This window comes from Pseudomonas acericola (SeqCode), assembly GCF_053456465.1.
In genome coordinates this window covers 57,672-281,774 of sequence record NZ_JBRFJB010000003.1, presented here as the reverse complement: position 1 = coordinate 281,774, position 224,103 = coordinate 57,672, and the positions used below count along the sequence as shown (strand labels likewise).

The following is a 224,103-nucleotide window of genomic DNA, read 5'->3' as shown; positions in this document are numbered from 1 at the left end:
CGCGCTGCCCGTCACCGAGCAAACCGGCCTGCCCTACGCCTCCACCGTCAGCGTGCCCTACAGCGGCAACGACTTCAGCCAGGCCGGCAAGACCGTCGGCGTGATGCACGCCTGCGGTCACGACGCGCACATCGCGATTGTGCTGGGGGTGGCTGAAGTGCTGGCCAAGCACAAGGACAGCCTGCCCGGCACCGTCAAGTTCATCTTCCAGCCCGCCGAAGAAGGCGTGCCGGTCGGCGAGAAAGGCGGCGCGCGCCTGATGATCGAACAAGGCGTGCTGGCCGAGCCGGCGCCGCAGGCGATTTTCGGCCTGCATGTGGGGCGCGGCGTGTCCGGCTCGCTGTCCATCAGCCGCGAGCGCACCACGGCAGCGGCGGACACCTTTGTCGCCACCGTGACCGGCGCACAAACCCACGGCGCCTTCCCTTGGGCCGGGATCGACCCGATCCCCCTGGCCGCGCAGATCGTGCTGGGCTGGCAAACCATCCCGAGCCGGCAAATGGATCTGGTGGCGTTGCCGGCACCGGTGATTTCCGTCGGGCGCATCGACGCCGGTGTGCGCAGCAACATCATCCCCGCGCAAGTGCGCCTGGAAGGCACCGTGCGCACCTTGAGCCAGACCCAGCGCGACGACGTGATCGAACGCCTGCGCCGCACCGCCAGCAAGATCGCCGAGAGTGCCGGCGCCAGCGCCAACATCGACGTCACCCCGACCTACCCGGCGGGCTACAACAACAGTGCCTTGGTGGATGCGCTGCTGCCGCAACTCAAGGCCTCATCCAAGCTGCCGGTGGACATCGAATCCGGCGTCTACGCGGCGGACGACTTCGCCGAATACTCGCGCAAGATCCCCGGCGTGTTCTTCGGCCTGGGGGTGACGCCCGACGGCATCGACCCGGCGCACACCTGGCCCAACCATTCGCCCAAGTTCCTGGTGGACGACAACGCGCTGCCGGTGGGCGTGCGGGCGCTGTCCCGCGTGACCCTGGCCTATCTCGCCAACAACGGCTTTGGAGCACACCCATGAAGCGGCCCTACAAGTACTTGATCGCAGCACTGGCGCTGATTCCCGCGCTGAGCGTGTTTGCTGCCGACACCCCGAGCAGCGTGCGCATCGGCATCGTCTCGTTCACCCAGGGCGGCAAGCCGGTGTTCGGCGGCATTCCCGGGCGCGTTATCGAAGAAGGCTGGCTGCAACAGGAGCTGCAAAAACGCGGGGTCACTCTGGAGTGGCAGGCCCTGCCCCACGCCAACGCCGGCCCGCAGATCAACGAAGGTTTTTCCAACAACGGCCTGGACTTCGCCGTGCGCGGTGACTTGCCGTCGGTGATCGCCCTGGCCGGCGGCGTGCCCGGCAAGCTGGTGGTGCCCGGCGGCAGCGGCAATAACATCTATCTGGTGGTGCCCAAGGATTCGCCCGCGCAGTCCATCGGCGACCTCAAGGGCAAGCGCCTGGCCCTGCACCGTGGGCGGCCGTGGGAGTTCCCGTTCAGCCAGTTCCTCGCCAGCCAGGGCCTGGCGCTGAAAGACTTCAAGATCGCCAATATCAACCCGCAGGTCGGCGCCGCAGCGGTGTCCGCTGGCAAGGTCGATGCCGCCGTGCTGCTCAGCGAGGCCTATCTGCTGGAAGACAAACAGGTCGGCCGGGTGCTCTGGTCCAGCAAGCAAGGCGACGCCGACTGGCGACTGGCCTCGGACCTGTGGGGCACCGAGCGCTTTGTCGACAGCCAGCCGCAACTGACCCAACTGGTCGCCACCGCCTGGGTCAAGGCCAGCCAATGGTTGGCCGATGAGCACAACAGCGACGAGTACTACCGCTTCTCGTCCCTGGCCGGCACCCCGCAAAGCGTGCTGCGCCGCGACGATCAAGGCGATCCGGTGCCGTGGGTGCAACGCTGGGCACCGAAGACCGATGCACAGTTGCTCAAGCACTTCGCCGCGCTGTCCCAGTACGCCCTCGACAACCAGTTGATCAGCAGCCAGCCCGACTTCAGCCAGGCCCTGGCCACCCGTTTCACCGACCAGGCGATCCGCGACCTCGGCCTGATCGACCTGTGGCCCAACCTCAAGGCCCAGGTCGAAAGCGCCCGCTAATTTTTTCCAGGAGACTGCTTGATGAGCATCGACTTTTTCACCCGCCTGCCGCTGCATGGCGAAACCCAATTCCTCCCCGGCGACCCGCGCAACCGCGGCGACTGGCAAGCCCCGGAAAACAACAGCGGCGCCGTCTCGGACTTCGCCGTCGGCGACCCCTTCACCTACATCGACTACCTCGGGCAGATCGCCCGTGCCGCCGAGATCAACCGCTTCAGCGGCGTGCTGATGGTCAACGCACCCAGCGGCGAAGAACCCTGGACCGTCTGCTCATTGCTGGCCCGGGAAACCCGCACGCTGAAATTCGTCAGTGCATTCCAGCCCTTCCACTTCTCGCCCTTCGTCGCCGCGCAGATGGCCGCCACCTACCAGCGCGCCAGCGGCAACCGCCTGGTGTGGAACATCATCAACGGCGGCTCCGAAGTGATGCAGCGCCAGGTCGGCGACGTCACCGGCCACGATGAGCGTTACGCGCGGGCCAGCGAGTTCATGGACGTGGTCAAGGGCTACTGGAACAACGAACAGTTCCACTACGCCGGGCGCTACTACAGCGCCGAAGGCGGCGGCCTGCGTGGCCCGCAGAGAAAAGCCGAGCTGCCGCTGATCTGCACCGCCGGCTCTTCCGAAGCCGCCCGTGAATTCGCGGCCAAACACGCCGATTACTACTTGATGCGCGCCGAGCGCCCGGAAGAAATCCGCGCACTGATCGACGACGTGCGCCGTCGCGCCGTGGCCCATGGCAATGGCAACCTGCGCTTTGGCTTGTCCGTCGATGTGGTCACCCGCCCGACCGAGGACGAAGCCCGTGCCGAGGCCCGGCGCTTTTTCGACGAAGGCGTGGCCAAGGGCGTGGTCCAGCAACTGGCGGCCCACGACGGCCTGCGCTCGGCGCGCAAGCTGGGTTTTGAACAGGAGTACGCGCAAAAACAGGCGCCCGGGTTCGATGACTTTTTCATCCACCCCAATGTGTGGTCCGGCTTCGGATATATCGGCGTGCCGCCCGGCGTGGCGCTGGTGGGCAGTTACGCCCAGGTGATTGAGCGGATTCACGAATACAACGCGGTGGGCATCGAGCTGTTTTTCCTCGCCGGCTACCCGCACCTGGAAGAAAACTACCGCCTGGGCGAACACATCCTTCCGCACTTCCGCCACCTGCGCCAACCCGCAGCGCGGCAGCCGGCACAACCCGACGAGCAGGTGGCGTAATGGACCCGACGTTTTTCAGCCGCCGGCGTTTTCTCGGCAACAGCCTGACCGCCGGCTGCGGCCTCGTGCTCGGCAGCAGCTTGCTCAGCGCCTGTGGCGACGGCGCAGCACCGCAGGCTTTGGTCAACACCGTGCCGAGCGGCCCGCAGTACGGCGGACGCCTGCGCCTGGGGGTGATCGACGGCAGCCGCAGCGGCAACCTCGACGCCCACAAGCCGGTAGGCAGCGGCATCATTCGCGGCTTTGCGCTGTACAGCAAACTATGGGAATGGGACGAAAACATGCTGCCGCGCCTGGCCCTGGCCGAGGAGGCCGAAGTCAGCGCAGATGCACGCACCTGGACCCTGCGCCTACACAAGGACCTGGAATTCCACCACGGCAAGACCATCGACGCCGACGACCTGGTGTTCTCCATCCGCCGCCTCACCGACCCACAACTGGCCTCGCCCTACGCGGCGCTGCTGCACTGGATCGACCGTGACAACCTGGAAAAACTCGACAACCGTACCCTGCGCGTGCGCTTCAAGGACGGCGCCGGCTTTGTGCCGCTGCCGGAAACCTGGGTCAACTTCGGCGGCATCGTGCCGGTGGACTATCACCCGGTGACCAACCCGGTGGGCGCCGGCCCCTACAAATTCAAAAGCTTCAGCCCCGGCCAACGCTCGCTGTTCACCCGCTTCGAGAACTACTACAAGGACGGCAAGCCTTACGCTGATGAGTTGGAAATCATCGACTTCAAGGACCAGACTTCGCGCCTGGGCGCCTTGCAGTCCGGGCAGATCGACCTTGCCAACGGCTTGGCCAACGAACACCTGCGCCTGGTCCAGGCCAATCCAAAATTGCAGGTGCTGACCTCAGTCACCGGCAACTGGCTGACCTTCGACATGAACCTCAGCCAGGCACCGTTCAACGACCCGCGCGTGCGCGAAGCCTTTCGCCTGATGGCGGACCGCGAAGATCTGGTGGCTCGCGCCCTCAACGGCCAGGGCCGCGTGGCCAACGACCTCTATGCGCCCAACGACCCGACCTTCGACCACAGCATCCCGCAGCGCAGCTACAACCTGGAACGTGCCAAAGCCTTGCTGCGCGAAGCCGGCCAGGAGCATTTGAGCGTGGAACTGGTGGCCGACCAGGACAGCGGCGGCGTCGGCTCGGCGCTGGTGTTTGCCGAACAGGCCAAACGCGCTGGCGTGGACATTCGCGTGCGTCAGGTCGACAGCGCCACCTTCAACGGCCCGCAACTCACCGAATGGCCGCTGAGTACCGGTGGCAGCATCGGTGCGCCGTTCCTCACCTGCGGGCTGCACTCCGACGCGCCGGTGTCGGTGGCCAACAAGACCCACTTCAGCGACCCGCGCTTCGACCAGCTGTTCCTCGAGGCCCTGGCCCAACCCGACCTGGAAAAACGCCGCGTGCTGGTGCACGAAGCCCAGCAGATCCAGCATGACAAAGGCGGCATGTTGATCTGGGGTTACGCCAACCTGCTCGACGGCATCGCGAACCGGGTCGGCGGCGCCCAGGCGGAGAAAACCCTGTTCCCCACCTGGCGCTTCGACAGCCTGTGGCTCAAGGAGCCGGCGTGAGTAGGCTGGCACGGCGCCTGTTGTCCGCGCTTGGCAGCGTGCTGCTGATCAGCTTGCTGGTGTTCCTCGCCATCCGCCTGCTGCCGTCCGACCCGGCGCGGGTGATCCTCGGGCCGGGCGCGCCCGAGGCGTCGTTGCAGGTGCTGCGCGAACAACTGGGCCTGCACTTGCCGCTGTGGCAGCAATACCTGCACTGGCTGGGCGCGGCGCTGCACGGTGACCTGGGCCAGTCCCTGGACTCCCAGGTGCCCGTGACCCAACTGCTGGGCCAGCGCTTCGCCAACTCCCTGGCGCTGCTCATCCCCGTCGCCCTGTGCAACCTGCTGCTGGCCGTGGGGCTGGGCACGCTGCTGGCGCTGTACCGCGACCGCTGGATCGACCGCCTGACCCTGCCCCTGCTGGTGATGTTCAAATCATTGCCGGGGTTTGTGCTGGCGATCGGCTTGATCATGCTGTTCGCCACCAGCCTGTTCACCTGGCTGCCAGCCGTGTCGCTGCTCGACCCGGATCACTCGGCGTTCACCCAGGGCCGCTACCTGGTGCTGCCCGTGGCCGCGCTGGTGCTGGCGAGCGCGCCGTACCTGATCCGCCTGGTGCGTGGGGCGATGATCGAAGCGCTGCACAGCGACTACCTCGAAGCCGCCCGCCTGCGTGGCCTGCAACCCTGGCGGCTGGTGCTCGGGCATGCCTTGCCCAACGCCGTGCTGCCGCTGATCCAGGGGCTGGCGCTGACCCTCAGCGTGTTTTTCAGCAGCACCTTGCTGGTGGAGATGGCGTTTACGTACCCGGGGGTGGGCAGCCTGCTCAACGACGCGATTCGCCTGCGCGACGTGCCGGTGATTCAAGGGGGGGTGAGTGCGATTGCGGCGTTTGTGGTGGGGGTGAATTTGCTGGCGGATGTGCTGGCGAGGCTGTGCGTGCCCAAACTGCGTACCCATCACCTCTCGATGAGTTAAGGGCAAACACTGTACCTGTGGCGAGGGAGCTTGCTCCCGCTGGAGTGCGAAGCGCTCCCAAGATTTTGGGGCCGCTGCGCAGCCCAGCGGGAGCAAGCTCCCTCGCCACAGGTACAGCAGCAATGCTCATTGAGACTTGAGCGTCATGACCCTATCCGCAATCGCCCGCACCACATTCAGATCATGGGTGACGAACACCAGCGCCATCCCCTGCGCCTGCAAACCCCGCAGCAATTCGAGGATCGACGCCTGCACCGAGACGTCCAGCGCCGAGGTGATCTCATCGCAGATCAACAACCTCGGCTCGCACACGAGCGCCCGGGCAATCGCCACGCGCTGGCGCTCGCCACCGGACAAACTGCCGGGATAGGCATCCGCAATCGCCACCGGCAAGGCCACGCGGGTCAACGCTTGTTCGATACGCTCGCGCAATTGCGTGCCGCGCAAGCCGAAGAAGTGCCGCAGTGGCGTAGCCAAGCTTTGCGCCACGGTGTGACGCGGGTTCAACGCACGCAGGGGGTTCTGGAAGATGTACTGGATGCGCCGCCGTTGCTCGGACGAGCGTGCGCCGACCGCCAGGCTCAGCGGCGCGCCAGCAAATCGCAGGCGCCCTGCCGCTTCCTGTGCCAGGCCGACCAGCGCGCGGGACACGCTGCTTTTACCGGAACCCGAGGCGCCCACCAAGGCCAGGCATTCGCCCCGGCGCAGGTGCAGGTTTACCCCTGCAACTACGAGCCGCCCGGCATAACTCACCGCCAGTTCATCGACCTCCAACACCAGCGGCTGCTGCGACAGGTCTTCCAGCGGTCGCGCCGCCAGCCGCGCTGCCGCCAACAAGCGTTGGCTGTAAGGGTGTTGCGGCTGGCGAAACAACTGCGCGGTCTCGGCACATTCCACCACCCTGCCGGCGTACAGCACCATCACCCGGTCGGCCAGGGACTCGACCACGCCGAGATCATGGGACACGTACACCGCCGCCACGCCCTGGGTCTTGCACAACTGGCGCAAGGCAGCCAGGAAGTGCGCCTGGGTGGTCACATCCAGCGCCGTGGTCGGTTCGTCGAGCACCACCACTTGCGGGCGCAGGATAAACGCCAGGGCGAGCAGCACCCGCTGCTGCTGGCCGCCGGATAATTGATGGGCAAAGCGCTTGAGAAACCCCTCTTCATCCGGTAAACCCACTTGCTGCAAAGTGTCGCGCAGGCGCTGTTGGCGTTCCGCTCGCGACATCTGCGGGACGTGGGCGGCCAGGGTTTCCTGCAACTGGCGGAGGATGCGCAACGCCGGGTTCAGCGCCATCGCCGGGTCCTGGGGGATATAGGCGATCACGCCACCCCGGGCCTGGCGCAGCGCTTCGCCCTGCAAGCCGAGCAGATCGATGCCGGCGACCAGCACCTGCCCGCCACTGATGTGCGCGCCCTTGCGTACATGGCCGAGCAACGCGGTGGCCAGTGTGGTCTTGCCCGAGCCGGACTCCCCCACCAGGCCGAGGATTTCTCCCGCTTCCAGTTCAAAATGGATGTCGGCCACCACCTCCTTGCCGCTGTCCAGTTGCACCCGCAGGTCCTGCACACGCAACGGCGTCATGGCGTGTGCTCCAGCACCCCGGCACGCACCCGGCCGATGCCTTCGGCGAGCATGTTGCTGGCATAGGCGAACACGCCGATCAGCAGCGCCGGCACCAGCACGGCCCAGGGTTGCAGGACCAGCCCGCCCTGGTTCTCGCTAATCATCAGGCCCCAATCCGCCGCCGGCGGCGCCACGCCGTAGCCGAGAAAACTCAGCCCCGACAAGATGCCGATGGCCCAGGTCAGCATGCTGCCAAAATGCACGAGCATGGGGGTGAGGATATTTGGCAGCACTTCGCGCAGCAGCAGGTGGCGGCGCGGCAAGCCCATGGCCCGCAGCACTTCGATGAACTCCTGCTCGACCACGGCCTGGGTGCTGGCGCGGGTCTGGCGGATCATGCCGGGCAGGAACGCGAAGGCCACCGTCAGCACGATCAACCACGGCTCGCGCCCCAGCAGCGAGACCACCAGCAGCACCAGGATCAACTCGGGAAACGCCAGGGACAGGTCGGCGCTCCAGCGGATCAAACGGTCCAGCGGCCCACGGGAAAACCCCGCCAGCAGCCCCAGGCCCGCGCCCACCAGCAACGCCAGCGAGGCGGCCGCCAACGCCATCCACACCACGCTCCAACCACCCACCAGCACCCGTGACAGCACGTCATGCCCGAGGTAGTCGTAACCCAGCGGCGCGCCAGCGCTGGGCGCGCCGTACACCGGGCCGAGCAGTTCACTCGCGCCATGGGGCGCCAGCAGCGGCCCCGCCAGTGCCAGGCCGATCACCAGCAGGCTCAGGCCGGCGCCCTGGCGCACTTGTCGGTTGGCGGCCAAGGCACGCCAAGGTAAACACAGCATCGGGCTCACCTCGCCGACAACAACGGAATGTCGAAACCGTGATCCAGATCCAGCAACGGGAACAGCAGATCCGCCACGCGCTGCGCTTCATCGATCAGCGGATAACCCGAGAGAATAAACGCCGACACGCCCTGCGCCTGGTACTCGCGCAAACGCTCGGCCACCTGGGCGGCACTGCCCACCAGATAGGTGCCGGCCGCCGGACGCAGGATGTCGAAACCAAACAGGCTCGGCCCGACCCACACGTTGGGGTAGATCTCCAGTTCCCGTGCCGTGGGCAGACGGCCTTCGCGCAGGGTTTGCAGGTTGCGTTGCACCTGGGGATCGTCGCTGACGTACGTCTCCAGGGTTTCACCAGCGGGCAACTGCCCGGCCACGCTGTCGAGGGCGGTTTGCAGGGAGGTGCGTTGCAACAACAACTCGGCGTGGGCCCACGCCTCCTCTGCGGTCTCGCGCACGATGATCTGCAAGCGCGTGCCGAACCGCAGGCTACGCCCGCGCTTGGCTGCCTCAAAGCCGACGCGGCGGAACTTGTCCCCCAGGCGCGGCGGCGTGTCGGCAAAGCTCAGGTACACGTCGAGCAGGTCGGCCGAATGGGCGACGCCGGCGTCGGATGTGCCGGCGCCCCAGAACTCGATGGGCGTGGATTGCGTCGGCGCCAGCCAGCCGCCCAACGGGTGGTTGGCATCTGCCGGATCGCGGGGGGCCAGGTTGATGTATTTACCGGCAAAACCCTGGGTTTCACCGGCGTACACACTGCGAAAGGCCCGCCAGTATTCACGACTGAAGTCGTAGCGCTCATCGTGGGGAAAATGCACACCCAAGGCCGCCAGGCCGCTGTCATCGCCATTGACCAGGTTGAGCAGCAAACGCCCACCGGAATACTGGTCGAAGCTCAGCGCCCACTTGGCCAACACCGCCGGCGACAGTTCGCCGGGGTACTGCGCAATCAAAAACCGCAGGCGCTTGGTCGCATCGATCAAGGCGGCAGCCGTGGCCAGGTTGGAATTGGGGCTGGTGCCCAGCAGCGAGCCGTAATAGCCAAGACGGTCGGCAACCACGGCAATCTGCTTGAGTTGTTCGAAACCGGTCACCCAGCGCCCGGCCGCTTCCCACGGATACGGACCATCGGGGGTGGTGAGGTACCACAAGAGTTTGATCGTCATGCTGTATCGCTCCAGTAAAAGGTCAGGGATGCACGCAGGGGCATGGCCTTAGAAACGGGTCAGCGCGCTGACACCAAAGGTGCGCCGGTCACCCCGCGCGTCCCAGGCCACATCGAAGGGCAAGGGCACGCTGTCGGTCTTGTATTGTTTGTCGGTGAGGTTGTTGATGTAGGCGGTCAGGTCCAGGTCCAGGCGCCCGCCAAAGTGGTAGGTGGCGCTGGCGCTGCCCAGGGTGTAGCCGCCTTGAGACACGCTGTGGTCTTGCTGGGCGGTGGGCAGGAAGTAGATGCGGCTCTGGTAGCGCCAGTCGCTGCCGAAGTTGAGCGCGTCGCCGTTGTCCAGCGGGATGCGGTAACTGGCGCCCACCGCCAGGGTGCGTGACGGCGAACGGGCGATGCGGTTGCCGGAGTAATCGACGCCGCCGGATTCGAAGTCCTGCAACTCGGTGTGCAACAGACCCGCCGAGGCGTTCAGGTGCAGGTTGGTGAGCGGCAGCGCTTCAAGTTCGAACTCCGCGCCGCGAATCACGCCCTTGCCGCTGTTGGTCAGCAGCGACACCACCTGGCCGTCGCGCACCGACACGGCGTTGACCTGGATGTCCGAGTAGTCGTAGTAGAAGACGTTGGCGTTGGCGGTCAGGCGTTCATCGAACCATTCACTCTTGATCCCCAGTTCGTAGGCGTCGACGTTTTCCGGCGCCACCACCGACGCTTCGGCTTGCACCAGCGCGCCGCCGCTGAAACCACCGGAACGGAAGCCCTTGGCATAACGCAAGTACACGCGGGCGTTGTCGTTGAGCTGGTACTCGGGGGTGATGTCGTAGGTGAGTTTGTTCCAGGTGCGTTTTTCGTCCTGCACCACGGTGGTCACCAGCGGCCCGGTGTAGTGCTTCCACCACTGGTCCGCGCTGGCGAACGACACCTCGTCGCTGCCCGGCGCGGCCACGCGTTGCAGGTCGATGTCCTTGGTTTCGCGGGTCCAGCGCAGGCCGGTGGTGATGCTCAAGGGCTCGCTGACCTGCCAGGTGGTGCTGCCGAAGACTGCGAAACTGTCGGTGGTCTGGTCAATGGACGTCTTGCCGTAATCGGCGACGCCGAACGCCTGGTTGTAGTCGGCCGGCAGCAAGGCACTGCTGGAAGCACTGTCCAGGTGTTCGTGGAACAGGTGGGTGCCGACGATCCAACTGACCGGTTGGTTCTTCGCCGAGGACAGGCGCAGTTCCTGGGACGCCTGCTTCCAGTGGTCATCGGAATAGGAGCGGCCGAACTCGTAGATGCTCATGTTCGGGCCCTGGGCTTTTTCCTGGATGTCGTCGAACGCGGTGATCGAATCCAGTTGCAGCTCGCCCAGGTCCCACTTCAACGCCAGTTGCACGCCGTTGTGCTGGATGCGGTCGTCGGCCTTGCCGGTAAACGCGGCGTGGCCGGTGTTCGGCTTGGGCGCCGGGCCGAACAACGTGCTACCGCCCGCCCCTGCGCCCCAGGCGCGGGTGGCGATGCCTTGGCCTTTGTAGTCGCGGGCATGCAGTTGCAGGGTGGCTTGCAGGTCATCGTTGATTTGCGCCAGCAGTTGCAGGCGCAGGGCTTGCTCGTGGATATCGCCGACGGTGTGGCCGTCCACCTGGTTTTTCAGTTGGCCGTCGCTGCTCTGGTCGATAAACGCCACGCGCCCGGCCAGCTTGTCCTTGAGCAAGGTGCCGCCGTAGGCGCCTTCATACAGCTTGGCGTTGTAGTTGCCGGCGTCGGCCTTGAAGTAGCCCGCAGGGTCGTCGAAGGTCGGTTTGCGCGAGACAAAGTTGATTGCGCCGCCGGTGGTGTTCTTGCCCCACAGGGTGCCTTGGGGGCCACGCAGCACTTCCACGCGCTCCATGTCATACAGCGGGAAACCGGTGGCCACGTGGGGGTCGATGTACACGTCGTCGGTGTAGATGCCCACCGGGTACACCGTGGTCGAAGCCATGTCGCCGGAGCCCATGCCCCGGATGTACCAGCGCGGCCGCTGGTGGCCGGCAAACTCCGGCGCGATCGCATTGGGCACGTTGCGCAAGGCCTTGCCGGCGCTGAAGCCGCCACCATTGCTTTCGATGTCCTTGGCGCTGACCACGGAGATTGCCGAGGGCACGTCCTGCAGCGATTCTTCGCGCTTTTGCGCGGTGACGGTCACCGTGGGCAATGCCTCGTTGGCCACCGGTTCGTCAGCGGCAGCGAGCTGGCCGTGCAACGCCAGGGCCCCGGCAATCGCCCAGGCCAGGCGGTTGAAGCGAAAGTGTGCGGGCATGGGCTTACTGTCCTTGGCTACGGGTGAGCAGTGCGCGGGCGTCTTGCAACGGTTGCGGGGCGACCCACTGGGCGAGGTCGAAATCGTGCTCCAGGAAGCCGTGGCGGTAGAGGAAGTTCTTTTGCAGCGCCAGGTATTCCAGGCGCTCGGCCGAGAGGTCCGGGTGCAGCGAGGTATGGAAATCACCGCGATAAGCCGCCTCGACACCGGCACTGGCGGCGCGGGTTTCTTCGGCGAGGATGCCGCGCAGGGCGTCGAGGTTCTGCGCGGCCCAATCGGCGGCACGCAGGGTTTGCGCGAGGAAGCGCACCACCACGTCGTAGTGCTCGTCCAACAGGTTCTGGTGAATGGTGATCGGGCGCGGCGTGCCGTTGTTGATGCGTTGGCGAGGCGTGGCCACCTGGTCGAGGTCGATGCCCACCACCAAGCCCAGGCGCTGCGCGGCGTCGGCGGCCGAGGCACCTTTTACGTACACCGCATCCACCTCGCCGCGCACCAGGTGGTCGAGGCCCGACCACAGGCGCTGCAAACCCTCCTCGGGCGGCAGGCTGTCGTCACGCGGGTGCAGGGCCACTTCCACCAGGTCCACATCGCTGAAATCCAGGCCGGCCAACGACAGCGCGCCCTTGTAGCCGGACAGGCTCATGGCGCGGGCGATGCTGCCGGGACGGTCGCCGGCTTCCCAGGCCGGCAGGGCCAGGCGCTTGCCGCGCAGGTCGGCGGGCGAGCGGATGCCCGAGTCGGGACGCACGAGGATGGTTTGCCATTCCTCGATCCAGGTCAGCCCGATCAAGCGCGTCGGTGTGCCGGCCCCGCGTGCGGCCAGGGCCGGTACGTTGCCGCCCTCACGAAACAGCCCCGGCAGTTCGTGATCGTAGTGATGACGCCCCAGTTGCAGGGCGTCCTGCAAGGTGGCGACGCGGATACCGTCGCGGGCGAATTCTTCGCCCAGCCAGCCGAGCTTGAAGGCAATACCCGAGGCGGTAGGCACTGGGCAACGGGTGAACCACAACGTGTCCAGGGTGGAAGGAGGCAAGGCAGCGGCAATGGGCATGGGAACTCCGGTCAGCACAAATGAAAGACCCGTTAGCGGGTAGATGGGCAGCTCATCGCAACGACCATGCCAACCAACTATCCACCTGATTTATAACGGTTTTATTTGATATCGGAGTTTCAGGAAGCGCCGACTGCTGCCAGCGCAGCAGGCCACCAGCAGCCATTGCTGCCAATGCCACAACCGGCGCGATTGCGTTGCGCCAAAGCCCCTGCGCACGGGCCAATGCGCGCTGGCGCAGAACTTGCTCAGGGCTGGCGTGAGTGTTTTTTTCATCTGCCCAACGAGACGTTTACCCATGAGCGACATCGCCCTGCCCCTACGCACCGAACGCCAGGCCCTGGACGCCGCCCGCGCGGCCGCCCTGCGCATCGCCGAGCTGGCCCGCGACCCTGCAAACAACGAGCAACTCCCCAGCCGCCAGGCCCAATGGCTCTCCGATTACGGGCTGACCGCCATCGGCGTACCCGCCGCCTTGGGTGGCCTCGGCGCCTCGGTACACACCCAGGTCGAGGTGGTGCGCATCATTTCCACGGCCGACGGCGGTGTCGGCCAGTTGTTGCAGATTCACTACGTGATGCTGCGCGGCATCCTCGAGGACTACAGCGCCACGGCCCGCCAGCGGATCGTCAGCGATGTGTTGGCCGGCAAGCGCCTGGCCAATGCCTTGGCCGAAGTCGGCGGAAAAAACAAATTTGCCCTGAAGACCCGCGTGGAGCGGCGCGCCGACGGGCAACTGGTGCTCAATGGCAGCAAGTTCTATTCGACCGGTGCGTACCTGGCCGACTGGATCTGGCTGGCCGCCGCTTCTGAGCAAGGCGGCGCCGGCATCTGGCTGCACCGCGATACCCCCGGCCTGACCCTGGTGGACGATTGGCGTGCCTTTGGCCAGCAGCATTCGGTGAGCGGCACCGTGCGCTTCGACAACGTGATCCTCGACCCTGATTTCGTTCTGCTGCGCGAAGGCCCGATGAAGCGCACCGGCCTGACCTTCCCGCAGATCCTCCACGCCGCCATCGACACCGGCATCGCCGCCGGCGCGTTGCAGGCCGGCGTCGAGTACCTGCGCCAGCACGCACGGCCGTGGGTGGAGAGTGGCGTCGACCACGCCTATGAAGAGCCGCACGTGATCCGCCAGATCGGCGAATTCGCCGTGGCCCTGCGCGCCGCCGAATCCCTGCTGCGCGACGCCGCCCGGCTGTTCGACCAGCATCTGCTGGATGAGCACGATACGGTTCTGCAAAGCGAGCTGATCCTCGCGGTGGCGACGGTGCGCGCCCACTCCGACAGTGCCGCGCTGAAAATCTCCAGCGAGATCTTCGCCCTGCTGGGCGCCAGTTCCGCCCTGAGCAAATGGAACCTCGACCGCTTCTGGCGCAATGCGCGGGTGCACACCACCCATGATCCGATCCGCTGGCGCTTGCACCATGTCGGCAATTACTACCTCAACGACGTGGACCCCGGCGAATACACGGCGATCCTCGCCAAAGGTGAACAGGGCCGCAAGACGGGTTGAGGGTTGCTGCACGGAAGCGCCAATGTGTGATCCAATCGCCGACGATTCGCCCCAACCATCGGCACTACAAGGATATTGCGCACATGGCTGCTTCCAATAAATGGCTGATGTCGTCAGTCGCTTATTACCTCGACTTTTTCAGCGTCCCGCTGTTTATCGCCCTGGCCCTGTACCTCGCGCCATTTGACGCCGGCCTGGCGCTGCTGGGCCTGCTGGCCTGGACGCTGGTGGAGTACTCGACCCATCGCTTCCTGTTCCACTCGCTGTATCGCCGCGAGCATTGGACCCACCATGTCGACGTGCTCGCCTATATCGGCGTGTCGAGCTGGAAGACCAGTTCCACCTTTGCCGCCCTGCTGCTGTTTGCCTGGTACACCGGGCTGACCTCGGTGTTTATCGGCGCGCTCACCGGCTACTTTTTCTACATCTCCCTGCATTACGTGATGCACCGTCCCGAGCACTGGGCTTACCGCTACATCCCCGGTTTGGTGGCCAACCACGACCTGCATCACCGCAAGGGCATCGAGAAAAACTTCGGGGTGTCATCACCGCTCTGGGACCATGTCTTTCGTAGCTACATCCGCGCCGAATCGCTGAACGCCGAGGAAAAGCCGGCCTGACCCGTGGGCCGCGAATACGCCGGGTCGTCAATTACCCGCACATGCTGCTCCAGCAGCAAGGGCAGTTGCGCTTGCAGGAACTCCACCCAGGTGCGCACCTTGGCATCCAGGAAGCGGCGGGACGGATACAGCGCAAAGATACTGCGCTCACGCAAGCGGTGATCCGGCAGCAGGCGCACCAGCGAGCCGTCCTGCAACGCCTGATGCACGCTGAAAAACGGCAGCAGGCTGATGCCCATGCCTTCCTCGGTGGCCTTGACCATGGCGTCGGCCACGTTGGTCCTGAAGGTGTCGCCCGGGGCAATGGCCAGGTCGCCCGTCGGGCCTTTGAACAGCCAAGCGTCTTCCTGGAAGTCTTGCAGGTGCAGGCGCCGATGTTGCATCAGGTGCTCCGGCTGTTCGGGCACGCCGTGCTGATGCAGGTACCGGGGCGCAGCGCAGGGCACGCTGAACAACTGGCCGAGCGTTTGGCTGACCAATGCCGAGTCGGGCAGTGAGCGGGCAATCGAGATCACCACGTCGTGGCCTTCCTCCAGCGGGTCCGGGTTGTGCTGGGACAGGCTCAGCTCGATGCACACGTCGGGGTAACGCTCGCTGTAACGCGCGATCAAGGGTGTGATCAGTACGCCCAACCCGCTCATGCAATGCACGCGCAAACGCCCGCGCGGGTTGAGGTGGGCGCCGTGGGCCTCGGCCGTAGCCTCGCGGACGTCCTCCAGAATGTCGCGACAACGCAGCAGAAAGCGCTCGCCGGATTCGGTGAGGCACAGGCGTCGCGTGGTGCGTTGCAGCAGGCGCGTTTGTAGATGCTTCTCCAGGTCGGACACCAGCCGCGACACCTGCGCGCCGGACAGTTCCAGGCACTCGGCGGCGGCGGCAAAGCTGCCACTGTCGACCACCCGCGCAAACACCTGCATGCCATGGAGCAGGTCCATCAGCGCGGCCCTGCGATTGCTACGAAAAACGTATGAGTCATTTACCCGCTCCTGTCTTTAACCCTGCGCTGTGCTGGCTAAACTGAAGCCTACTGACAGAGGGCCATCCCATGAATATCAAGTTTTGCAGCCTCATCCTGCTCTTCGCCGCCAGCGGCGCGTTCGCCGCCGACAGCGTGCCGGATGTGCAGCGTGTAGTGTCCGTTACCGCCGTGCCCGGTGGTTGCCAGGTGGAGCCGGCCACCCTGGTGTATCTCGATAGCCAGGGCGTGCAGCACACCGTCAACTACCTGGTCATGGGCACATGCCAGGGCGGCGTTTAAAGCAGGGTCCAGGTGTAGCTGAGGATCAGCCGGTTCTCGTCGATATCACTGCGGTAGTTGGAACGCGCCATGACATTGCGCACGCGAATGCCCAGGCCGCGTAACACGCCGCTTTGCACGGCGTAGCCGATGTCGAGGTCGCGTTCGCGGTCCTTGCCTTCGAATCCCGCGCCGGTGGTCACGTTGTCACCGCTGATATAACGCAGCGTGGTGATCAACCCTGGCACGCCGAGCGCGGCGAAGTCGTAGTCATACCGCGCCTGCCAGGAACGTTCGTCGGTGTAGGCGAATTCGTAGGTGGGCACCTCGTTGCCCAGCGGCGTGACGTTGGCAAACACCCTTGGGAACGCGCTGTCGCCGTACATGGCCTGGTAGCCGACATACACCGTGTGGCCGCCGTGCCGGGCCGACAGCAGCGAGAAAAATGCCTGGTTGTCGATCTTGCCCAGGCGTTTTTCGCCGTCCTCTCGCGCCGTGTAGTAACCGAGGTTGGCGCCCAACACCCAATCCCCCAGCGGCTGGCTGTGCTTGAGGCCGAGGAAGTTCTGCGCGTAGATGTCTTGCAACTCGCCACGCCACAGGCTAACGCTGGTGCGGTTGGCGTTGAAGGCGTAGTCACCGCCCACATAGTCGAACGCATCGCTGTCGGCGCTGCGTTGCGGTACGTGGCCGAGCATGGCGAGCATCTTCTCGTCACCGGCTTCATTGCGCAGGCTGGTGGTGGTCAGGTGGCCGGCCTGTAGCGTGAGGCCTTTGATCTCATTGGAGCTGATGTTCACCCCCTGATAACTCGGTGGCAGCAGGCGGATATCACTGAAGGCCAGTACCGGCAGGTTGGGCTGCAATTCGCCGACCTTCAATTCGGTCTCTGACAGCCGCGCCTTGAAGGTCAGGCCCAGGCGGCTGTAGTCGTCTGCCGCGCGGCCATTGTCCTTGACCGGCAACAAGCCGGTATTGACCCGGTCCGGGCTACTGTCGAGTTTCAGGCCCAGGGTGCCCAGTGCATCCAGGCCAAAGCCCACGGGCCCCGGGGTGTAGCCGGATTTGTAGGTGAGAATAAAACCCTGGCCCCACTCCTCGGCCTTGGATTGTTTATTCGCGCCGACGATGTCGGAGAAGTCGCGGCTGAAGTAATAATTGCGCGCTTGCAAGGTAGCGCTGGAGCCTTCGAAAAAGCCGCCCTCGGCCGCCGTCGCGGCGAGGGGCATGCCAAGTAGAGACAGCCAGAGTCGCTGGGTGGTCTGCTGATTCATGTCGTTGCTCTTTTAATTGTTGTTATCGACGAGGGGGAGATCAACGCGCGCCGGCCGCCTCCAGGCGCTCGCGCGGCCGACGCACATTCAGCGCGTAGGTCAGCATCGCCAGCGCCGCAATCGCGCCGGGGATGGCAAAGACCAGGAAGTTCAGTTGCAACGGCAGCTCCGCCGACATCAACGCGCCCCCCAGCAACGGCCCGACGATCGCGCCATTGCGGCCAATGCCGGACGCCCAGCCCAGGCCGGTGGCGCGGATGGACAAGCCGTAGAGTTGCGCGGCAGCGGCATACAGCAGGATTTGCGTGCCGATGGTGGTGGCGCCCGCGAGGAAGATCAGCAGGTACAGGACCGGCATCGGGCTGTTGATGCCCAGCAGGCTGATGGACACCACGCCAGTCAGGAAGAAGCAGATCATGACTTTGATCAGGTTCAAGCGATCACCCAACCAGCCACCCACCAGCGCCCCGGCCATGCCGCCGAGGTTCAGGGCCACGAGGAAAGACAGGCTCGAACCGAGGCTGTAACCAGCGCCCGCCATCAGTTTTGGCAGCCACGAACTCAGCGCGTAGACCATCAGCAGGCAGCAGAAAAACGCGACCCAGACCATTGCCGTGCGCACGCCCAGACCGTGGCGGAACAGCTCCACCACCGAGGCGCCCTTGGCTTTCACATCGTTGAGCACCAGCTCATCGCCCGCCTCAATCTGTGTGCCCGGCGACAGGCGCATCAGCAAGCCCCGCGCCTGTTCGTGGCGGCCCTGGCGCACCAGGAAACCGATGGATTCCGGCAGCCAATACACGATGATCGGCAACAGCAACAACGGCACAGCCGCCGCAAAGAACATCGACGACCAGCCATAGTTGGGCAGCATGAAAATCCCCACGCTGGCCGCGAGCATGCCGCCCAGGGAATAGCCGCTGAACATCACCGCCATCAGGGTGCTGCGCAGTTTCTTCGGCGCGTATTCGTTCATCAGCGCCGCCGCATTGGGCATCAGCCCGCCACAGCCGAGCCCCGCGATAAACCGGCAGATACCGAATTCCGTCGGGCTGCTGGCAAAGCCGTTGACCACCGTGGCCACGCTGAACAACGCGAAGCACACGGCGATGCCTTTCTTGCGCCCGAAGCGGTCCGCCAGGCTGCCAAACACCAGCGCGCCGAACATCATGCCGAACAGCGCATAACTGCCCAGCGCCCCGGCTTGCAAGGGCGAAAGCCCCCACTCTTTCATGATCGACGGCAGGACCACCCCGTAGATGAACAGGTCGTAGCCGTCGAAGATCAACAGCAAGGCACACAGGCCCACCACCATCCAGTGGAACCGGCTGAAGCGGGCGTTATCGATAATTGAATGAACGTCATGGGTACGCATGGCAGTGCTCTCTTTATTGTTGTTGTGAGTGCAAAGGAGGCTCAACCCAGGTCGCCGCCTCCCACGGGCAGGGTTACGCCGGTGATATAGGAGGCTTCGTCAGACGCGAGGAACAGGATCGCGCCGGCTTGCTCGTCGATGCTGCCGTAGCGTTGCATCGGGCTGCTGGCGAGGGTCTGGTCGACGATCTGTTGGTACCAGACGCGTTCCTGTTCGGTTTGCGCCTGGCTGTTGCGCGGGATGCGGCGCGGTGGAGCTTCGGTGCCGCCGGGGGCGGTGGCGTTGACGCGGATGCCGCTGCCGGCGGTTTCGAAGGCCAGGCACGCGGTGAGGGCATTCACGCCACCCTTGGCCGCGCCATATGGCACGCGGTTGACACCGCGCGTGGCAATCGACGAGACGTTGACGATGGCGCCGCTGCCCTGCTCCAACATGTACGGCAGCACGCAATGGCAGCACCACAACGTGGGGAACAGCGAGCGGCGCACTTCAGCTTCGATTTCCGCTGCGGCGTAATGCTCGAAGGGTTTCGCCCAGATCGTGCCGCCGACGTTGTTGATCAGGACATCGATGCGCCCGAAACGCGCCTGGGCCGCCGCCATCACCTGCGCGCAGTCGGCGTGTTGCTCCAGGTCAGCGGTGAGGATCAGCGCGCGCTCGTGCTGTAACTCATGCACCAGGTCCGAGCGATCAACCGCCACCAGCCAGGCACCCTCCTCCAGCAAACGCTCGGCAACGCGCCGACCAATGCCTTGGGCCGCGCCCGTCACGAGCGCCACCTTATTGTTGAACCTTGAAGTCATGGGGCCTCCTCAGGCTGCATCGCCGGTGACGATGGCGTTGGGGGTGAATTTCTCGTAGTGGAAGCTGGCCGGGCTGACGCCCTGGTGCTTGAAGTGCTCGCGCACGGCATCGACCATCGGCGGCGGCCCGCACAGGTACACGTCAACGTCACCGTCGTGGAGGGCTGCGGCGGGCATGTGCTGGGTGACATAACCCTGCCGTGGGTGGGTGGTCTGCGGGTCGGCGACGCAGGTGACCACGGTGAGGTTCGGCAAGCGCTGGGCAAACCCATGCAGGGCCTCGACCATCACCAGGTCCTGGTCGCGGGTCACCCCGTAGATCAGCGTGATTGCGCGCGACTCCTGGCGTTCGGCGAGCACTTCGAGCATCGACAGGAACGGCGCCAGCCCGGTGCCACCGGCCAGCAGCAACAACGGCCGCGCCACCTCGCGCAGGTAGAAGCTGCCCAGTGGGCCGGTCATCGAGACCGCGTCGCCGGGCTGGGCGTGGGCCAGCCAGTTGCTCATCAAGCCGCCCGGCACCTGCTTGATCAGGAAGCTCGCACGGCGCTCGCCGGGGCAGCTGCTGAAGGAATAGGCGCGGGTCTGGCCGCTGCCGGGCACGCCGATATTCACGTATTGGCCCGGCAGGAACACCGGCGCCTGGTCCAGTTCGAAACTCACCTCCACCGCCGCATCGGCGTGGCGGGTGATGCTGGCGAGCGTCGCTGCGAATTGCGTGGTGCCGGTCTTGCATGCGCTGGACGGCACCGGCACGGCGATCACGCAATCGGACTGCGGCACCATCTGGCAGGTCAGTACCTGGCGTTCCTCGGCTTCGTCGGCGCTGAGGGCGTCGTCGATATAGTCATCGCCCAGGTCATAGGCGCCGGTTTCGCAGCGGCACTTACAGGTGCCGCACACGCCGTCCGAGCAGTCCATGGGCAGGTTGATACGTTGGCGAAAGGCCGCGTCGAGGACCTTCTCACCCACCTTGCAGTCGATGAAACGGGTCACCCCGTCCTCGAAGTTCAGGGCAATGGCGTACGTCATTGGGGCGTCCTCAGATGTGATAGATGTCGATGACCTGATGGATGTAGTCGTTTTTCAGCACCACCTTCTTGCGCGTAATCAGCGGCTGCTCGCCGCGCATATCGAGGTGATAGAACGAGGTGCCGAAGTACGTGTCCGTGGTCTTGTAGCGGTGGCTGAGGGTTTGCCAGTTGAAGCGCAAGTGCACCTGCGCGCCGTCGTCGGCCAGCACTTCGAGGTTGGTGATCAGGTGCGCGGTGCGCGGTTCCGGCGTGCTGGCGCTGGAGCGTTCGGTCTTGATGCGGAACACTCGGTCTTCCAGGCCGTCACGGCTGGGGTAGTAGATCAGCGAGATTTCGCGCTGCGGGTCTTCGGTGAGGGTGTCGTGGTCGTCCCACGCTGGCATCCAGTATTCGACCTTGGGCGAGTAGCACGCCAGCCATTCGTCCCATTGGCGATCATCCAGCAGGCGCGCTTCGCGGTAGAGAAAGTCGAGCAAACGGTCACGGGAGGCGCTCATGACAGCACCGCCTTGTCGCTGGCGATCAGGTGTTGTTGCTCGTGCTGGATGGCGCGTTGCAGGCTTTGCGCCCAATGGGCGTGCTGGCGCACAAACAAGCCTTCGTCTTCGGTCTTGACCCCGCTGAGCTGCGGCTGCATGCCCATGGCCCGGGCGTTTTCATCGGCGCCTTCGACCCATTGTTTGGCGCCACGGCTGAGGTCGTTCCACAGGGTGGTCGCGCCCTGGTAGCCGGTCTGGCAGGCGCGGAATTCTTCCAGGTCATCCGGGGTGCCCATGCCGCTGACGTTGAAGAAGTCTTCGTACTGGCGGATGCGTGTGGCGCGTTCCTCGGCGCTTTCGCCGATGGGCGCCATGCAATAGATGGTGACTTCGGTCTTGTCCACCGCGAGCGGGCGTACCACGCGGATCTGCGTGGAGAACTGGTCCATCAGGTACACGTTGGGGTACAGGCACAGGTTGCGCGTCTGCTCGACGATAAAGTCGGCACGCTCCTGGCCCAGGCGTTCGGCGAGCGCCGCGCGGTGGGCGTGGACCGGGCGCACTTCGGGGTTGAGCAGGCGCGTCCACAGCAGGATATGCCCGTGCTCGAAGGCGTAGACCCCGCCGAGGCTTTTCGACCAGCCATTGGCGTCGACGGTGCGGGTGCCTTCGGCTTCGTAGTTGCGCCGGCCCATGGTCGCCGAGTAGTTCCAGTGCACCGAGCTGACGTGGTAGCCGTCGGCGCCGTTTTCGATCTGCAGCTTCCAGTTGCCGTCGTAGACATACGAGGAACTGCCGCGCAGCACTTCCAGGCCGAGGGGCGCCTGATCGACCATCTGGTCAATGATCACACGGGTCTCGCCCAGGTAATCGCTGAGTTCCGGCACCGTTTCGCTGAGGCTGCCAAACAGGAAGCCGCGATAGTTTTCGAAGCGCCCCAGGCGCGTAAGGTCGTGGGAGCCGTCGCAGTCGAAGCTGTCGGGGTAGGCGCCGGTCTTGGCGTCCTTCACTTTGAGCAGCTTGCCGGCGTTGCTGAAGGTCCAGCCGTGGAACGGGCAGGTAAACGAACCTTTGTTGCCTTGCTTGCGTCGGCAGAGCATGGCGCCACGGTGCGCGCAGGCGTTGACCATGCCGTGCAGGGTGCCGTGCTTGTCGCGGGTGATGACCACCGGTTGGCGGCCGATCCAGGTGGTGAAGTAGTCGTTGATCTCGGGCACCTGGCTTTCGTGCGCCAGGTAGATCCAACCGCCTTCGAAGATGTGTTTCATCTCCAGGGCGAACAGGTCGGGGTCGGTGAAGATGTCGCGGCGGCAGCGGAATACCCCGGTGGCGGGGTCTTCCTGGACGGATTCGCCGAGTTGCCGGGCGAGGCGGTCGAGTGTGCTGATCATGGGGTAGGCCCTCGGTTGTTCTTGTATCAGGCGCCTTCACTGTAGGGGCACGCTCCAACCGTCAATATCCGCTGACTGCAATTCGCTATCCGCCGGGCGCGCGGCGTTTCCAGGTCTGCGACGGCAACTCGCCAAAGCGCTTGCGATAGGCCTCGGAAAACCGCCCCAGGTGCATAAAGCCGTGATCCAACGCCACCTCGGTCACGCTGCGCGCAGTGGCCAGTTGCAGGCGTGCGTGGACGCGCTCCAGCTTGCGTTGGCGCACGTAGTCGCGCGGCGACAGGCCGACCTGGCGTTCAAACAAGGTATAGAGCGAACGCTCGCTGACCTTGGCCGTGGCCATCAGTTGTTCGACGCTGATGTCGTCGGTCAGGTGCTCCTCGATAAACTGGCGCACCGCTTCGAACCCGCCGCCTTGCGCCACGGGCGGGACCACACGCAAGACGTTGCTGGCCAACAGCGCCAGCAGTTTGTTGGCGACGATGCGCTCATACAGGCCCTGCACCTCGGGCTCGGCGGCGTTTTCCGCCTCGTGGCAGATCAAGCCCAGCAGTTGCAGGAAGCCGCTCATCTCACTCAGGGCATGCCGCGCCGTGGCAAAGCGGATGCCCTGTTGCGGCAGGGTCCAGCGCTGTTCCAGGCAGGCGTTTTCCAGCAGGCGCACCGGCAACTTGATGATGAATTTCTCGCAGTCGGCGGAATAGGTCAGGTCCACCGGGTCATCCGGGTTGATCAGCAGGATCTCGCCGGGCTGGAACACCTGCTCGACGCCACGGGCATTGGAGCGGCAGTGGCCGCTCAGGAGGATTTGCAGGTGGTAGATGGTCTGCAGCGCCTCGGACGTGACTTGCACTGGCGCGCCGTAGCTGATGCGGCACAGGTCGAGGCTGGAAAAGGTGCGGTGGCTGATGCTCGCCTGCGGGCGCCCGCGCGGTGGCAGGCGAATGCAGTGGCTGCCCACATGCTGGTTGACGTAGTCGGAGACCGCGTAGGCATCGGCACGTTGGAAGATCTGGCTGCGCTCACTCAATAGCACGGTCATGGTTGCGCCTCTTTTATAGTTATTGGGTGCAGGCTGACGCCTGGGGGTGTGGCCGTCCAATATGGATAAGGTCTCAATGAATACCCAGCGGGTATTGACGTGTCTAGTGCGTCACGCAGTGAGCAATTGGACTTATTACGAAACAATCTAGCGGTCCATACACCCGCCAGCGCCGACTTATCTACGCTCAGCAACGTGCCAGGAGGCGTATTGAAGAGTCCATGACGGACCCACTGTCTCCTGGCGCCTGATGCCTAGGAGATCACGATGAGAAAGGAAACCCATCGCCCCCGGCCTGGGTTCGGCTGCGCGTTGTTCGGCGCATTGCTGAGCCCACTGGTCGTCGCGGCCCCCACGCTGTCTACGCAAATCCCCTTCGATGTCACGGCCACCCCGCCGTTTTCCCTGACCAGCCTGCAACAGAACTTCGACGATATGTCGTGGCAGACGTTTATTGCCCTGAACTGGCCGGCCCTGGCCGACGGCAACCCCAACACCGGCGTCCAAATCGGCCAGCAGGACGCGGCCACGGTGTGGGAAAGCTACCGGGAGAGTTACCAGATTTTCCTGCCCCAGGGCCAGAAGCCGCAGCCGTTTCGCGCGCCGGCTGCCGTGCCGCCGGCCTGTGAGGGCAAGGGTACCGGACGCTTGCTGCAACAGATGGGCAAGGTCCCGGACGTGCTGGACGAGTTTATCCAACCCTTTGAAAGCGGCCCGCTGGTGGACCAGAGCGGCGTGTACACGCGCAATGAAATCGTGGTGAACCAGTCGATGTTCGACGGCATCGTCAACAACGGCCTGTATAGCGTCCAAGGCCAGCAGGCGTTTTTTGCCGCCAGCCCGACCAATGCGGTGGCGTTCAGTTGCGGCAACCCGAACACCAGCGAGGTCGGCTCGATCATGGTCAAGGCGTCGTGGAAGGTGCTGGACGGCAACGATAAGCCCGGTAGTTTCCACACCGTCGATGCCCTGGTGTATACGCCGGGCAACAGCGACCCGAGCAAGGGGCCGGTGGTGGCGGAATCCTGCACGGCCGAGCCGGTGGGTTTGGTCGGCCTGCACATCGTGCACAAGACCACCAGCGCGCCGCAGTGGGTGTGGTCGACCTTCGAGCACGTCGACAATGTGCCGGAAAAGACCACGCCACCGGCCGAGCGCAAAGGCCCGTACCTGTTCTACAACGCCAGCAGCCACGCCGAGGTCAACCAGCCGCCGCCACGCCCGTGGAACCCGGCGGTGAAGGCGACGCCGTCGCAGATCGTGCGCGAGATCCCGCTGACCGATGCGACGAAAGCCCTGAACAGCACCTACCAGACCTTGCTGCGCACGGTGAACCCCAACAGCGTGTGGGCCAACTACCAGTTGATCAGCACCCAGTGGCCGACCCTCAGCGGCCAGCCGCCTTGCCAGATCTCGGCCACCGTTCCGCTGGGCAAGCCGGCGCCGTCGTTCCTCGCCAATGCGACGTTGGAGACGTACATCCAGGGCACCGTGCCCCAGGCGTCGTCCAGTTGCATCGCCTGCCACGGCAATGCCGCGACCCACGTCACACAGTCGCCACGCACCAGCTTCGCCGACTTCACTTACCTGCTCGAACGCGCCCAATCCACCGGGGCAACAGGGAGCCAGCCATGAGTACCGACCTCGACAACTTCACCGGCCTGAGCGTGGTGCTCACCGGGATCAACCAGGAACTGCTGGCGCCCTCCGTGGACCCCATCGGCCTGCCCACCACCTTCCTCAATTTCATCGGCCCGCGCCTGGGGCAGAACGTGCTCAGCGCCCTGCTCGGCCAATACGCGTCGTTGCTGGCCGAGCAACAAACGCCGCAGCAGATCGGCACCGCGATCCTCATGCAAAACGGCCAGCCCGCCACCACGCAAACCGCCCAGGCGGCGCGCGCGATCATGAAGCTGTGGCTGCTCGGTGTGTGGTACCAGCCGTATACCCAAGGCGCATTCCCTGTGAATGAGCAAACCGTGGTCAGCGCCGAGGCCTACACCCAAAGCTGGGCGTGGAGCATCGCCCAAGCGCACCCGATAGGCTACAGCGAGTTCTTCTTTGGCTACTGGAACAGTGCGCCGCCGAGCCTTGAGGACTTCACCGGCGTTGCCGCCAGCACCCAGCCAGGAGCCTCATCATGAGTACCGAACAAGCGGATGTAGTGATCGTCGGTGCAGGCCTTGCGGGCAGCCTGATTGCCTATCAACTGGGATTGGCCGGAGTGAAGGTGCTGGTGCTGGAATCCGGCCCGGAAATCCCGGCGAACCGCAACCAGTACCTGGAGCGGTTCTATACCGCCACCCTGAAAACCCCGGAGTCGCCCTACCCGCCCGTCAGCACCCTGAGCCCGGCGCGCAACCCGGCCGAGCAGAACGCACCGCGTGCGACCATCGCCGACCTGATCCTGGGTTGGAACAACCCCGACGTCAGCTACCTGGTGCAGAAAGGCCCGCTGCCGTTTACCAGCACCTACGAGCGCGTGGGCGGCGGTACCACCTGGCATTGGGTGGCGACGTGCCTGCGCATGCTGCCCAATGACTTTCGCCTGAAGTCGCTGTACGGCGTCGGCGTGGACTGGCCGATCAGCTACAACGACCTGCAAAGCGCCTATTGCCGCGCCGAGGCGGAAATCGGCGTGGCGGCCAACGTTGCCGACCAGGGCTACCTGGGCATCACCTTCCCCGCCAACTACGAGTTCCCAATGACCAGCATCCCGCTGTCGCTGGTGGACGGCAGCTTTGTCAGCGCGGTGCAGGGCCAGTCGTTCCAGGGCTTGCCGCTGGTGGTCAGCCCGACCCCGGCCGGTCGCAACTCGCAGCCCTATGCCGGGCGCCGGGTATGTGCGGGCAACACCAACTGCACGCCGATCTGCCCGATCCAGGCCAAGTACGACGCCACGGTGACGATGAACAACGCGCTCAACACCGGCAATGTGCGCATCTTGTACAAAACCGTGGCAAGCAAGGTCACCGTCGCGGCGGACAAGACCATCAGTGGCATCGAGTTCATCCAGTATCAACTGGGTGACGGGCCGGCGACCGGCACCGGCGTGGCCATCGGGCAGCGTTATGTGATCGCTGCGCATGCCATCGAGACGCCCAAGCTGCTGCTCAACTCCACCAGCAGCGCCTGGCCCAACGGCGTGGCCAACAGCAGCGGCCAGGTCGGGCGCAGCCTGGCGGACCACCCGATCTACCTGGCCTGGGGCTTGATGCCCGAAGGCAAGACGGTGTTCCCGTATCGGGGGCCGGTGTCCACATCAGGCATCGAAAGCCTGCGCGACGGGGCGTTTCGCAGCCAGCGTGCGGCGTGGCGGATCGAGATCGGCAATGAAGGCTTCAACTGGCCGATTGGCGATCCCTACACCACCGTCCGCGACCTGATCGATGGCACCAACGTCAGCCATACCAACCCGCTGCCTAATACGGGCGGCGCTTCGCAAGTGCTGTTCGGCACGGCACTGGTGCAACAGTTGAACAACCTGCTGACCCGGCAATTTCGCGTGGGCTTCCTGGTGGAGCAAGTCGAGGAGGATCCCGACAACGCCAACTGCTACATCGTGCCGTCCAGCCAGTACAAGGACCGCCTGGGCATTCCGCGCCCGGAAATCCATTACGACCTGTCGGACTACACCAAGGAGGGCTTCAAGCAGGCGCGTATCCTCGCCAGCCACGTCATCACCGAACTGCTCGGTGCCACGGAGCTGACCGCCGACATCCCGCCGGGGGTGTTCGTCTACCAGGGCGAATCCTATTCGTTCCAGGGCGCCGGGCACTTGATGGGCACCTACCGCATGGGCGCCGATCCGAAGACCTCGGTGGTGGACAAGTACCAACGCAGTTGGGACCACGCCAACCTGTTCCTGGTGGGTGACGGCGTGTTCCCCAGCACTGGCACGTCCAACCCGAGCCTGACCATCGCCGCGCTGTCGATCCAGGCTGGCGACACCCTGTGCAACGACCTCAAGGCCGTGACCGTGCAGGTGCAGGCCAACCAGCCGTGGCAAGGCACTGGCGTGCAGATCAGTGGGCCGAGCCCACGCCTGGTGCGCTACGTGAGCGGCAAATGGCTGGCGAGCCCGGTGGGCGGGATGGTGGATGGCAATGGCAGCCCGGGGTTGATTGCCAAGGCGGGTTATACGTTGCCGGGGGCCAATGAAGGCGCGTTGATCGGGCGTGTGGGCAGTGGAGGGACGCCGTTTCTGGTGGGGGATTTGGCAGAGGCTCCGCCGGGTGAGACGGGGGAATTGCAGCTGTGTATCAATGATGATCTGGAGGGTAGGTATGGGATTGGGCTGGGGGATAACCAGGGGGCGCTGACGGTGCAGGTGGGGTTCGGCACTTTGTAATACGCAGAGATCCAAATGTGGGAGCGGGCTTGCCCGCGATGAGGGTGTGTCAGTCACATATGAATCGACTGACACACCCTCATCGCAGGCAAGCCAGCTCCCACAGTTTTTGACCGAGCCTGATAGGTACTTCTGCACACCCTGCAACAGTCCTTTGTTATCAACGACATTGATAGCCCCCTAACGAAACCCCCATCCTAGAGGGCTTTCCCGCCGCTTATATCATTCCGAATGATAGTTACCTTTGCTTCATTCGATTCGTGACATAGCACCCCGCCGCGCATGATCCGCCCATCTCAAATACATTGGCGGATGCACCTCATGGAACAGTCACTCAAACATTTGCGCTTCCCCCTGGCGATCCTGGCCGTGGTGGTGATGAGCGCGTGCGGCAAGCCCCCGGAACAAGCGGCCGCCATGCCAGCTGCCAAAGTCAGCGTGGCCAAGGTGCTGGAACAACCGGTCAACGAGTGGGATGAATTCACCGGCCGCCTGGAAGCGCCGGAGACGGTGCAGATCCGTCCGCGGGTGTCGGGCCAGATCGATCAGGTGGCCTTCATCGAAGGTGCGCTGGTGAAGAAAGGCGACCTGCTGTTCCAGATCGACCCGCGTCCGTTCCAGGCTGAAGTGCGCCGCCTCGAAGCCCAGCTGCAACAAACCCGTGCCGCCGCCAGCCGCAGCGACAACGAAGCGCAACGCGGTGAACGCCTGCGCCAGAGCAATGCGATCTCCGCCGAACTGGCCGACTCGCGCACCACCGCCGCCCAGGAAGCCCGCGCCGCTGTCGCCGGGATCCAGGCGCAGTTGGACCTGGCCAAGCTGAACCTGAGTTTCACCCGCGTGACTTCGCCGATCAGCGGCCGCGTCAGCCGTGCCGAAATCACCGCCGGCAACCTGGTGACCGCCGACGTCACCGCGCTGACCAGCGTGGTCTCCACCGACAAGGTCTACGCCTACTTCGACGCCGATGAGCGCGTGTTCCTCAAGTACACCGAACTGGCCCGCCAAGGCCGTCGCGGTGCGACCACTCCTGTGTACCTGGGCCTGTCCAACGAAACCGGCAACCCGCACCAGGGCCAGATGAACTTCGTCGACAACCAGGTCAACCCAGCCACCGGCACCATCCGTGGGCGTGCGGTGTTCGACAACACGGACGGTCGCTACACCCCGGGCCTGTACGCGCGCTTGAAGCTGGTCGGCAGCGGCACCTACTCCGCCGTGTTGATCAATGACGAAGCCGTCGGCACTGACCTGGGCAAGAAATTCGTGCTGGTGATGGAAGGCGATAAGCCGGCGTATCGCTCGGTGGAACTGGGGCCGAAAATCGAAGGCTTGCGCATCGTGCGCAGTGGCCTGGGCAAGGACGACACCATCGTCGTCAAAGGCTTGCAGCGCATCCGCCCAGGCTCGCCGGTCGCCCCGGAAACCATCCCGATGGCCAGCAAGGAAACCCTCGCCGCCTTGGCCCAACAACGACAAGCGCTTGAAGCCAGCAACCTGGAGCAAGTGGCGCCGGAAAAAACCGCGCCCAAGCTCGCAGCCGTTGCGACTCCACGCGGTTAAGGGATACGACTCAAGATGAATTTTTCCAAGTTCTTCATTTCGCGGCCGATCTTCGCAGCAGTGCTTTCACTGCTGATTTTGATCGCCGGTGCAATCTCGCTGTTCCAGCTGCCGATCAGCGAATACCCGGAAGTGGTACCGCCGACCGTGGTGGTGCGTGCCAACTTCCCCGGCGCCAACCCCAAGGTCATCGGTGAAACCGTGGCTGCGCCGCTGGAGCAAGCCATCACCGGTGTCGAGAACATGCTGTACATGTCCTCGCAATCCACCGCCGACGGCAAGCTGACCCTGACCATCACCTTCGCCCTGGGCACCGACCTGGACAACGCGCAGGTGCAGGTGCAAAACCGGGTGACGCGGACTCAGCCGAAACTGCCTGAGGAAGTGACGCGCATCGGTATCACCGTGGACAAGGCCTCCCCCGACCTGACCATGGTGGTGCACTTGACCTCCCCGGATCAGCGCTACGACATGCTCTACCTGTCCAACTATGCCTTGCTCAACGTCAAGGATGAGTTGGCGCGCCTGGGCGGCGTGGGTGACGTGCAGCTGTTCGGCATGGGCGACTATTCCCTGCGTGTGTGGCTGGACCCGAACAAGACCGCTTCGCGCAACTTGACCGCGACTGATGTAGTCACCGCGATCCGCGAGCAGAACCGCCAAGTGGCAGCCGGTGCCTTGGGTGCGCAACCTGCGCCGAATGCCACCAGCTTCCAGTTGTCGGTGAACACTCAAGGCCGTCTGGTGACGGAAGAAGAGTTCGAGAACATCATCATTCGCTCCGGCGATAACGGTGAGATCACCCGTTTGAAAGACATCGCACGGGTCGAGCTGGGTTCCAGCCAATACGCCCTGCGTTCGTTGCTGAACAACCAGCCGGCGGTGGCGATCCCGATCTTCCAGCGTCCGGGTTCCAACGCGATCGAGATCTCCAACGAAGTGCGCGGCAAGATGGAAGAGCTGAAGAAGAGCTTCCCGCAGGGCATGGACTACAGCATCGTCTATGACCCGACCATCTTCGTGCGTGGCTCCATCGAAGCGGTGGTGCACACGCTGTTCGAAGCGCTGATCCTGGTGGTTCTGGTGGTGATTCTGTTCCTGCAAACCTGGCGCGCCTCGATCATTCCGTTGGTGGCGGTGCCGGTATCGTTGATCGGTACGTTTGCGGTGATGCACCTGTTTGGCTTCTCGCTCAACGCCCTGTCGCTGTTCGGCCTGGTACTGGCGATCGGTATCGTGGTGGACGACGCCATCGTGGTGGTGGAGAACGTCGAACGGAACATCGAGCTGGGCCTGGAACCATTCCCGGCCACTGAAAAAGCCATGAGCGAAGTGACCGGCCCGATCATTGCCACGGCGCTGGTGCTGTGTGCGGTGTTCATTCCGGCTGCGTTTATCAGCGGCTTGACCGGGCAGTTCTACAAGCAGTTCGCCTTGACCATTGCGATCTCGACCGTGATCTCGGCGTTCAACTCGCTGACCTTGTCGCCGGCCCTCGCCGCCGTGTTGCTCAAGAGCCACAACGCCCCGAAAGACCGTTTCTCCAAGGTGCTCGACAAACTGCTGGGCGGCTGGTTGTTCAAACCGTTCAACCGCTTCTTCGAGAAAGCCAGCCACGGTTACGTCGGCACCGTACGCCGAGTGATTCGCGGCAGCGGCATCGCCCTGTTCCTGTACGCCGGCCTGATGGTGCTGACCTGGTTCGGTTTTGCCCACACCCCGACCGGTTTCGTACCGGCCCAGGACAAGCAATACCTGGTGGCCTTCGCCCAACTGCCGGACGCCGCGAGCCTGGACCGTACCGAAGATGTGATCAAGCGCATGTCCGACATCGCCCTCAAGCAGCCGGGCGTGGAAGCAGCGGTAGCTTTCCCGGGTCTGTCGATCAACGGTTTCACCAACAGCCCGAACAGCGGCATCGTGTTCGTCACCTTGAAGCCGTTCGATGAGCGTAAAGACCCAAGCATGTCGGCCGGTGCAATTGCCGGTGCGTTGAACGGCAAGTACAGCGACATCCAGGAAGCCTACATGGCGATCTTCCCACCGCCGCCGGTACAGGGCCTGGGTACGATTGGCGGCTTCCGCCTGCAGATCGAAGACCGTGGCAACCTGGGTTACGACGAGCTGTACAAAGAAGTGCAGAACGTCATCACCAAGAGCCACAACGTGCCGGAACTGTTCGGCCTGTTCACCAGCTACACGGTCAACGTGCCCCAGGTCGATGCTGCCATCGACCGCGAAAAGGCCAAGACCCACGGCGTGGCGATCAGCGACATCTTCGACACCCTGCAGATCTACCTGGGTTCGTTGTATGCCAACGACTTCAACCGCTTTGGCCGTACCTACCAGGTCAACGTGCAGGCTGAGCAGCAGTTCCGCCTCGACGAAGACCAGATCGGCCAGCTGAAAGTACGCAACAACAAAGGCGAGATGATCCCGCTGGCGACCTTTATCAAGGTCAGCGACACCTCGGGCCCGGACCGCGTGATGCACTACAACGGCTTTATCACCGCCGAGATCAACGGCAACGCTGCACCGGGCTACAGCTCGGGCCAGGCGGAAGCGGCGATCGAGAAACTGCTGAAAGAAGAACTGCCCAACGGCATGACCTACGAGTGGACTGACCTGACGTATCAGCAAATCCTCTCGGGCAACACTGCACTGTTCGTGTTCCCGCTGTGTGTGCTGCTGGCGTTTCTGGTACTGGCGGCCCAATACGAAAGCTGGAGCCTGCCGCTGGCGGTGATCCTGATCGTACCGATGACCCTGCTGTCGGCCATCACCGGGGTGATTATCTCCGGCGGCGACAACAACATATTCACCCAGATCGGCCTGATCGTACTGGTGGGCCTGGCGTGCAAGAACGCGATTCTGATCGTCGAGTTTGCCAAGGATAAACAGGCGGAGGGTCTTGACCCGCTGGCTGCGGTGCTGGAGGCGTGCCGTCTGCGTCTGCGGCCGATCCTGATGACCTCGTTCGCGTTCATCATGGGTGTGGTGCCACTGGTGTTGTCCAGCGGTGCCGGTGCCGAGATGCGTCATGCCATGGGTGTGGCGGTGTTCTCCGGAATGATCGGCGTGACCTTCTTCGGTCTGTTGCTGACGCCAGTGTTCTACGTACTGATCCGTCGCTATGTGGAGCGCCAGGAAGCGCGCAAAGCGGCCAAGGCCTTGAAGCTGGAGACACAGCAATGAGCGTGAAAGTATTCCTGCCGAGCTTGCTGGTACTGGCGCTGAGCGCCTGTGCCGTGGGCCCGGACTACAAAACCGAGAACCTGGAGGCGGCCAATATCACGGCCGCCGCCGACACCAAGAGCTACGACCACGCCAAGTACGAAGGCATCTGGTGGCAGCAGTTCGAGGACCCGACCCTCAACCAACTGGTGACCCAGTCGTTGAGCGGTAACCGCGACCTGCGCGTGGCGTTTGCCCGCCTGCGCGCCGCCCGTGCGATCCGTGATGATGCGGCCAACGACATCATGCCGGTGGTCACCTCCCGTGCCAGCAGCGATGTGGGTAAGGGGCAGATTCCGGGCCAGACCACCAAGCGCGTCACCAGCGAGCGCTATGACCTGGGCCTGGACATGGCCTGGGAAGTGGATTTGTTCGGGCGCATCCGCCGCAACCTGGAGGCCAGCGACGCTGACCAACAAGTGGCAGAGGCCGACCTGTACCAACTGCAAGTGACCATGATTGCCGAACTGGTGGATGCCTACGGTCAACTGCGCGGCGCGCAACTGCGTGAACGCATCGCCTTGGACAACCTGAAGAACCAGCAGGAATCGCGCACCATCACCGTCAGCCTGCGCGATGCCGGGGTTGGCGACCAGTTGGACGTAGAACGTGCCGACGCCCGCCTGGCGGCGGTCGAAGCCAGCGTGCCGCAACTGCAAGCCGAGCAAGTGCGCGAGCGCAACCGCATCGCCACCCTCCTCGGCCAGCGCCCGGACAAGCTGAGCGTGGACCTGAACCCGAAAGACCTGCCGGCGATTGCCAAGGCGCTGCCGATTGGCGACCCAGGGCAACTGCTGCAACGGCGCCCGGACATCCTCAGCGCCGAACGCAAACTGGCCGCCGCCACCGCGCGCATCGGCGTGGCCAAGGCCGACCTGTTCCCACGGGTCAGCCTCAGCGGCTTCCTCGGCTTCACCGCCGGGCGCGGTTCGCAGATCGGCTCGGCCGCGGCGAATGCCTGGTCCCTGGGCCCGAGCATCACCTGGGCCGCCTTTGACCTGGGCAGCGTGCGCGCCCGTTTGCGCGGTGCAAATGCCGAAGCCGACGGCGCGTTGGCGACCTATGAGCAACAAGTGTTGCTGGCGCTGGAAGAGTCCGAGAATGCGTTCAGTGACTACGGCAAGCGGCAACAGCGGCTGGTGTCGTTGATTCGTCAGAGTGAATCCAGCCGTGCGGCGGCGGACCTGGCGGCGATTCGTTACCGCGAAGGTACGGTGGATTTCCTGGTGCTGTTGGACGCGCAGCGTGAGCGGTTGGCGGCGGAAGACTCCCAGGCCCAGGCCGAGGTGGATTTGTATCGCGGGATTGTGGCGATCTACAAAGCACTGGGGGGTGGCTGGCAGCCGGATACGGTGGTGGCCAGCGCGAAGTGATTTGATTTAAAGCGCTCCTTTGGTTGGTCGCATCCAGCCAATTTTTAGTCCCATGGTCCATTTGGTCGTGGGGCTTTTTTTTGAGGATTTTTTGTGGGAAAGGTCTTAAAAAATTGAGGGCAATAACTGTAGGATCATTAGAGAATTATTATAGGCTTTTTCGTAATCCTGCCTGCCGTGGTATTCGCTGACAGGACTTACTTCAATTAAACCTGAAAACGCATAGCTAACTGTCGTTTACCTTGATTCAAGAAAACAGTGAGCCGGACGAAAAGCCGATGTAACTTTCAACTATTGAAGGGCACCATCATGGCGATTTTGTTGACTGCTGAGCAAATGCGGCACACCAAGGCTTCCAATCCTTTCCAGATCAAGAACCCTGGACAGGTGACGAATCAATTCACAATAACCGAGGCATCCAAAGCCGCAGAGACGCTAAAACTTAGCGATAGTAAAGAAATTGTGGAGCTGAAAGCGTTTTTGAAAAAATATGACATGACGTCAATCAGCACTGACGAATTGAAAGTCGTTGGCCGAATGCTTTACAAAAACGAAATAATTAGCCAGCGTTCTTTTGGCATGTTTATTTCTGGAGATGGTGCATCCGACGCTAACGGAAATCAAACGGACACTCACGTGAAATTCAACGCTATCGCCCTTTTCAACGAAAAACTTGAAGATACTATTGCACATTTCAAAAGCGATCCGGCAATCCCGAAGCGTGAAGGAGCCACGGACCACTTGCAGGGCATGATAGATGCGAATCATGCAATCAATGCCCTCGCCTACTTCATAAATTCAAACGCCAGTAGTCTGTCAATCGACGAACGCGCTTGAGGAGCACGCAAGTACCAGTGCGCCGAGTAATCCTTGGCGCACTGGCCTTTACAGAAGGTTAACGCCCGTAACGAGTCGTACCTGAATACGCTTTTGGAAGTTCCTCGTTATTTTTCACGCGTACTCGATAAGTCCCAAGCGGACCATTGTATGAGGCATTGCTACCTATACCGAAGGTTTCTCGCTTCCACGAGGCGCCTATTTCTCGCTCAATATAAACTTCAGGTGCTCTGCCTGCTCCCAAGGCGGAAATTCTCGCCTCAACATTTGCGTTAGAACATCCATTGGCCGAGGTTATTGTAAACGGCCCATAGGCCGTCTGCTCCGCTCCCCCTGGCACTATATTCGTATAACTATCCGTTATGTATAGGCACGCAGCGAACAGCTGCGACGACATCACCATCAACACAACAAACGGCAACGCAATAAGACTTTTCATGATCACACCTCAAAATCAAAAATTAATTTTCAAATATGCACAGAAAGCCAATCAATTGGTTTATATATCCATAGAACCCCCTCACAGTTAAACAGTATGTCCAGCTTCCTACGCGGCAACCTAAAGTCACAGCAACTGGCAGAAGGAAACACACGGCTTACTGTGCACGAATTCATGCTGCGAATATGCCAGCCGCGTCCTAAAATCATTTAGGAGCGCTCTGTCATATTAATTCGATGGAACGAGTCAGCTATATCCTAATCCCGCTCAGGAGCAACTAACTCCGGGCACTTTCATTCAAAATCAAACTCCGATAATGCCCCGGATTAGACCCCACCCATTTACGAAACGCCTTATAAAACGAACTAGCGTCCGCAAACCCCAACCGTGCGGCAATCTCGGCAAAGCTGATCTGCGGTTCAGCCAGCCAGACAATGGCCAGCTCTTTACGCACGCTGTCCTTGAGGCCCTGATACGTCTGCCCCTCTTCCGCCAGGCGTCGGCGCAGGGTTGAGGCGGAGATGCACAAACTGGCGGCAAGGCCGTCGGTTTCCGGCCACGTGTCGGGGGGCATGTGGCGCAGGTCGTGTTTGATGCGGGTGGCGAGGCTGTCGGGGTCGCGGTATTTGACGAGGATGTTGGCGGGGGCATGGGCGAGGAAGCGTTTGAGTTCTTCGGCGCTGCGCTTGATCGGCAGGTCGAGGCAGTCGGCGGAAAAGATCATGCGGGTGCGTGGCCGATCAAACCGTAAGTTGTCGGAAAACATCACCTGGTAGTCGTCGCAAAAGTCCGGCTGCGCACAGCGCAGTTCGATCGCCAGGATCGGAATGCGCCGCCCCGCCAGCCAGCAGGCCACGCCATGCACGATCATCCAATAGGTGAAATAGGTGAACGCGCGTTTGGGCGCAGGCTCCGTCACCACGATCTCCGCCAGGCTCTGTTGACGCACCAGTTGCGCGGGCATTTGCTCCAGCATCAGCGACAAAAACCCCAGCGCGGTTTCCAAGGCGGTAGCGAGCGTCGGTTGCGCCATCGAAGCGTGACAAAGGAACGCCAGGCTGCCGGATTTGAGCCGGCGCGGGTCCATACCGAAAAACTCATCGTCGTGACGCCGCGCCAGCAGGCGCCACAACCGCGCGTAGGCCGTGGCCGGTACGCGGGCGTCGGGCTGTTCCAGCAATGCGGGGTCAATCCCGACTTTGCTCAGCGCTTCAACCGTGGCCGCCCCCGGCGCACAGCTCTGCAACAGGGCTTCGCGCACGAGGTGGATGGAGATGGAGTCTTTTTCCGACATGGGCAGTTGGGCGTTCCGGCGGCACACAAGATGGCGTGCATCATAAGGGCGGTTGCCCTTCGCCACCACCGTTCAGCCACTGTTCAGCAAACGTCAAGAATTGTTGTTTAGCAATGAGTATCATTATGTTACAACTTAGCCTCCTATCTAGTTCTGATGCGGTGCCGAATGCTTGTCCCTTTTCTCATCATGTTGCGCGAAGGCATTGAAGCCGCATTGATCGTTGGCATCATCGCCAGCTACCTGCAACAGACCGGCCGTGGCCAGTGGATGCCGGCCGTGTGGGTCGGTGTATTCCTTGCCGCCGCCCTGGCGTTGCTGGTCGGTGGTGGCCTGGAGCTGGTCAGCGCCGAATTCCCGCAAAAGCAGCAGGAATTGTTCGAAGGCGTTGTCGGACTGGTCGCCGTAGCCATCCTCAGCTCCATGGTGTTCTGGATGCGCAAGGTGGCGCGTTCCATCAAGCATTCCCTGCATGAATCCCTCGATCATGCGCTGGCCGGTTCCAAGCATCAGGTGACGGCGCTGATCCTCATGGTGTTTTTTGCCGTGGCCCGCGAAGGGCTGGAAACCGTGTTCTTCCTGCTCGCCGTGTTCCAGCAAAGCGAAGGCCCGGGCGCGCCGATTGGCGCCCTGCTCGGCTTGATCCTGGCGATCATCGTCGGCTTCCTGATCTACAGCGGCAGCATGCGCCTGAACCTCGGCGCGTTTTTCCGCTGGACCGGCCTGTTCATCCTGGTGGTGGCTGCCGGCATCCTCGCCAATTCGGTGCAGGCCCTGCATGAAGCCGGCGTGTGGAACCACCTGCAAACCGTGCTGTTCGATTTCAGCGCCGTGTTGCCGATGGACAGCCCGCTGGGCTCGGTACTTGCCGGTATGTTCGGCTATCAGGAAGCGCCGACCGTGAGCACCCTGGGCGCCTATCTGATCTACCTGGTGGTGGCGCTGGTGATGTTCTTCCTGCCGGCGACACCGGCCAAGCCGGTCGCCAATCCCTCTTCCGTTTCCAGCCAGTAAGGACCGCCCCTTGTCCAACCCAACTCCTCAACCGGCGCTGCCGCCCCGCGCCCTGCGCTGGGCCGTGGCGGGCTCGGTGGTCGTGATGATCGCCGCCGGTGGCCTGTTCTACTATGCGTCGCAACTGGCCGCGAGCAAGCGCCAGGCCAACCACAATGAAATCGCCGTGACCATTCATGGCCACGCCTGCGAGCCGAATGCGCTGACCGTACCCGCCGGACGTGCGAGCTTTCGTATCATCAACCGCTCCGACCGTGCGGTGGAGTGGGAAATCCTCGACGGCGTGCTGGTGGTCGAAGAACGGGAGAACATCGCCCCCGGCCTGAGCCAGGTGATCAACGCCAACCTGCTGCCGGGCGACTATGCGATTACCTGCGGCTTGCTCAGCAACCCACGCGGCACCTTGCACGTGACGCCGACGGCGGAGTCCGACGCCCAGGCCAAGGCCAAGCCGTCGATGGTGGCGTTTATCGGCCCGCTGTCGGAGTTCCGCGTGTACCTGAGCGCCCAGGGCAGCGCGCTGGTCAAGGCAGTGACCGCCTTGCAGCAGGCCATTGACGCCGGTGACCTGGCCCAGGCGCAAGCGCTGTACATTCCGGCCCGTGAGGCGTACCAGCGCCTCGCCCCGGCATCCCAGCGCCTGGCGGAGCTGGATAACGCGATCAACGCCCGCGCCGACTACTTTGAAAAACGCGAGCAGGACCCGGCCTTCAACGGCTTCCACCGCATCGAATACAGCCTGTTCCAGCAGCGCAGCCTCGATGGCCTGGCGCCGATTGCACAGCGCTTGCTGACCGACGTCAGCACGCTCAAGCAACAGTTGCTGGCCCAATCGCTGCCACCGGAACAGTTGGTCAGCATCGTGGTGCGCAACCTCAACAGCCTGGCGGATGTGCGCGCCCTCAGCGGTGAAGAAGAACGCTACAGCCACATCGACCTAAATGGTTTCGCCGCCAACCTGGAGGCTGCGCACAAGGTGGTCGACTTGATGCGCCCGCTGCTGGGCAAATCCGCCGCCGAACTGTTGCCAGAGATCGACAGCGCCCTCGCTGCCTTCGATGGTGAACTCGCTGGATTCAAAACAAGTAACGGTTACACCACCTACGACAGCGTGACCGCCGATCAGCGCAAGCAGATCGCCGACAAGGCCAAGGCTCTGGCCGCCGCACTCGATGGAATCGATCCCGCCCTTGGCCTTTCCGGCCTGCAGTGAAGACGACCGCACACATGAGTGATTCCGCACACACCAACCTCCAGCGCCGCCGTGTCCTGCTGGGCATGGCCGCCACTGGCGTCGCGCTGGCCGGCAGCAGCCTGAGCTGCCCGGCCATGGCCGCCGCCGAACAAGTCACCACCGCACCGCGCAGCGACAAGACCCAGGACCATCACGACTTCTTCGGCCAGCACCAAAGCGGCATCGTCACCCCGCGCCCGGCCTGCGGCATGCTGGTGGCGTTCGACGTGCTGGCCAGCGACCGCGAAGACCTGGAGCGGCTGTTTCGCACCTTGAACGAACGCATCAGCTTCCTGATGACCGGCGGTGCCGTGGCGCAAGTCGACCCAAAGCTGCCGCCCACCGATTCGGGGATTCTCGGCCCGGTGGTCACGCCGGATAACCTGACCATCACCGTGTCCGTCGGCGAGTCGCTGTTCGATGAGCGCTTCGGTCTGGAACACGCTAAGCCCAAGCGCCTGAGCCGCATGGTCGGCTTTCCCAATGACGCGCTGGAACCGGCGCAGTGCCATGGCGACTTGAGCCTGCAATTTTGTTCCAACACCCCCGACACCAATATCCACGCCCTGCGCGACATCGTGAAAAACCTGCCCGACTTGCTGCTGGTGCGCTGGAAACAGGAAGGCAGCGTGCCGCCCCAGGCGCCGAGCAAACCCGGTGAGCCGGCGCAGAGCGCGCGCAACTTCCTCGGTTTTCGTGACGGCTCGGCCAACCCCGATTCCAACGACGGCAAGGCCATGGACCAGATCGTCTGGGTCCAGCCGAGCAGCGACGAACCGGCCTGGGCCGCCCACGGCAGCTACCAGGCGGTGCGCATCATCCGCAACTTCGTCGAACGCTGGGACCGCACCCCGCTGCAAGAACAGGAAAGCATCATCGGCCGCGTCAAGACCACGGGCGCGCCCATGGGTGGCCAGCAAGAAAGCCAGGTCCCCGACTACAGCAAGGACCCTGAAGGCAAGCTGACCAAGCTCGACGCCCACATCCGCCTGGCCAACCCGCGCACGCCGCACACCCAGGGCAACTTGATCTTGCGTCGGCCGTTCAACTACTCCAACGGCGTCAATAAAAACGGTCAGCTGGACATGGGGCTGTTGTTCATTTGCTACCAGGCTGACCTGGAGAAAGGCTTTATCAGCGTGCAAACCCGGCTCAACGGCGAGCCCCTGGAGGAATACCTCAAGCCGGTCGGCGGCGGGTATTTCTTCACCTTGCCGGGGGTCACGGGACCCACGGATTTCATTGGGCGCACGCTGCTTGCAGCCACGCACCCGCACACCACTGCCAACACCTGAAACCCACCCCACAGCGGAAACCGTCCCATGAAGAAGTCGACTCTCGCGTTGTCGTTGCTACTGACCCTTTCGCCACTGGCCGCGTTCGCCGCCACGGCGCCGCTGGACCTGGTAGGCCCGGTGTCGGACTACAAGATCTACGTCACCGAAGAAATCGGTGAACTGGTTACCCAGACCCAGGCGTTTACCGATGCGATCAACAAGGGCGACCTGGCCACCGCCAAGAAGCTCTACCCAACGACCCGCGTACATTACGAGTCCATCGAGCCGATCGCCGAGCTGTTCAGCGACCTTGATGCGTCCATCGATTCGCGCGTGGACGACCATGAAAAAGGCGTGACCGCCGAAGACTTCACCGGCTTCCACCGCATCGAATATGCACTGTTCTCGCAGAACACCACCAAAGGCCTGGAGGCACTCACCGCCAAGCTCAACACCGACGTCAACGACCTGAAAACCCGTGTGGATGGCCTGACCTTCCCGCCAGAGAAAGTCGTCGGCGGTGCGGCCGCGTTGTTGGAAGAAGTCGCCGCGACCAAGATCTCCGGCGAAGAAGACCGCTACAGCCACACTGATTTGTATGACTTCCAGGGCAACATCGACGGCGCGAAGAAAATCGTCGACCTGTTCCGTGGCCAGATCGAGAAACAAGACAAGGCCTTCCTGGCCAAGGTCGATAAGAACTTCGCCACCGTGGACAAGGTCCTGGCCAAGTACAAGACCAAGGATGGCGGCTTCGAGACCTACGACAAGGTCAAGGAAAATGACCGCAAGGCCCTCGTGGGTCCGGTCAATACCCTGGCTGAAGATCTGTCCACGTTGCGTGGCAAGCTGGGCTTGAACTGATTGCACTTCCTGGTGCCGCGCGCGCGCACGGCACCAGGCCGATCGCTATAGGATTCGATATAACAACCGTTCGATCCGCACGCGGCTAACCCGACGCAGAAACTTGCCGACCGCCTCGGGGTAATCCACCAGGGTCTGCAATTGCTGGTAACGCTCGATGCGCGTGGCGTGCTGGAATATCTGCGTCAGCTCGGTGCGCCGCGGCTCCAGCCATTGGCCTTGGGGATCATCGATCAGCAAGGCGTTTTCCAGGTCCAGGCGGAACGCCCGTGGGTTGAGGTTGTTGCCCGTCAGCAACGTATAGCGCTGGTCCACCCACATGCCCTTGAGGTGATAGGTGTTGTCGCCATCGCGCCACAGGTGCAGGTTCAACTGGCCGCTGTCGAGCATCGGCTGGTGGCGCTTGGCAAAGCGGCGCAGGCTGATTTCATACAGGTACGGCAGTGCCGCGATCACCTTGAACGGCTCGCTGGGCGGGATGTAGAAGTCGTTGGCGGTCTTGTCGCCGACGATGATGTCGATTTTCACCCCACGGGCCAGGGCGCGGTTGATCTCGCGGGTCACTGGCAGTGGCAGGTTGAAATAGGGTGTGCAGATCGTCAGCTGATGCTGGGCACTGGCGATCAGCTCCAGGATCACCCGGCTCAAAGGGTTATTCTTGCCCACCCCCAGCAGCGGGCTGACGGATAGGTGACCATTGGGCAACTGCCCCGCCGTGGTGTCATACGCCGCGTGTTTCAGGCGGCTGCGCAGGTCGCCGATGTCGTTGCGCAGGCTGCGGGTGGTGGGCGGGTTCGGCAGGTCCAGGCGATGCACCGCCTTGGATGCCACCAGGCCATGCTCCACCAGATGCTGCATCGAATCGGCCAGCGGCTGGTTGTGGATCAGGTGGTAACGGTCGAAGCGGTATTTGTCGAACTTGTGCAGGTACACATTGTTCAGGCTCGCGCCGCTGTACAGCACCGTGTCGTCGATCACAAAGCCCTTGAGATGCAGCACGCCGAACAGCTCGCGGGTCTGCACCGGCACGCCGTACACCGGCACTTCACTGGCGTGGCGCTGGGTCATGGCTTGGTACCAGGCGCTATTGCCCGGTTGTTTGCCCGCACCGATCAGCCCGCGTTGGGCGCGCAGCCAGTCAACCACCACCACGATGTCCAACTCCGGGCGCGCAGCCTTGGCGGCGTGCAGGGCGTCGTAGATTTCCTGCCCGGCTTCGTCGTGCTGCAAGTACAGCGCAACGATATAGATGCGCCGAGTCGCCTGGGGGATCAGGGCCAGCAGGCGGCGGCGATACGCGTCGGCGCCAGACAGCACGTCAATCGCATCGGGAGTGAGGGGGAAACCGCGCAGTTTGGGCAACAGGGAGCGTTTGAAGAACGACGGCATAGGGCTCGCAATGGGTCGAATCCGAAGAGGCACCGAGCTTACACCATGGGGGTGCTCAGGTCTTGCTGCGGCGCATGGAAAAAATTTAATTGACCAAGAAGAACGATCGTTCTACTGTTCACCACATGAACGACATGACCCGCGACATTATCCTCGACGTTACCGAAAAGTTGATCTATCGCCATGGCATCGCTGCCACCGGCATGGACTTCCTGGTGAAAACTGCCGGCGTCTCGAGAAAAAGTATCTACCGTTACTTCGCCAACAAAGACGAGTTGGTGATTGCCGCCTTGCAGCGCCGCGACGAGCGCTGGCTGCAATGGCTGCGCACGGAAGTGGAGCGCCAGGAAGGCAGCGGCGAACGCCTGCTGGCGCTGTTCGACGCCCTCAAGGCCTGGTTCGGCTCGGCCGACTTCCGTGGCTGTGCCTTTATCAACACCAGCGGTGAGACCGGCGACCCACAAGACCCGGTGCGCCTGTTGGCCAAGGCCCATAAACAGAAACTGTTCGAGTACGCACTTGAACTGTGTCACGCACATGGCACCCCCGACCCGCAACAGCAGGCCGCGCAACTGCTGATCCTGATCGATGGCGCCATTACCGTTGCCCTGGTGATGGGTGATTCAACCGCAGCCGATAATGCGCAATGCATGGCGCGAACGTTATTGGCGCTGTGAACCCACAGGCCAGGCAACTTTTCGATAATCCCTTATTGTTTTAAGGAGCATGCCAATGTCATCCAACATCGATGTACGCCCGCCCTTGCCGCCCTTTACCCGCGCATCGGCCATCGAGAAAGTGCGCCTGGCCGAAGACGGCTGGAACTCCCGCGACCCACAACGGGTGTCCCTGGCCTATACGCTGGACACCCGCTGGCGCAACCGCGCCGAATTTGCCCACGGCCGCGAACAAGCCAAGGATTTCCTCACACGCAAATGGGCCAAGGAGCTGGACTATCGGCTGATCAAGGAACTGTGGGCCTTCACCGACAACCGTATCGCCGTGCGTTATGCCTACGAATGGCATGACGACTCGGGCAACTGGTTCCGCTCCTACGGCAACGAGAACTGGGAGTTCGACGAAAACGGCCTGATGGCCAATCGGTTTGCCTGCATCAACGACCTGCCGATCCAGGCGAGCGAGCGCAAGTTCCACTGGCCGCTGGGCCGGCGCCCGGATGATCATCCGGGGCTATCGGAGCTGGGACTCTAGCCTGAAGCCGCAAGCTTGAAGCCTCAAGCTTGCGGCTGCCCGCTCAATCCTGATTCAGCCCCACGCGGTACAACACGCCATTATCCTCATCCGTCAGCACGTACAAGTAGCCATCCGGCCCCTGTCGCACATCGCGAATGCGCGCTTTCAAAGCGCCCAACAGCCGTTCCTCGTGGATCACCTTGTCGCCATCGAACTGCAAGCGGATCAACTCCTGGCTGGCGAGTGCACCGATAAACACATTGTGCTGCCAGGGCTTGAAGCGGTCAGCATCATAAAACGCCATGCCACTGATGCCGGGGGACTGCTCCCAGACATGGTGGGGCTGCACCGTGCCCTCTGCCGTCTTGCCTTTGGCCTCCGGGATGGGGGTGAGCGAATAGTTGATGCCGTGGGTCGCCAACGGCCAGCCGTAGTTCTTGCCGCGCTCAATGATGTTGATTTCATCGCCGCCACGAGGCCCGTGTTCGTTTTCCCAGATCGTGCCGCTCCACGGATTTAGCGCCAGGCCTTGTGGGTTGCGCTGGCCGTAGGACCAGATCTCCGGCCGCACACCCGTTTGGCCCACAAACGGGTTGTCATCCGGCACACGCCCGTCCGGGTAGATGCGCACGACCTTGCCCTGCAATTTGTCCAGGTCCTGGGCGGTCGGGCGATCATTGTTTTCGCCCAGCGTCACGAACAGGTAGCCGTCACGGTCGAACGCCAGGCGCGAGCCAAAGTGGTTGCCAGTGGACAGCTTGGGCTCCTGGCGCAGGATCACCTTGAAATCCTGCAAACCGCTGAGGTCATCGGCCAAACGCCCACGCCCAACCGCCGTACCGGCGGTTCCGCCCTTGCCGCCGCCTTCGGCGTACGACAGGTACACCATGCGGTCCTGCTTGAAGTCCGGCGACAGCACCACATCGAGTAAACCACCCTGCCCTTTGGCCCACACCTGCGGCACACCGCTGAGTGGCGCCGACAACTTGCCGTCCGGGCTGACGAACCGCAGATGGCCTGGGCGTTCCGTCACCAGGAAACCTTGCCGGTCAGGCAGAAACGCCACGGCCCATGGATGATCCAGACCCTGGGCGACCGGCGTGACCGTGAGGCTGCCTTGCTCGCTGGGGAATTGTTGGGGGCCAGCGGCGTACACCGCCGACAGTGGAAGCATGGTGGTCGCGCACAGGGCGGCCAGAAGGGTTTTACGTAGGTGCATTAGGCGAGTCCTTACCGGCGATTGCCGTTGGCATCGTAAGTGGGGGCTTTGGTTTCGGTGGCCAGGCGGCTGGGGGCGCTGTTTCGCTCGGGATAACGGTTGCCGATGCCGCCGTTTTCCAGGGTAGGTACGCGCGGCGCCGGGCCGACCTGGGGCCCGCGCACGGCCGGCGCATTGGGCTGGGTGCCCTGCATGCTGTTGGGGTTGGCCCGGTGGATCGGGCTGTTGTTGGCGTCGTTGCTGCCCGGCAGGTTTTGCGCCTGGGCAGCGGGGAGAATGAAGACGCCCAGTGCCAGCAGGGCCAGGTGACGTACACAACTGTTCATGACAAAGCCTCTCAAGGGCGAGTAGTACGTGCTTTCGATAACACGCTACGCCCAGGGTTCGGCTTTGGTAACTAAATAGTTTCTCATCAGGTGTAACACGATCTGTCTGCGAGACCTTCAGATCAACAGGAAAATGGCTGCCAACGCGGCAAAAATCGCCCACTTCTCCAGGTAGTAACGCGTGCGGTTGCGTTTCTTCAGCGCCTTGCCGCGCAGGCGAATCTTGTACAGCCGGGTAAAGGCACGGTTCAGCCCGCCGGTCTTGTCACCTGCGTCATTCGGCGAGCCCGCCGCCGCCATCACGTTGCGGCTGAACCAGCGGTTGAAGGCCGTCGCCCAGCGGTATTTCATCGGCCGTTCGATATCGCAGAACAAAATGATGCGGTTCTGCTGCGTGGCGTTTTCGGCGTAATGGATGTAGGTCTCGTCAAACATCACCGCCTCGCCATCCCGCCAGGCGTAGCGCTCGCCATCCACGTTGATGTAGCAGGCCGCATCGTTGGGCGTATCCAACCCGAGGTGGTAACGGTAGGAGCCGGCGTAGGGGTCGCGATGGCGCACGAGCTTGGAGCCTGGCGGCAGCTCGGCGAACATTGCCGCCTTGATCGAGCCAATGCCCTGCACCAATTCAGTGGTACGTGGGCACAGTTTCATCGCCGAGGGATGGCTGTCGCCGTACCACTTGAGGTAGAAGCGCTTCCAGCCTGACTTGAAGAACGAGTTGAAACCCACGTCGTTGTACTGGTCCGAACGCTTGATCGCGCCGGCACGCATCAGGTTCTGCCCTTCCTGACGAATTTCTTCCCAGTGTTCCTGCAGTGGGCTGAGGTCTGGAAAGTCGCTGGGGGCCAGATAGGGTCGGCTGGGCAGCTTGGAGAACAGGTAGAGAAAGCAGTTGATCGGTGCCAGGAAGGTGGAGTGGTCGCTCAATTGGCGGCCCAGTGTGTGGCGCACCCGACCACGCAGGTGTACATACGCAATGGAAGCAACGTAGAGAACAACAATAAAAAGTTTCACGGAATTTCGTCACACGTCAGGAGAAAACAGGCTGCTCCTGCGTGCCCACGACGGCCGAGGTTTGGTTAGCAGCAGCTGTAATCACAATTCACAGACAGGCAGCGCAGGCGGCTCAGTGACAAGCCGCTGCGTGACCATTTGGCAGTTATTTAGCCACAAGTTGTAACCAAAGGTTAGCGAAGAATTGTGAAAAGCTGTCCACTCAGCCTACTTATTGAGGCTCATATCGTCCTCGCGGATGGCCCCGACGCAGGCTCGCAAAATATCGCACCATCGCCACCAACACCCCCAGCATCAGGTCAGCTGACAGGCTCAACGCCACCACGAACGCCTTGCGGGGTTTGATCGGGGCCAATGGCTCTTGGGCCGGGCGGTCGATCATCGCCAACTGCAACCCGCCCATATCAAGATTGAGCGCACGCAGCCGGGTGGTTTCCGTGCGGAGCCATTCAACATCCTGAAGGAACATGTCCTCGTTGCCGCGCGCTTTCAGTGCGTCAACCTCGCGATTGACCTCCAACAAACGTAGCTTTCTGTGGATGTCGGCGACGCGTTCGTTGGTGAAGTCGTCACTGCTGCGTTGCTGCAACACCGCACGCTCAGCTTCCAACACTTGTGTTCCCATGAAAAACAACGGGATGGTTTGCTGGGAAATCTCCCTCACCTGGTGCGCCCCACGCAATGCCGACGCGCCCATTGCCGAGGGCGTGGTCGGCCTTGTGATACCGACAGATCGGGCAATGGCAATGGCTTCAGCCAGCCTCGCCAAGCGATGGGAGCGCTCCTTTCGCATCTCCTCGTGCAGGGCGCCGAGTTCATCCTGCAGTTGCCCGCGCTTGATGGCATCACTCTCCAGCAGCCTGGCGATTTTCGTGGACTTTTCGTTCTCATAGTTTTCACGGGCGGCATCGATCTTACGGCCCAGCTCCGTGAGACGATTGTTGACGATCACCTTGATATCAGCCGCTACGCGCTCACGCTGGCGGGCAATCGCGTAATCGACGAAACCATTGAGGATCGCCACTCCGCCGCCGCCTTGGGGGTACTGCATTTCAAGGCGTATATAGGTGCCGGGTGCAGTGCTGTTTTTCGGATCGGGCAGCACCTGGCTGATGAGGCTGCGGTCAAACGCGTCAAAGCTTCGCTCCTGGCTATGCCCAGGCCGCTGATACGTTTCGAATAGCGTGGCATTGGCCTTGAAAAACCCAAGCCGGGTGTCATAGGAATCCAACTGCAACGCCACTTTACTCAATGCATCGGCTGGCGACAGCGGGTAGACCTCGGAACGGTTGAGCGCGTCCAGCTCATTGAGCTCGACCGCCCTCAGCACACTGCTGGCCTGATACACCTGAGGCGCAAACAACACGTAGCCGACACCCAGGATTGCAGCGATGGCTGCGCACGTGACGACCAGCACGCGTTGTTTCCAGAGCCCATGCGCCAGTTCAAAAAGATCGATCTCATCCGAGGCCGGATGCGCAATAGTCGGGGGGATTTTTTTCACTGTAAGTTCGCCCTGAAGAGTGGTTATTCAGCGCCCAACAACACAGACCTGAATAACGACGGAATAAACAGGGGGCAACGTCAAGGGCGAAAGAGGCGCCCTTTGTTACACGCGAAAGCATAGAAGGTTCCGTACGTGACGCTGCCCGAGAACCAGAAAATAGCGCTAATCCATTGCCTACAAAGGGGAATTTTGCCCAACTGCAAAGAATAGAGACGAGTCCTACAGTCTTCGGAAAATTAATTGACTGAACACAGCCCCTTACCGCTAACTAACGGCGACTAACCCTTCAGCAAAAAGGAATTTGTATGTCACTTACCACAGATCCAGACCTACAAGCCCTGCAAGGCATCTGGGAGCAAACCGCACTGGAAGACAGTGGTGTGCTCAATCCCGTCGATGCCCACAGTGCGCCCGGCGCCATCACGACGATTGCGGGCGACCGATTCAAAGTGACGACCGTCAGTGGCAAGGTGTTGCTCGCCGGACGGTTTTTCCTCGACAGCACAACCACCCCCAAGCGCATTACCTGGATCGACAGCATGGGCGATGACGCAGGCAAGCACCTGCCCGCCAGCTACCGCCTCGAAGGGGATGAGTTTGTGTTTATTGCAGCGGATGAGCACATGCCCCGCCCGAGTGAATTCCGCACCGGCCCGGGCCAGACCATGCGCAGTTTCGTACGCCGGGCCTGACCCGTTCCACGTGCGAATTCAAGACAACCTTTTCACACGCGCTTCACTTTGCGGCCTATAGGGTGAAGCCTACCTACTCCTGTAAATCCCTTGGCCCGCCGTTCTTCGCGGGCCTTTTTTTGCCCGCAGGAAGCGGCTCAGCGCTTGGTGGCGGTCAAGGTGAAACACAATGGCAATTGCGCAGGCTGGTGCTCATATTGGTCATAGAGTTCCTCGCGGTTGGAGTGCGGGTACTCCTGCAAGTGGCCAATCTGCAGCCCCGCTGCTATCGCCCCAGTCACCAGGCTGCCCATCGTGTGCACGTACCAGTAGGACGTCGGCCCCTCAACTTCGCCCTGCCCTTCATAGACGATGGATTCCTGCAACACAAAGGGATCGCGCTGAAAGTACGAACTGGCAGGCAGCAACGGGTTGTTCGCGCGCGGGTCAAACACCTCCAGGAACGGGTGGGTTTCATACATCACCAGGGTGCCGCCGGGCTTCAAGGTACTCGCGACATGGCGCATGAACAGCGCCACATCCGGCATCCAGCCGAGTACACCAATGGTCACCAAGGCAATATCGAAACGCCCGAGCAACAGCTCAGGCAAATGATGGATATCGGCTTCAATAAACTCGGGACTGTGCGGTGAGACCTCCGCCAGTTCCTGTGCCTGCTGCAAAAATGCCCGGGATTGATCGACCCCCACCACCGACCGCGCCCCCAGGCTGAACAACGACAGGCACTCACGTCCGTTGTTGCAACACAGTTGCACCACGTCTTTGCCGGCGACGCCAACATCTTGCAGCACGCCGGTGATGGTGGGGTCCAGCCGCGAGAAGCCTGGATCGGCGACTGAGCGCAGCAGGGTTTTCCAGTTGTCCGTGTCTTTGTGCAGCTGGGCGGATTGATCCCAGGCGTGCTTGTTGCTGGTGATAGCCTCTTGGGCTGAGGGCATGTCCATTGCGTCTCCAGAACATCGTTACAATCGGGCTCAGAAAATAAGCTAAGCGCCCGCCAAATAAAAGCCTGTCAACCCTGCGAAACTTATCGCAAAACCCGCAGGTCACTAACGCAATGGGTGTTCAGCCGTTGAACGCCGCTCCCGAAGCCTGCGCCGTGACTCCACACTCAGACCTGCGTAACACCCTGTCCCTCGACAGCCTGAACTTCTTCCTCGCCGACGTGCGCGACGGCCTCGGCCCCTACCTGGCGATTTACCTGCTGGCCGTGCACCAATGGGACCCTGCCAGTATCGGCGTGGTCATGACTCTGGCCGGTATCGCCGCGCTGATCAGCCAGGGGCCGGCGGGCGCGCTGATCGATCGCACCCGCCGCAAACGCGCGGTGGTCGCGATTGCCGCCGTGCTGGTCACCGCCAGCTGCCTGCTGCTGCCTTTCGTCAGCTCATTCAGCCTGGTGGCCCTGACCCAGGCGGCCAGCGCGGTCGCTGCATCCGTGTTCGCCCCGGCGATTTCAGCGATTTCCCTCGGTATTACCGGGCCCCGCGCCTTTACCCGGCGTACCGGGCGCAACGAGACCTTCAACCACGCCGGCAACGCCACCGCTGCGTTGCTGGCCGGCGGCCTGGCGTATCTGTACGGGCCGGTGGTGGTGTTCTACCTGATGGCGGCCATGGCGCTGGCCAGTGTGATGGCGATCAGTTGCGTGTCGGCAAAGGCCATCGACCATGACGTCGCCCGCGGCTTCGACCCCGACCACGTCACCGACCACGCGCAACCCTCCGGCATGGGCGTATTGCTGGCGAACTGCCCACTGCTGGTATTCGCCATCTGCTGCGCGTTGTTTCACCTGGCCAATGCCGCGATGCTACCGCTGGTCAGCCAGAAACTGGCGCAGATCAACCTGCACCTGGCCACGCCGCTGACCTCGGCGTGCATCGTCGCCGCGCAACTGGTGATGGTGCCAGTGGCCTGGCTGGTGGGCATAAAGGCCGATAGCTGGGGACGCAAGCCACTGTTGCTCGCCGGCTTCATGATCCTGCCGTTGCGCGGCGTGCTGTATACCCTGTCCAACGACCCCTACTGGCTGGTTGCGGTGCAAATGCTCGACGGCATCGGTGCGGGCATCTTTGGCGCGCTGTTCCCGGTGATCGTCAAAGACCTGACCCAAGGCACCGGCCGCTTTAATGTCACCCTGGGCGCCCTCTCCACCGCCTTCGGCCTGGGCGCGGCACTGAGCAGCAGCCTGGCGGGTTTTGTGGTGCAGCAAGCCGGTTATAACGCGGCGTTCCTGACGTTGGCGGGTGTGGCAGGCGTGGCGTTGGCGCTGTTGACGTTGGCGATGCCGGAGACGTTGGCGAAACCAACGCTCGCACGGCAAACGGCGGTCGCCTGACGCTCGTGCAGGGGACTCACACTGGCGCCATTAACGCTTACATGTCCGGGTGCAGGTACGTGATCTCAATCCGAACATTTAACCGATCGTTCGTCATTTCATTGATCAACTCGCAGCGTGCATTGTTCAAGTGCCATCGCAGATGAGATCTGGACTGTCCGACCTTGATTTTATTGATATTACGCAGCCCACACTGAAAGGCCCTATCGAAGTAAGGGTGCGACACCTTGTGTTCGCCCAATACCCTTTTGAGCGCATCCAGGTATTTGCGCGCACGAACGTGCAACCCTTCATTGGTGGTTAGAAACCCCGGATCATATTTCAAAACATCGGAATCCTTGGAATAGGAGATCAGGTCCCACATGCTCTTATCAAATTCGCGCAAGCCGTCTCTGAGAACTTTGCGTGCTTCCTTGGATAACTTGTCCATGCCGACATCCTTGTGTTGCTCGTGTATCGATGAGTTACGGCAACCTGCACGTATTGCCAATCCTTTCGACAAAGGGCTGATAATTACTACATTCCTGTCGACCATCCTGATTGGCGGAGTCGATCGCTAGCTTGTTCTGACTTGAGACCCAGGATGAACATCGGTCTTGTGCCTGTATTTTCCTTCACGCCATTTTAATTGGAGCGTCTGCCTAACATCGTTCTGGCTTGCTAGCGTCTTGATTCAGGGATCAAGCGGCGTCTCAGAAACAAATTCGTAGCGTCTTTCGCCGCTGTCTTCAAGTACCGCTTTAAGAGCCTTGGCCCGTCGTTCCAGGCAAGCATTGAAGCCGGGACTCTGAGGGGCACCAAAATCCAGGCAAGGGTCACGATTATCCAGCGGCTTTCGTGGGCTGGAACATCCAATCAGAAGTAGCGCCACCGCTACCGCAGCTATCAAAATCCGCATGCTGTTCCTTCTTTGGTTTGCCTGGGATGTCACCATCCACAAGGCTCCTTTGGGGTGTCACTGTGCCTTTGTCGAGTGCTTGACCAGCAAGACGCCAATCAAAATAAACACCGCTGATTTTGCAGCAGAAAAAAGAGCATCTCTCCCGACAAACAACTCGACAGCCGAAAAGAGCAGTGCAAATGTTCCAACTATTGCCAAGCCATAGCCAACCGGCCGCAAAGATCTATGAAACATTTTTCGTCTCCCTGAAAAACTGAAATTGTAAATTTCCGCACCCTGTAGCGCTATCAATTATCCGAGATCACAGAGGGCGGCGCCTATCGTTTCCACTCTTCGCAGGGATGAAGCTGCCTACAAATAAAACGCTCGCAGGCCCGATGAGCCAACTGACGGATGTTCCTGGACTGATAAGTGGCACAGTGAAAGTAATTGCATACAAGGCGACTCCTGCCCATAGCCGCCTTCGCGGCGTGAGCCATTCTTGAATCCTTTCCAACCTTTTGCCCATTGCCACTCTCCGTGTTCGATAAGCGGCAAAGCATATCACTCAGTGTTACGAATCACGCCAGCCGGCAAGGATCGCAGATTGGCAAAGATTCGAGCACGCAATAGGTCGAGGTGTTGGCAGACTGCCGAGCTCTCTGTATCTGGCAAGCGCCTTGGCCTGCTATCTTGGCGCCCTTTGATTGCAATGGAAGCATTGAAGAATGGAACCATGGAAGACTCTGGCAATCGCCCTCTTTGTGTCAATCAGCACACATGCCGTGTCGGGTGATGACGTCAACCCTATCGCTGCCGGGATATTTATCACAATCTCCTCGCCAACCATTTTAATTGGAGCAACCACATCTCTCACGACCGATCCGCCAAAGATTTTCACGTCAGCCAAGACCGACGCTTTGGCATTCATCGGTTCGGGTGGCGAGATCCGCGGCGCTCAGTTTGAGCAAGCGGTGCGCTATTACCGCACGACATACAGCCCTCCCCTGATGACAGATCAACGACTGGCCGAGGCAATCGTCACCTCGAACTGAGCACGAGCTTTGCGCACTAAGGCGCCTTGGGTTATCTAAGCGCCCAGTGAAACCCTTCGTGCCCGCTAAGGGCTTTTCTTTGTCTGCGATCTAGCGGGGCCTTGCCCGCTTGATGGTGGCTACACCCAAACCACTGAACATCCATCGTCGCCTGCCATACAACTGTCGCCTCACATATGCGACAATGCGCGCCAAATTCCAACACACATCCCCAATTTTTGCGCAGCGACCGGGTTTCGCGCCTTGATGTCGCTGTTGATGCATGCCTGAAGGCTCCTGCCGACACGCTCGCAACCCATTGATAGGTAAAGTAATTGATCTCCACAGCTAACATCACCATGCGGTCTGGAATGCATGCTGGTGATTAGCGGAGATCAGTGTTTATTGGGCGAAGTCGTCGTGAGTCATCACGCGTAAAGCACCGAAATGCACCCGTTGGTCCCAGAAGTGGTCCCAACGGGGAAATTTCGGGCCATGCCGGAAATGCATAACCCCTTCCCTCGGCGTCCTGCCGAACGAATACACGCCACCAACAGCCCGCGACTCGCGAGACAAATCGTATGGCCGCGTTCGGCCAGCACCAAACGCTGAGCCATGAGTTCAAAAGCCGCCATTCACACTGATGCGACTGGTTTTTTCAACGCTCGTTTGCTCCAGTCACCACCGTGACTATCCTTCAAGACTGCAAGGCCGAACGGGTTCCCCACGTCTTTGCCATTCCCATTCCCTACCTGTATGGGGACCTAAAAAATTGGAGAAAAACAAATTTAGTTTTATTACGAAACTAATTTAGTTGCGTAACAAAACTAAAAACCATAAAGTCGAGACTACATTTCTTGCATTTGAAGTCCTATGCCGCGCCTGAAAGTCAACGACTCCCTATGTTCTGCCGCCCGCGCTCTTGAAGTGCTGGGCGATCGCTGGACGCTCCTCTTGATTCGCGAAGTCGTATTCGGCACGCGCCGTTTCGACGAGTTTGCATTGCACCTCGGCATCGCACGCAACATCCTGACCGCGCGCCTGAATGCAATGATTGCCGCCGATATTCTGGTGCAGGCGCCGGTCCGCGACGATGCGCTTCGCAAGGCCTACCATCTAACCGAAAAGGGACGAGATCTCCTGCCCGTCCTAATAGCATTGCTACAGTGGGGCGACCGCTGGCTACAAACGCCCGACTCGATTCCGGTCCAGATCATCGAGCGCGAGTCGGGCGAAGTGCTCGAGCCCATGCGACCTCGCAATCGGTCTGGCAAAGCGCTAACCATGCGCGACCTTGACTGGGTTCCGGGCCCCGGCAGTACCGATCCACGGATTGCCCCATTAGTCGCCGCCTACGAAAAACAGCGACGCATCGAACCGCGGCCAATAGCTGCGCCAAAAAAACCGAAGAAAGAGAAATCAGCATGAGCCTTTACTTTCGGCTGTTCTGGACCTGGCTACGAGCCCGTTTTAAATCGCCGATCCAGATGGGTGAAACCATCGAGCTGGTCATGCGCGTCTGGCCAAATGACCTCGACATCAACGGCCACATGAACAACGGTCGCTACATGACGATTACTGACTTGGCCCTGATCGAATACTTCACCCGCGCCGGATTCATCGAAATCGCGTTACGCAAGAGATGGCGCCCCATGCTGGGCGGTAGCATCATTTCGTACCGCCGCGCTCTGAAGCCGTTCGCGGTTTACACCTTGCGCTTTTCGATGAAATGCTGGGACGCCCGTTGGAACTACATGGCGTTCGAGTTTCTGCAGGATGGCAGGATTATGGCTCACGGCCACAGCAAAGGCGCAATTGTCGGCAGAGATGGTTTCGTGAGCAGCGCGGACGTGCGTAATGCGATGGGGCTCAATCCGGCATCGCCTGAATTTCCCGCGTCGATTTCCGCGTGGGTCGAAACCGAACGACTGATGAACATTTAGTAGGGATCGCCATGCTTGCGCAAATACTCATAACAATCAGTGCAGGAATCATCATGTTGTTAGGCCTGGTACATCTGGCCTACACCTACTTTGGTGACAAGCTACATCCTCGTGACACCGACTTACTGGCACGACTTAAAACGACCTCCCCCGTCATCAGCCGCCAAACAAGCGTTTGGAAAGCATGGATCGGCTTCAACGCGAGCCACAGTCTGGGTGCAATTTTGTTCGGATCGATTTTTGGGTATCTGGCACTTCAGCAGCCAATGCTGCTCTTTCATTCTTACTTCCTAGGATTCACAGGTTTGATCGTGCTTGCTGCCTACCTTGTGATGGCGAAACTGTACTGGTTCATCCGTCCCTTACAAGGCATCTCGCTGGCACTCCTTTTTTATGTCGTCGGATTTATCCTCGAAAATATTCACTTTTCCACTTGAGGCGACGGTGCACCATGCACCGTGCATGCAAACATCCTTCTTGGCTCTGCCCTTCAATTCGATGACATTTCCTTTCTGGCTGGTTCTGTTGCGCCTGCTGGGCTCTACTACTACATGAGGCATGCCTGCTTTGGGTCGCATAGCTTTGGAGCAGGCGACCACACATCTGCTGCTACGCTGTTTACTCCACCAGAGGAACGCCGATGCCCAACTCAGACCTGCTCCCTCCCCTGCTCTCCAAGCTGTACGAAAACCAGCTGGCCCTTGAAGCCTCGATTATGGAGCTATCGAACTGGGTCGAGCAGCGCGGCTCCGACGAGGTAGCAGAAAATATCCGGGGAGCGCTGCACACCATCGACGACAACGAAGAGTTCATCAAATTGACGCTCGCAGTTCTCATGGCACCGGAGTAATCCGATCTACTACAGCTCGTCGCCTCAAATCGAGCCACGCTTAAACCTCGATTACTGTATGTGCATACAGCATTCGGATTTGCCCACCATGAACCTCGATGAAGACACCTGTGAGTGGCTTGGCCTCCCCTCGCCCCTGGAAATGTACCAACAGCATTGCCTGCTGCTGGAGAACGAAATCCAGGAATTGAACCTGCTGCTGAGCAAAGCTCGCACCGACATCTTTGGCTTGGTCTCGATGCTGTCCGAGGCCCAGGCCAAGAAGGACGAGTTCGCCGGCTATCTGCGCGTGCGCGGTACTGAAGCGGCAGCGATGAGGAAGGAGATCGCCGACCTGACCACGTCGGCCGGTTCTAGTAAACGCGAAGCCGAGGGACTGAGACGGATCGTGAATGAAATGAGACCTCGCCCAACCACGATTGTCTAAGCTCACACGGACACGGAGGGCCTGGCCATGTGCGGAAGACTTTCACAGTATCGAGGAATCCACGACTTCGTCGCCGCGCTGAGCATGCCCAATGCCCTGGCGAACTCCGTGGGTGATCAGCCGATTGAGCGCTACAACGTCGCCCCGTCCACCCAGGTGGCATTGCTGCACATCCAGGGCGACCTGTTGCACGCTGACTCCGTGCGCTGGGGATGGAGACCTCATTGGGCCAAGGACCGTACCGCGCCGATCAATGCCCGTGCAGAGAAGGTGGCCCACGGCCCGTTCTTCCGGGCGATCTGGCCGCACCGGGCAATCACGCCCATCGATAACTGGTTTGAATGGGTGGATGAAGGTGGGCCGAAGAAGCAGCCCTACTTGATCCGCCGCCGCGATGGCGCCCCCCTGCTATGCGCAGCCATTGGGCAACTTCCAGACGCCGATGAAGGCCCAGGCGAGCATGACGGCTTTGTGATCATCACCGCCGACAGCGCCGGCGGCATGGTGGACATTCACGACCGGCGCCCCGTGGTGCTAACGCCGGACCTTGCACGGGAATGGCTGGACCCGGCCACGCCCAAGGAGCGTGCTGAGCAGATGGTGCTGCACCAGGGTGAACCGTCATTGGTTTTTGAGTGGTTTCAGGTCAATAAGGCCGTGGGAAACGTACGGAACAAAGGGCCTGAGCTAATCCAGCCATCGCATCAGTTTTGACCTGGTGATGCTACACCCTGAAACGCATTCGGGTGATTAGCGATGACCAGTGCTTGTTGGGCGAAGTCGTCCCTCGGAAAGCACCCACAGTTGAATCTCCCCTTGCGCACGTGTCCGTGCCATCAGGATGAATTGCATCTCACGAATGCTGCAGACGGCTAAATCAGATCGTCTTAGAGATCAAGGTAATCTCTTCGAAACATCATACGTCACGTTTTCGAGTGCTAAATACATCGCGTTGTTGGGTGCTTGGTTCAGAACTTTGTCTATCTCAGCACCTGAACGAACCTTTGCCCTCGGTCATCGCGTTGAGAACATCCGTCCCAAGCAAATCGTTTCGCTGCAAACGCCACTCGCTTCATCGTCGAGGCGTAGCTGCGCTATGTGGTAAAAAACGCTGGAGTTTCAGCCCTGTAATCCACAATGCCGTGGATCACGCCATAGGGTGGGCTGGCCCCTCCTACCATAAACCATTCAGCCCTCCAGTTAAAAACCTAAGCACCCACCAACAGATACGCACGAACTCAGGATTGTCTGATATTCGCTGCGCCAAACGACTGTCAATATTGAAGAAATCCATCGAAACGAGTCGTTATGATCCCCTCAAAAATTTTCGCATTCATAATACCTACAATCGCAATTACAACATTATTGTGTTCACCCGGCGCAATGGCGGCTTGCTACTTTGACAATAGCACTACTGAGCAGACTTTGAATTTCGGCGCAGGCTTGAGCAATACAACTATGACAGTTCCACAAGATGCGCCTATTGGCACCGTCATCTTCACGCAGAAATTGTACGCACGCGATCCGTATTTTAGTTGCAACTCCACAAGCATATTTGGTTTTGCCATGAACTCCGCGCTCGGCACACCTTCTTCGAATGAAATTTTCCCTTTGGGCGATACAGGGCTTTCATTTCGTATAGCAACGGATAGAGCACAGGTGCCATACCTACTTAAACCGAATACATTAAGTCAGGGAAGTTACCATTTAGATATAACCGCATACACATTTGAAGTCATAAAAACCAAAGAACTATCATCAAAAAATCAAGTGCCAGCAGGTTTTCTAGGCAATTACGGAACCACTGACTTAGCTCTCGTAAAATTCAATCTAACCGACCCTATCAATCTAAATACCGCATCCTGCCAAACACCCTCGGTATCGGTTAACATGGGTGACGACTACCAAGTTATGGATTTCGATAACGCCGTAGATCCACCTAGAGCGGTCAAGTTCAATATTGGTCTAAACCAGTGCCAAAGTGGCATCAACAAAGTAACCTACTCTCTCAAAGCCAACACAAAAGTTATAGATGCTAAAAAAGGCGCGGTTGCGCTAGATTCCAGCTCAACTGCTAAAGGAATAGGGCTTAAGATAATGGACGAGGTTGGGCAGCCTATTGCTCTAGACACGACCTACACGTTCAACGGCTTCAGCACTTCAGGCACTAGCTTTAACATACCGCTATTCGCTGCTTACTATCGCTTGCCAGACAGCTACGTAGGACCCGGGCTCGCAAACTCTTCAGTTACGTTCATTGTTAATTACCTGTAATCAACCCAAATTAGTCGCGAAAATTGCTTGAGTTCAATCATATGTTAAAAGGGGGAGCTCACCCTATGGCAAGGCTAGCTTCACTGACCGCTACGGTGCTCTCACTAATGAGGAACTGCGATGACAAACTCAGACCTGCTCCCTTCCTTGCTCTCCAAGCTTCACGAAAACCAGCTGGCCCTTGAGGCGTCCATCATGGAGATCTCGAACTGGGTCGAGCAGCGTGGCTCCACTGAAGTCGCCGAGAACATCCGGGCCGGTCTGCACACCATCGACCAGAACGAAGAGTTCATAAAGCTAGCCTTGGCAGTACTAATGGCCCCGGAGTGAATCATCTCATACCGGAATCAGTGAAGTCGGAGCTTGGGCTTATGGCGTAGCTTTGTAGGCTCGTTGCAACTGCTCGTGAAATCAGCTGCACGATTCATCATTCGCTGTCCAGTTACAACGTAAAGAACATCGACGCCGACTTTAGCTATCGATGCTAGATAGTCAGCGCGGGGAACTCTAACCCCCGCCTCATATCGACCTTGCGCATTCACCTCCACTCCCCCCGCGGCGCCAAGGCTCGCTTGGGTTAGGCCTAGTCGCTGCCTTTCAGACTTCAACCTTGCTCCAATATCCATCGCGCCCCTCCCGACTATCTTGCCAGCCAGACATACTTATCGACTATTTTATTACGCATGCTGAGTATTTATTCAAGGGGCGTGAGAGCAAGGCTAGAAAAGCTGTTTCATAAATTCCTGAGTCGTTAAATCCAGCCCATGATCTTCACCGAATGCAACTTTAACCCCATCATTTGCCCTTAGCAGCATCTCACTGTGCATACCGAGAGCGGCCGCTTGATGGAAATACTCACGCCGCTCTTGCAGGTACTTATCCTTGTAGGCTTGCAGGCGTTCAGATGCCAGGTTCTTGAGCTTCGGATCCGTCTCTTGGGCTAGAGCGCGCTGATCCTCTAGCAGTCGCCGCTCAGTCATACCTACCCGCAAATTTGCCATACGAAAGCGCGTGTAGGTGCGTATGACGTTCAAGGCACGAGATGTGAACTCTACTGCCGCATCTCGTTTCATCTCGGCGCCCGACCAATCGGCAGATTGCATCTCAAGAAGGTCCGCCGCCAGCTCCTTCTCAGCATCCTCACCGCGCGCCAAGTAGCTGGACAGGTCGAGTCTCGGCTCCCGTTTAAAAGCAAGCAGATGCCTGGACACCAGTGATGATGTTTTTGCCACGTTATCCCGGTTATACCAATCGCTCCATCTATAACCAGCTACTCCAACTCCCAGAATGAACAGTAAAAACATGATGATAGTTTTTTTCATGGATCCCTCCAAAATCATCTGTAAAGGCTATCACGGAGGGCACCAGAAGAAGGAATTGAGCCTTCTGGCGTCGTGAAAATCTCGCTGAACAATTCCTCTCCAAGCGTCCTGCCAACGAACACTTCCCCCTCATTGCCGCATTGAGTCAAAGCTCCTCTCACACGCAAGTCCAGCTATTCGGGCTCGATCAAACGCAACCGCCAGCTCTCCCGCTCTTTTGTCAGCCCGCTGGAGCAGGTCGGAAAGCACCATTGCGGCGCGGGTAGCTGACGCGCCTCGCTGGGCAGCTCCGGGATCGCCGCAGGCGGTGGCGGCAAATTGGTTGGCTTCGACATGCAGCCGGTCACCAGCAGCATCAGCGGTACCAGCATCCACAGTTGCAGCCTTGTTCTGTTCTCGCGCATCGCTTGCTTCCTTATTCACTTTCGCCTGGCGGCGCTGTTCTTCACTGCGGGCCGTGTTGCCCGCTTCGGTAATCGCGAGCGCCTGGGTCTTGCCGATTTCTGCCAGCTGTTTGCCGTAGCGCCAGTCCTGCACTTGCCAGGTGCTGCCGCCAGTGATGGCCATGGCTAGCAAAATCGCAGTCAGGATTTGTCCGGGCGTCACGACATCACCCCGCCCGCCAGGCGGTACTGCTTCAGCAGGTCCTCCAGTCGGTGTTCTCGCTGGCCATACCCAGCGCCCGGCAGGCTGGCCCAGATGTTCCGGCACTTCGCGATAGCCGTCTCGATCCGACCGGCAAGCACATCAGGCAAAGCCCGGCACTCGCGGATATGTTGCAAGGCCAGCAGGTCCTGGCTGATCGGACTGAAGTCAGGCAGCTTGAGCAGTGCCTTGTAGTGCGGCCAGTCCTTCAGCATCTGCTGGTACCGGCCGGAAGCATTGGACGTCAGCCCCTTGCTGTTGATGACCTTCGACGCTCGTCCCTTGGCGAACGGGTGGTCCGTGAAATCCTTGAAAACCTCGGGCTTGCGGTCGATGCCAGTCACGATAACGTCGTAGCCATCCATGGCCGTGGCCGGCGAGGTGCTGGTGCCCTCAGACCAGCCGAGCATATCGAGGAAGGCCAGCGCATTGCGGCCACCGGCGAGCGTTTCGGAAAGTCGTGCCATTGCTTTTCTCCAGACAAAAAAATACCGACTCCTGGTCGGCATTCGAAAGATCTCCAGCGGCTCACGCTGGGTATAAAAGTCAGTTCATAAACCTAAATAGATGGCACTGTGCTTGCTCCTCCCCCCAGGCGTCTGTAAAGTCGCCTGCGAGTTTTATACTTGGTTGCTTGGCATTGGCATGAAGCCTAACGGAACCGGCGTCAATACACCCTAACGGACATACACGGGGAACCCGATGCAACTCCAAAATTTTTTACCGCTATTTATCGTTACTTTTTTTGTGTCCCTGTCCTTCCTATTCTTTCGAACTAGACCTGAAGATCAGACGCAGAACCAAGATAGGGATCTTTATTTAGACGGCGTCAGGGGCCTAGCAGCAATCGCGGTGGTTGCCACCCATTTCTGGAGGCTAGCCGCTCAAGGTATAAATTATAAATTCGACTTTGCCTTGCGGGAAAACTACGGATCGCTCGCAGTTCAGGTATTTTTCTGCATCACCGGACTTCTATTTTTCGGCCAGATGTATGCGAAGTCAGGAGTTTTCGATTGGTCGAAATTCTACACTTCACGATTTCGCAGAATCATGCCCGCATACGCGGCATATTTTTTACTAAACGTCATCGCTATCTGTGCAGTTGGTGACTGGTCTGCGTTTAAGTCAACGCAGATTTATTATCTCTTGGATATGGCATTTCTCGGACTTAAGGGCAACGGCAATGATTTTTATGCCCTGGGAATAGAAATAGATCGTTTCTTCTCCGTGATATGGACTTTGGCATATGAGGTAAAGTTCTACCTCGCTTTCCCATTCATCGTCTGGGCGTCGTTTACAAAGTACGGAGAAAAGCTTGCGTTTCCGTTCGGGGGGATACTGGTCGCTTACGAACTTGTCGCCACCGGCACAACTTTCGCGGGATACTTCCTGATAGGCGCGCTTGCTGCTAAATACCTTCGCCACATCAGACTTTCACCAAAATACAAAGCTGTATTTTCGGCGATATCCGTTATCGCCCTTTATTTTTCCCTAAGCCACGAGTACAGCCCTTATGGTTGGGAACGGTATCTACTTACAGCAGCACTGTTTTGCTCCATTGTTGTGGCAAGGCCAAAACTCATGACTCTTCGTCCACTCACCGCCTTGGGCGACATGAGTTACAGCGTGTACTTGGTGCATGCGCCTCTTTTGATGCTATCCGGCTTTGCACTCAAACACCTGATAGCAAAAAACCCTGGGTCAGATACACAATTTCTGCTTATAACTTTTTGCGCAACAGCCCTGGTATTTTTTATCTCGCATCTGAGCTACAAATACGTCGAATCCCCATTTCTTCGTAAAACACCTGCCGTCACAAAAAAAACCACAGAACCGGCCCTCAGCCAATAATGCCGGCAACTGGCCGCCTGACCGGGTCGAACTCAGAAATGGTTCAGCATGGCTGAACTGGGCGCTTGGCCACATCGGGAAAGTCAGGGTTGGTGTCGGTCCACTTGCGCAGCTCGCGCCAGTACATCTGCCACTGCTGCGCGGTGCCAAGGATGCCCTGCTCGCCGTACTCGATGGCGGTCACGGTGTCCTTTGCCCTGGGCATCTGCTCTTCACGCCACTGGTTTTCAGTGTCTGCCAGCTCCTGGGCGGTGGCCACGTATGGAGGCGGAATGTATTCGTCTCGCTTGACCAGCGTGCCGCCGATCTCTTTGACGTACTCAAAGATGTCGATGTCTGCGGCTACGGCCGTGACGCTACCGTCTTCGCCAACAATGATGTAATTGTCCATCATGCCCACTCCCCGATTAATGTGAACTGCGCGACACCCGTATTAGGATCGACAGACGAGGCGCCGCCGGGTGAAGCAATCTGAATAAGTTTGATGGTGTTGCCAGCAACGCCCGCTTGCCCCGGGTCAATTTGGAGAGCGTCAAAATAACTCGACCCTGACCGACCTGCGGAAGTACAGAACGCTCGCCAGCCGGCCTTCACAGCCCTGGGCAAGTTGACCGTATAAAACCCGGCAGCGGTGCGGGTAATCGACGTGATGTTGTTGGCGTTAGATAGCACGGGCGGCGCTGCCGTCGTGAAGCTGACGCCTGCGATGATTTGATTCGCTGCGACGATGTCCGACTTGAGTTGATACCTGGACAGCTCAGTCACAAACGCCGAGCTGTCAGTCGGATAGCCCGTGATGGTGCTGTATGAAACCGTGGTCGCCACGGACTTGTACGTCCCATCCCCCGCCAAAAACTTCGCCTGATCGCCTGCCGCAGGAACCGGGACTAAGCCAGATCGGCCTGCGGCACCGGACGTAGCGCCGAACATCACAGGCAGTTGCGAAACATCCAGCACCGTCTTGCCGGTCGGATAAAGCACCAGGTAATCATCAGCACGGATGTTTTTGCCACTGGAGCGCCTGACCGCGACGGCGCTGGAGGTCCGATCAAACAGCATCATGGCCCAGTGGTATTCGTCGGTGTCGTCGGCGTACGCGATCTTGTACCCAGAAGATCCCCCATCAAATCTGGCTGTGGTGCTACCAAACTTGAACGGGGAGTTGGCTGTATTTACGCCCGTGGTAAAGCTTTTGTTGATACCGGCACCTATGGAGTTCAAGTCTGCTGGTGGGGCTTTGAACCCAGGCACTCCCCAACCGCTATCGGTGTTTTGGGTCTGTAGCTTTCCGATGGCCGCCAGAATAGTGTCAGCAGCAACAACAACCGCTGAATTGGTGACCACCATACCGGCAAGGGTGCTTCCAATGGAGCGCGCATTCGTCCACCACCGGTTCGTGGTCCCTTCTGTGATTTTGTCGGTCGTTGGCAGTTGCGCTGTGGGCACGACACCTGCGGCGTCCAATGAAGCGAGGCCGCCAGGCTGCGACTTCTGCCCAACAAGCTGCCACGCCGCGCTGGAGGCTTGACGAAGCGCGTCCGCACTGTCCTTCACGTAGCCTTGCACCGGCATGATGGCGTAGGCGCCGGCAGCAACCGTTGCCCCCAGGTACCCAGGCGCAATGGAAAGGGTCGTGTTGCTGACGATGTTGTCTACTTCGTACCACGCACCATCGGGACCACGGAAACCATCGCCGACCCGCGCATTCGCGAGGAACGCGGTGCCCGTGCCGACAACGGCGGTCGAGTTCTTCGTAACGGAAACAGTGCCCGTCTTGTACCAGCCCATAGTTTTCTCCAGGCAATAAAAAACCGCACAAGGCGGCTATCGGTTTCTACTCGCGATAAAAACTATGAAGCAGGCTTCGCAAAAACCACTGGGGTGTAAAGTGTCTTTTGTATGTCGATTCCGACCACTTGCATCACTAGCCTGTCATTTTCATACTGCCAAAGTGCGTACATGTTTCCTTGCCTTGAAGTGCTCCCAGCAACATCCATAGCAATATTATTAAGCAACATAAAATCTCCGGTACTTAGAGGAGTATAAGCAGTCCAACTTAGCCTATACACACCCTGACCTGTTTGTTCGCTGCCAATATGCGACCACCCGGAAATCGCTCTTGTGAACTGGGCACAAGCTGTTCCGTTATCGAACAAAAGCCTGGTACTGCCATCCCAAAGCCTTAGGCCGAACTGAGCTTTCTCTTGCGATTGAAACGCGGCACAGAACCAGGTGCCTGATGTGTACGTGCCGACCGTTCCGCGAAATGAAAACCCGGTCCACGCTCCGGGCGCCCCCAATATTTTGCAAAAACAAAACATATTTGACTGTGCGGGCCTTACAAAAACCAAGGGCGGCTCTGCCGACGTGATCGTATTAGGAAAACCAACCCCAACCCCCGACCCATCACCACTCCATCCGCCCTTAAATAAAACAACCAGCCTAGCAAACTCAGAATCCAGGGTAACTACATTGCTGTTATTTCTGAAGGTTAGTCCATAGGCCATTATCTGAACCTCATAACGAGAAGCCTCTGCGCAGTGGGTCCACCCACAGGCCCGGTAGATGTCGTTGGGCAGCCGAAATGAACAATAACCCCACCGGAAGAAACTATAGGGGTGTATTGGATTGCTGAGGTATCTTGCCCATCTGTTCTGTAGTCTTGGATTGGCACACATACAGCAGAGTGCGTACTCGGATCTACTTCAGGGATAGATATAAATGTTGACCGAGCCCCTTGATACCCTTGAAAAACACCGGAATAAACAATCATCACGGTAAAGGAATTTTCATCTAACTCAAGGAGGCCAGTAGGCCCCCAGGTTCGTAAACCACCGATCATGCTGTGAGATCTCCGAGCTGAACGCGCTTGACTCCATTTTCGTCGTAAACCTTGATCGCCCGATTGGTCATCGTCAGGCGCCCACCACCTGGTGATGGACCGTTGAACTCCAAATTGCCCGCCTTATCCAGTCGCCACCCCTGCACGCCGGCGAAGTAGTTATCGGACTGCAACGCCTCGCCGATTTTCAGCATGGTGATGCTGCCGTCCTGGATGAACGCCGAACGCATGAACACCTGGCCGTTCTGCACAGTGAACGGGGTGAACACCTGCCCGCCGGCCAACGTGGTGACAATGGAAAAACGATCCGCGCTCACCAGGAACTGGCTTTGAAGCGCGCCATCTACGTTCTCAATGCCAAGCCCAATGCCCGCCATCACGTACTGCCCGTTCTGATTGAGCTGCATCTTCACGGACCACATCGTCGAGAGCTTGCCCTCGGCGTCGGCCTGGGCCTTGCTCACAGTCTGGATATCCGCCGAGTTCCCCTCGAGCTTCACGCCGACTTGCTGAATGGCCTGAGCGGTCACCTGCCGATCCGTGACCACCACGCGTTCCAGATTGGTCACGGTACCGGCAACTTCGCCCACAGAAGCAGCGAGCTCAGTCTGGCGTTGCACGTTGGCCGCGTATTGCGAGGTGCGCACCGTCACTTCCTGCGCGAAGCTCGCCGTGGCGCTGTAACCCCCGAGCGCGTCCGCCAGGTCGCCTTCCCCAGTGTCATCCCGGAAAGCCGCCTGCAAGGTCTGCAGGCTGGACGCCTGGGCTGTGACCACCCCGTTCAGCTCGGTAATGCTGGTGGTGTTGGTCGCAACTTGGCGCGCCAGGCCATTGGCCGTGACCACAGCCTGGCCCACGTCCTGCCAGTAGATGGCATTCGGCGGAGGCTTGTTCGCAGGTACCGGGGCGATGGCCTGGTAGATCCGCTTGCCGACCACCACCAGGTCATATACCAAGTAGGTCAACGTGGGGTCGTAGACCGCGAGGCCGTCGAGCGCATCGATCTGCGCCTGCAAGCCAGGGATTTTGTCGATCTCGGTAATGATGTCCTTGCCGAGTTCAGTCCTGCCCACCTGGCCTGCGATCAACTCCAGCACCGGCGCCGCGTCTGCGCTGGCCATTCCCATCACACCATTGGCGATGGGATAGAACGGGCCGATGTTTCCGGTGCGGTCCACCAGACGCGCCCAGAAGAAGAACTGCGCACCAGCCTTGAGAGCCTGCATGCGGTAATTCGCCTGAGGGTAGGCCAAGTCGGAAAGCTTTGTGGCCGCCGACAGGTTGTTGGCAGGGCCATACCACAGCTCGGTGCGCTGGGTGTCCTCGGCGCCGGGCGGGAAGGCCCAGCGAATGCCGATGCCGAACAGCTCGCTGGTGGCGGCCAGGGACGCCACCGCCGGCGGAAGGCCCTCTTTGCCCTTCAGGTTGGTCAGGTTGGAGCTCTTCCAGATCGACGAGATCTCAAAGGCGCTCACCGAGCGGACCCGGGCCATATAGGCGCCCGAGTAAATACCGGTGACATCCACACTCGTCGAACCAGTGCGCTGCAGCTTGATCCAGTTGCCGCTGTCCTTGCGCCACTCCACGTCGTAGGCGACTGCACCAGACACAGCAGGCCAGGAGATGTTCATGGTGCTGATCGCCAGCCCCTGGTTCACGGAGTAGTTCGACGTGATGGTTACGCTCGCCGGCGCCGGAACCACGGTGATGGGTACAACACTGATCGGGCGGTCCTCCAGGCGCGCGCCGGTGTCGATGTGATCAAACTTGCTCGGGTCGTACTGCACGGCCGAGATCTCGAACACGCCAGGCTCTGGCCGGGCCACGCTCACCACGCGGTAAAGCGGGATGGCCAGGTCGTCCGCATCCAGTGCCCACACCAGCTCGCGCTCAGGCGGCACGGAGTAGGCAAGGGTCACGGTGAGCTGCCGGCCGCTGACCAGTTGCACGGTGCGGCCCTCGCACTTGCCATTGGGCAGGTTGAGGATCAGCCGGTCGCCCGGCTTGGCCTGGGTGTCGCGGTCCAGGGTGATGACCTTGCCGTTGACCGCCGAGATGCGGCCGCCCACCGGCCGACCGGCCAACAGTTCGTCGGCAATCGGGATCACGTAGCCCGGCAGCGGGATGCGCCCGTCGAGGCCTACCCTGAAAGTGACGGCGCGGTCCTTCGAGTTCGTGAGCAACGCCCACTTACCGCGGCGCTGCGCCTCCGACTCACGGGTGCAGCCGATGGCGCTGATCTCCAGCGGGTTGTCGCCGTAGCGTCGCTGCAGCTTGGGATCCGTGACCGCCGTGACATCGGTGTCGTAGTTGTTGGCTGGGTTGTCGTAGCTGATCAGCGCCCGGGTGTAGCGCGTGCGCTCCGAGGCGCTGGAGTAGGTGAACTTGCCGTCGATCACGTTCGCCCTGGTATAGGCGAAGTCGAAGTCGGTGGCGCGCGGCATGTCCGCCAGCGTGAAGACCTGGCCCTGCGCCCAGTAGGTCATGCCACGGTAGATCGTCGAGATGTCTTGCAGCAGTGACCAGGCGTCGGCTTTGCTCTGGAGGTTCAGGTTGCAGATGAAACGCGGCTCCTGGCCACCCTTCCCGTCTGGCACCATTTGATCGGCGTACTGCGAGATGCGATAGAGCTCCCACTTGTCCACCATCCACGGCTTGATACGGCGGCCGAGGCCGAAGCGGTCAGTCGTGGTGATGCCGTACGTGGCCCAGACCGGGTTGTTGGTGTATGCCTCCTTGAGCGTCCCATCCCAGATGCCGCTGTATGTGCGCGACACCGGGTCGTAATTGCTGGGCACCTGCCACTTGCGAGCCTTGCAGCCAACGGTCACCGCCGGGATGCTGCGGAACTGCTCGGCGGAGAACTCGATATAGAGCAACGCCGTGTTCGGGTAGCGGATCTTCGCGTCGATCACCTCGGTGAAGCCCGCGATCTGCATGGTGTCAGCGATTTTGTTGTTGTTCTGGTTGGTCGTCAGACGGGTGATGCGCATCAGCCAGCCGGTGGTTGCCCGAGGCAAGTCGATACGGTGGGTGCGCTCGTAGGTGCTGGTAGTCTTGCCGTCTACGGCCTCGCTCAGCACCTGCTGATACGCGCCACCGTCGGTGGCCACCTCGACCTTGTACTCAATACGGTAGCCGTTGATGTTGTTGCTCGAATCCACGGACTGAAGCGCGGGCCAGGCAAAGCGCACGCGGACGGCGGAAAGCTGCGTGTTGCTGATCGAGCGCACCCACGGATTACCACTGCGCAGCTCAGTGCTGATGGTGGTCTCGTTTTCAATCGACGGAATGCCCTGGATATAGGTCTGGTCAACCGCGCCGGTGCGCCACTCCCACTTCACGTTCGGGAAGTTCATGTTGCCCTGAGGGTCTTGCAGTGGGGTGTTATCGAGGTAGATGTCGCGCGCGGTCGGCGTGCCTTCGAACTCACCCTCGCCCACGGCGATCAGCATTTTGGCGATGGCGACAGAGCGCAGGCTGTCCGGGGCTTCCGTTGGCGTTTTGGGTTTATCTTCGCCGCCCTTGGCGCCGTGGATGTCTAACTTGCGTGCTGCGCCCATGCTTTCCTCCAGGCAATAAAAAACCGCCTCTTGGGCGGCGTATGGCTCTCAAATGCTGGTTGCTACAGAATCTTGTCCCATGGGATGTTTCCAGCCAGGTATCCGACTGCGACGATCACCCCGAGGGCGTACAGCAGAACGAAGCGCCAGGTTGGCATTTTCGTCGCCATTTCTCGTACCTCTCTTATGATTTTGCTAATATCCAACTATGTTCTCCTCTTGGTTCTGACAAGGGGTTGAAATAAAAACCCCCGGCACGTTGCGAGCGTCCGGGGGTTTTGCTTTTCTGGCCCGGCGATCTGTTGATCATGTGCGGCCCAGGGTGTCGGTTTCCCGACTATTTGATGTGTCCCGGTTGTAGTGAGGGATTTTGCATTCCAGCCATAACCGAAAACTTTCAATCGTGTTTAAAGACTCACATCTGGTCTTCGGCGTAGATCGCGGCACTGATGATTGCACCGCCCCAGCGGCGTTCGCCAATGCAAAGCGGGACCGGATTGCCGGATGCCGTGGTGTTCTTGGCGCTGCCGAAGGCGTAGCCGGGGGTGTTCTCGGGCGCGGCGCTGGTCTTGAGTCCGCCGGCCTGGGGGCTGAGCATTTGGATAACTCCACCAGCGACAAGGCCGATGCCAGCCGGAGCTAAATATGGCGCAGTAACCGGAAATACGTATGAAATCGCGAGTAGCACTACACCAACAATCGTCTGGAGAATCCCCGCCCGCTTGCTCCCAGTGATCACTGGAGCAATGCGGATGTCGCCATCTCCGCCAAAAGAGAGCTCGCCCTCTCCAATATTTTTCTTCCCCCTGAACACCGCGAACTCAATACCTCGAGACTTCGCATTCGACAAGAACCGCTCGAAGCCAGGAACCTGCACGCAGAGGGCCTTGATCGCCTCTGCCGTCGTTCTGACCGATAGCCTGAAAGATCGGCCGAACTGGCGTAGCTGGCCGAAAAGCAGGATGGTAGTGAGTGGCTGGTATTCGATTGCTAGTGCTGCCATGGTTTTCTCCGGGCATGAAAAAGCCGCCCTGAGGCGGCTTGATGTAGTTGTTAGTTACAGGCAGTCACGAACCGCCTTTTCAATGGCTGATCGACCGTAACCTGGCGCCCAGGACAGTCGCTGATAAAGCGCGATGCTGCTGCCATTTGCGGTTTGATTCACCTCAAGAAGCTCCTCGGCCGTCGAGTCGGTAGCAACGATGAGTCTGTAACCAGTTGAGGTTTCGGTCATCGTGGAGCCTGAGCGAGCATCCTGCCATTTAGGCATGACGCAGAGGGCATATTGCTTAGGCGCCTTACTCGACGATGCGCTGATGGTTGCTTTTCCGCTTTTTAGATCGCCAGGTGTTGTGCATCCCGCCAGCATCGCCACCGCTACAGCAGCTATCAAAATCCGCATGTCGTTTCCTCTCTATTTTGGCGGGACTTTAGCATCCGGAAAAGGGCGCACAAAGCCAAACGCCGACCGGGGTTCCAAGGCCATGTGTGCTGAGGCTTCATTGGCTGAACGCGTACCCAGGTTCTTGCATAGCAAATCATCTGACCCATTAGACGGATCGTCTCGTATGGAGCCTGAGAAGTGACTACGTTGTGGGCTGTGGCCACCAATCATTTGGCAATTGCCTTATGACTGACAGCTTGGAGATTACGACCCAGACGCAACCGCTCGATAGCACACGAACCCGGTGGTCGTTATATTCAAAAATGTCGTTGTGGTGCGCAACTCTCGGTTCGCCGAGCTTCAGCCTCAAAAGATTGGAGTATTCCGATGCGAGCCGAGCGATCTTTCTATGATCCTCTTTGTACAGGGCCTCGGTGAGGTCTTTTGGTTCGCTCCCGATAAACAGCCGTATCTCCTCAATGAAATCATCGACGATGATGGCCTGGCCAGTCATATGATTCTTGCCGGAAAAGCTGAAGTAACCCTGCCGAGGAGCGATCTTATGAAGGCCAACATTGACCGCCGCTTTCTTGAATTCTACAGCCGTCCAGAGATCTGGAGACTGGATGATCTGGCTGTAAAGCTGCCAAATATCCTCCGGGGTTGGGACGTCCCGTCCATAAATCCGCATGTCGTTCCCTCTATGGTTTGGCGGGACTGTAGCACTGAGGGGGAGATGCAAAAAGCCCAGCGCGGGCCTTCGATGACGATAGCTACGGATTCCCTCGCGATTAGGTAGACGTGCCCCGCAGCGCCTTAAACACCAAACTTGGCGCTTTACCTGGGACATCATCCAACTGTCCATAGGGTTGCATGCCGATCTTCTGTAGCACCCGGATAGAAGCCATATGATCTGGTCTGACTAGCCCGTAAACTTCGGACAAGTAAAGCTGTTCAAATGCATATGTAAGCGCATCTCGTCCTAACTGGGTTGCATAACCATGACCCCACGCTTCGACCGCGAAGCGATAACCCAGATTGACGCGCTGTTCAGTCAAGTAATCGTGGAGGGAAATGCCACCGAACCCTATGACGTGCTCCGGCGCATCGCTCCTTGCAATAGCCCATACGCCGTATAGATGCTTGTCCCAATGCTCGATCCAGCGACCCAGTAGATCCTGTGCGCCGACAAGATCAGTCATTGGGCCTGCCGGGTTGAAAAGGTTGGTTTTGGGGTCGCTATAAATAGTGAATAGCCGCTGTACATCGAATGGTTGCGGCACTCTATAAATCAGGCGGTCCATCATGCTGAAACCCTCCAATGCCGACCAAATCTACGCAGTTCAAATCGCTTACTGTGGCGCTGGACTGTAGCACTGAGGGGGAGGATGCAGTTCGGCTTTGGCCTATAGCTGCCTCTTGAAGGTGCCTAAGGATGAAGCGACGGCTTAATAACTGGAAGCTTGACCATAAAGGTGGTGCCTCCAGTAGAGTCAGAACTGACATCGATTGAGCCGTTGTGTGCTGCCACAATCTCTGACGCAATGAATAGGCCCAAGCCCAGCCCATCTGTCGGTCCGTGATCGATTGCAGATCGCTGAGAGAAACGACCCATAGGATTAAATATAAAAGGGATAACGTCTTCTGGTATCGGATCACCACTGTTATGAACAGTAAAGATAGCCCAATCCTCTGAGGTCTCTAACTTCACATGAATAGGGAGTTGACTATCACCATGCTGTAGCGCGTTGCTGATTATGTTCGAGAACACTTGTTCCATTCTGTGCCCATCGAATTGCCCTTGAACTGGAGTCTTAGCGTCCAACAAAACCATGGCCTCGGGATGAAACGCTCTGATTTCTTCGACAACAAGTGTGCAAACTTGCGACAGATCTGTATCCGTCGTTTTGACAGGGATACCTGGGCCCATTTGGCAGCGCGTTAAATCAAGTAGGTCTCCAACAATTTGGCTCGCTCGACGCACGCTCGTATATATCTGATTGGCGACTCTGGTTTCCCGAGTTCCGGTCCCTTCTGAGCGCCTCAATAAGTCGGAACCCAGCATGATCGCTCCAAGCGGGGTGCGCAGGTCGTGCCCAAGAATGCCCAAAAAAACGTTGCGCGAAGCCTCTACCGCTCGTGAGTAACTGGCGATGGATTCGGCGAGTGCCTGATCGATGGCCTCGTGAAACCGGGTCATATCGTCAACGTTAATCGGCGCGCCATCCTTTACTTGCCTCATCCACTGACTGACCACACTCGTTCTCAATGCCCGATATTCCGAGACCATTTGATCGATCGTAAAACCTGCCATTAGCCGAGTTATCGCATGAGTTTCAGCTGCGGTTTCCTCTTCATCTAAAGGGGCCTGACCTTGAGACTTGGCAGCTCGCTCTCGCTGCGTCTGCTTTGTTCGCAAGTCACTGACAATTGCTCGCAACATCTGTTCGGCATGGTCTCGCAGAGCTTCACTATCGAGGTCCGCACCCGGGGTATCGATGGTCCTGGCGAAATCTTCCCACGCCTGCAGAATCGGCTCGAGGTTCTCGAGAATGAAATCGGACAGGCGCATGTCAGTGATCCTATGGGAGGCGATGCAGAGGCCGGCAGGAAGGCGAGGTTGCGCAGATACGTTGTGAACGTATGTCAGCAGTGTAAGCAGTTGTTCATGGCTTTAAAAGCTCGGCCCGTACTAGGCCTCCTTTGTCGATACGTATGATAAAGGCGTCGCCAGCTTTGACACTGATACTGATTTCTTGCGCCCATTGCACAAAACACTGATCCGAGGTTCGGACCGAGAGAGTGTGTGATCCGAATGTAAGCCCAAAATGGGCTACTTCTGCGCCGAAAAAGCGGGCTGCCGGCTTTTCGTCTATTGATACACGCACTGTGCAATTACTTCCTAACGAAGCCCCGGCCAAGATGACGAGATGGGCATCAGAGGTTTTTGTGAAACCAAAAAGCCGCTCTTGGGGAACATTAGTGATGTCCTCAGGAGCGGGTGTCGTTGTGCAGCTTGCTGTTAGAGCGAGTATCAAAAGGAAAGTGACGCACTTCATCCTATTCCTCTACGCGTTTTTTCTATACAGCTGATGCTACAGCCCGAAAGTCAGCGACCTCATTCGTTGCTCCACGGTGCTGTCAAAATGTTCTGATAACAGTTCACAGCGCTCCCTTGGCAGGCCTTCACAGCATTTTATTCCGAGTATGAATCCTTGGGCTTTAGCGCCACTTTTCACCGCAAGAATCATCGAGCCCGCGCGTTCTATCTCACGGATAATCATCTCTGCCTGCCCCTTCATTGGCTCGGGCAAATCGTCGATAGCTTCTCTCATGGCCTTCTCCACCAGCGGTTACGATCGAATGACAATCGACACCTATTCGCTCTGAAAGCATGGACCAAAGGTTGCTCCAAGAGTTTCGCTGGTTTCATATCATGAAATTCTAACCAGTCATCCGGCCATCACAAAGGACTCCAACCAGCCACAGAAAGTCACTGGGTAGCTCTGTTGCCAGCCGCTAAATGCCCCTCTGACAGGAGATGGGCTCCCCATTCACTCCAAGGGCGAATTGGGCTGAAGACAACGGCTGGGAGAACGGTCACAGGAGAAAGAGGCTTCAATGCTCAAAAACTATTTTACAAGGGCGTGCATCCACTTTGATCGTTGGCTCGTAGATTCAATACCCTCAGTCGGAGGGTATAAGAGCCAAGGAGATACATCATGCACGCTTTTTACAAAAAACTTGCTGCAGCAGCCTGCTTCGCGATTCTCTCCGTCAATGCAACGCTCAGCTTTGCCGCAGACACCGTCATGGTCGGGGGTGCTGCGATGTACCCGAGCAAGACCATTGTCGAAAATGCGGTTAATTCGAAGGACCACACGACACTCGTAGCAGCAGTCAAGGCTGCCGGGTTGGTTGATACGCTGAACAGCAAAGGCCCCTTCACAGTGTTCGCACCTACCAACGAAGCGTTTGCGAAGTTGCCAGCTGGAACCGTTGATACTCTTGTGAAACCTGAGCACAAAGCAGACCTGACGAAAATCCTGACCTACCACGTCGTGCCTGGCACTCACACATCGGCGCAGCTAATGGCAGAGGCCAAAAAGAATGGCGGCACTGTGGTCCTGAAAACGGTTCAAGGTGAATCTCTAAACATCAAGCTGCATGACGGTAAGCTTTGGGTAGTAGACGCCAAAGGTGGTAAGGCTGGGATCAGCATCGCAGACGTTATGCAGTCCAACGGCGTAATCCACGTTGTCGACTCGGTCTTAATGCCTTAAACGCGCTTGAACCCGGCAGGCGTGTAGTTTGCCGGGTGTTGACCTCCGTATAGAAACGTCAGTTACTGCCACTTCAAGGAAAGGCAAGCGCGTCGCTGGCCTACCAAGCGGACGAATAACCAGCTGTATGAATCCCCAGTAACGCCTTGTCATCCCGCGATAGTAGCCTCCGCCCACTCAAACGCTTGCCAGGAGGCCCTATGTCGTCACTACTGTTCTACACGGATGAAAACGAAGCGATTGTGGCCACGGATACGCTTTTACATTATTCCGTCGATACGCCCCCAGGCTACGTGAGTAAAGCTATCGCCATCCCGCACATGCGCATGGTCATCGCAGCGACAGGCTCCGCCCTGCTTTTCAGCCGCTGGGTCGGCCTTGTGAATAACCAAGGTTTTGCCCTCGATGTAGACGCGGTCGATGCTCATGCGCCCCAAGAGCTTCAGGCCCTCTGGAGCGAATTGAATCGACATGCCCCCACCCTCAAGGACCAATCTGCAACGATCTATCACTTCGGGATTTCCGACGACTCTGGAAAAATCCATGGATTTGCTTACCGTTCCGTGTCGGACTTTAAATCCGAGGCTTTAGATTATGGCCTTGGCGTAAAGCCAGAGCTTATGGATAAAGCGAGGATAGACTGGAGTTCGTTCCCAACGTGCGCACCCGAGATAATGCGTGCGCAGTCGCGGCAGGAAGAAGGAAAGACCAAAGATCGCGTCTACATTGGTGGCTCAGTCAACGTCACTCACCTGACACAGGGTGGCTTCTCCATTTACTCCATGGGCAAACTGGCTTGAGCATCTTTGTGCCTAAGGATCAGGCGAGTTCGGTCATGCCACGGGCCGCCAAAGACGATGATCTCGGAAGGCCTGCCGTAAAGGTGATGCAGTAGAAAAGGCCCCGGGCCGAACGTGCCAGATTCTTCGCCAGGTAGCGTTGGATCGGTTCCCAGGTAGATCCCCGCGTGATTAGGGTGAACCGTTCGGCCGACATGCATTACGATCAGGTCACCGCGCTGCGGCTGGTCCACCCGCACAAAACCGGCGGCCTCGTAATGCTGCTCGTACAGGCTGGCGTTCTCGGCACTCTCCCACCAGCCATCGGTACGCTGGAAGGCTTCGAACTCCAGCCCCCACTCCCGCTGATACCAGTCAGCGCAAACCTGCCAGCAGTCCCAGGCACCGTGTACGAACGGGCGCTTGAGCAGCGGTGTGCTGCCGGTTGGTGTGATCGTTCGTAGGTCGCCCTCGGGCCAGCTCAGGATATGCCAGGGCAAGGCCGTGGCCTCGCACATGGCCAGGTCATGCGGAGACGGTCGGCTGGTAGCGTCCGGATGCGAGTGAACAATCCCGATCACCTCGCCCAGGTCTTCCGCCGCGGAATAGTCCTCAGGATCAAGCCGAAACTCTTCGTTCGGCTCCGTGGCGATGTTCCGGCACGGGAAGTACTTCTGCGCCCGCCCGATTGCCAGCAGCAGCCCGCAACACTCTTTCGGGTACTGCGCGGCCGCGTGCGCCTGGATGGCGGTGATGATGTGTTTTCGCATTGTTTGCGCCCACTAAAAAGGGCGCCGTAGCGCCCTTGGTTAAACTATTTTTCTTGAATGGTCTACGGGAGTGGATAGAGCCCGTTCGGGCTCCCAGCCTCCCCGTAATCTGCCGCGAATTGCATAACGTCCGATGCCAGTCTTCTCCACCCATTCAGCCAAGCTGAGGGTTTGGCCGAATGCGGTGATCATATGGCTATTGCGACGATTTCTGTTCTGCTGCTCTGCAGTTGCCCAGCGGCAATTTTCCAAATAATACCCATCATCGTTGTCACGACGGTCAAGGGTCATGCCGTCCGGCCTATCACCCATGTCAAAAACGAACAGATTGAAGTCAGACCACCTATCGCAGACGGAGATGCCCCTCGCGCCATACTTCGGATAATCGACATACCCTGGGTCTGAGCAACGGTAATGCATGCAAATCCAAGTATGGTAAAGAGGGTGGTCGCTGTAACCATGAGTTCTGCCAGTGTTAGAAGCGACCTCCTTCTGTAAGCAGCCACAAGACTTTGATGCCCCAGAGGTCAGGCTGTAGAGAAGAACCGAAGCCTCTTTTCCGCAGTCGCAGTGGCACAAAAAATATCGCCGTCCACCTCTGCTTTCGCTCTCTTGGATTACGGTCCATCGAACAAATTGACTACCCGAAAAATCTTTCAAGTTCTTCATGATTAACCCCTGCACCTGGAAGAAAAGCAGCAGCCCGAATCAATGACCTCCGTGCCGTAGAACTAAGGCCCTATTGTATCAACTGCGAGCGATCAAGCTCACAGCTGGGAACCCCCCAAATGGGAGTTCTTCGTGCTCCCCGAATCTCACCTTACAACCAGTCGAAAGGCATCCATCGCAGTCGTCCTTTGCTGGATCGTCCGTGAGGTTTCCATCAATGTCACGGTACGGGCCGATGTATCCACAATCAGGGCCTCTATATCCCCCTGTCATGCTCCAATGGCACAGCGTCGTCATCTGCCGCCCCGGCAGCCCGTGGTTGTCGATCTCGCCCGGAGAAGACAGCTCCCACACCACCGCCTCGCCGTCCTCACTGGTTTTCTGGTCAATGAACCAGATCTCCAGCGCTTCCTGGGTCGGATCAGCCGTTGGGTTCCCTTCCGGGAAGTTCGCCGCATCCAGGTACTGGACAAGGGTCTCGCGAACCGTCAGTTTGAACTTGAGCATGTCCTCGAAGGCCAGGCATAACGCCGTGACGCGCCCGTTGATGTTGCCGGCGGCGAACGTCGGTCGTGAGGCGGTGCCGTCGCTGCTGGAGGAAATACCCTCGATCTGCACCGGCCAGGCCGCGTATTCCTCGCCCTGCCACCAGATGGACTTAGCCGGCAGATCCTCTTCCGAGTGCTCGTAGGCCAATAGCTCTTCCGGCGTGTGCGGAATGGCGTGCCCATGGAAGCGCAGGTAATCGGCGCCGTACTCGGTCCCGTCAATTTCAAACAGGCGAATCTCGCCGCCGGGCTCCAGTTTCTGGATGTCCGTGATCAGTGCCATGGGCGGTTATCTCAAGGGTGAAAGGTTTGCTGAAAGGTGGCGTTGATGGCGTAGACCTGGCCGCCGCGGTGCACGGGCTTGTAGCCGTTGCACTTGTAGAGGCCAAGCTCCCCGAGGGGCGGCGTCCAGAGGAACGCTTTTGCCCCCTTATGCCGATCAAGAAACGCCTTGATCGACATCACCCGGGGCTTGGCACCGGTGAAGATGAGCGGCCAGGACTGGGACTGGTTGTTGAGGCCGTCCTCCACCGACTGCTCGTACCCGTCGCCGAACTGTTTGGTGCGGACGCGCTGGGCAACATCCCCTTCCGCGCCCTTCTCCGTCTCCCAGATGAATCGTTCGATTGCCATCAGCGCCCCTTGATTGCTTTGTTGATGACGCCGCCCTGGCGCATGTCCTTCGTCCGCAGCTCTTGGTACTTCTGCTCGACGAACGTTGCCAGCTCTTTGCCGAACAGGTCGTAGCCAGGGTCGTCAGAGGAGGACGACGCGTTGCCGTCGCCATCGATGTGCACCTCGACATTGATCTGCGTGCCGCCAGCGCCTCCACCGCCCATGGCCATAACGCCAAGCTTGCCGCTGGAGGTGCGCGTGAGCGGCATGATTGCCTCCGGCCCCGCCTCGCCGGCGATCCCCATGCTGCCATTGGCCATACCAAACGCCGTGGGCTTGCTGACAACGGAGTTGGTGAAGGCGCCGCCGTCGGCGAACATCTGCACACCGCCCGACCATGCCCCGCCCAGCGCCTGCGGAAAGTAGGTGTTGGAGTAGCCAGCCTGGGAAGCGCCGAGGTTTGACGAGGTGGCGCCAGCAGACCCGGCGGCCATGCCATTGCCGCCCCCGGCAGCGCTGCCTCCCAAGTAGCTCGCAGCCGCACCGACCAGGCTGCCCAGCAATGCCGAACTGGCCTGTCGCGTGGCAATGCGCGCCATGTCTGCCAGGATCGACTTGGTGAAGTCAGCAAACGACAGCTTCCCGGTCATGGCGAAGTTGACGACCGCGTCTTCCATGGAGCTGAATGCATTGCCGAACAAGGACTTGGTCTGGCCGGCGACGTCCTGCGCCGAATCCAGATAGTTTTGCCAGGCTGCCGTCGCGCCGTTGGTCCAATCGCCCTGGGCACTTTCCACATCCGCGTAGTTCTGCCGGATCTGGTCGGTGGCCTTCTTGTTCGCGTCGGCGAGTGCCTGCGATTTGCGGGTGAACTCTTCGTCCGACATCTTGCGCGACGGGTCGGAGCGCTGGTTTTCCAGTTCCAGCGACTGCTGAGCAAACCGGTCTTGCTGGCTGTTCAACTGCCCGTTGAGCGCGTTCTGGCGATCGCCCTGGCCAACGCCCAGCACGGCGCGTTGCCCAGCCAGTTCCAGAGCCCGCTGTTGCTGCCCCAGCGCCTGCACGTACGAACTGATCGCCCGCTCCTGCTTGGCGAGTCGCCCGGTCTCGTTGGTCGCCAACAAATCAAGCTGGCTATCCGCATCCTTCTGCGCCTTGACCATCCCTGCGCGCGCGTCGGCGATCTTCTGGTCCAGCTGGATGCTTTGCGCGGCCGACGTAGTCTTCTTGCCCTTGGCGGCCTCCAGCGCGGCAATCTCGGACTCGTACGCGGCCGTTACCTGGTCACGTTCGTTGCCGATCAGCGCCTGGCGCCGCAGCAGATAGTCTTCCTCGGACAGCAGGCCTGCCTTCTGCGCCGCTTCCAGTTCCTTCTGGTAGTTTTTGTAGGTGTCGGTGATGGCCGCCAGTTCATTCTTGGCGTCGTTGAAGCCGGTCAAGTCGACCTGCGTGCCGGCGGCTTTTGGGTCCTTGAACTTGTCGTTGATGTTGGAGATGTTCTTGTCGATTGCCGACTGGTCGAGCCGCGAATCCTTCGGGTCAACCTTCCGGATATCGTCGAGTTGCCGCTTATAGTCCTTCAGGGCCTCCGCCCGTTTTTGCTCGTTGGTCAGCGAAGACTTGGTGAGTGCGTCGACCTTCGCCATCGCGCTAACGGCGGCCTGCTGAGACTTGGCTCTATCTCCTTCCTGTTTTGCTATATCGGCTTCAGCGTCACGCTGATCTTCAAGCATGTTCAGATGATTGGTATAGAGCTCAATCATCTCCTTCTGGTTTTGAAAGATCCCGACATTACCCGCCTGTGCTTCTGCGAGGTATTGTCGCGCCAAGTCAATATCAGCGCCGATATCGGGACGGCCAACATTTTTGAGATAGTCCGCGGCTTTGGATACGGCGTTGTAACCTTTCTCCCAGTAACTGAGATTCTCCAGAATCTTCGGCGTGCGCTCATTGATCGCGTCGGCGTAGGACTCGGTCGCCAGCTTCACGGCGCCGGCGTGATCGCCCTGCTCTTCCAGTGCGGCGATCTGCGAGTAAACCGAGGCCGTCAGGTAGTGATACTGCTCATTCAGTGCAGCAGAAGCCTTCACTGGGTCATCGGCCAGCTTCACGAACTCGGAGACCGTATCGCTGACTGCCTTGCCGGTGGCTTCCTGCATCGACACAGCGGCCTGGGTGATGCCGGTGAAACTCTCGCCGGCGATCTTGCCGTTGTCGGCCAGCATCGCCAGCACTGCGGCCGCTTGGCCGGAGGTGCCCACAGTAGCGCTGACCTGCCGAGCCATATCGCCCAGTTGCCCAGCACTCACGCCGGCGTAGTTTCCCGTGAGGATCAGCGATTTGTTGTAGCGGTCCTGTTCCTCGCTGCCCTTGTAGTAGGCAACTGCCAATCCGCCCACGGCAGCGGTGGCCAGAGCCAGCGGCGCCAGAATGGCGAACAGTCCGGCAGCACCTGCGCCCGCACCAGCGCCCAACTGAGCCACGGCACGCACGCCACTGCCCCAATCACCCGACGACAGCGCGTTACCGAGCTGTACAACGTTTTCTTGCGCCTGGCGCGTGCCGAGCCGCAGCTTGTCGAAACCGGTGGCCGTCTTTTCGAGCTTGGCGTAATCCTTGTCGATCTTGCCCAGCGCCTTGTTGTAGTCCTCCTGGCTCAGGCGCCCCTCGTCCAAGTGCTTGCCAAGCTGCTCGACCTGGGTGTCCAGCTTCGCCAGCGCAGCGCGGGCCGGGTCGATGGCACCCAGCAGGCTGTTCAGGGCTTTTTGCTCGTCCAGGGCAGACTTGGCCAGGGCCACCTGCTGTTTGTCGAGCTGCGCGGAGATCTTCGCCGCCTCGGCCTCGCCATAGGCGCCGGTCTTGGTCAGCTTGGCGAGCGCGTCACGCTGCTTTGCCAGGTCCTGGGTGGTTTTAGCGTTGGTTGACAGCGCCTTTTCCAGGGCCTGCATTTCGTTCATCAGCGAAGCAGCAGACTGCTCGGCCCGGCCGCCAGCCTTCGCCATTTCATCCAGGCTGGTTTTCGCCTGGATTGCATCGGCCGAGTCGATCTTGACGCCGAGTTCTGCAATGTTCATCGACTCACCTTGAATAAGTGCCCGTGGTTACGGGCTGTTTTCCCTTTCCTCCGCCATGACGCGCAGGGCTTCGCCTTCCAGCACCTGAAGGTCAGGGAAGATTTCGGCGAGTTTCTTTTTCTTGATGCCAAGGAAGCCGGCCACGTCGCGGATGCTGCTGTAGTCGAGACCGATTGCGCCGCCGGTGCCTGCTCGCCACTGGGTGGACATGCGGTTGAACAGGATGAAGGCCGGCCAGTTGCAGGGCCAGACCTCCGTCACCTCTTCCAGATCGCCCGGGGAAAGGCCGAACAGGCCCATCAGTTCCGGTGGCGCATCGGGCGCATACATCGCGCGCGCAGCCTCGGTTAGTTTCCCAGGCGGGCCTGTCCATAGGCTGCTTCGTACGTGCCGACAACCGCCTCGGTTGTGCCCTGGCAAGATTTAACGAGCTCCCGAATGTTCTCCTCGTCGAACTTGTCATCGAAGGCCCAGCCAGCCACCAGATCCTTGATGCGTTGCACCTGGTGCTCAGTTTCAGCGGTGACGACATCGGACAAGGTGATGTCTTCACCGAAGCTCGCCCGGAGTTCTTTGTCCTTTGCGCGCCACTCATCGAACAGCGCGGCGAGCTCAATGCGATCCCGGTACTTGAAGGTGAATTCGACCTTATCGGGCTCGCCACCTACGATCGGAATCAGCACGAACGCCTTGAACGTCGGCTTTTGCGCAATGCGGATCTTTGCCATGGGTTACACCACCGCCGTCAGGTAGCGGGTCGGTTCGCCTTGCAGCGCCAGGTTCACCGTACGGGTGAGCAGATTGCTGCGAGACACGGCCGGTTGGTTGGAAAACGAGGTAAAGGCGCCGTAGAACAGCGTGTCGTTGCCCGGGAGGTTGAGGCGCGCGGCCTGGATGGTCTGGCTGGCATCGGCTGCGCGCAGGACAGCGTTAAACGCCTGGGCCGGATCGTCAGCAATGGTCAGCGCCAGACTCGCGGCAGCCTTGTCGGTTGGCATCTGGCGGCCTTGCTTGTCTTCCAGGAACGCCACGTCCAGGTAGTTCTGGGTGCCTCCAGCGAAGTTCACATCGGTGATTTGCGGAATCTGCACCCAGGTCAGCACCTTTTTCAGCGAGCCAATGCCAGAGCCCGCCGGGTAGACCTGAACATCGGTGGTGTCGACACCTTCCAGGGTAATCGCGGTAGCGGTGGCAGCCTTCACGCGCACGACGCGGTTGCCCAGGCGAGTCCAGCCAGAGGTGACAATGACAATGTCACCTGCGGCCAGCGTGCCGCCAACGACAGTGGCCACGGCTTCGGCGGCGTTGCTCAGCGCCGAAAACGAGATATCCGGGCCATAGGTAGCGCCGTGCTGGAAGGTGCCGCCGTCCGGAATTTTGTAGCCCATGGGTATTTCCTCTTTGCAGATATGAAAAAACCCGCTCGATGGCGGGTTCTTGGGGTTGCCCAGTGGGCGGGATCAGTTGGTGTCGCAGCGGTACGAAAACGAGACCGGGACGGTGTAGGTGGAATCACCGGTGATGCCTGGGCCCGGGTCCACCGGTGACATGGTCACCACGGTGATCTCGCCCTTCGTGTCACGGGTATACAGCGGGAACAGGCCGGTCAGCTCAGCAGCAATCGGGGTTGTCTTGGCCTTACCGGTACCCGCCGGCGCGATAATGCTGACCTGGAACACGCCGGTGTACAGCCGGTGGTCGCCGCCAAGCGTATTACTCGCGGTGTCGCCCGGGATCGTGAACGCCCGGACGTACGTCTCGCCCGCCGCTGGTGCGTAGGCCATGTTCTCGAAGACGATCTTCAGCTTCTCCGTTCTGGCTGCGTTCCAGGCGATGAGCTTGGCCTCGTAGATCGAGGCGATGGTGGAGTGAGACATCAGGCCACCTCGTAGGTAAGTGCGGGCGAAACGCCGCGCAAACTCTGCTGCCGACCGCAGACACTGCACTCGTGCAGGTATTGCGCGGGAAAGGACAGCAACACCGGCGCGCTATCGGTCTGCACCAGTCTCCCGCCGCAATCGCAAAGCGTGTAACGCATCACCGGGCGAACCGGCACGTCTTCGAACTTCATACCTGGTTGTTCCTGATGGCCTCCAGCACGATCTGCTGAAAGCGAGCCACGGTTACCCGGACCATGCCGCCGGGGGCCTGGGTTGAATGGCCGAACTCCAGCGGGATCGCGTAAGGCAAGTTGTTGATGATGTAGGCCATCTGGCCGGCGGTGAAGTCGCTCATTGCGGCGACCAGCGCGGCAGTGGTTTCGGCGCCGCTCGGGTCCACCTCGTCGAAGGTGACGCTTTCGACCACGCCCAGCGAGATGTGCCAGTTGGCCCGAAAGCGGCCGCCGACGTAGCCTTCTGGCGCCTTGATGTCCATGCCGTCGTTGAGCTTGCGGCCTTTCTTCAGCCTGCCGCCCTTGGTGAGGTTGGCCGGATCGCTACGCAGCGCGCTGTTGTGATCGTCGACAGCCTTGTTGTACTGGGTCGCGACGGCGTTCTCGGCCCAGATCTCCGGGTTGCCCACCGGGGACATGCGGATCAGGCTGCTGCCGACCTCGATGATGATCTCGCGCACGCTGGCGTCGATGGCTTCGCTGGTCTGGGCGGCGAACTCGGCTAGGCTCAGGGCGAAGCTGCCAGATTGGCCGCTGCCTGGCCGGCTCAAGAGCGCACCTGCATCTCGTACAGGATCGGCGTGCCGGCGGGGTTGATCTCTTTCAGTGGTGGGACGATTGACCAGGTGCTGCCCTGGGCGACCACCTTGTCGAGCAGGCCCGGCACCCAGGCCAAGCCCTGCGCGGCGATCTTGAGCTTCTTGTCGCCCTGCCTGATGAGGCTGTTGTTTTGAAATTCGAGGCCAGTGAAGTCGAGGAGGATGCCTTGGGCGGTTTGCTCGATGGTTGCGCCTGGTGCTTCGCCGCCGGTCTCGGGGTCGTATTCACCCGGCTCCGTCTTGCTGATGGTCACGGGTTGGCCGAACTCTGTGATCATCTCCAGAGCCATCACGGCCATTTCGTCGTAGAAGGCCATGTTATCTCCGGACAGTAAGGCTATTTTGAGTTTGCTTCTTTTCGCAGGTATAACGCGCCAAGGCCTGGGAGGCCCACTCCGAAAACTGCAAGAGCCCAGCCCGCGTTGTGCTTTCCAAACAGCTTCAACGCTAAACCAAGCACCAGAAACGCAAGGAACGGGAAACCAATAGCCGATACCGCCACGGCGTAGTCTCCAAACACTCTGGCCAAGACCTTCTCCGCCCCAAAGACACATAGGTACCAGAGATACATCCAGCCAAGCATGGTCAAGCCAATGAGCACCAGCATTACCAAATCACCAAGCAATCCAAACCCGCGCATACTGAATCTCCATCTTTTCTGCCAACTTAGGCCCGTACAGAAAATAACCCGCGCTTTTGCAGGTAGTCCGCAAATTGAGTAGCGCTCGGGCGATCCGGCGCCGCCGGCAACAGCCGGTTACTGGTCGAAGGGATAGCCGCATACTGCCGCGTCACCGCCCCCTCAACACGATCCAGCAGCACAGCGCCTTTGCGCTTCTCCACCGGATCGATGTCGTCCTGATGAATCTCAGCGGCCAGGGCCATCTGCCCATACTGAATCCGCGCCGGCAGGTAGTTGTTCGCCTTGATCTCACGATCCAGCAGCACTTCCCGGCGCGGCCAGGACAGGCCCTGTTCGCTGTTGGTCTTGCGCCCCTTCCAGACCATGCCATCCATCGCCAAGGCCGCCCGGCGCAACAGCGCTTCCTGCTCTGGAACACCTGCGGGAATGACCGTGCCGAACTTCACGGCATACAGGGCCAGGTCCTCGGCGCTCGCGTAGCTTTCGGCGTCAGGCTTGCCGGTGCCGTCCTCAATGATGAGTGTCATGCGTCAACTCGCTGGAATGGTTTGTAAATTGGCCGCCGGCTAACCGGCAGCCAGCAGTATCACTCCTTGGACAGATCAGCTACGAGCTTTTCCAGGGATTCTTTCGAGGCGTTGGAGCGGTAAGGCACCTTGGCTTCGTCCAGCTTCGCTTTCAACGCCGCGATTTCGCCAGCCTCGTCAGCCGTCTGCGCGCCCGCGGCCTTCTTCAGCGCCTCAATCTCACCACGCAACTCACCGACGGTAGAGGCCAGGTCGTCACGTGCCTTGGTCAACTCACCAAGAGCGGTATGGGCGGATTCAAACGCATCAAACAAGCAGATCGCCAACTCACCCGAGTCTGGACGCACAACCTCGCCAGATTTCAGGCCGTCAACCAAGAAGACAATTGCATTGTTTTCAGCGCGCAGCCCGGCAATGAGGCGTTCCAGTTCAGCCTGATTGTCGGTGCCGACAACCTGCACTCGAGCGCCTTCCTTTACCGAAACATCGACGCCAACCGACTCATAGGCGTCAACCACCTTAGGCCAATCGCCAATCACCAGCACGCTGGTTACACCCGCCTCTGGCTTATCGAAGTGTTCCGGGTTGCGATAACGCTCATCCGGGTCGAAGCCATCAAGCTGATTGCTGTAAGTCAGTTTCATGCATATCTCCGTGGCGGCCATTTCTGGCCGCTTTCAGGGGTTGTTATCAGCCGCCGGCTGGAGGCGTGGCAGTCAGTTTGATCATCACGCCAGCGGTGACCTTGTTGCTTCCAGCGTGCTTGACCCAGTTAGCCGCGGAGCCAACAGCAGCCAGGGTTGGGTTGGAGCCGCCGGTGGTGGCTTTCCAGCTGTAACCCAGCACGTCGATGTTCACGGTGCCTTCTGCGCGGTAACCGATGCTCAAGTTCTCTTCGTCGTTGACTTCGTACGAGCGGAAGCCTGGAGCCTGAGACTCGGTGATGGTTACAGCGTTTGGCAGCAGGCCGAAGATCACGTCCGCCGGCGCGGTGTCGGTTACCAGTACGGGCTTTCCGAGAGTGCCGGGCAGGCCGCCGTAGATCACGACACCCGCTTCTTCGTAGATCTTGTTGGTGATCGCCTCGTCAACGATGTCGAAGTACGCAGACGAGTGCATGACCCACAGCGCGATGCGGCCGAACTTGTCGCCGAACTTGCGCATACCGCGCGTCAACGTCTTCTTGCCGTCGGTTTCGATGTTGGCAGAGACCACCATTTCGGCGTTGGAGCCGATAGCGGCGCGCAGGCCGGCAGTGGCGTACTGGATGAAGCCTTCCAGGGTCGCGTCGGCCACGTCGGCACCGACGATCTGGGAGAACTCCTCAACCGGACGACCGCGGCGCTTGAACGCCTCTTCGGTGGTCTGGTACGGGCCGTACTTCCAAGGAGCCTTGACGCCGACAGCTTCGCCAGCGGTGATTTTCTTGGCAGTTACCTTGCCTTCGGAGTTCACGTCGCGGTGTTCCAGCGAGCCGTTCAGCTTGTAGAGGGCGCGCTTACGGAAGTCGCCTTCGATCAGCTCGTTGTCGAGCACCATCGCGCCGTTGGACGACGCGTTGAACACATCGAGGTTGTCCTGGACACGCTCCAGGTATGCAGTTTGCGCCTCATCGTTGTAGATGATCAGGTCGCTGTTGACGGTTGTAGCCATGGGTTTGTCCCCTTATTTGGGCAATGCGAGATATGCGGTTTGGCCGTGCTTGCGCTGGAAGTCGCGCTTCTGCTCGGAGGTCATTTCGGAGCGCTTGAATGCAGCCTTGCCGCCACCCCCGCCCGGGGCAAATGTTCCCGAAGCCCTTGGCCACAGGTGAGGTGCGCTTTCACGCAGAGATTCCGCCCATTCGAGCGGAGTCAGAGGGGTCTTGCCGTCTTTACCGAGGATGACCTGGCCGGATTCATCAACGGCGACGGCATCGCCATCTTCGTTAAGGGTGAACACGCCTTTGGCGCGCAGAATGATGTCGTCGGTTGCTTCGGGGAGAGCACCAGCTTTCAATGCGGCACCGCGTACCGAGTCGCCCAGGACTTTGCCCTGGAACTTGGCAGCAAAGGACTCGGCTTTCTCGGCGCGCTCGCTGATGGCCTTCAACTGCTTGTCGTAGTCGCCACGCAGGCGCTCGGTACGTCGGTTAAAGACCTCATCCACCTTGCCCTCGGTCAGCAGCTTGGTTTCTTCATCCTGGCCCGCTCGGCTGAGCAAGCCTTTGACGGCGTCGATGTCGATGCCTTCAAACTGGGTTTCGAACTGGGTCAGCTTGGTGGAGGTGTCCTTCAGCTTTCCCAGCAGCTCTGTATTCTTGGTTTTCAAACCGGAAACGGATGCTTCAACGGCAGTCGCGATAGCGGCCTTGATTGCCGGGTTTTCCAGGTCGATTTCGTTTTCTTCTGCCACGTTGATGCACCCCTTGGGTTTGGTCGGCCCGCTTTGCAGGCATAAAAAAACCCGCCGTAGCGGGTTAAATAGCTCGATTAACTTTTAATACAGGAGCCATTCGAGAGCCGTTAGATTCGGATCGTCAACGCGATGAATAGCTGTCTGTTCAATCAAATACAAAATTTTCCTCTGCGCCTTACTGATATTTTCGTCTGTCGAATCCAGATTAATAACGATGCTCGCCTGCCGAAGAACCTTTAAATTCAAATAGAAAATACTCAAAAAACAATGCAGTACTGCACCAAGATCATGCTCAGAGCTAAGAAGCCCATCGGCAGTCGCTTGTTGGCTGAAGTCCTCTATCCAGCCCTGAGCCATACCAGCAAGAAAACCATCAGGACACTGATCCATCGCGCAAACAAAGTACTCGCAGATTTTTGCTATTTCTTGCGGAGCAAACTTACTCAACATTCCCTGACCCTTAGGCTACCCAGACAGCGAATTAACTTTGCAGTGACGCGCGCTCAAATGCTAGCGGTTCTAAGGCCTTCATCTGTATTAAAGAAAGTGGCTCGTAGTTTCGATCAAGCTGCAGCTCCGAGAAACGCTCTACGCTCAGCCCGCCCTCCCGGAACAGCTTGGCCCGGACTGGGCCGATAGCAACGTCCTGAAACGCCGCCGGCTGCTGCTGAAGCCAGTGGTAATAGTCGAGGCTTGCACTGACCTGCCCCGCTCCACTCGCCCCCACCGACGCCCGGGTAGCGCCCTTGGCAAACATCTCGCTGAGCTTGGTCAACAGAATGAACGTGGTGCGGCAATTCGGGTGAAACGGTGGCCGTGGCCCGGAATCCACTGGAAACCTGCGCTTGTCCATCGACCGGCATTGCTGGCTGGTCTTGCTGTCCAGGGTGGCGACCATCTCGACTTCGGACACAATGTCGATATTGGCCTTGGCCACCTCCATCCGCGCCTGGGACGACACATGCTGAATGGCGGTATGTACGACCGTGCTGGCATTGCGGTTGGTGGTCGCCAGGATGCCGTCCTTGTAGCCGGCGGCCTTGGTCCCGCGAATATTGCGGATGACCTGGAAGTTCGTCTGCCCCTCGAAGAACCCCTGCCTGATGGTGCCCGTGACGCGCTCACGCTCCGCACCGGTCCATCCCTTGATGAAGGCCTTGAGCAGCTTACCGCCGCCGGTACCGCGCACGCTGAGCGGATTGGTCAACACAGCGGTGCGGATTGCAGCAGCCGTCGGCGCGACCACATCCAGCGACACACCTACCGGCTCCGACCGGGCAAGGCTGGTCGCCTCAAACTGCGCCTCATAGTTGGCGATATCCACCAGGTCGAGGTTCAGCTGCGCGCTGTACCGGTCAAAGATGCCCAGCAGCAGGCTATCCACTTCCTTCAGCAGCGCTTCCAGGCGCTTCGTGTTGTACTCGGTCAGGTCCGACTGGGTGAGCCGGTCGCGGATCGAGCGGTCAATCTCCTTGAGGAAGGGAGCGAACTTGCCCACCTCCCCGGCCTTGAGCTTTTCGAGGAAGACCGCGTGCCGGATGGTCGCGTCAAGTATTGCTTGGTTCGCCGCCATCTACTTTGCCCTCATCTTCCAGGCCCAGGCCGTCGCCCTGCTCGTCCAGTTCGCCGTCGATCTGCTGGTCAGTGCGCTCTGGCGCGATCAACCCCAGTTTGCGCAGGTAAGCCCGCAAGTCAGCCTTGGCGAAGCCGCCGTTCTGCCACAAACCAACCAAGGCGGTGATCATTTGCGGATCAGCCGTCAGTTCGACGAACTCTTGATTGACCTGGTAGGCGACCTTCTTGTCGGCAATGCCCATGTAGGTGCAGCACCACATGATGGCCCGCGTATAGGCTTCGCTGACATTCGCGACACAGCCGGCAAGGACAGATGTCGATGCCGACTGATCGCCGCGCGACTCGGTGGCGGTCTTGGTGGCAAGCGATGCCACCACCATCCGGGCGCCCAGCTCGATCATCATTTGGTTCTTGTCGGCCATGGCCTCCTTGACCAGTGTGTTCGGTGCGGGCTGGGCGTAGCCGAATGCGCCGCCGGCGGGCAGCAGCATGGGTGCGCGCGATCCCACATAAACGCCCTTTTTCTCCAACAGTTCGACCCACTGCTCGGTCAGGCCGGAAATCCAAGGTTGAGCTTGCCCGCACCAGAAGACACTGTCCTCATAGTCGGCGCTGTTCCGGTAATGGCCCAGGTTGATCATGGCAATGTCGTAGAGCGGCGACTCGTCGATGCTTGGATCGTTGTTCTGTGCACCGACGAAGGTGAATGGGATCTCCTTCAGCCGGCCACCGGCACCTGTAGGTCGAAACTCTTCGACAACCGTCAGCGGACCGCCAGTTTCAGGGCCAGCCCGGCGCCAGACACGGCAAACAAAGCCGTCATCCTCCAAGGCAAGCTCCCGGTACTGCTCAACCGTCTTGAAGCCGAAGCCATCAGGTATTTCCGGCGACTCCTTCAACACCACCAGCGTCAGCACGCTATGGCCGTTCACCATGCCGGTGCGCCAGTTGATGATGTCCTCGGCGCAGTAGGTAAGGATCACCGCGTGCCCGCCGATGCCGTCGTCTTGGTGGTAGTCGACGTACAGGCCATGCCGACCAGCCTCAAGCACCTTTTCCAGCGTGCCTTGGGAGTGCTGGTAAATGCTCACCCCGGAACCGTTGGCGTTGTCCTGCAGGTATTCCAGTTTCTTGGGCACCGTCAGCGTCGGGTCTTTGTGAAAGGCCAGGCCAAGCAAGCCGTTTCGGGTGTGTCCGGTGGCGTTCTTGAACACTGCCCGCTCGCGATACGCCCGATTGCGGTCTTGGTTCTCCGGCGATTTGTCGTGAGAGTTGATATACGGCAGCCGTGGTACCACTCGGTGCTGGCCGGCGCACACGTCGCGAACGGTCGCCCAGCGATCCAGCACTCCCAAATACTCCGCCCGCTTGAAGGAGACGTCGTTGCTCATCGGGCGTATCCCATTTTGATAGAAGTGGCCGGCTTCCTCGAGCTCTTCGCCACAGCGAAGTAACGGAAACCGTCGGAGCCATGAGAGGTCCAGTCATGAAGCGGCTTGTCTTTCCAGCAGCCGCGCTTGTCGTCCCATTCCTTGCGGTAATTCTCAAGGCAGGACACACCCTGTTCGCACTTCGAATCGTCGAAGACGCACTTGGGCAGAATCTCCCGCACCTGCTCAATGCCGTCATTGACGCCGAGCTTAGGAACGACCTGGAACGTCATGCAGTACTTCTGGCCGTCGATGTCGTATCCCTCACGGGCCAGCTCCCGGCGAGTTTTGGCGTCACTGCCGAACTCTCGGTTGTCGATGTCGTGCGGGCCCCAGTGCTCGGAGTAGGTGTAACCCTTGTCCTTGAGCACCTTCATGTAATGGCGCAGGCCTTCGCCGCTGTTCTCGTAGTAGTCGATGACGTGAAACTCTTCAACGACCTGGCGCACGAACCAAATAGCCGTGGAGTCGCCGACACCGATATCCCAGAAGGTCATCACCGGGAGGTGGCTGTTGTTCGGGATCACTCCGATGCGCTGTTGCGCGTAGAGCTTGGTCAGTTGCTGGGCGTAGTAGGCGCCCTCGACCGACTGCTGGAAGGCCTCGACAGGGATCGACGGGTATTCCCGTTTCATGTCGTCGCCGAGCGTCTTCTCCTTGGCCGCGTACCAAGCGCGCTGACCGTCATTGGTGACGATGCTGTGCTTGGCGAGCAGTTCGTTGAAGTAGTCGGTGAGGCGCTGCGGGATGACCACATCAGTCGGGTCAAGCCAATAGGCTTTGTTCTTCCACCAGGAGAAGAAGAAAAACTTCCAGTCCAGCAGCCCCAGGGGCACACCAGCCAGTTGCTGGCGCTCCGCGCTCTGCGAGTAATCGAAGAAGTAGCCCGCCCTGCCCTCCGCCGTCGACTCAATCGTGACGAAGCAATCGGTGGCGACAGCCTCGAAGGCGCCGGTGACGATCTCTCGGGCCTTGTGGGGAAACTTGGCACAGATCTTCCCGAACTCGGATACGTGCAGATACCGTAAAGTCCCGCCCCGGAAGGACGTTGACACGTAGAGCGATCCGCCCTTGCTGAAGACAAGCTCACCAGCAGCATCGTTAGAAGCAGGATTGGCGGCGCGTATCTCAGCAGGCAGGTTGTCGTAGGCATATTTGACCTTCTCCCGGAACAGGCGCTTGGCATCGTTCAGGGTGTGGGCGATCAGGGCGCACTTGGCCGATTCGAAGAGGGCCGCGTCCAGTTGGATGATGCAGCACTCAGTCGTGAAACCGAGCTGCCGAGCCTTCAGGATGATGTTGCGCGTGTGCATCCCGTCGAAGTATTCGATCTGCTCGTCCGTCATCCGGAAGCGAACCTTCTTCCCCGCTTTGTCGGTAATGAAGTAGAGGTTGTTCAACCGCCAGCGCTTATCCCGGAGCAGCTTCAAGTGCTCGGGCTTCATGTCAGGCTTCCTTCGATAGATCGTCCATCAGTTTCGAGAGCGCGTCGGCATCGCTGTTGCCGGCTTTGGTATCAAGGTCGTAGGCCTGACGCTCCAGGGCAACCAGCGTCTTCAGGGTTTCGGCCAGTTCCTTCATGGTCTTGGTTCGGCCCGGCAGGCTGATCACCTTGCCATAAAGGTCATTGCGCTTGTCGAAACCGTTGTCGTCCGGGTCGCGCATCAACTCGCCCAGCTCCTCGAACAACTCGCGGTTGTCGGTCAGGCCTTCCAGCTCGTCCAGCAGCTTGTTGGTGAGTCGCCTCCCACGGGAGATGTCACCGCGGTGAGCCATGCGGATGTTCGCAATGACTTCAGCGTTTACCTCGATGATCTCTCTTTCGGTATCCGCCTGTTTGGTGGATACCTCAGTGGATACCGTGCGTTTGGATACCAGCGAATCGGCCTTCGCCTGGATCTTCGCCTTGAGGTCTCGCTCCCACCCATCCCGCTTGGCGCGCTTGTTGATTGCGCCGTGGGTAATGCCCTGAGTTGAGGCGATTTCGCGGATGGAAAGCAGCCCGGCCCGGTAGGCGCGTTCGATTGCCTCCCAGTCGGGTTGCTTGGTTATCATACTAAACTCCACTCAATAAAAAGCCCCGCACGTGGCGAGGCTGGAGTTAGGCAGTGATGCTGCCAAATTCTAACTGTTTCAAATTTAAACTTTGATAAGGCTTTCTGGATAGAACGTAGCCGTTTGGAGAGCGTCCTTGGCATCAAACCACTTGCAGTAGATCTCTACACGGAACGGAATGCCAGAAGTGAAGACATCTTCAGGGTTTGGCGTGTCGTCAATGTAAGTGATCGTCATTTTTGGACCGCCGCTTTTGAGCTGTACCACTTCACCATTACTGAATTCCGACATCGCCCTACTCCTTGGATAGTTGAACGGCCATCATGGCCAGCATGCAGCTCAAACTCAACAGGATAGCGATTGGGCGTTGTGCAGACTGGTAACCAAAAGTGTCCGTATCGTGCCGCCAGTGCCGGTATCACGCTTCGCCGCCATCTCAACCGCCCTACAAGCACTGGCGCCCATCTCCATGGCATTGATGGCGTGGTCCGCGCCAGAGCCAATTGCATAAGTTGCCTCAATTGGGATTGGGCTCTTCCAGAATCCATCTTCAATATTGGCACCTACACACCAAACACCTTCGCCATCCGAGACGATTGCCGATGCATCCAGATCTTTGGTTACAGGGCATCCAAAGTAGGCATCCTGTAGCGCAGTGTAGTCAGAGGTCTTGCCGCACATCACGAACCTGACCCCTTTCACCTGATGACACTTTTCGTAGTCGTCGTAAGTGATGGTGCTCCCACAGGTGATCTGGGAGTCATAGGCAATCACGCCGTCTTTGTAGGCAATGGTTGTCATTTTGCCCCCCAATCTCCAAAGCGCCGCATACCTTGATTGGCTCGCCCGATGGCGGTATTGATACGTCTCGACACTTAACAAGGACTAAACGCATGGATCACAACAAGGCTGGAATCGTCATCCACACAAATAATGCCGAGCCAGAGCAGCTGACTAACGTCCAGTTTCATTTCGCCCCGGGTGAGCGCTCACTCTATGCAGGCGCAGACAACACTGGCGCAATTGTCCAGCGGGCAGGCTGGCTAGGGATTCGAATCGATCCTTTCTCAGGCTGGCTAGGAACCTTCTTAATCGAGCTGAGGCCCACTAATGATCTACGCAGTGAGCATATGTTTGAGGTGACACGCAGCTTCCACGAACCACTTCAGGACGGCGAGTGGTTGTGGTTTCCTGTGAAGCCTGTAGTAGTGACGGCCTATAGCGATCACGACTAGATCGCGCCACGATTTGGCGCATTCAAAAACGTGGCGCGGATTACTGTGTCGCCCGGTTGAGGGCTTCATCCGCCTTGTCAGCAGCTTGGGCGGCAGTGGTTGCAGCCTTGTTGGCCTTGTCAGCGGCAGTGCCCGTCTTGCGGGTCAACTCCTCCAAACGCTTGTCACGCTCAGTCATCGCCGTGTCGTATGCCCTGCGGATGTCCGACACCTGGTTGCTTTGCTTCTCGGCGAGCGACCAGTAAGCAGCCTGATAACCCAGAACTGCCCCACCTCCCACGAGCACGACAGCAATGGCCCAGACCTCAGTCCGGCGCCACCAGCGGCGTGCGATAAATTCCAATGCGCACCTGTCCATCAGGCGATACCTCCCAGCTTGGTGCGCAGGCGAGTGATCTCGTCGCTCTGCTGCGTCACGCGGTCAGTGAGTTGGGCGACCTGGCTGGTCAACGCTTCGATCTTGCCTTCCATGCGGCCAACGGCGGCGGCCAGGTCATTCCGTTCCTTGGCGAACTGATCAGCGCGAGCTTCTGCCTCTTTGCGCGCGGCGCGCTCTTGGTTCAGCAGCTCGTTCAGCCGCTTCAGGGTGCCGATATCGGCGCTGTCCATGGCCCGGTCGGTCGCATCCTTCGAAAGGAACCGGCGCAGCCAAAGCAGGCCGCCCAGCACAACGGTGGCACTACCGCCCAGCCAGGTAGCTGTGCCTGGGCCGAGATCAGTAGGATCCATCGTCACTCCATGAAGAAAATGGCAGTCGCCAGTAATAGGTCAGCCCCAGAAGCACTCCCAGCTCGGAGCAATGGGTGTGGTGGAGCCGAAAACGAAAAGGCCTCGATTAATGTCGAAGCCTGGGATTGGTAGCTGGCTTTCAGGCTTTCTTGGGCGCCTGGGTGATCTTCACCAGGCCGTCCGGCAGGACTTCCATGTGGGATGCCTTTACGATGATGTCAGGCATGAAATCACCGCTGGCCCCAATGCCAAGGCCGATACCGGCGGCAACGTACTTGCCATCTGCGCTTAGCTTCATCTTCACGCCCCAGGCGGCGGGCCATGGCGAAGCAACGCAGGCTTTATCGACAACGTCCTGCCGCATGCAGACTTTACCGTCAGCAACAATGAAAGGATCCGGGTCTCCAAGCTTGCCAAGCCGAGCGCGAAGCTTGCCATCTTGATAGATATTCAAATTGGCGCCACCAAGGCGATTGACCATCCCGAAAATTGAGCTCTGTTTACAGCGAGCCTCCACTTCCTCGGGTGTCTCTTGCCGATCATAGGTCAGCGAGATGCGCACATCCGAGCCGTCTCGATCAAACGAGATGTCCTCGGTCGTGAGTTCCGCATTAGCGCGGTACTCTGCCGGAATCCTCTCCATCTCTGCGCCGATGAAAGCCAGTCGTTCCAGCGCGTTCGTTGGCAGATCGTGGTCAGACCAAGACCCCGCCGTGACGGCGACCAACTGGGCATCAGCGCTCGAATTGCCGCTTGAACTGTGGATCTCGAACTCGCCTGAGGCCTCGTTGAACTTCCAGCCGGAAACGCCCGGCACGTAGTTGCTGGATTGGATCGTGCGGGACATTTTCGGAGCCTCAGAACGAGAAAAGCCCCAGCGAATGCTGGGGCCTTGAATAAGTGTGCGGTCTTTCCCGCTATTAGCCGAAGACTATCCCGGCATCGATGCACAGGGTTTACGAGGGCTGTAGGTGTAAAGTGGCGGCACAGGGCGCTATTCAATGCAAACGTCGCTATTTGCTCTGCATCACAGGACTCTCGCACGATGGATCTCGCCAACCTCCAAACCAAAGATTTGCTCAGGCTTCAGTCTGAAGTAATAGCGGAGCTCAGAATTCGTGGAATCCTGAGAACAATGAACAATCCCGTCGGCGACTACGCTGAATGGCTGGTTGCTTCAGCCCTGGGATTGAAGCTCGCACAGAACTCATCTGCCGGCCATGACGCAGAATCTGAAGATGGCAAAAAAATTCAGATCAAGGCCCGCCGAATCAGCCCTACCAACAAATCCAGACAGCTAGGCGTAATACGCAATTTAGATAAAGGCGATTTCGACGAACTGATCGCAGTTATTTTCAGCGAGTCATATGAGGTAGTAGAGGCAGTATCAATCCCGCACGCAGTAATATCCGAGTACAGCACGCATAGATCCCATGTAAATGGACACGTTTTGAGCCTGCGTGGAAAACTTCTCTCAGACGGTCGCGTTCGGGATATTCGCGCCGACCTTAATCGAGGAGCCTCCCAGCAGCCTCAGAAAGCTGGCGAGATATCAAAGTAGTAGTCCTTCCCTTCTTCGAAATGCTCGGCGCGGTCGGCGGCCACGTTCACGGTGTATTCACCGTACGGCGTGTATTTGCCATAGACCGCATCCTCTTCCGCCGGATTGGCAGACCACACCGCACCAAAATTCAGGCGCGTCAGTGACTCAGTAGAGCCTTGAACGGGACCTTTTGAACGGAGAGTCATTTTGCAGCGAGTGATATGCGACATCGGTAGATCCTCTGTATCGAATGGGCAGGAGGGTCTTTCCGGTCTTTCGCCTGCATTTGGGCAATAAAAAACCCGGCGCAGAGGCCGGGTTTGGTCGAGGCTGGAAGCCTCAGATGGAGCGGGGAACTGCGCCAGCAGCGGTGCAGCTACACCAGACGGCGGATACCACGATTGCAATAGGCTTGAAAAACAGCGCAGTGAAACTAGGGATCTCGGTCATCTTACTACCCTCATCCGCGAGCAAAATAACTGTCGCGGTCAGCATTTCTGGTGTTGTGTAAAGCACGGTCATGAAGACCGCCATAACGAACAGCAATGCCATCTGGGTAGCTGTGAGAGCTGCCGGAATCGAACCGTCCGCCCCCCGAAGCCATTAGTCATTCCCCGATGTGCGCAGAAATGACAGGATGGATGAATAATGCGACATGACGACATGACATTGCAAGCCCTTTTGAGGGACTATTTCACGCCGCCTCGCACTCCAGCACTCCAACCGCTTCAAGCATGTGCTGCGCATCGACCAACGCCTCGTCCACCATCGACTCCAGCGCTCCCTTGATGCTCTTATTCCAGCGCTGATAGGTGCGCTCCGTCAGGCCCTGGGAGTCCCAGTTAGTCATGTCGTAGTTCGACTCGGCAAGGACGATCATCTCTCCCGGCTTCGTCTCGGCCACTGATCTGGCGCGCTTGTTGGCGCGGGCAACATCTGCGTCGGCAGCTTTGTTGCGCCAATCCCACTGACCCTCATCCTTGTTTTCCCGGTGCTTCGGCGCCTTCACCTCAACCACGGCGCGCTGAATGCCCTTCGACTGCTGCGGCACAGCCCAGACCAACACCGCCTGCTGAGTGAACCGCATTGGCGCCGGCGAAGGCACTACCGCGACAAGACGACCGATGGAATCTATCTTGCGCCCGCGGTGGGTGCTGTACTTAGCCACCAATGCATTCCAGTGGCGCGGACTGAGCTGGGCATGCAGAAGCTTGTGCACGATGCAGTCAGCAAGCAGGGCCGCATCCTTACCAGTGATCTCGCCCTTGAGCTTGCTGGTCTGCACTCGCGGCTCGACGTTGCACCCGCCGGCACTGTTGATGGTCTCCGCTGCCAGGGCGCGGACGACTGCAGAAATGACGTTTTGGTAATTCATGCTGCAGCCCTCTTCAGTTCTCTGGTCATTGCGCGGTATTTGGCCTTGATGGCCTTGATCTCTTCGATGGTGTACTTGCAGGCCGGGTGCAGCCCTTCCAGCCATGCCACCTTCTCGGCGCCGATGCGCAGCACCAGACGAATGCGGTACTCCACGGCGTTGCCGGAAAGGTTGCGATTGCACTTCACACACTGGCGGTGGATGTTCAGCGGCTCGAAGCGCAGTTCCGGGCAGGCGCCGACGGATCGGTAGTGCCCAGCATCCCAGCGGCTACCCGTCATCAGGTCGTTGTCGTTCGGCATTGAGTCGCAGCTGATGCACGGCAGGCACGCGTCACGCAGGCGCACGTACTCGTTCACGGCGGTCTGGGCTTCGCGCAGGTGGTCCGCTCTGCTCTTCAGCTTCTCCTTGCGGACCTTGATCTCGGCGCGCTCGATGTCGGCCAGAGCCTTGCGGGCCTTCGGCGCGTGGCGCGGCCCGTCGACGAGTGCGCACTTCGGACTACATACGGCCTGTCCCAGGCGCGCAGGAATGAATGAGGCCCTGCACGTAGCAACGCGGCACTTCTTCGGCTTGGCCGGCTTCCTTTCGATGCTCATGCGGCCTCCTGGCTGAGCAGGTCAGAGAAGTACACGTCATGCCCGGTGAAGTAGTTGACGATGCGGTCGGTGTACTGAATGCCCTGGGAGCGATTGAAGAGGCTTGTTACCGGCATCCCGTCAGGGCCGAACAGATTGCAGCCTCCCATCAGCGAAAGCTTCCGCTCGTACGTCAGGTGGCGCATAACCTGGTACCAGTCAGCCTGGAAACCGGCGTCCTCGTTCAACAGAATCTGCACGCCGAAGTGCAATTTTCAGTACCGGCGCGCATCTTCTGGTTCTCCGATCTGGGTCATCTCGGAGATGCGCTTGTACATCGCAAACCACAGGCGGTTCTGGTCCAGCGTGCGGTCCTTGCCCGGGCGGAGGCTCACCACCACAAAGTGCTTGTCCTCGAACATCTTGGACATGCGGGTGATGGCCTCGGTGAGCATGGAACGGCAGTTGACGCTGATCTTGTCCGTCATGGATTCACCTTCCTGCAGTACCGATGATAGGTCCAAACTGCGAGATAGATCGGCCAAACCATTGAAGCGATCCAAAGAACGGCAACCGTGAAAGGCTTCAGGTCCTTAGGCGGCGTCAATCCGATGTTTAACCCGCATATTCCGCAGGCCAGCATGAAATAGAGCTCAGTCATGACCGCTCTCCGTTGCCCATGGCGGCGCTGACCGACCAGTCTTTGTGCTTAGCCCGAAGGCGGCTCAGTTCGCCCGCCAACTTTGCGCGGCTTGACGCAAGCAACTCGTTCTCGGCCTTGAGCTGGTCGCGCTCGGCTCGAAACGAATCACTGAGCGCCTTGTTCTGGACATTCAGCCTTTCCCAGCAGTCAGCGGCTTTTGCAGGAAGAACGACATCAGCTTTAAGCTTTTCGATATTCGCTTCCTGCCTTCGAATTCGCTGTGCCGCAGCCAGAAGAACGATGACAAATTGGTCTTCTTCTCCATCGTCAGCGTTTTCCTGAATCGCTTGAGCGTTATCGACCAGCTCCTTGATCAGGTCCTCGGCCAGCCAGTCATGCGGCCCTTTCAGCGCGTTGATCTCAGCGATCAGCTCCAGGACTGTTTCGGGGTCAACCTCTTCGTGGAACTTCTGGAGCGCACGCATTTCCTCGTCTTCGTCGGCGAATTTTGTCACGTCCTGGGCGGCGTATTCGGCAGCCTTCTGGAGGTCCATGTAGTCAGTCATGGCTTACTCCTGAAATACATGACGACGCAGACAGGAATCAGTGCAAACGCGATGAACGCGGCGGCAAACAAATAACCGTATTGGCCCATGGTCAGAAACCCTCCTTGCCGCGCTGCGATTCCCACTCGAACGCCACGCCAATGCAGCCGTTCTCTCGGATGCGGTCGACACAGCGCACGCCTAGGGCGTCGTTCAGCTCGGCAGGCGAGAGGTTGCTGACGATGATCATCGGGCGCCCCTGCTCATACCGGCCGTTGATGATGCTGAACAGGGTGGCCAGCTCGAACTCGCTCTGCTTGGTGGCACCCACTTCGTCCAGCACCAGCAGGTCAGCACCAATCAGCTCGCGCATGATGTGGGCCTCGGTTTCGCCAGACTTGTCGCTGAAGGTCGCCTTGATATCGCCGATAACGGAGCCGACAGTGCGGTAGATCGCCTTGACCATGTGCTCGTTGATCAGTGCGCTCGCTGCGGATGTGGCCAGGTGCGTCTTGCCGGTACCGACTTTGCCAAGGAGCAACATGCATCGCCCTTCCCGCTTGTGTTTCGAGAAGTTGTCGACGTACTCGATGCATGCATCCAGAGCGACTTGCTGGGCAGGCGACGACACCATAAATCCGGCGAAGGACTTGTCAGCGAAGCGCTTGGGGATCTTGGCGGCGTCGTGCTGAAGCGTCCGGAACTGAAAGCGCTTGCGCTCAAGCTCTTCCATGTCGCGCTTGTCGCTGGCACAGATCGGGCAACCAGAAACACCACCAGCCCTGAGCATTACCGCCGAATACTCACCGTGAGTTTCGCAGTGCGCCGGCTGGCGGCCAATGACGCCAAACGTGCGGTCCAGGTGCGGGCCAAGGTCAGAGACGGAACGTGCCATTGGCGTTCTCCTTGGTGCCTGCTTTGTAATCGCGGCTTTCGGTCAGGGTGTGGCGGGAGATCGCTTGCGGCCTAGGGAATTGGCGAACATTGCTTGCCCGGGTCAAGTCGCCCTTGACCCACTTCACCAGCAGGGATACCCACTTGGATTGGGTTTGCAGGGTGCCTTCGGTTTCATGGTGGGCAGTGAATGGGGCTACGGCTTGCTTGGTGAACAGGTCAGTCGAGATGCCGAAGTGAGTGCAATAGGTCTTCAGCAAGTGAGCGTCAGGCATCCAGTCCAGGGTCATCTCGACTGGGGCTTTTGGGTCAGCATATTGCTCAGCCTCATCCGGTGGCAGGTCTTCAAGATCCTCGACGCCTTCGAAGGTGCCGCCCTCTTCACCGCCGGAACCCGGAATTTCTTCGCCCGCGTTGAGAGAGTGGTGTTGATCTTGATTCGGAGAATCAGGAATCAGGATTCCACAATCAGGAATCAGGGCGTTATCGAACGGTGGGTTAACAGGCTCTAACGGTTCTTTAACGTTAAGCTCTGGTGCGGTAACGAGAACCTTCCGTTGAGAGCCTGCGACGACAACGTTCTTTTTCCGTTCGTTAACAGTGAGATAACCGTTAATGTCTGGGAGCGTGCTGTCTTTCTCAGACCCGTGCGGGCTCTGATGCTTCTGGAAATTGACGATCTCAATTACGGAATACCCAGCCACCTGGTAGCGGGAAATAAAGCCGCTGTCAGCAAGGCGCATCAGCCCCGCCTCGACGTCATAGTCGTCACACGGGAACAGCTCGATCTTGATTCGCTTCACGCGATCCTCAAGGCGCCCTTCCCGATCTGCCAGGCACCACAGGCCGATGAAGGCCAGACGGTCGAATGCTGGAAGCTCTACGAGCAGTTCATTGCTGAACAGACCCGGCTTGATGTTTCGTGCTCTGGCCATTACGCGGCCCTCAATGCTTTGTCATGGGTGAACAAGCCGTCCCAGGTCTTCTTCATGGGCAGCTCGCCGGCCAGGTACAGGTCGTACAAACGGACAGCACCCTTCTTCAGCAGAGCAGGTGTGTAGGAGATGAAGGGGTCTTTGCCGTGCGGGGTGACTTCGATCTGGTGCTCCGTCATGTACTTGTCGCGGGCGTAGGAACCAACGCGGTGACGAACTCCCGACTTGCTTTCGTTATAGAGCCAGCTGCGTGACTCCAGGTAATTCCCCACCTGCATGACGTTGACCCCGTTGAGGCCCTTGCAGAACTGGGTGTGGGTCATGCCTTCCTTGAACAGGTTCTCCAAGGAGTGGATCTTGGTGGCCTGCTGCTCGACCTGGGCGGTGAGCAGCAATCGGGCCTTTTCAGACTCCACGGCAATATTCAGGATTTCGAGGGTGGAGAGTTGCTGAGGCTTGGCTGCTTGCGCTTCAAGTTCCTGCCAGCGGTCCACAAGCGCGGCCGTGAACTCAGGACTGAGCTGGGCGACGACTACGAAACTGTCACGCTTGCCAATCAGGTAGTGCGTCCCCGGCCGACCGACGGTTCCAGAGTTTTCCTCAACTTGAGGAAAAGTAATTACCTTGTCAGCCGCCAACGAATCTATGGTCCGCTTAACGTTGTCATGGCGTTTTCCGGTCAACTCGGCGATTTCCCGAGATGACATTGTGTGCGCCACGTTTTGAGATTGCGGAAAACGTGGCGCGAGATTGGTAGCACTATTGAAATGTGGCGGGGTTTGCATATAATCGGCCTCACAAAGTGTTATCGAATTAGCCGACCTCGACCGTCGGCTTTTTTGTGCCTGGGTTTCTGGTCCGCTTAATTGATAATGCGAACCTGGTGGGCACCGATTTCCGCGCATGCGCGGGAAATTAAGCGATAGATTTCAAATTTGGACGGTGCGCCGCGAGCAGTTGCTCAGCCTTGCGCCCCAACTCCCCCGCCTTCGCTTCAACCTGGCGGCACTGCTTGGCGAACGCAGGCAAGTGCGGCTGGTCCTGCTCGCACATCACCTGGTCGTCAAACACCTCACTGCCAGTGTCGATCACGTCGCCCAGGGCACGGATCAACGCACCGAAGCTTTTGTTCGCGCATTGGTCGCTGGTCATCTGGCGGGCGCCGGTCAGGCCGTGGCGGCTTGCCAGTTCGTTGATGCAGTGGTCGCGAAATTCAGGCTCAAGGGCTTGAACCCATGATTCTTCAAGCCAGGACGGCATTTCCTGATCACCCGAAAGCCAGCGCTGAACGCGCTTGAGCCAGCGGCTGGTCGCCTTCATGAATTCGCCAACATCGTTTTGACGGGCCAATTCTTCGAAGTCAGGAACCTTTGCCAGCTCGATCCTCGAAGTAGGAACGGTCAGGTAGATCTCGCGACTTAGCGCCTGGGCGAAATCGTCCTGGCTCAAGCTGGTGCGAGCGATCTGGTTTTGAGCATGAGCGACCAGCACCTGATCACGGGTTTGTACGGTGTGTCTGGAACTGGACGTTTGCATGGGGCCTGCTCTCTTCTAATCTGGCTTCAATGGAACGGCGGACATGAATATCAAGCGGCCTGGATCTTCTTTGCCGCCTTAAACTTGCCGTTGGAGAGGACCTGAATCTGGTACTGCCGGGATTCAGGGATCGTTTCCCCCCACATGGTCACGGCGCTCGGACGAATGCCCAGAGCCAGTGCCAGCTTTGTCTTACTACCGAAAAATTCGGCGACTTCATCAGTCTTCATTGCTCATCCTCGTTCGATTCTGACGCAATTTCAGCATGCTTAAGTTATTGCGTCAACGAGGTTTTCTGCCTACTGCATACTTAAATTCAGTTAACTTAATATTGAGTCCATGGAAAGACACGAACGTATTGCCCGCGCTATCAAGCTCAGCGGTAAAAAAAAGGGAGAAATTGCGACGCTTTGCGGCGTAGCAAACTCTGCTGTGACTCAATGGATTTCTGGCGAGAGCAAAAGCCTCCGTCCGGAGAATCTTTACGCGCTCGCTAAGGCGACCGGATTCCGAGCGGAGTGGCTCGGCATTGGCGAAGGCCCGGAACAAGACGCATCGGAGTCCAACGTTTCAATGACTGCGCAGCCTTCGCATAGCTTTCGCTACCCGGTGATCAGTTGGGTGTCTGCTGGCTCCTGGTCGGAAGCAGTTGAGCCCTACCCTGCCGGGATCTCGGATCGCTACGAGTTTTCCGAGTACAACTCGAAAGGACCTGCGTTCTGGCTTGAGGTGAAGGGCGACTCGATGACCTCTCCGGTCGGCACGAGCATCGCCCAGGGATCACTGATCCTGGTAGACACCGAAGTCGAAGCAACGCCGGGTAGGCTTGTCGTGGCCAAGCTTCCTGACAGCAACGAGGCAACCTTTAAGAAGCTGGTCAGTGATGGCGGGAGGCTTTACCTGAAACCCCTGAACCCTGGCTACCCAACTGAAGTTTTTGACGAGAACTGCCGGATCGTCGGTGTTGTTGTTCAGGCTACGCAGAAGTTTCTCTGATGCCCTCCGCTCTTGGAAAGCCATCGACCTCATGGCGAGAGGAAAGCTTCTGGAGCAAGGTCTGGCTCTGGGCCTGGCTGGCGCTCATGGTGGTTTTCACAGCTGAAGCTGGCATTTGGCCGGACGGCAGCTCATCCAACCGCAAGCGAGTCTTCAGCCCTGGCTTCGTTGTGCTCTGCGCCATCGTCGCTGTAGTTGAGCTGATAGCGCTGAACCACTTCTATGGTGCGCGCGGATGAGGTGAAGGCAGGAAAGATTACGAAGTCGAAATAACAAACTTTTATGTAGGCCAAAATAACAACCGCAATTGTGTTTTGCTGGTATCGCGAGATTTAGGGAGTTCAATTGGTGAAACAGGAAAAACAAAAGCGCTACATATTTGATTTCTATTCGATAACATCAGTCCAGCAAGACCTCTTCGCCATGACCACAGAAGCCGCATTCGAGAAGATAATAAACGGGGATCACCCTAAAAGCTATGCGAGCTATGGGTGTATACGAGAAATTTTCGGCCTGAACTACCGTAGCAGTACCAATTCATACGCGGGCCAAATCCGTAAAATACGGAAAGCAGATCTTCCAGAGATTGGAGCATTGGGGAAGGATGGAAAAAAGATTGAGTTGGAAATGGACGAAGGCGTTATTGAAAAGAATTTTTTCGTTTACTACAAAGAAAATTCCTTACTAGTTATACACAGGAATGATGACGGTAACACTGGCTTGCATCTTGCCCAACTGCTGACGGCTAGTGCTGGCGTGAATTTTTTTTCCAGCCCAATCATAAGGCCGGACCAAGCAGAGATGCTCCTTAATAAAAAACTGAGCATAAAAAAGTTCTCCGTAAAAATCCCCAAACCAACTAACCCTGATTTGTATCCACAAGATAACTTGAGCGCCAGAACTTTAGAACTATTAAACCAATCAGGTGCTGATTTTCTCGACGTAACCTTCACAATTGATAACAAACTCGATACAAGCTCAGGAAAGCTGAGTAGTGCCATACAGAGTTCAATTGGCCACCTTTTAACAATGGGTGCTACTAAAGCAAAAATTGAAACTGATGAAAATGGCAAAATACTACCTATAGACTTAATCGCCAATAGGATATACTCATCTCAGACCATTAGATCCAACTCATCTTTTCCGCCTCCTGAAAGCATGTATAAACTTGCTGACAAGGCAAAGGAAGAACAGAGAGAATCAGTAGATGAATATTTCGGCAAAACTGATAGAATTATTTAAACTATCCACTGCGATATTCATGACGTGGATGTTTCACAAGTATAACTTCCGCTTCCAGCCTGGCGAAATCTCTACGCTTGCCGGCGTCCTTGCTGGCGCTTCTGGAACGATACTCGGGTTCCTGATCACTGCAATCGCATTGATGGCATCAGTGATGGATCGGGATCTTTTGAAAAACCTCAGGGCGACCGGGGGATATCGGATACTCATCTCCGGAAGCTTTGTATGTGCATTCCTTTTTTTGCTGCTCCTTGCGTCATCAATATGTCTATTACTTCCATGGGCAGGAGAAAAGCAGCTTCTCCTGCTCCTGAACATATTCATAGGGTCTCTGGCGGCAATACAGCTTGCCGGCACTGGGCTGGGTTTCTACCGAATTATTATGTCGATTAGCAGAGGCTGAGCGCGAATGCGCTGACTCTTCAGCTTGTCATACCCAGCCCAGCGCCGGGCTTCTCGTTCCTAGTGATCCCCTACCCTGCTATGGTGGCGCCCTCTGATCGCAATGGAAGCATCGAAGAATGGACTCATGGAAGGCTCTGGCCATCGCCCTACTGGCATCGGTCAGCACACAGGCCGTATCAGGTGATGGTGCCAACCCTATCGCTGCCGCGATATTCATCACAATTTCCTCGCCGACCATTTTAATTGGCGCGACCACATCTCTCACGACCGATCCGCCAAAGATTTTCAAGTCAGCCAAAAATGACGCCTTGGCGTTCATTGGTTCGGACGGAGAGATACGGGGTGCTGAGTTTGAACAGGCGTCCAGATACTATCGTTCGGCCTACAAATCACCTCATATGTCTGACATGCGACTGGCCCAGGCGATAGCGACCTCGTTTTGATGCCCGCTTAAGACGGACTTTCGCCTTCTCCCAGCAGGAACGCACTCTGCTATGGTAGCGGCCCTCTCTGATCGGAATGGAAGCATCGCAGCATGGACTCATGGAAGATTGTAGCCGCAGCCCTCATGGTATCGATCAACGCTCATGCCTCTGAGGGGTCCGACGACTCCTATAACAACTCGATGCTGTCTGTACTGATGGCTCCAAGCTACACCGTTGCAGGAACTACCGGGCTCACCATGCTCGCTACTAATAACTTCAAGCCTGCAAAGGCTGACGCGCTCGCCTTTATTGGCTCAAACGGTGAAATACGCGGTGCCCAATTTGAACAGGCGGTGCGCTTCTACCGTACGACCTATGCACCACCGTTGATGAATGATCAGCAGCTCGCCCAGGCAATCGTAAGTACGTTTTGAGATCGACACCGAATGCCTACCCCTAGCGCTAGACAGGATCAGAAGAACAGCCACTACACAAACCAAATGGAGCGTGGTATCAATTAGCTATCGCGAAGTTTCACGGGGAGGCTGCGATGAAGGTCTTTGGATTAGCACTGCTCGCACCAACCTGCCTGATCAGCTTCTTCATCAGCAGCGGCGACAATGGAGTCGCTCTTGCAGCTGATCTTATGTTCTACATCAGCGCCGTAGCCCTTTACCTATTCCCCTCAATTTATACCGCCCTAGTCGAACCAGTTCCGCCCCGTCGAATTTTTCTAATCAACCTACTGACCGGATGGACACTGATCGGCTGGTGTGTGGCTTACTACTTAGCTTTGTGCGATCCACAGAACCAGCAAGTCGAGGATAGTCGACACGAAAAGGTGTAAGCGCAGAAGGATCATCAGATCACTTCCGAATATTAATAACGGCCAGCCCATGAGCAAACCTCTTCTACCTGGCCTTTCACGACCTTTTCACAGTCGGGCGCCTATGGTTATCCCAGCTCCTAATGAAACCCTTTAAGCCCGCCAATCCCCATCGCGGGCTTTTCTTTTCCTGCGATTTGGAGGGCTGACACTCGCCCTCCCCGGCTTACCCTACGACCGCTATACACGCCCACCGTCAAAATGACACGATAACGCCTCGCCTCCGTGAGTAGGAATACAGGATGTTCAGTCACGTAACCGTTGGGACAAACGATCTTGATAAGGCCGCTACCTTCTATGACGCGGTTCTGATCCCTCTGGGGCTCTGCCGTCGACCTGTAACGCCCGATGGCGGACCACCTTCGGCATGCTGGGTGAACCCCGACAGCCCTCTGCCCCGCTTCTATGTTTACCGCCCTTACGATCTCAAAGAGGCCCTCGCTGGAAATGGCAGCATGGTGGCTTTCTCCGCACCACATCCAGATTCTGTCGATGCCGCCTATGCCGCAGGCCTTATTGCCGGCGGTTTTGATGCTGGCGAACCGGGGCCACGCTCGCATTATGGGGGCGGCTATTATGGCGCGTACCTACGGGACCCGGATGGCAATAAAGTGCACATAGTCCATCGTGGCGATTTGCGCTTGCCTGCTTAAGCTCGACTTTCAGTGCTCGCTTAAAGCCCGCCAAGCGCGGGCTTTTTTGTGCCCGCGAGAAGATAACCTTCTCAGCTTCTATGCATTTGCGCATGAAAAAGCAAAACGGAGCTTGCCAATATATGACAGCACCAATACTGTACATGCATCCAGTATAGGTAAGGAGTACCACATGCACAGCCTAGCGTTTACCACGTCTAAACCGCCCTCTTCCTACGAAGCTGCAGGCCGACGCCTGCAAGCCCTGATTGCCTCACCAGGTGTTCAGAAGGTCCAGGCGGTCACGGTGTGTAGGCTGGAGCATGAAAACCCCGAGGACTGGAAGCGGCTTCTAGATGAGATTGGCGAAACCGCAGGCGTCCGCGTCGAGACCTTGGAAGGCGGGACCGTCAGGATCGGCTGGCGAGAATACTGCGACGCATAAATGAGCCCGCCATTGAGCGGGCTTTTTATCGATCAATAATTTCAGCAATCTGAATTTATTGTTTCAGCATGCTTGACATGATTATTTCAGCTTGCTTAAATTCACCTCAAGCCAGCAGCAACAACAGCCGGCCAGCAGCGAAAGCCGCGCCGCTCTTTAGCGACACCTCTTGCCGGATCACCACCGGCCCAGATTCAAAGGCAGCGATGAACCGGCCTAAACGGTTCAGAGGGTTGGCAACTGACCCGGGCGTGCAGCGTAAAACGTCGAAAGCAGTTATCCAGCGGGAGAACAAGCCGAAAGGCCCGCGGCTGGAGGAACAATTTGGAACTGCCGAGGATTTCTCGGTAGTTGGATTCAAGCCGGTGACCGACGCCAGTAGCGGGTCACGGCCAGCACCAAAAGATTTGAATTAGCGGGCCCGATAGCTTCGGCTTGGACCGCCGGACCTCATGCACCCTGCCCACCTAACCGGGCAAACGAGCTGCAGCGTGCATGTTGTAGGGACCTGTGATCCAAGGCGAACAGATGCTGATTGACGCCCCGGGGAGGAAGCTCACCGCCAACCTACGAAGACGAAAGGCCAGCCCTGCAATCAACAGCGGGCAACGGGCCACACCGCTGACGCAACAAACCCAGGCCGTCGCCAGTAGCGGGCCTGGGCACCCTTCCCACCTCTATTACATCAGCACTCACCCCGCGCCCATCGGCAACCAGCAGGAGGAATGAGTGTTGACGAATACAGGTGAACAACACGCCACTTTGGAGGCGACCATGAGCGCAGTATTGAAGTTATGCCAGGAGCGTTACGAGGCCCAGGTGCCTCCAGAAGTTAGTGAGGCGAACCCTGAGCAGGAGTGGCTGGAACACTCGGCCGAGCGCCTGGTGTGCGGCGTCGACATCAAGTGGAAGCGCCGCAACGGCCGGCCGCAGGTTGTTACGTTCGACCGGTACTGCACCCACCTGCAGGGGGTCCTGAACCAGCGCCAGATCGACGGCTTGGATCAGCGCGACTCGTTCGCCCGCCTCTTCCTGTCGTCAATCCTGGGCAGCCAGGCAGACTCGCGCGGCCACGCCGCTGACCTGATGGGTGAACAACGCCCCATCGAAGCCGCTGAACGGATCGCCATGGACCTCCTGAAGCCCTACGCAACAGACGCGGTTGCAGCAGAGCGTGAAGAAACCGAAGACGACGTGGACCGCGACCTATGAGCCCACACATCCTCATCGACGAAGCACTTGAAGCCCTGGAGCATCCTGGCATCGAGCCAAGCGCCCAGATCGTAGTCCAGCGGATGATCACCAATATGCTCACCGGCAGCGTGATCTCCATCGAAGAGTTCAACCACTACTGCAAGCGCCTGCTCAAGATCTGCCAGCAGCGCAAGGAGGCAGCGTGACAACAGCACCGGTTAAATCACTGGTCGACGAGCAGCTCGAAGACATCAGCGCTCACAACCTGCGTGAAGCCTACAGCCTGGCCGAACGCCGCGGCTTCTTCGGCGCGCCGGTTGAGCAGTATGCCGAACCTGGCTACGGCGGCCGCGTTCTCCAAGTCCTGCGCTACCGGGTTGAGCAGCAAAGTCAGCAACAGTGCTGATCAGCCTTTGCCCTTGTTTTTGTTCTTCGCACTACCCTGTCGCGCTTTGAATTTCGGATTGGATTTACAAATCACGTAGATCCGGCCCCGGCGCATCACGATCTGGCAGTCGCGGTGACGGTTTTTCGCTTCTTTCAGTGAGGACAGCACTTTCATCGGTGAGGCTCCTTGCATTGAGTTGATACGTTATTACGTATCTTAGATGCGAATGATAACGCTTATCAACTCTTATTTCCCCTACCCCTTTCATCGCTGCGAGCATCGCGGCAAGGAATCCCCATGTCCGCAGTAATGAAGCAGGACGACAACACGCCTGCGATGTCGGAGGCCGCGCTCGTTGAAGTGCTGAGCAGCAGCCTCTACCCCGGCGCCGAAAAGAACTCTGTAGTGATGGTGTTGGCTTACTGCCAGGCCGCGCACCTGGACCCAATGTTGAAGCCGGTGCACATCGTCCCGATCTGGAACTCGAAGACGAAAAAGATGCAGGACACGGTGATGCCGGGCATCGGCCTTTACCGCATCCAGGCTGCGCGCACCGGCCAATACGCCGGAATCAGCGAGCCTGAATATGGCCCTCCAGTGACAGCGAAGTTGAGCGGTGTAGAAGTCACCTACCCCGAATGGTGCCGCGTGACGGTAAAGCGGCAGATGAGCAACGGCCTGGTTGCCGAATACACGGCCAACGAGCGCTGGCTTGAAAACTACGCAACGTCGAGCAAGGACACCGCAGCGCCCAACGCCATGTGGAAGCGCCGAGCATTCGCCCAACTCGCCAAGTGCGCCGAGGCGCAGGCCCTGCGTAAAGCGTTCCCTGAGGTAGGTTCTGCGCCAACGGCTGACGAGATGGAGGGCAAGATATTCGAGGAAGTCGCCAAAGACATCTCACCAGCACGCCAAGCCCCACCAGAACCAGACGCCAAGCCTTCCTATCCCGACGAACTGCTGGCCGAAAACATCGAAAAGTGGCAGCCGCTGATCGACGCGGGCCGCACCAGTCCAGAGCACATAATTGCCAACGTCATCAGCAAGTACTCATTGCGCGATGACCAGATCGAAACCATCACCAACCTCAAAGCCCTCGATGGAGACGCAGCATGAAAATTCACAACGTAGCTCAAGGCTCCGCCGAGTGGCTTGCCCTTCGCGCCAAGTTCCGCACCGCCTCAGAAGCCCCGGCAATGATGGGAGCATCGAAGTACCAGACCCGCACCGATCTGCTCGCAGCCAAAAAAACCGGCATCACGCCCGATGTCACGCCGTCTCAGCAGTTCATCTTCGACAAAGGCCACGCCACTGAAGCCCTGGCCCGCCCACTGGCCGAGGCGTTAATCGGTGAAGAGCTGTATCCGATCGTTGCTACCGAGGGCAACCTGCTCGCCTCCATGGATGGCGCCACGATGCTCGGCGAGACACTGTTCGAGCACAAGCTGTGGAGTGAGTCGGTCGTGGCCCAGGTGAACGCCGGCGACCTGGCTCCGCACTACTACTGGCAGCTTGAGCAGCAACTCTTGGTCAGCGGCGCTGAGCGGGTGATCTTTGTTTGCTCGGACGGCACGCCGGAGAACTTCGTGCACATGGAGTACCGGCCCGTCGGCGGCCGCGCGGCTCAGTTGATCGAAGGATGGAAGCAGTTCGAGGCAGACCTGGCCAACTTCGAAATGGCCGACGCTCCTTCAATCGTAGTCGGCAAGGCACCTGACGAGCTGCCAGCCCTGCGAATCGAGCTGACCGGCATGGTTACCGCCAGCAACCTGAAGGTGTTTGAAGACTCGGCCCTGGCCGTGATCGACTCGGTGAAAACCACCCTCTCCACCGACCAGGACTTCGCCGACGCGAAAAAGGCAGTCAAGTGGTGCGGTGATGTTGAAGAGGCTGTCGCAGCCGCCAAGAAACAGGCCCTGTCGCAGAACCAAAGCATCGACGAGCTGTTTTCGTCGCTGGATCGCATCAGCGCCCATGCCCGCGAGACCCGCCTGAAGGTCGACAAGCTAGTGAAGGCTCAAGAGCTGCTGGTGAAGACCAACATCAAGCAGAAAGCCGAGCTGGCACTGGCAGATCACATTGCCGCCATCAACAAGACGCTGGGCCAAGTCACGCTGCCTCATGTCGTTTCGGACTTCGCCGGCGCCATGAAGAACAAGCGCACCATCGCCAGCCTCCAGGACGCAGTAGATACCGAACTCGCCCGGGCGAAGATCGATGCAAGCCAGGCAGCCGACGGCATCCGCTTAAACCTGACTAGTCTGGCAGAGCTCGCCGTTGATCATGCCTTCCTGTTCAGCGACGTGCAGCAGTTGGTGACCAAGGCCAACGATGATCTGGTAACACTGATCAAATTCCGCATCTCCGAACACCAGAAGGCGGAGCAGGCAAAGGCCGACGCGAAGCGCGTCGCCGAAGAGCAGGAAGCCCTGCGACTGGCAGCCATAAAGCCTGAGCCAGTCGTGGAGAAAGTGGCGACACCCGAGCCTGTCCACGCCACGCTAGTTCAAACAGCGGCACCCGTCGCCCAGGCTACAAAGCCAGTAACGAGCCACGTGGTCGAGCAGGTAGTGCTGCAGGCCAACGTGACGGACTTCGGGGCACTGATAAAAGCGGTGGCATATGGTCAGGCGCCGATCACCGTCCTCCTGGTCAACTGGGAAGCGCTCGACGCGATGGTCGCAGAGCAGGGATCAACCTTCAGCATGGCTGGGGTGACGCTGACCAAGGCGGCAGCATGATCAGCAACCTCAGATCTGATATCGAGTTCCGGCGCGAGAAAGCGCTGGAGCTCTCCAGCCAGGTACATCAGCACCTGGCCGCAGGCGGAAAGCTCACAATCGGCAAGAGCCCGGCGATCAATCCAGCCCCGGCGAAGCGTTCGGAATTCATCGACCCGGCAACCATCCTCAAGCGCCGCAAGCCGCCCATCACCCGAGCCGAGCGTGAAGCGCTACGCAAACTCGCGGAGGCATTATGAGCAAGCGCAAACCGCATAACCTGCAGGCGCGCATTGCCCGGTCGTGCCGCTCGCTGCTGGCCGCCAACCACGTCGCGGTGGTCAACATCGACCCCAGTGGCCGCCAAGGCATGATCAATTACAAGTCGTTGAGGAACATTGCGGCCGGGAAGATCGGCCAGGCCGTATGCGGAATCTCCCACCGGTGGACGATCTATCTCAGCGCGCTTTGCATCGACGCCCACGGCGACCGGTACAGCAAGTCGATGGAGGTTGCGCCCGAAGGCGTCTACCTCTCCGACCACCTGGAAGACGTGATCGAGCATTGGTACAAGGAGCTGCGCGATTCGGCCAATCAAAGCCAGATGGTGGCGTCAGGCTGGATCGCCATTCCCGAGGTGATGTCGCTCGACGAGGCGCACGCCGCACGGATCTTCGAAGCGGTCGGCGCCTGGAATCAACAGAAGGTCGCAGCATGAAGCGAATCCACAAACAGGTCAGCGCAAGACGCCGGCCAACCTGGCTCGCACTGCCGGCCAGCGGAATAGAAGAGGTAGGCCATGGCAGCCGAACAGAAGGAACGCACAGCCAGGCTTGCCGAGAAACGGCAGGAGCTGGGCGAGCAGGAATTGCGGCACACGGTCCCGTACGGCACCCGGCAGATGCTCGACGAGCTGATGCGCTGGCATGAAATCGAGGAAGTCAGCGAGGCGGTGCAACTCTTGGTGCTGAATGGTCTGGCCGAGGATCTGCCGCCGGCGCCGCCGAAGATCAAAGGGGCGTCCGACATCATCCGCCACTACTTCAGACAGGGAATGCGTGACCGGTTGGCAGCGCTAACCGCCGAACTGGTCGAGACGAAAGACCGGACGACCATCTGGCGACTGGTCGCGTACGCCCATTCATTGGGTGCTGAAAAGTCAGCGCCTCTCTTCGAAATTAAGCGCCACGTTTTTGAGATATCCGAAAACGTAGCGCGAAAATTACGGCAAGCGGGTTTCGCAGAGTCGCTCCAGATTGAGGTCGAATGAGAAAATCATAAAAATCTATCCGATGACAAAAAGCTTCTCAAGACTACTTGGCTGGGTCAAGTCGCTCTAATACCGCGCACTGCAGAAGGGTCGGCCTATATTGCTGAAAGATATCCGGAGAGGCCCCGGCAAGAAACTCTGTTGCCAACAAACCAGAGAGAAGTATTTTTTGCTGAGGCGAGAATATCATTACATAAAACATCAACAACTTCTCATCGGCTGACATTTGAGCAAATACCGCCTTCATAGCGAACTCTGTGGACTTTGCGTCTTTTCCACTTTCAACTACGTATGAGATTAGAAAAAGCATCGACTCCATATAGCTTGCCACTGCAGACCAGTAACTATTTTTCCAATTGTCAAATTCCGGCTTCAATGCTTTGTACATCTCTTCTGGCTTCCCTGGAGAGACGTTGTAAAGAAAATCCCCCAAAAGCCTATTTAGGGCAAACGCTACACCACGGTGACCTTCGTACTCCATTTTTGTAATACCATTTTCCTTCCACAAATATTTTATTGACGAAACCGAAGAGTGACTTAATGCCAGAAGCTGGAAAATACGAGTATCAAAAGTTTCCTGATCGTGACGCAGAGATGCTTTCTTGCTTTCTTCTTGCTGGGACCGCAAATTAAACAGCAACCCAACTAACGCCATAAATGATAAAAGCGGATTTAATACCCCGCCAAAATAATCGCCAAACTGACCCCATATTGCTTGATCGCTAGATTTTACCGCTGAAAAACTTGAAAAATAGTTATAACAAGTTAAAGCGATCACCAATACTGCAGAGACCACACCAAAACTCAAATAATTTCTGTTAAAAAATCTCTTAGATTCATCGCAAAACGATTTTAACACCGGTAAGTCCCCATTTCTGTGATCGCGATATTCTTGCTAAGGCTAAGTTTACGGTAAGGAGATGAGCAACTGCTCGGCTGCATACATCTGCGGTTGATTTGTCATATATGTTTTCTTGATCCGGCCCATGCCGGTAACCCGTAATACCCCATATCAACGAATCAAGCCAGCCTCGCCCTGCCCCGCGAGCGACTCCGAATGATCTTCGATCTCCTTCCTGTAAGTCGCCAGATCAATTATCTGCCGCAAACAAATGACGATCTCCAGTTTCTTCTCGTCGTCTGGAAGGCCAATCCACTTAAGCATCACCAAGGCGTCTTCCTCGATTGCTGCGAGTGCATAGATATCGCTTTGTAGTCTCATGTCGGCCTCCTGCCAGGATGAGCTAGACAGAAACCAATAGCCCACAAATCAACTTCACGCCAGCCGGCGAGGCAGGCGCACGCCTGGAGATAACCCATGAGCACCTTTGCAGTGTTTGGAATGACCCTCGATGTCGCCAAGACCGAGGCCCGCAAGAAGACGGCAGGCACCCGGAAGAACCCAAAGGCACCTGGCGGCGTCGAGCCGATCCCGGAGGCTGAATGGCTGGAACTGGTTGCCAAGCGCACCGAGAAGATTATGGGGGGGGGTACGGTCCGCCAGCTCTCGCCGCTCTTCGACGCTCCGCAGTACGCCGAGCAGTTCATTGAGCTGGCCCGCAAGACGCTGAGGTGCCGTGACATGCGAATCCGGGCCAAGGCCCTGCTAGTGGATGCCAAAGGCAAGCCGATCATCAACCCGAAGACGAAGGCGCCACGCGTTGGGTTTTCGGAATGGCCGCCGAAGCAACAAGACCAGGCCGCGTAACCCACTCTTACAGCGAGAACAACCATGACCATCACCTACGGCTCGGTTTGCTCAGGCATCGAGGCTGCAACACAAGCGTGGCACCCGCTGGGCATGCGCGCCGCCTGGTTTGCCGAGATTGAGCCGTTCCCCTCGGCGGTTCTGGCCCACCACTACGCCAACGTGCCGAACCACGGCGACATGACGAAGCTGGCCGCCTTGGTGCTGGCCGACAAGATCCCGGCGCCTGAAGTGCTGGTTGGCGGCACCCCGTGCCAGGCTTTTTCGGTTGCCGGTATGCGGGAAGGCCTCACCGACCCGCGCGGCGCCCTTACCATCAAATACGTGGAGCTTGCAGATGCAGTTGACTATGTTCGAGCCATCAACGGAAAACCCGCCAGCGTCATCGTCTGGGAGAACGTCCCCGGCGTCCTCAGCGACAAAGGGAACGCCTTCGGATGCTTTCTTGGCGCGCTTGCTGGGGAAGACTGCGAGCTGCAGCCTCCAGGGAAAAAATGGCAGGACGCTGGTTGTGTGTATGGATCCAAAAGAACAATCGCGTGGCGGGTCCTGGACGCCCAATATTTCGGCCTGGCCCAACGACGCCGTCGTGTGTTCGTTGTCGCAAGTGCTCGTGACGGGTTCGATCCCGCCGAGGTACTTTTTGAGCGCGAAAGCGTGCGCCGGGATACTCCGCCGCGCCGAGGCGAGAAAGCGGACTCTACCGCCGGCACTCTTAGAAGCACTGACGGCGGCAGCGACGTTGATCACGCCTTAGCTGGTCACCTCCAATCAACAGCATTTGGAGGCGGCGCAAACTGTAAACAGACCGAGGTAGCAACTGCTCTCAGCGCACACCCTGGCGGAACTCGGATGGACGCTGAGACCGAGACATTCGTTGTATCCGCACCGCTTACAACCAACTCATACGGCGACCATGAGAGCAGAGAAAGCCTATTGGTCGTGGCGGGCACGCTTCAGGCCGGCGGCAAGGCTGCTGGCAGCGCGACCCAACAGGATGCCGAATCAGGTCTTCTGGTGGTACATGGCACACAAGACCCAGGCGTTAGCGACAAACTGGCCTTTGCCCTGGGGCGGAACAACGGCCAGGAGAATGCAGTGATATCTTTCTCCTGCAAGGACCACGGCGCTGATGCTGGGGAGATTTCCCCTACCCTTCGCGCCATGAATCACTCAGGCAGCCACGCCAACGCAGGTGGCCAGGTTGCCGTGTGCATCACTGGCGATATCTCACACGCTGAAGATTTCGACGGAAGCGAGGACGGCACGGGACGCGGCCAGCCAATCACCCCGGCCGCGTCAGGAGTTCGCCGCCTGGCGCCTGTCGAATGCGAGCGCCTCCAGGGCATGGCCGACGATTACACGCAGATCCCCTGGCGCGGCAAGCCTGCCAGCGAATGCCCAGACGGCCCCCGCTATAAGGCGATCGGCAACAGCAAGGCCGTTTCTGTGGTTCGTTGGATCGGCGATAGAATTATTCGTCAATTACTCCAGTAAATCTTCGTCCCAAGTTTCAATAATTGGCTCGGGCACAGTTGATGCAAGTTCCTTTCTACGCTCATCCAATAATTTCCGCATTTCATGCATAGGAAATTTGCGACCCTGCATCAAATCGATCAATATTTTGGAGATTTTATATCTGCCACAGTATTGGCAGTCGATAACCAAATAGTCTTTGGTAGTTCGTTCCTCTAAAGCATCTTTTTCACAGACATAACATTTCATATCAAATCAAATCCCTTTGCTTTTTTTTAATTCTATCCGTTTTTAGCTTGGAGAGCTCGCCATGTCTACAGAAAACCCAACCGCCGCGCCGCTGCAAGTGGAGCGATCGACAGTCACAAAGCTGGTCATCACCGGCGCGCCGCGGCTGGACCAGATCACCGTATTCCTCGAGGACTTCGGCCGACGTGATTGCCCGACCGAATCCGACCCGAATTACCAAACAGCCCAGGGCAAGATCACCATCAACTGCTGGGACAACAGCTGGAATGCGTACTGGGGCGGCATGGGCCCGCGCACCGTTGCCGAGTTCGTCACGCACTGCGGTTGGGACTATGTGCTGAATTGCCTGGATCGCGGGATCAGATCAACCGTATTCAGCGGAGACGCGCTGCACACCCTAGCCAAGAAGTGCATCGTCCAGCGCCGCCGGCAACAGACTGGGCGACACGACTGGGAGCCGGGCGAACTGAGCAAGGATGAGGCGCGCGAGCTTTGGCACGACATCGACTCATTGCGCAGTATCGAGAGCCCGAACGAATGCTGGCACCAGAGCAGATTGTTGACCGAGCTATTCGGTGAGGAATGGCATTACCCGCTCGACGGCAAGGCAGTAGAAGAAAACCACAAGTACACGTACCTGCGGCGGGTTGTCGAGGCGGTACAGCAGGCCCTGCGCCAAGAACAGAAGCAGGAGGCCGCATGAAGCACATCTACCTCAGCGGCCCCATGACCGGCCTGCCCAGCCTCAACTTCGCTGCCTTCCACACAATGACAACCAGCCTGCAGTCCGTCGGCCACCCCGTAACCAACCCCGCTGAGATCAACCGCGACGGCTGCGCCTAGAACGACTGCATGCACCACGACATCGTGGCCCTGATGGAGTGCAACACCGTGGCCACACTGCCCGGCTGGGAGCATTCAAAGGGTGCACGCCTGGAAGTCCTGATCGCCGAACGCCTCGGCATGACGGTAGTGAATGCACATGATCTGGTAGCGAGGGAGACTGCGTGGACGAATGGGCAAGGATGTGACCAGTGGACCAAGGCGTTGAGTTACTAGCCCAAAGGAAGGGAGTTGTTTAACTCGTAGCTAACTACTTCGGTCCACTGAATCACTGCCCACAGCATGAAGGGCGCGCTCCAATGGCTTGATAGAGCGCCAGCCGACAATGCACCTCAACAACGAATATCTGAAATGCATGCGCGACATGTCATTTCTAGCACAGCTTTCGATATCGTCCAGGATCGTTTTCAAATAAAACCCCTCCCCCTTCATAGTCAGCCGCTATAGCGGCAAGGAGAGGTTCTACGGCGCGAACTCACCCAAGCTTTCGCGAGCGGTTGGGATGGCGTACTCAAGCAACTCTAAAGGGACATCCTGCTCGAACAGGGTCACCTCAAAACGCAGAGTTTCGTCATTCCTGAATATCTCAAACACCATATCGTTGCCGCGCCAGCACTCAACCCCCAAGCCGTCATGCCCCTTTGTAACGTGTGAAGCTGTAAAAAACTCGTATTCAACTCCGTGTACGACCACATCGCACCTCCTTATCTGAGCTGGCAACCATACCTCTCCCTTCTATGAATTTGGTAGCCGCTATAGCGGCAAGGACGACCCGTGGCCAGAAAAAACCACCTGATCATTGACTCAGGTTGCACCCAAGATAACGAGCGCTGGGCACTCTCCGCCTGCGGGCTTAACGAAGATTCAGAGGTGCCGTGGGATGGCACCCACAAGCGCGAATTTGTCAGCTGCAAACGGTGCCAGGCGAAGATGGCCAAGCCGCGGCCGGCGCCGGAACCTTTCCATAAAGAGCGGCCCATTCTTTTCAGCGGTGCAATGGTTCGCGCGATTCTTTCCGGACAAAAGACCGTCACGCGCCGCCTGGTCAAAGGCAATCAGATCCCGAGCCGTAGCAAATCCGATTCCCAGGAACATCAATGGATTGCCGTTGTTCAAGACCATCCGCGCTGGGGATTCGCTGCGTTTGGCGCGACCGAGCAGGAATGCGCCGCCGAACTCGCCATGTACGGTGGGTGCCCATATGGGCGACGCGGCGACCGGTTGTGGGTTCGCGAGGCCTGGGCGGAGATCAACGTAGCCCAGGCGCCTGGCGAACGCTGGGTTGTCTACCGCGAATGCGACAACCGCACCGACTACGGCGGCCCATGGAAGCCCAGCATCCACATGCGCCGCCGCGACAGCCGCATCCTGCTGGAGATAACCGGCGTGCGCGTAGAGCGGCTGCAGGACATCAGCGAGGGCCAGGCCAAGGCCGAGGGTTGCTTCTTCACCGACTACGGCCGCAAGTGCGGGCATACTGGCAGTGGCTGGACTGAAGTCGGTGACTGCCCGGCGCCCGAAGCGCATCACCCGCAGCGAAATGGATGGATGTGGGATAAGACGTCCAGTTCGAATGAGTGCTTGGGTACCGCGACGTGGGCGTTCGCGAATCTGTGGCAGAGCGTCGGCGGTGCCTGGGACATGAACCCGTGGGTCTGGGTCGTCGAGTTCAAGCGGGTGACACCAAGATCGCCACCCTCTGGTTCGCCTACGAGCTCGTCAACAAGGGGCCAAGGCCATGAAGGATGCACCGAAGAGTCTGGGCTGGATGGACCACGGAAAGACAAATTGCGGCCTTCTGATAATGAGCCGCTGGGATAGCCCGGAACTTGACAACAAATCAAAGGACCTGGCTCGCTTCGTCAAAGACGTGAAGCGCACCGGGCTAATTCACTCTCGCATTGAGCGTTACGAGGGCGATCAATTCCCAACCTGGGCTGGCGAACTGCACTGCGAAGATAAGCAATGCCAATGCCAGCACTTCGTTCGCACCAAAAAAGCCTAACTCCAATCCCACAACATGCCACCGATGAACAACAGGCAGGTGCCCACCCAGCAGGATTAGCCTCGCCATCCATAGACCGGTAAAGAGCCTCTACTGCTGGGTGGGCACGGAAAAGACTACTCAGACAAGAAACATTTTCAATAGCCATTTATCGATTGGATAAAAGCGTAGAACTGAAAAGTGTTCGCCCAAACCAGATGCAAGTCCCCCGGTAAGGCTGCAATTAAGTTCTGGCAGGGCGAACGCTAAAAAACTATCACAAGTGGAGCCCCGCTCCTACTTCGTACCTCAAAACTGGTGAAGGGGGCCAGCAAGTTCGGCAGCACGCCTCCCTACCGCCAATCCCTTAAACGCCAGCCAGTGAGCGATAGGCGAGGCCTTCCACTCAGGAAAGCACATCAAACCAGCCCAACACCCGTATCGTCTTCGCAAACTGTTTTTCATTCGCCAGCAACACCAACAACACCAGACCGCTCCCCATAACGATACTAAGCCCACCCCCCGTTCCATCGATGACAATCAAAAAAACACCCAACACCAAGAGCGCAACACCAAACGCTCCTACCCACTTTCGGGCCTGCTTTTGCTCGGGATATTTGTCGAACATCCATTTTCTCCCCGCCGAGTAACGTCTCGATCAACTGTAGACCAAACGCAACTACTCATTACCCACCATCCGCCGCCCCGCGCGGCCAGGACACCCAATGTCAGCAGCCGAACAACAAAACGACGGCATCACCGGCGACAAAGTCCCCGAAGCCCAAATGGCCCAAATCCTCGGCACCACCCTCGCCGCCCTGCGCTCCAAACGCGCCCGCAACCAAATCCCCCTCGGTGTCTGGAACAAACAAGACAGCCGTGTTTTGTACAGCATCAGGAGATACTACGAATGGCTCGAAAGCCAATGGGTTTGCCCGCAGGAATGGACCTCCACCACGGATCGATCCGCATCCGATTTATGTGGAACGGCATCCGGCGCAGTGAAACGCTCCCCTATCCCCCGACACAGAAAGGAATCAAGTCTGCCTCACAGGTTGTTGATCAAGTAAAAGGCCTGATTAAGCTGGGGCTGCTCGACGACGATAAGTACGCCGAGCTTTTCCCCAGTTCCAGCAACGTCGCTGGGGGGAAGATCAACTTCGGCGAGTATGCCCAGCTCTGGCTAGACAGTCGTGAGGTGGTCGGTGGAACGAAGGCGAACTACAAGGGCGCACTGAACCGGTACTGGATGCCCGGCCTGGCCCTGGTGCGAATCGACCTGATCACCACTACGCTGCTCCGCCGGGTGATGGCAGCCAGTGAGTGGAAGTCCCCCGGGGTAAAGCGCAACGCGATCTCAAAGCTGTCGACCATCCTGAACTCGGCAATGTCCGAAGAGCTTATCCCGAAGAACCCCGCGGCGATCCTGGAGTTACCCAGGCGCAGCAAGAAGGAAATTGACCCGTTCACTTTGGAAGAGGCAAACCTGATCATCGCCAAGATGTACGATCACGACCACTGGCCCAGCACGATCTATGCGGCATTTTTTGAGTTTGTGTTTTTTACAGGAATGCGCCTTTCCGAGGCCCTGGCAATGCGCTGGGATGCGGTAGACGAAGAGAAAAGGACGGCCCACGTCTGTCGTGGGATCGCCCTGGGGGAAGTGGTAGAGCGAACGAAAACGGGTGGAGACCGCTTTGTTTTGCTGAATGAACGCGCCATGCATGCGCTGAAATTCGCGAGGGAATACGCAGAGCGTCGGAAAAAAGGTAAAGGGAAGGTGTTGGAAACGCCTTTCATTTTCCCGCCGTCAAAGAACTCGGAGTACGTGAAACAGACATCTGACCTGCACAAGCAGTGGATTCCGACCCTGAAGGCTCTGAATATCCGTCGTCGCCCGCCATACAACTGTCGTCACACCTATGCGACAATATGCATTATGTCTGGCATGAACCCCGCCTTCATCTCCCAGCAGCTCGGCCATAGTGTGCAGATGCTGCTCTCGACTTATGCGCGTTGGATCAACTCAAGCTCGGACTGGAGCGAAATGCAAAAGCTCCAGATTGGTCCCAAATTGGTCCCAGTTCAAATAAGCGCACCCTAAGCTATTGATAGGTAAAGTAATTGATCTCCACAGCTAACATCACCATGCAGTTCGGCGCCAAGCCGCTCTTCGAGAACGTCTCGGTCAAGTTCGGCGCTGGCAACCGTTATGGTTTGATCGGTGCCAACGGTTGCGGCAAGTCGACCTTCATGAAAATCCTCGGCGGTGACCTCGATCCGTCTGGCGGCCAGGTCATGCTGGAGCCGAATGTGCGTCTGGGTAAGCTGCGCCAGGACCAGTTCGCCTATGAAGAATTCACCGTGCTCGACACCGTGATCATGGGTCACGAGGAGTTGTGGAAGGTCAAGGCCGAGCGCGACCGTATCTATTCGCTGCCGGAAATGAGCGAAGAAGACGGCATGGCCGTGGCCGAGCTGGAAACCGAGTTCGCCGAGATGGACGGCTACACCGCCGAGTCCCGTGCGGGTGAGTTGCTGTTGGGCCTGGGTATTCCGTTGGAGCAACACTTCGGCCCGATGAGCGAAGTGTCCCCGGGCTGGAAACTGCGTGTATTGCTGGCCCAGGCGCTGTTCTCTGATCCTGAAGTGCTGTTGCTCGACGAGCCGACCAACCACTTGGACATCAACACCATCCGCTGGCTGGAAAATATCCTGACCCAGCGCTCCAGCCTGATGATCATCATCTCTCACGACCGTCACTTCCTGAACAGCGTGTGCACCCACATGGCTGACCTGGACTACGGCGAGCTGCGCCTGTTCCCGGGCAACTACGACGAGTACATGACCGTGGCGACCCAGTCCCGTGAGCAACTGCTGTCGGACAACGCCAAGAAGAAGGCGCAGATCACCGAGCTGCAATCCTTCGTCAGCCGCTTCTCGGCCAACGCCTCGAAAGCCAAGCAGGCCACTTCCCGTGCCAAGGCAATCGACAAGATCCAGCTGGCCGAGGTCAAGCCTTCGAGCCGTGTGAGCCCGTTCATCCGTTTCGAGCAGACCAAAAAGCTGCACCGTCAGGCAGTCATGGTCGAAAAAATGGCCAAAGGCTTCGATGGCAAGCCGCTGTTCAAGGATTTCAGCTTCCAGGTTGAAGCCGGCGAGCGCGTGGCGATCATCGGCCCGAACGGTATCGGCAAGACCACCCTGCTGCGCACCCTGGTCAGCGAGCTGACGCCGGACGCCGGTAGCATCAAGTGGACCGACGCCGCGGAACTGGGCTACTACGCTCAGGACCACGCCCACGACTTCGAAGACGACGTGACCCTGTTCGACTGGATGGGCCAGTGGACTCAGGGCGAACAGATGATCCGTGGCACCCTGGGTCGCATGCTGTTCTCCAACGACGACATCCAGAAGTCGGTCAAGGTGATCTCCGGTGGTGAGCAAGGCCGCATGCTGTTCGGCAAGCTGATCCTGCAAAAGCCAAACGTGCTGATCATGGACGAACCGACCAACCACTTGGACATGGAGTCCATCGAGGCGCTGAACCTGGCGCTGGAAAACTACCCGGGCACGCTGATCTTCGTCAGCCACGACCGTGAGTTCGTATCGTCCCTGGCCACCCGCATCATCGAGTTGAGCGCCGACGGCGTGATCGACTTCAGCGGCACCTATGACGACTACCTGCGTAGCCAAGGCGTCGTGTTCTAAGCACCGCCCGCTGCACACAAAAGCCCCGTCCACTGTGACGGGGCTTTTTGCATTTAATGGCACGTCATCATTAATAGATAGCCTGCTTTCTTTTCCTCCACGCCCTTGCCATGATGGCCGCACCGCCCGCCCGCGAACGAGTGCCCATGCCTGCCGCCGCCCCCAGCTCCCTGTCGATCACCTTGCAGATCGTCTCCATCGTCTTCTACACCTTTATTGCCTTTATCTGCATCGGCCTGCCGATTGCGGTGATCCCGGGTTATGTGCACGAGCAGTTGGGGTTCAGCGCGGTGGTGGCCGGGATCACCATTGGTTCGCAATACCTGGCCACTTTGCTCAGTCGTCCGATGGCCGGGCGCATGTCGGACAACGTCGGCACCAAGCGTGCGATTGTGCTGGGGCTGGCCGGGATTCTGCTCAGTGGCGTGTTGACGCTACTGGCGACGTTGATGGAAAGCATGCCCGCAATCAGTCTGGGGATTTTGATCGCAGGGCGCCTGTTGCTGGGCGTGGCGCAGGGCTTGATCGGCGTCGGCACCATCAGTTGGTGCATGGGCCAGGTCGGCGCCGAGCATACGGCGCGTTCGATCTCCTGGAACGGCATCGCGTCCTACGGCGCCATCGCCATCGGCGCACCGTTGGGGGTGGTGATGGTCGCCGAATACGGCTACAGCAGCCTGGGGATTGCGCTGTCGGTGCTGGCGGCGTTGGGTTTGTTGCTGATCCGCAATAAACCGTCGGTGCCGGTGGTGCGGGGCGAGCGCTTGCCGTTCTGGGCGGTGTTCGGGCGCATCGCACCGTTTGGCGCCAGTTTGTGCCTGGCCTCGATCGGCTACGGCACGCTGACGACCTTTATCACCCTGTATTACCTCAACCGTGGCTGGGCGGGTGCGGCGTATTGCCTGACGGTGTTCGGCGTGTGCTTTATTGTGTCGCGCCTGATCTTTATCTCGGCCATCAGCCGCTTTGGCGGCTTTCGTGCGGCGATTGCCTGCATGACCATCGAGACCCTGGGCCTGACGCTGCTGTGGCTGGCGCCGAGCACTGGCGTGGCCCTGATCGGCGCGGGTTTGACCGGTTTTGGCCTGTCGTTGGTGTACCCGGCGCTGGGCGTGGAGGCGATCAAACAGGTGCCCAACAGCAGCCGTGGCGCCGGGCTGAGTGCCTATGCGGTGTTTTTTGACCTGGCCCTGGCGATTGCCGGGCCGTTGATGGGGTTTGTCGCCTTGAACCTCGGCTACGGCTGGATCTTCTTCTGCGCCGCACTCCTGTCGGTCGGCGCACTGGGCTTGACCCTGCTGCTCAAGCGCCGCGCTTACTGATCAGCGGTCTGCAAGCCGGCGCGGGTGGATTGCCCCAAGGTGTGGGTGAAAAAGCGCCCTGCCTCGGAAATCAGGTTGCGATGAATGCCTTCGCGATCGACACCGTCCGCATCGGTACAGATGGCCGGCATCGCCAGCAGTTGGTCGCTGTCGCACGGCGCCATGAACACAAAGTGCCCCGCTCCGGCTAGCAGCTTGAAGTCCGGCGGTTCCGGCAGTTTGCGCGCCAGGGCGGCGGCGTTCTTGTCCACGGCCACCAGTTTGTCGCCATCGCCGCTGTAGAGCAGCACCGGCACGTGCACATCGGCCAGGGTCTGGCGGCCAAACATCAGGCTGAGCGGTGCCATCAGCATCAGTGCGTGGATGCGTGGGTCGGCTTGCGGTTGCAAGTCATCGCGGTCCATCACCAACTCGCCTTTGGTGGTGCAGGCGTCGCGGTCTTCAGGGCGTTCCTGGCAATAGCGGCGCAGGCGGTCGAAATCCGGCTTCGCGCCCGCGAGGATCAGCGCCGTCTCGCCACCGGCCGAGTAGCCGATCACACCGACTTGATCAATGTTGACGAACGGCGACAGCATGGGGTCGCCCAGGGTCGCGGTAATCGCTTCGGAAATCTGGATCGGCCGCCCATACAGATTGCTCAGCGTGCCCAAGCGGCTGTGGTCCTTATAGTTGTCGCCAGGATGCAGCACCGCCACCACCACAAAACCCTTGCGCGCCAGCGAGGTGGCCAAGTCATGCAGGGCCAGCGGCGTGCCGGTATTGCCGTGGGACAACATCAACATCGGAAAGCGGCCAATGGCAACCTTGGCGTCCTCGCCAGCGCCCACGCGGTAAGCGCCCAGCTGCGTGCTGTGCTCGACATCGGTGGACGGGTAGAACGCGATGGCCTTCATCGGCTGCAAATCCAGCGGGTCGAGAAAAGTCATGCGATGAAAGCCCACACTCCAATGCGGGTGCGGCGCCGGTGCGGCGTGCACTGAAACCAGGCCGCCGAGCAGGGAAAGAACCAAAACAGCACAAAGACGCATCATGGGGATGTCCACCTTTGTTGCGTGAGAACCGACATGTCGAATTAAACGTCCAGGGTGTTGAACCCGAGCTTGCATAACCTGGGCCATATTAAAAAGACAGCGGGTAAACGAAAAAACTCCGTACTCCGATCGCGTTGAAGGCGAGCAGAATACAGAGTTTAGGCGCCCGTTTTCAGAATGAAACGGGGAATAGCGAACTTTTACATAACCCTTACGCGGCAGCGAACAATTGTTCGTTAATGACTACGTTGGCGTCGCTCAACGACTTGTTGCGCACTTCATCACCGTAGGCCAGGCCTTGGGCGCGGACGAACTCGATATCGGTGATGCCGAGGAAGCCAAACACCAGCTTCAGGTAGTCTTCATGGCCGACGTTGCTGGCTTGGCCAGCGTGCAGGCCGCCAGCGGTGGAGACGATGATCAGCTTCTTGCCACCGCACAGGCCTTCAGGGCCGGCTTCGGTGTAGCGGAAGGTCTGGCCGGCGACGGCGATGCGGTCGATCCAGGCCTTGAGTTGGGACGGCACCGAGAAGTTGTACATCGGCGCGCCGATCACCACCGCGTCCGCGGCGATGAATTCTGCCAACGACGAAGCACTCAGTTGCGCCTCGTGCTGTTGGACCGCGTCGCGCAGTTCGGCGGCGGTGCCCAGCGCGCCCAGAGTCAGGCCGGAAAAGTGGCTGATGCCTTCGCTCGCCAGGTCGCGGTAGGTCACTTCCACACCCGGCTCAGCCGCTTGCCAGGCCTTGACCACGCCAGCGGTAAGCTGACGGGATGCCGAGTTGTCGCCGAGGATGCTGGAATCGATGTGCAACAGTTTCATGTGAGTGCTCCGAGTAGGATCGTCAGTGGCGATCAGATGGTGGTGATGCTACGCATGAAACCAATAGCCGATAAGCCAGCTGAAATGCGATAGTTTGTCCCACTGACAGGACAATAGGCCGATCATGCAAGACCTCAACGACCTCTACTATTTCGCCAAAGTCGTCGAAGCCGGCGGTTTCGCGGCCGCCGGCCGGCTGCTGGGGATTCCCAAGTCGCGGCTGTCGCGGCGTATTGCCGAGCTGGAAGACCGCCTGGGTGCCCGCCTGCTGCAACGCACCACGCGGCAATTGACCCTCACCGCCGTCGGCGAACGCTACCTGCGTCATTGCCAGGCCATGCTGCTGGAAGCCGAGATGGCCGACGAGGCCGTGGCCAGCATGTCCAGCGAAGCCCGTGGACGGCTGCGGGTCAGTTGCCCGGTGGGCATGGCCCAGCACATCCTGCCGGAACTGGTGGCCGGGTTTCTCGCCGCCCATCCCCATGTGCAACTGGAAATGACCTTGGTCAACCGCCGCGTCGACCTGGTGGCCGAAGGCATCGACGTGGCCCTGCGCGTGCGCGAGCTGGGAGATGAAGATCCGCTGCTGGTGACCAAGCGCCTGCGCCAGGCCCAGACCGTGCTGGTGGCCAGCCCGGCCTTTGTCCACGGCAAGCAGATCAACAGCCTCGACGACCTCAAGCAACTGCCCATACTCGGTGCGCTGGAACCGGACCGCATGGTCCATCAACGCATTCTCGACCCCGAGGGCAACCCCCACGAGCTGGTGATGGAGGCGCGCCTGGGCATCGACGACTTTATCGTGCGCAAGGCCAGCGCAATCATGGGCCTGGGCTTTACCGTGCTGCCGATGATGTATTGCGAAGAGGAACTGGCCAGCGGTCGCCTGGTGCAACTGCTGCCGCAATGGTCATTGCCGGGTGGTTGGCTGCAAGCCGTGTACCCCCATCGGCGTGGTGTGTTGCCGGCCATTCGGGCCTGGATCGACTATTTGGAAGAAGGCTTCAAAGGTTGCGGAGACCGTCTGCTATGAAGATCACCGAAGAGCAAGTCGCGAGCTACTGCCTGAGCCTGCCCGGCGCTCGCGAGGACTACAAATGGGGCGGCGTGCGGGTGTTTTCGATTGCCGGCAACAAGATGTTCGCCCTGCAAAACCTGCGCGGTGAGTCGCTGGCGTTCAAGGTCGACAAGGATCTGTTCCTCGGCCACGTCGATCGCCCCGGCATCCACCCGGCGCCGTACCTGGCGCGCGCGCAGTGGATCATCATGAACACGCCCTACCCGCTCGGCGCGGAGGAGCTGCGTGGCTTGTTGCAGCGCTCCCACCAACTGGTGGTGAGCAAACTGCCCAAGCGCACGCAGATCGGCTTGCGGCTAGAGGATTGAAAGCAAGGTGCCGCCCAGGAACAGTTGGTCCAGCCAGAACACCTGATGCAGCAGCACAATCGCCCAGAACAGCACCTGGTAAGACACCTTGCGCGTCTTGTGCCGGAACACTTGCTGGGCAAGCAACGCCCCCGGCCAACCGCCTGCCAGTTCGACGGCGTGCAGGATGTTTTCCGGGGTGCGCCGGCCCTCGGTCTGCGCCTGGCGCTTGTCGCGCCAGTACAAAAAGAACGCCAACACGCTGACCACGCCGTACGCCGCCAGCGGCAGCACCGTCTCGCCGCGATGCCACAGCAGCACCGAGCCCAGCAGCGGCGCGGCGCACAACAGCAGGAAAATCGCCGCCTTCAAGCGTGGGTGCTGGATGTTCATGGCTTGACCGCAGACCAGTCGATCCAACCGAACTGCCAGGTCGCCAGGATCACCAGGCCGAACGCGATGCGATACCAGGCAAACGCTGCATAGCTGTGGCTGGCGATGAACTTGAGCAAGGCCTTGACCGCAATCATCGCGAAGATGAACGAGGTCACAAAGCCGATGGCAAACACCGGCAGGTCGGCGGGCTGGAACAGGTCGCGGTATTTGTAGCCCGAGTACAGCGCCGCACCGACCATCGTCGGCATGGCCAGGAAGAACGAGAACTCCGTGGCGGTCTTGCGCGACAGGCCAAACAACAGGCCGCCGATAATCGTCGCGCCGGAACGGGACGTGCCCGGGATCATCGCCAGGCACTGGGCCAGGCCGACCTTGAGCGCGTCTTTCCAGGTGATGTCATCGACCGTCTCGGCGTGCACCGCATGTTGCCGCCGCTCCGCCCACAACATGATCACACCGCCCACCACCAAGGCCGTCGCCACGGTGATCGGGTTGAACAGATAGTGTTTGATCAGGTCGGCAAAAATCACCCCCAGCACCACCGCCGGCAATACCGCGATGATCAGGTTCACCGTGAAACGCTGGGCCTTGCGCTGCGTCGGCAGGCCGATGACCACGTCAAGGATCTTGCGCCGGAATTCCCAGACCACGGCGAGGATCGCGCCCAATTGAATAATGATGTTGAACGCTTCAAAGCGCTCGCCGCCGAAGCCGATCAGGTCGGCGACAATAATCTGGTGGCCGGTGCTGGAAATCGGCAGGAACTCCGTCAACCCCTCCACTACGCCAAGAATCAATGCCTGTATGGCGGTCCAAAAATCCATTCATCCCCCAAAAGGTCCTGCGCGGGGCAGGCCTCGATAGTCTTTTTTAAGTGGTTCACTGACGCCGGGCGTATCAAAAACCCGTGAAAAATCAGGCAGTACTCAGGTTTTCCGATTACAGGCCGAAAGCCTATCAGACAAGGCGTAAAAGTCGATGCAGCGCCCACAATTATAAAAAACACGGAGTGACAGGACGATGAACAGTTTGCGCAGCATGTCGATCAGCCGCCGGCTCTGGCTGATCCTGATAGTCGCCGTGTTGATGTTGTTGACCTTGGGCCTGTTGATGCTCAAGCAGATCCATGGCGACCTCTACCAGGCCAAACGCCAGCAGACCCAACATGTGGTGCAGACCGCCAGCGGCGTGCTGGCCTACTACCAGAACCTCGAGAAAACCGGCGCCCTCACCCGCGACGCCGCGCAGAAGCAGGCCTTGAGCGTGGTGCGTGGCCTGCGCTACGACCATGACGACTACTTCTGGATCAACGACCTCACGCCGGTGATGATCATGCACCCGGCCAACCCCAAGCTGGACGGCCAGAACCTCTCGGCCATTCGCGACCCGGACGGTTTTGCGGTGTTCAACGAATTCGTGATCCTGGCCAAGGCCAAGGGCGCCGGCATCGTCAACTACCGCTGGCCAAAGCCGGGCGCCGATGCGCCGGTGGCGAAAACCTCGTACATCCAACTGTTCGAACCCTGGGGCTGGATCATCGGCTCGGGCGTGTACGTGGATGATGTGCAGGCCGAGTTCACTGGCCAAGTGTGGAAAGCCTCGGTGATCGGCCTGATCATTGCGGTGGTGATGGCCTTGCTGGTGGCGCTGATCGCCCGCAGCATCGTGCGCCCGCTGCAAGCGGCGGTGAACGCCATGGGCAACATCGCCAGCGGCGAAAGCGACCTGACCCGCAGCCTCGACACCCACGGCCACGACGAAGTGACTCAACTGTCGCAACACTTCAACAGCTTCACCGCCAAGTTGCGCCTGGTGGTCAGCCAGTTGCAGGTGTGCGCCAACGCCCTGGGCCAGTCATCCACCGAGCTGGGCAGCAACGCCACCCAGGCCCATGACCGCAGCCAGCAGCAGTCCCAGCAGATGGAGTTGGTCGCCACCGCCATCAACGAAGTCACCTACGGCGTGCAGGACGTGGCCAAGAACGCCGAACACGCCGCCAGCGAAATGCGCGACGCCCAGGCCCAGGCGCAGCAAGGCCAGGTCAACATCGACGGCAGCTTGCAGCAAATCGACCAACTCTCCGGCACCATCAGCCAGGCGGTCGAGGTGATGCGCACGCTGTCTGCGGAAAGTACCCAGATCGGCAGCGTGCTCGAAGTGATCCGCTCCATCGCCGACCAGACCAACCTGCTGGCCCTGAACGCCGCGATCGAAGCCGCCCGTGCCGGCGAACAAGGCCGAGGGTTTGCCGTGGTGGCCGATGAAGTGCGGCTGCTGGCCCAGCGCACGCAAAAATCCACCGCCGAGATCCAGGGCATGATCGAACGCCTGCAAGGGCACTCGGAAGCGGCGGTCAAGGTGATCAGCGACAGCCACAGCGCCTCGCAACTGACCATCGAACAAGCCGGCCAGGCCGGGGCCAGCCTCACGGCCATCGGCCAGGCGTTGCGCAATCTCAATGGCTTGAACGCGTCGATTGCCAGCGCCACGCTGCAACAGGCTCATGTGGTGGAAGACATCAACCAGAACGTCACCCAGGCGGCGGGCTTGTCCCACAGCACGGCGTTGGCGGCGCAGCAGTCGAGTGTGGCGAGCACGCATTTGCGCGGCCTAAGCGAACAGCTCGACGGCCTGCTGCGTCAGTTCAAGGTCTAACACCGTTCTATCGTGGGACCTGGCTCATGTGGGAGCTGGCTTGCCTGCGATGCAGACACCTCGGTCTTTCAGCCAGACCAGGGTGATGCCATCGCAGGCAAGCCAGCTCCCACACAAGCCCAGCTCCCACAGACAGTGCTCAGTGTTTTGTAGATTGCACGCCTCTGGTTACAATCCCCGCCCTCTCCCACTCCTCCAAGGAACCGCCATGTCCGGGCTTGAACTGTTCGCCGCCGCCCTGGGGGTGATCGCTGTCTGGCTGACGGTCAAACAAAACCCTTGGTGCTGGCCCATTGGCCTGATCATGGTGCTGCTCTACACCTGGGTGTTCTACGACGTAAAACTCTATTCCGACATGCTCCTGCAAGTGGTCTACGCCGTGTTGCAGCTGTACGGCTGGTGGCAGTGGACCCGCGCCGGCGAGGTCAAGCAAGGCCGCCAGGTCACCAGCCTTGGCGTGCCGGCCATTGTCACCAGCTTGGCGATAGGCGCCGTGGGCAGCCTGCTGCTGGGCGCCGCCATGGCCCACTGGACCGACGCCGCACAACCCTGGCTCGACGCCGCCCTCACCGGTTTCAGCCTGGTGGCGCAGCTGTGGATGGCGCAAAAACGCGTGCAATGCTGGCCGCTGTGGATCGCCGTGGATGTGATCTTCGTCGGCCTGTTCCTCTATAAAGGCCTGTATCTCACCGCCGCGCTCTACGCCTTGTTCACCGTGATCGCCGTGCAAGGCTGGCGAGAGTGGCGCGCCGACCCGGCGTTGCAATCATGAAAGTAGTGGTATTGGCCGGTCCCGAATCCAGCGGTAAAAGTTGGCTAGCGGCAGAACTGCACGCGCATTTCGGTGGCCTGATGGTCGGCGAATACGTGCGCCACTTCATCGACCATCATCAACGCGACACCACCCTGGCCGACATCCCGGCCATCGCCCACGGCCAACTGGCCTGGGAAGATGCCGCCCGCGCGCAACAGCCGCGCCTGCTGATCCTCGATACGCATTTGCTCACCAACAAACTCTGGAGCCAGGTCCTGTTCGGCGACTACCCGGCCTGGCTCGACAGCGAACTGCTGGCCCGTCACTACGACCTGCACTTGCTGTTGTCGCCGGATGATGTGGAGTGGACGGCTGATGGGCAGCGTTGCCAGCCGCAGTTGGCGGATCGACAGGCGTTTTTCCAGGGTAGCCTGGAGTGGATGCGGGCGCATCGACAGCCTGTGCGGGTGATTCGCGGGGATTGGGAAGAACGCCGGCGGGCGGCGTTTTCAGCAGTCGAACACCTGCTCCAGCCCTAACACTGCCCTCACTGTAGGAGCAGGCTTATGTGGGAGCGGGCTTGCCCGCGATTGCGGTGGGCCAGTGAATACATCTTTGGCTGACACACCGCCATCGCGGGCAAGCCCGCTCCCACAGGGTTATCAATAACCCAAGGACAGGCCTGTGTTACGACGCGGATCATTGGCCCCATAGAACCGGTTATTCCCCACCGGCTTGCCCCCCAGCGACGGCGCACCCACCAGGATCGCCGCCAAGTGGTTGGCATCCTGCGGCCCGGCAAACTTATGGCCCCAGCTTTCGAGGATCTTCTGGGTATCCGGGCTCACCGCAAACGTTTCAAGATTGGTGGTCTCCGGCATCCACTGCTGGTGGAAACGCGGCGCGTCCACGGCTTCCTGGATGTTCATCTTGTAGTCGATGACGTTCAGGATCGTCAGCAACGTCGCGGTAATGATGCGACTGCCACCCGGCGTGCCCACCACCATCACTGCCTTGCCGTCCTTGGTCACGATGGTCGGGCTCATCGACGACAGCGGCGCCTTGCCCGGTGCAATCGCATTGGCCTCACCCTGCACCAGCCCGTACATGTTCGGCACGCCGACCTTGACGGTGAAGTCGTCCATTTCGTCGTTGAGGATCACCCCGGTCTTGCTGGCCATCACGCCCGCACCGAACCAGTCGTTGAGGGTGTAGGTGACGGAGACCGCGTTGCCCCACTTGTCGACGATGGAATAGTGGGTGGTGTTGTTGCCTTCATGGGGCGAGACGCCCGGCTTGATCGCCTGGGAATCCCCGGCCTTTTGCGGCTCGATGGCGGCGCGCAGCTTGGCGGCGTAGTCCTTGTCCAGCAGGTGGGCGATGGGGTTCTGCACGAAGTCCGGGTCGCCAAGGTAGCTGTTGCGGTCCACGTAGGCGTGGCGCATGGCTTCGATCTGGTAGTGCAGGCCCTGGGCCGAGTGATAACCGAGGTCGGCCATCGGGTAGCCTTCGAGGATATTCATGATCTGGCAGATCACCACGCCACCGGAGCTCGGCGGCGGCGCCGAGACCACGTGGTAGCCACGGTAATCGCACTCGATGGGCGCCAGTTCGCGGGTCTTGTACTTGTCGAGGTCGGCCTGGGTGATGATGCCTTTGCCGGCCTGGCTGGAATCCACCAGCGCCTTGGCTACCCAGCCTTTATAGAAACCGTCGCTGCCCTTGGCCGAGATTTCCTTGAGGGTCTTGGCCAGGTCTTTCTGCACCAGTTTCTGGCCAACCTGCATCGGCTGGCCGTTGTGCAGGAAGATTCCGCGCATGTCCTGGTCTTTTTCAAACTCGCCGGTGGCGGTGTGCAGCAGGTCGATATCGCCCTGCTCCAGGGCAAAGCCGTTTTCCGCCAGCTTGATCGCCGGGGCAATCACCTGGGCGCGCTTGAGGGTGCCGTATTTGCTCAGGGCCAGTTCCATGCCCGAGACGGTGCCCGGCACGCCGACGGCCAGGTGGCCCTTGGCGCTCAGGCCTTCAATGACATTGCCGTCTTTATCCAGGTACATGTTGGCGGTGGCCGCCAGTGGGGCTTTTTCGCGGAAGTCGAGGAAGGTCTTGCGCCCGTCCGCCAACTGCACGGTCATGAAACCGCCGCCGCCGAGGTTGCCCGCTGCCGGGTACACCACCGCCAGCGCATAACCCACGGCCACGGCCGCGTCCACGGCGTTGCCGCCGGCCTTGAGCACATCCACGCCGACATGGGTGGCCAAATGCTGGGCGGTGACCACCATGCCATTTTCACCGGCCACCGGGGCCTGGGACGCAGCTTGCACACCGCTGACCGTCAACACCAACGCGGTGGCAATCAAGGTACGGCTGAAGGGTTGGTATTTCATCCATGGCTACTCTGGTTATTGAGATGCACCAAAATAGCCCGCCGTAGATTTAATCCCCAGCACCATGGCGTTTTTATTACAGAACTTGTCGGTCACAGAACGGCCACGGAAAAGCCCATGGTATATTTCGCGCCACTTCCCGCCAGCCGCCCTGACGAGCCCGCCATGAGTTTTGATTTCGACACGATCCACCCCCGCCTCGGTACCGGCAGTACCAAGTGGAACCGTTACCCGGCCGACGTCCTGCCGATGTGGATCGCCGACATGGACATCGCCGCACCGCCCGCCGTGTTACAGGCCCTGCGCGAGCGCCTCGACCAGCAGATCCTCGGCTACAGCGTGGCCGGCCCGGATGTGCGCGAAGCCATCGTCGCCGACCTGTGGGCCAAGTACGCCTGGCGCGTGCAGCCCGAAGACTTGCTGTTCCTGCCGGGCGTCGAGCCGGGCTTCAACATGGCCCTGCATGCCTTTGTGCAACCGGGCCAGCCGGTGGTGTTGCAAACCCCCAACTACCGCCCGATCCGCCTGGCGCCGGGGCACTGGAACCTGCCGAAAATCGAAGTGCCGTTCGAACTGAAAAACGGCGAATACCTGACCCCGCTGCCTGCCATGCGCGATGCACTCGCCGGCGCCGGCGCGCTGCTGCTGAGCAACCCGCACAACCCGATGGGCAAAGTCTTCCCCCGTGAAGAGTTGCTGGCCGTGGCCAACGCGTGCCTGGAACAGGGTGCGTTGATCATCAGCGACGAAATCCACGCCGAGTTGTGCTTCGACGGTCGCCGCCACATCCCCACCGCCAGCCTCAGCGCAGAGATTGCCGATCGCACTATCACGCTGATGTCGGCGAGCAAGGCGTATAACGTCGCCGGCTTGAAGACCTGCTTTGCGGTGATCCAGAACGCCGAGATCCGCGAACGCTTCAACAACGCCCGTTGCGGCATGGTCGACAGCGTCAGCCCCCTGGGCCTGGAAGCCACCCGCGCCGCCTACAGCCAGTGCGGCGAATGGCTGGAAGCGCTGAAACAGTATCTGCAAGCCAACCGCGACTACCTGCTCGATGCCGTGCAAACCCGCTTGCCCGGCGTGGTCATGCATGCGCCCCAAGGCACTTTCCTGGCTTGGTTGGATTGCAGCGCCTTGGGCCTGGAAGACCCGCAGCAGTTCTTCCTCGAACAAGCCAAGGTCGGCTTGAGCGCCGGGATCGAATTCGGCGATGACAGCCAGCAATTCGTGCGCCTGAACTTCGGCTGCCCACGGGCGCTGCTGGAAGAAGGCGTGCAGCGCATGGAACGTTGCTTACAAAACCGCTGAAATCGGCCGGAACCGCGAAACCGGTTTTCGATACACAGAGGGCGCCCCCTTTTGTGTCTCGCAAACCTTCGCGGAGTCAGTCATTCCATGCCGTTATCGGTCCGCAACATCGCCCCAGCCCCGCAGTACGTCATCGAATCCTTTGCCGGTGACGTGCCTGCCAACCTCCCGATCTATACCACGCAACGTGATCCAAGGGTCGAAGGCGACCAAGAGCTGGCACACAGTATTGGCCCAGCGCCCTTTCACCACCCGCCGTCCGGTCCCAATTCCGTGTTCGACATCCCGCCCGAATCCACCCTGGGCGTGTGGCTGAATCAACTGGACAGCGCCCTGCGTCACCCGGACTTCCAGCGCTGGATGAAGGACCGGAACGTTTCACCCTCGACGGTGCGGTTCGACCCCAGCAACAACACCCTGCACGTATTTATCAACAGTCAGCCCCAGCAGTTTTCCCTGGAGGACGACTCCGGCTTCGCCGCCGTGGCCGGACCATTGATCCAGGCCGTGCGGACGCTGGGGTTCTGGCCGCCGTCCAGCGGGCGTTTTCTGGACTACCCACACAAGCCCTACAACGTTGCGCATTTCCATGATGTATTGCGCTTCTACGCAATCAACCCATCGGCGCCACCCGACGGCCTCCAGTCATTCAACAGCATCTCCCGTACCGACCCGCAGCGCGGGGATACAGCCCTGGCGGAGCAACAACGCATCGTCGGCGATATCCACGACCGCCACACCCTGCTCGGCCACCTCACGCGCCTGAGGGCCAAGCTGCCGACGGCTGTTGCGCCAGAGGTTCTGGCACGGGACTTGAGTGCCCTTAAAATCGACGTGCATCCGGGTTCCACTTTTGCGCAGGCACACCCCGGCGCATTCCAACCCAAGGTCAGTGCCGCGCATTTCATCACGGCGTCCGGCGCTGCGCTGCCAAAGACCCTGGAGGCCTTGCAAGGGATGATTCGGACGCTGCGCGACAGCCCCCTCGAACAGGCCCGCGCGCAGCGTGAAAAGAACCGCTACACCGCGCTGTTGCGCAAGACCCACACCGCACTGCCCAAGGTGCGCGAAGAGGCCAAGAAATGGGCCGAAGGGATTATCTTCAAACTGACCGGCAACCACGTGGACGCCGACACGGTCTATCTGAATCGTTTCCAAGGCGGCGGCAATACCGCAACCACCCTCAACGGCTGGGAGTGGACGATTCAAGAGCCGTGGCGCTCGCAGAAATTGCCGGATGCGTTGCTGAGTAACTTCAGCGAAGACGACTGGTTGCCCGGCAACCTTGATTCACAGTCCGGCCTGTACACCGTAGGCGCTGGGCAAAGCACCAAAGGCGGCTATGGTGCGCACAATCAGTTCCCCCTGCTGCCCTCGGATGTGATGCACGCGGCCTGGAAAACCGATTTCCAGGGGCTCATCAGCCAAAAGCAGAAAACCTTTTGGCAAGACCATGGCGAGGACTACCGTGCCTCCCTCAAGGGCGAGTTTGTCAGCCAGGCGCGCCAACAGCTCAAGGCCTACGCACTTGCCGGCAAAACCCTGCCCGCCGAGCACAGGTTCACCCGCGACGACTATCACCTGGTGATGAAAGCCGTGGCCAATCTGCCGCTGGATGAAAACCAACCGCTGACCCTCGAACAACTGCGCCACAGCGCACCGGTCAAGGGCGTCGTCAGGGCTCACCTGCTGGATATCAACGGCCGTGCGTCCACCGATATCCTGCGGTTCAGCGCGGCCGATCACACCACGCAAATCCTCTATGTGCCCGGCCATGCCCCGGCCTTTTTGCGGTTCGCGTCCATCGTTGAACTGGATGAATGGGTCAAGGCGCAGGGCAGCGACCCCGACAAGCGCAAGGCCTTGGCTTCGCACTTTTCCCTTAGGGACCGCCAGGATGAAGACGTGGGTTTCTGGAGCGATTTCGCCTCGTTCATCAGTGGCGACCGGCATTCGCGCAAAGGCGTGGACAGCGCCCTCAAGTACCTGGGCAACGACTATTGGAGCCACCAGGAAGGCGTGGTCATCGACAGCGGGCGCCTGCTGATCGAGGCCGATGTGTTCAGCGTGATCAACAACACCACGCGGCGACGCATGACCGGCGATGCGGATGTGGTGATCAAATCCAACAGCGAAGTCACCCGTGACACCTGGCTCAACGACCTGACAGCAGCGGCCGGCCTGATGGCCAACTTCGCGTTGATCGGCGAGCCCATCGTCGTCGGCGCCGCCGTCGCTGTCGGGGTGGCGCAAACCGCATTGGGCACAGAGAAAGCCGTTTCTGGCGACACCCAGGCTGAGCGCCAACAAGGCGCATCAAGCGCCCTGGACGGAGCGCTCAACACCCTGTTCTCCCTCGGCGGCGGCATCGCCGAGGAAGAGGTGTTTGAAGCCCCCATCACCCAACCGCTGCGCCAGGAGGTGTTCGCCGATGGCCGCCAGGCCCAGGTCCTCGACCACCCCGTCAGCGACAGCGCCTACACCCTGCCCCGCAGCAACGGCTACGACCTGGTGGACGGCGACACCGTCTACCGCTATCAAAACGCCAAGCCCGGCGAGCTGACTGAGCTGAAATCGGGCTATACCGCCGCGCCCCTTGAGGATGTCGAGGCGATTTGCCCGGCGCCCGCCACGGGGAGCCGAGTCCGGCGCGGTATCAACGCCGAGTGCTTTGCCAAACTCATCGCCGACCTGCCCGGCGACGCGGCGCAGCTGCAGGCTCTGGAACATGTGCGGCTATTCCCGGCCAAGGTTGGCCTGTTCAACAAGGAACGCCAGGTGGTCTACGAAAAACGCCTGTACAAAATGATCGACGGCGAAACCGGCGCTCAACTGATACCCGTCGCCCGCACCGAGCCCATCACCTACAAAAACCGCATACGCGGCGCGCTGGTCAAGGAACCGGGCTTTGGCTTCTCATCCGGCGAGCCGACGGGGCCGTTCGCGCAACAGACCCGCGTGGTCAAACTGAACAAGATCAGCAACGTCAGTGACGACCAGCGCCAGCTGCGAGGCGTGGTCATTACGCGAGAGGCGCGCCAGTACCTGGTGATCGAGGCTGACACTGCCGAATTCTACTTCGCGCCGCTGGGCAAAGCGCACATGGGTGAGTTGACCTTTCACAAGTGCAGCGTGCGGGACTTGCCAATGGTGCAGGACTATCGCGCGTTCATGAGCCTGTACAAAGGCGCTCAAAGCCTGGATGCAGAACTGGTCGCGCTGCCCACACTCAAGGAGGCCTACAGCCAACTGGAAAAGGCCGGCTATGCCAAAGCCGACCTCGATCAATTGAAGCAAGCCTGCAAAGGCATGACCGACGAACAACAACGCGAAGTGGTCTACCAACTGCAACGCGCCAGTGCCATCCGCGCCCCGGACATTGCCTTGCGCCCCAACAAGGTTCTGCCGCTGGAAAAACCGGCGGATTTTTCCAGTTGGCCAACCAAACAGCAGAACCAGTTCTATGCCGAAAAGGCCAAGGCCTCGGTGGACCAAGCCCTCACCATCACGGGCCTCGGGCCGGGCAACCTGGTGCGCTCGCCGGCCGACCTGGCCAGGGCCGATGCGGCACACATGACCCGCGAATGGTTGCTGCGCACCGCCAACCTGCGCGCGCCCAACGCCGGGGATCTAATTATGAAAACCGGCGCGGGCAACTGCGGCGAAATGGCCTTGCTGTCCAAGGACATCATCAACAAAAGTGGCGGCCGCGCCTACGAATGGGGCGCGGGCGACGCGCACTCGTTCACCGTGGTCGGTGGCCCCAGCGGTGGGGTCAGTGGCACAGTGGATTTCGCTGAAGCCGCCTGGGCTGATGCGTGGATTGTCGATCCCTGGGCCGGTATCGCCTGCCCCGCCGCCGAGTACACGCAGCAGCTAAAAAACACCCTGGTGGCGTGGGACAAGGCCGGCTTGAAGATTCGATCCGGCACCAACGCAAATATGAACCCACTGGACCCTGAGTGGTTGGACACCCTCATCGACCAGCCGAAGCGCCCCTACGGCTTGCCGCGCCCACCAACCAGCGCCGCCCCCCACTTTGTCGCCATGGGCGAGTCGACCACCCTGAGCGAAGGCAACGCCGCCTTGTCTACCCGCAGCTTGAGCGACTGCTCGGCCCTTGCCGTCCTCACCGACTGGAACGGCAGCATTTATCAGACGCGCACACTGATGCACCTGACCGGCAGCAACCTGGAGTTTGGTTTGTTGGATGGCAGCACCCGCCGCGTGCTGGATACGCTGCAAGACTCATTGAAAAATGGCGGCAAGGTGATCCTGGTGGGTGGTGTCGATACCCAGTCCACCCAAGGCATGGCCACGGTGATCGGGCAAACCTTCCACGGTCAACAACCGCTCAAAGCACTGCTTGAAGAGCGCCCCGGCGTTTCCGTGAGCATTGCCAGCTCGTCAGGGGTGCAGGTCAACGCCGATGGCACGTTCACCCTGATCGACGGCACCGGCAAAGGCGTGTTCAGTGCAGCAATGGTCAAACAGATCTTTGAACGCATCGACTGATAAACGCCGCTGCAAATGCCCCCGCCTGTGCGCGGGGGCCATCCTTTACAGCTTGGCGATGGACACTTCGGTGGACTTCACAAAGGCAATCACTTCGCTGCCCACTTTCAATTCCAGATCCCGTACCGAGCGCGTGGTGATCACCGAAGTGACAATGCCGGACGCGGTTTGCACGTCGATTTCGGACACCACTTCCCCCAGCAGGATTTCCTTGATCACGCCCTTGAACTGGTTGCGCACGTTGATCGCTTTAATGGTCATGTCGGCTTTCCTTTTGGCTGTTGGGTCAATCCGCACGAATGCGCAGGTCCTCAAGATGCCGCAGCGGGCAAAAACTTAAAAGGAATAAATAACTCTTTGTTTATATCTTATAGATATATAGAGAGTGCCCGTGGCCCCAGCACAGGACTCAACTGAGGGTGACCCAATACCGCGTGCGCGCCTGCACCTTGAAGCCCAGGGTCGACGCCAGCAGGTTGAGGATGCGGTCCGTGTCATCCAGGCGAAAACTGCCGGTCACCCGCAACGCTTCCAGGCGCGGCTCCCAGCGCAGCACGCCAGGGCGATAGCGCTCCAGCTCACGCAGGAAATCCCCCAACCCTTGGTCCTGTGCGGTCAGCACGCCGTCGCGCCAGCCCAGTTGCAGCACATCAAATGGCAACCAGGCGCCGAGGCCGCTGGCGGTCAATGGCGCTTGCTGGCCACTGTGCAACGTCGCCAACTGCCCGTTGAGGTCGCGTACCTGCACGGCGCCCTTGAGCACCGACACCCGGCAGCCCGAGGCGAGTTGCCGGACGCACACTTCAGCCCGGCTGACCTGAAGTTCGCCATAACGGGTCTGTACCGTCATCGCGCCCGGACCCGGCACGTTCAACGCCAGTTCGCCTTCCACCAACCGGATATGCCGTGACGCTACATCCACGGCGCTGGCGGTATTGAGCTGCAGGCTGGCGCCGTCGGCCAGCGCCATGCGCTTACGCTCGCCCGTGGCGGTGTGCAGGTCGGAGCGCCACACGTCGATGGGCAACTGGCGGCTGATCAGCCACGCCGTCGGCAGCAACGCCGCCACACCCAGCGCACGCTTGAGCACGGCACGCCGGCCCGGTTGCGGGCGGTCAAGGCTGGCCATCGCCAACGCCTGGGGCAAGCCGCCGAAGCGCTGGCGCAAGGTCTGGGCTTTTTGCCAGGTCTGTTCGTGCTGCGGGTGGCTGTCGCGCCAGTGTTGCAACGCGGCGTGATCACCCTCGGTGGCGGTGCCGGACTCCAGCAGCGCCAGCCACTGCGCCGCCGCACGGGCGACATCGCGGCTCACAGCTCCACCAGCAGGCAGTGTTCGTAGGCTTGCGCCATGTAGCGTTTCACCGTGCGTTCGGATACGTCGAGGCGCTCGGCGATCTCGCGATAACCCAAGCCTTCCAGCTGGCTCCACAAAAACGCGCGGCGCACCAGCACGGGCAAACCATCGAGCAATTCATCCAGGGCTTGCAGGGTTTCCAGCAGCAACCAGCGTTGCTCGGGGGACGGCACGCACGCCTCAGGCAAGCTGGCGAGCGCATTCAGATAGGCCTGTTCCAGGCTGCGGCGCTGATGAAAGTTGACCAGCAATCGCTTGCCTACCGTCACCAGATACGCCCGGGGCTCCTGCATCTGCGCTATCGGCTGGGCACTGGCGAGCACCCGCAGAAACGTGTCCTGGCTCAGGTCCGCCGCATCCCAGGCATTGCCCAGGCGCCGGCGCAGCCAGCTTTCCAGCCAACTGCGGTGGTCGCGGTATAGGCTCGACAGCGTCAGTTCGGGGGCGACAACATCATTCATGGCAAGCAACCTGCGCGGCGCGATTACATCTCAAATGAGATTCATTCTATTTAATATCGCTGCGCCACACCACGATCTTTTCAACTGATCGTTCCCACGCTCCGCGTGGGAATGCCGCCCCGGACGCTCCGCGTCCTACAACAACGCCGCCTTTTGCCGCAGCAAGTCAATAAACAACGCCAACTCGCGCCCCACCCCTTCGCCCTTGCGCAACAACAGGCCAAACGGCGCCAGGCGCACATCCAGCGCCACCGGCAGGGCCACCACCAGGCCCATTTTCAGGTAGTCGCGCAGGGCGCTTTCCGACAACACCATCACCGCGTCAGTCAACTGGATCAGCTGCTGCATGGAATACACCGAGCTGCATTCAATGATGTCCGCCGGGCTCGGCAAGGCCAGGTCTTGCAGCGCCTGATCAAAGCCGATCCGCGCCGGGCTGGTTTGCGGTTGCAAAATCCACGGCCAGTCGCGCACCAATTCCGCCAGCGCCACATGCTCACGCTGGGCCAGCGGGTGGCCGGCGTGCACCACCACCAGCATGCGCTCGTTGCCCAAGGGCTCGAAGCTGTAGTGCTCACTGTCGGTGGCGGCGTTGCGACGGGTGATGGCCAGGTCGATGCGGCCCTGCTCCAGCAGTTGGATCACCTGGTCGCTGGTGTCCCCCATGATGCGGATGCGCAGCTGCGGGTTGAGTGACTTGATCTGCGCGATGCAGTCCATCACCAGGTCTGGCGCGGCGCCCATGATGGTGCCGATGGACAGGTAGCCATAACCGCCCTGCTGGCGCGCCATCAAGTCTTCGGCGCAACGGTCAAGGCCACTCAGGGCCGATTCGGCAAAGCGGATCAACTCCAGGCCCAAGGCCGTGGGGCGCATGCCCCGTGGCAGGCGCTCGAACAGGTCGCAGCCAAACATGTCCTCGATCTCGCGCAACATGCGCGTGGCCGCCGGTTGCGACATGTTCAGGGCCTGGGACGCCCGATGCAGGTTCTGGCTGGAACTGAGGGCCACCAGCATATGCAGGTGCTTGTAGCGCAAACGGTTGAACAGGCTGGGACTACGCATTTTCACCTTTCTTATCGATACCCTGAGGTTATCACTTGTAAGCGAGATTCGATTTGTAGCGCATTGCTCGGCCGCCGTACAGTCCGGCCCATAAGAACAAAACACTGGACTGCCCCTATGAAAACCCTGCCCGCGCCCCTGCTCGCCAAGATTTCCTGGCGGCTGCTGCCCTTCCTGCTGCTGATGTACATCATGGCGTTTCTCGACCGCGCCAACGTCGGCTTTGCCAAGCAAGCCTTCCAGGCGGACACCGGCTTGAGCGATGCCGCGTTTGCCTTCGGCGCCGGTGTGTTTTTTGTCGGCTACGCGCTGTTGGAAGTGCCGAGTAACCTGATCCTGCACCGTGTCGGCGCCCGCCTGTGGATGTGCCGGATCATGGTCAGCTGGGGCCTGATCTCGGCGGCGATGGTGTTTGCCCACAACGAAACCAGCTTCTACGTCCTGCGCTTCCTGCTGGGTGTGGCCGAAGCCGGCTTCTTTCCCGGCGTCATCCTCTACCTCACCTACTGGTTCCCCCAGGCCGTGCGCGGCAAGGCCATGGGTTTCTTCTACTTTGGCGCGCCACTGGCGTTTATCTTCGGCAGCCCGTTGTCCGGCCTGCTCCTCGAAATGGACGGCTGGGCCGGCATCCACGGCTGGCAATGGTTGTTCGCCGTCGAGGGCTTGATGGCCTCGGTGGTGGGCATCTGGGCCTACTTCTACCTGGACAACCGCCCCGCCGACGCCAAGTGGCTAAGCAGCGACGAGCGCCTGCAAATCCAAACCCTGCTCGACAGCGAAGACCAACACAAAACCTCCCACGGCCGCAGCCTGCTCAACGTGCTGTGCCAACCGTCGGTGCTGTACCTGTGCCTGGTGTACCTGCTGATCCAGGCCAGTGTGTACGGCGTGGTGTTTTACCTGCCGACCCAAGTCGGTGGCCTGCTCGGCACCAAGGTCGGCCTGATGGTCGGGCTGGTCTCGGCGATTCCGTGGCTGTGTGCGTTGTTTGCGGCCTGGTGGATTCCGGCCTATTCCGACCGCACCGGCCTGCGTCGGCAAACCGCCTGCCTGACCCTGCTGATGGCCGCCGCCGGCATCGCCTGCTCGGTGACATTCGCCAGCCCGCTGCTGGGCATGCTTGCCCTGTGTTTTGCCGCCTCCGGTTTTATCGCGGTGCAGCCGGTGTTCTGGACCTTTCCATCGAGCTACCTGGCCGGCAGCGCCGCCGCAGCGGGCATCGCGCTGATCAATTCCTTCGGCGCCCTCGGCGGCTTTATCGCCCCGGTGCTCAAACACTGGGCCGAAGGCGCCTTCCATTCCCCGGCAGCCGGTCTGTACCTGCTGTCCGCCACCACGGTACTGGCTGCGTTGCTGGTACTGGGCATCCATTCACCTGGCCCCAAAGCGTCGAACACGCCGGCCACTGTTTAACTCCAGGAGTCACACCATGGGCAACCTCACCATCAAACACGTGCGCGCCTTTGTATTGCGCGGCGGCGGCGCCGATTACCACGACCAGGGCGACGGCCACTGGATCGACGACCATATTTCCACGCCAATGAGCAAATACCCGGAGTACCGCCAGAGCCGCCGCAGCTTCGGCATCAACGTGCTCGGCACGCTGGTGGTGGAGATCGAGGCCAGCGACGGCACCGTCGGTTTCGCCGTGACCACCGGTGGTGAACCGGCGGCCTATATCGTCGAGAAACACCTGGCGCGTTTCATCGAAGGCGCCCGCGTCACCGACATCGAAAAGATCTGGGACCAGATGTACCAGTCCACCCTTTACTACGGGCGCAAGGGCCTGGTGATCAACACGATCTCCGGCGTCGACCTGGCGCTATGGGACCTGCTCGGCAAACTGCGCCAGGAGCCGGTGCACCACCTGCTCGGCGGCGCAGTGCGTGATGAATTGCAGTTCTACGCCACCGGCGCGCGCCCCGACCTGGCGCAGAAGATGGGCTTTATCGGCGGCAAGATGCCCCTGCACCACGGCCCCAGCGAAGGCGAAGAAGGCCTGCGCAAAAACCTCGAAGAACTGGCGACCATGCGCGAGCGGGTCGGCCCGGACTTCTGGCTGATGCTCGACTGCTGGATGAGCCTGGACTTGAACTACGCGACCAAACTGGCCATCGGCGCCCATGAACACGGCCTCAAGTGGATCGAAGAAGCGCTGTCACCGGACGATTACTGGGGCTACGCCGCCCTGCGCAACAACGTGCCCAAGGGCATGCTGGTGACCACCGGCGAACACGAAGCCACGCGCTGGGGTTTCCGCATGCTCCTCGAGATGGGCTGCTGCGACATCATCCAGCCGGATGTCGGCTGGTGCGGCGGCCTCACCGAACTGGTGAAAATCTCCGCCCTGGCCGATGCGCATAACGCCATGGTCGTGCCCCACGGTTCCTCGGTGTACAGCTACCACTTCGTCGCCACCCGCCATAACAGCCCGTTCGCCGAGTTCCTGATGATGGCGCCGAAGGCCGATGAAGTGGTGCCGATGTTCCACCCGCAACTGCTCGGCGAGCCGGTGCCGGTGAACGGGCGTATGCGTCTGTCGGCGTTGGATAAACCCGGCTTCGGCGTTGACCTGAACCCCGACTGCCAGCTGCACCGTCCCTACAACCGCTGAGGAAACCTGCCATGCACATGCCCCGCAACGGCTTCAAGGCCGCCTTGGCCAACGACGCCACGCAGTACGGCATCTGGGCCGGTTTTTCCACCGGCTACGCCGCCGAAATCGTCGCCAGCCTCGGTTACGACTGGATGCTGATCGACGGCGAGCACGCACCGAACACCGTGCCCAGCGTGCTCAACCAATTGCAGACCGTGGCGCCCTACGCCACCGCGCCGGTAGTACGCGCGGTGAATGGCGACGCCAACCTGATCAAGCAACTGCTGGATGTTGGCGCGCAGACGCTGATGATCCCCATGGTCGAAACCGCCGAACAGGCCCAGGCCCTGGTGCGCGCCATGCGTTACCCGCCCCACGGCATCCGTGGCGTCGGCGGTGGCTTGACCCGCGCCACACGCTGGGACGGCGTCGACAATTACCTCACCACCGCCCATGAAGAACTGTGCCTGATCGTGCAAGTGGAGTCGCGCCTGGGCGTGGAAAACGTCGCCGCGATTGCCGCCGTCGAAGGGGTGCACGCGGTGTTCATCGGCCCGGCCGACCTGTCCATCGGCCTCGGCCACGCCGGCAATCCCGGCCATCCCGAAGTCCAGGAACGCATCAAACACGCGGTGGACGCCACCCTCGCCGCCGGCAAGGTCTGCGGCATCCTCGCGCCCAATGAAGACGACGCTCGCCGCTACCAGACCTGGGGTTGCCGCTTTATTGCGGTGGCCATCGACATCAGCCTGCTGCGCCAGAGCGCCCTGGCCACCCTCGCCCGCTATCGCCCGGCTGCCGACGCGAAAGCGCCGTCACGCACTTACTAAGGAGCTGCCCCATGTCGTCCGTTCCCGTGTACCAGAACTTTATCAACGGCCGCTTCGTGACCAGCGAAGCCCACATTGATGTACTCAACCCGGCCACCGGCGCGCTGCTGTCCAAGGTCCCGGCGTCCACCGCCGCCGATGTCGACCAGGCCCTCGCTGCCGCACGCCAGGCGCAAAAAGACTGGGCGCGCAAACCGGCCATCGAGCGCGCCGGGCACCTGCGCCGGATTGCCGCCAAGCTGCGTGAAAACGTCGCGCACCTGGCGCGCACCATCACCTTGGAACAAGGCAAGGTCAGCGGGCTGGCCGAGGTCGAAGTGAACTTCACTGCCGACTACCTCGACTACATGGCCGAGTGGGCGCGGCGCATCGAAGGCGAGATCATCACCAGCGACCGCCCGAACGAAAACATCTTCCTGTTCCGCAAACCGCTGGGCGTGGTGGCCGGCATCCTGCCGTGGAATTTCCCGTTCTTCCTGATCGCGCGCAAGATGGCCCCGGCGCTGCTCACCGGCAACACCATCGTGATCAAGCCCAGCGAAGAAACGCCAAACAACTGCTTTGAATTCGCCAAGCTCGTGGCCGAAACCGACCTGCCCACCGGCGTGTTCAACGTGGTGTGCGGCGACGGCCAGGTTGGCGGCGCCCTCACTGCGCACAAGGGCGTGGACATGATCAGCTTCACCGGCAGCGTCGCCACCGGTTCGCGGATCATGGCCGCCGCCGCGCCGAACATCACCAAGCTCAACCTCGAACTGGGCGGCAAGGCGCCGGCCATTGTCCTGGCCGACGCCGACCTGGACCTGGCGGTCAAAGCCATCCGCGATTCGCGCATCATCAATACGGGGCAAGTGTGCAACTGCGCCGAGCGCGTGTACGTCGAGCGCAAAGTCGCCGACCAGTTTATCGAGCGCATCAGTGCGGCGATGGCCGCCACGCGCTACGGCGACCCGCTGGCCCAGGCCGATGTGGAGATGGGCCCGCTGATCAACCGCCAGGGCCTGGATAACGTCAACCGCAAGGTGCGCACCGCGCTGAGTCAGGGCGCCAACTTGATCACCGGCGGGCAGATTGCCGATCTGGGTGCGGGCTTTCACTTCCAGCCGACGGTGTTGGCCGGTTGCCGCGCCGACATGGAGATCATGCGGGAAGAGATCTTCGGCCCGGTGCTGCCGATCCAAATTGTCGACGACCTCGACGAAGCCATCTCCATGGCCAACGACTGCGACTACGGCCTGACCTCGTCGATCTACACCCGCGACCTAGGCAAGGCGATGCACGCGGTGCGCGAGATCGACTTTGGTGAAACCTACGTCAACCGCGAGAACTTCGAAGCCATGCAAGGCTTCCATGCCGGCGTGCGTAAATCCGGGATCGGCGGGGCCGACGGCAAGCATGGCCTGTACGAATACACCCATACCCATGTGGTGTACCTGCAGAGCTGATCTGGTTAAACGGGCCCGCTCACGGTAGCGTGCGGGCCCTTCCCAATGTGCTCCTGATAAGGACTGCCCCATGCCCTTGACGCCCTACAGCGGCCCGATCATCGACAGCCATCTGCACCTGTTCGACCCGCGCCGGCCCCAAGGCATCCCTTGGCCCGAGCCGGGCAACCGCTTGTACGCCGCGCATCTGCCGGCGGATTACTGGGCGCTGGCCGCGCCGCACAACGTGGTCGGCGCGATTGCCGTGGAAGCCAGCCCGTGGCGCGACGACAACCGCTGGCTGCTGCACACCCTGCGCAGCGACCCGCGCATGCTCGGTTTTGTCGGTAACCTCGACCCGTTGCACGCGGACTTCGCCCGTGATCTTGAGGCGCTGGCCGACGAGCCGCTGTTCCTCGGCCTGCGCTACGGCAACCTGTGGGACCGCGACCTGCTGCTGGACCAGACCCGCCCCGGTTTTATCGACGGCCTGCGCCAACTCGCCGCCACCGGCCGGGGCCTGGACAGCGCCAACCCGAACCCGCGCTTGATCAAGGGCCTGTTGCACCTGAGCGATGCCTTGCCCGAGCTGCGCATCATCGTCGATCACCTGCCCAACGCCCAGGTGCCAGCCGCTGAAGAAACGGCCTATCACGCCGACCTGTTACGCCTGGCCGAGCGGCCGAACGTGTTCGCCAAACTGGCGGAAATCCCGCAGGTCGGCCCCCAGGGATTGATCAGCGACCCGGCGTTCTACAACGACCGCCTGGCCGTGCTGTGGCAAGCCTTTGGTGAAGACCGTTGCTTCTTTGGCAGCGACTGGCCCAACAGCGATCACCTGGCGGATTTCGCCACTACGTTAGGCCTGGTCAAGCGCTGCATGGCGGATAAGCCGCAAGCGGTGCAAGCCAACTTCTTCCTGCACAACGCGGTGCGCATCTACACGCCCGCCCATGGAGCGCAATGATGCAGACCCGCGCCTTTCGCATGAACCTCAACCCCGGCCAGGCCAATGAATACTGCAAGCGCCACGACGAGATCTGGCCCGAACTGGCCCAGGCCCTGCTGGACGCTGGCGTGGTGGATTACCGGATTTTCCTCGATGAACCGGCCAATGCGCTGTTCGCCGTGCTCACTCACGAAGACGCCCACGGCCTCGATGAACTGCCCGGCACCGCGCTGATGCAGCGTTGGTGGAACCACATGCAGGACATCATGCCCAGCCACGCGGATGCCTCGCCGGTCAGCGTCGATCTACAGCCGATGTTCCAGCTCACGCGCCCCTGACCAACCAAGACCACAACAACAATAAAAAGGATTCAACTACGTGGAAATCATTCTCCTCGGTGTGATTCTGCACTTTATCGGCGGCTTCGCTTCCGGCAGTTTCTACATCCCCTACAAGAAGGTCCGTGGCTGGGCCTGGGAAAGCTATTGGATCACCGGCGGCCTGGTGTCCTGGCTGATCGTGCCGCTGATTGCCGCGCAATTGACGGTGCCAGGCTGGGTGCAGATCCTGCGCGATGCCGACACCAGCACGCTGCTGTGGACGTATATGTTCGGCGTGTTGTGGGGCATCGGCGGGCTGACGTTTGGCCTGACCATGCGCTACCTCGGCCTGTCCCTGGGCATGTCGCTGATCATGGGCCTCACCTCGGCCCTCGGCGCCTTGATGCCGGCGCTGTACCGCGACCTGTTCACCGACGCCACCGAAGGCACGCTGACCTCGATGCTGGCTTCCCAGGGCGGCCATTGGGTGCTGTGGGGCGTGGCGGTGTCGTTGGTCGGTATCGCGGTGTGCGGCAAGGCCGGGCTGATCAAGGAACGGGAAGTGTCCCAGGCGGTGAAGTTCGCCAGTGTCAGCGAGTTTTCCCTGGGCAAGGGCATGCTGGTGGCGGTGATCTCCGGCGTGCTCAGTGCCTGTTTCAGCTACGGCATTTCCGCCGGGCGCCCACTCGCTGCCGCTGCGGTGGAGCACGGCGCCAACAGCCTGTTCCAGAACAACGTGACCTTTATGGTGATCATGTGGGGCGGCCTGACCACCAACGGCCTCTGGTGCCTGTGGCTGAACTGGCGCAACCGCACCTTCCACAACTACACCGACCGCAGCACCCCGCTGCTGGGCAATTACTTGCTGGTGGCGATCGCAGGCACGCTGTGGTTCTTGCAGTTCTTTTTCTACGGCATGGGCGAAAGCCGCCTGCAAAACGACGCCAGTTCGTGGGTGCTGCACATGTCGTTCATCATCATCGTGTCCAACTGCTGGGGCCTGTATTTCCGCGAATGGCACGGCACCAGCGCCGCCAACAAAGGCGTGCTGGTGGCCGGGATCGCGGTGATCATCGGCGCAATCGCCATGGTCGGCTACGGCAATTACCTCGGCTGAGGCCGCTTATTTTTGAAGGAGTGTTTTTATGTTGCTTGCAGATAAAACCGTGATCATCACCGGCGCCTCCCGTGGCATCGGCCACGCCGCCGCCCGTGAATGTGCACGCCAAGGCGCCCGTGTCGTCATCGGCCACAGCGGCAGCAGCCAAGGCACCGAGGCTGCCTATTCGTTGATCGAAGAGATCAAGGCGTTTGGCGGCGCAGCCATCGAAGTGGGCGGCGACGCGGCCGACCCGGACACCGGCGACAAACTGGTGGCCGGCGCGGTGAAGGCCTTTGGCAGCGTCGATGTGTTCGTCAACAACGCCGGTATCTGCCCGTTCCACTCGTTCCTCGACATGCCCCGCGAGGTCTACCTGAAGACCGTCAACACCAACCTCAATGGCGCCTACTTCGCCGTGCAGGCGGCGGCCAACCAAATGAAAAACCAAGGCCGGGGCGGCGCAATCATCGCGGTCAGCTCCATCAGCGCCCTGGTGGGCGGCGGCATGCAAACCCACTACACGCCGACCAAGGCCGGCCTGCATTCGTTGATGCAATCCTGCGCGATTGCCCTGGGGCCGTATGGGATTCGTTGCAACTCGGTGCTGCCGGGGACGATTGCCACGGATATCAACAAAGAGGATTTGGCGGATGCGGAGAAGCTCGCCTATATGACCTCGCGTACACCGTTGGGCCGCCTCGGTGAACCGGATGATGTGGCCGGGCCGATTGTGTTCCTGGCCTCGGACATGGCGCGCTATGTGACTGGTGCGTCGTTGCTCGTCGATGGCGGTCTCTACGTAAACCTTCAGTAACCCCGCTCTCCCGAAAACACCACAGTTCCAATGTGGGAGCGGGCTTGCTCGCGAATGCGGTGTATCCGTCAGCACATCAGTAACTGACAGACCGCTTTCGCGAGCAAGCCCGCTCCCACAGGGGGCCTCTGTGTGCCTGAAATTTGTGCATTTCCCAATAAAAACAACAATCCAAGGAGCTTCTCCATGCGCACCACCTACCCCCTGGCCCTGCTTTGCAGCGCCCTCTCCACCTGCGCCTACAGCGCCCCCGCCATGCTCGGCGACTGGAACGGCCTGCGCCCGCAACTGGCCGAACAGGGCTACGACTTCACCCTCAAATACGTCGGCGAAGTCGGCTCCAACCTCGGTGGCGGCTACAACTCCCACACCACCGCGCGCTGGAGCGATCAACTGATCCTTGGCGTGGACATGGACCTGCAAAAACTCCTCGGCTGGCAGGACGCGACGTTTCGCATCGGTATCGGCGAGCGCCATGGCAAGGACATCACCAACGACCGCGTACACCACCCCAACGCCACCGGGCTGACCTCGACCATGGAAGTGTTCGGCGGCGGCAATGCCTGGCGGCTGTCGCAGTTCTGGTATGAGCAGAAGTTCTTCGACAGGAAATTCGCCTTGAAACTCGGGCGTTTCGGCCACGGTGAAGACTTCGACCAGTTCCCCTGCGAATTCCAGAACGTGACCCTGTGCGGTTCCCAGGAAGGCAACTGGAACGGCGTATGGAACAGCTTTCCCATCAGCCAGTGGGCGGTGCGCGCCAAGTACCAGTTCACGGAAGAGTTCGCCCTGCAGGTCGGCGCGTATGACAAGAACCCGGGCAACGCCGAAGCCAGCAACGGCTTCAAACCGTTTATCAGCGGCTCACAAGGCACCAGTTTTCCCATCGAAGCGATCTGGAAAGGACACATTGATGGGCTGAATTCGGAGTATCACGCCGGCTATTACTACGCCAACGCCGACACCAAGGACATGCTCAAGGACGCCGACGGCAACTATGCCGCCAGCTCGCAAAAACCCTACCGGATGTACTCCAGCAACAGTGGCTGGTGGCTATCGGGCCAGCAGCAACTGACCACGGTAGATGGCAACAACAAGCGCGGGCTCAACGTGTTCGCCAACCTCACGGTGAACGACCCGGACAAAAGCGTGATCAAGAGCCTGATCCAGGTCGGCCTGATCTACCGAGGCCCGTTCGATGCGCGCCCGGATGACACCTTCGGCGTGGGTGCGTCGAAATTGCAGGTCAGCGACCGCTACACGCGCAACACGCAAATGCTCAATGCGGCAAATGGCGTGACGTCCCTCGACGACCCGCTGTACGTACCCGAACAGCGCCGTGAATACAGCTACGAGATCAACTATGGCGTGCAGGCGACGCAGTGGCTGATGGTGCGGCCCAACCTGCAATACGTGAAGTACCCGGGTGGGCTCACGCAAACCCGGGGTGCGGTGGTCGGTGGCATACAGTTTATCGCTGATTTCTAACCCCTGGTCCTGACGTAACTTAAGACTGGCAGCGACCCAAGACCGCACATCTTGTGCGTTGACCAGTCTTGTTACACACCATATAGTGTGCCCACAAACAGAACAGACCACTACATAGTGTGCAGTATCGGTATTTACCGACCACACTCTGCGCAGTATTTCAATGCCTAGTAGCCTGCAAATCGCATATTTTTGGACGGGTTCACACGCCGTCAGAACAGACCAGGAAGGAGAATTTCAATGCTGAGTTGGGATGAAGTCGACAACGAAGACACCGGTGCAGCGGTGATCAAGGGCGCCAACGCCGGCCATGCCAGCGAAGCCAACATGGACCGCCTCGACGGTGCCGGTGCTGCCGCCGCGCTGGAAGCCCGTAACGTGACCGCCAACGACTCCGCCGCCATCATCCGCGCCAAGGCCGCCCTCGACAAACTCGACATCGCCGAAGGCCTCGCCGAACTCGAAGGCGCCTCCGCCCGTGTCGCCGTTGACGAAAAGCGCATGATCAACTGCCGCGCCGACCTCAACCAACTTGTGCCGTTCAAGTACGACTGGGCCTGGCAGAAATACCTCGACGGCTGCGCCAACCACTGGATGCCGCAAGAGGTCAACATGACCGCCGACATCGCCCTGTGGAAAAACCCCGAAGGCCTGACCGACGACGAGCGCCGCATCGTCATGCGCAACCTGGGCTTCTTCTCTACCGCTGACTCCCTGGTCGCGAACAACCTGGTGCTGGCCGTTTACCGCCTGATCACCAACCCGGAGTGCCGCCAGTACATCCTGCGCCAGGCCTTCGAAGAGGCGATCCACACCCACGCCTACCAGTACTGCATCGAATCGCTGGCCATGGATGAAGGCGAAATCTTCAACATGTACCACGAGATCCCATCGGTCGCGAAAAAGGCCGCTTGGGGCCTGAAGTACACCCGTTCGATCTCCGATCCGAAGTTCGAAACCGGCACCGTCGACACCGACAAAGAACTGCTGCGCAACCTGGTCGCCTACTACTGCGTCCTGGAAGGCATCTTCTTCTATTGTGGCTTCACCCAGATCCTGTCCATGGGCCGCCGCAACAAAATGACCGGCGTGGCCGAGCAGTTCCAGTACATCCTGCGCGATGAGTCGATGCACCTGAACTTCGGTATCGACGTGATCAACCAGATCAAAATCGAAAACCCACACCTGTGGGATACCGAGATGAAGGAAGAAGCGACCCAGATGATCCTGCAAGGGACCCAGCTGGAAATCGAATACGCCCGCGACACCATGCCGCGCGGCGTACTGGGCATGAACGCCGCGATGATGGAGGACTACCTCAAGTTCATCGCCAACCGTCGCCTGTCGCAGATTGGCTTGAAGGAAGAATACCCAGGGACGACCAACCCGTTCCCGTGGATGAGCGAGATCATGGACTTGAAGAAAGAGAAGAATTTCTTTGAGACCCGAGTGATCGAGTACCAGACGGGTGGTGCGTTGAGCTGGGATTGACGCTCTCAACGGCGCCTACCCATGGGCCGCCCCAAAGCGGCCCATGGGAACCTTCAGTTCGAAACCTGCTCCAGGAATATCAGTTTCAGCGGCTCGCTGAGCAGATCATCAGCCGTTGCGGCAAACCGCTGGAAGTGCGCAGTCGCGAAGTGCGCATCAAGCGCGGCTTGGCCCTGGAACGCCTCACGCATGTAGAACGTACCGGGTTCATCCTTCTGCTCAAACAACACGTAATCAAGGTTGCCCGGCTCGGCGCGCGTCGGTTCGATCAGGCTCAACAAACCGCTTTTCAGGGCGTCCTGTTGACCCGGTTTAGCCTTGAGTACGGCGAGGGAAATCAAAGGCGCATGCATTCTGGTGACTCCTGTAGAGGGCTGGCTTACGCACCCGCTGGCGGCGATCAACATCAGTGCCGCCAGACAGTAACCTAAGGGTTTGAACGTGGTTTTCATGGTTCGTCATCCTTTGGGGACTGCGACCATCTTTGTCTGCCACACCACAAAGAAACACTGACAAAATGCGCTAACACTTTCGCCAAAGAATTGAAAATGCGTTGCTTTAGATCTCTATTACCCTGCCACTTCAAATAGATCAGCGTCTTTATGCCCAATCAAACCATCAAGACCCCCTGCATCGGCCTGTGCTCCACCGTCTACGGCGACCTGGTCTGCCGGGGCTGCAAGCGTTACCACCACGAAGTGATCCAGTGGAACGGCTACAACGCCGAGGAAAAACAGGCGGTTTGGCTGCGCCTGGAGCAATTGCTGGTGCAGGTGATGGCCAGCAAGCTGGAGGTGTTTGATGCGCACCTGCTGCGCCAGCAACTGGAAAACCGCAAGATCCGCTTTGTGCCGCACCAGTCGCCGTATTGCTGGGCGTACCAGTTGATTGCCCGGGGCGCGCGGGTGATTTCCAGGCTGGATGCGTATGGGTTGGTGTTGCTGCCGGAGTTTCGTGAGCGGCAGCTGGCCGACCTCCGCGATGCGATTGACCGGGAGTTTTTCCTGTTGTCGGAGGCGCATTACGAGCGGTACATCGCCCCAGGCTTCCTCAAGGAAGCGTTTGGGCCGGCCCTGATCGCCACATTCTAGGCCACAGCACAAAACCCATGTGGGAGCTGGCTTGCCTGCGATGACAGAGTGTCAGTCAACACATTTATCGACTGATGCACCGCCATCGCAGGCAAGCCAGCTCCCACAGTTGATCTCTGTTGTTCAGGAGGTCCAGGATGGATCACGCTCCGTCTGCAAGCCGTACTTCTCAATCGCCTGCTGACCCATCCGCGCATCCAACGCCGTCAACGCTGCCAATACGATGTGATATCGATCCACCTCAAAGAAATCCCGCAACGCCGCCCGTGTATCACTGCGCCCAAACCCGTCAGTACCCAACACGGTATAGCTGGAACCGATGTACGAACCCACCATCTGCGGTACCGCCCGTACGTAGTCCGACACCGCGACAACCGGCGCCCCTTTGGGCAAGCATTCAGCCAGATGGCTGGTGCGTGCAGAATCTTGCGGATGCAGGCGATTCCACCGCTCCACCTCCCGCGCGTCCCGTGCCAGTTCGCTGTAACTGGTGACGCTGAACACTTCACTCGCCACGTGCCAATCGTCTGCCAGCAACTGCGCCGCCGCTTGCACCTCGCGCACCAGCGTGCCGGAACCGAGCAGGCGCACCTGGGCATCATCCGCGCCTTCGAGGCGATACATGCCCTTGATGATCGCCGCGTCCACCCCTTCCGGCAGGCTCGGCTGCGGGTAGTTTTCGTTCATCAGGGTCACGTAGTAGAACTCGTCCACCTCCTGCTCCAGCATCTGGCGCATGCCGTGGTCGAGGATCACCGCAAACTCCCCGGCAAACGCCGGATCGTAGGCACGGCAGTTGGGCACGGTGGCCGCCATGAGGTGGCTGCTGCCGTCCTGATGCTGCAAGCCTTCGCCACCCAAGGTGGTGCGCCCTGCCGTCGCGCCGAGCAGGAAACCACGGGCGCGCTGGTCGGCGGCGGCCCAGATCAGGTCGCCCACGCGCTGGAAACCGAACATCGAGTAATAGATGTAGAACGGCAGCATGCGCAGGCCATGCACCGAGTAGCTGGTGGCCGCTGCGACCCAGGAGCTGATGGCGCTGGCTTCGCTGATGCCCTCTTCGAGGATCTGCCCGTCGGTGGCTTCGCGGTAGCTGAGGATCGAGCCGATGTCTTCCGGCTCGTAGCGCTGGCCGACGCTGGAATAAATGCCGATCTGCTTGAACAGGTTCGCCATGCCAAAGGTGCGCGCTTCGTCGGCAACGATAGGCACGATGCGCGGGCCCAAGGCCTTGTCCTTGAGCAAATTGGTGAGCATGCGCACAAAGGCCATGGTGGTGGACATTTCCTTGCCGTCGGCCGCCGTGGCAAAACCGGCATAGCCTGCCACCGGCGGCACGTTGACCGGGGCGGCGTGCTGGCTGCGACTCGGCACATAGCCGCCGAGGGCGTGGCGACGCTGGTGCAGGTAGCGCATCTCAAGGCTGTCATCGGCCGGTTTGAAGAAGCTCAGGGATTCGGTCTGCTCATCACTCAGCGGCAGTTGGAAGCGATTGCGAAAGGCGATCAACGCCTCGCGGTCGAGCTTCTTCTGCTGGTGCGTGGTCATCTTGCCCTGCCCGGCCTCGCCCATGCCGAAGCCCTTCTTGGTCTGGGCGAGGATCACCGTAGGCTTGCCCTTGACCCGGCGCGCTGCGTGGTAGGCCGCGTGGATCTTGACCATGTCATGGCCGCCGCGCTTGAGACGGTCGATCTGTTCGTCGCTCATGCCCGCCACGAGTTTGGCCAGGGATTCACTCTGGCCGAAAAAGTGCTCGCGGTTGTAGGCGCCGTCCTTGGCGGCAAAGGTCTGGAACTGGCCATCCACGGTCTGTGACAAGGTGTTGACCAGCGCACCATCGGCATCCTTGGCGAGCAAGGCGTCCCAGTCCGAACCCCAGACCAGCTTGATCACGTTCCAGCCCGCGCCGGCGAACAAGGCTTCCAGTTCGTCGATGATCCGCCCATTGCCACGCACCGGGCCGTCGAGGCGTTGCAGGTTGCAGTTGACCACCCAGGTCAGGTTGTCCAGGCCTTCGCGGGCCGCCAGGGTCAGGGCGGACATGCTTTCCGGTTCGTCCATTTCGCCGTCGCCGAATACGCCCCAGACGTGGCGGTCAGTGGTGTCCAACAGGTTGCGGTGTTGCAGGTAGCGCATGAAACGCGCGTGGAAAATAGAGCTGATGGGACCGATCCCCATCGAACCCGTGGGGAACTGCCAGAAATCAGGCATCAACCACGGATGGGGATAGCTGGACAGCCCGCGCGCGCCGGCCTTGGGGCCGCCGAGTTCCTGGCGATAGTGGGCCAGGTCGTGTTCACTTAAGCGCCCTTCGAGAAACGCCCGCGCATAGATGCCGGGGGCGGAATGGGGCTGATAGAACACCAGGTCGCCGCCAAAACCGTCATTGCGCGCACGGAAAAAGTGATTGAAGCCCACCTCGAACAAATCCGCCGCACTGGCGTAGCTGGCGATATGCCCGCCGAGTTCGCCGTAGGCCTGGTTGGCCCGCACCACCATGGCCAGGGCGTTCCAGCGCACCAGCGAGGCCAGGCGCTCTTCAGTGGCGAGGTCGCCGGGAAACGCCGGTTGCTGCTCGACGCTGATGCTATTGATATAAGGCGTGCCGTGGCGTGGTTTCCAGTCGATGTGCGGCGCACTGCCTTCACGGGCCAGCAGGTCGAGGATCTGCCGGGCTCGTGCAGGGCCGGCGTTGGCCACCAGGGACGCAAGGGCGTCGCGCCACTCGTCCAACTCTTGTTGATCCAGGGCTGTGTGATTCACCGCGCTCGCGAAACCGTTCATGGGCACCTCCAGGCTTTTTTTCCAGTTTATGTCGGGGCCAAAGGATTTTTTGCCTGATATCAGGCGCAAAAATCTGCATTTTGAGCATGATTCACTGGCAATCCGCCTTTCCTCAGCACGTTGTGCTCAAGCCCCCCGAACCCTCGCCATTGTGTTTAAAATGCCGCCCGCTCAACGAACGACGCTAAACGATGAACCCAGACGCACTTGCCACCCTGCACGCTCACTTGCTCACCGCCCTGGCGACCCCGCCCAGTGAAACCCGCCGCCTGTTCCACGGCCGTGGGCGCTGCTGGCCGGGCCTGGAGCAACTGACGGTGGATTGGTTGCAAGGCGTGGTGCTGGTATCGCTGTTCAAGGAGCCGGAAGCTGAGCAGCTGGAAGCCCTGAAGCAGCTACTGCAAACGCTGTTGAGCGCCCACACCGTCGCGCTGCAACACCGCTACCTGCCGCAAAGCACCACCGAATGGCTGGTGGGCAACCCTGTCGATGAGCTGACCATCACCGAAGGCGGCCTGCGTTACCTGATCGATCTGGGTAAAAAACAGAACAGCGGGTTGTTCCTCGACATGCGCTACGGGCGCAACTGGGTGCGTGAACAGGCCAAGGGCCAGCGCGTCCTCAACCTGTTCGCCTACACCTGCGGTTTCTCCGTGGCGGCCATCGAAGGCGGCGCCGACCATGTGGTGAACCTGGACATGGCCCGTGGCGCCCTCAGCCGTGGGCGCGACAACCATCGCCTGAACGGCCACGACCTGAGCCAGGTAACGTTCCTCGGCCACGACCTGTTCAAGTCCTGGGCCAAGGTCACCCATAGCGGCCCCTATGACCTGGTGATCATCGACCCGCCGTCGTTCCAGAAAGGCAGTTTCCTGCTGACCAAGGACTACCAGCGCGTGCTGCGCCGCCTGCCCGATCTGCTGACAGCGCAAGGCACGGTGCTGGCCTGCATGAACGACCCGGCCTTCGGTGAAGACTTCCTGATCGACGGCGTGACCCGTGAAGCACCGGGGCTGCGCTTTGTCGAACGTCTGGAAAACCCGCCGGAATTTCCTGACATCGACCCACAGAGCGGCCTGAAGGCGCTGGTGTTCCGTCAAGGCTGATGCTGAAACGGCGCGCGCTTGCTACGCTTAGTCTTACACCGGGCGGTGAACCATATCCTCCCCTTCCCGGTCGATACCTGCATTCCCTGGCCAGACTCGACGGCGTCACGTTGTCGGCTGCCCCGCTTCACCTTTTGGAGAACCGCCTGTGATATCGACCCTGCATGTAGCCAGACTCAAAGCCTGGGGCGCCCACGGCTTTACCGCCACTGGCGTGGTATTGGCCTTCCTGGCCACCCTGGCGCTGCTGGAAAACTCACCCAAGGCCTGCCTGCTGTGGCTGGGCCTGGCGCTGGTGGTCGATGGCGTCGACGGCTCACTGGCACGACGGGTCAACGTCAGCACCGTGCTGCCGAGCTTTGACGGCTCGGTGCTGGACCTGGTGATCGATTACCTGACCTACGTGTTTATCCCAGCATTGTTTATCTATCGTTACATCGACCTGCCGGACTTTACCCACCTGTTCACCGTGTCGGTGATCCTCGTGTCGTCGCTGTTCTGCTTCTGCAACGTGAACATGAAGAGCAAGGACAACTACTTCGTCGGCTTCCCCGCCGCCTGGAACGTGGTCGCCCTGTGCGTGTACATCATCCAGCCCGACGCCTGGGTCACCTTGCTCACCGTGATCGGCCTGGCCCTGCTGACCGTGACGCCGATGAAGTTCTTGCACCCGTTCCGCGTGAAGCGCTTTATGCCGATCAATATCGCGGTGACCACCATCTGGTTGCTGTGCAGCTTTTTGATGGTGGTGGATTATCCGAACACCAACCCGTGGACGTTTGGGTTGTGGTCGGTGATGTCGGCGTACTTCCTGGGGATTTGCATCTGGCGTACGGCGCTGGAGTGGATCGAAGCACACCGCTAAGTCATGTGGGCACAGTTTAAAAATGTGGGAGCTGGCTTGCCTGCGATAGCGGTGGGTCAGCCCCAGATTTTTTGCTGACAGACCGCTATCGCAGGCAAGCCAGCTCCCACATTTGGATCTGTGTACATCTGGCAGTAAGATGGCGGCCGCCCTGCCAACCATAAGCCCTGCCCATGCCCTTCGAACTCAGCGTTGACCTCACCACCCTCGCCATTCTCGCCGCCGTGGCCTTTGTCGCCGGTTTTATCGACGCCATCGCCGGCGGCGGCGGGTTGCTCACCACGCCTGCCCTGCTCACCGCCGGCATGCCGCCGCATCTGGTACTGGGCACCAACAAGCTCAGCTCCACCTTTGGCTCGGCCACCGCCAGCTTCACCTTCTACCGCCGCAAGCTGTTTCACCCGCGCCAGTGGGTGCACGCCATCGTCGGCACCTTTATCGGTGCGCTGACCGGTGCGGTGGTCGCCCACTACCTGCCCGCCGAGACCCTGAACAAGATGCTGCCGGTGATCGTCTTTGGTTGCGGCCTGTATTTGCTGTTCGGCGGCACGCCCAAGGCGCCGCCGGCGGCCGACGCACCGATCAAGAAGAAATGGCAATCTACCCAGGGCTTCGGCCTGGGCTTCTACGATGGTGTGGCCGGCCCGGGCACCGGCGCGTTCTGGACCGTCAGCACGATGCTGATGTACCCCGTCGACCTGGTGAAGGCCAGCGGCGTGGCGCGCAGCATGAACTTCGTCAGCAACGCGGCAGCGCTGTCGGTGTTTATCTTCAACGGCACGGTGGATTGGATCGTCGGCCTGACCATGGGCGTCTGCGTGATGGGCGGCGCATTCTTTGGCGCACGCAGCGCGATCAGCGGCGGCGCCAAGTTCATTCGCCCGGTGTTTATCACCGTAGTGCTGGGCCTGACGGTGCGCCTAGCCTGGCAGCACTGGTTCAGCGTGGCCTAAGCGCCGCGCCAGGTAGAGGTCGATCAGGTAGCGCGCAATCGAACGTGACGCCGGCAACGGCGGCAGGTTGTGGATGTTGAACCACTGCGCGTCTTCGATCTCGTCGGCCTGGGGCACGATGTCGCCACCGGCGTATTCGGCGTGGAAGCCAAGCATCATCGAATGGGGAAACGGCCAGCACTGGCTGCCCATGTACTGGATATTCTGCACCTCCACCTGCACTTCCTCGCGCACTTCGCGCACCAGGCAGTCTTCGGCCGACTCACCCGGTTCGGCAAACCCCGCCAGCGTGCTGTACACCCCCGTGACAAACCGAGGCGAACGCGCCAGCAGGATCTCGTCGCCACGGGTCACCAGCACAATCATGCTCGGTGAAATCCGTGGGTAGCTGCGCAGGTCGCAAGGCTGGCAATACATCGCGCGTTCGCGTGGCACCTGGACCATGGCCTGGCCGCAACTCCCGCAAAAACGGTGCTCCCGCGCCCAGGTACCGATCTGGGCGGCGTAACCCAACACTTTGTACAGGGTGTGATCGCCTTGCAGCATAAAGGCGCGCAGGCCCTGCCAGCCGCAATCCGGCACGTCGGCCGGCGCATTCAGCTCCAGCAGGTACACCGGCTCGCCGTCGAGGTGGCCGATGCCGTGCTCGGCAAACACCGACAGGTCCTGGCGCTTGAGCCATTCCCGGGGGAACAGCGGGCCATTGCTGTCATGCAAAAAACCCTCGCGGCTGCGGGCGACGGCCCAGCCGCCGGGGGTGTCGTTGTCCAGCAGTGTTGTGGTAATCCAGCCTGGGGTCATGTCAGTCAATCCACGAATTCGGGTTTCTGCTTGCTCATATGGGCCGCGATGGCCACGCGCAGGTCGTTGGATTGCAACATAGCCGCGTTCCAGGTGGCAACGTATTCCAGACCATCATTGACTGTATGGTCACGCATGTAGCTGATCATGGCTTTGGTGCCGGTCACGGCAATCGGCGACTTGGCGGCGATTTCATGGGCGATCTCGAACACGCCGGCCAGCAGGCTTTCCTGATCGGCGTAGACGCGGTTGACCAGGCCGATGCTGCGCGCTTCCTCGGCGCCGAACTGGCGGCCGGTGTAGGCCAGTTCCCGCAGCATGCCGTCGCCGATAATGCGCGGCAGGCGTTGCAGGGTGCCGACGTCAGCGGCCATGCCGATATCGATTTCCTTGATGGAGAACTGCGCGCCCTCGGCGGCGTAGCGCATGTCGCAGGCGCTGATCAGGTCGATGGCGCCGCCGATGCAATAGCCCTGGATCGCCGCCAGCACCGGTTTGCGGCAGTTGTCGACAGCGTTGAACGACGCTTGCAGCTCAAGGATCTTGCGGCGCAGCAGGCGCGCGTTGCGGCCGACGTCCTTGCCGAATTCGTTGGCCACCGAGGCCAGCATCATCAGGTCGATGCCCGAGGAGAAATGCTTGCCCGCGCCACTCAGCACCACCGCGCGTACCGCATCGGTGTCTTCGATCCACTGGAAGATCTCGATGATTTCGGTCCAGAACACCGCGTTCATCGCGTTGATCTTTTCCGGGCGATTGATCTGCACATGGGCAACGTTGCCAGTGAGTTCGACGACAAAAGCTTGGTATTCGGACATGGCAGTGATCCCTGACTGGCGAGTGATAAGGGCCGAACTATAACAAGGGTGCGCCACGGCGCATCGGCCAAAAGCGGGACTGGGAAAACGCTGGATAAAACCCGGCGTACACGCCATCCTTCGCGCTTTAAGCCGCCCCATCAGCGGCGCTCGACGTTTAAAGGATATGCCCATGCACGCCCAACCCCTCTCCCCGGCCGAATTCGAATTTGTCGAAGACACCCTGCAAAAGTACGGCGACGACCATTCGGTGCTGAACCTCGCCGAACTCGACGGCTACTTCACCGCCCTGGTGTCGAGCCCGGCCCAGGTGGACGTGGCCGAGTGGTTCCCGGCGATCTGGGGCGGGCAAAACCCCGAGTGGGAAAGCATGGACGAGGCGCAACGTTTCCTCGAACTGTGCGTGCGCCACATCAACACCCTGGCCGGGCAACTGGCCACCGACGCCCAGGGCTTCAAGGCACGTTTCGACGACACCGAACACCAGGGCCAAACCGTGACCCTCGCCGAGGAATGGTGCTTTGGTTATATCCGTGGCGCCGCTATCGGCAACTGGCCTGCACTGCCGGCAGTACAGGCCGGCGAACTGGAGAAAATCTCATGGTGTGCCGAGCAGGACAATTTCGAGTTGCCGGCTGACCTGGATGTAGCCGCGCACCAACAGCGTGTCAGCCAGATCGAACCGGCCGCGCGTGCCCTGCACGATTACTGGCTGAGCCAGCGCTAAACCTCGACAAGTACTGCTGGTTTGGCCGATTATTCGGGTCCGCCCGTCGGCCACTCCGTACCACCTTGCCTTGCATCAGGAGCCTTGTACCTTGAGTTCGCAGAAAACCGTGACCGTTACACCGCCCAACTTCCCCCTCAATGGCAAGGTCGCGCCCCCCGGCTCCAAATCCATTACCAACCGCGCCCTGTTGCTGGCCGCCCTGGCCAAGGGCACCAGCCGCCTGAGCGGCGCGTTGAAGAGCGATGACACCCGCCATATGTCGGTGGCCCTGCGCCAGATGGGCGTGACCATCGACGAGCCGGATGACACCACCTTTGTCGTCACCAGCACCGGCAAGCTGCAACTGCCGGCGCAACCGCTGTTTCTCGGCAACGCCGGCACCGCGATGCGTTTTCTCACCGCCGCCGTCGCCACCGTTGAAGGCACCGTGGTGCTGACCGGCGACGACTATATGCAGAAGCGCCCGATCGGCCCGCTGCTGGCGACCCTGCGCGAGAACGGCATCCAGGTCGACAGCCCGACCGGTTGCCCGCCGGTGACCGTGCATGGCGTGGGCAAGGTCCAGGCCAAGCGCTTCGAGATCGACGGCGGTTTGTCCAGCCAGTACGTGTCGGCCCTGCTGATGCTTGCGGCCTGTGGCGAAGCGCCGATTGAAGTGGCACTGACCGGCAAGGACATCGGCGCCCGTGGCTACGTGGACCTGACCCTGGACTGCATGCGCGCCTTCGGTGCCCAGGTCGACACCGTCGACGACACCACCTGGCGTGTCGCGCCGACCGGCTACACCGCCCACGATTACCTGATCGAGCCGGACGCGTCCGCCGCAACCTACTTGTGGGCAGCCGAAGTGCTGACCGCTGGCCGTATCGACATCGGCGTGGCCGCGCAGGACTTCACCCAACCGGACGCCAAGGCCCAGGCCGTGATCGCCCAGTTCCCGAACATGCAGGCCACGGTGGTTGGCTCGCAGATGCAGGACGCCATCCCGACCCTGGCCGTACTGGCCGCGTTCAACAACACTCCGGTGCGTTTCACCGAGCTGGCCAACCTGCGGGTCAAGGAATGTGATCGCGTGCAGGCGCTGCACGACGGCTTGAATGAAATCCGCCCGGGCCTGGCCACCATCGAAGGCGACGATCTGCTCGTGGCCAGCGACCCGGCGTTGGCCGGCACGTCGTGCAATGCCTTGATCGACACCCACGCCGACCACCGCATCGCCATGTGCTTTGCCCTGGCTGGCTTGAAAGTGGCGGGCATCCGCATTCAGGACCCGGACTGCGTGGCCAAGACCTATCCTGAGTACTGGAAGGCCCTGGGCAGTCTTGGGGTTCAACTCAGCTACTGAGCCGTCAGCGTCGGAATGGGGAGGCCAAGCACATGACTATTCGCCAACCCTGCCCACCCGGCGCTTGCGACTGCGACCGCGAGCAACTGCTGCAAACCCCTGGCGCCGACGCGCGTATCCTCGCCCTTACGCGCCAGGAAGAGAAGAAGCTGATCGCACGCCTCGAAGACCTCAAGAGCCTGCAAGACCTGGAGCGCATGCAACAGCTGATGTACCAGCAACTGGGCATCCGCGTGCAGGTGGCGCCGGGGCACACCGAGGTCAAGAGCATGCGCGGCATCCAGATCGACATCGAGCCGTTTCCAGGCCTGTGTCGCAAGACCCGCCAAGCGATTCCAGCAGCGATTCGCCGGGGCATGGAAAAACGCCCGGAAATTGCCTACCGCCTGCTCGACGCCCACGACCTGTTTCGCGAAGGCTGAATCAGCCGGCGACCGTCTCTGTATCAAACAACCCCTGCCCCACGGCGTGCGCTTTGCGCAAATGCGCCTCGGCGGTGCCGCTTTCCGATTCCAGCAACAGCTCGGAGGTGAGCACCTTGGCGCCGCAATAATCAAAGATGCCGTGGTCGATCTGCGTACGCATGGCCTTGGCATAACCGTGGCGATCGAACGCACTTTCATCCGCCGCCCCCACGGCCAGCAGGTGCACGTTCAAGTGCCGCAGTTTTTTCACCACCGGCATATCAGGGCCGTAATCAATCGCCCAACCGTTGACGAACACACGGTCGACCCAGCCTTTGAGCAGCCCCGGCAGCGACCACCAGTAGATCGGGAACGCCAGCACCAGCGCGTCGGCGCGGTCGATACGCGCTTGCTCGGCCAACACGTCAGCCGGTGGCTCGGCGCGGGCGCGATGAACGCGCTGGTCGGCGGCGCCGTAGCGCGGGTCGAAACCTTCGGCGGCGAGATCGGCGACTTCAAAGGTGTGGCCGGCAGCGGTCAGCCCTGCGGCGGCTTGCAAGGCGATGCTGTGAGTCAGGGATTGCGGGTCGTGATGAGCAACTACGATCAAGGCGTGCATGACATTGACTCCGTTTCGGTTTAGGCTGGGCTTAAGTTACCTTTGGTAAGTTACTTTTGGTATATAAGCATGTCAAGCAGTGAATCCCCCTCCCCACGTCGCCGCCTGTCGCGTGAAGATCGTCTGCGCCAACTGTTGGACGTGGCCTGGCAACTGGTCCGCGATGAAGGCACCGACGCCCTGAGCCTGGGGCGCCTGGCGGAACTGGCGGGTGTGACCAAGCCGGTGGTCTACGATCACTTCGTCACCCGCGCCGGGTTGTTGGCCGCGCTGTATGCCGATTTCGACGGGCGCCAGAACCAGGTGTTTGCCGAGGCTATCGAAGCGAGCAATGCAACGCTGGAGGACCGGGCGTGGGTGATTGCCTCGTCCTATGTCGATTGCGTGTTGTTGCAGGGCAGGGAAATCCCCGGGGTGATTGCGGCGTTGAGCAGCTCACCGGAGCTGGAAACCCTCAAGCGCCAGTACGAGGCGATCTTCCTCGATAAATGCAGCGCCGCACTGTCGCCGTTTGCGCCCGGAGGCAAGGTGTCCCGGGCCGGTTTGCGGGGGATGCTTGGGGCGGCGGAAGCGTTGTCACAGGCGGCGGCCAGTGGTGAGCTGAGTCGGGAGGAGGCGCAGCAGGAGTTGTTGGGGATGATTCTGGGGATGGTGGGTAGGCAGTGACGGCCTCATCGCAGCGATGCGGCGACCCGACAAGCCAGCTCCCACATTTTGACCGTGTGAACCCGATCAAGTGTGGGAGCTGGCTTGCCTGCGATAGCGGTGGCCCAAAGAACCAATCATCCAAAGAAAACTAGATTTCAACCCCGCCCCTGCACAAACATCTGCACCTTGCGCGTCAGTTGATCAAGGTGCCGGTCGCGCTGCTTCTCGGCATCCACCATCGCGCGCTTGCCGTGCTTTTGCAGCAGGTAGGTGTGAATCTGCCGCACTTCCAGCGAGCTATAGATCGCCGCCACATCCAGCACACCCATCAAGCCGTCGGTGCCATAGCTGCGGGTATTCATCACCACCTGGGTCTCCCGCGCGCCACGCACCTGAAAGCCCATGGCCTCGAAGGCCGGGACTTTTTCCACGGCACAGCTCAATTCAGCGTGAGGATAGCGTTCAAGCACGTCACCCATCAGGGTGCGCGCCACACCCTGGCGCCGAAAACCGGCCTGCACCGCCATAAACGCGATGCCACAGGCCTCGGGGTCATCTTTGACCGGCAAGCACAGTACAAAACCGATGACTTTCTCCGGATCCAGTGTGGCAGTGGCCACGATCAACTCGACCGCAATCCCCTTGGTCCCATTCAAGGCTTCCAGGTACAGATGCACCTCAAACCCAGTGGCGTACTGGTAAATGTTGTACAGCAGGTTGCTGGGCGGCAGTGCCACGCTGCTGATGTCGGTGAGGTTGTCCACCACCATCTGCAGGATCTGGTCGCTGATGTGCGCGGGGCACGGCGTGGTGTAACGGGTAAGGATCAACATGCAAATTCCTGGGGTTTCGCGTCAAGACCGCGGCGATTGTACCTGTTGCGGCCCGCAGACCTCACGCAAACATCCACGCAACCAGCGATGGCCGAGGTCGGCATCCAGGCGCGGGTGCCAGAGCATCGCCACGGTAAAGGTCGGCAGCGCCAATGGCAGCGCGAAGCTGTGCAGGCCTTCGCGCTGATGGGCGGTGTAGCGTTCGGGCACGCTGGCGATCAAGTCGGTGGCGCGGGCCAGGGCGATGGCGGTGGAAAACCCGGTGACAATCGTGCCGATCTGCCGGCTGAAGCCTTGGGCTTCCAGCGCGTCGTCGATCTGCCCACGGTCTTGCCCGCGCCGGGACACGTAGACGTGCTGGCCCTCGGCGTAGCGCTGCACACTGATGTCACCCTGGCTCAGGAGATGGCCGCTGCGCACCACACCGATCAAGCGGTCGCGAAACAGCGCCTGGGTCAGCAGTTCAGGGCTGGCGTTGGCGTCGACCACGCCGGTTTCCAGGTCAACGCTGCCATCGCGTAGCCAGGCGCTGTCCTTGTCGGTCTTGTTGACGAAGCGCAGGCGCACGCCAGGCGCTTCCTCAGCGATACGCGCGAGCAGCGCAGGGCCGAAGTTTTCGACGAACTCTTCACTGGTGCGCAGGGTGAAGGTGCGCTCCACCCGCGCCATGTCCAGGGTTTGCGCGGGACGCAACACGGCCTGGGCGTCCAGCACCAGGCGGCTGACGTGTTCACGCAGGGCCAAGGCCCGTGGCGTTGGCACCAGGCCACGGCCGGCACGCACCAGCAAAGGATCGCCGGTGGTTTCACGCAAACGCGCCAAGGCGCGGCTCATGGCCGAGGCGCTCAGGCGCAAACGCTTGGCCGCGCCGGCGACGCTGCCTTCGGCGAGCAAGGCATCCAGGGTGATCAGCAAATTCAGATCGGGCATCAGCGCTCCTTATCAGGCGTCCTGTGCAGGTATTAATTGCAATCCATGCGCCTTCCGCCATGTTAGGCCACGCCGTAGAGTTGTGACAGTAGCGATCATTCAAGGAATTCCAGATGCACACGTCCACACGCGGCGCCCTTTTCAGCCTGTCACTGTCCATGTTGCTGGCCTCCCTCGGCACCAGCATTGCCAATGTCGGCCTGCCCAGCCTGGCGCTGGCGTTTGATGCGTCGTTTCAGGCTGTGCAATGGGTGGTGCTCGCCTATTTGCTGGCGATCACCGCCGTGATTGTCAGCGCGGGCCGCTTGGGCGATCGCTTGGGCCGGCGGCGGTTGTTGCTCGCCGGCTTGTTGTTGTTCGCCCTGGCCTGCGGGTTGTGCGCCATGGCGCCCTCGCTGCACTGGCTGATTGCCGCGCGAGTGCTGCAAGGCCTCGGCGCGGCGATCATGATGGCGATGACCCTGGGGATGGTCGGCGACACGGTCAGCAAGGACCGCACCGGGCGCGTGATGGGCTTGCTCGGCACGCTGTCGGCCGTCGGCACCGCCATGGGGCCCAGCGTCGGTGGCGTGTTGTTGAGCCTGTGGAGTTGGCGCGCGCTGTTCCTGCTCGGCGCGCCGCTGGGCCTGCTGGCGGCCGCCCTCGCCTACCGCTACCTGCCGAATGAACCCGGCGCTCGGGCGGCAGCGCCGTTCTGGTCGGCCCTGGCCAGCCCTGGGCTGCGCGCCGGCCTGGGGATGAGCGCGCTGGTGTCGGCGGTGATGATGGCGACGTTTGTGGTCGGCCCGTTCTACTTGTCCCGTGGCCTGGGGCTCGCGCCGGCGTGGATGGGCCTGGTGATGGCGGTCGGGCCCTGTATCGCGGCCGTCACCGGCGTGCCTGCCGGCCATCTCACAGACCGCTTCGGCAGCCCGCGCATGACCGCTCTCGGGCTGGCCATCATGGCCATGGGCGCGCTGTCACTGGCGCTGGCCGGCGGGCTGTTAGCCTACCTTGGCGCGTTGGTCTTGCTGACATCGGGCTACAGCCTGTTCCAGGCCGCCAACAACACGGCGGTGATGCGTGATGTCGAAGGCCCACGGCGGGGCACGGTGTCGGGCCTGTTGAACCTGTCGCGCAATGTCGGCCTGATTTTCGGCGCCTCGGCCCTCGGTGCGGTGTTCGCCTGGGCCACGCCGGATGTCATCCGCGCCACCCCGCAATCCGTGGCTTTTGGCCTGCAAACCACCTTTGCGGTGGCGGTGGGCTTGATCCTGTTGGCCGGCGCGCTGCGACACAAACATTGACAAGATAAAATCGCAGCGACTATTGTCTGACAACCTGATCACCAAGGTTGTCCCATGCTTGAGCTCCAGCGCCCCGACTCGCTTGTCGTGCGAGTTGTCAGTGCGATCCGCGCAGAAATCGATTCCGGCCAATTGCCGCCGGAGTCGCGCATGCCCACCGAACAGCAACTGGCCGAACAACTCAACGTCAGCCGCTCCGTGGTGCGCGAAGCCATTGCCCAGCTCAAGGCAGACGGCGTGATCACCGCCCGCCGGGGCTTGGGCTCGTTCATTTCGCAGACGCCCGCTGGCACGGTGTTCCGTTTCCCCCAGCCCAACGGCCGTAGCCCGGACCTGGCGCAAATGTTTGAAGTGCGCCTGTGGATCGAAACCCAAGCCGCCTCGATTGCCGCCCAACGCCGCGATGCAGCCGACCTGCAGCGCATGAAAAGCGCCCTGCAGGCCATGCAGGACCACCGCGACAACTTCGAAGCCGCCGCCCTCGCCGATGTGGAATTCCACCGCGCCATCGCGGACGCGAGCAAAAATGACTACTTCGTCGCCTTCCACGACTTCCTGCGAAGCCAACTGGCCAGCGCGCGCAAAACCGCCTGGGAAAACTCGGCGTCACGTTTTGCCACCGGCTCTGCCGATGCGACCCAGGAACACCAGGCGCTCTACCAGGCCATCGCCGACGGCGACGCCCAACGCGCTGCCGCCAGTGCCGAGGCGCACTTGCGCGCAGCGGCGCGGCGACTAAGCCTGGAGCTGCCAGCCACCCGTTGATCCTTTAAGTAGCGTGTCCTCGACACGCCATTTTTTTAACAAAAACATTAGTCTGACAACCTGATAATCAGACCGAAATGTGCAACTTTAGGTACCCCACGCAATGATTCACGACTTTTGCATTATCGGCGGCGGCATCGTCGGCCTGGCCACCGCGATGGAGCTGCTCAAGCGCCAGCCGGGCGCCTCGCTGGTGATCCTGGAAAAAGAGTCGGTGCTGGCCAAGCACCAGACCGGCCACAACAGCGGTGTAATCCACGCCGGCATCTACTACGCGCCGGGCAGCCTCAAAGCCGACCTGTGCAAGCGCGGCGCCGAGCAGACCAAGCAGTTCTGCACGGAGCACGGGATCAAGTTCGAGGTGTGCGGCAAGTTGCTGGTGGCCTCCAGCCCCCTGGAAATGCAGCGCATGGAAGCGTTGTACGCGCGCTCCCAGCTCAACGGCATGAAGGTCGAGCGCCTCGACGCCGAGCAGTTGCGTCAACGTGAGCCGAACATCGTCGGCCTCGGCGGGTTGTTTCTCGATGCCACCGGTATCGTCGATTACCGCCAGGTGTGCGAAACCATGGCCCAGGTGATCCGCCGCAGCGGTGGCGAGATCTGCCTGGAACGCACCGTCACCGCGATCCACGAGGACACCGACAAAGTCACCGTCAACACCCGTGGCGAAACCTGGCAAGCCAAGCACCTGGTGGTCTGCGCCGGTTTGCAGTCGGACCGTCTGGCGACCCTTGCCGGCATTCCCATCGACCACCAGATCATCCCGTTTCGCGGTGAATACTTCCGCCTGCCCGCCGCGAAAAACAACATCGTCAACCACCTGATCTACCCGATTCCCGACCCGGAGCTGCCGTTCCTCGGCGTACACCTCACGCGCATGATCGACGGCAGCGTCACCGTCGGCCCGAATGCCGTGCTCGGCCTGGGCCGCGAGAACTACCGCAAGTTCTCGGTGAACTGGCGCGACGTGGCGCAGTACGCGAGCTTCCCCGGTTTCTGGAAAACCATTTGGCAGAACCTCGGCTCCGGTACCACCGAGATGAAAAATTCGCTGTTCAAGTCCGGCTACCTGGAGCAGTGCCGCAAGTATTGCCCATCCCTGACGATTGACGACCTGCTGCCCTATGAAGCGGGCATCCGCGCCCAGGCGGTGATGCGCGACGGCAGCCTGGTGCACGATTTCCTGTTCGCCCAGACCCCACGAATGCTGCATGTGTGCAACGCGCCCTCGCCGGCCGCCACCTCAGCCATGCCCATCGGCGCGATGATCGCCGACCGCCTGTTCCAGCCCGAGTAACACCCCGCAATACGCGTCCATTTGACAATAACTATAAAGACCCAGAAGGAAGTCCAGCATGTCGGCACCTGCCTCCATTCCGTCCACCGAAACACCCGAACAAACCCGCAAGCGCCTGCGTAAAGTCGCCGCCGCGACCATCTTTGGCTCAATGCTGGAGTGGTACGACTTTTACCTGTACGCCACCATGGCGGCCATTGTGTTCTCGAAGATCTTCTTCGATAACAGCGACCCGAAAACCGCCACCCTGATGGCCTTTTCCACCTTTGCCATTGGCTTTATTGCCCGCCCGTTCGGCGGCATCCTGTTCGGTTACCTCGGCGACAAGTTCGGCCGCAAGCAAGTGCTGGTGCTGACCTTTTGCCTGATGGGCGTGTGCACCACGCTGATCGGCCTGATCCCCAGCTACGCCTCGATTGGCATCTGGGCGCCGATCCTGCTGGTGTTTATCCGCATCATCCAGGGTCTGGGCGCGGGCGCTGAGCTGTCGGGGGCGGCGGTGACGTCCTACGAGCACGCGTCGGAAGGCAAGCGCGGCAGCCAAGGCGCATGGCCTGCACTGGGCCTGAACCTTGGCCTGTTGTTGTCGTCGCTTACCGTGTACGTGCTGACCATCAACGGCAATGAGTTCCTGCTGGCCGGCGGCTGGCGCATCCCGTTCGTGTGCAGCATCGTGCTGGTGGGCGTGGGCCTGTGGGTGCGCAACAGCATCCCGGAAACCCCGCAGTTCAACGAGCTGAGCAAAGAAGCTGCCAAGGCCAAGGCGTCGCCGCTGAAAACCCTGTTCAAAAACGATATGAAAGGCCTGGCCGTGGTGTTCTTCGTGGCCATTGGCTACAACGCCCTGAGCTACATCTTCAAGACCTTCTCCCTGGCGTACCTGACCCAGTTCAAAGGCGTGGATGTGCACGTCACCTCGCTGTCGGTGACCATCGCCAGCCTGATCGCCATTGTCGCCGTGCCGTGCTTCGGCTGGCTGTGCGACAAATGGAGCAGCAAGACCGTACTGATGCTCGGCGGTGTGTGCTCGCTGCTGTTCGCCTACCCGTTCCTGGCCCTGCTCAACACCGGCGAAAGCCTGATGATCTACATCGCCATCGGCGTCGGCACGGGCATCCTCGCGCCGATGATGTTTGCCCCCCAGGGTTCGTTCCTCAGCCGGCAGTTCCCGACCCAGACCCGCTCCTCCGGCTTTGGTACCGGCCGTGAAATCGGCACCGCCATCGCCGGTGGCCTGGCGCCATTGGGCGCACTGTCGATGGTGGCAGCGTCGGCCACGCACTCCACCGATGGCGTGGTGATCATCCTGGGCATTTCGGCCCTGCTGGTGGTGGTGTTTGCCTTGTGCGACCAGGGCCGCAAACACTCGGCCTTCAAGAACTGAAGGAAAAAGTTCAGACCAACGGGTGCATGGACGCACCTACATCGCGCATCATGGGCACTTTACAAGCTCAAGGGTAATGTCCATGCGCGTGCTGTCATTGATGATGGGTCTGACGACGCTGGCCGCCACTACGGTGTTCTGCGCCAGCGCGATGGCGAATGAAGAAAGTCAGTTGGTACAACAGATCAACCAATACCGCAGCCAGCTACAGCGCTGCGGTGACCAGGGTTCCCAGGAACTGCCACCGCTGACCAGCGACACGCGGCTGGTGCTGCCGGCCAATAATGTCGGCGACCTGCAACAGGCACTGGCGCGGGCGGCGTACCCGATGGTCAACGTGCAGGCCATCAGCCTGTCCGGGCCCAAGGATGCTGCTTCAGCCATGAAGGCTGTGCGCGAAAGCTTCTGCCGCGTGGTGCTGGACCCGCAATTTGTCGATATCGGCGTGAGCAACAGCGGCCAGGACTGGCGCATCGTGCTCGCCCGCCCGCTGCTGTCCAGCGGCCTTGGCGACTGGCAGACCGAAGGCAGGCAACTGCTCAACCTGATCAACGCCGCCCGCGAACAAGCACGCCAATGTGGCACCCAGGCGTTCAACGCCACCACGCCGTTGAGCTGGAACGACGACCTGGCCGGCGCCGCCAACAGCCACACGCGCAACATGGCCAACGGCAATTTCTTCGACCACCTGGATCACGATGGACGCACCCCCGGCGACCGTGCGGAACTGGCCGGGTATATCGCGAAGAACATCGGCGAAAACATCGCCGCCGGCCTCGACACCCCGCGCAAGGTGGTGGACGGCTGGCTCGCCAGCCCCGGGCATTGCGCCAACCTGATGAACCCGCAGTTTCGCGAGCTGGGCGCGGCGTACGCCATGGACCCGAAGAGTGATGCAGGGATCTATTGGACCGGATTGTTCGGCACCCAATAATTACATTCAAATGGATAGAGCATCAAAATGCCATCTCCGCGATAATCGTACTGAACTGCCAGCGGGCATTCCGGTCTGTAGCGTGTTCACCTGATCTTTCAGGCGACTAAAAAGACGGCGGCAAACAAGGTGTTCTTCCAATGATGAATTGGCTGCAAAGCAGCAGCGACATGGCCGAGCAGGTGCGCCTGCATGATTGGGCCAGCACGCCGCTGGGCCCGCTGGAACAATGGCCCGACGTGCTCAAGACCACTGTCGCGCTGTGCTTTGCCTCAAGCTTCCCCCAGGCCATCGTTTGGGGGCCTGCGCTGACCATGCTCTACAACGATGCGTTTATCCCGATCCTCGGTGACAAGCCCCACGCATTGGGGCGTCCCTTCAGCGAGGTATGGAGTGAAGTCTGGAAGGACATCAGCCCCATCGCCAAGGCCGCATTCGAGGGGCATGCAACGTATATCGAGAACTACCCGCTGCTGATCGAACGCGGCGCCGGTACCGAGCAGGCCTACTTCACCTTCTGTTACAGCCCGATCCGCGACCCCTACGGCACCGTGGTCGGCATGCTCGACACCGTCACTGAAACCACCGCCACCGTGTTCCTCGCGCGCCGCCTGGCGATGCTGGACGCCATCGGCAATGCCGTGGCCAACGCTACCGATGCCGAAGCCATCATGACCAGCACCACCCGCCTGCTGGCGCAGCACCTGCAAGTGTCCAACTGCGCGTATGCCGACATGGACGCCGATGAAGACGGCTTCACCATTCGCGGCAACTGGGGCGCGCCGGGCTCGCCGAGCATCGTCGGGCGCTACAGCCTGGCGTCGTTCGGCGCCTTGGCAGTACAGCGCCTGCGCGCTGGCGAGCCCCTGGTGATCCGCGACAATCGCGTGGAGTTCCCGCCCGACGAGTCCGCCAGCTACCAGGCCCTCGGGGCCACGGCGACGGTGTGTTTCCCCCTGATCAAGGAGGGTCGCTTGACTGCCTTGATGGCGGCGCACCACAAGTCGGCGCGGGTCTGGTCACCCTATGACCTGGCGCTGCTGGGGGAAGTCACCGAACGTTCCTGGGCCCATATCGAGCGCGTGCGCGCCGACGCCGCCGTGCGCGAAGGGCTGGCGGCCTTTAGCGAATTGAACGCGACCCTGGAGCAACGGGTGGAGGAACGCACCACCGCCCTCACCCAGGCCGAAGCCGCGCTGCATCAATCGCAAAAGCTTGAAGCCATCGGCCAACTGACCGGCGGCGTGGCCCACGACTTCAACAACCTGCTGACCATCATTCGCTCTTCGGTGGATTTCCTGCGCCAGCCTGGGTTGTCCGAAGAACGCCGGCAACGCTACCTGGGCGCCGTTTCCGACACTGTCGAGCGGGCCAGCAAGCTCACCAGCCAACTGCTCGCCTTCGCCCGCCGCCAGCCGCTGAACCCGGAAGTCTTCGACGTGTGCCAGCGCGTGAGCAACATCGGCGAGATGCTGGAGAGCCTCACCGGTGCACGCATCCGCGTACAGGTCGAGTTACCGCCGCAGCCGTGCCATGTGTGTGTCGATGCCAGCCAGTTTGAAACGGCGCTGATCAACATTGCCCTCAACGCCCGCGATGCCATGGACGGCCAAGGCACCTTGACCCTACGGGTGGCCCATGTGCCGACGTTGCCGCGCATCCGTGGCGATGCCGAAGCCCACCAATCGTTTGTCGCGGTGTCGCTGAGCGATACGGGCGTAGGCATTCCCGGGGACACGTTCGAGCGCATCTTCGAGCCGTTCTTTACCACCAAGGCCGTGGGTAAAGGCACCGGGCTGGGTTTGTCGCAAGTGTTCGGGTTCGCCAAGCAATCGGGCGGCAACGTCGATGTGAGCAGCGCGCTGGGCCAGGGCGCGCGGTTTACCCTGTATTTGCCCGCCGTCGCCGCGCAGGTGGCACCGCCCGGCCCGTCAGTTGAACCCGGCGTGTCCATCGACACCGCGCAGCGGCATATCCTGATCGTCGAAGACAACCTGGAAGTCGGGCGCTTTGCCAACCAGATCCTGCAAGATCTCGGCTACCGCACCACCTGGGCCACCCATGCCGAACAGGCACTCGCACTGGCAGGCCCGGACGCCATGGCCTTCGACGGGATTTTCTCGGATGTGGTGATGCCCGGCATGACCGGCGTGGCCATGGCCAAACTGCTGCGCCAGCGCCGACCGGACCTGCCGGTGGTGCTCACCTCCGGTTACAGCGAAGAGCTGGCCGACAGCGGCTACGAAGGCTTTGAGTTCCTCGCCAAGCCCTACTCCGCCGATCAGGTCGCGCGCGTGCTGGCCAAGTCGATGCAGCGCGACTGACGCCCTACTCGGCCACGGCCACCTGGTTGCGGCCCTGGGCCTTGGCGCGGTACAGCGCCTTGTCGGCGGTATTCATCAGGCTGTGCAGGTCCTGGTCGACACTGCGGATCGACGCCACGCCGAGGCTGGCAGTCAAGCCATGCACCGGCTCGGCCGCCAGCCCGGAAATCGCGCGGATCAACTGCTCGGCGATACTGCGCGCCGTTTCCAGAGAGGTATTGGGCAGCAGTACGGCAAACTCTTCTCCACCCAACCGGCCGTAAACATCCGTCTGACGAAACGAGGCACTGATCACCCCGCCGATCTGACGCAACACCTGATCGCCCGCCTGATGGCCGTAGGTGTCGTTGATCTCCTTGAAATGGTCCATGTCCAGCATCAGCGCGCACAGTGGCTGGCTGTTGTGTCGGCAATGTGCGTACAACAAGTGGGCATGTTCGAAGAACGCGCGGCGATTCATCAGGCCGGTGAGCTCATCGGTCTGGGCGGCGCGTGTGGAAATATTGTGGGCACGTTCCATTTGCCGGGTAAGGCGAAAGGCTTTTTCCAGGGCATCGGAGAGTTTGCGCGTGGCGCTGACCACAAACGTCGAAAACACCAGCACCGCCACGGCCACGCCGACTTGCATGGGCGATGGCTGGAACAGCAGCCACACCGTGCAGGGCAACAACACCAGGGCCATGGACATCAGCGTCATGTAGCGATACGCCGAATAACACGACACCGCGCTGACCGACATGCCCACGGTGAACAACATCACCAGCACCTGGGACACGCGATCATCGGTGGGCATCACGGCCAACGCACCCGCGCCCCAGATCCCGGCAGACAACATCAGTGTCAGCCAGTAGCGACGCTCCCAGCGATCCGGCGTGCGTTCGGCATGGGCGCAGCGAAACCAGCCCATGAACAGGTGAACGCGCAGCAGCGACGATGCGCCCAGCGCTACCAGCCAGATCAGGATGACCTGGTGGGAAAACCGGTCCCAGCACAGCCAGCACAGCATGGCCGCGCCGAGGAAGCTGCCGAAAATGGCGGCAAATGACTGTCGAAACAGCTGGTGCAGACGGTCTGTCCGCACCTGCTCCTCAATAACGCAATCCTGGTCCTGCCCACGCTCAAGGCCATTCATGAAATCCGCCTGCTTCGACTGCCACGACAAAGGCGCCATTGTGGCACCCTGCCAGTAGCGTGGACAACAGAATCCAGCATGCCAGAGCCTTTAAACGCTTAAGGACGCAGGATCAGCACGCCAAGCGGTGGCAGATTCAGCGTCAAGGACACCGGTTGCCCATGGCGCGGTTCATCCTGAGTAAATACTTCACCGCCATTGCCATAGTTCGAACCGGCATAGGTGTCGGCATCGGTGTTGATCACCTCGCTCCAGCGCCCGGCAAATGGCACGCCCACCGCATACGCTTCACGGGGCACCGGGGTGAAGTTGGCCACCACCAGCACCGGCTTGCCATCCTTGCTCCAGCGCAGCCATGCGTAGACGCTGTTGATTGCATCGTCGCCGATCAGCCACTGGAAGCCTTGGGGCGCGTCGTCCTGTTCGTGCAGCGCCGGTTCTTCGCGGTACAGGCGGTTCAAGTCGCCCACCAGTTTCTGCACGCCCTTGTGTTCGGCGTATTGCAGCAGGTACCAGTCCAGTTGCTGGTCGTGGTTCCACTCGCGCCACTGGCCGAATTCGCAGCCCATAAACAGCAATTTCTTACCGGGGTGCATCCACATGAATGCCAGGTAGGCGCGCAGGTTGGCGAACTTCTGCCAACGGTCGCCGGGCATCTTGTCGATCAGCGAGTGTTTGCCGTGCACCACTTCGTCATGGGAAATCGGCAGGATGAATCGCTCGGACCAGGCATACACCAGGCCAAAACTCAGTTCGTTGTGATGATGGGCGCGGTATACCGGGTCTTGCTGGATGTAGTGCAGCGAATCGTGCATCCAGCCCATGTTCCATTTGTAGTTGAAACCCAGGCCGCCCTGCTGGGTCGGCTGGCTCACGCCGGGCCAGGCCGTGGATTCTTCGGCGATCACCAGCGCGCCGGGCGCTTCCTGGGCGACAACATCGTTCAAGTGACGCAAAAAGTCGATGGCTTCGAGATTCTCGCGACCACCATGGCGGTTGGGCACCCACTCGCCGGCCTTGCGCGAATAATCGCGGTACAGCATCGACGCCACGGCATCCACCCGCAGGCCGTCGACGTGGAAGTGTTTCAGCCAGTGCAACGCCGAAGCCAGCATAAAGCCATGCACTTCGGTGCGGCCGAGGTTGTAGATCAGCGTGTCCCAGTCCTGGTGAAAGCCTTCCAGCGGGTTGGCATATTCGTACAGCGCGGTGCCGTCAAACTGCGCCAAGCCATGGGTGTCGGTGGGAAAATGCGCCGGCACCCAGTCGAGGATCACGCCGATATCCGCCCGATGCAGGGCGTTGACGAAGTAGGCGAAGTCTTCCGGCGAACCGAAGCGCGCCGTCGGGGCAAATTGTGAAAGCGCCTGATAGCCCCACGAGCCGCCAAACGGGTGCTCCATGATCGGCATCAGTTCGATATGGGTGAAGCCCAGTTGCTGCACATAGGGGATCAAGCGCTCGGCCAGCTCACGCCAGCCATACTGGCGGGCGACCTCGCCGGCCTCGTCCAGCTCACACTGCCAGGAGCCCACGTGCAGCTCGTAGATCGACAGCGGCGCCGTGGTTTTGTGCTTGTCGAGGCGCGACTGCATCCAGTCGTGGTCTTGCCAGTCCACCTGCAACGGCGCGGCGACTTTCGACGCGGTGTCGGGCGGCAACTGCGTGGCCAGCGCACAGGGGTCGGCCTTAAGCGGCAAAATCCCATTGGCGCCGAGAATCTCGTACTTGTAGGCCGCGCCCGGTTGCAGGCGTGGGATAAAGATCTCCCACACGCCGGACGGATGCCGCAGGCGCATCGGATGACGCCGACCGTCCCAGATATTGAAGTCCCCCACTACCGACACCCGCCGTGCATTCGGCGCCCACACGGCAAAGCGCACGCCTTGCACGCCATCCACCGTGGTCACTTGCGCGCCAAGGCAACTGCTGAGGTCGCGGTGGTTGCCTTCGGCAAACAGATACAGGTCCATTTCCCCCAGCAACAATTGGCTGAAACTGTAGGGATCTTCGGTGATCTGCTCGCCACCGGCCCACTGGATCTGCAGCAGGTACGCCTGGCGAGTCGCGAAGTGCCCGACAAACAAGCCCGGCACCTGGGTCGCGTCCAGGCTGCCGAGCGGCTCGCCGTTATCCCGCGCCAGCACCTGGACGCTCAGCGCCTCTGGCAGGAACGCGCGGATAAACTGGCCGCCCTGTTCGTCATCGTGGGGCCCGAGAATCGAGAACGGGTCCGGGTGCTCGGCGCGCACCAGCAATTCGATGTCGTTGGACGCCGGCAATGCAGTCAACTTGGGCTGCAGCGGTTCTTTATGTGTAAAGCTCATGACGTCTCCCCACCGCGTGCAGTTTTCGATATTGGTTCAAGCCCGCCGAGCAAACGGTGCAGCCCTTGCAGGGGCACCGGTAGCCAGCTGGGGCGGTTTTCCGCTTCGTAAGCCACTTCATACGCGGCCTTTTCCAGGCTGAACAACGTCAGCGCGGCGTCCTGGCCGTTGGCTTCCTGCCAGTCATGCGCCAGTGTAGACGTAGCTGCCTGATAAGCCTGGATAAATGCCTGACGTGCGTCACTCAGGTAACGATCAGTCACGCGCTGGCGCGCCAGGTCGGCTTCGGGCGAGTGATCCAACCCCTGCCCGTTCAAGGCCAGCGCCGCCGCGTAATCAAACGAGCGCAGCACGCCACTCACATCTTTATACGGGCTGTGCTTGCCGCGTCGTTCATGCAACGGCCGCGCCGGTTCGCCTTCGAAGTCGATCAAGTAGGCATCGCCCTTCACCACCAAGACCTGGCCCAAATGCAAATCACCGTGGACGCGTATGCGCAAGCCACCGGCCGTGGCTTTCGCCAAGGCCTGCACATGCGTGGCGATGGCTTTTTCCTGCGCCAGCATCTCAGTGACCCGCAGCTGGTCCGCAGGGTTCAGTTTGGTTTGGTGCTGACTGAGCAATTGCAGGGCGCGGTCGATCTGCGCGCCGACATCCTTGGCCCACGCCTGGGTGTCTTTGACGCGGGTGACTTCAGGCTTGAAGTCAGGATCAGCCGTGTCCGCGCCCAATACCCCGTGCATTTCGCCCAAGCGCTGGCCAAGCAACCCGGCAAAATCCTTCAGCTCGCCGAGGGCGTTGTAGTGCTGTTCCTGTTCGGAGATGGCCCCGGCCAGCTCATCACGGATCGCCCGTTCCAGGCTGTTCTGGGTCCATGCCCACGCGTCGCCCTGATTGCTCAGGTAACCCTGGGCAATCATCAACAGGTTGTCCTGCCCGCCCCCGTCGTGGCGGATCACTGCGCCCAACAGCGGCGAAATATTCGGGTAACCGGCGGCGGTCAGGTAAGCGCTCATTTCCAGTTCCGGGTGCACGCCGCTGGCGACCTTGCGGATCAGCTTGAGCACCAGGCTTTCGCCCACCACCACTGAACTGTTGGATTGTTCGGCCGACAGGTAGCGCACCGGCGCGTCGTCCGTCAGTTGCAACTTGGCCAGATGGGGCGTCGCGTCGAACCGCAACTCGCCGTCACTGGAAGAGAGCCGCGTGCCGGCCTGCAAGCCTTGGATCACGGCGCGAATGAAATGCTCAAGGCTGAACGCATCGGTCACCAGCCCCACCTGGTGCGCACGCCGCACACGGGCCAGGGCCAGTTGCTGGGGCAAGGCGCTGGTGAATTCGTCTTCAGCGAGGAAGCCGAACGGCAACTGGTAACGACTGACCTGGCCGGCGCTGGTCACCTCGATTTCGCTGAGCAACACCGGGTGCTGCGGGTCGCCGAAGCGCACGCCGTAGGCAATGTGCACGCTGTCGATGGCAACATCCTTGGCCGCGAACCAGCGCCGCTTGGGCAACCAGGCGGGCAGCGCGGCCTGTTCCAGCGTGGCGCGGCAGGGTTGCTCCAACAGTTCTTCCAGGCGTTTTTTCAGCACCAGGGTGGTGAAATCCGGGATGCTCTGCGCCGGTTCGACGTGCCAGCTGGGCATCTGGTTTTCCGCCGCCAGCACGAACCAATAGAAACCGTACGGCGCTAGGGTCAGCAGGAAATGCAACTGGCCGATGGGCGGAAAGGCGTTACCGCCGAGCATCTCCACCGGCACCATCCCGGCGTACGCCGACAGGTCCAGCTCGGCCGCCTGGGCGCTGCGCGACACGTTGGCCACACACAGAATGATTTCCGTGCGGCCGTCTTCCCCGGTGAACTCACGGGTGTACGCGAGGATGCGGCGGTTGGCTGGCGACAGCATATTCAAACGCCCCCGGCCAAACGCCTTGGATTGCTTGCGCACCGCCAGCATGCGCCGGGTCCAGTTCAGCAAGGAATGGGGGTCTTGGGCCTGGGTTTCGACGTTCACCGACTGATAGCCGTATTGCGGGTCCATGATCGGCGGCAGCACCAGGCTCGCCGGGTCGGCGCGGGAGAAGCCGCCGTTGCGGTCGATGGACCACTGCATCGGCGTGCGCACGCCATCGCGGTCGCCGAGGTAGATGTTATCGCCCATGCCAATTTCATCGCCGTAATACAGGGTTGGGGTACCGGGCATCGACAACAGCAGGCTATTGAGCAGTTCGATGCGCCGACGGTCGCGCTCCATCAGCGGCGCGAGGCGACGGCGAATACCCAGGTTGATGCGAGCGCGGCGGTCGGCGGCGTAGTAATTCCACAGGTAGTCGCGCTCTTTGTCAGTGACCATCTCCAGGGTCAATTCATCGTGGTTGCGCAGGAAGATCGCCCATTGGCAATTGGCGGGGATCTCCGGGGTCTGGCGCAGAATATCGGTGATGGGGAAACGATCTTCCTGGGCCAGCGCCATGTACATGCGCGGCATCAGCGGGAAGTGGAAGGCCATATGGCATTCGTCGCCGTCATCGCCCTTGGCGTCGCCGAAGTAGAGTTGGGTGTCTTCCGGCCATTGGTTGGCCTCCGCGAGCAACATGCGGTCGGGATAGTGGGCATCGATCTCGGCGCGGATCTGTTTAAGTACGTCGTGGGTTTGCGGCAGGTTTTCGTTGTTCGTGCCGTCGCGTTCGATCAGGTAGGGAATGGCATCCAGGCGCAGGCCGTCGATGCCCATGTCGAGCCAGTAGCGCATCACCGACAGCACGGCCTTCATCACTTGCGGGTTGTCGAAGTTGAGGTCTGGTTGGTGGGAATAAAAACGGTGCCAGAAGTACTGGCCGGCCACCGGGTCCCAGGTCCAGTTGGACTTTTCGGTGTCGAGGAAAATGATGCGGGTGCCGGCGTACTTCTGGTCGTCATCGGACCACACGTAGAAGTCCCGCGCCGCCGAACCGGGCTTGGCCTTGCGGGCGCGCTGGAACCACGGGTGCTGGTCGCTGGTGTGGTTGATCACCAACTCGGTGATGACCCGCAGCCCGCGCTTGTGGGCCTCGGCGATAAAGCGCTTGGCGTCGGCCAGGGTTCCGTAGTCGCTGTGGACGCCGCGGTATTCGGCGATGTCGTAGCCGTCATCGTGCCGTGGCGAGGGGTAGAACGGCAACAGCCACAGGGTGTTCACACCGAGGTCGGCGATGTAGTCGAGCTTGGCGATCAGCCCGGCAAAGTCGCCGATACCGTCGTTATTGGCATCGAAGAAGGATTTGACGTGAACCTGGTAGATCACCGCGTCCTTGTACCAGAGCGGGTCCTGGGTGAAGGGAGATGGGGTGGGTTTCTTCGCCATTGGAAACTCCTGAGAATACGTTCATAACCACCTGAAGAAACTCGGTCAATGTGGGAGCTGGCTTGCCTGCGATAGCGGTTTATCAGTGCCAACTGTATTGGCTGATGGACCGCTATCGCAGGCAAGCCAGCTCCCACATTTTTTGATCTCCAGCAGGCTTAAGAGAGGGTGATACGCCAGATCCCGAACGGCATCTGCGGCTCCAGCCGCATCCACTGGGTCTTGCCATACCAGGTCCAGCGATGGCCATTCATCAGGTCTTCACCCTGGGTGTGCGCATCGTCCGGCAAGCCCAATTCCCACAACGGCAATTCAAAATTCGCTTCCTGGGCGTTGTAAGGGTCGAGGTTCACCGCTATCAGGATAAAGTTGCTGCCGTCCTCGCTGCGCTTGCCGAAGTACAGGATGTTGTCGTTCCAGGCGTTGTACAGCTTCAAGCCCAGGTGCGTCTGCAACGCCGGGTTTTGCCGGCGGATGCGGTTGAGCTGGGCAATCTCGGCGATGATATTGCCCGCCGCGGTGAAATCCCTGACACGGATCTCGTACTTCTCCGAATCCAGGTATTCCTCTTTGCCCGGCACCGGTGCGGCTTCACACAGCTCATACCCCGAATACATGCCCCAGAGGCCCGAGCCCATGGTGGCCAGCGCCGCGCGGATCAAAAAGCCCGGACGGCCGGACTCGTGCAGGAAAGCGGGATTGATATCCGGCGTGTTGACGAAAAAGTTCGGCCGGAAACACTCGCGCCACGGCGATTCATTCAGCTGGGTGAAGTACTCGCTCAACTCGGCCTTGGTGTTGCGCCAGGTGAAATAGGTGTAGCTCTGGGTGTAACCGACCTTGCCCAGGCGCGCCATCATCGCTGGCGTGGTGAAGGCTTCGGCGAGGAAGATCACCTCCGGGTGCCGGGCCCGCACATCGCTGATCAACCACTGCCAGAACGGCAGCGGCTTGGTGTGGGGGTTGTCGACACGAAAGGTCTTCACGCCCTCCTCGACCCAGCCCACCACGATGTCGCGCAACTCGATCCACAGGCTGGGAATGGCATCGGCCGCATAGAAATCCACGTTGACGATGTCCTGGTACTTTTTCGGCGGGTTCTCCGCGTACTTGATCGTGCCGTCCGGGCGCCAGTTGAACCAGCCCGGGTGCTGCTTGAGCCACGGATGGTCCTGGGAACACTGGATGGCGAAGTCCAGGGCGATTTCCAGGCCGTGCTCGGCGGCGGCCTTGACCAAGCGGCGGAAGTCATCGCGGCTGCCCAATTGCGGATGGATCGCCTCGTGCCCGCCCTCCTCGCTGCCGATGGCGTAGGGGCTGCCGGGATCATCGGGGCCGGCCGTCAGGGAATTGTTGCGCCCCTTGCGATGGCTGCGGCCAATGGGGTGGATCGGCGGGAAGTACAGCACGTCGAAACCCATGTCATGGATCATCGACAGCCGCGAATGCACGTCATTGAACGTACCATGGCGCGCGGGATCGTCGGTGATCGAGCGGGGAAACAGTTCGTACCAGCTGGCAAATTGCGCCGCCTGGCGCTCGACATCGATCGGGTACACCGTGCTGATACTCAGGTAGGCGCGGTGGTCGGCCTGGGTCATCTGGTGTGCACTGTCTTCGTGCAGGAACAGCGCGACCTGCTCGGTTTCCAGCAGGCCGGACAGTTCGTGGTGCAACAGCATCAGGCGGTCGCGCAGTTCGTTGTCACTGCGCTCGGCCGCTTGCAACACCAGGCTGCGGCCTTCCTGCAATTCCAGGCTGACCGGCACGCCGGCCTCGTGTTTCTTGCGCAATTCGTAGCAGAAGCTGGCAAACGTATCGACCCAGGCTTCGATGCAGTATTCATGGGGGCCTTGGCTGGTGACGGTAAACGCGCCTTCCCAGCCATTATTGCCCACATCGGCCATCACCACGCTGTGCCAGCTTTCGTCCTGCAGCGGCCGCCAACGGATCAGCACGGCGAGCTTGTCGTGGCCGTCAGCGAACACCTTGCTGGTGACATTGACCCGTTGACCCACCACCGCCTTGACGGCAAATTCGCCGCCGTCGATCACCGGCATGGTGCTTTCGATAGCGATCCTGGGCAGTAACAGTGCCTGGGACAGCGGTAATGCAGATGCATTGGGAACCAGTGTTTCAGCAGTCATCGAGCATCTTCCCCTTACGCCCAGTGGACGCTCTTTGCTTGATCCGGGTTCTGATACGCCAGCGCTCTCCCTGAGCGCAACCGTCATAGGTCCGAGCCTGTGCCCGCGCGAAAAGTTCAGGTGGATGTGCCGCCGCCGGGCGGGGAATCAATCCGCCCAGGCCGCTGTCCACCGATAGAGCAAAGCACAAAGGAGGCCACACTGATGAATATCCCGATCCCTGCCGAAACCCCAGACCCGAATATCGACGAACCGACCTTGCCGCCCAGCGAACCGCAACCGGTTCCAGAGCAGGAGCCGCCTGAACAGCAGCCGCCAGCGGTGGAGGAACCGCCAGCACCGCAGCGGCCGATGAGTATCTGACTACGAAAAAAACTGAAGCTACCTACAAAGTCCGAAAGCTAATACCCACCTCCAGTTCAGGGCTTGGTTTTTATACTCGCGGGCGTAAGCGCTACCCCAATCAGTGAACGGGGTGTTTATGCCATTCATCGCGAGGAAGCCCTGATGTCAACCATCCAGCCGCAACACCAAGCCGAACCGCCAAAAACTCAGCCACACGCCACGCACCCACATCAATCAGAATCGACAGATGAACGCCTGAACCGGCTGCTGGCGTCGGGACCGAACTGGTCGAAGCCGCCCAAGGCCCCAAACCCAGCCCCCCATCAAGCAACGCCCCAGGAAAACCCCGACGACCTTGACCCACTGCTGACCCGAGACAACATCAGGCAGATCGTACGCAGCCCCAACGCTCCAGAGTCCAAAGCCCTCATTGAACAGATTCGGGCGCACCTGACGCCCGGGAAAATCCAAGCGATGTTGCAAGGTCCCAATGGCGAAGCGAACGCCAGGAAGCTGAAGGCGCTCGGCAAACATTTGCACAAAGACGAGGTGGATTGCTGCCTGGCTGAAACCAGACAGCAGAGGACCGATGAAAAAATTGCCCAACTCAAGTTGCGTAATATTGAGATGCTGACAAAGGCCTTTGAGGGGGACAGCGTTGAAGGCATTGCCGAAAACATCAAACAATGGCGCGACGAAAAAACCGCCATGGCGCAACAGTTTTCCGAATCCAGTAGCGCCGCCAAAGGTTTGAACACTATTGGCAGTGCGTTGAGTGAAGACAACGTCAACAATGTGCGGCGCGCCCCAGGCAAAACCTACAGCTACGGGCGCACCAGCGAATCCACCCTGGATGCGCCCAGTGAAATCAGGAACTTCGCGGCGGATGACACGTTGGACCTGTCCGGCATTCAAAAACAATTGAACAAACCCCTGCAGGTCGTCAACACGTTCACGGGGGCAAGCGGCGAAGTCAAAATTGATCACTCTGCAAGCAGCAACACGAGCGTGGTGTCGGTTTCCGCCAACCCGGGTGAGCCGCCCTTTGTGGTGAAGGTGTTTGGCGAGGTGCGCCAGAGCAACCTGCTGACCTGAGCCCGGCGCGGGCCTGCTTCGGCGATTTGATTGATCTGTATCAGCACGCCTCAAACCCAGCTGCACCCCAGGCGCCACGGGGTGCAGCACATTGACGCAGGCACCGCGCTCAAACCCATCTGATCCGCTTTTTATCAACAGACCTGAGTCTGTTATGCAAACAGACCGGCGCGCATAGTTCCTCTGCCTGATGGAGGCTGATGAGCGAACGACCATGAGCGAAAGAATCCCCGTCCGAACCGTGGAAACCTTTGAGCCGATACACCCAAAGAAGGTGAAGGCCAAATCCAGCGACAACCTGATCCACACCCGTAGTTTCACCGGCCTGTTCCGCACCTTGCGCTTGAGCGGTGCAGGCTTTCTGTTCCTGGCCTTTTTCGGCACCGTGTGGCTGAACTGGGGCGGGCGCCAAGCCGTGCTGTGGGACTTGGCGGAAAGTAAATTCCATATTTTTGGCGCGACATTCTGGCCACAGGATTTCATCCTGCTCTCGGCGCTGCTGATCATCTGCGCCTTCGGCCTGTTTGCGATCACCGTATTTGCCGGCCGCGTGTGGTGCGGCTACACCTGCCCACAAAGCTCGTTCACCTGGCTGTTCATGTGGTGCGAAAAAGTCACCGAAGGCGAACGCAACCAGCGCATCAAGCTGCAAGCCGCGCCGTGGAGCCCGAACAAACTGGCACGGCGCGCGGCCAAGCACACGTTGTGGCTGGGTATCAGCGTGCTGACGGGCCTGACGTTTGTCGGCTACTTCACACCAATCCGCCCGTTGGCTGCCGAATTGCTGACCTGGCAAATGGGTGGTGTGAGCCTGTTCTGGGTGCTGTTTTTCACCGGCGCCACCTACATTAATGCCGGCTGGCTGCGTGAAGCGGTGTGCATGCACATGTGTCCGTATGCACGGTTCCAGAGCGTGATGTTCGACAAGGACACCCTGACCATTTCCTACGACGCAGCCCGTGGTGAAAGCCGTGGCCCGCGCAAACGCGAGGTGAAACCTGCCGACGTCGGCCTGGGCGACTGCATCGACTGCCACCTGTGCGTGCAGGTCTGCCCCACCGGCATCGACATCCGCGACGGCTTGCAAATGGAGTGCATCGGCTGCGCCGCGTGCATCGACGCCTGCGACTCGATCATGGACAAGATGGGCTACGCCCGTGGCCTGGTCAGCTATACCTCGGAACATCAGCTGCAAGGTGGCAAGACCCATCTGCTACGGCCGCGCCTGATCGGCTACAGTGCCGTGTTGCTGGTGATGATCGCAGCGCTGGTGGTGGCCTTGGTACAGCGCCCGATGGTGTCGCTGGATGTGACCAAGGACCGTGGCATGTTCCGTGAGAACGCCCAGGGCTTGATCGAAAACATCTACAGCCTCAAGGTCATCAACAAGACCCAGCAGCGCCAGGACTACCGCCTGGAACTGGTGGACGCCGAGGGTTTCCAGTTGCAAGGCAAGACCGAGATCAGCCTGGCACCGGGAGAAATCAGCGATGTGCCGGTGTCGGTGGCATTGTTGGCGGATAAGCCGGCCAGCAGCTCGCAGACCTTGCGCTTCAAGGTTACCGACGTGGATGAACCCTGGGTTTACAGTGCTGCCGATAGCCGTTTCGTAGCACCGCTGAACCGCTGACACCTAACAAACAATAGAGATCACCTGTGGGAGCGGGCTTGCCCGCGATAGCGTCAAGTCAGCCAACAACGATGCCGGATGTGCCACCGTCATCGCAGGCAAGCCAGCTCCCACATGTTGCCCTGCGACGAATAAGGCCCCCATGAAACGCTACGAAAAATTCGCCGACGACATTGCAGAACTGATTCGCTCCGGCGTACTCGGCCCCGGCCAGCGTGTGCCGTCGGTGCGCTACGCCAGCCAGACCTACGGCGTCAGCCCGTCCACGGTGTTCCAGGCCTACTACCTGCTGGAACGCCGCGGCCTGATCCGCGCGCGGCCGCGCTCCGGCTACTTCGTCAACACCCATGCGCCCAGCCCGTTTTCCGAGCCGGTGGTGAGCGAACAGGTGCACGAGTCCACCGAAGTCGATGTCAGCGAGTTGGTGTTTTCCGTGCTCGACTCGATCAAAGACCCCAACACCGTGCCGTTCGGCTCGGCGTTCCCCAGCCCGATGCTGTTCCCGCTGCCACGCCTGGCCCGCTCCCTGGCGAGCGCCAGCCGCGAGATGGACCCGCGCCTGGTGGTCACCGACATGTCGCCGGGCAACCCGCAACTGCGCCGGCAAATTGCCCTGCGCTACATGGTCGGCGGCCTGATGCTGCCCATGGAAGAGCTACTGATCACCAACGGTGCCCTCGAAGCGCTGAACCTGTGCCTGCAAGCCGTCACCGAACCCGGCGACCTGGTGGCCATCGAGGCCCCGGCGTTCTATGCCTGCCTGCAAGTGCTGGAGCGCTTGAAGCTCAAGGCCGTGGAAATCCCCGTACACCCACGCGACGGCATCGACCTGGGCGCCCTCGCACAAAGCCTGGAGCGCTACCCGATCAAGGCCTGCTGGACCATGACCAGCTTCCAGAACCCCATGGGTGCAACCCTGCCGGAAGCCAAAAAGCAGGCGCTGGTAGAACTGCTGCGCAGCCATCAGGTGCCCCTGATCGAGGACGATGTGTACGCCGAACTCTATTACGGCCAACACCCACCCAAACCCGCCAAGGCCTTCGACACCGAGGGCCTGGTGCTGCATTGCGGCTCCTTCGCCAAGAGCCTTGCGCCGGGATATCGCGTGGGCTGGGTAGCAGCCGGGCGCTATGCGCAAAAGGTCGAACGCTTGAAGCTGATGACCTCACTGTGCCCGTCGATGCCCGCCCAGGCGGCGATTGCCGATTACCTGCAACACGGCGGTTACGACCGCCACCTGCGCAAGTTGCGTTACGCCCTGGAAGAACAGCAAAGCGCCATGCTCGCGGCCATTGCCCGCTACTTCCCGGCACAAACACGGGTCAGCCAGCCAGCCGGCGGCTACTTCCTGTGGCTGGAGCTGCCGGAGCAGACCGATTCGTTGAAGTTGTTCCAGATGGCCCTGGCCCAGGGCATCAGCATCGCGCCGGGGCCGATCTTCTCGGCCACCCAGCGCTTCAGGAATTGCATTCGCTTGAACTATGGCAGCCCGTGGACGGAAGCGTCGGAGAAGGCGATGGAGACGTTGGGGCGGATTGTGCGGTCGTTCTGAGTTATTGAGTTGCCCTGTCTGACGCCATCGCGGGCAAGCCCGCTCCCACAGTTTGAACTGCGAACACCTTCAAATGTGGGAGCGGGCTTGCCCGCGATGGCGTCGGCCCAGGCGCTACAAAACTAGCGACCACCCCCCAAATCCAGAAACGTCCCCGTGGTATACGACGCCTTATCCGACAACAACCAGACAATCGCCTCCGCCACCTCATCCGGGCGCCCGCCACGGGCCATGGGAATGCCGGATTCCAACTTGCTGACCCGATCCGGATCACCGCTCAGGGCATGGAAGTCGGTAAAGATGTAACCGGGGCGCACCGCGTTCACGCGGATGCCTTCACCCGCCACTTCCTTGGACAGGCCAATGGTAAAGGTGTCCAACGCGCCCTTGGACGCCGCGTAATCCACGTATTCCCCCGGAGAACCCAAGCGCGCCGCCACCGACGACACGTTGACGATACTGCCGCCCTGCCCGCCATGTTTGGGCGACATGCGCAGCACCGCATGCTTGGCGCACAGGATCGGCCCCAACACATTGGTTTTCATGATCTTGAGAATACGAAACTCGGACATCTCATCGACCCGCGACTTGTGCCCCACGGTGCCCGCGTTGTTGACCAGTGCGGTGACCCGCCCCAACTCGGCATCGACCCGATTGAACAACGCGATCACTTCATCTTCGATACTGACATCAGCCCGCACCGCAATGGCCTGCGCGCCCAATGCGCGGACCTGTTCCAGCACGCGATGGGCAGCGGCCTCGTCGGACTGGAAGTTGATGCAGATGCGATAGCCCTGGCGCGCAGCCAGCAAGGCCGTCTCGGCGCCGATCCCGCGGCTGCCTCCGGTGATGATGACGACTTTGTCCATGGGTGGGGTCTCCTGATCCAACCGGGTGTTTAGGGTTGGATCCAAGAATACCCGTCAGCCCAGGCTTTTGTCAGGCGCCACGAGTTCTTCGGCGCGCTGGATGTCGGCCATGAAACGCTCCGCCGGCAACGGGTGGCCGAGCAAGTAGCCCTGTAGGGAATTGCAGCCCAGCCGTGTGAGGAAATTCTGCTGTACATCGGTCTCCACCCCTTCGGCGACGATGCGCAACCCCAAGGCGTGGCCCAGGGCGACGATGGCCGAGACGATAGCGGCATCGTCGCCGTCGTGCTCCAGGTCGCGCACGAAGCCACGGTCGATCTTCAACTCATTGGCCGGCAGGCGCTTGAGGTACATCAGGCTGGAATAACCGGTGCCGAAGTCATCGATGGACAGATCGACGCCCATGTCCGACAGCTGCTGCAACACCGTCATGCTCGCATCGGCATCGCTCATGGCGGTGGTTTCGGTGATTTCCAGGGTCAGGCTGTTGGCCGGCAACTGGTGGCGGTCCAGGGCCGTGGCCACGCTCTTGACCAGCCCGGCGTGACAGAACTGCAACGCCGACAGGTTCACGGCAATGCGCCAGTCTTCATAGCCCTGCGCATACCACAGGCGCATCTGGCGACAGGCTTCGTTGAGCACCCATTCGCCGATGGGAATGATCAGCCCGGTCTTTTCCGCCAATTCGATAAACGTCGCCGGCAACAGCAGGCCCTGCTGCGGATGCTCCCAGCGCAACAGCGCTTCGGCGCCCACCGGGATGCCGCTGACGGCGTCGAACTTGGGTTGGTAGTGCAGGCAAAACTGCTGTTGCTCGACGGCATTGCGCAAGTCCTGCAACAGTTGCAGTTGTTTGCGCGCGTTGGTGTTCATCGACACATCGAAGAAACTGTAGCCGTTCTTGCCCATGCCCTTGGCGTGGTACATCGCGGCGTCAGCGTTCATCAGCAATTCCTGGGGGTTGCCGCCGTTGCCGGGGTAGATCGCAATGCCCACGCTGGCGGAGATTTTCAGCTCATGCTCGGCAACCTTGAACGCGCGGTTGACCAGGCCCACCTGACGCTCGGCGAGACGCAACGCGTCGTCCGGCTGGGTCAGGCGCACCAGCAACACAAACTCATCGCCGCCGATGCGCGCCAGGGTGTCCTGGCTGCGCAGGTCTTCACGCAGGCGCAGGCCGACTTCACGCAGCAACTGGTCGCCCATGTGGTGGCCGAAGGCATCGTTGACCGGCTTGAAACCGTCCAGGTCGATAAACATCAGGGCAAAACAGCCGCCCTTCTCGTTGACCGCCTGCATGGCCTGCTGAATCCGGTCGGCGAGCAAGGTGCGGTTGGGCAGCCCGGTCAGGGTGTCGTGCAGGGCCAGGTGGGTCAGTTCCTGGTTGGCCAGGCTCAGGGAATCCGCCAGTACCGAGGTGCGCGCCTCCAGGCGGGCGTCCAGCACCGAGGTGAGCAAGGCAATCACCAAGACCGCCAGACTGGTGACCACCACCAGGTTGTCCAGGCCTTTGCCACTCAAGCCCGACAGCGCCGCGCCGCAGTAACTCTCGTCGGCAAATTGCGCGGCCGCCATGCCGGTGTAATGCATGCCGACAATCGCCAGCCCCATCACCACCGCCGCACCGCCGCGCATCAGGCGCACGTAAGGGGTGTTGCGCCGCAGGTGGAACGCAATCCACAACGCCGCGCCGGAGGCGACCACCGCGATTAATAATGACGCGCTGAACAGCGTGGGGTCGTAGTCGATGCCCGGGGTCATGCGCATCGCAGCCATGCCGGTGTAATGCATGCTGCTGATGCCCGCGCCCATCACCAGCGCACCAAACGCCAACTGCCAGGCCGGCAAGCGCGGCTGGTTGACCAGCCATAACGCAAAACCGCAGGACAGCACGGCGATCAGCAACGACAACGCCGTGATACCGACGTCAAAGCCCAGGGCAAACGGCAAGCGCAGCGCGAGCATGCCGATAAAGTGCATGGACCACACACCCACGCCCATGGCCAAGGCCCCACCGCTCATCCAATAGAACACCGCGCGGCCCTTGGCGGTCGCGATGCGGCCGGCCAGGTCCAGCGCGGTATAGGACGCGAGGATCGCAACGAACAGGGAGATCACGACCAGCGAGGGAGAATAACTACCGATAAGCATGGGGCTTCTCAAGACTGACGGGCCTGAAAAGCCCGTGCCAGGTGGCAAAGCGGGCGATTGTAGCGATAAAGATTCTTGTACAGTTGATTAATTAGCGCATAGCCATCATTGCCTTTTTGACGCCAATCGGCTGACTCAAAAACCCCCGGAATACGGCGGCGAGTGAGTCAACCTGTGGGAGCTGGCTTGCCTGCGATAGCGGTACATCAGCCAACACTTCTGGCACTGATAAACCGCTATCGCAGCGATGCGGCGGCCCGACAAGCCAGCTCCCACATTTAGTCCGTGTTTGCAGTCAATCCTTTGCGTCGACTGCGGTCTTGCCATCCCAGCCACCGCCGAGCGCGGCAATCAGCTGCACACTCGCCACCAGGCGCGTCTGCAACAAGGTCAACACCGTGCGTTCATTACTCAACGCCGTCGCCTGTACCTGCACCACATCCAGATAGGCAATCAGCCCGGCCTTGTACTGGTTCTGGGTCAGGCGCAACGATTCACGGGCGGCGTCCAGCGCTTCATTGCTGACCACGGCTTCGTCTTCCAGCACCTTGAGCTGGACCATGTAGTTTTCCACTTCGCGGAAACCGTCCAGCACGGTCTGGCGGTACTTGGCCACGGTCTCGTCATAGCTGGCCACGGTGCGATCGACTTCGGCCGAGCGTTGGCCGCCGTCGAACAGGGTCATGGCGAGTTTCGGGCCTACCGACCAGAAGCGGTTCGGCAGGCTGATCCAGTCGGCGTAGGTGCTGCTGGAATACCCCCCGGCCAGGCTCAGGCTCAGGTCCGGGTAGTAGGCGGCCTTGGCCACGCCGATATTGGCGTTGGCAGCGATCACCGAGCGTTCGGCCGAAGCGATGTCCGGGCGGCGTTCAAGCAGTTGCGACGGCAGGCTCACGGGGATCTGCGGCAGCGCCGGGATGTCGTTGCTCACCGCCAGCTTGAAGTTGGCCGGCGCCTCGCCGATCAATACGGCAATCGCGTTTTCCAGCTGGGCACGCTGCCAGATCAGGTCGATCAGGCTGGCCTGGGTGGACTTGAGCTGGGTTTGCGCCTGGGCCACCGCATCCTTGCCGGAGACGCCGGCGCGGTATTGGTTTTCGGTCATTTGCAGCGAGCGCTGGTAGGTATCCAGCGTGGCTTGCAGCAAGCGGGTCTGCTCATCCATCACCCGCAGTTGCAGGTAGTTTTGCACCAACTCCGACTGCTGGCTCAGGCGCATCGCCGCCAAGTCTGCGGAACTGGCTTGGGCGGTGGCGTCGTTGGCTTCCAGGCCACGGCGCAATTTGCCCCAGACGTCCGCCTCCCAACTCACCCCCAGTTGCGCGTTGAGGGTATCGCGGATGCCACTGCTGGAACTGCTGAGGCTGGCGTTGCTGCTGCCGGTGCCCTGGCTGGCGCGGGTTTTCCCGGCGCTCAGGTCAACCGTGGGAAAAAACGCACCACGGGCGCTGCGCACCTGGGCCTGGGCCTGGCGAAAACGCGCCTCGGCCTGGGCCACGGTCTGGTTGGAGGTGTTCAGGCGCACCACCAGGTCGTTGAGCTGGCGGTCGCCGTACAGCTCCCACCACGCGCCACGGGCCAGGGCGTCGCTCGGCGTGGCCTGGCGCCAGCCCTGGGCTTCCTTGAACTGCACCGGTTCAACCACGTCCGGACGCTTGTAATCCGGGCCAATGGCGCAGGCGCTGAGCAACAGGCCACACAGCACCGTCACCAACAGTTTCTGGCTTGTCTTCGGGAAATCGGTCATAGCGCAGTGTCCAGGGCAGCATCGGTACGCACGCCACGCCAGGCATTGAAGCGATGGCGCGCGCGGTCGAGATAGAGGTAAACCACCGGAGTGGTGTAAAGGGTCAGGATCTGGCTGAACACCAGGCCGCCGATAATGGTCAGGCCCAGGGGCTGGCGCATTTCTGCGCCTTCGGCGGTGCCGAGCAACAGCGGCAGCGCGCCGAGGATCGCCGCCAGCGTGGTCATCAGGATCGGCCGCAAGCGCAGCAGGCAGGCGCTGCGGATCGATTCCAGTGGGCTCATGCCGTCATGACGCTCCAGTTGCAGGGCGAGGTCGATCATCAGGATCGCGTTTTTCTTCACCACGCCAATCAGCAGGAACAAGCCCAACAGGGAAATCAGGCTGAACTCGCCCCCCAGCAGGTAGATCGACAGCAACGCGCCAACACCCGCCGACGGCAGGGTCGAGAGGATGGTCAGCGGGTGAATGTAGCTTTCATACAGAATGCCCAACACCAGGTACACCGCCACCAACGCGCCAAGGATCATGAACGGCTGGCCCTTTTGCGTCGCGGCGAAGGCATCGGCGGTGCCGGCCATCTTGGCAATCACGTCTTCCGGCAAGCCGACCTTGGCAATTGCCCGCTCGATGGCGGCCGTGCCCTGCTCCACCGTGACCCCTGGGGCCATGTCGAAGGCAATGTTCTCCGAGGCGAACTGGCCTTCGTGGCTGACGCGGTCGTCCGCCAGGCTGTTCTCGTAATGGGCGATGGTCGACAGCGGCACCCGCGCGCCAGTGGAGGTGATCACCTGCATCTGGTTCAGGGTGATCGGGTCCTGGGCATACTTCGGGTTGACCTCCATCACCACCTGGTACTGGTTGAGGCTGTCATAGATGGTGGAAATCTGCCGCTGGCTGTAGGCGTTGTTCAGCACCGCCGTGACCATATTCATGTCGATGCCCAGGCGTTTGGCCTGGTCGCGGTCGACAATCAGCGTGACCTGCGCCGCACCACGGCCTTCGCGGGCGTCGATGGCGGTCAGTTCCGGCAGCTCGCGCAAGGCGCTGACCACTTTCGGGTACCACAGGCGCAACGCGGCCAGGTCACCGCTTTGCAGGATGTAGGAATACTGCGCGCTGCTCTGGTCGCGGCTGCCACCAAATTGCAGGTCCTGGTCGGCCATCAGGAACAACCGCCCACCCGGCACCAGCGGCACGTTCTTGCGCAGGCGCTCGATCACCGCCTGGGCCGAGATTTTGCGCTCGCTGATGGGCTTGAGGCGCACCAGCATCACCGCGTTATTGGTGCCGTTGTTGCCGCCGATGAAGCCGGCCACGCTCAGCACGGCCGGGTCCTTGAGCACGGCCACGCGGAACGTCTCCATCTTCGGCTGCATCACATTGAACGACAGGCCGTCATCGCCGCGCACAAAGCCGATCAACTGGCCGGTGTCCTGCTGCGGCATGAACGTCTTGGGCACCACCACGTACAGCGCGATATTCACGCCCACGGTGATCAACAGGCTGAGCAGAGTCAGGCGGCGGTGACGCAGCACCCAGTCGAGGCTGGTGGCGTAGCCGGCCACCATGCGGTCGTTGACCTTCTGGCTCCAGCGTTGCAAGCCGGTCATCTGGCCTTTGACATGGGGCTTGAGCCAGCGCGCGCAGAGCATCGGGGTCAAGGTCAGCGAGACAATCAGCGAGACAATGATCGCCGCCGACAAGGTGATGGAAAACTCGCGGAACAGGTTGGTGACGATCCCGCCCATAAACAGGATGGACAGGAACACCGCCACCAGCGACACGTTCATCGACAGCAAGGTAAAACCGACTTCCTGGGCCCCCAGGTACGCCGCTTTCATCGGTGGCACGCCGTCGTCGATATGCCGGGAAATGTTCTCCAGCACCACGATGGCATCGTCCACCACCAGGCCGGTGGCGAGGATCAGCGCCATCAACGAGAAGTTGTTCAACGAGAAGCCAAACAGGTACATCACCGCAAAGGTGCCCACCAGCGACACCGGCACCGCCAGCGTCGGGATCAGCGACGCGCGGAAGTTGCCGAGGAACAGGTACACCACCAGGATTACCAGGGCCACGGCAATCAGCAAGGTCATCTCGGCTTCATGCAGGGTCGCGGTGATCACCGGCGATCGGTCCATGGCCAGGTTGAGCTTGACGCTGGACGGTAGCACCGCCTGCAACGCCGGCAGCTGGGCCTTGATCTGGCGGACGGTCTCGATGATGTTGGCGCCGGACTGGCGGTTGATCACCAGCAGCACCGCCGCATCATTATTGAAGAAACCACTGTTGTAGCGGTCTTCCACGCCGTCGCTGATTTTCGCCACATCGCCCAGGCGCAGGGCCGCGCCGTTCTGGTAGCGGATCAACAGCGGTTCATAGTCCTTGGCCTTTTCCAGCTGGTCATTGGCCTGGATCTGCCAGTTGCGCTCGCTGTCTTCCAGGGAGCCCTTGGGTCGGCGCTGGTTGGCATTGGCGATGGTGTTGCGCACATCGTCGAGGGCCACGCCGTACTGGTCGAGGGCCTTGGGCTCCAGTTCGATGCGCACCGCCGGCAGGGAGCTGCCGCCGATCTGCACTTCACCCACGCCGGGCACCTGGGACAGGCTTTGCGAGAGGATCGTCGAGGCCAAATCGTACAGCTGGCCCTTCTGCAACACGTCCGAGGTCAGCGACAGCACCATGATCGGTGCCTGGGACGGGTTGATCTTCTTGTAGGTCGGCATGCTGCGCATACCGCTGGGCAGCAGGTTGCGCGAGGCATTGATGGCCGCCTGCACTTCCCGCGCGGCGCCGTTGATATCACGGTCGGAGTCGAACGCGAGGATCACCCGTGTCGAGCCCTGGCTGGAGTTACTGCTCATGGTGGTGATGCCGGCGATCGCCCCAAACGAGCGCTCCAGCGGCGTCGCCACGGTCGATGCCATCACCTCGGGGCTGGCCCCGGGCAAGCTCGCCGAGACCACGATCACCGGAAAGTCGATCTGCGGCAGCGGCGACACCGGCAGCAGGTTGAAGCTCACCCCGCCCAGCAACATGATCGCCAGGCTCAGCAGCATGGTGGCTACCGGCCGGCGAATAAACGGTCCGGACAGGTTCATGACTCAACCGGCTCCAGGCTTTGCGGCTCTTTGCGCCAGCGCCGACCGAGGCGGTCGAAGTACAGGTAGATCACCGGCGTGGTGAACAGGGTCAACACCTGGCTCACCAACAAACCGCCGACCATCACCAGGCCCAGGGGTTGACGCAATTCCGCGCCCGAGCCCGTGGCCAGCATCAACGGCACCGCGCCAAACAGCGCGGCCAATGTGGTCATCAGGATCGGCCGGAAGCGCAGCAACGCAGCCTGGTAAATCGCCGTCTGCGGGTCGAGGCCCTGGTTGCGTTCAGCATCGAGGGCGAAGTCGATCATCATGATCGCGTTCTTTTTCACGATACCGATCAGCAAAATGATGCCGATGATCGCGATCATGCCCAGGTCATTGCCGCTGAGCAGCAACGCCAACAAGGCACCCACCGCCGCCGACGGCAAGGTCGACAGAATGGTGATCGGGTGGATATAGCTCTCGTAGAGCACGCCGAGCACGATGTACATGGTCACCACCGCTGCCAGGATCAGCAGCAAGGTGCTCGACAACGACGCTTCGAACGCCTGGGCTGCGCCCTGGAACTGGGTCTGTACGCCCACCGGCATGCCGATGTCTTTCTGGGTCTGGTTGATCAGTTCCACGCCTTTGCCCAGCGCGACGCCTGGGGCCAGGTTGAACGACATCATCACCGCCGGGAACTGGCCGATATGCGCGATAGCCAACTGCGCCTGGCGCTGTTCGACCCGAGCCAGGCTGGACAGGCGCACCTGGCCACCATCCGTGGTTTTCACGTGGATCTGGTTCAGCGCATCCGGGCCGAGGGTTTCGCCGGATTGCGCCTGCAACACCACGCGGTACTGGCTGGCCTGGGTGTAGATCGTGGAAATCTGCCGCTGGCCGAAGGCGTCGTACAGCGCGTCGGTGATGGTCGACACTGTCACGCCCAGGCGCGAGGCGGCATCGCGGTCGATCACCAGGAACACCTGCAACCCCTTGTCTTGTAGGTCGCTGGCGACGTCGGTGAGTTCCGGCAACTGGCTCAAGGCGTGCACCAGTTTGTCACTCCACAGCGCCAACAGGTCGGCGTCTGGCGATGACATGCTGAACTGGTATTGGGTACGGCTGACGCGGTCTTCGATGGTCAAATCCTGCACCGGCTGCATAAACAGGCGGATGCCCACCAGCTTGTCGAGTTCCGGTTGCAGGCGGGTAATCACCTCGGCTGCGCTCAAGTCGCGCTGGCCGTGGGGCTTGAGGTTGATCAGCAAACGCCCGCTGTTGAGGGTGGCGTTATCGCCATCCACACCGATATAGGACGACAGGCTTTGCACCGCCGGGTCGGCCAGGATGATCTTGGCCAGCTCCTGCTGGCGCTGGCTCATGGCCGCGAAGGAAATCGACTGTGGTGCCTCGGAAATGCCCTGGATCACGCCGGTGTCCTGCACCGGGAAGAAGCCCTTGGGCACCACCAGGTACAACACCACGGTAAGGCCGAGGGTGGCGATGGCCACCAGCAGGGTCAGCGGCTGGTGCTTGAGCACCCACTGCAACTTGCGCCCGTAGGCTTCGATCATCCAGTCGATCCAGGCGCCGCTGGCCTTGTAGAAACGGCTTTGTTCCTCTTCCTTGGGCTCACGCTTGAGCAGGCGCGCGCACATCATCGGCGTGAGGGTCAGCGAGACCACCAGGGAAATCAGGATCGCCACCGCCAGGGTGATGGCAAATTCGCGGAACAAGCGCCCAACCACGTCGGCCATGAACAACAATGGGATCAATACGGCGATCAGCGACAGGGTCAGGGAGATCAGGGTGAAGCCGATCTGCTTGGCGCCCTTGAGCGCGGCGGCCAGCGGCGTCTCGCCTTCTTCGATATAACGGGAGATGTTCTCCAGCATCACGATGGCATCGTCCACCACAAACCCGGTGGCGATGGTCAGGGCCATCAGCGTCAGGTTGTTGATGGAGAACCCGGCCAGGTACATCACGCCAAAGGTGCCCACCAGCGACAACGGCACCGCGATGGACGGAATGATCGTCGCGCTGACCCGGCGCAGGAACAGGAAGGTCACCATCACCACCAGGGCAATGGCGATGAGCAATTCGTGTTGCACGTCGGTGACGGAGGCGCGGATGGTCTGGGTGCGGTCGGTCAGCACCAGCACGTCGAGGCCGGCCGGCAGGTTGTCGGTGATGCTCGGCAGCAGCGCCTTGATGCGGTCCACTACCTCGATTACGTTGGCGCCGGGCTGGCGCTGGATGTTCAGGAGCACGGCCTGGTTTTCATTGGCCCAAGCGGCGAGGCGTTCGTTTTCGGCGCCATCGACGATCTGCGCTACGTCTTTCAGGCGCAGTGGCGCGCCGTTGTTGTAGGCCAGGATCAGTTCGGCGTATTGCTGGGGCGAGACCAACTGGTCGTTGGCATCGAGCATCGACACGCGGGTCGGGCCGTCGAAGTTGCCCTTGGGCTGGTTGACGTTGGATGCGGCGATCAAGGTGCGCACATCCGACAGGTTCAAGCCATTCGCCGCCAGGGCCTCGGGATTGACCTTGATACGCACCGCCTGGCGCTGGCCACCCGCGATGCTGACCATGCCGACGCCGCTGATCTGCGCGATTTTCTGCGCCATGCGCGTATCGACCAGGTCATTGAGCTTGGGCAGCAGCATGGTCTTGGACGTGACCGCCAGGGTCAGCACCGGGGTATCGGCCGGGTTGACCTTGTTGTACACCGGCGGCGCCGGCAGGTCCTTGGGCAACAGGTTGGTGGCGGCGTTGATCGCGGCCTGCACCTGTTGCTCGGCGACGTCCATATTGACGTCGAGGTTGAAGCGCAGGGTCAGCACCGACGCGCCACCGGAGCTGGTGGACGCCATTTGCGTGAGGCCGGGCATTTGCCCGAACTGGCGCTCCAGCGGCGCGGTCACGGCACTGGTCATCACGTCCGGGCTGGCGCCGGGGTACAGGGTCATCACGCGGATGGTCGGGTAATCCACCTGGGGCAACGCCGACACCGGCAACAGGCGATACGAGATGATGCCGGCCAACACAATGGCGAGCATGCTCAGCGTGGTGGCGACCGGGCGAAGAATAAACAGCCGCGACAGGTTCATGAACCGACCTTTTGCGCCTTGCCGGCGGTGGTGCCGGTCTCCCCTTTCGCCGCAGGCTTGCCTTGCAGGTGCTCGGTCGGGGTGGTCAGCACTTCAGTGCTGTCGTTGACCACTTCGATCTCACTGCCGTCCTTCAAGCGGTCGGTGCCTTCCAGCACCACGCGATCACCGGCCACCAGGCCTTCTTTAATCACAGTGTTGTCGCCGTCGGTGTCACCGATGACCAGGGGTTGGATCTTGACCTTCTTGTCGCCATCGAGCTTGTAGACAAAGGTGCCGTTGTTGCCGAACTGGATCGCAGCGGATGGCGCCAGTACGACGTTGTGCAGGGTGTCGGCGAGCAGGTGCACATTGACGAACTGGTTGGGGAACAGCGCCTGGTCCTTGTTATCGAAGCGCCCTTTGAATTTCAGGGTGCCGGTGGTCACGTCGATCTGGTTGTCCAGGCTTTGCAGCACACCGACGGCCTGTTTCTTCACGTCGCCACGGTCCCAGGCTTCCACGGGCAGCTTGTTGCCGGCGTGGTAGCGGGTGAGCACGGTGTCCAGGGTGTTTTCCGGCAGGGTGAAGACCACGTTGATCGGTTGGGTCTGGGTGATCACGGCGATAAACGTGGTGTCGTTCGCCGCCACCAGGTTGCCCACGTCCACCTGGCGCAAGCCGACACGGCCACCGATGGGCGCGCGGATCTTGGTGAATTCCAGGTTGAGCTTGGCGTCATCCACCGCGCCCTGATTGGTCTTGACCGTGCCCTGGTATTGCAGGACCAGCGCTTCGGCGGTGTCCAGGGTCTGCTTGGCAATACTGTCCTGGGCATACAGGCCGCGATAACGCTCGACATCCACCTGGGCGTTCTTCAACTGCGCCTGGTTCTGCAACAGCGTGCCCTGTGCCTGGAGCAAGGCGTTCTGGTAGCTGCGCGGGTCGATCTCGGCCAGCAGGTCGCCGGCCTTGACCATCTGCCCTTCTTCGAAGGCGATCTTCACCAACTCACCGCCGACCCGACTGCGCACATTAATGGTGTTGAGTGCGGTCACTGTCCCCAATGCCTTGTAGTACACCGGGAACTCACCGAGCACCGCCGGGGCCACGCGCACCGGCACCGGACCGGCAGCACCGCCGAAGCCCGGGCGCATCATCCCCGACTTGCCGGCACGCCCGGCTGGCGCCTGGGCGGTGGCGTCCTTGTGGCTGGCGGGCCAGAATTTCCAGCACAGGCCGGCGATAACCAGCAGCACAAGCAGGCCAAACAGCCAGCGGCGGGACTTACGGGGGGACGATTGCATGGATTGATCAACCATTGGGCGCGAGAGCTTCTTCTTTGGGAGGCTGAAAGATAAGCACTGGAGCGCGTTTAGAGAAGCGCCTTTACCGGCTATTTACCTTGGGCTTACAACTTTTAACTTCTGACCTTAGTCCATTGGCTAATTCAGCTAAGCGTTTGACCCTTAAATGAAAACGGCCTGGACTAGGCCAGGCCGCAATCATGTAGCACGCGTGTTACTGCCAGACGACAGTCATACGCAGATACAGTTACTTCAAAACAGCCAGGGCTGCTTCGTAGTTTGGCTCTTGGCCGATTTCGGCGACCAGTTCGCTGTGCAGGACTTTATCGTTTTCGTCCAGTACAACCACCGCACGGGCGGTCAGGCTGCGCAGCGGGCCATCAACGATGTTCACGCCGTAGTCTTCGGAGAACGCGGCACTGCGGAAGTCCGACAGGTTCTTCACGTTTTCCAGGCCTTCGGAACCGCAGAAACGCGCCTGGGCAAATGGCAGGTCCGAGGAGATGCACAGTACAACGGTGTTGGCCACGTCGTTGGCCTGGGCGTTGAACTTGCGCACCGAGGTCGCGCAGGTCGGGGTATCGACGCTTGGGAAGATGTTCAGAATTTTGCGCTTGCCGGCGAAAGTGGCCAGGGTGGCGTCCGACAGATCGCCGGCAGTCAGGGTGAAATCAGCGGCTTGGCTGCCGACTTGTGGCAGATCGCCTTCAACCTGGACAGGGTTACCACGGAGAGTGACTTGAGCCATGAACGGAATCCTTTTGCTGTGTTGGGTTAAACGAATTCGAGAGGCCGAAGTTAACCACAAAGCGCGAGGACTACCTACCGCCAGACACAAATTGTCATGCGACGTGGTTGTGGTTTAATTGCGCGCTTTTCGCCCCTCCTTCAAGGAAACCGTTGTTGATGAATCAGCCTGCCACCAAAGTCCTGGTCATTGGTTATGTCTGGCCGGAACCGCGTTCCTCGGCCGCGGGCGGGCATATGATGCAAATACTCGAGACGTTTCTTACGCAAGGTTGGGACATTACCTTCAGCAGCCCCGCCGCACTGGGCGAACACAAGGCCGACCTGCAAGCGCTGGGCATCGCCGAACGCGCCATCGAACTCAACAACAGCAGCTTCGATGACTTCATCCGCGAACTCGCCCCGGATATCGTGCTGTTCGACCGTTTCATGATGGAAGAACAGTTCGGCTGGCGCGTCGAAAAGCACTGCCCCGACGCCCTGCGCGTCCTCGAAACCTGCGACCTGCAAAGCCTGCGCGACGCTCGCCAGCAGCGCCTGAAAAACCACCTCAAGGCCAACCCCGATAGCGATGATTTCAGCGCCCTCTTCGCCCCGGCTCTCGAGGAAGAGTTCCAGTTGATGGCCGACACCGACATCGCCAAGCGCGAAATCGCGGCGATTTACCGTTGTGATATCAGCCTGATGATCTCCGACATCGAAGCCCGCCTGCTCACCGAGCAGTTCAAGGTGCCCGCCGCCCTGCTCCACTGGTGCCCGCTGATGCTGGAGGTGCCCACCGCGCCCTTCGCCCCGTTTGAGGACCGCGCGCACTTCCTCAGCATCGGCAACTTCCGTCACGCGCCCAACTGGGATGCCGTGCTGTGGATGAAGAACAGCCTGTGGCCGTTGATCCGCCAGCAGCTGCCGGGCGCGCAGTTGCATATCTACGGTTCGTACACACCGCCCAAGGCCACTGCGCTGCACAATCCGGCGCAAGGATTTCATGTGATGAACTGGGCCGAGGATGCGTTGCAGGTAATGGGCGCCGCGCGCATCTGCCTGGCGCCGTTGCGCTTTGGGGCCGGGATCAAGGGCAAGCTGGCGGACGGCATGCTCTGCGGCACGCCGAATATCACCACGCCGATCGGCGCCGAAGCCATGGGCGATGAGCAACCGTGGCCGGGTGCCATCGAGCAGAGCGCAGAGGCGCTGGCGACGGCGGCCGTGGCGCTGTATCAGGACCGCGAGCGCTGGACCGAAGCCCAGGAACAGGGCCGCCAATTGCTCGCGCGGCGCTACGACATCGCCCTCCACGCTCCGGCGCTGCTGGCGTGCCTTGAGCAATGCCGGCAAAACCTCGCCGCCCATCGCCGGGACAACTTCACCGGCAGCATGCTGCGCCACCATGCCCATAAAAGTACGCAATACATGTCGCAGTGGATCGAGGCGAAAAACCGCGTCGTATAAACATCGGCGCTGGCAGCCTTACACGCATAGGGGCATTATTCGGGTCGCAACCAACAATAAAGCGACGGCAGCATGACCCGAGCAGCGCGCATTACCGACCCTTCCTACGAGCTGATGGACGACCACAACGGTCTGTCCATCATCTATCGCCAGCACGGCTTCCCCTGCCCGCTGGTGCGCTGGCATTTCCACAAGGAATATGAGCTGCACCTGATCGTCGCCAGCTCTGGCAAGGTGTTTATCGGCGACTATATCGGCAATTTCTACCCGGAGAGCCTGTTCCTCACCGGCCCCAACCTGCCCCACAACTGGATCAGCCAGGTGGAGGAAGATGAGGTAGTGCCCAAGCGCGACATGCTGGTGAACTTCACCGATGACCTGTTTGAAAGCGGTAGCCACATCTTCGCTGAACTGAAAAGCCTGGCACCGCTGCTGGAGCGCGCGCAGTACGGCATCGAATTCCGCTGCAAACACACCATCGCCCAGGCCATGACCTTGATGCAACGCATCGAGGATGCCCAGGGTATGGCGCGACTGGGGCACTTTTTTATCCTGCTGGAAGTGCTGAGCGCGTGTGAGGACTACCAGTTGCTGTCGGGCGCCACCACGCCGCAACTGGCCGATGAGCACAGCATCGACCGCACCAACCGTGCGGTGGACTACATCTTTGCCCACTACGCGCGGGAATTGTCGCTGGAGGAAGTGGCGGAATACCTGGGGATGAAGCCCACCTATTTTTCGCGGGTGTTTAAACAGGCCACCGGGCGCACGTTTATCGAATTCGTCAATCGGTTGCGTATCAGCAAGTCGTGCGAGTTGTTGGCTGATGGTGATAAAGCGGTGACGGATGTGTGCTTCGAATCGGGTTTCAACAACATTTCCAACTTCAACCGGCGCTTCCAGCAACTTAAAGGCATGACCCCTTCCCACTACCGCCGCCTGGCGGTGCAGCGATTGACCGAGCAGAACCTCGCTTAACCTGATCGTTCCCACGCTCTGCGTGGGAATGCCGCTGCGGACGCTCCGCGTCCCGCCGTCAGTCCTGCGCGACGGTGACGCAGAGCGTCACGGGATGCGTTCCCACGCAGAGCGTGGGAACGATCAGCAACCGAGTGCAAAAAAGTATCAGTCCCAGTGCTCCCAAGGATTTGTCACAACCCCATTTCAAGGCTGTAATCAACCGCACACTCTTCCTGACTCCCTGTAGGAAGACACAACAACAATAACTGTCCTTCTGTAGCCCCCTGGGCGCGGAAACGGAGTGCGCGATGAAGTTCATAGCAAACGTTCTGCTTGCCTCTACCTGCTTGACTATCAGCGCCGTCAGCCTTGGCGCGCAAACCCTGACCATTGCCACCGTCAACAACAGCGACATGATCCGCATGCAAAAGCTCTCGAAAACCTTCGAGGCCGAGCACCCGGAGATCAAGTTGAACTGGGTGGTGCTTGAAGAAAACGTCCTGCGCCAACGCCTGACCACCGACATCGCCACCCAGGGCGGGCAGTTCGACGTGTTGACCATCGGCATGTACGAAGCTGCACTGTGGGGCGCCAAAGGTTGGCTGGAGCCGATGAAGGACCTGCCAGCCTCCTACGACCTCGATGATGTATTCCCTTCGGTGCGTGACGGTTTGTCGGTCAAGGGTTCGCTGTACGCCCTGCCGTTCTACGCCGAAAGCTCGATCACTTATTACCGCACCGACCTGTTCAAGGACGCCGGGCTGACCATGCCCGAGCACCCGACCTGGACGCAGATCGGCGAATTCGCCAGCAAACTCACCGACAAAACCAAAGAGCAATACGGCCTGTGCCTGCGCGGCAAAGCCGGTTGGGGCGAGAACATGGCGCTCATCACCACCCTGGCCAACGGCTACGGGGCGCGCTGGTTCGATGAGAAATGGCAGCCGGAATTCAACGGGCCAGAGTGGAAGGACGCGCTGAACTTCTACGTCGACAACATGAAGAAATCCGGCCCGCCGGGCGCCTCAAGTAACGGTTTCAACGAAAACCTCGCCCTGTTCAACAGCGGCAAGTGTGCGATCTGGGTCGATGCCAGCGTGGCCGGCTCGTTTGTCACCGACAAAACCCAGAGCAAGGTGGCTGACCACGTCGGCTTTACCTTCGCCCCGCACGAAAAGACCGACAAGGGCACCTCGTGGCTGTACTCCTGGAGCCTGGCGATCCCCACCAGTTCCAAAGCCAAGGATGCTGCCAAGGTGTTTGCCAGCTGGGCGACGTCCAAGGAATACGGCGAATTGGTGGCCAAGACCGATGGCGTGGCCAACGTCCCACCGGGCACCCGGACCTCGACCTACAGCGACGAGTACATGAAGGCCGCGCCGTTTGCCAAAGTAACCCTGGAATCGCTGAAAGTCGCGGACCCGACCAAGCCGACGCTCAAGCCGGTGCCGTATATCGGGATCCAGTTGGTGACCATTCCTGAGTTCCAGGCGATTGGCACCCAGGTCGGCAAGTTCTTCTCGGGGGCGTTGACCGGTCAGCAGACAGTGGATGCTGCACTGACCGCTGCGCAGACCACCACCGAGCGGGAAATGAAGCGGGCCGGATATCCCAAATAAAGCCGCCTCCCCCCTGTAAATGTGGGAACCGTTTCATGAGGTAGCAGCTTTTAGGTGGGAGCTGGCTTGCCTGCGATGCAGACACCTCGGTTTGTCAGTTAAGCCGAGTAGATGCCATCGCAGGCAAGCCAGCTCCCACATAAGCCAGCTCCCACATTGACCGCGATCCGACGCAGATTCTGTATGTATCTGACTGGCCTTGAATACTATGAATACACCCGCCAAAAACCGCCTGGCCAACCCCGGCTGGTTCCTTGTCAGCCCCTCGGTGGCCTTGCTGCTGCTGTGGATGATCGTGCCGCTGGGCATGACCCTGTACTTTTCGCTGATCCGCTACAACCTGCTCTACCCCGGTGAAAACCAATTCGTCGGGCTGGAAAACTTCACCTACTTCATCACCGATTCGGGCTTCTTGCCCGGCGCCACCAACACCCTGTTGCTGGTGGGCAGCGTGCTGCTGATCAGCGTGGTGCTGGGCGTGTTGATCAGCGCCCTGCTCGAAGCCAGTGAGTTCTTCGGTCGCGGCCTGGTGCGGGTATTGCTGATCTCGCCGTTCTTCATCATGCCCACCGTCGGTGCGCTGATCTGGAAGAACCTGATTTTCCATCCGGTGTCGGGGATTCTCGCCGCCGTGTGGAAGTTCTTTGGCGCAGAACCCGTGGACTGGCTCGCACATTACCCGTTGCTGTCGATCATCATCATTGTGTCCTGGCAATGGCTGCCGTTCGCCATCCTGCTGCTGATGACCGCCATGCAGTCCCTCGACCAGGAACAAAAGGAAGCCGCACGCCTGGACGGTGCCGGCGCCATCGCGATTTTCTGGCACCTGACCCTGCCGCACCTGGCCCGCCCGATTGCCGTGGTGGTGATGATCGAGACGATCTTCCTGCTCTCGGTGTTCGCCGAAATCTTCACCACCACCAACGGTGGCCCCGGCTACGCGTCCACCAACCTCGCCTACCTGATCTACAACCAGGCGCTGGTGCAGTTCGACGTGGGCATGGCCTCGGCCGGCGGCTTGATTGCCGTGGTCATCGCCAATATCGCGGCGATCATCCTGGTGCGGATGATCGGCAAAAACCTGACTGACAAGCCTTGAGGGCCGCGCCATGACGCTTCAACAATCCCGCCGCCTGCAAAGCCTGTTGCTCGGCACGTTGGCCTGGGCCATCGCGATCCTGATCTTCTTCCCGATCTTCTGGATGGTGCTGACCAGCTTCAAGACCGAAATCGACGCGTTCGCCACGCCGCCGCAGTTCATCTTCACGCCGACGCTGGAGAACTACCTGCACATCAACGAGCGCAGCAACTACTTCGCCTACGCCTGGAACTCGGTGGTGATTTCCTTCAGCGCCACGGCCCTGTGCCTGCTGATCTCGGTGCCGGCGGCCTACTCCATGGCCTTCTACGAAACCCAGCGCACCAAGGGCACGCTGCTGTGGATGCTGTCGACCAAGATGCTGCCACCGGTGGGCGTGCTGATGCCGATCTACCTGCTGGCCAAGAGCTTTGGTCTGCTGGATACGCGCATCGCGCTGATCATCATCTACACCCTGATCAACCTGCCGATTGTGGTGTGGATGGTTTACACCTACTTCAAGGACATCCCCAAGGACATCCTTGAAGCCGCCCGCCTCGACGGCGCCACCCTGTGGCAGGAAATGGTCCGCGTGCTGCTGCCGATTGCCAAGGGTGGCCTGGCCTCAACGGTGCTGCTGTCGTTGATCCTGTGCTGGAACGAGGCGTTCTGGTCGCTGAACCTGACCTCGTCGAATGCCGCGCCGTTGACCGCGCTGATCGCCTCCTACTCCAGCCCCGAAGGCTTGTTCTGGGCCAAATTGTCCGCCGTGTCGACCCTCGCCTGTGCGCCGATCCTGATCTTTGGCTGGGTCAGCCAGAAACAGCTGGTGCGCGGTTTGTCCTTCGGCGCTGTTAAATAATAATTCCAAGCGGAGGCCCATCATGGCCAACCTGAAAATCAAGAATCTGCAAAAAGGCTTCGAAGGTTTCTCCATCATCAAGGGCATCGACCTTGAGGTGAACGACAAGGAATTCGTGGTCTTCGTCGGCCCGTCGGGCTGCGGCAAATCCACCCTGCTGCGCCTGATCGCCGGCCTCGAAGAAGTCAGCGAGGGCACCATCGAACTGGATGGCCGCGACATCACCGAAGTGACCCCGGCCAAGCGCGACCTGGCGATGGTGTTCCAGACCTACGCCTTGTACCCGCATATGAGCGTGCGCAAGAACATGTCCTTTGCCCTGGATCTGGCCGGCGTCGACAAGAAGCTGGTAGAGAGCAAGGTCAGCGAAGCCGCGCGCATCCTCGAACTCGGCCCGCTGCTGGAGCGCAAGCCCAAGCAGCTGTCGGGCGGCCAGCGCCAGCGCGTGGCCATTGGCCGGGCGATTGTGCGCAACCCGAAGATCTTCCTGTTCGACGAACCGCTGTCCAACCTCGACGCCGCGCTGCGCGTGCAGATGCGCCTGGAGCTGGCGCGCCTGCATAAAGAGCTGCAAGCGACGATGATCTACGTGACCCACGATCAGGTTGAGGCCATGACCCTGGCCGACAAGGTGGTGGTGCTCAACAGCGGGCGCATCGAACAGGTCGGCTCGCCGCTGGAGCTGTACCACCAGCCCGCCAACTTGTTTGTAGCCGGTTTCCTTGGCACGCCGAAAATGGGCTTCCTCAAGGGCAAGGTTACCCGCGTCGAAGGCCAGGGCTGCGACGTGCAACTGGACGCCGGCACCCTGATCAGCCTACCGCTGAGCGGTGCGACGTTGAGCGTGGGCAGCGCGGTGACCCTGGGCATCCGCCCGGAGCACCTGGAAATCGCCAGCGCAGGCCAGACCACCCTGACCGTCACCGCCGACGTCGGCGAGCGCCTGGGCAGCGACACCTTCTGCCACGTCATCACCGCCAACGGCGAGCCGCTGACCATGCGTATCCGTGGCGACATGGCCAGCCAATACGGCGAAACCCTGCACCTGCACCTCGACCCGGCGCACTGCCATCTATTCGACACCGAAGGCAAAGCCGTGGCCCGCCCACTGCGCGCTGCCGCCTGATTTTGCGAGAGTTGTGATGAAACTGAATAAACAGAACCTCACGCGGTTGGCGCCAGAAGTACAGCTGCCGACTTATACGCCGACCGCGCAGGGCATCGCCCATATCGGCGTCGGCGGTTTCCACCGCGCGCATCAGGCGTATTACACCGATGCGCTGATGAACACCGGCGCGGGCCTGGACTGGAGCATTTGCGGCGTCGGCCTGCGCAGCGAGGACCGCAAGGCCCGCGACGACCTGGCCGGCCAGGACTATCTGTTCACCCTGTACGAACTGGGCGACTCCGACGACACCGAAGTGCGCGTGATCGGTGCGATCAGCGACATGCTGCTGGCCGAAGACAGCGCCCAGGCCTTGATCGACAAACTCGCCGACCCGGCTATCCGCATTGTCTCGCTGACCATCACCGAGGGCGGCTACTGCATTGACGACAGCAACGGCGAGTTCATGGCCCACCTGCCGCAAATCCAACATGACCTCGCGCACCCCAAGGCGCCGAAAACCGTGTTCGGCTTTCTCTGCGCCGCCCTGACCCAACGCCGCGCCGCCGGCACCCCGGCGTTTACCGTGATGTCCTGCGATAACCTGCCGCACAACGGCGCCGTCACGCGCAAAGCGCTGCTGGCCTTCGCCGCCCTGCACAATGCCGACCTGCATGACTGGATCGCCGCGAATGTGAGTTTTCCGAATGCCATGGTCGATCGCATCACGCCGATGACCAGCACCGCCCACCGCCTGCAATTGCATGACGAACACGGCATCGACGATGCCTGGCCGGTGGTGTGCGAACCCTTTGTGCAGTGGGTGCTGGAAGACAAGTTCGTCAACGGCCGCCCGGCCTGGGAAACGGTCGGCGTGCAGTTCACCGATGACGTCACGCCCTACGAAGAGATGAAGATCGGCTTGCTCAATGGCAGCCACCTGGCCCTCACGTACCTGGGTTTTCTCAAGGGCTATCGGTTTGTCCACGAGACCATGAACGATCCGGTATTCGTCGCCTATATGCGCGCCTACATGGACCTGGACGTCACGCCCAACCTGGCGCCGGTACCCGGCATCGACCTCACGCAGTACAAGCAGACCTTGGTGGATCGCTTCTCCAACCAGGCGATTGCCGACCAGTTGGAGCGCGTGTGTTCCGATGGCTCGTCGAAGTTTCCCAAGTTCACCGTTCCGACCATCAACCGCTTGATTGCCGATGGTCGCGCGACGGAACGTGCGGCGCTGGTGGTGGCGGCGTGGGCGTTGTATCTGAAGGGCGTGGATGAGAACGGCGTGAGTTACACGATCCCGGACCCGCGTGCGGCGTTTTGCCAGGGGCTGGTGAGTGATGAGGGGTTGATCAGCCAGCGGCTGTTGGGTGTTGAAGAGATTTTTGGCACGGCTATTCCCAATTCGCCTGAGTTTGTGGCAGCGTTTGAGCGGTGTTTTGCCAGCTTGCGTGACAACGGTGTCACCCAAACCCTGCAAACCCTCCTGAAGAAACCGGCTTAAAAAATGTGGGAGCTGGCTTGCCTGCGATGCAGACACCTCGGTCTATCTGATAAACCGAGGCGATGCCATCGCAGGCAAGCCAGCTCCCACACAAGCCAGCTCCCACAGTTGATCGGGTTTTCAATCCAAAATAACAATACTGCTGAGCACCCCACCATGACCCAGCAAAACCTGTTCCTCGGCATCGATTGCGGCACCCAGGGCACCAAGGCCATCGTCCTCGACGCTGCCAGCGGCAAGGTGCTGGGCCAGGGTGCCGCCCCACACACATTGATCAGCGGCGCCAATGGCCGCCGCGAGCAAGACACCCAGGAATGGCTCGACGCCTTCACCGCCGCCACCCACCGCGCCTTGCAACAGGCCGGCGTGGACGGCCAGGACATCCTCGGCATCGGCGTTTCCGGCCAACAGCACGGCCTGGTATTGCTCGATGACAGCGGCCAGGTCCTGCGCCCGGCCAAGCTGTGGTGCGACACCGAAACCACCGCCGAAAACGCGCGCCTGCTGCAGCACCTGGGCGGCGAAAGCGGCGCGCTGGAGCGCCTGGGCGTGGCGATCGCACCGGGCTACACCGTGTCCAAGCTGCTGTGGACCCGCGAGCAACACCCAGACGTGTTCGCGCACATCGCCCATATCCTGCTGCCCCACGACTACCTCAACTACTGGCTCACCGGGCGTGCCGTCGCCGAATACGGCGATGCGTCGGGCACCGGCTACTTCAACGTGCGCAGCCGCACGTGGGATGTGGCCCTGCTCAAGCACATCGACCCGAGTGGGCGCCTGGAAGCGGCGTTGCCGCAACTGATCGAGGCCGACCAAGCCGTCGGCACAATTCTGCCGGCCATCGCCGAACGCCTGGGCATCAACCCCAACGCCATCGTGTCCAGCGGCGGCGGCGACAACATGATGGGCGCCATCGGCACCGGCAATATTGCCGCCGGCGTGATCACCATGAGCCTCGGTTCATCGGGCACCGTGTACGCGTTTGCCGAGCAAGCCAACGTCAGCCCGCAGGCCTCGGTCGCGACGTTCTGTTCATCCAGCGGCGGCTGGCTGCCGTTGATCTGCACCATGAACCTGACCAACGCCACCGGGGTGATCCGCGAGCTGTTCGAGCTGGACCTCGCCGCGTTCAACGCCCTGGTAGCCGAGGCCCCGATTGGTGCCGACGGCGTGAGCATGCTGCCGTTCCTCAACGGCGAACGTGTACCCGCCCTGCCCCACGCCAGCGGCAGCCTGCATGGCCTGACCATGACCAACCTGACCCGCGCCAACCTCTGCCGTGCGGTGGTCGAGGGCACCACCTTCGGCCTGCGCTACGGCCTTGACCTGCTGCGCCAGACCGGCCTGCAAAGCCAGAGCATCCGCTTGATCGGCGGCGGCTCGAAAAGCTCGCTGTGGCGGCAGATGGTCGCCGACATCATGAACACCGAAGTGATCTGTACCGAACAACCGGAAGCCGCCGCACTGGGCGCAGCGATCCAGGCGGCGTGGAGCCAATCCGGCGAATCCCTGGCCAGCCTGTGCGCCAAGTGCGTGAGCCTCGACCTGGCCAGCCGCACCGTGCCGGTGGCGGCCAGTGTCAGCGCCTATCAACAGGCCTACGAACGCTATCAACAGCACGTGGCCACCCTTTAAGAGCGAACGACTATGTATCTGGTGTGTGGTGAAGCGCTGTTTGATTTTTTCAGCGAGGAGGATGCCAGCGGGCAGGCGTCCAAGGTCAACTACAAGGCGATTGCCGGTGGCTCGCCGTTCAACGTAGCCGTGGGGTTGCGCCGCCTGGGCGTGGACGCGGGGCTGTTTGGCGGCGTGTCCACCGACTTCCTCGGCCGGCGCTTGTTGCAGGTGCTCAGGGATGAAGGCGTCAGCGAACAGTTCCTGGTGGAATTTGCTGCGCCGACCACCTTGTCGATGGTCGCGGTGGGCAGCGATGGTTCGCCGCAGTACAACTTTCGCGGCGAAGGGTGCGCCGATCGCCTGCTGGAGAGCAGCCATCTGCCGCCACTCGGCGATGACATTCGCGGCCTGCATATCGGCTCGTTCTCCCTGGTGGTGCAGCCGGTGGGCGACACCCTGCTGCGCCTGGTCCAGCGTGAAAGCGGCAAGCGCCTGATCAGCCTCGATCCCAACGTGCGTCTCAACCCGCAACCGGATATCCAGCTGTGGCGCGCGCGCATCGCCGAACTGGTCCAGCATGCCGACATGATCAAGGTCAGCGACGAAGACCTGCACCTGCTCTACCCCGAACAGTCGCCGGAAAGCGTCTTGCAAGGCTGGCTGCAACACCGTTGCCAGCTGGTTTTTCTTACGCGCGGTGGCGACGGCGCCAGCGTGTTCAGCCGCCAACATGGGCACTGGTCACAATCGGCGGTCAAGGTGGTGATGGCCGATACGGTCGGCGCCGGGGATACCTTCCAGGCCGCGTTGATTGCCTGGTTGACCGAGCACGCGCTGGATTCGGTAGAAGGTCTGCAACAGCTGTCCCGTGAGCAGATCGACAGCATGCTGGGCTTTGCGATTCGCGCCGCGGCCATAACCTGCGGCAAGACCGGACCCGACCTGCCTTTCCGCGACCAACTGGGTTAAATCTGCGTGAAGATGTAGGACAAATTCGGCGATCATGTAGGTAATCGCTTTTGAACATGAAGGTTCTGTCAGGAAACCCCGAAATTAATCAATGGTTAATCGCGGGAGACAACAGTGAACGCGTCCGCCCATCACCACGATGGGCCAGCGAATCCCTGTTGGAGAATCCTCATGAACACAAAAAAACTGCTGATCAGCCTCACCTTGGCGCTCGCCGCCGTATCGGGCGTGGCGCAAGCCGACTCCAAACCAGTGCCCTACCGCTATGGCATGCCCATGGATGTGCAGAAGGTCATCTCGATGAACGAACCGATGACCACTGAATGCAAGGTCATCAAGGCCGATATCAAGTTCCTCGACAAGGCCGGTGTGGAGCAGTACGTGAGCTACAAGAAGTTGTCTGACGCCTGCTCGTTGCAGAATTGAAGACTGTGCTGACAAAGGGCGGCGTAATTGCCTACAAACGGCTATCCTTGCGCGCTGATCACCCGGCCGAAAGGACTCGTCATGCCGCTGCGCTTTCATACGCTCGCCCTCTTCACCGCCCTGCTCTGCTTCGCCCTCGCGCTGACCTGGGGCCTGCGCCCCGACTGGCTGCTGTGGCTGTGGAGTGTGGAGTATTCAAGCGCCACGGGCTTGGTGGCCCGGCGTAACGCCGCGCTGTTCCTGGCCCTCGGCATCATGTTCTACCGCGCCCGCCATGCGCCACCCTCCGACACACGCCGCGCCATCACCACCGGGTTTATCACCGGGTGTTTTGTCTTGGCCGCGCTGGGCTTGAGCGAATGGATCAGTGGCAACGCCGGCCCGGGCATCCTGCTGGCGGTGGTCACGGAAACCGTGCTGGGCCTGGCGTTTATCCAGGCCCATAGAGCTTCGGTACTAACCCCTCAAACGGCTGCCTGATCAATAGGCGCGCCCGCCCACTCTTTGCAGGGTGGGTGCATGGGTGTGCTTGAGGTCTTCGCGCAACCCGGTGATCAGGTTGCAAATGGCGCGACTGCTGTCGAGCTTGTCGGCGTTGATGCCTTTGACTTCCAAATCCACCCGGTCACGGTCGCGGTCGTCAAAGACCTTGATCGTCAGCGAAGCATCTTCGGCTTTGGTGCACTCGCACCGTTTGGGCAGGAAACTTGTTTCAATAATGCTGCGTAATTCCAGTTCCGAAAGCATGGTCAACCTCTCCTTTCCTGAGACTGCCAATCGATTGTTATGGATCTGGCGGGCACTTGCCTGCCACGCCTTGCCAACCCTGGAAGGCGCTTGCAATCACCAGCCTACCCGGCAAAATCCGTTGCCGTTGTAACCTTTCCTCATAAGCGGCATGCGGCGTTATATATCGGCAACAGCGCCGGTTGAATCATCGCCGAACCGCAGCGATTAAACGTTTAACCCGCCAGTTCGCATCCAGCGGCACCTTGCGCCGCCACTCTTTCGGCAACATGTCGCAAACTATCGAAGTTGATATTCGCCCCGGAATTGATCGCCACCAGGGTCTGCCCACTGACGCCACTGCGCGCGACGTACTGGCGAATGCCTGCCACCGCCAACGCCCCGGAAGGTTCAGTGATAGAGCGCGTGTCGTCGTAGATCAGCTTGATCGCGCTGCACAGTTCGTCGTTGCTGACGGTGATGACTTCGTCCACCCAGTCGCGGCAGATTTCAAAACCAAACGCGCCGACCTGCGCCACCGCCGTGCCATCGGCAAACCCATCGACGCTGGGCAACACCACCCGCTCACCGGCACGCAGGGCCGCCAACAGGCAACTGGAGCCTTCGGGCTCGACGCCGACGATGCGCACTTCGGGGCGCAGGTATTTGACGTACGCGGCAATCCCGGCGATCAGCCCGCCGCCGCCCACCGGCACAAAGATCGCATCCAGCGGGCCTTGTTGCTGGCGCAGGACTTCCATAGCCACGGTGCCCTGGCCGGCGATCACCTCTGGGTCATCGAAGGGCGAGACAAAGGTGCAACCCGACGCCTCGGCCAGTTGCAACGCATGGGCCAGGGCAAACGGAAAACTCGCCCCGTGCAGCACCGCTTCGGCGCCCCGGGAACGCACGCCCAGCACCTTGAGTTCCGGGGTGGTGGCGGGCATCACGATGCGTGCCTTGATCCCCAATTCCAGGGCCGCCAGCGCCACGCCTTGCGCATGGTTGCCCGCCGAGGCCGTCACCACGCCCCGGGCCTTTTGCGCGTCAGTGAGTTGCACCAACTTGTTGTAGGCGCCGCGGATCTTGAAGGAAAACGTCGGTTGCAGGTCTTCGCGCTTGAGCAGCACCGTATTGCCCAGCAAGGCCGACAACGCCGGCGCCGCTTGCAAGGGCGTGCGCACCGCCAGGTCGTACACCGGGGCGGCGAGGATTTTTTTCACGTAATGCTCAAGCAGCCCCGGGTCGACGGTATGGGGCGCGGTGCAGGTGCTCATGGGTGTCTCCTGGCGTGGTATCAAGGGCCCTGGAGACGGAAAAACAAAACCCGCCTCTAGGGCGGGTTTGGGTACAGCCGTGCGCTATCCCGCCAAATGAGGAATGGCGGTAATAATCATGCTTGGCTGGCTGCGCAACGTTGGATAAGTCATGCCCTGAAATTAACCGCCCACGGCAGGACGAGTCAACAAAAGGTTTACTTGCGATATACGAAACATATACGCTTTGTATATCAACTCAGCACAGTGAACCCCATGGGCATCGTCAAGATCACCGACCAACTGCACGAACAATTGCGCCTGGCCAGCGCCGCGATGGACCGCTCCATCAACGCCCAGGCCGAGTTCTGGATCAAGATCGGCCTGCTCGCCGAACTGAATCCCAACCTGCCCTACAACGAGCTGATCAACAAACTGTTGCTGGACAAACCCGACCTGATCCGGGGGCGCAGCTGATGATCAAGACCGCCGCCCAACTGGCCGTGATGCGCGAATCCGGGCGCCTGCTGGCCCAGGTGTTCGACATGCTCGACGGCTTTGTCGCCGCTGGCCGCTCCACCCTGGAGCTGGACAGCGCCGTCGAAGCCTTTATCCGCAACGACTTGCAGGCCCGCCCCGCCAGCCTCGGCCAATACGACTACCCCTTTTCCATCAACACCTCGATCAACGAGGTGGTGTGTCATGGCATGCCCAGCGCCAAGGACGTATTGAAGGACGGCGACATCGTCAACATCGACATCACCCTGGAAAAAGGCGGCTACATCGCCGACTCCAGCAAGATGTACATGATTGGCAACGTGGCGCCCAAGGCCCGGCGCCTGGTGGAGCAGACCTTCGAAGCGATGTGGGCCGGCATTCGCCAGGTCAAGCCCGGCGCCCGTCTGGGCGACATCGGCCATGCCATCCAGAGCCACGCCCAGGCCAACGGCTACAGCGTGGTGCGCGAGTACTGCGGCCATGGCATTGGCCGGCAGATGCATGAAGAACCGCAGATCCTGCACTTCGGCCGCCCCGGCACCGGGCTGGAACTGCGCGAAGGCATGGTGTTTACCGTCGAGCCGATGCTTAACCAGGGCAGCGCCAAAGTGCGCGACCTCAAGGATGGCTGGACGGTGGTGACCAAGGACAACAGTTTGTCGGCGCAGTGGGAGCATACGGTAGCGGTGACGGCGCAGGGATTTGAGGTGTTGACCCTCCAAGCCACGCTCTGAATCCCCCTGTTGGAACCGGTTTTTTTGTGGGAGCTGGCTTGCCTGCGATAGCGGTGGGTCAGTCACAGTTGTTTTAACTGGACCACCGCCATCGCAGGCAAGCCAGCTCCCACAGTTGATCGTCCACTGTTGTTCTTCAACAGTCTTACCAACCCTGCCCCTGGCGCTTCAGCTCCAAACGCCGCACAAACTCCTCCAGCACCAGGCCATACAGGTCGTCCTGCAAATACGCATCCTCGATACCCGCGTCCATATTCGGGTTGTCGTTCACCTCGATCACCACCACCTTGTCGCCGGATTGCTTGAGGTCTACGCCATAGAGGCCGTCACCGATCAGGTTGGCGGTCTTCACCGCCAGGTCCACCACCGCCTTCGGCGCTTCATGGACCGCCAGGGTGCGACACTCGCCGTTGATGGCCTGGCCGATGGCCTTGTGGTTGTAAATCTGCCAATGGCCCTTGGACATGAAGTACTGGCAGGCAAAGATCGGCTTGCGGTTGAGCACACCGATGCGCCAGTCGTATTCGGTGTAGAAAAACTCCTGGGCCAGCAGCAGCACCGAATGCTCGAACAACTCGGCGGTGGCCTTGAGCAAGGCTTCCTGGCTTTCCACCTTGATCACGCCCTTGGAAAAGCAGCCGTCGGGGATCTTCAGCACCAATGGAAAACCGAGGCGCTCGCCGACCCGCTCGAAGTCTTCCGGTCGTTCCTTGTAGAGGATTTCGGTGGCGGGCATGCCCAGTTGATGGCTGTTGAGCAGGTCGGCGAGATAGACCTTGTTGGTACACCGCAGGATCGACGCCGGGTCGTCCATCACCACCAGGCCTTCGCTTTCGGCTTTCTTGGCGAAACGGTAGGTATGGTTGTCAACGCTGGTGGTCTCGCGGATCAGCAAGGCGTCGTATTCGGCCAGGCGCGCGTAGTCCTTGCGCTCGATCAACTGCACATCAATGCCCAGCCCCTTGCCCACGCGAATGAAATGCTCCAGGGCCTTGGGGTTGGACGGTGGCAATTGCTCCAGGGGATCATGAAGGATCGCCAGGTCATAACGGGCCACCCGGCGTGAGCGCGGCTGGCGCCAGATCTTGCGGCTGAAGTTGTCGAGGGCGTGGGCGAATTGATCTTCCTGGTCATCGCGCAACTTATGCAACGCACCACACTTCACGCCTTCGATATGCCAGCCGTTATGCTTCTTGAATTCAACTAATAGAATCGGGCAGGCGAAGGTTTCAAATAACTCGCGGGCCAGATCCTGTAAGGGCTCTATGGTAGTCCGACCAAAATAAAGGGTCAGGGTAAAGCCTTCGGTATTACTGTAAAGGTGATGACTCAGGGCTTTATCAAGGGTTTTATCCAAGTTATCCAGGGCCAGCCCATACAACGATTTTTTTGTCAGTTCGCTGATGGTGCGCACCGAGGGAATCACCTTGTGCCCACGCGCTTCGGCCAGCAGCGAACAGTAGTAGCCGTGGCCCAGGTACTTGTAGCTGCGGCACAGGTTGATCACCTGCACGCGCTTGCCGGTGTCGCTGTCGCGGGTTTGCTCCAGGTATTCCTGGGCGGTGACGATGTCTTCGCTGGGGAAATAAGAGGCCCAATCCTCCTTGCGTTCAACAATAATCACTACTTGACTGGACGGTTTGGAAGTCGCGGAAAAATAACCGTTGGAAGTTATTGTCGCCACGACACTTTGCTCGGATACTTCACGCCAATGACCTTGTACCGCTGACATAGTATTTGATCCGCTTAAGAGAACTCGACCTTTCTATTAAGCACGATCTTTTAGAGAAGTCCCGTTTCGTTACGCAACTTTTACGGCGGTTATATGGCACTTTCCTTTCGCGTTGCATGCCCCATGGATATACCCGCGTTAATCGCTCTGGAGCAGCAATGTTTTATCAGTGATCGGCTATCACCGCGCAGTGTGCGCTGGATGGTCAGCCGCGCCCACGGCCAGTTGCTGGTGGTGGCGCGTGACGGGCAACTGCTCGGTTATGCCCTGCTGCTGTTACGCCGCAGGAGTACGCGGGCGCGGCTGTACTCCATTGCCATCGCCGAACACGCGCGCGGCATGGGCCTGGGCCAGCAACTGCTGGCCCGCATCGAAGCCTGCGCCGTGGCGCACCACTGCACCCACCTGCGCCTGGAAGTGCGCACCGACAACCCCGGCGCCCTGGGCTTGTACGAGCGCAACGGCTACCGGCGCTTTGCCCAGGTCGACGACTACTACGCCGACCACACCAGCGCCCTGCGCCTGGAAAAACCCCTCAATGAAAAGAGCCGCCAGTAACCTGTGACAGGGGAGCTTGTTGTGGCGAGGGAGCTTGCTCCCGCTGGAGTGCGAAGCGCTCCCAAGATTTTGGGGCCGCTACGCAGCCCAGCGGGAGCAAGCTCCCTCGCCACACTAATAGGCCTACGCCACCTGTTTGATCGCGGCCTTGGCTTCCAGCTCACGCACCAGTGGCAACACGCGCTTGCCGAAATACTCCACCTCTTCCTGGAAGTGGAGGAAGCCCGCTAGCACCAGGTCCACGCCTACCGCCTTGAGCGCAACAATGCGCTCGGCAATTTGCTGCGGGGTGCCGATCAGGTTGGTCTTGAAGCCGTCGTTGTACTGCACGAGGTCTTCAAAGCTGGATTTGGCCCAGTTGCCCTCGCCTTCCGGTGATGCCTTGCCTGCCTGTTTCGCCGCGTCGCCAAAGGCGTTGACTGCCTCGGGATCGGCCTTGTCGATGATTTCGGCGAGCACGGCGCGGGCCTCTTCTTCGGTGTCGCGGGCGATCACAAAGGCGTTTACGCCGACTTTCACCGAATGGTTGTTGGCCGCCGCCTTGGCGCGAATGTCATCGACCTGGGCCTTGATCCCTTCGGGAGTGTTGCCGTTGGTGAAATACCAGTCCGACACCCGCGCGGCCATGTCCCGGGCCGCCCGCGAACTGCCGCCCTGGAACACTTCCGGCTGGCCCACGGGCTTGGGTTTCAAGGTGTAGTTGTTGAAGCGGTAGAAGTCGCCCTTGAAGGTGAAATCGTCCTGGGTCCAGATACCTTTGAGCGCGCGGATAAATTCCTCGGAGCGGCGATAACGTTCGTCATGCTCCAACCAATGTTCGCCAATGGCCTGGAACTCGCCCTTGAACCAGCCGCTGACGATATTCACCGCGATACGGCCGTTGGTGAGCTGGTCGATCGTCGCCAGTTGCTTGGCCGCCAGCGCCGGCTGCCAAGGCCCGGGCAGGATCGCGGCGATCACCTTGAGGGTGGTGGTCGCCGCCAGCAAGGCATGGCTGAACGCCACGGATTCATGCTGGTTCTCGGCGCCATAGCCGGCGGTGAAGCGGATCTGGGTCAGGCCGTATTCAAACCCGGCGGCTTCCGCCAGTTGCGCCAACTTGCGGTTGTAATCGATGCCCCAGTGGGTGCGTTGCTCGATCTTGCTGACCACCAACCCACCGCTGACGTTGGGTACCCAGTAGGCAAATTTCACAGGCTGCTGACTCATCGGACACTACCTCGTACATAGGGGATGTACAAAAGGCTTGAGCAGCAAGCGTGCCAGCCCGGCCAAACGCCCGCGCCAGGCGGGTTGCGGCAAACGGCGTGGCGTTGCAGCGATGTCGCAGATCGCGACGGTTTGTCGAACCACTGTTGCCAGGGCAACAGTTGCAGCGGCCCGCGCCCCGTAAACACGGGCTCGTGCACCCGGCACGGACTGTGCAATCACCCCTGCATTGCCCACAGGAGCCGTCCCCCATGACTGAACACCACGTCATCAACCCGCTGTCCATCGGTGTCGATTACCCCACGCTGGCCGCGCGCTTCCGGCCGATCTTCGCACGCATCGCCGCAGGCGCCGTGCAGCGCGAACAGAGCCGCACCCTGCCCCACGAACCGATCCAGTGGCTCAAGGAAGCCGGCTTTGGCGCCGTACGCGTGCCGGTGGAATACGGCGGCGGCGGCGCGTCCCTGCCGCAGCTGTTTGAACTGCTGATCGAACTGGCCGCCGCAGACTCCAACATTCCCCAGGCGTTGCGCGGGCACTTTGCATTTGCCGAAGACCGCCTCAACGCACCGCCCGGCGCCGGGCGCGACCTGTGGTTCAAGCGCTTTGTCGACGGCGATATCGTCGGCTGCGCCTGGACCGAAATTGGCACTGTCGCCATTGGCGATGTGGTCACCCAAGTCAGCCCCGACGGCGACAACTGGACACTCAACGGTGAAAAGTTCTACAGCACCGGCAGCATTTTCGCCGACTGGATCGACGTGTACGCCCAACGCAGCGACACCAAGGCCGATGTCATCGCCGCCACCCGCGCCCGCCAGCCCGGCGTGGTGCACAGCGACGACTGGGACGGCTTTGGCCAGCGCACCACCGGCAGCGGCACCTCGCGGTTTACCAATGCGGTGGTGGAAGCAGACAACGTGATCGACTTTGCCACGCGCTTCAAATACCAGACGGCGTTTTACCAACTGGTGTTATTGGCCAGCCTGGCTGGCATCGGCCGCGCTGCGCTCAACGACGTAGCCGAGCAAGTGCGCAGCCGCAAGCGCATCTACAGCCATGGCAACGCGCCCCATGTCAGCGAGGATGCGCAAATTCAACAGGTGGTGGGTGACGTCGCGGCGCTGGTCTATGCCGCCGAAGCCAGTGCGTTGAAAGCCACGCTGCCAGCGCAACGGGCCTACGTCGCCAGGTTTGGCGGGGATGATGCCGCCGAACGCGCAGCCAATGTGGCCGCCGAGATTGAATCGGCGACGGCGCAGGTGGTGGTGTCGGAGTTGATCCAGCGGGCCACCAGCCAGTTGTTCAACGCATTGGGGGCGTCGGATGTGCGCCAGGGTAAATCCCTGGATCGGCATTGGCGCAATGCGCGCACGGTGTCGTCGCACAACCCGGTGATCTACAAGGCGAGGATTGTCGGGGACTGGGTGATCAATGGGACTGAGCCGCCGTTTGTGTGGCAGATCGGCAATGGCCCGGCAAAAACCTGAGGCCAGTCACAATTTTAAAATGTGGGAGCTGGCTTGCCTGCGATAGCGGTGAGTCAGTGAAAAATGTGTTTGCTGACCCACCGCTATCGCAGGCAAGCCAGCTCCCACACAAACCCAGTCCTACAGTTGAATGGTGTACGGCCTTAGAAGGCGAGTTTGTAGCCGATGGCCATCAACATCACCGCCAAACACGGCCGCAGCACGCCGTCCGGCAGTTTGCCGGTCATGTGGCTGCCGATGTAGATCCCCGGCAGCGAGCCCATCAACAGAAAGCCCAGCAAGTGCCAATCCATATTGCCCATGCTCGCATGGCCCAGGCCTGCCACCAGGGTCAGGGGCACGGCGTGGGCGATCTCGGTGCCGACCAGGCGGCGCGTGGCAAGGAACGGATAGAGGATAAACAACGCCACGGTGCCGAGGGCGCCGGCGCCGATGGAGGTCAGCGCGACCATGGTGCCCAGGATGGCGCCGGTAACCACCGTCAGCAGGTTCAGGTTGCGCGGGCTCATGTGGTAGTCGTCACCGGCATGGCGCTGGGCGAAGGCCAGGAGCTGTTTCTTGAACAGGATCGCCAAGGCGGTCAGCAACAGCACCACGCCGAGGGCTTGCTTGATCACCGCGTTCATCGCGCTGGGGTCGGTGTGCAGGCTGGCGAGGAACCACAGGGTCAGCAGCACGGCGGGCACGCTGCCCAGGGTCAACCAGCCGGTGATGGTCCAGTCGATGTTCTTGTTCTTGCTGTGCACCAGCACGCCACCGGACTTGGTGATCGCCGCGTACAACAGGTCAGTGCCCACGGCGGTGGCCGGGTTGATGCCGAACCACAACAGGATCGGGGTCATCAACGAGCCCCCGCCCACACCGGTCATGCCCACGATAAAACCAACAATCAGGCCAGCAACGACGAAACCAACATTACCCACATCCATTACAACTACCTGCGGCCTTATAAATTTCTGGCGGCAGGATAGCGATTTTTCTTATAACGACTTATATCAATGTGATCTGACTTTAGATCGTTTTGTTTTTTCTTCGATTTATTTATCGATGCCTGCATCCATTTGCCGTGCCCATGGGTAGTACCTGCAGCAACCCTGCTGTTCTACCCAATGGAGAAACACCCATGAACGCCAAAGCATTGCTCTGCCTGACTGCCCTGCTCGCTGCCCCGGCGGCCTTCGCCCAGACCGGTTTGCCCGACAGCATCAAGGTGCCGGATGGCCATAAAGTTGCGATGGAAACCACCGGCGTCGGCGAAATCACCTACGAGTGCCGTGACAAAGCCAACGCCGCCGGCCAGACCGAATGGACCTTCGTCGGCCCTAAAGCGGTGCTCAATGATCGCAGCGGCAAACAAGTCGGCACCTACTTTGGCCCACCGGCAACCTGGCAGGCCAAGGACGGTTCGAAGATCACCGGCACCCAGTTGGCCGTGGCGCCGTCGAGCCCGGGCAACCTGCCGTACCAACTGGTCAAGGCCAACCCGGCCGAAGGCAAGGGTGCGATGAGCGGCGTGAGCTACATCCAACGCGTAGCCCTCAAGGGTGGCGTGGCGCCGAGCAGCGAATGCACCACGGCCAACAAAGGCAAGCAGGAAGTGGTGAAGTACCAGGCCGACTACATTTTCTGGGCGGCCAACTGAGCAAACTCGGCTACGCTGCCCCCAGTGCAGATGAACTCGTTGTTCTGCCATTGGGGGTAGCCACACGTGTTTGATTACGAAGCCTGTCTGCTGGCCTGTGCCCGTGGCGACCAGCGCGCGTTGCGCCAACTCTACGAACAGGACAGCAGCCACTTGCTCGGCGTGGCCTTGCGCATCACGCGGGACAAGGCCCTGGCCGAAGATGTCGTGCATGACGCGTTTATCAAGATCTGGCGCGGCGCCGGCAGTTTCGACCCGGCGCGCGGCGCTGCCCGTGGCTGGGTATTCAGTGTGACCCGCCACCTGGCCCTCAATGCCATGCGCAACAGCTACCGCGAAGTGCCGCTGGGCGACGAACATGAGCCCGCCGCAACTCCCGAATTTTCCACCCACACCGGGCAGATCCACACCTGCCTGGAACAGCTCGACCCGGCCCGTCGCACGTGCATCCTGCACGCCTATGTCGACGGTTATTCCCACAGCGAAATCGCCCGGAAACTGGACACCCCGTTGGGAACCGTCAAAGCCTGGATCAAACGTAGCCTCGCCGCGCTGCGGGAGTGCATGGCATGAGCAACCCCCTGGACGAACTGGCCAGCGAATACGTACTGGGCACCCTGCCCGGCGAACAGCGCGCCGAGGTGGAACAGCGCCTCAAGCACGACCCCGAGCTACGCGCGGCGGTGGACGCCTGGGAGCAGCGCCTGTTGCCCCTGACCGCATTGGCCGAACCGGTAACGCCCTCACCGCAGCTGTGGCAGCGCATCGAGCGCAACCTCAGCGGCGTGCGCACGCCGTGGTGGGATCTGCTGGCACTGTGGCGCGGCCTGGCCGGCGCCGGGTTGGTGGCGTCGTTGGCCCTGGCGGCGCTGTTGCTGACCCGCCCAGCGAGCATTGAGCCGACGTTTGTGGTGGTGCTGGTGGCCCCGCAGAACCAGGCGCCGGGCTGGGTGATCCAGGCCAGCAACAACCAGCAGATTCAGTTGATCCCGTTGGGCGTGATGGAAGTGCCCGCCGATAAGGCCCTGCAATTCTGGACCAAGGGCGATGGCTGGCAGGGCCCGGTGTCATTGGGGCTGGTCAAGCCGGGGCAGACGCTGTCAGTACCGTTGGACAAGCTGCCGCCGCTGTCGCCCAACCAGCTGTTCGAGCTGACCCTGGAAGACCCGCGCGGCTCGCCGACCGGCAAACCGACGGGGCCGATCCAGGCGATTGGCCGCGCGGTCAAGGTGCTCTGATCAGGCCACGCTGGGCAGCCACACGCGGAACCGCGCGCCACCCAACGGCGAAGCTTGGGCAATCAACGTGCCGCCCTGGGCTTCCATGGCGCGCCGACTGATCGCCA

General features: G+C 60.5%; 223 protein-coding genes and 4 pseudogenes (2 of these 227 running past the window's edge). 117 read left to right on the top strand and 110 right to left on the bottom strand.

The window, feature by feature from the left end; all coding sequences use genetic code 11:
* The 5 genes in view from ACU688_RS13390 to ACU688_RS13370 are tightly spaced (at most 21 nt apart) and all read left to right on the top strand, a layout consistent with a single transcriptional unit that may run on beyond the window.
* Window positions 1-1,027 carry the 3' portion of an amidohydrolase gene (locus ACU688_RS13390; protein ID WP_448185100.1) on the top strand. 323 nt of this gene lie to the left of the window's left edge, so only the last 1,027 of its 1,350 coding nucleotides appear in the window; its start codon lies beyond the left edge, outside the window; it ends in the stop codon at window positions 1,025-1,027.
* Window positions 1,024-2,094, top strand: coding sequence for an ABC transporter substrate-binding protein (locus ACU688_RS13385; RefSeq protein ID WP_448185099.1), 1,071 nt, complete (start codon window positions 1,024-1,026; stop codon window positions 2,092-2,094). The genes ACU688_RS13390 and ACU688_RS13385 overlap by 4 nt, the downstream gene beginning before the upstream one ends.
* 21 nt (window positions 2,095-2,115) lie before the next feature.
* The gene (locus ACU688_RS13380; RefSeq protein WP_448185098.1) at window positions 2,116-3,300 is read left to right on the top strand and encodes an LLM class flavin-dependent oxidoreductase; all 1,185 of its coding nucleotides are present in this window, start codon (window positions 2,116-2,118) and stop codon (window positions 3,298-3,300) included.
* Window positions 3,300-4,883 carry an ABC transporter substrate-binding protein gene (locus ACU688_RS13375; protein ID WP_448185097.1) on the top strand — a complete coding sequence of 528 codons (1,584 nt, stop codon included), beginning with the start codon at window positions 3,300-3,302 and terminating at the stop codon, window positions 4,881-4,883. The genes ACU688_RS13380 and ACU688_RS13375 overlap by 1 nt, the downstream gene beginning before the upstream one ends.
* On the top strand, window positions 4,880-5,839 hold the full coding sequence (locus ACU688_RS13370; RefSeq protein ID WP_448185096.1) for an ABC transporter permease: 960 nt from the start codon (window positions 4,880-4,882) through the stop codon (window positions 5,837-5,839). The genes ACU688_RS13375 and ACU688_RS13370 overlap by 4 nt, the downstream gene beginning before the upstream one ends.
* A 126-nt stretch (window positions 5,840-5,965) precedes the next feature.
* Here the strand turns inward: ACU688_RS13370 and ACU688_RS13365 are convergent, their stop codons facing one another.
* From ACU688_RS13365 to ACU688_RS13345, 5 genes are read right to left on the bottom strand one after another with little or no spacing between them, the layout of a single operon-like run.
* Window positions 5,966-7,426 (bottom strand): ABC transporter ATP-binding protein, encoded by a 1,461-nt coding sequence (locus ACU688_RS13365; RefSeq protein ID WP_448185095.1) that lies wholly within the window; start codon window positions 7,424-7,426, stop codon window positions 5,966-5,968.
* Window positions 7,423-8,259 carry an ABC transporter permease gene (locus ACU688_RS13360; RefSeq protein ID WP_448185094.1) on the bottom strand — a complete coding sequence of 279 codons (837 nt, stop codon included), beginning with the start codon at window positions 8,257-8,259 and terminating at the stop codon, window positions 7,423-7,425. The genes ACU688_RS13365 and ACU688_RS13360 overlap by 4 nt, the downstream gene beginning before the upstream one ends.
* A gap of 5 nt (window positions 8,260-8,264) precedes the next feature.
* Complete coding sequence (locus ACU688_RS13355; RefSeq protein ID WP_448185093.1) at window positions 8,265-9,425, bottom strand: LLM class flavin-dependent oxidoreductase; 1,161 nt, start codon at window positions 9,423-9,425, stop codon at window positions 8,265-8,267.
* Window positions 9,426-9,473: 48 nt separating this feature from the next.
* Window positions 9,474-11,702, bottom strand: coding sequence for a TonB-dependent receptor (locus ACU688_RS13350; RefSeq protein WP_448185092.1), 2,229 nt, complete (start codon window positions 11,700-11,702; stop codon window positions 9,474-9,476).
* Window positions 11,703-11,706: 4 nt separating this feature from the next.
* Window positions 11,707-12,756: an ABC transporter substrate-binding protein gene (locus ACU688_RS13345; protein WP_448185091.1), complete on the bottom strand. Its 1,050-nt coding sequence runs from the start codon at window positions 12,754-12,756 to the stop codon at window positions 11,707-11,709.
* A gap of 298 nt (window positions 12,757-13,054) precedes the next feature.
* Here ACU688_RS13345 and ACU688_RS13340 point away from each other — a divergent pair, with 298 nt between their 5' ends.
* Together ACU688_RS13340 and ACU688_RS13335 are read left to right on the top strand one after the other, a co-directional pair.
* Complete coding sequence (locus ACU688_RS13340; protein WP_448185090.1) at window positions 13,055-14,272, top strand: acyl-CoA dehydrogenase family protein; 1,218 nt, start codon at window positions 13,055-13,057, stop codon at window positions 14,270-14,272.
* A gap of 83 nt (window positions 14,273-14,355) precedes the next feature.
* Window positions 14,356-14,892: a sterol desaturase family protein gene (locus tag ACU688_RS13335; RefSeq protein WP_448185089.1), complete on the top strand. Its 537-nt coding sequence runs from the start codon at window positions 14,356-14,358 to the stop codon at window positions 14,890-14,892.
* Here ACU688_RS13335 and ACU688_RS13330 read toward each other — a convergent pair.
* Window positions 14,847-15,827 carry a LysR family transcriptional regulator gene (locus tag ACU688_RS13330; RefSeq protein WP_448185088.1) on the bottom strand — a complete coding sequence of 327 codons (981 nt, stop codon included), beginning with the start codon at window positions 15,825-15,827 and terminating at the stop codon, window positions 14,847-14,849. The two genes, ACU688_RS13335 and ACU688_RS13330, sit on opposite strands and share 46 nt — an antisense overlap.
* 110 nt (window positions 15,828-15,937) lie before the next feature.
* Here ACU688_RS13330 and ACU688_RS13325 point away from each other — a divergent pair, with 110 nt between their 5' ends.
* On the top strand, window positions 15,938-16,150 hold the full coding sequence (locus ACU688_RS13325; protein WP_448185087.1) for a DUF2790 domain-containing protein: 213 nt from the start codon (window positions 15,938-15,940) through the stop codon (window positions 16,148-16,150).
* On the opposite strand, the gene ACU688_RS13320 is transcribed toward ACU688_RS13325, so the two are convergent.
* The 7 genes from ACU688_RS13320 to ACU688_RS13290 all read right to left on the bottom strand — a co-directional run bounded on the left by ACU688_RS13320 (window position 16,147) and on the right by ACU688_RS13290 (window position 23,527).
* Window positions 16,147-17,403: an OprD family porin gene (locus ACU688_RS13320; RefSeq protein ID WP_448185086.1), complete on the bottom strand. Its 1,257-nt coding sequence runs from the start codon at window positions 17,401-17,403 to the stop codon at window positions 16,147-16,149. The genes ACU688_RS13325 and ACU688_RS13320 overlap by 4 nt on opposite strands.
* Window positions 17,404-17,443: 40 nt before the next feature.
* Window positions 17,444-18,778 (bottom strand): MFS transporter, encoded by a 1,335-nt coding sequence (locus ACU688_RS13315; RefSeq protein WP_448185085.1) that lies wholly within the window; start codon window positions 18,776-18,778, stop codon window positions 17,444-17,446.
* Between the two features lie 41 nt (window positions 18,779-18,819).
* The gene (locus tag ACU688_RS13310) at window positions 18,820-19,581 is read right to left on the bottom strand and encodes a 1,6-dihydroxycyclohexa-2,4-diene-1-carboxylate dehydrogenase (RefSeq protein WP_448185084.1); all 762 of its coding nucleotides are present in this window, start codon (window positions 19,579-19,581) and stop codon (window positions 18,820-18,822) included.
* 9 nt (window positions 19,582-19,590) lie between these two features.
* Window positions 19,591-20,613, bottom strand: coding sequence for a benzoate 1,2-dioxygenase electron transfer component BenC (gene benC, locus ACU688_RS13305; RefSeq protein ID WP_448185083.1), 1,023 nt, complete (start codon window positions 20,611-20,613; stop codon window positions 19,591-19,593).
* Window positions 20,614-20,623: 10 nt separating this feature from the next.
* Entirely contained in the window at window positions 20,624-21,112 is a 489-nt protein-coding gene (gene benB, locus ACU688_RS13300; protein WP_448185082.1) for a benzoate 1,2-dioxygenase small subunit, read from the bottom strand.
* Window positions 21,109-22,485 carry a Rieske 2Fe-2S domain-containing protein gene (locus ACU688_RS13295; protein ID WP_448185081.1) on the bottom strand — a complete coding sequence of 459 codons (1,377 nt, stop codon included), beginning with the start codon at window positions 22,483-22,485 and terminating at the stop codon, window positions 21,109-21,111. Before ACU688_RS13295 ends, benB begins: the two co-directional genes overlap by 4 nt.
* 85 nt (window positions 22,486-22,570) lie before the next feature.
* The gene (locus ACU688_RS13290; protein WP_448185080.1) at window positions 22,571-23,527 is read right to left on the bottom strand and encodes an AraC family transcriptional regulator; all 957 of its coding nucleotides are present in this window, start codon (window positions 23,525-23,527) and stop codon (window positions 22,571-22,573) included.
* A gap of 267 nt (window positions 23,528-23,794) precedes the next feature.
* Between ACU688_RS13290 and ACU688_RS13285 the strand changes: the two genes are divergently transcribed.
* The 7 genes from ACU688_RS13285 (at window position 23,795) to ACU688_RS13255 (ending at window position 34,885) form a co-directional block, all read left to right on the top strand.
* Window positions 23,795-25,162, top strand: coding sequence for a cytochrome C (locus ACU688_RS13285; RefSeq protein ID WP_448185079.1), 1,368 nt, complete (start codon window positions 23,795-23,797; stop codon window positions 25,160-25,162).
* Window positions 25,159-25,671 carry a sorbitol dehydrogenase gene (locus ACU688_RS13280; RefSeq protein ID WP_448185078.1) on the top strand — a complete coding sequence of 171 codons (513 nt, stop codon included), beginning with the start codon at window positions 25,159-25,161 and terminating at the stop codon, window positions 25,669-25,671. The genes ACU688_RS13285 and ACU688_RS13280 overlap by 4 nt, the downstream gene beginning before the upstream one ends.
* Window positions 25,668-27,878, top strand: coding sequence for a GMC family oxidoreductase (locus ACU688_RS13275; RefSeq protein ID WP_448185077.1), 2,211 nt, complete (start codon window positions 25,668-25,670; stop codon window positions 27,876-27,878). The genes ACU688_RS13280 and ACU688_RS13275 overlap by 4 nt, the downstream gene beginning before the upstream one ends.
* Window positions 27,879-28,199: 321 nt before the next feature.
* On the top strand, window positions 28,200-29,441 hold the full coding sequence (gene mexE / locus ACU688_RS13270) for a multidrug efflux RND transporter periplasmic adaptor subunit MexE (RefSeq protein WP_448185076.1): 1,242 nt from the start codon (window positions 28,200-28,202) through the stop codon (window positions 29,439-29,441).
* Between the two features lie 15 nt (window positions 29,442-29,456).
* Window positions 29,457-32,636, top strand: a complete 3,180-nt coding sequence (locus ACU688_RS13265; RefSeq protein ID WP_017739370.1) for an efflux RND transporter permease subunit — start codon at window positions 29,457-29,459, stop codon at window positions 32,634-32,636.
* Window positions 32,633-34,048, top strand: coding sequence for an efflux transporter outer membrane subunit (locus ACU688_RS13260; RefSeq protein ID WP_448185075.1), 1,416 nt, complete (start codon window positions 32,633-32,635; stop codon window positions 34,046-34,048). The genes ACU688_RS13265 and ACU688_RS13260 overlap by 4 nt, the downstream gene beginning before the upstream one ends.
* 309 nt (window positions 34,049-34,357) lie before the next feature.
* Complete coding sequence (locus tag ACU688_RS13255; RefSeq protein WP_448185074.1) at window positions 34,358-34,885, top strand: hypothetical protein; 528 nt, start codon at window positions 34,358-34,360, stop codon at window positions 34,883-34,885.
* 716 nt (window positions 34,886-35,601) lie between these two features.
* Here the strand turns inward: ACU688_RS13255 and ACU688_RS13250 are convergent.
* The gene (locus ACU688_RS13250; protein ID WP_448185073.1) at window positions 35,602-36,618 is read right to left on the bottom strand and encodes an AraC family transcriptional regulator; all 1,017 of its coding nucleotides are present in this window, start codon (window positions 36,616-36,618) and stop codon (window positions 35,602-35,604) included.
* A gap of 168 nt (window positions 36,619-36,786) precedes the next feature.
* Here ACU688_RS13250 and efeU point away from each other — a divergent pair, with 168 nt between their 5' ends.
* The 4 genes from efeU to efeO (ACU688_RS13230) are packed head-to-tail and all read left to right on the top strand — an operon-like array spanning window position 36,787 to window position 41,007.
* On the top strand, window positions 36,787-37,632 hold the full coding sequence (gene efeU / locus ACU688_RS13245; RefSeq protein ID WP_448185072.1) for an iron uptake transporter permease EfeU: 846 nt from the start codon (window positions 36,787-36,789) through the stop codon (window positions 37,630-37,632).
* Between the two features lie 10 nt (window positions 37,633-37,642).
* Window positions 37,643-38,845, top strand: coding sequence for an iron uptake system protein EfeO (efeO, locus tag ACU688_RS13240; protein ID WP_448185071.1), 1,203 nt, complete (start codon window positions 37,643-37,645; stop codon window positions 38,843-38,845).
* Complete coding sequence (gene efeB / locus ACU688_RS13235) at window positions 38,842-40,161, top strand: iron uptake transporter deferrochelatase/peroxidase subunit (protein ID WP_448185070.1); 1,320 nt, start codon at window positions 38,842-38,844, stop codon at window positions 40,159-40,161. Before efeO (ACU688_RS13240) ends, efeB begins: the two co-directional genes overlap by 4 nt.
* A gap of 27 nt (window positions 40,162-40,188) precedes the next feature.
* Window positions 40,189-41,007: an iron uptake system protein EfeO gene (efeO, locus tag ACU688_RS13230; protein WP_448185069.1), complete on the top strand. Its 819-nt coding sequence runs from the start codon at window positions 40,189-40,191 to the stop codon at window positions 41,005-41,007.
* Window positions 41,008-41,052: 45 nt separating this feature from the next.
* Here efeO (ACU688_RS13230) and pssA read toward each other — a convergent pair whose 3' ends face one another.
* The gene (gene pssA, locus ACU688_RS13225) at window positions 41,053-42,396 is read right to left on the bottom strand and encodes a CDP-diacylglycerol--serine O-phosphatidyltransferase (RefSeq protein ID WP_448185068.1); all 1,344 of its coding nucleotides are present in this window, start codon (window positions 42,394-42,396) and stop codon (window positions 41,053-41,055) included.
* 125 nt (window positions 42,397-42,521) lie between these two features.
* Between pssA and ACU688_RS13220 the strand changes: the two genes are divergently transcribed.
* Entirely contained in the window at window positions 42,522-43,073 is a 552-nt protein-coding gene (locus tag ACU688_RS13220; RefSeq protein ID WP_448185584.1) for a TetR/AcrR family transcriptional regulator, read from the top strand.
* A gap of 55 nt (window positions 43,074-43,128) precedes the next feature.
* On the top strand, window positions 43,129-43,608 hold the full coding sequence (locus ACU688_RS13215; RefSeq protein ID WP_124524506.1) for a nuclear transport factor 2 family protein: 480 nt from the start codon (window positions 43,129-43,131) through the stop codon (window positions 43,606-43,608).
* Window positions 43,609-43,651: 43 nt separating this feature from the next.
* Here the strand turns inward: ACU688_RS13215 and ACU688_RS13210 are convergent, their stop codons facing one another.
* The 4 genes from ACU688_RS13210 to ACU688_RS13195 form a co-directional block, all read right to left on the bottom strand.
* On the bottom strand, window positions 43,652-44,809 hold the full coding sequence (locus ACU688_RS13210) for a PQQ-dependent sugar dehydrogenase (RefSeq protein WP_448185067.1): 1,158 nt from the start codon (window positions 44,807-44,809) through the stop codon (window positions 43,652-43,654).
* An 11-nt stretch (window positions 44,810-44,820) separates the two neighbouring features.
* Entirely contained in the window at window positions 44,821-45,135 is a 315-nt protein-coding gene (locus ACU688_RS13205) for a hypothetical protein (protein WP_448185066.1), read from the bottom strand.
* A gap of 117 nt (window positions 45,136-45,252) precedes the next feature.
* Window positions 45,253-46,152 (bottom strand): lipid A hydroxylase LpxO, encoded by a 900-nt coding sequence (gene lpxO, locus ACU688_RS13200; RefSeq protein WP_448185065.1) that lies wholly within the window; start codon window positions 46,150-46,152, stop codon window positions 45,253-45,255.
* A 211-nt stretch (window positions 46,153-46,363) separates the two neighbouring features.
* Entirely contained in the window at window positions 46,364-47,656 is a 1,293-nt protein-coding gene (locus ACU688_RS13195) for a Wzz/FepE/Etk N-terminal domain-containing protein (protein ID WP_448185064.1), read from the bottom strand.
* A gap of 308 nt (window positions 47,657-47,964) precedes the next feature.
* Here ACU688_RS13195 and ACU688_RS13190 point away from each other — a divergent pair, with 308 nt between their 5' ends.
* A complete protein-coding gene (locus ACU688_RS13190; protein ID WP_448185063.1) occupies window positions 47,965-48,351 on the top strand; it encodes a TIGR03067 domain-containing protein in 387 nt (128 codons plus the stop codon).
* 137 nt (window positions 48,352-48,488) lie between these two features.
* Here the strand turns inward: ACU688_RS13190 and ACU688_RS13185 are convergent, their stop codons facing one another.
* Window positions 48,489-49,295, bottom strand: a complete 807-nt coding sequence (locus tag ACU688_RS13185; RefSeq protein ID WP_448185062.1) for a class I SAM-dependent methyltransferase — start codon at window positions 49,293-49,295, stop codon at window positions 48,489-48,491.
* Between the two features lie 155 nt (window positions 49,296-49,450).
* Here ACU688_RS13185 and ACU688_RS13180 point away from each other — a divergent pair, with 155 nt between their 5' ends.
* Entirely contained in the window at window positions 49,451-50,689 is a 1,239-nt protein-coding gene (locus ACU688_RS13180; RefSeq protein ID WP_448185061.1) for an MFS transporter, read from the top strand.
* Window positions 50,690-50,726: 37 nt separating this feature from the next.
* Here the strand turns inward: ACU688_RS13180 and ACU688_RS13175 are convergent, their stop codons facing one another.
* Window positions 50,727-51,119 carry a hypothetical protein gene (locus tag ACU688_RS13175; RefSeq protein WP_448185060.1) on the bottom strand — a complete coding sequence of 131 codons (393 nt, stop codon included), beginning with the start codon at window positions 51,117-51,119 and terminating at the stop codon, window positions 50,727-50,729.
* Between the two features lie 1,178 nt (window positions 51,120-52,297).
* Here ACU688_RS13175 and ACU688_RS13170 point away from each other — a divergent pair.
* The 9 genes from ACU688_RS13170 (at window position 52,298) to ACU688_RS13130 (ending at window position 58,427) form a co-directional block, all read left to right on the top strand.
* Window positions 52,298-52,624, top strand: a complete 327-nt coding sequence (locus tag ACU688_RS13170) for a DUF2388 domain-containing protein (protein ID WP_448185059.1) — start codon at window positions 52,298-52,300, stop codon at window positions 52,622-52,624.
* 852 nt (window positions 52,625-53,476) lie between these two features.
* Complete coding sequence (locus tag ACU688_RS13165; protein WP_448185058.1) at window positions 53,477-54,031, top strand: winged helix-turn-helix transcriptional regulator; 555 nt, start codon at window positions 53,477-53,479, stop codon at window positions 54,029-54,031.
* Window positions 54,028-54,546, top strand: a complete 519-nt coding sequence (locus ACU688_RS13160; protein WP_448185057.1) for a thioesterase family protein — start codon at window positions 54,028-54,030, stop codon at window positions 54,544-54,546. Before ACU688_RS13165 ends, ACU688_RS13160 begins: the two co-directional genes overlap by 4 nt.
* An 11-nt stretch (window positions 54,547-54,557) precedes the next feature.
* A complete protein-coding gene (locus ACU688_RS13155; RefSeq protein ID WP_448185056.1) occupies window positions 54,558-54,983 on the top strand; it encodes an LIC_13387 family protein in 426 nt (141 codons plus the stop codon).
* A 203-nt stretch (window positions 54,984-55,186) separates the two neighbouring features.
* The gene (locus tag ACU688_RS13150) at window positions 55,187-55,396 is read left to right on the top strand and encodes a hypothetical protein (protein ID WP_448185055.1); all 210 of its coding nucleotides are present in this window, start codon (window positions 55,187-55,189) and stop codon (window positions 55,394-55,396) included.
* Between the two features lie 88 nt (window positions 55,397-55,484).
* Window positions 55,485-55,823 (top strand): hypothetical protein, encoded by a 339-nt coding sequence (locus ACU688_RS13145; RefSeq protein ID WP_448185054.1) that lies wholly within the window; start codon window positions 55,485-55,487, stop codon window positions 55,821-55,823.
* A gap of 27 nt (window positions 55,824-55,850) precedes the next feature.
* Window positions 55,851-56,537: an SOS response-associated peptidase family protein gene (locus ACU688_RS13140; RefSeq protein ID WP_448185053.1), complete on the top strand. Its 687-nt coding sequence runs from the start codon at window positions 55,851-55,853 to the stop codon at window positions 56,535-56,537.
* Window positions 56,538-57,131: 594 nt separating this feature from the next.
* Window positions 57,132-58,097, top strand: coding sequence for a fimbrial protein (locus tag ACU688_RS13135; RefSeq protein ID WP_448185052.1), 966 nt, complete (start codon window positions 57,132-57,134; stop codon window positions 58,095-58,097).
* A 120-nt stretch (window positions 58,098-58,217) separates the two neighbouring features.
* The gene (locus ACU688_RS13130; protein ID WP_448185051.1) at window positions 58,218-58,427 is read left to right on the top strand and encodes a hypothetical protein; all 210 of its coding nucleotides are present in this window, start codon (window positions 58,218-58,220) and stop codon (window positions 58,425-58,427) included.
* A 17-nt stretch (window positions 58,428-58,444) separates the two neighbouring features.
* On the opposite strand, the gene ACU688_RS13125 is transcribed toward ACU688_RS13130, so the two are convergent.
* The 4 genes from ACU688_RS13125 to ACU688_RS13110 all read right to left on the bottom strand — a co-directional run bounded on the left by ACU688_RS13125 (window position 58,445) and on the right by ACU688_RS13110 (window position 60,531).
* Window positions 58,445-58,723: a helix-turn-helix domain-containing protein gene (locus tag ACU688_RS13125; protein ID WP_448185050.1), complete on the bottom strand. Its 279-nt coding sequence runs from the start codon at window positions 58,721-58,723 to the stop codon at window positions 58,445-58,447.
* A 93-nt stretch (window positions 58,724-58,816) separates the two neighbouring features.
* On the bottom strand, window positions 58,817-59,419 hold the full coding sequence (locus ACU688_RS13120; protein WP_448185049.1) for a hypothetical protein: 603 nt from the start codon (window positions 59,417-59,419) through the stop codon (window positions 58,817-58,819).
* Between the two features lie 129 nt (window positions 59,420-59,548).
* Window positions 59,549-60,025 (bottom strand): DUF2514 domain-containing protein, encoded by a 477-nt coding sequence (locus tag ACU688_RS13115; protein ID WP_448185048.1) that lies wholly within the window; start codon window positions 60,023-60,025, stop codon window positions 59,549-59,551.
* Complete coding sequence (locus tag ACU688_RS13110) at window positions 60,022-60,531, bottom strand: glycoside hydrolase family 24 protein (protein WP_448185047.1); 510 nt, start codon at window positions 60,529-60,531, stop codon at window positions 60,022-60,024. The genes ACU688_RS13115 and ACU688_RS13110 overlap by 4 nt, the downstream gene beginning before the upstream one ends.
* A 235-nt stretch (window positions 60,532-60,766) precedes the next feature.
* Here ACU688_RS13110 and ACU688_RS13105 point away from each other — a divergent pair, with 235 nt between their 5' ends.
* Window positions 60,767-61,915, top strand: a complete 1,149-nt coding sequence (locus tag ACU688_RS13105; protein WP_448185046.1) for an acyltransferase family protein — start codon at window positions 60,767-60,769, stop codon at window positions 61,913-61,915.
* A 43-nt stretch (window positions 61,916-61,958) separates the two neighbouring features.
* Here the strand turns inward: ACU688_RS13105 and ACU688_RS13100 are convergent, their stop codons facing one another.
* From ACU688_RS13100 to ACU688_RS13060, 9 genes are all read right to left on the bottom strand, one after another.
* Complete coding sequence (locus tag ACU688_RS13100) at window positions 61,959-62,309, bottom strand: hypothetical protein (RefSeq protein ID WP_448185045.1); 351 nt, start codon at window positions 62,307-62,309, stop codon at window positions 61,959-61,961.
* Window positions 62,306-63,703 (bottom strand): hypothetical protein, encoded by a 1,398-nt coding sequence (locus ACU688_RS13095; RefSeq protein WP_448185044.1) that lies wholly within the window; start codon window positions 63,701-63,703, stop codon window positions 62,306-62,308. Before ACU688_RS13095 ends, ACU688_RS13100 begins: the two co-directional genes overlap by 4 nt.
* A gap of 1,050 nt (window positions 63,704-64,753) precedes the next feature.
* Window positions 64,754-68,320, bottom strand: a complete 3,567-nt coding sequence (locus ACU688_RS13090) for a TipJ family phage tail tip protein (RefSeq protein WP_448185043.1) — start codon at window positions 68,318-68,320, stop codon at window positions 64,754-64,756.
* Between the two features lie 415 nt (window positions 68,321-68,735).
* Window positions 68,736-69,323: a tail assembly protein gene (locus tag ACU688_RS13085; protein ID WP_448185042.1), complete on the bottom strand. Its 588-nt coding sequence runs from the start codon at window positions 69,321-69,323 to the stop codon at window positions 68,736-68,738.
* A 54-nt stretch (window positions 69,324-69,377) separates the two neighbouring features.
* Window positions 69,378-69,722, bottom strand: a complete 345-nt coding sequence (locus tag ACU688_RS13080; protein WP_448185041.1) for a hypothetical protein — start codon at window positions 69,720-69,722, stop codon at window positions 69,378-69,380.
* 184 nt (window positions 69,723-69,906) lie between these two features.
* Window positions 69,907-70,395: a hypothetical protein gene (locus tag ACU688_RS13075; RefSeq protein WP_448185040.1), complete on the bottom strand. Its 489-nt coding sequence runs from the start codon at window positions 70,393-70,395 to the stop codon at window positions 69,907-69,909.
* A 100-nt stretch (window positions 70,396-70,495) separates the two neighbouring features.
* Window positions 70,496-71,011, bottom strand: coding sequence for a GNAT family N-acetyltransferase (locus ACU688_RS13070; protein WP_448185039.1), 516 nt, complete (start codon window positions 71,009-71,011; stop codon window positions 70,496-70,498).
* Window positions 71,012-71,133: 122 nt separating this feature from the next.
* Window positions 71,134-72,276 carry an ATP-binding protein gene (locus ACU688_RS13065; RefSeq protein WP_448185038.1) on the bottom strand — a complete coding sequence of 381 codons (1,143 nt, stop codon included), beginning with the start codon at window positions 72,274-72,276 and terminating at the stop codon, window positions 71,134-71,136.
* Window positions 72,277-72,799: 523 nt separating this feature from the next.
* A complete protein-coding gene (locus ACU688_RS13060) occupies window positions 72,800-73,039 on the bottom strand; it encodes a hypothetical protein (RefSeq protein ID WP_448185037.1) in 240 nt (79 codons plus the stop codon).
* Between the two features lie 387 nt (window positions 73,040-73,426).
* On the opposite strand from ACU688_RS13060, the gene ACU688_RS13055 reads away from it, so the two are divergent.
* Both ACU688_RS13055 and ACU688_RS13050 read left to right on the top strand, forming a co-directional pair.
* Window positions 73,427-73,987, top strand: coding sequence for a fasciclin domain-containing protein (locus ACU688_RS13055; protein WP_448185036.1), 561 nt, complete (start codon window positions 73,427-73,429; stop codon window positions 73,985-73,987).
* Window positions 73,988-74,187: 200 nt separating this feature from the next.
* Window positions 74,188-74,787: a hypothetical protein gene (locus tag ACU688_RS13050; protein WP_448185035.1), complete on the top strand. Its 600-nt coding sequence runs from the start codon at window positions 74,188-74,190 to the stop codon at window positions 74,785-74,787.
* Here ACU688_RS13050 and ACU688_RS13045 read toward each other — a convergent pair.
* From ACU688_RS13045 to ACU688_RS12930, 24 genes are all read right to left on the bottom strand, one after another.
* The gene (locus ACU688_RS13045; RefSeq protein WP_448185034.1) at window positions 74,763-75,536 is read right to left on the bottom strand and encodes a C40 family peptidase; all 774 of its coding nucleotides are present in this window, start codon (window positions 75,534-75,536) and stop codon (window positions 74,763-74,765) included. The two genes, ACU688_RS13050 and ACU688_RS13045, sit on opposite strands and share 25 nt — an antisense overlap.
* Before the next feature lie 39 nt (window positions 75,537-75,575).
* On the bottom strand, window positions 75,576-76,205 hold the full coding sequence (locus ACU688_RS13040) for a hypothetical protein (RefSeq protein ID WP_448185033.1): 630 nt from the start codon (window positions 76,203-76,205) through the stop codon (window positions 75,576-75,578).
* A gap of 78 nt (window positions 76,206-76,283) precedes the next feature.
* Window positions 76,284-77,036 (bottom strand): phage minor tail protein L, encoded by a 753-nt coding sequence (locus ACU688_RS13035; RefSeq protein ID WP_448185032.1) that lies wholly within the window; start codon window positions 77,034-77,036, stop codon window positions 76,284-76,286.
* Between the two features lie 11 nt (window positions 77,037-77,047).
* Window positions 77,048-77,386, bottom strand: a complete 339-nt coding sequence (locus tag ACU688_RS13030) for a phage tail protein (RefSeq protein ID WP_448185031.1) — start codon at window positions 77,384-77,386, stop codon at window positions 77,048-77,050.
* The gene (locus ACU688_RS13025; RefSeq protein WP_448185030.1) at window positions 77,386-80,442 is read right to left on the bottom strand and encodes a phage tail tape measure protein; all 3,057 of its coding nucleotides are present in this window, start codon (window positions 80,440-80,442) and stop codon (window positions 77,386-77,388) included. Before ACU688_RS13025 ends, ACU688_RS13030 begins: the two co-directional genes overlap by 1 nt.
* Window positions 80,443-80,469: 27 nt before the next feature.
* Window positions 80,470-80,742: a DUF1799 domain-containing protein gene (locus tag ACU688_RS13020; RefSeq protein ID WP_448185583.1), complete on the bottom strand. Its 273-nt coding sequence runs from the start codon at window positions 80,740-80,742 to the stop codon at window positions 80,470-80,472.
* A gap of 47 nt (window positions 80,743-80,789) precedes the next feature.
* On the bottom strand, window positions 80,790-81,170 hold the full coding sequence (locus ACU688_RS13015; RefSeq protein ID WP_448185029.1) for a phage tail assembly chaperone: 381 nt from the start codon (window positions 81,168-81,170) through the stop codon (window positions 80,790-80,792).
* Between the two features lie 3 nt (window positions 81,171-81,173).
* A complete protein-coding gene (locus ACU688_RS13010) occupies window positions 81,174-81,830 on the bottom strand; it encodes a phage tail protein (RefSeq protein ID WP_448185028.1) in 657 nt (218 codons plus the stop codon).
* A gap of 72 nt (window positions 81,831-81,902) precedes the next feature.
* The gene (locus ACU688_RS13005) at window positions 81,903-82,319 is read right to left on the bottom strand and encodes a phage tail terminator-like protein (RefSeq protein ID WP_448185027.1); all 417 of its coding nucleotides are present in this window, start codon (window positions 82,317-82,319) and stop codon (window positions 81,903-81,905) included.
* The gene (locus ACU688_RS13000; protein ID WP_448185026.1) at window positions 82,319-82,513 is read right to left on the bottom strand and encodes a hypothetical protein; all 195 of its coding nucleotides are present in this window, start codon (window positions 82,511-82,513) and stop codon (window positions 82,319-82,321) included. The genes ACU688_RS13005 and ACU688_RS13000 overlap by 1 nt, the downstream gene beginning before the upstream one ends.
* Window positions 82,510-83,106, bottom strand: coding sequence for a hypothetical protein (locus ACU688_RS12995; RefSeq protein ID WP_448185025.1), 597 nt, complete (start codon window positions 83,104-83,106; stop codon window positions 82,510-82,512). Before ACU688_RS12995 ends, ACU688_RS13000 begins: the two co-directional genes overlap by 4 nt.
* Window positions 83,103-83,471, bottom strand: coding sequence for a hypothetical protein (locus ACU688_RS12990; protein WP_448185024.1), 369 nt, complete (start codon window positions 83,469-83,471; stop codon window positions 83,103-83,105). The genes ACU688_RS12995 and ACU688_RS12990 overlap by 4 nt, the downstream gene beginning before the upstream one ends.
* 20 nt (window positions 83,472-83,491) lie before the next feature.
* The gene (locus ACU688_RS12985) at window positions 83,492-83,794 is read right to left on the bottom strand and encodes a hypothetical protein (protein ID WP_448185023.1); all 303 of its coding nucleotides are present in this window, start codon (window positions 83,792-83,794) and stop codon (window positions 83,492-83,494) included.
* A 26-nt stretch (window positions 83,795-83,820) separates the two neighbouring features.
* On the bottom strand, window positions 83,821-84,324 hold the full coding sequence (locus tag ACU688_RS12980) for a DnaT-like ssDNA-binding protein (RefSeq protein ID WP_448185022.1): 504 nt from the start codon (window positions 84,322-84,324) through the stop codon (window positions 83,821-83,823).
* Between the two features lie 59 nt (window positions 84,325-84,383).
* Complete coding sequence (locus ACU688_RS12975; RefSeq protein ID WP_448185021.1) at window positions 84,384-84,968, bottom strand: hypothetical protein; 585 nt, start codon at window positions 84,966-84,968, stop codon at window positions 84,384-84,386.
* 46 nt (window positions 84,969-85,014) lie between these two features.
* Window positions 85,015-85,977 (bottom strand): major capsid protein, encoded by a 963-nt coding sequence (locus ACU688_RS12970; RefSeq protein WP_124524560.1) that lies wholly within the window; start codon window positions 85,975-85,977, stop codon window positions 85,015-85,017.
* A 12-nt stretch (window positions 85,978-85,989) separates the two neighbouring features.
* Window positions 85,990-86,718, bottom strand: a complete 729-nt coding sequence (locus ACU688_RS12965) for a hypothetical protein (RefSeq protein WP_068967225.1) — start codon at window positions 86,716-86,718, stop codon at window positions 85,990-85,992.
* Between the two features lie 84 nt (window positions 86,719-86,802).
* A complete protein-coding gene (locus ACU688_RS12960; RefSeq protein ID WP_448185020.1) occupies window positions 86,803-87,171 on the bottom strand; it encodes a hypothetical protein in 369 nt (122 codons plus the stop codon).
* Window positions 87,172-87,202: 31 nt separating this feature from the next.
* Window positions 87,203-88,294 (bottom strand): minor capsid protein, encoded by a 1,092-nt coding sequence (locus ACU688_RS12955; RefSeq protein WP_448185019.1) that lies wholly within the window; start codon window positions 88,292-88,294, stop codon window positions 87,203-87,205.
* Window positions 88,269-89,687, bottom strand: a complete 1,419-nt coding sequence (locus ACU688_RS12950) for a DUF4055 domain-containing protein (protein ID WP_448185018.1) — start codon at window positions 89,685-89,687, stop codon at window positions 88,269-88,271. The genes ACU688_RS12955 and ACU688_RS12950 overlap by 26 nt, the downstream gene beginning before the upstream one ends.
* Window positions 89,684-91,171, bottom strand: a complete 1,488-nt coding sequence (locus ACU688_RS12945) for a terminase large subunit (protein WP_448185017.1) — start codon at window positions 91,169-91,171, stop codon at window positions 89,684-89,686. The genes ACU688_RS12950 and ACU688_RS12945 overlap by 4 nt, the downstream gene beginning before the upstream one ends.
* Window position 91,172: 1 nt before the next feature.
* Complete coding sequence (locus tag ACU688_RS12940) at window positions 91,173-91,781, bottom strand: hypothetical protein (protein ID WP_448185016.1); 609 nt, start codon at window positions 91,779-91,781, stop codon at window positions 91,173-91,175.
* Window positions 91,782-91,865: 84 nt separating this feature from the next.
* On the bottom strand, window positions 91,866-92,072 hold the full coding sequence (locus tag ACU688_RS12935) for a YodC family protein (protein ID WP_448185015.1): 207 nt from the start codon (window positions 92,070-92,072) through the stop codon (window positions 91,866-91,868).
* 54 nt (window positions 92,073-92,126) lie between these two features.
* Window positions 92,127-92,582 carry an Ntn hydrolase family protein gene (locus ACU688_RS12930; protein ID WP_448185014.1) on the bottom strand — a complete coding sequence of 152 codons (456 nt, stop codon included), beginning with the start codon at window positions 92,580-92,582 and terminating at the stop codon, window positions 92,127-92,129.
* 92 nt (window positions 92,583-92,674) lie between these two features.
* Here ACU688_RS12930 and ACU688_RS12925 point away from each other — a divergent pair, with 92 nt between their 5' ends.
* Window positions 92,675-93,016 carry a hypothetical protein gene (locus ACU688_RS12925; RefSeq protein ID WP_448185013.1) on the top strand — a complete coding sequence of 114 codons (342 nt, stop codon included), beginning with the start codon at window positions 92,675-92,677 and terminating at the stop codon, window positions 93,014-93,016.
* Window positions 93,017-93,056: 40 nt separating this feature from the next.
* Here ACU688_RS12925 and ACU688_RS12920 read toward each other — a convergent pair whose 3' ends face one another.
* From ACU688_RS12920 to ACU688_RS12910, 3 genes are all read right to left on the bottom strand, one after another.
* Entirely contained in the window at window positions 93,057-93,374 is a 318-nt protein-coding gene (locus ACU688_RS12920) for a hypothetical protein (protein ID WP_448185012.1), read from the bottom strand.
* Window positions 93,374-93,745, bottom strand: a complete 372-nt coding sequence (locus ACU688_RS12915) for a chemotaxis protein (protein ID WP_025856073.1) — start codon at window positions 93,743-93,745, stop codon at window positions 93,374-93,376. The genes ACU688_RS12920 and ACU688_RS12915 overlap by 1 nt, the downstream gene beginning before the upstream one ends.
* A 139-nt stretch (window positions 93,746-93,884) precedes the next feature.
* Window positions 93,885-94,592, bottom strand: coding sequence for a phage tail tip fiber protein (locus tag ACU688_RS12910; protein WP_448185011.1), 708 nt, complete (start codon window positions 94,590-94,592; stop codon window positions 93,885-93,887).
* Window positions 94,593-94,790: 198 nt separating this feature from the next.
* Here ACU688_RS12910 and ACU688_RS12905 point away from each other — a divergent pair, with 198 nt between their 5' ends.
* Window positions 94,791-95,306 carry a DUF6998 domain-containing protein gene (locus ACU688_RS12905; protein WP_448185010.1) on the top strand — a complete coding sequence of 172 codons (516 nt, stop codon included), beginning with the start codon at window positions 94,791-94,793 and terminating at the stop codon, window positions 95,304-95,306.
* On the opposite strand, the gene ACU688_RS12900 is transcribed toward ACU688_RS12905, so the two are convergent.
* The 11 genes and pseudogenes from ACU688_RS12900 to ACU688_RS12850 form a co-directional block, all read right to left on the bottom strand.
* A complete protein-coding gene (locus ACU688_RS12900) occupies window positions 95,279-95,518 on the bottom strand; it encodes a hypothetical protein (protein ID WP_448185009.1) in 240 nt (79 codons plus the stop codon). The genes ACU688_RS12905 and ACU688_RS12900 overlap by 28 nt on opposite strands.
* Window positions 95,519-95,627: 109 nt before the next feature.
* Complete coding sequence (locus tag ACU688_RS12895) at window positions 95,628-95,810, bottom strand: hypothetical protein (RefSeq protein ID WP_448185008.1); 183 nt, start codon at window positions 95,808-95,810, stop codon at window positions 95,628-95,630.
* A 172-nt stretch (window positions 95,811-95,982) separates the two neighbouring features.
* A complete protein-coding gene (locus ACU688_RS12890) occupies window positions 95,983-96,663 on the bottom strand; it encodes a hypothetical protein (protein WP_448185007.1) in 681 nt (226 codons plus the stop codon).
* Window positions 96,660-97,262 (bottom strand): recombination protein NinG, encoded by a 603-nt coding sequence (locus ACU688_RS12885; protein ID WP_448185006.1) that lies wholly within the window; start codon window positions 97,260-97,262, stop codon window positions 96,660-96,662. Before ACU688_RS12885 ends, ACU688_RS12890 begins: the two co-directional genes overlap by 4 nt.
* A pseudogene (locus tag ACU688_RS12880) lies at window positions 97,259-97,729 on the bottom strand (hypothetical protein). Before ACU688_RS12880 ends, ACU688_RS12885 begins: the two are co-directional and overlap by 4 nt.
* Window positions 97,730-97,898: 169 nt before the next feature.
* Window positions 97,899-98,450: a hypothetical protein gene (locus ACU688_RS12875; RefSeq protein WP_448185005.1), complete on the bottom strand. Its 552-nt coding sequence runs from the start codon at window positions 98,448-98,450 to the stop codon at window positions 97,899-97,901.
* A gap of 91 nt (window positions 98,451-98,541) precedes the next feature.
* Window positions 98,542-99,324, bottom strand: a complete 783-nt coding sequence (locus tag ACU688_RS12870; RefSeq protein WP_448185004.1) for an ATP-binding protein — start codon at window positions 99,322-99,324, stop codon at window positions 98,542-98,544.
* Window positions 99,305-100,258 (bottom strand): DnaT-like ssDNA-binding domain-containing protein, encoded by a 954-nt coding sequence (locus tag ACU688_RS12865; protein WP_448185003.1) that lies wholly within the window; start codon window positions 100,256-100,258, stop codon window positions 99,305-99,307. Before ACU688_RS12865 ends, ACU688_RS12870 begins: the two co-directional genes overlap by 20 nt.
* The gene (locus ACU688_RS12860) at window positions 100,258-101,043 is read right to left on the bottom strand and encodes a Rha family transcriptional regulator (protein ID WP_448185002.1); all 786 of its coding nucleotides are present in this window, start codon (window positions 101,041-101,043) and stop codon (window positions 100,258-100,260) included. Before ACU688_RS12860 ends, ACU688_RS12865 begins: the two co-directional genes overlap by 1 nt.
* A 130-nt stretch (window positions 101,044-101,173) precedes the next feature.
* The gene (locus ACU688_RS12855) at window positions 101,174-101,794 is read right to left on the bottom strand and encodes a DUF8585 domain-containing protein (protein WP_448185001.1); all 621 of its coding nucleotides are present in this window, start codon (window positions 101,792-101,794) and stop codon (window positions 101,174-101,176) included.
* Between the two features lie 50 nt (window positions 101,795-101,844).
* Entirely contained in the window at window positions 101,845-102,024 is a 180-nt protein-coding gene (locus tag ACU688_RS12850) for a Cro/CI family transcriptional regulator (protein ID WP_448185000.1), read from the bottom strand.
* A gap of 109 nt (window positions 102,025-102,133) precedes the next feature.
* Between ACU688_RS12850 and ACU688_RS12845 the strand changes: the two genes are divergently transcribed.
* The 14 genes from ACU688_RS12845 (at window position 102,134) to ACU688_RS12780 (ending at window position 108,425) form a co-directional block, all read left to right on the top strand.
* Window positions 102,134-102,790, top strand: a complete 657-nt coding sequence (locus tag ACU688_RS12845; RefSeq protein ID WP_448184999.1) for a LexA family protein — start codon at window positions 102,134-102,136, stop codon at window positions 102,788-102,790.
* Window positions 102,790-103,029 (top strand): hypothetical protein, encoded by a 240-nt coding sequence (locus ACU688_RS12840; protein WP_448184998.1) that lies wholly within the window; start codon window positions 102,790-102,792, stop codon window positions 103,027-103,029. The genes ACU688_RS12845 and ACU688_RS12840 overlap by 1 nt, the downstream gene beginning before the upstream one ends.
* A 109-nt stretch (window positions 103,030-103,138) precedes the next feature.
* Entirely contained in the window at window positions 103,139-104,032 is an 894-nt protein-coding gene (locus ACU688_RS12835) for a DUF6731 family protein (RefSeq protein WP_124524582.1), read from the top strand.
* The gene (locus ACU688_RS12830) at window positions 103,998-104,435 is read left to right on the top strand and encodes a hypothetical protein (RefSeq protein WP_448184997.1); all 438 of its coding nucleotides are present in this window, start codon (window positions 103,998-104,000) and stop codon (window positions 104,433-104,435) included. Before ACU688_RS12835 ends, ACU688_RS12830 begins: the two co-directional genes overlap by 35 nt.
* A 118-nt stretch (window positions 104,436-104,553) precedes the next feature.
* Entirely contained in the window at window positions 104,554-104,880 is a 327-nt protein-coding gene (locus tag ACU688_RS12825; protein WP_124524584.1) for a DUF2388 domain-containing protein, read from the top strand.
* Window positions 104,881-104,972: 92 nt separating this feature from the next.
* Window positions 104,973-105,296, top strand: coding sequence for a DUF2388 domain-containing protein (locus ACU688_RS12820; protein ID WP_124524585.1), 324 nt, complete (start codon window positions 104,973-104,975; stop codon window positions 105,294-105,296).
* A 116-nt stretch (window positions 105,297-105,412) separates the two neighbouring features.
* Window positions 105,413-105,709 (top strand): superinfection immunity protein, encoded by a 297-nt coding sequence (locus tag ACU688_RS12815; RefSeq protein WP_124524586.1) that lies wholly within the window; start codon window positions 105,413-105,415, stop codon window positions 105,707-105,709.
* Between the two features lie 281 nt (window positions 105,710-105,990).
* Window positions 105,991-106,401 (top strand): VOC family protein, encoded by a 411-nt coding sequence (locus ACU688_RS12810; RefSeq protein ID WP_448184996.1) that lies wholly within the window; start codon window positions 105,991-105,993, stop codon window positions 106,399-106,401.
* A gap of 172 nt (window positions 106,402-106,573) precedes the next feature.
* Window positions 106,574-106,825, top strand: a complete 252-nt coding sequence (locus ACU688_RS12805) for a DUF1654 domain-containing protein (protein ID WP_448184995.1) — start codon at window positions 106,574-106,576, stop codon at window positions 106,823-106,825.
* 68 nt (window positions 106,826-106,893) lie between these two features.
* Window positions 106,894-107,241 carry a hypothetical protein gene (locus tag ACU688_RS12800; protein WP_448184994.1) on the top strand — a complete coding sequence of 116 codons (348 nt, stop codon included), beginning with the start codon at window positions 106,894-106,896 and terminating at the stop codon, window positions 107,239-107,241.
* Between the two features lie 112 nt (window positions 107,242-107,353).
* The gene (locus ACU688_RS12795; RefSeq protein WP_448184993.1) at window positions 107,354-107,554 is read left to right on the top strand and encodes a hypothetical protein; all 201 of its coding nucleotides are present in this window, start codon (window positions 107,354-107,356) and stop codon (window positions 107,552-107,554) included.
* 45 nt (window positions 107,555-107,599) lie between these two features.
* Entirely contained in the window at window positions 107,600-108,037 is a 438-nt protein-coding gene (locus tag ACU688_RS12790; protein WP_448184992.1) for a hypothetical protein, read from the top strand.
* Window positions 108,034-108,225, top strand: coding sequence for a hypothetical protein (locus ACU688_RS12785; protein ID WP_250925551.1), 192 nt, complete (start codon window positions 108,034-108,036; stop codon window positions 108,223-108,225). The genes ACU688_RS12790 and ACU688_RS12785 overlap by 4 nt, the downstream gene beginning before the upstream one ends.
* Entirely contained in the window at window positions 108,222-108,425 is a 204-nt protein-coding gene (locus ACU688_RS12780; RefSeq protein ID WP_448184991.1) for a hypothetical protein, read from the top strand. The genes ACU688_RS12785 and ACU688_RS12780 overlap by 4 nt, the downstream gene beginning before the upstream one ends.
* Here the strand turns inward: ACU688_RS12780 and ykgO are convergent, their stop codons facing one another.
* Complete coding sequence (gene ykgO / locus ACU688_RS12775; RefSeq protein WP_019816741.1) at window positions 108,426-108,581, bottom strand: type B 50S ribosomal protein L36; 156 nt, start codon at window positions 108,579-108,581, stop codon at window positions 108,426-108,428.
* A 135-nt stretch (window positions 108,582-108,716) separates the two neighbouring features.
* Here ykgO and bet point away from each other — a divergent pair, with 135 nt between their 5' ends.
* The 5 genes from bet (at window position 108,717) to ACU688_RS12750 (ending at window position 112,397) form a co-directional block, all read left to right on the top strand.
* Window positions 108,717-109,523: a phage recombination protein Bet gene (bet, locus tag ACU688_RS12770; protein WP_448185582.1), complete on the top strand. Its 807-nt coding sequence runs from the start codon at window positions 108,717-108,719 to the stop codon at window positions 109,521-109,523.
* The gene (locus tag ACU688_RS12765) at window positions 109,520-111,148 is read left to right on the top strand and encodes a YqaJ viral recombinase family protein (protein WP_448184990.1); all 1,629 of its coding nucleotides are present in this window, start codon (window positions 109,520-109,522) and stop codon (window positions 111,146-111,148) included. The genes bet and ACU688_RS12765 overlap by 4 nt, the downstream gene beginning before the upstream one ends.
* A complete protein-coding gene (locus ACU688_RS12760; protein WP_401379773.1) occupies window positions 111,145-111,387 on the top strand; it encodes a hypothetical protein in 243 nt (80 codons plus the stop codon). Before ACU688_RS12765 ends, ACU688_RS12760 begins: the two co-directional genes overlap by 4 nt.
* Window positions 111,384-111,845 (top strand): hypothetical protein, encoded by a 462-nt coding sequence (locus ACU688_RS12755; RefSeq protein WP_448184989.1) that lies wholly within the window; start codon window positions 111,384-111,386, stop codon window positions 111,843-111,845. Before ACU688_RS12760 ends, ACU688_RS12755 begins: the two co-directional genes overlap by 4 nt.
* Before the next feature lie 81 nt (window positions 111,846-111,926).
* The gene (locus tag ACU688_RS12750; protein WP_448184988.1) at window positions 111,927-112,397 is read left to right on the top strand and encodes a hypothetical protein; all 471 of its coding nucleotides are present in this window, start codon (window positions 111,927-111,929) and stop codon (window positions 112,395-112,397) included.
* Between the two features lie 43 nt (window positions 112,398-112,440).
* Here ACU688_RS12750 and ACU688_RS12745 read toward each other — a convergent pair whose 3' ends face one another.
* A complete protein-coding gene (locus tag ACU688_RS12745; protein ID WP_448184987.1) occupies window positions 112,441-113,256 on the bottom strand; it encodes a hypothetical protein in 816 nt (271 codons plus the stop codon).
* Between the two features lie 153 nt (window positions 113,257-113,409).
* Entirely contained in the window at window positions 113,410-113,619 is a 210-nt protein-coding gene (locus tag ACU688_RS12740; protein ID WP_448184986.1) for a hypothetical protein, read from the bottom strand.
* 96 nt (window positions 113,620-113,715) lie between these two features.
* Here ACU688_RS12740 and ACU688_RS12735 point away from each other — a divergent pair, with 96 nt between their 5' ends.
* From ACU688_RS12735 to ACU688_RS12720, 4 genes and pseudogenes are all read left to right on the top strand, one after another.
* Window positions 113,716-114,105 carry a hypothetical protein gene (locus ACU688_RS12735; RefSeq protein WP_448184985.1) on the top strand — a complete coding sequence of 130 codons (390 nt, stop codon included), beginning with the start codon at window positions 113,716-113,718 and terminating at the stop codon, window positions 114,103-114,105.
* A 24-nt stretch (window positions 114,106-114,129) separates the two neighbouring features.
* Window positions 114,130-115,602: a DNA cytosine methyltransferase gene (locus ACU688_RS12730; RefSeq protein ID WP_448184984.1), complete on the top strand. Its 1,473-nt coding sequence runs from the start codon at window positions 114,130-114,132 to the stop codon at window positions 115,600-115,602.
* Window positions 115,603-115,891: 289 nt separating this feature from the next.
* Complete coding sequence (locus ACU688_RS12725) at window positions 115,892-116,533, top strand: phiTE_072 family protein (RefSeq protein ID WP_448184983.1); 642 nt, start codon at window positions 115,892-115,894, stop codon at window positions 116,531-116,533.
* Window positions 116,530-116,889, top strand: a pseudogene (locus ACU688_RS12720) (DUF4406 domain-containing protein). Before ACU688_RS12725 ends, ACU688_RS12720 begins: the two are co-directional and overlap by 4 nt.
* A gap of 246 nt (window positions 116,890-117,135) precedes the next feature.
* Here ACU688_RS12720 and ACU688_RS12715 read toward each other — a convergent pair.
* Window positions 117,136-117,366, bottom strand: coding sequence for a hypothetical protein (locus tag ACU688_RS12715; RefSeq protein WP_448184982.1), 231 nt, complete (start codon window positions 117,364-117,366; stop codon window positions 117,136-117,138).
* Window positions 117,367-117,447: 81 nt separating this feature from the next.
* Between ACU688_RS12715 and ACU688_RS12710 the strand changes: the two genes are divergently transcribed.
* Window positions 117,448-118,494 carry a hypothetical protein gene (locus tag ACU688_RS12710; RefSeq protein ID WP_448184981.1) on the top strand — a complete coding sequence of 349 codons (1,047 nt, stop codon included), beginning with the start codon at window positions 117,448-117,450 and terminating at the stop codon, window positions 118,492-118,494.
* A 569-nt stretch (window positions 118,495-119,063) separates the two neighbouring features.
* Here the strand turns inward: ACU688_RS12710 and ACU688_RS12705 are convergent.
* A complete protein-coding gene (locus ACU688_RS12705) occupies window positions 119,064-119,285 on the bottom strand; it encodes a hypothetical protein (RefSeq protein WP_448184980.1) in 222 nt (73 codons plus the stop codon).
* Between the two features lie 282 nt (window positions 119,286-119,567).
* On the opposite strand from ACU688_RS12705, the gene ACU688_RS12700 reads away from it, so the two are divergent.
* The 3 genes from ACU688_RS12700 (at window position 119,568) to ACU688_RS12690 (ending at window position 123,690) form a co-directional block, all read left to right on the top strand.
* Window positions 119,568-120,761, top strand: a complete 1,194-nt coding sequence (locus tag ACU688_RS12700; protein ID WP_448184979.1) for a tyrosine-type recombinase/integrase — start codon at window positions 119,568-119,570, stop codon at window positions 120,759-120,761.
* A gap of 20 nt (window positions 120,762-120,781) precedes the next feature.
* Window positions 120,782-122,368, top strand: a complete 1,587-nt coding sequence (locus ACU688_RS12695) for an ABC-F family ATPase (protein WP_026137136.1) — start codon at window positions 120,782-120,784, stop codon at window positions 122,366-122,368.
* A 146-nt stretch (window positions 122,369-122,514) separates the two neighbouring features.
* A complete protein-coding gene (locus ACU688_RS12690) occupies window positions 122,515-123,690 on the top strand; it encodes an MFS transporter (RefSeq protein ID WP_448184978.1) in 1,176 nt (391 codons plus the stop codon).
* Here the strand turns inward: ACU688_RS12690 and ACU688_RS12685 are convergent.
* Window positions 123,684-124,721 carry an alpha/beta hydrolase family protein gene (locus tag ACU688_RS12685; protein ID WP_448184977.1) on the bottom strand — a complete coding sequence of 346 codons (1,038 nt, stop codon included), beginning with the start codon at window positions 124,719-124,721 and terminating at the stop codon, window positions 123,684-123,686. The genes ACU688_RS12690 and ACU688_RS12685 overlap by 7 nt on opposite strands.
* 211 nt (window positions 124,722-124,932) lie before the next feature.
* Window positions 124,933-125,544: an FMN-dependent NADH-azoreductase gene (locus ACU688_RS12680; RefSeq protein WP_017739397.1), complete on the bottom strand. Its 612-nt coding sequence runs from the start codon at window positions 125,542-125,544 to the stop codon at window positions 124,933-124,935.
* Window positions 125,545-125,668: 124 nt separating this feature from the next.
* Between ACU688_RS12680 and ACU688_RS12675 the strand changes: the two genes are divergently transcribed.
* Together ACU688_RS12675 and ACU688_RS12670 are read left to right on the top strand one after the other, a co-directional pair.
* Complete coding sequence (locus tag ACU688_RS12675) at window positions 125,669-126,577, top strand: LysR substrate-binding domain-containing protein (protein ID WP_448184976.1); 909 nt, start codon at window positions 125,669-125,671, stop codon at window positions 126,575-126,577.
* Window positions 126,574-126,930, top strand: a complete 357-nt coding sequence (locus ACU688_RS12670; protein ID WP_448184975.1) for an MmcQ/YjbR family DNA-binding protein — start codon at window positions 126,574-126,576, stop codon at window positions 126,928-126,930. Before ACU688_RS12675 ends, ACU688_RS12670 begins: the two co-directional genes overlap by 4 nt.
* On the opposite strand, the gene ACU688_RS12665 is transcribed toward ACU688_RS12670, so the two are convergent.
* Both ACU688_RS12665 and ACU688_RS12660 read right to left on the bottom strand, forming a co-directional pair.
* A complete protein-coding gene (locus ACU688_RS12665) occupies window positions 126,919-127,302 on the bottom strand; it encodes a DUF1294 domain-containing protein (protein WP_448184974.1) in 384 nt (127 codons plus the stop codon). The two genes, ACU688_RS12670 and ACU688_RS12665, sit on opposite strands and share 12 nt — an antisense overlap.
* The gene (locus ACU688_RS12660) at window positions 127,299-128,129 is read right to left on the bottom strand and encodes an undecaprenyl-diphosphate phosphatase (protein WP_448184973.1); all 831 of its coding nucleotides are present in this window, start codon (window positions 128,127-128,129) and stop codon (window positions 127,299-127,301) included. Before ACU688_RS12660 ends, ACU688_RS12665 begins: the two co-directional genes overlap by 4 nt.
* A gap of 196 nt (window positions 128,130-128,325) precedes the next feature.
* Here ACU688_RS12660 and ACU688_RS12655 point away from each other — a divergent pair, with 196 nt between their 5' ends.
* The 3 genes from ACU688_RS12655 (at window position 128,326) to ACU688_RS12645 (ending at window position 131,253) form a co-directional block, all read left to right on the top strand.
* A complete protein-coding gene (locus ACU688_RS12655) occupies window positions 128,326-129,960 on the top strand; it encodes a methyl-accepting chemotaxis protein (RefSeq protein ID WP_448184972.1) in 1,635 nt (544 codons plus the stop codon).
* 208 nt (window positions 129,961-130,168) lie between these two features.
* Window positions 130,169-130,732 carry a nicotinamide riboside transporter PnuC gene (gene pnuC / locus ACU688_RS12650; protein WP_448184971.1) on the top strand — a complete coding sequence of 188 codons (564 nt, stop codon included), beginning with the start codon at window positions 130,169-130,171 and terminating at the stop codon, window positions 130,730-130,732.
* Window positions 130,729-131,253: an AAA family ATPase gene (locus ACU688_RS12645; RefSeq protein WP_448184970.1), complete on the top strand. Its 525-nt coding sequence runs from the start codon at window positions 130,729-130,731 to the stop codon at window positions 131,251-131,253. Before pnuC ends, ACU688_RS12645 begins: the two co-directional genes overlap by 4 nt.
* Window positions 131,254-131,376: 123 nt before the next feature.
* Here the strand turns inward: ACU688_RS12645 and ggt are convergent, their stop codons facing one another.
* Complete coding sequence (gene ggt, locus ACU688_RS12640) at window positions 131,377-133,101, bottom strand: gamma-glutamyltransferase (RefSeq protein WP_448184969.1); 1,725 nt, start codon at window positions 133,099-133,101, stop codon at window positions 131,377-131,379.
* A 165-nt stretch (window positions 133,102-133,266) separates the two neighbouring features.
* Here ggt and ACU688_RS12635 point away from each other — a divergent pair, with 165 nt between their 5' ends.
* The gene (locus tag ACU688_RS12635) at window positions 133,267-134,412 is read left to right on the top strand and encodes a MalY/PatB family protein (protein ID WP_448184968.1); all 1,146 of its coding nucleotides are present in this window, start codon (window positions 133,267-133,269) and stop codon (window positions 134,410-134,412) included.
* Between the two features lie 87 nt (window positions 134,413-134,499).
* Window positions 134,500-138,927 (top strand): dermonecrotic toxin domain-containing protein, encoded by a 4,428-nt coding sequence (locus ACU688_RS12630; RefSeq protein WP_448184967.1) that lies wholly within the window; start codon window positions 134,500-134,502, stop codon window positions 138,925-138,927.
* Between the two features lie 45 nt (window positions 138,928-138,972).
* Here ACU688_RS12630 and ACU688_RS12625 read toward each other — a convergent pair whose 3' ends face one another.
* The 4 genes from ACU688_RS12625 to ACU688_RS12610 form a co-directional block, all read right to left on the bottom strand.
* Window positions 138,973-139,188: a TOBE domain-containing protein gene (locus tag ACU688_RS12625; protein ID WP_003173733.1), complete on the bottom strand. Its 216-nt coding sequence runs from the start codon at window positions 139,186-139,188 to the stop codon at window positions 138,973-138,975.
* A 148-nt stretch (window positions 139,189-139,336) separates the two neighbouring features.
* On the bottom strand, window positions 139,337-140,239 hold the full coding sequence (locus ACU688_RS12620) for a FecR domain-containing protein (RefSeq protein ID WP_448184966.1): 903 nt from the start codon (window positions 140,237-140,239) through the stop codon (window positions 139,337-139,339).
* A complete protein-coding gene (locus tag ACU688_RS12615) occupies window positions 140,236-140,742 on the bottom strand; it encodes a sigma-70 family RNA polymerase sigma factor (RefSeq protein WP_026137138.1) in 507 nt (168 codons plus the stop codon). The genes ACU688_RS12620 and ACU688_RS12615 overlap by 4 nt, the downstream gene beginning before the upstream one ends.
* A gap of 135 nt (window positions 140,743-140,877) precedes the next feature.
* Window positions 140,878-141,807, bottom strand: coding sequence for a LysR family transcriptional regulator (locus ACU688_RS12610; RefSeq protein ID WP_448184965.1), 930 nt, complete (start codon window positions 141,805-141,807; stop codon window positions 140,878-140,880).
* Window positions 141,808-141,924: 117 nt separating this feature from the next.
* Between ACU688_RS12610 and ACU688_RS12605 the strand changes: the two genes are divergently transcribed.
* From ACU688_RS12605 to ACU688_RS12560, 10 genes are all read left to right on the top strand, one after another.
* A complete protein-coding gene (locus ACU688_RS12605) occupies window positions 141,925-143,220 on the top strand; it encodes an MFS transporter (protein WP_448184964.1) in 1,296 nt (431 codons plus the stop codon).
* Window positions 143,221-143,236: 16 nt separating this feature from the next.
* Window positions 143,237-144,421 carry an L-rhamnonate dehydratase gene (gene rhmD, locus ACU688_RS12600; RefSeq protein WP_124529790.1) on the top strand — a complete coding sequence of 395 codons (1,185 nt, stop codon included), beginning with the start codon at window positions 143,237-143,239 and terminating at the stop codon, window positions 144,419-144,421.
* 11 nt (window positions 144,422-144,432) lie between these two features.
* Window positions 144,433-145,233 (top strand): HpcH/HpaI aldolase family protein, encoded by an 801-nt coding sequence (locus tag ACU688_RS12595; protein ID WP_448184963.1) that lies wholly within the window; start codon window positions 144,433-144,435, stop codon window positions 145,231-145,233.
* 11 nt (window positions 145,234-145,244) lie between these two features.
* Window positions 145,245-146,678 (top strand): aldehyde dehydrogenase, encoded by a 1,434-nt coding sequence (gene aldA, locus ACU688_RS12590; RefSeq protein WP_448184962.1) that lies wholly within the window; start codon window positions 145,245-145,247, stop codon window positions 146,676-146,678.
* Between the two features lie 70 nt (window positions 146,679-146,748).
* Entirely contained in the window at window positions 146,749-147,624 is an 876-nt protein-coding gene (locus ACU688_RS12585; RefSeq protein WP_448184961.1) for an amidohydrolase family protein, read from the top strand.
* Window positions 147,624-147,944, top strand: a complete 321-nt coding sequence (rhaM, locus tag ACU688_RS12580; protein ID WP_448185581.1) for an L-rhamnose mutarotase — start codon at window positions 147,624-147,626, stop codon at window positions 147,942-147,944. The genes ACU688_RS12585 and rhaM overlap by 1 nt, the downstream gene beginning before the upstream one ends.
* A gap of 40 nt (window positions 147,945-147,984) precedes the next feature.
* A complete protein-coding gene (gene rhaT, locus ACU688_RS12575) occupies window positions 147,985-149,043 on the top strand; it encodes an L-rhamnose/proton symporter RhaT (RefSeq protein ID WP_448184960.1) in 1,059 nt (352 codons plus the stop codon).
* 28 nt (window positions 149,044-149,071) lie between these two features.
* Window positions 149,072-149,842, top strand: a complete 771-nt coding sequence (lra1, locus tag ACU688_RS12570) for an L-rhamnose 1-dehydrogenase Lra1 (RefSeq protein ID WP_448184959.1) — start codon at window positions 149,072-149,074, stop codon at window positions 149,840-149,842.
* A gap of 186 nt (window positions 149,843-150,028) precedes the next feature.
* Complete coding sequence (locus tag ACU688_RS12565) at window positions 150,029-151,330, top strand: carbohydrate porin (protein WP_448184958.1); 1,302 nt, start codon at window positions 150,029-150,031, stop codon at window positions 151,328-151,330.
* A 240-nt stretch (window positions 151,331-151,570) separates the two neighbouring features.
* Window positions 151,571-152,821 carry a ribonucleotide-diphosphate reductase subunit beta gene (locus tag ACU688_RS12560; protein WP_448184957.1) on the top strand — a complete coding sequence of 417 codons (1,251 nt, stop codon included), beginning with the start codon at window positions 151,571-151,573 and terminating at the stop codon, window positions 152,819-152,821.
* A 53-nt stretch (window positions 152,822-152,874) separates the two neighbouring features.
* Here the strand turns inward: ACU688_RS12560 and ACU688_RS12555 are convergent, their stop codons facing one another.
* Window positions 152,875-153,174 (bottom strand): putative quinol monooxygenase, encoded by a 300-nt coding sequence (locus ACU688_RS12555; RefSeq protein ID WP_448185580.1) that lies wholly within the window; start codon window positions 153,172-153,174, stop codon window positions 152,875-152,877.
* A 249-nt stretch (window positions 153,175-153,423) separates the two neighbouring features.
* On the opposite strand from ACU688_RS12555, the gene ACU688_RS12550 reads away from it, so the two are divergent.
* Entirely contained in the window at window positions 153,424-153,912 is a 489-nt protein-coding gene (locus ACU688_RS12550) for a DUF1289 domain-containing protein (protein WP_448184956.1), read from the top strand.
* A 123-nt stretch (window positions 153,913-154,035) separates the two neighbouring features.
* On the opposite strand, the gene mdeB is transcribed toward ACU688_RS12550, so the two are convergent.
* On the bottom strand, window positions 154,036-156,696 hold the full coding sequence (gene mdeB / locus ACU688_RS12545; RefSeq protein ID WP_448184955.1) for an alpha-ketoglutarate dehydrogenase: 2,661 nt from the start codon (window positions 156,694-156,696) through the stop codon (window positions 154,036-154,038).
* A 191-nt stretch (window positions 156,697-156,887) separates the two neighbouring features.
* Here mdeB and ACU688_RS12540 point away from each other — a divergent pair, with 191 nt between their 5' ends.
* The 3 genes from ACU688_RS12540 (at window position 156,888) to ACU688_RS12530 (ending at window position 159,620) form a co-directional block, all read left to right on the top strand.
* A complete protein-coding gene (locus tag ACU688_RS12540; RefSeq protein ID WP_448184954.1) occupies window positions 156,888-157,802 on the top strand; it encodes a class I SAM-dependent methyltransferase in 915 nt (304 codons plus the stop codon).
* Between the two features lie 148 nt (window positions 157,803-157,950).
* Entirely contained in the window at window positions 157,951-158,667 is a 717-nt protein-coding gene (gene pcsA, locus ACU688_RS12535) for a phosphatidylcholine synthase (RefSeq protein ID WP_448184953.1), read from the top strand.
* 173 nt (window positions 158,668-158,840) lie between these two features.
* On the top strand, window positions 158,841-159,620 hold the full coding sequence (locus tag ACU688_RS12530) for a TSUP family transporter (protein WP_207046149.1): 780 nt from the start codon (window positions 158,841-158,843) through the stop codon (window positions 159,618-159,620).
* Here ACU688_RS12530 and nudC read toward each other — a convergent pair.
* Together nudC and ACU688_RS12520 are read right to left on the bottom strand one after the other, a co-directional pair.
* Window positions 159,588-160,421, bottom strand: a complete 834-nt coding sequence (gene nudC / locus ACU688_RS12525) for an NAD(+) diphosphatase (protein WP_448184952.1) — start codon at window positions 160,419-160,421, stop codon at window positions 159,588-159,590. The genes ACU688_RS12530 and nudC overlap by 33 nt on opposite strands.
* A 5-nt stretch (window positions 160,422-160,426) precedes the next feature.
* Window positions 160,427-161,239: a crotonase/enoyl-CoA hydratase family protein gene (locus tag ACU688_RS12520; protein WP_448184951.1), complete on the bottom strand. Its 813-nt coding sequence runs from the start codon at window positions 161,237-161,239 to the stop codon at window positions 160,427-160,429.
* 172 nt (window positions 161,240-161,411) lie between these two features.
* On the opposite strand from ACU688_RS12520, the gene ACU688_RS12515 reads away from it, so the two are divergent.
* From ACU688_RS12515 to ACU688_RS12505, 3 genes are all read left to right on the top strand, one after another.
* A complete protein-coding gene (locus ACU688_RS12515) occupies window positions 161,412-161,966 on the top strand; it encodes a UPF0149 family protein (protein WP_448184950.1) in 555 nt (184 codons plus the stop codon).
* A gap of 91 nt (window positions 161,967-162,057) precedes the next feature.
* Window positions 162,058-163,314, top strand: coding sequence for a 3-phosphoshikimate 1-carboxyvinyltransferase (locus ACU688_RS12510; RefSeq protein ID WP_448184949.1), 1,257 nt, complete (start codon window positions 162,058-162,060; stop codon window positions 163,312-163,314).
* A gap of 32 nt (window positions 163,315-163,346) precedes the next feature.
* Complete coding sequence (locus tag ACU688_RS12505) at window positions 163,347-163,736, top strand: hypothetical protein (protein WP_448184948.1); 390 nt, start codon at window positions 163,347-163,349, stop codon at window positions 163,734-163,736.
* A 1-nt stretch (window position 163,737) separates the two neighbouring features.
* On the opposite strand, the gene ACU688_RS12500 is transcribed toward ACU688_RS12505, so the two are convergent.
* Window positions 163,738-164,337 carry an NAD(P)H-dependent oxidoreductase gene (locus tag ACU688_RS12500; RefSeq protein WP_448184947.1) on the bottom strand — a complete coding sequence of 200 codons (600 nt, stop codon included), beginning with the start codon at window positions 164,335-164,337 and terminating at the stop codon, window positions 163,738-163,740.
* 69 nt (window positions 164,338-164,406) lie between these two features.
* Between ACU688_RS12500 and ACU688_RS12495 the strand changes: the two genes are divergently transcribed.
* Window positions 164,407-165,003, top strand: a complete 597-nt coding sequence (locus ACU688_RS12495) for a TetR/AcrR family transcriptional regulator (RefSeq protein WP_448184946.1) — start codon at window positions 164,407-164,409, stop codon at window positions 165,001-165,003.
* Between the two features lie 137 nt (window positions 165,004-165,140).
* Here the strand turns inward: ACU688_RS12495 and ACU688_RS12490 are convergent, their stop codons facing one another.
* Window positions 165,141-165,818 carry a GNAT family N-acetyltransferase gene (locus ACU688_RS12490; protein ID WP_448184945.1) on the bottom strand — a complete coding sequence of 226 codons (678 nt, stop codon included), beginning with the start codon at window positions 165,816-165,818 and terminating at the stop codon, window positions 165,141-165,143.
* A gap of 21 nt (window positions 165,819-165,839) precedes the next feature.
* Window positions 165,840-166,748, bottom strand: a complete 909-nt coding sequence (locus ACU688_RS12485; RefSeq protein WP_448184944.1) for a LysR family transcriptional regulator — start codon at window positions 166,746-166,748, stop codon at window positions 165,840-165,842.
* 113 nt (window positions 166,749-166,861) lie between these two features.
* Here ACU688_RS12485 and ACU688_RS12480 point away from each other — a divergent pair, with 113 nt between their 5' ends.
* The 6 genes from ACU688_RS12480 (at window position 166,862) to ACU688_RS12455 (ending at window position 174,738) form a co-directional block, all read left to right on the top strand.
* Window positions 166,862-168,034, top strand: coding sequence for an MFS transporter (locus tag ACU688_RS12480; protein ID WP_448184943.1), 1,173 nt, complete (start codon window positions 166,862-166,864; stop codon window positions 168,032-168,034).
* Between the two features lie 54 nt (window positions 168,035-168,088).
* Window positions 168,089-168,799, top strand: coding sequence for a FadR/GntR family transcriptional regulator (locus ACU688_RS12475; RefSeq protein ID WP_448184942.1), 711 nt, complete (start codon window positions 168,089-168,091; stop codon window positions 168,797-168,799).
* Between the two features lie 103 nt (window positions 168,800-168,902).
* On the top strand, window positions 168,903-170,096 hold the full coding sequence (gene lhgO / locus ACU688_RS12470; protein WP_448184941.1) for an L-2-hydroxyglutarate oxidase: 1,194 nt from the start codon (window positions 168,903-168,905) through the stop codon (window positions 170,094-170,096).
* 58 nt (window positions 170,097-170,154) lie between these two features.
* The gene (locus tag ACU688_RS12465; RefSeq protein WP_017734577.1) at window positions 170,155-171,480 is read left to right on the top strand and encodes an MFS transporter; all 1,326 of its coding nucleotides are present in this window, start codon (window positions 170,155-170,157) and stop codon (window positions 171,478-171,480) included.
* Window positions 171,481-171,562: 82 nt separating this feature from the next.
* Window positions 171,563-172,414 (top strand): CAP domain-containing protein, encoded by an 852-nt coding sequence (locus ACU688_RS12460; RefSeq protein ID WP_448184940.1) that lies wholly within the window; start codon window positions 171,563-171,565, stop codon window positions 172,412-172,414.
* Between the two features lie 140 nt (window positions 172,415-172,554).
* On the top strand, window positions 172,555-174,738 hold the full coding sequence (locus ACU688_RS12455; protein WP_448184939.1) for a GAF domain-containing hybrid sensor histidine kinase/response regulator: 2,184 nt from the start codon (window positions 172,555-172,557) through the stop codon (window positions 174,736-174,738).
* A gap of 4 nt (window positions 174,739-174,742) precedes the next feature.
* Here ACU688_RS12455 and ACU688_RS12450 read toward each other — a convergent pair whose 3' ends face one another.
* From ACU688_RS12450 to ACU688_RS12435, 4 genes are all read right to left on the bottom strand, one after another.
* Window positions 174,743-175,909, bottom strand: coding sequence for a GGDEF domain-containing protein (locus ACU688_RS12450; protein WP_448184938.1), 1,167 nt, complete (start codon window positions 175,907-175,909; stop codon window positions 174,743-174,745).
* Between the two features lie 59 nt (window positions 175,910-175,968).
* On the bottom strand, window positions 175,969-178,197 hold the full coding sequence (glgB, locus tag ACU688_RS12445) for a 1,4-alpha-glucan branching protein GlgB (protein ID WP_448184937.1): 2,229 nt from the start codon (window positions 178,195-178,197) through the stop codon (window positions 175,969-175,971).
* Window positions 178,194-181,541 carry a maltose alpha-D-glucosyltransferase gene (gene treS / locus ACU688_RS12440; RefSeq protein WP_448184936.1) on the bottom strand — a complete coding sequence of 1,116 codons (3,348 nt, stop codon included), beginning with the start codon at window positions 181,539-181,541 and terminating at the stop codon, window positions 178,194-178,196. The genes glgB and treS overlap by 4 nt, the downstream gene beginning before the upstream one ends.
* A 158-nt stretch (window positions 181,542-181,699) precedes the next feature.
* Window positions 181,700-183,688, bottom strand: a complete 1,989-nt coding sequence (locus tag ACU688_RS12435; RefSeq protein WP_448184935.1) for an alpha-1,4-glucan--maltose-1-phosphate maltosyltransferase — start codon at window positions 183,686-183,688, stop codon at window positions 181,700-181,702.
* A gap of 204 nt (window positions 183,689-183,892) precedes the next feature.
* Here ACU688_RS12435 and ACU688_RS12430 point away from each other — a divergent pair, with 204 nt between their 5' ends.
* The 4 genes from ACU688_RS12430 to mapR all read left to right on the top strand — a co-directional run bounded on the left by ACU688_RS12430 (window position 183,893) and on the right by mapR (window position 188,310).
* A complete protein-coding gene (locus ACU688_RS12430) occupies window positions 183,893-184,051 on the top strand; it encodes a hypothetical protein (protein WP_448184934.1) in 159 nt (52 codons plus the stop codon).
* A gap of 144 nt (window positions 184,052-184,195) precedes the next feature.
* On the top strand, window positions 184,196-185,128 hold the full coding sequence (locus ACU688_RS12425) for a M10 family metallopeptidase C-terminal domain-containing protein (RefSeq protein WP_448184933.1): 933 nt from the start codon (window positions 184,196-184,198) through the stop codon (window positions 185,126-185,128).
* Between the two features lie 214 nt (window positions 185,129-185,342).
* Window positions 185,343-186,758 (top strand): cytochrome c oxidase accessory protein CcoG, encoded by a 1,416-nt coding sequence (gene ccoG / locus ACU688_RS12420; protein ID WP_448184932.1) that lies wholly within the window; start codon window positions 185,343-185,345, stop codon window positions 186,756-186,758.
* Window positions 186,759-186,900: 142 nt separating this feature from the next.
* On the top strand, window positions 186,901-188,310 hold the full coding sequence (gene mapR, locus ACU688_RS12415) for a GntR family transcriptional regulator MpaR (RefSeq protein ID WP_124529578.1): 1,410 nt from the start codon (window positions 186,901-186,903) through the stop codon (window positions 188,308-188,310).
* Between the two features lie 122 nt (window positions 188,311-188,432).
* Here mapR and ACU688_RS12410 read toward each other — a convergent pair whose 3' ends face one another.
* The 7 genes from ACU688_RS12410 to tpx form a co-directional block, all read right to left on the bottom strand.
* Window positions 188,433-189,179, bottom strand: a complete 747-nt coding sequence (locus ACU688_RS12410; protein WP_448184931.1) for an SDR family oxidoreductase — start codon at window positions 189,177-189,179, stop codon at window positions 188,433-188,435.
* 54 nt (window positions 189,180-189,233) lie between these two features.
* Window positions 189,234-191,330 carry a putative bifunctional diguanylate cyclase/phosphodiesterase gene (locus ACU688_RS12405; protein WP_448184930.1) on the bottom strand — a complete coding sequence of 699 codons (2,097 nt, stop codon included), beginning with the start codon at window positions 191,328-191,330 and terminating at the stop codon, window positions 189,234-189,236.
* A 295-nt stretch (window positions 191,331-191,625) separates the two neighbouring features.
* Entirely contained in the window at window positions 191,626-193,077 is a 1,452-nt protein-coding gene (locus ACU688_RS12400; protein WP_448184929.1) for an efflux transporter outer membrane subunit, read from the bottom strand.
* Complete coding sequence (locus ACU688_RS12395) at window positions 193,074-196,181, bottom strand: efflux RND transporter permease subunit (protein ID WP_448184928.1); 3,108 nt, start codon at window positions 196,179-196,181, stop codon at window positions 193,074-193,076. Before ACU688_RS12395 ends, ACU688_RS12400 begins: the two co-directional genes overlap by 4 nt.
* Window positions 196,178-199,279, bottom strand: coding sequence for an MdtB/MuxB family multidrug efflux RND transporter permease subunit (locus tag ACU688_RS12390; RefSeq protein WP_017734561.1), 3,102 nt, complete (start codon window positions 199,277-199,279; stop codon window positions 196,178-196,180). The genes ACU688_RS12395 and ACU688_RS12390 overlap by 4 nt, the downstream gene beginning before the upstream one ends.
* Window positions 199,276-200,580 (bottom strand): MdtA/MuxA family multidrug efflux RND transporter periplasmic adaptor subunit, encoded by a 1,305-nt coding sequence (locus ACU688_RS12385; RefSeq protein WP_448184927.1) that lies wholly within the window; start codon window positions 200,578-200,580, stop codon window positions 199,276-199,278. The genes ACU688_RS12390 and ACU688_RS12385 overlap by 4 nt, the downstream gene beginning before the upstream one ends.
* Before the next feature lie 232 nt (window positions 200,581-200,812).
* Window positions 200,813-201,313: a thiol peroxidase gene (tpx, locus tag ACU688_RS12380; RefSeq protein ID WP_448184926.1), complete on the bottom strand. Its 501-nt coding sequence runs from the start codon at window positions 201,311-201,313 to the stop codon at window positions 200,813-200,815.
* A 158-nt stretch (window positions 201,314-201,471) separates the two neighbouring features.
* On the opposite strand from tpx, the gene ACU688_RS12375 reads away from it, so the two are divergent.
* The 11 genes from ACU688_RS12375 (at window position 201,472) to ACU688_RS12325 (ending at window position 213,393) form a co-directional block, all read left to right on the top strand.
* The gene (locus ACU688_RS12375; RefSeq protein ID WP_448184925.1) at window positions 201,472-202,761 is read left to right on the top strand and encodes a glycosyltransferase; all 1,290 of its coding nucleotides are present in this window, start codon (window positions 201,472-201,474) and stop codon (window positions 202,759-202,761) included.
* Window positions 202,762-202,833: 72 nt separating this feature from the next.
* Window positions 202,834-203,739 carry a helix-turn-helix domain-containing protein gene (locus tag ACU688_RS12370; protein ID WP_448184924.1) on the top strand — a complete coding sequence of 302 codons (906 nt, stop codon included), beginning with the start codon at window positions 202,834-202,836 and terminating at the stop codon, window positions 203,737-203,739.
* 290 nt (window positions 203,740-204,029) lie between these two features.
* The gene (locus tag ACU688_RS12365) at window positions 204,030-205,340 is read left to right on the top strand and encodes an ABC transporter substrate-binding protein (RefSeq protein ID WP_448184923.1); all 1,311 of its coding nucleotides are present in this window, start codon (window positions 204,030-204,032) and stop codon (window positions 205,338-205,340) included.
* Between the two features lie 208 nt (window positions 205,341-205,548).
* Complete coding sequence (locus tag ACU688_RS12360; RefSeq protein WP_017734519.1) at window positions 205,549-206,439, top strand: carbohydrate ABC transporter permease; 891 nt, start codon at window positions 205,549-205,551, stop codon at window positions 206,437-206,439.
* 10 nt (window positions 206,440-206,449) lie between these two features.
* Entirely contained in the window at window positions 206,450-207,280 is an 831-nt protein-coding gene (locus ACU688_RS12355) for a carbohydrate ABC transporter permease (RefSeq protein ID WP_017734518.1), read from the top strand.
* A 22-nt stretch (window positions 207,281-207,302) separates the two neighbouring features.
* Window positions 207,303-208,406 carry an ABC transporter ATP-binding protein gene (locus ACU688_RS12350; protein ID WP_448184922.1) on the top strand — a complete coding sequence of 368 codons (1,104 nt, stop codon included), beginning with the start codon at window positions 207,303-207,305 and terminating at the stop codon, window positions 208,404-208,406.
* Window positions 208,407-208,422: 16 nt separating this feature from the next.
* Window positions 208,423-209,898 carry a mannitol dehydrogenase family protein gene (locus tag ACU688_RS12345; RefSeq protein ID WP_448184921.1) on the top strand — a complete coding sequence of 492 codons (1,476 nt, stop codon included), beginning with the start codon at window positions 208,423-208,425 and terminating at the stop codon, window positions 209,896-209,898.
* Window positions 209,899-210,054: 156 nt separating this feature from the next.
* Window positions 210,055-211,536, top strand: a complete 1,482-nt coding sequence (xylB, locus tag ACU688_RS12340; RefSeq protein WP_448184920.1) for a xylulokinase — start codon at window positions 210,055-210,057, stop codon at window positions 211,534-211,536.
* 12 nt (window positions 211,537-211,548) lie between these two features.
* The gene (locus ACU688_RS12335) at window positions 211,549-212,487 is read left to right on the top strand and encodes a carbohydrate kinase family protein (RefSeq protein WP_448184919.1); all 939 of its coding nucleotides are present in this window, start codon (window positions 211,549-211,551) and stop codon (window positions 212,485-212,487) included.
* A 171-nt stretch (window positions 212,488-212,658) separates the two neighbouring features.
* On the top strand, window positions 212,659-212,913 hold the full coding sequence (locus tag ACU688_RS12330) for a DUF2790 domain-containing protein (RefSeq protein WP_448184918.1): 255 nt from the start codon (window positions 212,659-212,661) through the stop codon (window positions 212,911-212,913).
* A gap of 81 nt (window positions 212,914-212,994) precedes the next feature.
* Window positions 212,995-213,393 carry a hypothetical protein gene (locus ACU688_RS12325; RefSeq protein WP_448184917.1) on the top strand — a complete coding sequence of 133 codons (399 nt, stop codon included), beginning with the start codon at window positions 212,995-212,997 and terminating at the stop codon, window positions 213,391-213,393.
* Here the strand turns inward: ACU688_RS12325 and ACU688_RS12320 are convergent, their stop codons facing one another.
* The gene (locus ACU688_RS12320) at window positions 213,394-213,660 is read right to left on the bottom strand and encodes a DUF1652 domain-containing protein (protein WP_448184916.1); all 267 of its coding nucleotides are present in this window, start codon (window positions 213,658-213,660) and stop codon (window positions 213,394-213,396) included. It lies immediately after the preceding gene.
* Between the two features lie 257 nt (window positions 213,661-213,917).
* Window positions 213,918-214,916 (bottom strand): annotated as a pseudogene (ilvA, locus tag ACU688_RS12315) (threonine ammonia-lyase, biosynthetic); the annotation flags it as partial.
* A gap of 255 nt (window positions 214,917-215,171) precedes the next feature.
* Between ilvA and ACU688_RS12310 the strand changes: the two are divergent.
* On the top strand, window positions 215,172-215,372 hold the full coding sequence (locus ACU688_RS12310; protein WP_025855286.1) for a ParD-like family protein: 201 nt from the start codon (window positions 215,172-215,174) through the stop codon (window positions 215,370-215,372).
* The gene (gene map, locus ACU688_RS12305) at window positions 215,372-216,127 is read left to right on the top strand and encodes a type I methionyl aminopeptidase (RefSeq protein ID WP_448184915.1); all 756 of its coding nucleotides are present in this window, start codon (window positions 215,372-215,374) and stop codon (window positions 216,125-216,127) included. The genes ACU688_RS12310 and map overlap by 1 nt, the downstream gene beginning before the upstream one ends.
* Before the next feature lie 145 nt (window positions 216,128-216,272).
* Here the strand turns inward: map and ACU688_RS12300 are convergent, their stop codons facing one another.
* Window positions 216,273-217,859 (bottom strand): RimK family ATP-grasp domain-containing protein, encoded by a 1,587-nt coding sequence (locus ACU688_RS12300; RefSeq protein WP_448184914.1) that lies wholly within the window; start codon window positions 217,857-217,859, stop codon window positions 216,273-216,275.
* A gap of 93 nt (window positions 217,860-217,952) precedes the next feature.
* Here ACU688_RS12300 and ACU688_RS12295 point away from each other — a divergent pair.
* Window positions 217,953-218,390, top strand: a pseudogene (locus ACU688_RS12295) (GNAT family N-acetyltransferase); the annotation flags it as partial.
* Between the two features lie 150 nt (window positions 218,391-218,540).
* Here the strand turns inward: ACU688_RS12295 and sfnG are convergent.
* Window positions 218,541-219,626 carry a dimethylsulfone monooxygenase SfnG gene (sfnG, locus tag ACU688_RS12290; RefSeq protein WP_448184913.1) on the bottom strand — a complete coding sequence of 362 codons (1,086 nt, stop codon included), beginning with the start codon at window positions 219,624-219,626 and terminating at the stop codon, window positions 218,541-218,543.
* Window positions 219,627-219,877: 251 nt separating this feature from the next.
* Between sfnG and ACU688_RS12285 the strand changes: the two genes are divergently transcribed.
* A complete protein-coding gene (locus tag ACU688_RS12285) occupies window positions 219,878-221,116 on the top strand; it encodes an acyl-CoA dehydrogenase family protein (protein WP_448184912.1) in 1,239 nt (412 codons plus the stop codon).
* A 143-nt stretch (window positions 221,117-221,259) separates the two neighbouring features.
* Here ACU688_RS12285 and ACU688_RS12280 read toward each other — a convergent pair whose 3' ends face one another.
* Window positions 221,260-222,045, bottom strand: coding sequence for a sulfite exporter TauE/SafE family protein (locus tag ACU688_RS12280; RefSeq protein ID WP_207046664.1), 786 nt, complete (start codon window positions 222,043-222,045; stop codon window positions 221,260-221,262).
* Between the two features lie 194 nt (window positions 222,046-222,239).
* On the opposite strand from ACU688_RS12280, the gene ACU688_RS12275 reads away from it, so the two are divergent.
* The 3 genes from ACU688_RS12275 (at window position 222,240) to ACU688_RS12265 (ending at window position 223,996) form a co-directional block, all read left to right on the top strand.
* Window positions 222,240-222,758: a DUF3455 domain-containing protein gene (locus tag ACU688_RS12275; protein ID WP_448184911.1), complete on the top strand. Its 519-nt coding sequence runs from the start codon at window positions 222,240-222,242 to the stop codon at window positions 222,756-222,758.
* Window positions 222,759-222,824: 66 nt separating this feature from the next.
* On the top strand, window positions 222,825-223,331 hold the full coding sequence (locus tag ACU688_RS12270) for a sigma-70 family RNA polymerase sigma factor (RefSeq protein ID WP_448184910.1): 507 nt from the start codon (window positions 222,825-222,827) through the stop codon (window positions 223,329-223,331).
* Window positions 223,328-223,996, top strand: a complete 669-nt coding sequence (locus tag ACU688_RS12265) for an anti-sigma factor (protein ID WP_448184909.1) — start codon at window positions 223,328-223,330, stop codon at window positions 223,994-223,996. The genes ACU688_RS12270 and ACU688_RS12265 overlap by 4 nt, the downstream gene beginning before the upstream one ends.
* Here the strand turns inward: ACU688_RS12265 and ACU688_RS12260 are convergent, their stop codons facing one another.
* A protein-coding gene (locus ACU688_RS12260; protein ID WP_448184908.1) for an ATP-binding protein crosses the window boundary here: on the bottom strand, window positions 223,997-224,103 show its 3' end. The gene runs 1,195 nt beyond the window's last position; only the last 107 of its 1,302 coding nucleotides appear in the window; its start codon lies off the right edge, out of view; the stop codon is at window positions 223,997-223,999. It abuts the gene before it with no gap.

Bases quoted from the DNA above. Each gene is read 5' to 3' on its own strand.
- ACU688_RS13385 (WP_448185099.1), top strand. From the start codon at position 1,024: ATGAAGCGGCCCTACAAGTACTTGATCGCAGCACTGGCGCTGATTCCC.
- ACU688_RS13380 (WP_448185098.1), top strand. From the start codon at position 2,116: ATGAGCATCGACTTTTTCACCCGCCTGCCGCTGCATGGCGAAACCCAA.
- ACU688_RS13375 (WP_448185097.1), top strand. From the start codon at position 3,300: ATGGACCCGACGTTTTTCAGCCGCCGGCGTTTTCTCGGCAACAGCCTG.
- ACU688_RS13365 (WP_448185095.1), bottom strand. From the start codon at position 7,426: ATGACGCCGTTGCGTGTGCAGGACCTGCGGGTGCAACTGGACAGCGGC.
- ACU688_RS13360 (WP_448185094.1), bottom strand. From the start codon at position 8,259: ATGCTGTGTTTACCTTGGCGTGCCTTGGCCGCCAACCGACAAGTGCGC.
- ACU688_RS13355 (WP_448185093.1), bottom strand. From the start codon at position 9,425: ATGACGATCAAACTCTTGTGGTACCTCACCACCCCCGATGGTCCGTAT.
- ACU688_RS13350 (WP_448185092.1), bottom strand. From the start codon at position 11,702: ATGCCCGCACACTTTCGCTTCAACCGCCTGGCCTGGGCGATTGCCGGG.
- ACU688_RS13345 (WP_448185091.1), bottom strand. From the start codon at position 12,756: ATGCCCATTGCCGCTGCCTTGCCTCCTTCCACCCTGGACACGTTGTGG.
- ACU688_RS13340 (WP_448185090.1), top strand. From the start codon at position 13,055: ATGAGCGACATCGCCCTGCCCCTACGCACCGAACGCCAGGCCCTGGAC.
- ACU688_RS13335 (WP_448185089.1), top strand. From the start codon at position 14,356: ATGGCTGCTTCCAATAAATGGCTGATGTCGTCAGTCGCTTATTACCTC.
- ACU688_RS13330 (WP_448185088.1), bottom strand. From the start codon at position 15,827: ATGGACCTGCTCCATGGCATGCAGGTGTTTGCGCGGGTGGTCGACAGT.
- ACU688_RS13325 (WP_448185087.1), top strand. From the start codon at position 15,938: ATGAATATCAAGTTTTGCAGCCTCATCCTGCTCTTCGCCGCCAGCGGC.
- ACU688_RS13320 (WP_448185086.1), bottom strand. From the start codon at position 17,403: ATGAATCAGCAGACCACCCAGCGACTCTGGCTGTCTCTACTTGGCATG.
- ACU688_RS13315 (WP_448185085.1), bottom strand. From the start codon at position 18,778: ATGCGTACCCATGACGTTCATTCAATTATCGATAACGCCCGCTTCAGC.
- ACU688_RS13310 (WP_448185084.1), bottom strand. From the start codon at position 19,581: ATGACTTCAAGGTTCAACAATAAGGTGGCGCTCGTGACGGGCGCGGCC.
- benC (WP_448185083.1), bottom strand. From the start codon at position 20,613: ATGACGTACGCCATTGCCCTGAACTTCGAGGACGGGGTGACCCGTTTC.
- benB (WP_448185082.1), bottom strand. From the start codon at position 21,112: ATGAGCGCCTCCCGTGACCGTTTGCTCGACTTTCTCTACCGCGAAGCG.
- ACU688_RS13295 (WP_448185081.1), bottom strand. From the start codon at position 22,485: ATGATCAGCACACTCGACCGCCTCGCCCGGCAACTCGGCGAATCCGTC.
- ACU688_RS13290 (WP_448185080.1), bottom strand. From the start codon at position 23,527: ATGACCGTGCTATTGAGTGAGCGCAGCCAGATCTTCCAACGTGCCGAT.
- ACU688_RS13285 (WP_448185079.1), top strand. From the start codon at position 23,795: ATGAGAAAGGAAACCCATCGCCCCCGGCCTGGGTTCGGCTGCGCGTTG.
- ACU688_RS13280 (WP_448185078.1), top strand. From the start codon at position 25,159: ATGAGTACCGACCTCGACAACTTCACCGGCCTGAGCGTGGTGCTCACC.
- ACU688_RS13275 (WP_448185077.1), top strand. From the start codon at position 25,668: ATGAGTACCGAACAAGCGGATGTAGTGATCGTCGGTGCAGGCCTTGCG.
- mexE (WP_448185076.1), top strand. From the start codon at position 28,200: ATGGAACAGTCACTCAAACATTTGCGCTTCCCCCTGGCGATCCTGGCC.
- ACU688_RS13265 (WP_017739370.1), top strand. From the start codon at position 29,457: ATGAATTTTTCCAAGTTCTTCATTTCGCGGCCGATCTTCGCAGCAGTG.
- ACU688_RS13260 (WP_448185075.1), top strand. From the start codon at position 32,633: ATGAGCGTGAAAGTATTCCTGCCGAGCTTGCTGGTACTGGCGCTGAGC.
- ACU688_RS13255 (WP_448185074.1), top strand. From the start codon at position 34,358: ATGGCGATTTTGTTGACTGCTGAGCAAATGCGGCACACCAAGGCTTCC.
- ACU688_RS13250 (WP_448185073.1), bottom strand. From the start codon at position 36,618: ATGTCGGAAAAAGACTCCATCTCCATCCACCTCGTGCGCGAAGCCCTG.
- efeU (WP_448185072.1), top strand. From the start codon at position 36,787: ATGCTTGTCCCTTTTCTCATCATGTTGCGCGAAGGCATTGAAGCCGCA.
- efeO (WP_448185069.1), top strand. From the start codon at position 40,189: ATGAAGAAGTCGACTCTCGCGTTGTCGTTGCTACTGACCCTTTCGCCA.
- pssA (WP_448185068.1), bottom strand. From the start codon at position 42,396: ATGCCGTCGTTCTTCAAACGCTCCCTGTTGCCCAAACTGCGCGGTTTC.
- ACU688_RS13220 (WP_448185584.1), top strand. From the start codon at position 42,522: ATGAACGACATGACCCGCGACATTATCCTCGACGTTACCGAAAAGTTG.
- ACU688_RS13215 (WP_124524506.1), top strand. From the start codon at position 43,129: ATGTCATCCAACATCGATGTACGCCCGCCCTTGCCGCCCTTTACCCGC.
- ACU688_RS13210 (WP_448185067.1), bottom strand. From the start codon at position 44,809: ATGCACCTACGTAAAACCCTTCTGGCCGCCCTGTGCGCGACCACCATG.
- ACU688_RS13205 (WP_448185066.1), bottom strand. From the start codon at position 45,135: ATGAACAGTTGTGTACGTCACCTGGCCCTGCTGGCACTGGGCGTCTTC.
- ACU688_RS13190 (WP_448185063.1), top strand. From the start codon at position 47,965: ATGTCACTTACCACAGATCCAGACCTACAAGCCCTGCAAGGCATCTGG.
- ACU688_RS13185 (WP_448185062.1), bottom strand. From the start codon at position 49,295: ATGGACATGCCCTCAGCCCAAGAGGCTATCACCAGCAACAAGCACGCC.
- ACU688_RS13175 (WP_448185060.1), bottom strand. From the start codon at position 51,119: ATGGACAAGTTATCCAAGGAAGCACGCAAAGTTCTCAGAGACGGCTTG.
- ACU688_RS13170 (WP_448185059.1), top strand. From the start codon at position 52,298: ATGGAACCATGGAAGACTCTGGCAATCGCCCTCTTTGTGTCAATCAGC.
- ACU688_RS13165 (WP_448185058.1), top strand. From the start codon at position 53,477: ATGCCGCGCCTGAAAGTCAACGACTCCCTATGTTCTGCCGCCCGCGCT.
- ACU688_RS13160 (WP_448185057.1), top strand. From the start codon at position 54,028: ATGAGCCTTTACTTTCGGCTGTTCTGGACCTGGCTACGAGCCCGTTTT.
- ACU688_RS13155 (WP_448185056.1), top strand. From the start codon at position 54,558: ATGCTTGCGCAAATACTCATAACAATCAGTGCAGGAATCATCATGTTG.
- ACU688_RS13150 (WP_448185055.1), top strand. From the start codon at position 55,187: ATGCCCAACTCAGACCTGCTCCCTCCCCTGCTCTCCAAGCTGTACGAA.
- ACU688_RS13145 (WP_448185054.1), top strand. From the start codon at position 55,485: ATGAACCTCGATGAAGACACCTGTGAGTGGCTTGGCCTCCCCTCGCCC.
- ACU688_RS13140 (WP_448185053.1), top strand. From the start codon at position 55,851: ATGTGCGGAAGACTTTCACAGTATCGAGGAATCCACGACTTCGTCGCC.
- ACU688_RS13135 (WP_448185052.1), top strand. From the start codon at position 57,132: ATGATCCCCTCAAAAATTTTCGCATTCATAATACCTACAATCGCAATT.
- ACU688_RS13130 (WP_448185051.1), top strand. From the start codon at position 58,218: ATGACAAACTCAGACCTGCTCCCTTCCTTGCTCTCCAAGCTTCACGAA.
- ACU688_RS13125 (WP_448185050.1), bottom strand. From the start codon at position 58,723: ATGGATATTGGAGCAAGGTTGAAGTCTGAAAGGCAGCGACTAGGCCTA.
- ACU688_RS13120 (WP_448185049.1), bottom strand. From the start codon at position 59,419: ATGAAAAAAACTATCATCATGTTTTTACTGTTCATTCTGGGAGTTGGA.
- ACU688_RS13110 (WP_448185047.1), bottom strand. From the start codon at position 60,531: ATGGCACGACTTTCCGAAACGCTCGCCGGTGGCCGCAATGCGCTGGCC.
- ACU688_RS13105 (WP_448185046.1), top strand. From the start codon at position 60,767: ATGCAACTCCAAAATTTTTTACCGCTATTTATCGTTACTTTTTTTGTG.
- ACU688_RS13100 (WP_448185045.1), bottom strand. From the start codon at position 62,309: ATGATGGACAATTACATCATTGTTGGCGAAGACGGTAGCGTCACGGCC.
- ACU688_RS13095 (WP_448185044.1), bottom strand. From the start codon at position 63,703: ATGGGCTGGTACAAGACGGGCACTGTTTCCGTTACGAAGAACTCGACC.
- ACU688_RS13090 (WP_448185043.1), bottom strand. From the start codon at position 68,320: ATGGGCGCAGCACGCAAGTTAGACATCCACGGCGCCAAGGGCGGCGAA.
- ACU688_RS13085 (WP_448185042.1), bottom strand. From the start codon at position 69,323: ATGGCAGCACTAGCAATCGAATACCAGCCACTCACTACCATCCTGCTT.
- ACU688_RS13080 (WP_448185041.1), bottom strand. From the start codon at position 69,722: ATGCGGATTTTGATAGCTGCTGTAGCGGTGGCGATGCTGGCGGGATGC.
- ACU688_RS13075 (WP_448185040.1), bottom strand. From the start codon at position 70,395: ATGCGGATTTATGGACGGGACGTCCCAACCCCGGAGGATATTTGGCAG.
- ACU688_RS13070 (WP_448185039.1), bottom strand. From the start codon at position 71,011: ATGATGGACCGCCTGATTTATAGAGTGCCGCAACCATTCGATGTACAG.
- ACU688_RS13065 (WP_448185038.1), bottom strand. From the start codon at position 72,276: ATGCGCCTGTCCGATTTCATTCTCGAGAACCTCGAGCCGATTCTGCAG.
- ACU688_RS13060 (WP_448185037.1), bottom strand. From the start codon at position 73,039: ATGAGAGAAGCTATCGACGATTTGCCCGAGCCAATGAAGGGGCAGGCA.
- ACU688_RS13055 (WP_448185036.1), top strand. From the start codon at position 73,427: ATGCACGCTTTTTACAAAAAACTTGCTGCAGCAGCCTGCTTCGCGATT.
- ACU688_RS13050 (WP_448185035.1), top strand. From the start codon at position 74,188: ATGTCGTCACTACTGTTCTACACGGATGAAAACGAAGCGATTGTGGCC.
- ACU688_RS13045 (WP_448185034.1), bottom strand. From the start codon at position 75,536: ATGCGAAAACACATCATCACCGCCATCCAGGCGCACGCGGCCGCGCAG.
- ACU688_RS13040 (WP_448185033.1), bottom strand. From the start codon at position 76,205: ATGAAGAACTTGAAAGATTTTTCGGGTAGTCAATTTGTTCGATGGACC.
- ACU688_RS13035 (WP_448185032.1), bottom strand. From the start codon at position 77,036: ATGGCACTGATCACGGACATCCAGAAACTGGAGCCCGGCGGCGAGATT.
- ACU688_RS13030 (WP_448185031.1), bottom strand. From the start codon at position 77,386: ATGGCAATCGAACGATTCATCTGGGAGACGGAGAAGGGCGCGGAAGGG.
- ACU688_RS13025 (WP_448185030.1), bottom strand. From the start codon at position 80,442: ATGAACATTGCAGAACTCGGCGTCAAGATCGACTCGGCCGATGCAATC.
- ACU688_RS13020 (WP_448185583.1), bottom strand. From the start codon at position 80,742: ATGGGCCTGTTCGGCCTTTCCCCGGGCGATCTGGAAGAGGTGACGGAG.
- ACU688_RS13015 (WP_448185029.1), bottom strand. From the start codon at position 81,170: ATGGCAAAGATCCGCATTGCGCAAAAGCCGACGTTCAAGGCGTTCGTG.
- ACU688_RS13010 (WP_448185028.1), bottom strand. From the start codon at position 81,830: ATGGGCTACAAAATTCCGGACGGCGGCACCTTCCAGCACGGCGCTACC.
- ACU688_RS13005 (WP_448185027.1), bottom strand. From the start codon at position 82,319: ATGTCTCACTCCACCATCGCCTCGATCTACGAGGCCAAGCTCATCGCC.
- ACU688_RS13000 (WP_448185026.1), bottom strand. From the start codon at position 82,513: ATGAAGTTCGAAGACGTGCCGGTTCGCCCGGTGATGCGTTACACGCTT.
- ACU688_RS12990 (WP_448185024.1), bottom strand. From the start codon at position 83,471: ATGGCCTTCTACGACGAAATGGCCGTGATGGCTCTGGAGATGATCACA.
- ACU688_RS12985 (WP_448185023.1), bottom strand. From the start codon at position 83,794: ATGCGCGGGTTTGGATTGCTTGGTGATTTGGTAATGCTGGTGCTCATT.
- ACU688_RS12980 (WP_448185022.1), bottom strand. From the start codon at position 84,324: ATGACACTCATCATTGAGGACGGCACCGGCAAGCCTGACGCCGAAAGC.
- ACU688_RS12975 (WP_448185021.1), bottom strand. From the start codon at position 84,968: ATGAAACTGACTTACAGCAATCAGCTTGATGGCTTCGACCCGGATGAG.
- ACU688_RS12970 (WP_124524560.1), bottom strand. From the start codon at position 85,977: ATGGCTACAACCGTCAACAGCGACCTGATCATCTACAACGATGAGGCG.
- ACU688_RS12960 (WP_448185020.1), bottom strand. From the start codon at position 87,171: ATGTTGAGTAAGTTTGCTCCGCAAGAAATAGCAAAAATCTGCGAGTAC.
- ACU688_RS12955 (WP_448185019.1), bottom strand. From the start codon at position 88,294: ATGGCGGCGAACCAAGCAATACTTGACGCGACCATCCGGCACGCGGTC.
- ACU688_RS12950 (WP_448185018.1), bottom strand. From the start codon at position 89,687: ATGAGCAACGACGTCTCCTTCAAGCGGGCGGAGTATTTGGGAGTGCTG.
- ACU688_RS12945 (WP_448185017.1), bottom strand. From the start codon at position 91,171: ATGAAGCCCGAGCACTTGAAGCTGCTCCGGGATAAGCGCTGGCGGTTG.
- ACU688_RS12940 (WP_448185016.1), bottom strand. From the start codon at position 91,781: ATGATAACCAAGCAACCCGACTGGGAGGCAATCGAACGCGCCTACCGG.
- ACU688_RS12935 (WP_448185015.1), bottom strand. From the start codon at position 92,072: ATGTCGGAATTCAGTAATGGTGAAGTGGTACAGCTCAAAAGCGGCGGT.
- ACU688_RS12930 (WP_448185014.1), bottom strand. From the start codon at position 92,582: ATGACAACCATTGCCTACAAAGACGGCGTGATTGCCTATGACTCCCAG.
- ACU688_RS12925 (WP_448185013.1), top strand. From the start codon at position 92,675: ATGGATCACAACAAGGCTGGAATCGTCATCCACACAAATAATGCCGAG.
- ACU688_RS12920 (WP_448185012.1), bottom strand. From the start codon at position 93,374: ATGGACAGGTGCGCATTGGAATTTATCGCACGCCGCTGGTGGCGCCGG.
- ACU688_RS12915 (WP_025856073.1), bottom strand. From the start codon at position 93,745: ATGGATCCTACTGATCTCGGCCCAGGCACAGCTACCTGGCTGGGCGGT.
- ACU688_RS12910 (WP_448185011.1), bottom strand. From the start codon at position 94,592: ATGTCCCGCACGATCCAATCCAGCAACTACGTGCCGGGCGTTTCCGGC.
- ACU688_RS12905 (WP_448185010.1), top strand. From the start codon at position 94,791: ATGGATCTCGCCAACCTCCAAACCAAAGATTTGCTCAGGCTTCAGTCT.
- ACU688_RS12900 (WP_448185009.1), bottom strand. From the start codon at position 95,518: ATGTCGCATATCACTCGCTGCAAAATGACTCTCCGTTCAAAAGGTCCC.
- ACU688_RS12895 (WP_448185008.1), bottom strand. From the start codon at position 95,810: ATGACCGTGCTTTACACAACACCAGAAATGCTGACCGCGACAGTTATT.
- ACU688_RS12890 (WP_448185007.1), bottom strand. From the start codon at position 96,663: ATGAATTACCAAAACGTCATTTCTGCAGTCGTCCGCGCCCTGGCAGCG.
- ACU688_RS12885 (WP_448185006.1), bottom strand. From the start codon at position 97,262: ATGAGCATCGAAAGGAAGCCGGCCAAGCCGAAGAAGTGCCGCGTTGCT.
- ACU688_RS12875 (WP_448185005.1), bottom strand. From the start codon at position 98,450: ATGACTGACTACATGGACCTCCAGAAGGCTGCCGAATACGCCGCCCAG.
- ACU688_RS12870 (WP_448185004.1), bottom strand. From the start codon at position 99,324: ATGGCACGTTCCGTCTCTGACCTTGGCCCGCACCTGGACCGCACGTTT.
- ACU688_RS12865 (WP_448185003.1), bottom strand. From the start codon at position 100,258: ATGGCCAGAGCACGAAACATCAAGCCGGGTCTGTTCAGCAATGAACTG.
- ACU688_RS12860 (WP_448185002.1), bottom strand. From the start codon at position 101,043: ATGCAAACCCCGCCACATTTCAATAGTGCTACCAATCTCGCGCCACGT.
- ACU688_RS12855 (WP_448185001.1), bottom strand. From the start codon at position 101,794: ATGCAAACGTCCAGTTCCAGACACACCGTACAAACCCGTGATCAGGTG.
- ACU688_RS12850 (WP_448185000.1), bottom strand. From the start codon at position 102,024: ATGAAGACTGATGAAGTCGCCGAATTTTTCGGTAGTAAGACAAAGCTG.
- ACU688_RS12845 (WP_448184999.1), top strand. From the start codon at position 102,134: ATGGAAAGACACGAACGTATTGCCCGCGCTATCAAGCTCAGCGGTAAA.
- ACU688_RS12840 (WP_448184998.1), top strand. From the start codon at position 102,790: ATGCCCTCCGCTCTTGGAAAGCCATCGACCTCATGGCGAGAGGAAAGC.
- ACU688_RS12830 (WP_448184997.1), top strand. From the start codon at position 103,998: ATGAATATTTCGGCAAAACTGATAGAATTATTTAAACTATCCACTGCG.
- ACU688_RS12825 (WP_124524584.1), top strand. From the start codon at position 104,554: ATGGACTCATGGAAGGCTCTGGCCATCGCCCTACTGGCATCGGTCAGC.
- ACU688_RS12820 (WP_124524585.1), top strand. From the start codon at position 104,973: ATGGACTCATGGAAGATTGTAGCCGCAGCCCTCATGGTATCGATCAAC.
- ACU688_RS12815 (WP_124524586.1), top strand. From the start codon at position 105,413: ATGAAGGTCTTTGGATTAGCACTGCTCGCACCAACCTGCCTGATCAGC.
- ACU688_RS12810 (WP_448184996.1), top strand. From the start codon at position 105,991: ATGTTCAGTCACGTAACCGTTGGGACAAACGATCTTGATAAGGCCGCT.
- ACU688_RS12805 (WP_448184995.1), top strand. From the start codon at position 106,574: ATGCACAGCCTAGCGTTTACCACGTCTAAACCGCCCTCTTCCTACGAA.
- ACU688_RS12800 (WP_448184994.1), top strand. From the start codon at position 106,894: ATGCTTGACATGATTATTTCAGCTTGCTTAAATTCACCTCAAGCCAGC.
- ACU688_RS12795 (WP_448184993.1), top strand. From the start codon at position 107,354: ATGCTGATTGACGCCCCGGGGAGGAAGCTCACCGCCAACCTACGAAGA.
- ACU688_RS12790 (WP_448184992.1), top strand. From the start codon at position 107,600: ATGAGCGCAGTATTGAAGTTATGCCAGGAGCGTTACGAGGCCCAGGTG.
- ACU688_RS12785 (WP_250925551.1), top strand. From the start codon at position 108,034: ATGAGCCCACACATCCTCATCGACGAAGCACTTGAAGCCCTGGAGCAT.
- ykgO (WP_019816741.1), bottom strand. From the start codon at position 108,581: ATGAAAGTGCTGTCCTCACTGAAAGAAGCGAAAAACCGTCACCGCGAC.
- bet (WP_448185582.1), top strand. From the start codon at position 108,717: ATGAAGCAGGACGACAACACGCCTGCGATGTCGGAGGCCGCGCTCGTT.
- ACU688_RS12765 (WP_448184990.1), top strand. From the start codon at position 109,520: ATGAAAATTCACAACGTAGCTCAAGGCTCCGCCGAGTGGCTTGCCCTT.
- ACU688_RS12760 (WP_401379773.1), top strand. From the start codon at position 111,145: ATGATCAGCAACCTCAGATCTGATATCGAGTTCCGGCGCGAGAAAGCG.
- ACU688_RS12755 (WP_448184989.1), top strand. From the start codon at position 111,384: ATGAGCAAGCGCAAACCGCATAACCTGCAGGCGCGCATTGCCCGGTCG.
- ACU688_RS12750 (WP_448184988.1), top strand. From the start codon at position 111,927: ATGGCAGCCGAACAGAAGGAACGCACAGCCAGGCTTGCCGAGAAACGG.
- ACU688_RS12740 (WP_448184986.1), bottom strand. From the start codon at position 113,619: ATGAGACTACAAAGCGATATCTATGCACTCGCAGCAATCGAGGAAGAC.
- ACU688_RS12735 (WP_448184985.1), top strand. From the start codon at position 113,716: ATGAGCACCTTTGCAGTGTTTGGAATGACCCTCGATGTCGCCAAGACC.
- ACU688_RS12730 (WP_448184984.1), top strand. From the start codon at position 114,130: ATGACCATCACCTACGGCTCGGTTTGCTCAGGCATCGAGGCTGCAACA.
- ACU688_RS12725 (WP_448184983.1), top strand. From the start codon at position 115,892: ATGTCTACAGAAAACCCAACCGCCGCGCCGCTGCAAGTGGAGCGATCG.
- ACU688_RS12705 (WP_448184980.1), bottom strand. From the start codon at position 119,285: ATGTTCGACAAATATCCCGAGCAAAAGCAGGCCCGAAAGTGGGTAGGA.
- ACU688_RS12700 (WP_448184979.1), top strand. From the start codon at position 119,568: ATGGCTCGAAAGCCAATGGGTTTGCCCGCAGGAATGGACCTCCACCAC.
- ACU688_RS12690 (WP_448184978.1), top strand. From the start codon at position 122,515: ATGCCTGCCGCCGCCCCCAGCTCCCTGTCGATCACCTTGCAGATCGTC.
- ACU688_RS12685 (WP_448184977.1), bottom strand. From the start codon at position 124,721: ATGATGCGTCTTTGTGCTGTTTTGGTTCTTTCCCTGCTCGGCGGCCTG.
- ACU688_RS12680 (WP_017739397.1), bottom strand. From the start codon at position 125,544: ATGAAACTGTTGCACATCGATTCCAGCATCCTCGGCGACAACTCGGCA.
- ACU688_RS12675 (WP_448184976.1), top strand. From the start codon at position 125,669: ATGCAAGACCTCAACGACCTCTACTATTTCGCCAAAGTCGTCGAAGCC.
- ACU688_RS12670 (WP_448184975.1), top strand. From the start codon at position 126,574: ATGAAGATCACCGAAGAGCAAGTCGCGAGCTACTGCCTGAGCCTGCCC.
- ACU688_RS12665 (WP_448184974.1), bottom strand. From the start codon at position 127,302: ATGAACATCCAGCACCCACGCTTGAAGGCGGCGATTTTCCTGCTGTTG.
- ACU688_RS12660 (WP_448184973.1), bottom strand. From the start codon at position 128,129: ATGGATTTTTGGACCGCCATACAGGCATTGATTCTTGGCGTAGTGGAG.
- ACU688_RS12655 (WP_448184972.1), top strand. From the start codon at position 128,326: ATGAACAGTTTGCGCAGCATGTCGATCAGCCGCCGGCTCTGGCTGATC.
- pnuC (WP_448184971.1), top strand. From the start codon at position 130,169: ATGTCCGGGCTTGAACTGTTCGCCGCCGCCCTGGGGGTGATCGCTGTC.
- ACU688_RS12645 (WP_448184970.1), top strand. From the start codon at position 130,729: ATGAAAGTAGTGGTATTGGCCGGTCCCGAATCCAGCGGTAAAAGTTGG.
- ggt (WP_448184969.1), bottom strand. From the start codon at position 133,101: ATGAAATACCAACCCTTCAGCCGTACCTTGATTGCCACCGCGTTGGTG.
- ACU688_RS12635 (WP_448184968.1), top strand. From the start codon at position 133,267: ATGAGTTTTGATTTCGACACGATCCACCCCCGCCTCGGTACCGGCAGT.
- ACU688_RS12630 (WP_448184967.1), top strand. From the start codon at position 134,500: ATGCCGTTATCGGTCCGCAACATCGCCCCAGCCCCGCAGTACGTCATC.
- ACU688_RS12625 (WP_003173733.1), bottom strand. From the start codon at position 139,188: ATGACCATTAAAGCGATCAACGTGCGCAACCAGTTCAAGGGCGTGATC.
- ACU688_RS12615 (WP_026137138.1), bottom strand. From the start codon at position 140,742: ATGAATGATGTTGTCGCCCCCGAACTGACGCTGTCGAGCCTATACCGC.
- ACU688_RS12610 (WP_448184965.1), bottom strand. From the start codon at position 141,807: ATGCGTAGTCCCAGCCTGTTCAACCGTTTGCGCTACAAGCACCTGCAT.
- ACU688_RS12605 (WP_448184964.1), top strand. From the start codon at position 141,925: ATGAAAACCCTGCCCGCGCCCCTGCTCGCCAAGATTTCCTGGCGGCTG.
- rhmD (WP_124529790.1), top strand. From the start codon at position 143,237: ATGGGCAACCTCACCATCAAACACGTGCGCGCCTTTGTATTGCGCGGC.
- ACU688_RS12595 (WP_448184963.1), top strand. From the start codon at position 144,433: ATGCACATGCCCCGCAACGGCTTCAAGGCCGCCTTGGCCAACGACGCC.
- aldA (WP_448184962.1), top strand. From the start codon at position 145,245: ATGTCGTCCGTTCCCGTGTACCAGAACTTTATCAACGGCCGCTTCGTG.
- ACU688_RS12585 (WP_448184961.1), top strand. From the start codon at position 146,749: ATGCCCTTGACGCCCTACAGCGGCCCGATCATCGACAGCCATCTGCAC.
- rhaM (WP_448185581.1), top strand. From the start codon at position 147,624: ATGCAGACCCGCGCCTTTCGCATGAACCTCAACCCCGGCCAGGCCAAT.
- lra1 (WP_448184959.1), top strand. From the start codon at position 149,072: ATGTTGCTTGCAGATAAAACCGTGATCATCACCGGCGCCTCCCGTGGC.
- ACU688_RS12565 (WP_448184958.1), top strand. From the start codon at position 150,029: ATGCGCACCACCTACCCCCTGGCCCTGCTTTGCAGCGCCCTCTCCACC.
- ACU688_RS12560 (WP_448184957.1), top strand. From the start codon at position 151,571: ATGCTGAGTTGGGATGAAGTCGACAACGAAGACACCGGTGCAGCGGTG.
- ACU688_RS12555 (WP_448185580.1), bottom strand. From the start codon at position 153,174: ATGCATGCGCCTTTGATTTCCCTCGCCGTACTCAAGGCTAAACCGGGT.
- ACU688_RS12550 (WP_448184956.1), top strand. From the start codon at position 153,424: ATGCCCAATCAAACCATCAAGACCCCCTGCATCGGCCTGTGCTCCACC.
- mdeB (WP_448184955.1), bottom strand. From the start codon at position 156,696: ATGAACGGTTTCGCGAGCGCGGTGAATCACACAGCCCTGGATCAACAA.
- ACU688_RS12540 (WP_448184954.1), top strand. From the start codon at position 156,888: ATGAACCCAGACGCACTTGCCACCCTGCACGCTCACTTGCTCACCGCC.
- ACU688_RS12530 (WP_207046149.1), top strand. From the start codon at position 158,841: ATGCCCTTCGAACTCAGCGTTGACCTCACCACCCTCGCCATTCTCGCC.
- nudC (WP_448184952.1), bottom strand. From the start codon at position 160,421: ATGACCCCAGGCTGGATTACCACAACACTGCTGGACAACGACACCCCC.
- ACU688_RS12520 (WP_448184951.1), bottom strand. From the start codon at position 161,239: ATGTCCGAATACCAAGCTTTTGTCGTCGAACTCACTGGCAACGTTGCC.
- ACU688_RS12515 (WP_448184950.1), top strand. From the start codon at position 161,412: ATGCACGCCCAACCCCTCTCCCCGGCCGAATTCGAATTTGTCGAAGAC.
- ACU688_RS12505 (WP_448184948.1), top strand. From the start codon at position 163,347: ATGACTATTCGCCAACCCTGCCCACCCGGCGCTTGCGACTGCGACCGC.
- ACU688_RS12500 (WP_448184947.1), bottom strand. From the start codon at position 164,337: ATGCACGCCTTGATCGTAGTTGCTCATCACGACCCGCAATCCCTGACT.
- ACU688_RS12495 (WP_448184946.1), top strand. From the start codon at position 164,407: ATGTCAAGCAGTGAATCCCCCTCCCCACGTCGCCGCCTGTCGCGTGAA.
- ACU688_RS12490 (WP_448184945.1), bottom strand. From the start codon at position 165,818: ATGTTGATCCTTACCCGTTACACCACGCCGTGCCCCGCGCACATCAGC.
- ACU688_RS12485 (WP_448184944.1), bottom strand. From the start codon at position 166,748: ATGCCCGATCTGAATTTGCTGATCACCCTGGATGCCTTGCTCGCCGAA.
- ACU688_RS12480 (WP_448184943.1), top strand. From the start codon at position 166,862: ATGCACACGTCCACACGCGGCGCCCTTTTCAGCCTGTCACTGTCCATG.
- ACU688_RS12475 (WP_448184942.1), top strand. From the start codon at position 168,089: ATGCTTGAGCTCCAGCGCCCCGACTCGCTTGTCGTGCGAGTTGTCAGT.
- lhgO (WP_448184941.1), top strand. From the start codon at position 168,903: ATGATTCACGACTTTTGCATTATCGGCGGCGGCATCGTCGGCCTGGCC.
- ACU688_RS12465 (WP_017734577.1), top strand. From the start codon at position 170,155: ATGTCGGCACCTGCCTCCATTCCGTCCACCGAAACACCCGAACAAACC.
- ACU688_RS12460 (WP_448184940.1), top strand. From the start codon at position 171,563: ATGCGCGTGCTGTCATTGATGATGGGTCTGACGACGCTGGCCGCCACT.
- ACU688_RS12455 (WP_448184939.1), top strand. From the start codon at position 172,555: ATGATGAATTGGCTGCAAAGCAGCAGCGACATGGCCGAGCAGGTGCGC.
- ACU688_RS12450 (WP_448184938.1), bottom strand. From the start codon at position 175,909: ATGGCGCCTTTGTCGTGGCAGTCGAAGCAGGCGGATTTCATGAATGGC.
- glgB (WP_448184937.1), bottom strand. From the start codon at position 178,197: ATGAGCTTTACACATAAAGAACCGCTGCAGCCCAAGTTGACTGCATTG.
- treS (WP_448184936.1), bottom strand. From the start codon at position 181,541: ATGGCGAAGAAACCCACCCCATCTCCCTTCACCCAGGACCCGCTCTGG.
- ACU688_RS12435 (WP_448184935.1), bottom strand. From the start codon at position 183,688: ATGACTGCTGAAACACTGGTTCCCAATGCATCTGCATTACCGCTGTCC.
- ACU688_RS12430 (WP_448184934.1), top strand. From the start codon at position 183,893: ATGAATATCCCGATCCCTGCCGAAACCCCAGACCCGAATATCGACGAA.
- ACU688_RS12425 (WP_448184933.1), top strand. From the start codon at position 184,196: ATGTCAACCATCCAGCCGCAACACCAAGCCGAACCGCCAAAAACTCAG.
- ccoG (WP_448184932.1), top strand. From the start codon at position 185,343: ATGAGCGAAAGAATCCCCGTCCGAACCGTGGAAACCTTTGAGCCGATA.
- mapR (WP_124529578.1), top strand. From the start codon at position 186,901: ATGAAACGCTACGAAAAATTCGCCGACGACATTGCAGAACTGATTCGC.
- ACU688_RS12410 (WP_448184931.1), bottom strand. From the start codon at position 189,179: ATGGACAAAGTCGTCATCATCACCGGAGGCAGCCGCGGGATCGGCGCC.
- ACU688_RS12405 (WP_448184930.1), bottom strand. From the start codon at position 191,330: ATGCTTATCGGTAGTTATTCTCCCTCGCTGGTCGTGATCTCCCTGTTC.
- ACU688_RS12400 (WP_448184929.1), bottom strand. From the start codon at position 193,077: ATGACCGATTTCCCGAAGACAAGCCAGAAACTGTTGGTGACGGTGCTG.
- ACU688_RS12395 (WP_448184928.1), bottom strand. From the start codon at position 196,181: ATGAACCTGTCCGGACCGTTTATTCGCCGGCCGGTAGCCACCATGCTG.
- ACU688_RS12390 (WP_017734561.1), bottom strand. From the start codon at position 199,279: ATGAACCTGTCGCGGCTGTTTATTCTTCGCCCGGTCGCCACCACGCTG.
- ACU688_RS12385 (WP_448184927.1), bottom strand. From the start codon at position 200,580: ATGGTTGATCAATCCATGCAATCGTCCCCCCGTAAGTCCCGCCGCTGG.
- tpx (WP_448184926.1), bottom strand. From the start codon at position 201,313: ATGGCTCAAGTCACTCTCCGTGGTAACCCTGTCCAGGTTGAAGGCGAT.
- ACU688_RS12375 (WP_448184925.1), top strand. From the start codon at position 201,472: ATGAATCAGCCTGCCACCAAAGTCCTGGTCATTGGTTATGTCTGGCCG.
- ACU688_RS12370 (WP_448184924.1), top strand. From the start codon at position 202,834: ATGACCCGAGCAGCGCGCATTACCGACCCTTCCTACGAGCTGATGGAC.
- ACU688_RS12365 (WP_448184923.1), top strand. From the start codon at position 204,030: ATGAAGTTCATAGCAAACGTTCTGCTTGCCTCTACCTGCTTGACTATC.
- ACU688_RS12360 (WP_017734519.1), top strand. From the start codon at position 205,549: ATGAATACACCCGCCAAAAACCGCCTGGCCAACCCCGGCTGGTTCCTT.
- ACU688_RS12355 (WP_017734518.1), top strand. From the start codon at position 206,450: ATGACGCTTCAACAATCCCGCCGCCTGCAAAGCCTGTTGCTCGGCACG.
- ACU688_RS12350 (WP_448184922.1), top strand. From the start codon at position 207,303: ATGGCCAACCTGAAAATCAAGAATCTGCAAAAAGGCTTCGAAGGTTTC.
- ACU688_RS12345 (WP_448184921.1), top strand. From the start codon at position 208,423: ATGAAACTGAATAAACAGAACCTCACGCGGTTGGCGCCAGAAGTACAG.
- xylB (WP_448184920.1), top strand. From the start codon at position 210,055: ATGACCCAGCAAAACCTGTTCCTCGGCATCGATTGCGGCACCCAGGGC.
- ACU688_RS12335 (WP_448184919.1), top strand. From the start codon at position 211,549: ATGTATCTGGTGTGTGGTGAAGCGCTGTTTGATTTTTTCAGCGAGGAG.
- ACU688_RS12330 (WP_448184918.1), top strand. From the start codon at position 212,659: ATGAACACAAAAAAACTGCTGATCAGCCTCACCTTGGCGCTCGCCGCC.
- ACU688_RS12325 (WP_448184917.1), top strand. From the start codon at position 212,995: ATGCCGCTGCGCTTTCATACGCTCGCCCTCTTCACCGCCCTGCTCTGC.
- ACU688_RS12320 (WP_448184916.1), bottom strand. From the start codon at position 213,660: ATGCTTTCGGAACTGGAATTACGCAGCATTATTGAAACAAGTTTCCTG.
- ACU688_RS12310 (WP_025855286.1), top strand. From the start codon at position 215,172: ATGGGCATCGTCAAGATCACCGACCAACTGCACGAACAATTGCGCCTG.
- map (WP_448184915.1), top strand. From the start codon at position 215,372: ATGATCAAGACCGCCGCCCAACTGGCCGTGATGCGCGAATCCGGGCGC.
- ACU688_RS12300 (WP_448184914.1), bottom strand. From the start codon at position 217,859: ATGTCAGCGGTACAAGGTCATTGGCGTGAAGTATCCGAGCAAAGTGTC.
- sfnG (WP_448184913.1), bottom strand. From the start codon at position 219,626: ATGAGTCAGCAGCCTGTGAAATTTGCCTACTGGGTACCCAACGTCAGC.
- ACU688_RS12285 (WP_448184912.1), top strand. From the start codon at position 219,878: ATGACTGAACACCACGTCATCAACCCGCTGTCCATCGGTGTCGATTAC.
- ACU688_RS12280 (WP_207046664.1), bottom strand. From the start codon at position 222,045: ATGGATGTGGGTAATGTTGGTTTCGTCGTTGCTGGCCTGATTGTTGGT.
- ACU688_RS12275 (WP_448184911.1), top strand. From the start codon at position 222,240: ATGAACGCCAAAGCATTGCTCTGCCTGACTGCCCTGCTCGCTGCCCCG.
- ACU688_RS12265 (WP_448184909.1), top strand. From the start codon at position 223,328: ATGAGCAACCCCCTGGACGAACTGGCCAGCGAATACGTACTGGGCACC.